Consider the following 224116-nt stretch of genomic DNA (forward strand, 5'->3'; position numbering starts at 1 on the left):
CATCCCCGCCGCGTCCGAACCCGCCTCCGGCTCCGACAGGCAGTACGAGAACATCCCCTCACCCCGCGCCAGCGCCCCCAGGTACTTCGCCTTCAGCTCCTCCGAACCCGACAGCTGCACCGGCAGCGACCCCAGCTTGTTCACCGCCGGGATCAACGACGACGACGCGCACACCCGCGCGACCTCCTCGATCACGATCACCGTCGCCAACGCGTCCGCACCCGCACCGCCGTACACCTCCGGCACGTGCACCGCGTGCAGGTCATTGCCCGCCAACGCGTCCAGCGCCTCCTGCGGGAACCGCCCCTGCTCGTCCACCTCCGCCGCGAACGGAGCGATCTTCGCCTCGGCCAGCGAACGCACCGCCTCACGAAGCATCTCGTGCTCCTCGGAGATACGGAAGAGATCGAAGTCAGCTGCCCCTGCGCTGCCCGCCATGATGCCTGCCTCGTCGTCCAGTGACCGAAGCCCGGCGAAGCCGGATCCGGCCCGATCGAACCGGTCCGATCGACGTCGAATCCGGGGTTAACTACCGTTCAGTAGCAATCCTAGGGCTCCGACCTGCGGCTGCCTAGCGTCCCGGGCGTGCGGCCGATCCCTGCACGCCCGGGCAGGACGGATAGCATCGGGGGCGTCCGTACCGGTCGGGTCCGCATCCAGGCCGGTCGAGTCCGCCTCCAGGGAGAACCCGTGACCCTCCGCATCTCCGTGATCGGCACCGGCTACCTCGGCGCCACGCATGCCGCCGCGATGGCCGAGTTCGGCTTCGAGGTGCTGGGCCTGGACATCGACCCCGACAAGATCGCCATGCTCACCGCCGGCCGCGTCCCGATGTACGAGCCGGGGCTGTCCGAGCTGCTGCTCAAGCACGTGGCCGGGCACGAGGGTTCGACCGGGCGACTGCGGTTCACCACCTCCGCCCAGGAGGCCGCCGAGTTCGGCGACGTGCACTTCGTCTGCGTCAACACCCCGCAGCGCAAGGGCGAGTTCGCCGCCGACATGTCGTACGTCGACACCGCGATCGACGAGCTCGCACCGCACCTGACCCGCCCGGCCCTGGTGGTCGGCAAGTCCACCGTCCCGGTCGGTTCGGCGGCCCGGCTGGCCGAGCGGCTGGCCGCGCTCGCGCCGGTCGGCGAGGGCGCCGAACTCGCCTGGAACCCGGAGTTCCTGCGCGAGGGCTTCGCCGTCCAGGACACCCTGCGGCCGGACCGGATCGTGGTCGGCACCCAGAGCGAGCGGGCCGAGCGGCTGCTGCGCGAGGTGTACGCGGAGCCGATCGCGGCCGGGGTGCCGTTCGTGGTCACCGACTACGCGACCGCCGAACTGGTCAAGGCCGCCGCGAACTCCTTCCTGGCCACCAAGATCTCCTTCATCAACGCGATGGCCGAGGTCTGCGAGGCGGCCGGCGCGGACGTCACCCAGCTCAGCAAGGCCCTGGCCTTCGACGAGCGGATCGGCGGCAAGTTCCTCAACTCCGGCCTCGGCTTCGGCGGCGGCTGCCTGCCCAAGGACATCCGCGCGTTCATGGCCCGGGCCGGCGAGCTCGGCGCCGACCAGGCGCTGACCTTCCTGCGCGAGGTCGACTCGATCAACATGCGGCGCCGCTCCCGGATGGTCGAGCTGGCCCGCGAGCAGTGCGGCGGCGGCTTCCTGGGCCGGCGGGTCGCCGTCCTCGGCGCCGCCTTCAAGCCCAACTCGGACGACATCCGGGACTCCCCCGCCCTCAACGTGGCCGCCCAGATCCAGCTCCAGGGCGCCCAGGTCACCGTCTACGACCCGAAGGCCGTCGACAACGCCCGCAAGATGTTCCCCTCGCTCACCTACGCCGGCTCCGCCCTGGAGGCCGCCGAGGGCGCCCACGTCGTCCTCCACCTCACCGAGTGGGCCGAATTCCGCGAGCTGGACCCGGCCGAGCTGGGCGCCGTGGTCGCCGAGCGCCGCCTCCTCGACGGCCGCAACGTCCTCGACGCCGACGCCTGGCGCGCCGCCGGCTGGACCTACCGTGCCCTCGGCCGCCCCAGCTGAACCCCTGAGCCCCCGGCGCCCGCCCCCGAACCCGGGGGCGGGCGCCTTTTTCGGGCAACCGATTCGGGCAACCGAATTGAACATGTTCACCTAAGGCGACGACGACGGTACGGCCCGGGTCAGGCTCCGGGCCTTCGACGCCTGAGCCCTGGCCGGAATCCCGCGTCCCCGAACGTCGTTGGAACCGGCATGACGAGCTACGGCGACGACGCGACGGTCCGCGAGATCCTCACCGGCACCGGGGACACCTGGGCCGTGGTCGGCCTCTCCGACAACACCGCCCGGGCCGCCTACGGCGTGGCCCGGGTGCTGCAGCGCTACGGCAAGCGCATCGTGCCGGTGCACCCGAGGGCCGAAACGGTCCTCGGCGAGCAGGGCTACGCCTCGCTCGCCGAAATCCCGTTCGCGGTCGACGTGGTGGACGTGTTCGTGAACAGCGCGCTGGCCGGGGAGGTGGCCGGCCAGGCCGTGGCGGTCGGGGCGAAGGCGGTGTGGTTCCAGCTCGGGGTGGTGGACGAGGCCGCGTACGGGCGGACCCGGGAGGCCGGGCTCGCCATGGTGATGGACAAGTGCCCGGCCCTCGAGATCCCGCTGCTGGACGGGGACGGGGCCTAGGAGTTCGCGCCGTCCAGCTGGGCGATGGTGGCGATGGACGGGCGGCGGCCGGCGCGCAGTGAGGTGGCGGCGGACTCGGCGTCGCGCAGGACGCGGACGGCGTTGTGCCAGGTGAGCTTGGCCAGGTCGGCCTCCGACCAGTGGCGGCGCAGGAGTTCGGCGACCAGGTTGGGGTAGCCGGCCACCGAGTCCAGGCCGTCCGGCAGGAAGGCGGTGCCGTCGAAGTCGCCGCCGATGCCGATGTGGTCGATGCCGGCGACCTCGCGCATGTGGTCGAGGTGGTCGGCGACGGTGGCCGGGGTGGCGATCGGGCGCGGGTGTTCGGCCTCGAAGGCGTAATGCCGCTCCATGGCCGGCGGGGTGGTGTCCAGCGGATGGAAGCCGTGGGCGCGCATGTTGTCGTCGGCGGCGAGGGTCCACTCGATGGCGGCGGGCAGGATGAACTTGGGCACGAAGGTGGCCATCGCCACGCCGCCGTTGGCGGGCAGCTGGGCGAGGACGTCGTCGGGGATGTTGCGCGGGTGGTCGCAGACCGCGCGGGCGGAGGAGTGCGAGAAGACCACCGGCGCCTCGGTGACCCGCAGGGCGTCCCGCATGGTGTCGGCGGAGACGTGCGAGAGGTCGACCAGCATGCCGAGCCGGTTCATCTCGCGGACGACCTCCTCGCCGAAGCGGGTCAGCCCGCCGGCCACCGGCTTGTCGGTCGCGGAGTCGGCCCACGGCACGTTGTCGTTGTGGGTGAGCGTCAGGTAGCGCACGCCCAGCTCGTACAGGGCGCGCAGGGTGGCGAGCGAGCAGTCGATGGAGTGGCCGCCCTCGGCGCCCATGAGGGAGGCGATCCGGCCCTCCGCGCGGGCGGCCTCGATGTCGGCGGCGGTGCGGGCCAGGCGGAGCCGGTCGGGGTAGCGCTCGACGAGGGCGTGGACGAAGTCGATCTGCTCGAGGGTGGCGCTCACCGCGTGGTCGCCGGCCAGCGAGGCGGGGACGTAGACGGACCAGAACTGCGCGCCGACCCCGCCCTCCGCGAGGCGGGCGAGGTCGGTGTGCAGGCGGTCGCTCTGGTCGGCGGCGAGGTCGAGCGCGCCGAGGTCGTACCCGGCCTGCTCGCGCATCGCCCAGGGGAGGTCGTTGTGGCCGTCCACCACGGGGGCGGTGCGCAGCAGGGCGCGGGCGCGGTCCAGCGGGGTGGGGGAGTCCGTCTCGGAAGTCATGCGAGCTGTTCTACCCCACCGCCGCGACCGTGGTTACTTGCCGAAGCCGAAGGAGGAGGAACCGGCCACCTTGGCCCGGAGCTTCTTGCCCTTCTCGGTGGCCTGGCTGTTCAGCTCGGCCTGGAAGTCGGTCATCCGCTCGGTGAGCTCGGGGTCGAAGGCGGCGAGCATCCGCACCGCGAGGAGGCCCGCGTTGCGCGCGCCGGCCACCGAGACCGTCGCCACCGGGACGCCGGCCGGCATCTGGACGATCGACAGCAGGCTGTCCATACCGTCCAGGTAGCGCAGCGGCACCGGCACGCCGATGACGGGCAGCGGGGTGACCGAGGCCAGCATGCCCGGCAGGTGGGCCGCGCCGCCGGCGCCCGCGATGATCGCCTTCAGGCCGCGCTTGTGGGCGTTCTCGCCGTACGCGACCATCTCGCGCGGCATCCGGTGGGCGGAGACGACGTCCACCTCGTAGGGGATCTCGAACTCGTCGAGGGCCTGGGCGGCGGCCTCCATGACGGGCCAGTCGGAGTCCGAGCCCATGACGATGCCGACGACGGGCTGGGCGGAGGCGCTCATTCGGTGATCGTTCCTCGCAGGTAGGCGGCCGCGTGGCGGGCGCGCTCGCGGACGTCTTCGAGGTCGTCCCCGAAGACGTTGACGTGGCCGACCTTGCGGCCGGGCTTCACGTCCTTCCCGTACATGTGGATCCGCAGCCCGGGGTCGCGGGCCATGCAGTGCAGGAAGGCGTGGTACATGTCCGGGTAGTCGCCGCCGAGGACGTTGACCATGACGGTCCACTTGGCGCGCGGCCGGGGGTCGCCGAGCGGGAGGTCGAGGACGGCCCGCAGGTGGTTCTCGAACTGCGAGGTGACGGCGCCGTCCTGGGTCCAGTGCCCGGAGTTGTGCGGGCGCATGGCCAGCTCGTTGACCAGGATCCGGCCGTCGCGGGTCTGGAACAGCTCGACGGCGAGGTGGCCGGTGATGCCGAGTTCGCCGGCGATCCGCAGGGCAAGCTGCTGGGCCTCGTCGGACAGGGCCGGGTCGAGGTCCGGCGCGGGGGCGGTGACCTCGGCGCAGACGCCGTTCTCCTGGACGCTTTCCACGACCGGGTAGGCGACGGCCTGGCCGCTGGGCGAGCGGACCACGTTGGCGGCCAGCTCGCGGACGAAGTCGACCTTCTCCTCGGCCAGCACGGGGACGCCGGCCAGGAACGGGGCCTGCGCCTCCTGCTCGCTGTCCACGACCCAGACGCCCTTGCCGTCGTAGCCGCCGCGGACGGTCTTCAGGACGACGGGGTAGCCCTCGCCCTCGGCCGCGAACGCGGTGACGTCGGCCGGGTCGGCGACGATCCGGTGGCGGGGGCAGGGCACGTCGATGGAGTCCAGCTTGGCCCGCATCACGCCCTTGTCCTGGGCGTTGACGAGCGCGTCCGGGCCGGGGCGGACGGCGATGCCGTCGGCCTCCAGGGCCCGCAGGTGCTCGGTGGGGACGTGCTCGTGGTCGAAGGTGACCACGTCGCAGCCCGCGGCGAAGCGGCGCAGGGTGTCGAGGTCGCGGTAGTCGCCGAGGACGACGTCGGAGACCACTTGCGCGGCGGAGTCCTGGGGCGTGTCGGCGAGGAGTTTGAACCTGACCCCGAGCGGGATGCCCGCCTGGTGTGCCATGCGGGCCAGCTGCCCGCCACCGATCATGCCCACCACTGGAAAATTCACATTGCCCGGGGAAGTCACGCCGCCAGGATATCCGGGCCGGTCGGGGGTGGTGGAGCCGCTGGTGGGCCCTCGGAAGCGGACGCGCGTAGATGTCAACCCGGGGGCCTCGCGGCTGAGCCGTTCGGCGGAAGCGGGTAGCCTGGACGGCCAGGTCCTGGTCTACGCGGTCAGATCATGTGCGTGCACGCAGGGCTCAAGGGGCGGCCGCGCCGCTGCGATCAGCCCTTTCGACCCGCAGGCACATGGAGGCAGTCCGGTATGGCGACGACCGCAGCTTCGAAACCCTCACTCGCGCAGAAACTGCGTGGGCTCAAGGGCGAAGTCGTGAAGTTCGGCATCGTCGGCCTGAGCGGCGTGGTGGTCAACTTCGCCGTCTTCTGGGTCTGCATCAACGGCCTGTACCTGGCCTCGGTGCGGTCGAACATCGCGGCGACGGTGATCGCGATCGCCACCAACTACCTCGGCTACCGCTACTGGCTGTACCGGGACCGCGACGCCGCCTCCCGCAAGCGGGAGATCACGCTCTTCCTGGTCTACAGCGGCATCGGCATGCTGATCGAGACCGGCGTGCTCGGCTTCTCGGTGTACGTGCTGAAGCTGGACTCGCACTACGAGCAGCTGGGCGCCAAGGTGATCGGCCTCGCGGTGGCCACCGTCTTCCGCTTCGTCTCCTACCGCACCTGGGTGTTCAAGGCCGAGCCGGAGCCGGTCGAGCTGCCGGCCCAGCAGACGGCGGGCACCGCCAGCGGCCAGGAGCTGGCCGCCCAGGCCGAGCTGATGCTGGCCGCCGAGCAGATCCGCTACGCCAAGGCCGAATAGGCCCCGCGACCGGTAGCCCTCCCCCGCGGGCCACGCGCACCACGCCCAGACCCCGCGGACCGCACAGACCCCGCAGCCCCGGCAGGCCGATCCGGCCGCCGGGGCTTGCTGTCTGCGCCGCCGGCGGAGGAGAGTGGTGACCGAGGGCGAGCGCGGTCAGCGAACGATCACGGCCGGGGGGTCAGGAGGCTCGCCATGACGTTCGTCCAGATCATCGACTGCCAGACCGACAGGCTCGACGACCTCAACCAGCTGATGGACACCTGGGTCGAGGCGACCCGGGGCAAGCGGACCGCCTCGCACGCGGTGGTCGGCACCGACCGTTCCGACACCAAGCACGTGGTGGAGATCGTGGAGTTCCCCTCCTACGAGGAGGCGATGAAGAACTCCCACCTGCCCGAGACCGACCGGATCTTCCGGGAGATGGTGGCGCTCTGCGACGCGCCGCCGACCTTCACCGACCTCGACGTGGTCCGCGACGCGCGGTTCAACAAGGCCACCGCGAGCCGGGTCCTCGAAGGGCTGTCGGCCGGCAACCTCGACATCATCGACGAGTGCATGACCGCCGACTACCGCGACCACGACTACGGCAGCGAGAGCGACGCGGTCGGCCCGGCCGCGTTCCGGGAGCGCTGCGGCAACTACCTGGGCGCCTTCGACTTCACCTTCGACACCGAGGGCCAGATCGCCGAGGGCGACGAGGTGGCCACCCGGTGGACCTGGCACGCCACCCAGAAGGCCGACTTCATGGGCGTACCGAACACCGGCAAGTCGGTGGTCGGACGCGGCACGACCACCTTCCGCTTCAGGGACGGGAAGATCTGCGAGGGCTGGTGGCAGTGGGACGTGATGGGCCTGATGCGCCAGCTCGGCGTGCTGCCCGGCGCCTGACCCTGCCCCGGCGAACCCCGACCGGCGACCCCGCTCGGTCCTCGTGCTCGGTCCTCGTGCTCGGTCCTCGTGCTCGGTCCTCAAGCTCAGTCCTCGTGGCTGCGCCCGAGGAAGATCGCGAACACCGGGGGCTTCAGCGAGAGCAGTTCGAGCCGCCCGCCGTCCGCCTCCGCGAGGTCGCGGGCGACGGCGAGGCCGATGCCGGTGGAGTTGCGGCCGCTGACCGCGCGCTCGAACACCCGGTTGCCGAGGTCCGGCGGCACTCCGGCGCCTTGGTCCTGCACCTCGACCACGACCGAGGTGCCGGAGGGCCGGACCCGCAGGGTGATCGTCCCGGCGCCGTGCATCAGGGAGTTCTCGATCAGGGTGGCCAGCACCTGGGCGACCGTCCCCGGGGTGCCGACCGCGGTGATCCCGTGCAGGCCTTCCAGGGAGAGCACCCGGCCCTTCTCGCGCAGCGTCGGGCCCCACTCCTCCACCTGCTGCTTGATGACCTCGTCCAGGTCGAAGGCGACGGCGGTGGGGCTGCGCGGGTCGCGCTGGGTGGTGAGCAGCCGCTGGACGACGTCGGTGAGCCGCTCGACCTGCTGGAGGGCGATGGTCGCCTCCTCCTTGACGGTCTCCGGGTCCTCGGCGAGGGCGGTGATCTCCTCGAGTCGCATGGAGAGCGCGGTGAGCGGGGTGCGCAGCTGGTGCGAGGCGTCGGCGGCGAGCCGTCGCTCGGCGGTGAGCATCCGGGCGATCCGCTCGGCGCTGGTGTCCAGCACCTCGGCGACCCGGTCGAGTTCGGGCACCCCGTAGCGGCGGTCGCGCGGGCGCGGGTCGCCGGAGCCGAGCCGTTCGGCGGTCTCGGCGAGGTCGGTGAGCGGGCGGGCGAGCCGCTTGGCCTGCCAGACGGCGAGCGCCACGGCGGCCTGGACGGCGAGCAGGGCGACCACGCCGAGCAGCAGCAGGTTGTTGGCGATCTCGTGGTCGACGTCCTCGCGGGACTGCTCGACGGTGACGGTCTCGCCGCTGTTGCCGCGTTCGACGGCCTTCAGCAGGTGGCTGCCCGCCGGGCGCTGGCCGGCCGAGAGCACCTGCTGGCCGGGGATCTGCACCTCGACGTAGGTGCCCTCGGTGACCTGGCTCTCGAAGGCCCGCTCGTTGGTGACGCCCTCGTTCGCGCCGATCCGGCTCTCGACCAGGGCGAGCACCCGGACGGCGGCCGCGTCCACCCGGTCCTGGGCCGAGTTGACGATGGTGCGCTTCTCGACCAGGGCGAGCGGCACGCAGAACACCACGACGACCACCAGGACGACGCCCAGCAGCGAGTTGATCATCCGGCGTTTCACGCTGCCGCTCCCCGAGGTGTTCCGCTTCACCGGCTGTGGCCCGGTCCCGATCTCCGTACGGGGGCTAATTCTTCTCGAACCGGAACCCCACTCCGCGCACGGTGGCGATGTAGCGCGGGTTGGCCGCGTCGTCGCCGAGCTTCTTGCGGAGCCACGAGATGTGCATGTCCAGGGTCTTGGTGGAGGTCCACCAGGTGGTGTCCCAGACCTGGCGCATGATCTCCTCGCGGGTGACCACCCGGCCGGCGTCCCGGACCAGCACGCGCAGCAGCTCGAACTCCTTGGCGGAGAGGGTGAGCTCCTCGTCGCCGAGCCAGGCGCGGTGGGACTCGATGTCGATCTTCACCCCGTGCGCGCCGGTGGTGAGCTGGTCGACGTTGCCGCGCCGGAGCAGGGCCCGGACGCGGGCGAGCAGTTCGGCCAGGCGGAAGGGCTTGGTGACGTAGTCGTCGGCGCCGGCGTCCAGGCCGACCACGGTGTCCACCTCGTCGGCGCGGGCGGTGAGCACCAGGACGGGGCAGCTCTTGCCGTCGGCACGCAGGCGGCGGCAGACCTCCAGGCCGTCCATCTCGGGCAGGCCGAGGTCGAGGACGACGAGGTCGACCTCCTCGGTGAGGCCGGCGGCCAGTGCGGTCGGACCGTCCTCGCGGACGAGCACCTCATAGCCCTCGCGTCGCAGGGCCCGGGCGAGCGGTTCGGAGATCGCCGGATCGTCCTCGGCAAGCAGCACACAGGTCATGGGGTGATGGTAGTCCGCCGGGGTAAGCCCGTACGCCCTGTGAGGTAGTTCACAGAGCGTGATCGTTATACGGGCATCCGACTGAGTTCAACAGAGCGTTGCGGCCCGCCGGTTCAGCGAAGAATCCCCTACTGGATCTTGAATCCGAAGGAGGATAACCGCATCTACCATGGATCGATCGGGAAGATCTGTTGATCTCTTTGCCATTGCCATACCTAATTCGTGGCTTTTGTCATCTGATAGAGCCGAATATCGCCACGTAGAGTGGTTTCGTCCACGTCCGCCGCCACCCCCCTAGGCGGACGCTGTCAGGCAAGGAACCCCTACACATGGCGTCTACGACCCTGGACGCCGACGTTACGTCGGCCTCTCCCAGCGGCAAGACCTTCCTCGGTCACCCCCGAGGCCTCGCCACTCTCTTCATGAGCGAGATGTGGGAGCGCTTCAGCTACTACGGCATGCGCGCCCTGCTGGTGCTCTACATGACCGCCTCCATCACGGACGGCGGGCTCGGTATGAAGGCGGCGGTCGCCGCCGCCGTGTACAGCGTTTACACGGCCATGGTCTACCTGCTGGCCCTCCCGGGCGGCTGGATCGCGGACCGCTTCCTCGGCGCGCGCAAGACCGTCGCGGTCGGCGGCACGATCATCATGATCGGCCACTTCCTGCTGGCCGTCCCGTTCAGCGCGTCGTTCTTCGTCGGCCTCGCCCTGATCGCGATCGGCTCGGGCCTGCTCAAGGCCAACATCTCGACGATGGTCGGCCACCTCTACGACGGCCCGAACGACCCGCGCCGCGACGGTGGCTTCACCGTCTTCTACATGGGCATCAACCTCGGCGCCTTCGCGGCCCCGCTGGTCATCGGCACCGTCGGCCAGAACGTCAGCTGGCACCTGGGCTTCGCCCTGGCCGGCGTCGGCATGGCGCTCGGCCTGGGCCAGTTCCTGCTGGGCACCCGCCACCTGAGCCCGAAGAGCAACGTCGTCACCTCGCCGATCAGCGCGGACGAGAAGCGGAAGATCTTCACCAAGGCCGGCATCTGGCTGGCCGTCGCGACCGCCTTCTACGTGATCGTCGCCGTCACCGGCCACTTCACCATCAACTGGGCGATCTGGCCGCTGTCCATCGCGGGCCTGGCGATCCCGGTCTTCGTCTTCGCCAAGGTGAAGCGCGACAAGGACCTCGACGCCGCCGAGCAGTCCAAGATGAGCGGCTACATCTGGTTCTTCGTCGCCGCCGCCGTGTTCTGGATGATCTACGACCAGTCCGGCTCGACGCTGAACATCTTCGCCGACGAGCACACCGCGTCCACGCTGCTCGGGTTCGACTTCCCGTCCAGCTGGTTCCAGTCGCTCAACCCGCTGTACATCATGGCGCTGGCCCCGGTCTTCGCCTGGATCTGGGTCGCCCTGGCCCGTCGGTCGAAGAACCCCAGCACCACCATGAAGTTCGCCTTCGGTCTGCTGATGATCGGCGCCTCCTTCATCGTCATGATGCTGGCGATGGCCTCCGCCTCCGGCGGCGCCAAGGTCACCCCGCTGTGGCTGGCCATGGTCTACCTGGTCCAGACCGTCGGTGAGCTCACCCTCTCCCCCGTCGGCCTGTCCGTCACCACCAAGCTGGCGCCCACCAAGTACGCCAGCCAGATGATGGGCGTCTGGTTCCTCGCGGTCACCGCGGGCGACTGCGTCGCCGCCATCTTCCAGCTGGTGCTGGGCGACAAGGTGGTCGGCGGCACCGCGTACTTCGCGGTGCAGGGCGCCATGGCGATCCTCGCCGGCATCGCGCTGGCGATGTACCGCAAGAAGGTCGTCAAGCTCATGGGCGACGTGCACTGACCCGACGTGCACTGATGCACTGATGCACTGACGATCGGCTCACGACTCCGGGGCCGCCGTGGATTCCTGAGATCCACGGCGGCCCCGGCCGTTTTCCCCCGTTCCCCCGACGGGACCGGGCCGGCCATGCCTACGGTGCCCGGTATGACGACCGACTCGCTCCCCCGTCAGTTGGCCCGCACCCGCCGGTTCACCCTCGGCGCCCCCACCCGGCCGCAGCCGTCCGCCGACGGCGCCACCGTGCTGTTCCTGCGCGGCCGGGACGGCACCGACCCGCTCACCTGCCTCTGGGCCCTGGACACCGACGGCGGCGGGGAACGACTGATCGCCGACCCGGCCGCCCTCGGCGCCACCACCGGCATCACGGCGTACGGCACCGACGCCGACGGACGGTACGCGGCCTTCGCACTGGACGGCGCGCTGTGGCTGGCCGACACCGCCGACGGCACCGTCCGCACCGTCCCGGCCGCCGGTGAGCCGCAGGAGGTGCGGCTGGACCCGACCGGCCGCCGGATCGCCTACGTCAGCGGCGGCGCCCTGCGGGTGGTCGGCGTCGACGGTGCGGACGACCGGGCGCTCGCCGAACCCGAGGCCGAGGACGTCTCCTACGGCCTCGCCGAGTACGTCGCCACCGGGGAGATGTACCGCACCGACGGCCACTGGTGGTCCCCCGACGGCAGCGCCCTGCTGGTCGCCCGGGTCGACGAGCGCCCGGTCACCCGTTGGTTCCTCACCGACCCGGCCGACCCGCGGCAACCGCCGCGCGCCATCCGCTACCCGCCGGCCGGCACCGCCAACGCCGGCGTCTCGCTGTGGCTGCTCGGCCTCGACGGGAGCCGCACCGAGGTCCGCTGGGACCGCACCGCCTTCGAGTACCTCACCGCCGCCGGCTGGGACGGCCACGGCCCGTACGCCGCCGTGCAGAGCCGTGACCAACGCACCGTCCGCACCCTGGCGATCGGGGCGGACGGCGCCATCCGGGTGCTCGCCGAGCGAACGGACCCGCACTGGGTCGAACTGCTCCCCGGCCTGCCGGTCCGGACAGCGGGCGGGGCATTGGTCGACACCGCCGACGACGGCGACACCCGGCACCTGACTGTCGACGGCAAGCCCGTCACCCCGGCCGGGCTGCAACTGCGGGCCGTCCTCGGGACAGAGGGCGAGCAGGTGCTGTTCACCGCCTCCGAGGAGCCCACCGAAACTCACCTCTGGACGTACGAACCGGGCCACGGCATACGACAGTTGAGCAGCGGCCCGGGCCTGCACGACGGGGTCGCGCGGGGCGGAACGCTGGTCCTCACCACCCGCTCCCCCGGCGGCCGCACCACCGTCCTGCGCGAGGGGCGTCCGGCGCTCCCGCTGGTTTCGCACGCGGAGCCGCCCGTGCTCGCCTCCCGCCCCGAACTGCTCCGCCTCGGCCCCCGCGAACTGCGCGCCGCGCTCTACCTGCCCACCGGCCACCGCCCCGCCGACGGCCCGCTGCCAGTCCTACTCGACCCGTACGCCGGGCCCGCCATGCAGAAGGTCACCACCGGCGGCGCCTGGCACGAGCAGGTGTCCCAGTGGTTCGCCGACCAGGGCTTCGCGGTGCTGGTGGTGGACGGCCGCGGCACCCCCGGACGCGGCCCACGCTGGGACAAGACGATCTGGGGCGACAAGGCCGGCCCCGCTCTGGAGGACCAGATCGACGGCCTGCACGAGACCGCCCGGCTGCGGCCCGGACTGCTCGACCTCGACCGGGTCGCCATCCGCGGCTGGTCGTACGGCGGCTTCCTCGCCGCCCTCGCGGTGATTCGGCGCCCCGACGTCTTCCACGCCGCCTCGGCCGGGGCCGCCCCCACCGACCACAGGATGTACGACACCCACTGGCAGGAACGGTTCCTCGGCCACCCCGACGAGCACCCCGAGCACTACGACGCCGGCGACCTGATCGCCGAAGCGCCGAAGCTGCGCCGCCCGCTGCTGCTGATCCAGGGCCTCGCGGACGACAACGTCTTCCCCGCCCACACCCTGCGGCTCTCCCGGGCCCTGCTCGCCGCGGGCCGCCCGCACGAGGTCCTGCCGCTCGCCGCCACCGGCCACCGGCCGAGCGACGAGGCGGTGGTGGAGCACCTGCTGAGGCACGAACTGGACTTCCTCCGGCGCTCCTTGGCCTCGGATGACACACCCGGACCCGGACAGCAGGCCTCGGAATAGCGAAAGGCTCCCGCGCCCGCCACCCCGGGGGCGCGGGAGCCTCCCACCGACCGCAGGTCAGACCTCGCGGACGCCCGCCCGCCAGACCGCGGCCGTCAGTGGCACGCCAGGCCGGTAGGCCAGGTGGACGTGCGAGGGCGCGTCGAGCAGCAGCAGGTCGGCCCGGGCGCCGGGCGCGACCACGCCGACGTCGGTGCGCCGCAGCGCGTGGGCGCCGCCCGCGGTGGCCGCCCAGACCGCCTCGTCCGGCGTCATCCCCATCTCCCGCACCGCGACCGCGATGCAGAACGCCATCGAACTCGTGAAGCTGGAGCCCGGGTTGCAGTCGGTGGACAACGCCACCACCGCCCCCGCGTCCAGCAGTCGGCGCCCGCTCGGGTACTCGGCCCGGGTGGAGAACTCCGCCCCCGGCAGCAGCGTCGCGACCGTCCCCGACCCGGCCAGCGCCGCCACGTCCTCGTCCGTCAGATGGGTGCAGTGGTCCGCCGAGGCGGCCCCCAGCTCGACGGCGAGCTGCACGCCGGGCCCGTACGAGAGCTGGTTGGCGTGCACCCGGGGGGTGAGGCCGCGCTCGATGCCGGCGGTCAGGATCGCCCGCGCCTGGTCGCCGTCGAAGGCGCCCTTCTCGCAGAACACGTCCACCCAACGGGCGTGCGGGGCGCAGGCGTCCAGCATCTCGCCGGTGACCAGGTCGACGTACCCGGCCGGGTCCTCGGCGTACTCGGGGGCGACCACGTGCGCGCCCAGGTAGGTGGTCTCCGGGGTGTGCCGCGAGGCGATCCGCAGCGCCCGGGCCTCGTCCGCCATCGTCAGCCCGTAGCCGGACTTGCACTCGATGGTGGTGGTGCCCTGGCGCAGCGCCTCCCGGACGAACCGGTCCAGGTTGGCGTCCAGTTCGGCGTCGCTCGCGGCCCGGGTGGCCGCCACGGTGGTGCGGATCCCGCCCGCCGTGTACGCCTGGCCGGACATCCGGGCGTTGAACTCGGCGGTGCGGTCGCCCGCGAACACCAGGTGGGCGTGCGAGTCGACGAAGCCGGGCAGCAGGGCCCGGCCCTCGGCGTCGAAGCGCTCGTCCGCGCCCGGGGCCTGCGCCGCCGGCCCGACCCAGGCGACGGTGGCGCCGTCCAGCACCACGGCCGCGTCGGTCAGCAGGCCGAGCGGCCCGGCGCCCTGCCCGGGGTCGTTGGTGACCAGGCTGCCGATGCCCGTGATCAAGGTGGTCCTGGTGCTCAAGACAAGGCCTTCCGAGGGGAGTTGGGGAGGTGGGCTCAGTAGTCCAGCGCGCCGATGGCGGACCGCAGCGCCCCCGGAACGTCGGCCACCAGCTGGTGCGCGCCGTCCCGGACGACGTGCCGGCCGCCGACCACCACGTGCCGCACGTCCGCCGCCGAGGCCGCGAAGACCGCGATCTCGGCGCCGAGCCGGGGCGGCGGGCCCGCGGTGCGGACGGAGTCCAGCGCGATCACCGTGAAGTCGGCGAGCGCCCCGGCCTCGATCCGCCCGGCCTCCGGCCAGCCGAGCGAGGCGTGCCCGTCCTCGGTGCCGGCCCGCAGCAGCGCGTTGGCCGTCCAGTGGCCGCGGGTGCGGGTGCGCAGCCGCTCGTCCAGCTCCAGCGCGCGGGCCTCCTCGAACGGGTCGACGACCGCGTGGCTGTCGCTGCCCAGGGTGATCGGGCAGCCCGCCGAGGCGAGCCGGCGGGCCGGGCCGATGCCGTCCGCGAGGTCCCGCTCGGTGGTGGGGCACATGCAGACGGTCGTGGAGGAGTCGGTGAGGAGCTTGACGTCCTCGTCGGTGAGGTGGGTGGCGTGCACGACCGAGGTGCGTGGGCCGAGCGCGCCGTGGTCGGCGAGCAGCCGGGTCGGGGTGACGCCGTGCGCGGCGAGGCAGGCGTCGTTCTCGGCGGTCTGCTCGGACAGGTGGACGTGCAGCGGCGCCTTGCGCATCGCCGCCCACTGCGCGACGGTGCCCAGCTGCTCGGCCGGGACGGCCCGGACCGAGTGGATGGCGGCGCCGATCCGGGCGTGCTCGCGCGGCTTGAGCGCGTCCGCCCGCTCGGCCCAGGCCTGCGCGTCGCCGTCGCCGAACCGCTGCTGCGGCTTGGTCGGCTCGGCGCCGAAGCCGGCGGACAGGTAGCAGGTGTCCAGCAGGGTGATCCGGATGCCGGCCCGGGCGGCGGCCTCGATCAGCGCCTCGCCCATCGCGTTCGGGTCGGTGTAGCGGGCGCCGCCGGGCGCGTGGTGCAGGTAGTGGAACTCGCCGACGGCCGTGATCCCGGCCAGCGCCATCTCGGCGTAGACGGCGGTGGCGAGGTCCAGGTAGCTGTCCGGGTCGAGCGCGCCGGCGAACCGGTACATGGTGTCGCGCCAGGTCCAGAAGGTGCCGGAGCCGACCTGCACGTGCCCGCGCAGCGCGCGGTGGAAGGCGTGCGAGTGGGCGTTCGCCTGGCCGGGCAGCAGCAGCCCGTCGAGGCGGACGGCGCCGGGCGGGCAGGGCCCGCTGTCCGGCGTCACCGAGGTGATCAGGCCGCCGGGGCCGGTGGCGATCAGCACGTCCCGCTCGACCACCGGCCCGTTGGGGTGCGGCAGCCAGGCGTGCTGCGCCCAGTAGCTCACCGCGGTCACCGCGGCCGTTGAGGACGGTGAGGTCGCTGAGGTCACTGACACGCCAGGTCCTCCAGTACGTCGGCGAGGGCGGTGACCCCGGCCAGGCAGTCCGCCACCTCGGCGTGTTCGGCCGGGGAGTGCGAGACGCCGCTGGGGTTGCGCACGAACAGCATGGCGGTCGGGATCGCGGACGCCAGGATCCCGGCGTCGTGTCCCGCGCCGGTGGGCAGTACCGGGGCGTCCAGCAGCTTGGCGAGCCGGTCGCGCAGCGGGCCGTCGAAGTCCACCACGGGGGTGTACGACTCGCGGGTCAGCTCGACCCGGACGCCGTCGCGCCCGCCGCGCTCGGCGGCGGCCTGCTCGATCTCGGCGACCAGCGCGGTGAGGGTGCGCTCGTCGGCCGCCCGGGAGTCCAGCCAGCCGCGCACCAGCGAGGCGATCGCGTTGGTGCCGTTGGGCTCGACCGCGACCTTGCCGAAGGTGGCCAGCGCACCCGCCTGCTTCGCCTTCTTGCGGGCGGCGAGCACCGTGTTGGCGTAGGTCAGCATCGGGTCGCGGCGGTCCTCGATCCGGGTGGTGCCGGCGTGGTTGGCCTCGCCGTGGAAGTCGAACCGCCAGCGGCCGTGCGGCCAGATCGCGCCGGCCACGCCGACCGGCTGCCCCTCGGCGAGGTAGCGGCCCTGCTCGACGTGGAGTTCGACGAAGGCGCCGATCCGGGCCAGCCGGTCGTCGTCCGCGCCGATCCCGGTCGGGTCGTAGCCGGCCTTCTCCATCGCGTCGGGCAGCCGGACGCCGGCGGCGTCGCGCAGCTCGTACGCGGCCTCGCGGGAGAGCACCCCGGCGGTCAGCCGGGAGCCGATGCAGGCCACGCCGAACCGGGCGCCCTCCTCGTCACCGAAGTTGACGACCGCCAGCGGCCGGGTGAACTCGGTTCCCCGGGCGCGGAGTTCGTCCAGCGCGGCGAAGGAGGAGACCACCCCGAGCGGGCCGTCGAAGGCGCCGCCGTCCGGGACGGAGTCCAGGTGCGAGCCGGTGACGACGGCCCCGCCGGCCTGCGGGTCGCCCAGCCAGGCCCACTGGTTGCCGTTGCGGTCCAGCTCGTACGCCAGGCCGCGGCTGCGGGCCTGCTGCTCGAACCAGGCGCGGCACTCGGCGTCGGCGGAGTTCCAGGCGAACCGGCGGTAGCCGCCGGAGGAGGCGGAGCGGCCCACGGGGAGCAGCTCCGCCCACATCTCTTCGAAACCGGAGGTCACAGCTCACCCATCGGGACGCGGACCCCGCGCTCGGCGGCGACCTCGGTGGCCCGGTCGTAGCCGGCGTCGACGTGCCGGATGACGCCCATGCCCGGGTCGTTGGTGAGCACCCGGCGGATCTTCTCCCCGGCCAGCGCGGTGCCGTCGGCGACGGTGACCTGGCCAGCGTGGATCGAGCGGCCGATGCCGACGCCGCCGCCGTGGTGGATGGAGACCCAGGAGGCGCCGGAGGCGACGTTGACCATGGCGTTGAGCAGCGGCCAGTCGGCGATCGCGTCCGAGCCGTCCAGCATCGCCTCGGTCTCCCGGTACGGGGAGGCGACCGAGCCGCAGTCCAGGTGGTCGCGGCCGATGACGATCGGCGCGGACAGCTCGCCGGAGGCGACCATGTCGTTGAAGCGCTCGCCGGCCTTGTCGCGCTCGCCGTAGCCGAGCCAGCAGATGCGCGCGGGCAGGCCCTGGAAGTGCACCTTCTCCTGGGCCAGCTTGATCCAGCGGGCCAGCGACTCGTTCTCCGGGAACAGGTCGAGGACGGCCTTGTCGGTCTTGTGGATGTCCTGCGGGTCGCCGGACAGCGCCGCCCAGCGGAACGGGCCCTTGCCCTCGCAGAACAGCGGGCGGATGTACGCGGGGACGAAGCCGGGGAAGGCGAAGGCGCGGTCGTAGCCGGCCAGCTGGGCCTCGCCGCGGATCGAGTTGCCGTAGTCGAAGACCTCGGCGCCGCGGTCCAGGAAGCCGACCATCGCCTCGACGTGCGCGGCCATCGACTCGCGCGAGCGCTGGGTGAACTCGGCGGGCTTGGCGGCGGCGTAGTCCGCCATGTCGTCGAAGGCGACGCCGACCGGCAGGTAGCTGAGCGGGTCGTGGGCGCTGGTCTGGTCGGTGACGATGTCGATCGGCGCGTCCATCGCGAGCAGCTGCGGGAAGAGCTCGGCGGCGTTGCCCAGCAGGCCGATGGAGAGCGGCTGCTTCTTGTCGCGGGCGGCGGTGGCCAGCTCCAGAGCGTGGCCGAGGTCCTTGGCCTCGACGTCCAGGTAGCGGTGCTCGATCCGGCGGGAGATCCGGGACGGGTCGCAGTCGATGCAGATCGCCACGCCGCCGTTCATGGTCACGGCCAGCGGCTGGGCGCCGCCCATCCCGCCGAGGCCGGCGGTGAGGGTGATGGTGCCCTCCAGCGTGCCGTTGAAGCGCTTGTTGGCGACGGCGGCGAAGGTCTCGTAGGTGCCCTGGAGGATGCCCTGGGTGCCGATGTAGATCCAGGAGCCGGCGGTCATCTGGCCGTACATGGTGAGCCCGAGGCTCTCCAGCCGGCGGAACTCCTCCCAGTTGGCCCAGTCGCCGACGAGGTTGGAGTTGGCGATCAGCACGCGCGGCGCCCACTCGTGGGTCTGCATCACGCCGACCGGTCGGCCGGACTGGACCAGCATGGTCTCGTCCTGCTTCAGGCCCTGCAGCGTCTTCACCATGGCGTCGAAGGAGCGCCAGTCCCGCGCGGCCTTGCCGGTGCCGCCGTACACGACCAGCTTCGACGGGTGCTCGGCCACCTCGGGGTCGAGGTTGTTCATCAGCATCCGCAGGGCGGCTTCCTGCTGCCACCCCTGCGTCGTGAGTCCCGTACCACGCGCCGCGCGCACCTCACGCGGACCGCTCGCCTGCTGCACCATAGTCCCGGCCTCCTGCGGATGGATTCATTCAAGCTCTGCTCGACTGAATATAACTAAACAGCAGGGTTTCGACCAGACCCCGGAACAATCCGATCAGCCCCGGCATCCGCCGACTTGGCGCGCTAGCCTGAACGCGGCGAACACCAGCCGCTCGGCCCAGCTCCAGGGAGCGGAGGACACGATGACGGCCATCAGCGTGCGGCCCGGCAGACTCCGGGATGTGGCGGAGGAGATCGAACAGCGCACGGGACTTCGCGTCCAGATCATCGGAGGAACGCTGCTGATGTCCCCGACTCTCCGCGGTAAGCACGCGGGGACCGTCAAGCGCTTGTCCCGCCAGCTCGACGACAAACTTCCGGCCGGTCTCGGCGCCTATGAGGTCTCGTCGATCAACATGCCCGACGACGCGGAGGACTACGCGACACCCGACTTGGTCGTCCTGCCGTCCGACTGGGAGGACGACGACGACTGGCTGGCAGACCCCCACGACGTCGAGCCGGCCGTGGAGGTCGTCTCAACCTCTGAGCGTGTCAGCCACATCGCCGCCAAGACCAGTTGGTACGCGATCGCGGGCGTGCCGGTCCTCCTCGCGGTCGATCCCCGCCAGGGCGCCTGGACCCTCCACACCCACCCTCGCGACGGCGAGTACCAGGGCGTGCTGCACGGCAAGTACGGCGAGCCCGTCCCGCTGACCTCACCGCTGCCGGCCGAACTGGACACGTCCCGGCTCCCGCTGTACGCCCCCCGCAGCTGAGTCAGGCCGCCGCGTCGCCGTCCCAGTCGATGCCGATCTCGGCGAGCCAGCGGCGGTCGGCGTCGTCGGGAGCGGGCGGGGACGGCGGGCGGGGAATGTTCTGGACGGGGCCGAGGCCGTACTTCTCGGCAGCCGCGCCGGCCCGGGCGTCGGCTTCGACGACGCCGACGTGCACGGCCGACTCGTCGCCCGGGTCGAGGACGGTCAGTTCGGGTTCGGGCAGGCGCCGCAGGGTGACGCGGCGTCCGCAGGCGGGGCAGGACCATTCGTCGGCACCAGAGGACAGGCGGGCGACGAACTTCATCTCGTGGATCACGCGCATGGGCGCACCCCCTGTAGGAGGGGATGCCCGGGTTCGTGACGGCTATTCCGGCCGCGCCCATTCCGGGCCGCGTTTGTTCCGGGAGCCGGGCTTATTCCAGGAAGAGGCCGCGCGCCGTCGCCGACTGCTCGATCGCCTCCAACCGGGCCTCGGCACCGGGGAGTTCGTCGCACATGGCCTGCAGCAGCACCCGGCCGAGCATCATCGGCGCGCACGCGGTGTCGAAGACCAGCCCGGTGCCGACGGCGGCCGGCAGCATCAGGTCGGAGAGCTTGGCGACCGGCGCGAACGCGCTGTCGGCGACGGTGAGCACCGTCAGCCCGCACTCGCGGGCCACCGTCAGCGCGTCCATCAGCTCCCGCGGGTAGCGCGGCAGCGCGAAGCAGAGCAACGCGGTGGCCCCGGCCGCGGCGGCCTGTTCCAGCCGGTCGGCGAGCATGCTGCCGCCCTCGTCCAGCAGCCGGATGTCCGGGTGCACCTTGGCGGCGAAGTACGAGAAGCCGCGCGCCTGCGCCGAGGCGGCCCGCAGGCCGAGCACCGGCAGCGGGCGGGAGGCGGCGAGCATCCGGGCGGCCCGGATGATCGGCTCCGGGTCGGCGAGGAGTTCGGCGAGGTGGCGCAGGTGCGCGATCTCGGCGAGCACGGCCTGCTGGTGCTCGTTGCGCACCGCGTCGTCCGGGGTCTCCGGCGCGGCCGGTTCTCCCCCGCCGAGCTCGCGCAGTTGCTTGCGCAGCGCCGGGTAGCCGTCGTACCCGAGCGCGACCGCGAACCGGGTGACGGACGGCTGGCTGACGCCCGCGAGTTCGGCGACCTCCACACTGGACAGGAACGGCGCCTCGGTGGCGTGCCGCACCAGCGAGTGCGCGATCCGACGCTGGGTCGGGGTCAGCCGGTGGCCCTCGAACAGCTGGAGCAGCCGGGCGGAGGGGCCGACGCTGCCGGTCTCGTCGGTGGCGGTCATCAGCGGTACCTCCGGGTGCGAGCGGTTCGGACGACGACTGTGCAGCAGCGGGCCGCGCCTGGCAAAGACGTCTCGTACGGCGGAACGCCTCGTGGGACGTCCCGGGGGTCGGACAGGAGCGGAGAGGGCCGGGGACGGTCCGCGGCTCGGGGTAACCCTGATTTGTCCCTGAGTCCGCCCGGATTCCCCCCGCGAACAGGTGGACCGGGCGGGGCCGCCGCGCCACGCTGTCCCCCATGGACACTCGCCAGGACGACCTGCGGCGCGACCTCGACGCCACCCTGCAGGCCCGCAAGGAGCTCGGCAAGGAGTACGAGGACGAGCTCGTCGACTCCTTCATGAAGCGCCTGGACGCCCGGCTGGACGCCCGGGTCGAGCGCTCGGTGGCCCAGAGGCTGGACGACTACGAGCCGCGCTCGCACCCCGACCGCCACCAGCGCCCCCGCCGCCAGGGCTGGGGCAGGCGCTCCGGCACCGGGCTCGCGGTGGCCTCGATGGCACTCGGCATCCCGCTGACGGCGATCGCCACCGACCCGTCGAGCGGCTCCGGTTTCGCCGGTCTGCTGGTCTGCTGGGCGGGCATCGTCGGGGTCAACGTCGCCGCCGCGTTCGGCGATCGCCGCCACCGCGAGGAGCGCCGTCCGCGGGGCGACTGGGACTGAGTCCCGGTCACCCCGCGCCGAGGGGCGTCGGACGGCAGGCGCGTCCGACCGCGGGTGCGTCAGGCCAGCGGGCCGGTGACCTGCTCGACCGCGCGCACCAGCTCGCCGGAGGCGACCAGCGCCGCGGCCGCTTCCAGGTCCGGCGAGAGGAAGCGGTCGCGGCCGGCGCCGCCGACCCCCGCCTCCCGGGCGACGGCCAGCGCGGCCGCGGTGGCCGGGGCGATCCGGCCGGCCGAGTCGGCCTGCTGACGGATCTCCAGCGCGCGGGCGGCGGCGGTGAGTTCGACGGCGAGGATCCGGCCGAGGTTCTCGACGGCCTGGCGCAGCTTGCGCGCGGCCGACCAGCCCATCGACACGTGGTCCTCCTGCATCGCGGAGGACGGGATCGAGTCGACCGAGGCCGGGACGGCGAGCCGCTTGTTCTCGCTGACCAGCGCCGCCTGGGTGTACTGGGCGATCATCAGGCCGGAGTCCACGCCCGGGTCGTCGGCCAGGAAGGCCGGCAGGCCGTGCGAGCGGGCCTTGTCGAGCATCCGGTCGGTGCGGCGCTCGGAGATCGAGCCGAGGTCGGCGGCGGCGATGGCGAGGAAGTCCAGCACGTACGCGACCGGGGCGCCGTGGAAGTTGCCGTTGGACTCCACCCGGCCGTCCGGCAGCACCACCGGGTTGTCCACCGAGGCGGCCAGCTCGCGGGAGGCGACCAGCCGGGCGTGGGCCAGGGTGTCGCGGCCGGCGCCGGCCACCTGGGGGGCGCAGCGGATCGAGTAAGCGTCCTGGACCCGCGGCGCGTCGTCCTGGTGGTGGCCGGTGAGGCCGGAGTCCTTGAGGACGGCCAGCATGTTGGCGGCGCTCAGCGCCTGGCCCGGGTGCGGGCGGATCGGGGCGTGCAGCTCGGGGGCGAGCACCTTTTCGGTGCCGAGCAGCGCCTCCAGGGTCATCGCGGCGGTGATGTCGGCGGTGGTGAACAGCCGCTGCAGGTCGGCGATGGCCATCACCAGCATGCCGAGCATGCCGTCGGTGCCGTTGATGAGGGCCAGGCCCTCCTTCTCCAGCAGCTCGACCGGCTCGATGCCGGCGGCGGCGAGCAGCTCGGCGGCGGGCTTCTCCACGCCGTCCGGGCCGGTGGCGGTGCCCTCGCCCATCAGGACCAGCGCGCAGTGCGACAGCGGCGCGAGGTCGCCGGAGCAGCCGAGCGAGCCGAACTCCCGGACCACCGGGGTGATGCCCGCGTTGAGCAGGGCGGCCATGGTCTGGGCGACCAGCGGGCGCACACCGGTACGGCCGGAGGCCAGCGTCTTCATCCGCAGGAACACCAGCGCGCGAACCACTTCGCGCTCGACCACCGGGCCCATGCCGGCGGCGTGCGAGCGCACCAGCGACCGCTGCAGCTGCGCGCGCAGCTCGGGGCTGATGTGCCGCACGGCGAGCGCGCCGAAGCCGGTCGACACGCCGTAGACGGGGCGCGGCTCGGCCGCGAGGGCGTCGATCCGGGCGCGGGCGGCCGCCATCTCGGCCTGCGCGTCGGGACCGATCTCGACCCGGGCGTTGCCCCGGGCGACGGCCAGAACGTCCTCGGCGCTGACGTCGGCCTTGCCGACCAGGACCAGCGGAGCGTCGGGGGCCACAGCACTGTGCATATCCATATACACCATCACATCAGGTGAATGAGAATATGACAACAGGTGTTCGTCATCCGGATTCTCCTTCGCCCGGATCCGCGCCGCACGCGGCGGCCCCCGTCCCGGCTCACCTCAGCTCCGCCTCGATCAGGTCGACCGCCCGGGCGGTGCCGCCCTCGGCCCGCCCGGCGGCGGACAGCTCCCGCAGCCGCTCGGCCACCGCCGGGTCGCCGACCAGCTCCAGCAGCGCCGCGCGCAGCGCCTCCGGGGTGGCCCGGTCGGTGTCCAGCCGACGGGCGACGCCGAGTCCCACCAGCGCGTCCGCGTTGGCGAACTGGTCGACGGCCTGCGGCACCGCGATCATGGGCACCGCGTGGAACAGCCCCTCACTGGAGCCGCCCATACCCGCGTGGGTGACGAAGGCGTCCGCCTGGGCGAGCACCGACAGCTGCGGCACCCACCGGTGCACCTCGACGGTGTCCGGCACCTCGCCGAGCTCGGCCAGGTCGGTGTGCTCGCCGACCTGCAGCACCGTGTGCCAGCCCGGCAGGTCGCCGAAGGCCTGGACGCAGGCCCGGTAGAACGCCGGATGGTGGGTGAACGCCGAGCCCAGCGAGACCAGCAGCACCTTCTCGGCACCGGCCGGCCGCCGCCACTCCCCCTGGTGGGCCCGGTCGCCGAAGCAGGGCCCGACGAAGCTGAAGCGCCGGTCGTCGACCCGGTCGGCGTTGGGCTGGAGCGCGCGCGGGACGAGCGCGACGCACCGCTCCGGGCGGCCCTTGAAGGCCTCGACGTCGCGCTCCACCGTGCCGGCTTCGGCCAGCCACTCGGCGAACCGCCGGTAGTGCTCGGGGCCGCCCGGGCCGTTGCGGGTCGCCTCGAAGACCTCGGCCAGGTCCTCCTCGATGCCGTCCCAGCCGACGAAGGTGGACGACAGCTGCACCACCGGCACACCCAGCCGCTCGCCGAGCGCCCGCCCGGCGAAGCCCGCGATGTCGTAGAGCACCAGGTCGGGGCGGTCGCCCTCGAAGGCCTCCAGCATCGCGGACCACATCGACAGCGTGTCGTCCAGGAACACGTCCTGGATCGCCACCGGGTCCTCCGGCCAGCCGTCCGGGTCGTCCGCGAGCGGCAGCTTGGTCGGGTAGGGGACGAAGGCCGCGCCGGTGGACTCGACGATCTCCCGGAAGGACGGGTCGTTGACGTAGCTGACCCGGTGGCCCCGGGCGACCAGCTCGGTGATCACGGCGAGGCTGGGGTTGACGTGCCCGTGGGCCGGGACGGAGACCATCAGGATGTGTGCGGGGCGTGCGGGGCGGGTCATGGGCACCTCCGGAACAGCGGATGAGACGAGACGGACCGTCTCGCAAGAGCTTGAGAAGACAATACGTCTCGTCTCGTCATTGCGCATAGACTTTTTCCCATGACATCCGGAACCGCCCCCGATCCGGCCCGCCGCAGCGAGCGCGCCCGCACCGCCGTCCTCGCCGCCGCCGCCGAACTCGTCGCCGACGTCGGCTACCGCAAGCTGACCATCGAGGCCATCGCCGCCCGGGCCGGCGTCGGCAAGCAGACCATCTACCGATGGTGGCCCTCGAAGGGCGCCGTCGTCTTCGACGCCTTCCTCGCCGGCAGCGAGTACGAGGGCAGCCTCGCGCTCCCCGACACCGGTGACCTCGCCGCCGACCTGCGGACCGTCCTGCGCCCCACCACCGACGAACTCGCCGACCCGGCCACCGACCGCACCTACCGCACGATGATCGCCGAGATCATCACCGACCCCGCGCTGCACGCCGACTACCGCACCCGCCTCCTGGACCCGCTGCTGGAGGTCACCCGCGACCGGCTGCGCAGCGCCCGCGAGGCCGGCCAGATCGCCCCCGACACCGATCTCGACCTGGCCGTCGAACTCGTCTACGGCCCGCTCTACTACCGCTGGCAGTACCGGCTCGGCCCGCTCACCCACGAGCACGCCGACCGCCTGGTCGACGCCGTCCTGCGGGCCCTCAACCCGCCTACGACTGCGGGCGGTTCGAACGCCTGACCCACAGGACGACCAGGAGGGTCATCAGCAGGACGGCCAGCAGGACCGTGGTGAACCACCCGAGAAAGCCGTGGAAGAAGCCGTGGAGGAAGCCGCGCTTCACCTTCGTCTTCGTCTTCGACTTCGATTTCGACTTCGACCCGGAGACCTGGGTGATCCGGTGCACCCGAGCCCCGTCGCGCACCCGCGGCACCGCCGGCGCCGTCCGCACCGCCCCCGCCGTCCCCACCACCGGCACCGCCGACGCCGGAGCGGCCACCACCACCCCGCCCCCGAGCACCAGCATCCCGGCCACCGCCGCACCCACCAACCGTCTGCCCACGACCGCCCCCGCTCCCGCTCCCGCTCGACCGGCCACCCACCCTCCCACCGCCCCACCCGGCCACGGCACCCCCGGCCCCCAACCGCGACGCACCCGCGACCCACCGGTCACCAAACCGGCACACGACAGCGGCGGACCACCGAAGACGGCCTCGGCACCCCCGCCCGGGGCCGCCGTACGCGCCGTCAACGGGCCGCCACGTCATCAGTGGCGACCGAAGCACGCTCCCGCCGAAACCGCTTCCCCGCTCAGACCACCGGCGGTGAGGCCGCGCCGGCCAGGGAGACGGCGACCAGGGCTCGCATGGCGCAGGCGGCCTGGCCGAGGGGGAGGGTGGCGTCGTCGGCGAAGAGTTCGACGAGCCAGCCGCCGGCCGGGTTCTGGCCGCCGGCGGCGACCATGCCGCGGTAGCCGGAGACGACGAGCATGGCTTCCTCGGCCGGGTCGTTGCCCACGGCACCGGCCCGGAGGGCGAAGGCGCCGCCGCGGACGGCGCGGCGGGTCATCGGGTAGTGGCGCAGGTCGAAGACGGCGTCGGGGGCCTCGATCTGGGCGCGCTGGGTCTCGGCGCGGGTGCTGCTGGGGCCGCTGGTCATCCGGTAGACGGCGTGCTGGGCGGTGCGCATGAGGTGGGAGCCGGGCGGGACGTACGAGATCCACCAGCCGACGGCGTCGAGCAGCCGGGCGGAGGTCTCGGCGACGACGGCGAGCTTGCCGAGGGTGTCGGCCGGGTGGACGGCGCGGGCGGCGGCGGCCTGGTCGAGGGCGGTGAGGACGGCGGTGAGCAGCTGGCCGGGGTCGGCGCTGTGGGCGGCGCCGCGGAACCGCCGCCGGTCGCCGGCGCCGGCCCGTCCGTTCGCGCCGCGCCGCCCGTCGGCCCGGTGGTGGGGGTCGGCGGCGTCGGCGAGCAGCACGGTGGGGTCGGGCGAGAAGCCGGGGCCGTGGCTGCGTCCGGCGACCACGGGGTGGGCGGCGCGGGCGGCCTTGGCCCGGTACTGGGCGGCGTCGGCGAGCCGGAAGAGCCGGTCGGGGGTGGTGACGGGCCCGATCGAGTCTCCGGTGGAGGCGACGCCGCAGGCCACGCCCTCGCCCTCGGACAGGGCGAGCGCGCGGGCGCACAGCTCCTCGGCGACGGCGACCACTTCGTCGGCCTTCTGCCCTTCCACGAGCAGGCAGAACTCGTCCCCGCCGAGCCGGGCGGCGAGGCTGCCGGGGAGTTTGGCGGCGGCCAGCGAGAGCTGGTGGGCGAACCGTTCCAGCAGCCGGTCGCCCATCTCGTGGCCGAGCTGGTCGTTGACCCGCTTCAGCCCGTTGACGTCGCAGACGACCAGCGAGACCACGGTGTTGTCCCGGTTGTGCGCTTCCAGCGCGCTCTCCAGCCGGGCGTCGACGGCGCGCCGGTTGGCGAGGCCGGTGAGCGGGTCGGAGAAGGCGAGCTTGCGCAGGTCGGCGAGGCGCTCGGTCTGGGCGAGTCCGGCCGAGACCTGGGCGGCGAGCAGGGTCGCGTGGTCGGCGTCGGCGTCGGTGAACTCGGGCATGCCGATCGACCGGGCGAGGTACAGCTCGCCCCAGGCCTGCCCGTGCAGCACGATCGGCGCGACCACGCAGCAGGCCCGCCCGCGCCGGCGCAGCGCCGCGGCGCGTTCCTGGCAGTACGCACCGGCGGTCGGGTGCGCGTGGCCGGTGTGCGGTTCGCTGCTTTCGGCGCTCTGCAGCCAGGCGCGCGGCAGGCGCCCGGTGGTCCAGCGTTCCTCCAGGTACGTGACGATCTCGGGGAAGTCGGCGACGGGGTAGGACTCGTCCTCGGGCAGTTCCTCCTCGCCGGGGGCGAGGTCGCCGTGGTTGACCAGGACCCGCAGCCGACCGGATTCGCGGTCCCAGACCGAGACGGCGGCCATGGTGGCGCCGAGCGCCTCGGTGGCGCGGGTGGCGGCGGCCCGGACGGCTTCCAGCGGGGTGAGCGCGCCGGCCATGTCCTGGGCCAGCTCGACCACGGACTGCAGTCTCAGGTCGGGCAGCGGGTCGCGGTGCCGCGAGCCACCGCAGTCGCAGCCGCGGTCCGTCATGATCGCCTCACTGCTCACCGGCTCGCCTCGCTCCCTGTGCTCGGTCCTGCCGGACCCCCGTCGGCCGGGCGCACCCGACCGGCCGCTTGCACCAAGACTATGGCGGTTTCGCTCGGTTATGCCCCGTTTGCCCGGATGGACCCACGCCAGACCGTACGGGTTTCAACCGTTCGGCACCCGGAGACGGCCGACGGAGCCCTTCCCGTGCCCCCGGCTACCCCGCCTACGGCCGGCTATTCCGCCACCCCGCACACGGCCGGCTACGCCGCTACTCCGCCTACAGCCGCCGGGTGAGCAGCCACGGTTCGACGAGCCCGAGCCCCCGCACCGGCCGCCGCCACATCGGCTGCAGGTGGAAGCGGGCGCCGGTGTCCGGCGCGGGCATCGGCAGCCCGGAGGCGGGCATCCCGGCGGCGGCCGACAGTGCCTCGGCCAGGCCTGGCCCTTCCGAGTCGGCCGGGGCGACGCTGCCGTTCTGCTCCAGCGCGGCGGCGAACTCGCCGTCGATCAGCACCGCGTCCTTGGGCGCGATCGAGGTGAGCCGGCTGGCCAGGTTGACGGTGGTGCCGAAGACGTCGCCCATCCGCGAGGTGACCGTGCCGAAGGCCATGCCGACCCGCAGCGGCGGGATGGCCTCGTCCCCGGCGAGTGCCTCGACCAGGCCGAGCGCGATCTCGGCGGCGGTCGCCGGGTCCTCGGAGACGTAGAGGATCTCGTCGCCGAGGGTCTTGATCACCCGGCCGCCCTGGCCGACGATCAGGTCGGAGCAGGTGTTCTCGAAGGTCTCGACGAGTTCGCCGAGCTCCTCCTCCTCCAGCCGCCGGGACAGCCGGGTGAAGCCGACCAGGTCGGCGAAGCCGACGGCGAGCCGCCCGCTGGTGATCTCGTTGTCCTCGGCGGCCTGCACCACCCGGCCGGTGACGGCGGCCAGCTGGCGCCGCCAGACGTACACCAGGAACTGCTCCAGTTCCGGCAGCAGCAGCTCGACCAGCGGGTAGGCGACGTCGGCCCGGGTCAGCCCGGGCTCGACGGACTGGGTGAGGTTCTCCAGGAAGGTGTCCATCTGCCAGCCGGCCAGCCGGGCCGTGGTCTGGCCGGTGGAGCGGGCGACCTGGATCGCCATCGACTCGCTCAGCAGCCCGGACTCGACCAGCCCGGCCAGCCGCCGCAGGGCGATCACATCGCCGTCGGTGAGTGCCCGGGACTGGCCGATGTCGGGGAAGCCCATGGCACGCCAGAACCGGGTGGCCAGCTCCATCGGGACGTCGGCGGCGCGCGCGGCCTGGTACGGCGTGTAACGGCGTGGCGCGTCCAGGATCAGGCGTTCCAGTTCGAGCGCGACCGTGGGGTCGTGGCTGCCCGCCGTCGCGCCGCTGCTGCCGTCCTCTGCCACCGGTCCGTCCCCGTGCGGTCGCCGCACTCGCCTCGTGTCCTACCTGTCCGGGCCCGCCGCCCGCCACCCGGGCGGGCAGTGGCGCGCCTCACACCGTTGCCAGGTGGAATGTTCGCACGGAATCACCGGATCCGGGGCATCCGCCCGAGTCAAGGAGAAGTGAAGACTGCCGTTCAGCGGGGTTCGGGGCGCACGTGGACGACGTCGCCCGCGCCGACCGCCCGGCGTGCTCCGTCGGGCGTACGAACCACCAGCCGCCCGTCGCCGTCGATCGCCACCGCCTCGCCGGTCAGCTCGGTGTCGCCGGGCAGGTGGACCTTCACCTGGCGGCCGAGCGTGCTGCAGCGGTCCACGTAGGCGCGCAGCAGGTCGCTGGTGTGCGGGTCGCCGGCGGCGGCCGTCCACTCGCGGTACAGCCCGGCGAGTTCGCGCAGCAGGGCCCGCAGCAGGGTGCTCCGGTCCGTGGTGGCGGCGCCGGCCAGCGCGAGCGAGGCGGCGGTGGGCACGGGCAGCTCGTCGGCCCGCAGCGAGACGTTCAGGCCGAGGCCGACGACGACCGCGCCGCCCGCCAGCTCGGTGAGGATGCCGCCGACCTTGCGCTCCGCGCCGTCGATCTCCACCTGCAGGTCGTTGGGCCACTTCAGCCCGACCTCGACCTCGGCGACCCGGCCGAGCGTGGCGGCCGCGGCCACCCCGACCAGGATCGGCAGCCAGCCGTAACGCTCGACCGGCACCTCCTCGGGACGCAGCAGGAGCGACAGGAACAGCCCGGAGCGGGCCGGGGCGGTCCACTGCCGGTCCAGCCGGCCGCGCGCGGCGCTCTGCGCCTCGGCCACCAGCACCGCGCCCTGGGCGGCGCCGGCCTTGGCCCGGGCGGCGAGGTCGCTGTTGGTGGAGCCGGTCTCGGTGACGACGTCCAGGGAGGTCCAGAGGCCGCCCGGGACGAGCAGGTCGTGGCGCAGCGCCTTCTCGTCGAGCGGCGGACGGTCCAGGTCGGTCCAGGGCGACGGTCCGGTGTGGCCGAAGCCGCGCAGTCCGCTGCGGCGGGGGGTGTCGGGGGCGTCCATGGGGGAAACCCTAGGTGGTGGGTGCCGGCATGGGACGTAGGCCGCCCCATCGTCCCGCAGAACGGCCGTCAACCAAACTGTGTCGATGGCCATAACGCCAGGACATGACGGATGGCCCTCCGCGCTCGCTACGCTACCCAGCGGTAGTTCGTAGCGCCGCCCTGCCCTCATGCGCGGGCCCCCACCACCCGGTCCGCGCGCAATCGAACAGGTCGCGGCCATGGATCAGGGAGAGCCACCGGATGACCGAGGCGTCGTACGACCCCCACACCACCGCGGGCAAGCTCGCCGACCTGCGGCGCAGGCTGGACGAGGCGGTGCACTCCGGCTCGTCCAAGGCCGTGGAGAAGCAGCACGCCAAGGGCAAGCTGACCGCCCGCGAGCGGGTCGTGGAGCTGCTCGACGAGGACTCCTTCGTGGAGTTCGACGAGTTCGCCCGGCACCGCTCGACCAACTTCGGCCAGGAGAAGAACCGCCCGTACGGTGACGGCGTGGTGACCGGCTACGGCACCGTCGACGGCCGCCAGGTCGCGGTCTTCGCCCAGGACTTCACCGTCTTCGGCGGGTCCCTCGGCGAGGTCTTCGGCGAGAAGATCGTCAAGGTGATGGACTTCGCGCTGAAGACCGGCTGCCCGGTCATCGGCATCAACGACTCGGGCGGCGCCCGGATCCAGGAGGGCGTGGTCTCGCTCGGCCTGTACGGCGAGATCTTCCGCCGCAACGTGCACGCCTCGGGCGTCATCCCGCAGATCTCGCTGATCATGGGTCCGTGCGCGGGCGGCGCGGTGTACTCCCCCGCGATCACCGACTTCGTGGTGATGGCCGACCAGACCTCGCACATGTTCATCACCGGCCCGGACGTGATCAAGACCGTCACCGGCGAGGACGTCGGCATGGAGGAACTGGGCGGCGCACGCACCCACAACACCAAGTCCGGCAACGCGCACTACCTGGCCTCGGACGAGAAGGAGGCGGTCGAGTACGTCAAGAGCCTGCTCTCGTACCTGCCCTCCAACAACCTGAGCGACCCGCCGTCCTACCCCGAGCAGGCCGACCTCACGGTCACCGAGGACGACCTCGAACTCGACACGATCGTGCCGGACTCGGCGAACCAGCCGTACGACATGCACAAGGTGATCGAGCACATCGTCGACGACGGCGAGTTCCTGGAGACCCAGCCGCTGTTCGCGGGCAACATCATCACCGGCTTCGGCCGGGTCGAGGGCCAGTCGGTCGGCATCGTCGGCAACCAGCCGATGGACCTGGCCGGCTGCCTGGACATCAACGCCAGCGAGAAGGCCGCCCGCTTCATCCGCACCTGCGACTCGTTCAACATCCCGGTGCTGACCTTCGTGGACGTGCCCGGCTTCCTGCCCGGCACCGAGCAGGAGTGGGACGGCATCATCCGCCGCGGCGCCAAGCTGATCTACGCCTACGCCGAGGCCACCGTCCCGCTGATCACCGTGATCACCCGCAAGGCCTTCGGCGGCGCGTACGACGTCATGGGCTCCAAGCACCTCGGCGCCGACCTCAACCTGGCCTGGCCGACCGCCCAGATCGCCGTGATGGGCGCGCAGGGCGCGGTCAACATCCTGCACCGCCGGGAGATCGCCGAGGCCGAGGCGTCCGGCACCGCCGGGGAGAAGCGGGCCGAGCTGATCGCCTCGTACGAGGACACCCTGCTGAACCCGTACCTGGCGGCCGAGCGCGGCTACGTGGACGCGGTCATCGCGCCGAGCGAGACCCGCCGGCACATCGTCCGGGGCCTGCGGGCGCTGCGCGGCAAGCGCGAGGTGCTGCCGCCGAAGAAGCACGGCAACATCCCCCTGTAGGCCCCATCCCTGTCGGGAGAGAACCAGCCATGTCCCCGATCCACGTGCTGCACGGGCAGCCGACCCCCGAGGAGCTGGCCACCGTTCTGGCGGTGGTCCAGGCCCGGGCCGCCGCCGCGCAGGCCGCCGCCGAGGCGGCGCGTCAGGCCGGCGTCGGCCCGGCCTCCCCCTGGAACGACCGCTCCCGCCTGCTCCGCCCCGCCGTCCACCCGGGCGTCCACGCCTGGCGGACGTCGGGCTGGGCACGCTGAACCGACCGTACGCGGCGCAGGAAGTCGGCCCGTCCGACTTCCTGCGCTGCTATTCGCCCGCTCGCCCGTGACGCTGCTCGGGGCGCCCCTTCGGCTCGGGGCGGTCGTGCGCCGTTGCCCGCCCGGATTGCCCGAAACCTGAGTACGGATACTCAGGCGCCCGGGCCCGGCCGCGGCGCACTCTGGACGGGTGCTCTGGTCAGACCCCCGCGACGAGCCCTCGCCCGAGGCCCGTCGGATGCAGGAGCGGATGCAGCGGGCCGGACGGGTGCTCGCCGCCCTGGTGCTGGTCGGCGCCGTCCTGATCATGATCGCCCGGTCGTTCACCTGAACGGCGGACACCGGCACCCCCTACGCTGGTGGGCATGACCGACCAGCGCGCCCTCGTCCTCGCCTCCGCCTCCCCCGCCCGCCTCGGGCTGCTGCGCCAGGCGGGTCTCGACCCGCGCGTGGTGGTCAGCGGCGTCGACGAGGACGCGATCAGCGCCGCCTCCCCCGCCGAGCTCGCGCTCGTCCTGGCCGAGGCCAAGGCGAAGACCGTCGCCGCCGAACTCACCGGCAGCGAGCTGGTGATCGGCTGCGACTCCGTCCTGGAGCTGGACGGGCAGGCGCTCGGCAAGCCCGCCGACGCCACCGAGGCGCTGGCCCGCTGGCAGTCGATGCGCGGCCGCGCCGGGGTGCTGCGCACCGGCCACTGCGTGATCGACACGGTGACCGGTCGGCAGTCCTCGGCCACCGCCTCCACCACCGTCCGCTTCGGCACCCCGGACGACGACGAGATCGCCGCGTACGTGGCCTCCGGCGAACCGCTGTACGTGGCCGGGGCGTTCACCCTGGACGGCCGCTCGGCCCCGTTCGTCGACGGCATCGACGGCGACCCGGGCAACGTCATCGGCCTCTCCCTGCCGCTGCTGCGCCGCCTGCTCGCCGACCTGGACGTGCGCATCACCGATCTGTGGACCAAGTGACCTGCCGCTTCCTCCCGTTGGCCCTCTAAGCTGACGGGCGTTTCGAACGGGGAGGGAACGCGGCGATGACCGACAGCGTGCTCAACGTGGTGCTGGGCCTGGTGGCCAGTGCCATCAGCGCCGGCCTCAGCTGGCTGGCCCAGGCCCTGCGGCGGCGCCGCCGGGTCGAGCGGGTGCGGGAGTTCCTGGGGCTGCCCGCCGACAGCGAGTGCCTGATCGTGGTGCCGCGCAGCATCGGCGCGGGCTCGCACGCGACCACCGTGACCCGCCGGGACGCCTACGCCCTGATGTGGTTGGCCGGGCTGGTCGAGGAGTGCGGGGCGCGGCCCGAGCTGGTCGCGCACGACTCCGCGCACCGGGGTCTGGGCGCCAAGACCGAGCTCTGCCTCGGCGGCCCGGTCAGCAACGATCGGATGGCCGCCCACCTGGCCTGGGGTCTGCCGGGCGCGATGCTCACCTCCGGCCCCGACCCGGGCAGCAACGTGCTCGTGGTGGGCGACCGGGACTTCACCGCCGACCAGGACCAGGCGCACACCCTGCTGGCCCGGATCGCCACCCCGGACGGCGGGCGCCCGGTGTTCCTGGTCTCCGGCCAGACCGGCACCGCCAACCAGGCCGGCGTGCGCTACCTGGTCGCGCACCACCGCGAACTCGCCCGCAAGCACGGCCGCAACGGCACCTTCGCGCTGGTCCTGCGGGTGGTCAATCCGAAGGCGTACGGGCCGGACATGGTGGAGCTGGTGGCCGATGTGACGGCCGAGGCGCTGCAGCGGCCCGCCGCCCGCTCCGGCGCCGCCTGAGCGGGCGGTGTGAGACCGTGGCCCACGGCCCCGCGAGACTGTGGCCGACGCCACCGTCCCGCCACGCCGCCGCTGCGTCACCCCCCGTGGCCCCTACCGCTCCGGCTCCACCGGTCGCGACCTGCGGAGTCTTCGTACCGGCCGGTATCGGGGCGCCGGATCCCATCACCGAGCGTGTGGGATAGTTCACAACCGGGGGCTACTCGCCGGTACTGCCCAGGAATCCATAAACTCAACGAGGTTCAAGAAGGGAGCCACAGTGCGCAAGGTGCTCATCGCCAACCGCGGGGAAATCGCCGTCCGCGTCGCCCGTGCCTGCTCGGACGCCGGTATCGCCAGCGTCGCCGTCTACGCCGAGCCGGACCGGGATGCGCTGCACGTCCGCGCGGCCGACGAGGCTTACGCGCTGGGTGGTGACAGCCCCGCCACCAGCTACCTGGACATCGCCAAGGTCCTCAAGGCGGCCGCCGACTCCGGCGCGGACGCCGTCCACCCCGGCTACGGCTTCTTGTCGGAGAACGCCGACTTCGCCCAGGCCGTCCTCGACGCGGGTCTGATCTGGATCGGCCCGCCGCCGCAGGCCATCCGCGACCTCGGCGACAAGGTGACCGCCCGGCACGTGGCGCAGCGCGCCGGTGCCCCGCTGGTCGCCGGTACGCCGGACCCGGTCTCGGGCGCCGACGAGGTCGTCGCCTTCGCCCGGGAGAACGGCCTGCCGGTCGCCATCAAGGCGGCCTTCGGCGGCGGCGGTCGCGGCCTCAAGGTCGCCCGCAACCTGGAGGAGATCCCGGAGCTGTACGACTCCGCGGTGCGCGAGGCGGTCGCCGCCTTCGGTCGCGGCGAGTGCTTCGTCGAGCGTTACCTGGACAACCCGCGGCACGTCGAGACCCAGTGCCTCGCCGACAAGCATGGCAACGTGGTGGTCGTCTCCACCCGTGACTGCTCGCTGCAGCGGCGCCACCAGAAGCTGGTCGAGGAGGCGCCCGCGCCGTTCCTGACGCCCGAGCAGAACGCCGAGCTGTACCGGGCGTCCAAGGCCATCCTGAAGGAGGCCGGCTACGAGGGCGCCGGGACCTGCGAGTTCCTGGTGGCGATGGACGGCACGATCTCCTTCCTGGAGGTCAACACCCGTCTGCAGGTGGAGCACCCGGTCACCGAGGAGGTCACCGGCCTCGACCTGGTCCGCGAGATGTTCCGGATCGCCGACGGCGAGGAGCTCGGCTACGACGACCCGGAGGTGCGCGGCCACTCCTTCGAGTTCCGCATCAACGGCGAGGACCCGGGCCGCGGCTTCCTGCCCGCGCCCGGCACCGTGACGCTGTTCGCCCCGCCGTCCGGCCCGGGCGTGCGCCTGGACTCCGGCGTGGAGACCGGCTCGGTCATCGGCCCGGCCTGGGACTCGCTGCTGGCCAAGCTGGTCGTCACCGGCCGCGACCGCAAGCAGGCCCTGGAGCGGGCCCGCCGCGCGCTGACCGAGTTCAAGGTGGAGGGCATGGCCACCGCCATCCCGTTCCACCAGGCGGTCGTCACCGACCCGGCGTTCGCGCCCGAGGTGCACGGCAGCGACGAGCCGTTCACGGTCTACACCCGGTGGATCGAGACCGACTTCGACAACACCATCCCGCCGTTCGCCGGTGCGGCCGGCGACGGCGAGGAGGCCGAGGGCCGGGAGACCGTCGTGGTCGAGGTCGGCGGCAAGCGGATCGAGGTCTCGCTGCCGTCCTCGCTGGGCGTCTCGACGGCCCCGGCGGCCGGTGCGACGGGCGCCGCCAAGGCCAAGCGCCGGGCGGGCGCCAAGAAGGCCGGTTCGGCCGTCAGCGGTGACACCCTGGCCTCGCCGATGCAGGGCACCATCGTCAAGGTCGCCGTGGAGGAGGGCCAGGTCGTCGCCGAGGGCGAGCTGATCGTGGTCCTGGAGGCGATGAAGATGGAGCAGCCGCTGAACGCCCACCGGGCGGGCACCATCGTCGGCCTCAAGGCCGAGGTCGGCGCGAGCGTCAGCAGCGGCGCCGCGCTCTGCGAGATCAAGGACTGACCCGCCCCGTCGGGCACCGACCGGTCCGTACGCCCTTCGGGGTGTGCGGACCGGTCGCTTTGTGCGCCGGTTGCGGCTCTCCGCGCCGCTGCGGCCGGGCTGCTCAGCGCCCGCGCGGCAGGCCCATCTCGGCCAGCCGGACCGGCATCCCGCCCGGGCCGCCGTGGGCGCCGGGGCGGCGCTGGCCGGGCAGCGGGGCGCCGCCGGGGGGCGGGCCCGGGCGGCGGGCCATCGGGCCGGGCTGGGTCTGGTGGACCGGCCCGCTGCCGGTGCCGTGCACCGGGGCGTCGCCGCTCGGGGCCGCCCCGATCGGCGCCAGGTCGATCTGCACCCCGCAGTCGGCGAGCGCGTCCAGTTCGCGGGCGGTGGCGTCGTCCGCGGCGGCCTGCTCGTCGGTGACCAGCCGGGTGATGGTCTCGGTGGCGACGGTCTGGAACATGCCGGCCGCGCCGAGCTTGGTGTGGTCGGCGAGGACGATGACCTCGGCGGCCGCCAGCACCATGGCCCGGTCCACGCTCGCGGACAGCATGTTCGCGGTCGACAGCCCGCGCTCGGCGGTCAGCCCGCTGCCGGAGATGAAGGCCTTGGTGACCCTCAGCCCCTGCAGCGACTGCTCCGCACCGCTGCCCACCAGCGCGTAGTTGGAGCCGCGCAGGGTGCCGCCGGTCATCACCACCTCGACCCGGTTGGCGTGTGCCAGTGCCTGGGCGACCAGCAGCGAGTTGGTGACCACCGTCAGACCCGGCACCCGTGCCAGCCGGCGGGCCAGCTCCTGGGTGGTGGTGCCGGCACCGACCACCACCGCGTCGCCCTCCTCCACCAGGCCGGCGGCGAGGTCCGCGATGGCGCTCTTCTCCGCCGCGGACAGGTGGGTCTTCTGCGGGTAACCGGGTTCGCGGCTGAAGCCGCCGGGGAGCACCGCGCCGCCGTGCCGGCGGTCGAGGAGCCCTTCTGCCTCCAGGGCCCGCACGTCACGGCGCACGGTCACTTCGGAGGTCTGGACGACGCGGGCCAACTCCCGGAGCGAGACCGCTCCGTTGGCGCGCACCATTTCGAGGATCAACTGGCGACGTTCTGCAGCAAACACAGAACCGACGGTAACCTGCGTGACCGTCTGCTTTCAGGCGTTTGCTGCTAGTAGCGGGAATTGCTCACGCACGAGCGGCGCGTGACCGTACAATACGCGCCGTCAACAGCCCGGGACTGCGCCCGCCGTCCGGGTGACGATCACTCATGCGCGAGGGGCGGCCGCCGATCGGCAGCCGCCCCTCAACTGTGCGCCGGACGCTCAGGATTCGCCGTCGGCCCGCTTGCGGATGTGCAGCTGCCGGGCGGCCTCGGCAGTCGAGCCGGAGACGGACGGGTAGACGGTGAAGGCGCTGGCCACCTGTTCGACCGTCAGATTGGCGTCCACCGCGAGCGAGATCGGGTGGATCAGTTCGCTGGCGCGCGGCGCGACGACCACGCCGCCGACCACGATGCCGGTGCCCGGACGGCAGAACAGCTTCACGAAGCCGTCCCGGATGCCCTGCATCTTCGCCCGCGGGTTGCCGCGCAGCGGGAGCTTGACCACGACGGCGTCCATCTTGCCGCACTCCACGTCGGCCGCGGTGTAGCCGACGGTGGCGATCTCCGGGTCGGTGAAGACGTTGGAGGCCACGGTCTTGAGGTTCAGCGGCTGCACCGCGTCACCGAGCGCGTGGTACATCGCGATCCGACCCTGCATGGCCGCCACCGAGGCGAGCATGAAGACGCCGGTGCAGTCGCCGGCCGCGTACACGCCGGGGGCGGTGGTGCGGGAGACCCGGTCGACCTGGATCTGGCCCCAGTCGTTGAGCTTGACCCCGGCCTCCTCCAGGCCCATCTCGGAGGTGTTGGGGATCGAGCCGACCGCCATCAGGCAGTGCGAGCCCTCGATCACCTTGCCGTCGGCCAGGGTCACCTCGACCCGGTCGCCGATCCGCTTGACGCTCTCGGCCCGCGAACGGCCCATCACGTTCATGCCGCGGCGACGGAAGACGTCCTCCAGCACCTCGGCGGCGTCCGGGTCCTCGCCCGGCAGCACGCGGTCGCGACTGGAGACCAGGGTGACCTTGGAGCCGAGCGCCTGGTACGCGCCGGCGAACTCCGCACCGGTCACACCGGAGCCGACCACGATCAGCTCGCGGGGCAGCTCCTCCAGGTCGTACACCTGGGTCCAGGTCAGGATCCGCTCGCCGTCCGGCTGGGCGTCCGGCAGCTCGCGCGGGTGGGCGCCGGTGGCGATCAGCACCGCGTCGGCGCGCAGCGAGTGCACGGCCCCGTCCGGCGCGTCCACCAGCACCTCGCGGGAGCCGTCGGCGGCCTGCCCGCCGGTGCCGAGCCGGCCGCGGCCGCGCAGCACGGTGACGCCGGCCCGGGTGACGGACTGGGTGATGTCGTGGGACTGAGCGATCGCCAGGCGCTTCACACGGCGGTTGACCTTGCCCAGGTCCACGCCGACGACCCTGGCGGCCTGCTCGTTGGGAGGCGTGTCGTCCGCGACGATGATGCCGAGTTCCTCGTACGAGCTGTCGAAGGTGGTCATCACCTCCGCGGTCGCGATCAGCGTCTTCGACGGAACGCAGTCCGTGAGCACCGCCGATCCGCCCAGACCGTCGCGGTCGACGACGGTCACCTCCGCGCCGAGCTGTGCGGCGACCAGGGCCGCCTCGTAGCCGCCGGGTCCGCCACCGATGATCACGATCCGAGTCACGCTCCCCATTGTCCCGCACGCCGAGAGCGCCGCCACGCCGGGGTCCGGCCTCCGTACCTCCGTCCGGTAGCCCGGTCCGCGCGCCGCCCGGGCTACGCTTCCCCCCATGCCCCTTTACGCCGCGTATGCCACCAACCTCGATGCCCGGCAGATGACCCGCCGAGCCCCGCACTCCCCCCTGCGCGGCACGGGGTGGCTGGACGGCTGGCGGCTCACCTTCGGCGGCGAGCAGCTCGGCTGGGAGGGCTCGCTGGCCACCGTCGTCGAGGACGAGAAGGACCAGGTCTTCGTCTCGCTGTACGACGTCTCGCCAGTGGACGAGGACGGCCTGGACCGCTGGGAGGGCGTCCAGCTCGGCATCTACCGCAAGATCAAGCTCCGCGCGCAGACCCTGGACGGCTCCATCCCGGTCTGGACGTACGTGCTCAACGACTACGAGGGCGGTCTGCCCGCGGCCCGCTACCTCGGCCTGGTCGCCGACGCCGCCGAGAGCGCCGGTGCCCCGCACGACTACGTCATGGACCTGCGCCGCCGTCCCTGCTGACCGGCCGTCGCCGGTGTCCGCCCGGGCCCCCGGCGCGGCTCGGCGACAACGGCACGTACGCGAAGGGGCAGCGCGGCGCGAAACGACTCCGATCCGCCGACGCGACTGTGGAAAGCGACGGACCTGTCACCCGGATGGCGCCACCGAGCTGTGTTTTCGGGTCAACCGGGTAACAATCCGGCATGCCGCAGCGGATTTTCTACGCGCGTAGCCGATTCCCGTCTATCCTCGGTCCCGTGAACGCTTCTCCTCAGTCGGTCGTCTCCGCCGACCCCTACGCCGCCGCCCAGGCCGCCGCCGAGCGCCTGCGCGAGCTGACCGGTGCCGAGCGGCACGATGTCGCCCTGGTGATGGGCTCCGGCTGGGTGCCGGCCGCCGACGCCCTGGGCGAGACCGTGGCCGAGTTCCCGGTCACCGACCTGCCCGGTTTCCCCGCCCCCGCCGTCGCCGGCCACGCCGGCAAGATCCGCTCGGTGAAGATCGGCGACAAGCGCGCGCTGATCTTCCTCGGCCGCAACCACTACTACGAGGGCCACGGCGTGGCCACCGTCGTCCACGGCGTGCGCACCGCCGCCGCGGCCGGCTGCGGCATCATCGTGCTGACCAACGGCTGTGGCGGCCTGCGCCAGGGCTGGACCCCCGGCCAGCCGGTCCTGATCAGCGACCACATCAACCTGACCGCGGACTCCCCGATCGTCGGCGCCAACTTCGTCGACCTCACCGACCTGTACTCCAAGCGCCTGCGCGCGCTCTGCCACGAGGTCGACCCGTCCCTGGACGAGGCCGTCTACGTGCAGTTCCGCGGCCCGCACTACGAGACCCCGGCCGAGGTCAACATGGCCCGGGTGATCGGCGGCGAGCTGGTCGGCATGTCCACCACCCTGGAGGCCATCGCCGCCCGCGAGGCCGGCTCCGAGGTCCTCGGCATCTCCCTGGTCACCAACCTGGCGGCCGGCATGACCGGCGAGCCCCTCAACCACGAAGAGGTGCTGGAGGCCGGCAAGGCCTCCGCCGAGCGCATGGGCGAGCTGCTGGCGAAGGTCCTTGAGCGGATCTGACGCCCACCAGGCGCACAATGCATGAGCGACGGGGCCCACGGCCGGCCGTGATCCGCTGATCACACCCGCCCGCGGGCCCCGTCCGCATGCGTACCCCCTCTTTGCGGAACCCCCCGGTCGACAACCGACGAACTTCCCGATGGAGCAGGCAGCGATGACGCAGGCACCCACCACCGACCTCCTCTCCCGGGCCCGGGCCTGGCTGTCCGAGGACCCCGACGCGCAGACCCGCGAGGAGCTCAGCGCCCTGCTGGCCCGGGCCGAGGGCCCGGACGCCGAGTCGGACAGCAAGATCGCCTGGGCGGAACTCGCCGAGCGCTTCGCCGACCGCCTCCAGTTCGGCACCGCCGGCCTGCGCGGCGAACTCGGCGCCGGCCCGATGCGGATGAACCGCGCCGTGGTGATCCGGGCCGCTGCCGGCCTGGTCTCCTACGTCCGGAAGCAGGGCCTGGGCGACCTGGTCGTCATCGGCTACGACGCCCGCCACAAGTCGTACGACTTCGCCCGCGACACCGCCGCCGTGGTGGTCGGCGCCGGCCTGCGCGCCGCACTGCTGCCCCGCCCGCTCCCCACCCCGGTGCTCGCCTTCGCCGTCCGCCACCTGGGCGCGGCCGCCGGCGTCACCGTCACCGCCAGCCACAACCCGCCTCAGGACAACGGCTACAAGGTCTACCTGGGCGACGGCTCGCAGATCGTCCCGCCGGCCGACGCCGGGATCGCCGTCGAGATCGACGCGATCGGCTCACTGGACGAGGTCCCGCGCGCCGAGGACGGCTGGGAGGTGCTCGGCGAGGACGTCGTCGAGGCCTACCTGGCCCGCGCCGTGTCCATCGTGGACCCGCACAGCCCGCGCGAACTCGACGTCGTCTACACCCCCATGCACGGTGTCGGCCGCGACACCCTCGTCGCCGCCTTCCGCCAGGCCGGCTTCCCCGCGCCCACCGTGGTCGCCGAGCAGGCCGAACCCGACCCGGACTTCCCGACCGTGGCCTTCCCCAACCCGGAGGAGCCGGGGGCGATGGACCTCGCCTTCCGCACCGCCGCCTCGGTCGGCCCGGACATCGTGATCGCCAACGACCCCGACGCCGACCGCTGCGCGGTGGCCGTCCCCACCAACGGCAACGCGGCCGGCAGCGGCAACGGCACCTCCGGCTGGCGGATGCTGCGCGGCGACGAGGTCGGCGCACTGCTCGGCTCGGCCCTGGTCGCGAAGAAGGCCGAGGGCACCTTCGCCACCACCATCGTCTCCGCCACCCTGCTCGGCCGGATCGCCGAGGCGGCGGGCCTGGGCTACGCCGAGACGCTGACCGGCTTCAAGTGGATCTCCCGCGCCGAGGGCCTGCGCTACGGCTACGAGGAGGCGCTCGGCTACTGCGTCGACCCGCAGGGTGTCCGGGACAAGGACGGCATCACCGCCGCCCTGCTGGTCGCCGAGCTCGCCGCCACCCTCAAGAAGTCCGGCCGCACCCTGTCCGACCTGCTGGACGACCTGGCGCTGGAACACGGCCTGCACGCCACCGACCAGCTCTCGGTCCGGGTCCAGGACCTCTCGCTGATCGCCGACGCCATGCGCCGCCTGCGCGAGCAGCCCCCGACCGTCCTGGCCGGCCTGACCGTCACCCGCGCCGACGACCTCGCGGCCGGCTCCGCCGACCTGCCGCCCACCGACGGCCTGCGCTACTACCTGGCCGGCGAGGCGGTCCGCTCGGCCCGCATCGTGGTCCGCCCCTCCGGCACGGAGCCCAAGCTCAAGTGCTACCTGGAGGTCGTCCTCCCGGTCGCCACCGCCGCCGACCTCGCCCGCACCCGCGACCGCGCCGCCGCCCTCCTCGCCACCATCAAGCAGGACCTCGCCGCCGCCGCGGGCATCACCGCCTGACGCATCTCGCATACGGAAGGGCCCGCCGGTGACCGGCGGGCCCTTCGTGTCCGTGGGTCGGCCTCAGACGGCGATGACCGTGATCAGGGCGAGCAGGCCGAGCAGGGCGGGGGCGATCAGCCACCAGCACCAGCGCACCACGACCGGGCCCGCGGCGTCGGGGCGGGTGGCGTTGCGCTCGGCCATCTCCTGCAGCACGTTGGTCACCTGGTCGGACCAGGCGCGGGTGGGGTCCGGGGAGCCCTGGACGACGGGGTTGGTCCGGGCGGCGAGGCCCATCCCGAGGCCGGTCCGGGAGGCGTGCTCGGCGATGCTGCGGCTCTGGGCGCGGGTGGCGCGCTTGCGCTGCCGCAGTGACACCGGCACGGCCCAGACCTGGTACTTCTTGCCGCCCGCGAGCAGCTCGACCGAGTAGCCGGCGCGCAGGGCGTCCACCGAGGCCCACGGCGCGGTGATGGTCCGCCACGGGTTGCGCACCACCAGTCGGCTGCGGGAGGCCCGCACGACCGGGCGCAGCGTGTAGGCGATCACCGGGAGGGCGAACACGGGTACGGCGGCGAGCGCGACGTACGGGGTCTTCCCGGTGCCGGTCACGGCCGCGTCGCCGATGAGCCAGGCGGCGACGGCGAGCAGGAACACGCCGGAGATCACGCCGGGGACGGAGCGGTACACGCGGTCCGCGTACTCGGGTTCCCCGGCGGGGGCGGCCGGGCCCTGGTGGGGCTTGCCGTCGGAATCGGTCATGGCGTCGATTCTGCCCCATGCCCCTCACCCGGAGGTCTCGGTCCGGCCACGAAAGGCCGCCACCCTAGCGGACGGCTACGCGCGTAGATATGCTGGTCTGGTGACTATGTCCACTGTTGCAGCCAATGCCCCCGGCGTTGCGGGCAGCGGCCTTCAGGACGTTGCGGCGTCCGAGGCCTCGCTCCGCCGCTTCCTGCACGGCCTGCCCGGCGTCGACCAGGTCGGCCTGGAGGCGCGTGCCGCCACTCTCGGTACCCGCTCGATCAAGACCACGGCGAAGGCGTACGCCATCGACCTGGCGATCTCCATGATCGACCTGACCACGCTGGAGGGCGCGGACACGGTCGGCAAGGTGCGCGCGCTGTGCGCCAAGGGCAGGACCCCCGACCCGACCGACCCGACCACCCCCCGCGTCGCCGCCATCTGTGTCTACCCGGACATGGTCGCCACCGCGAAGGCCGCCCTGCGGGGCACCGACATCCAGGTCGCCTCGGTGGCCACCGCCTTCCCGGCCGGCCGCGCCGCCCTCCCGGTCAAGCTCGCCGACACCGCCGACGCGGTGGCCGCGGGCGCCGACGAGATCGACATGGTGATCGACCGCGGCGCCTTCCTCTCCGGCCGCTACTACGACGTCTTCAACGAGATCGTCGCCGTCAAGGAGGCGTGCAAGCGCCCCGACGGCAGCTCCGCCCACCTCAAGGTGATCTTCGAGACCGGCGAGCTGCAGACCTACGACAACGTCCGCCGGGTCTCCTGGCTGGCGATGCTGGCCGGCGCCGACTTCATCAAGACCTCCACCGGCAAGGTCGCCGTCAACGCGACCCCGCCGGTCACCCTGCTGATGCTGGAGGCGGTCCGCGACTTCCGCGCGCAGACCGGCGTCCAGGTCGGCGTGAAGCCCGCCGGTGGGATCAAGACCACCAAGGACGCCATGAAGTACCTGGTGATGGTCAACGAGACCCTCGGCGACGACTGGCTGACGCCGCACTGGTTCCGCTTCGGCGCCTCCAGCCTGCTCAACGACCTGCTGATGCAGCGCCAGAAGCTCGCCACCGGCCGCTACTCCGGCCCCGACTACGTGACGGTGGACTGATCACCATGGCCAAGAAGAAGAACATCGAGGAGCCCGCGGCCAAGCCCGCCGGAGGCCTCTTCGCCTACGCCCCGGCCCCCGAGTCCCCCGCCGCCGCGGGCGACATCGCCACCTCCTACGGCCACTTCATCGGCGGCGAGTTCGTCGACTCCTCCGGCAGCGAGTCCCTGAAGACGGTCAACCCGGCCACCGAGCAGGTGCTCGCCGAGTTCGCCCAGGGCACCGACGAGGACGTGGACCGCGCGGTCGCCGCCGCCCGCAGGGCCTTCGCCGACTGGTCGGCGCTGCCGGGCAGCGAGCGCGCCAAGTACCTGTTCCGGATCGCCCGGATCATCCAGGAGCGCAGCCGCGAGCTGGCCGTGCTGGAGTCGATCGACAACGGCAAGCCGATCCGCGAGACCCGCGACGTCGACCTGCCGCTGGTCGCCGCGCACTTCTTCTACTACGCGGGCTGGGCCGACAAGCTCGACTACGCCGGCTACGGCCCGAACCCGAAGCCGCTCGGCGTGGCCGGCCAGGTCATCCCGTGGAACTTCCCGCTGCTGATGCTGGCCTGGAAGATCGCGCCCGCGCTGGCGACCGGCAACACGGTCGTCCTGAAGCCGGCCGAGACCACCCCGCTGACCGCGCTGCGCTTCGCCGAGATCTGCCGCCAGGCCGGTCTGCCGAAGGGCGTCGTCAACATCGTCACCGGCGACGGCCGCACCGGCGCCGCGCTCACCGCGCACCCGGACGTCAACAAGGTCGCCTTCACCGGCTCCACCCCGGTCGGCCGTGCGATCGCCAAGCAGCTGGCCGGCACCCGCAAGAAGCTCTCGCTGGAGCTGGGCGGCAAGGCCGCCAACATCGTCTTCGACGACGCGCCGATCGACCAGGCGGTCGAGGGCATCGTCAACGGCATCTTCTTCAACCAGGGCCACGTCTGCTGCGCGGGCTCGCGCCTGCTGGTCCAGGAGTCGATCCAGGACGAGCTGCTGGACGCCCTCAAGCGCCGGATGTCCACCCTGCGGGTCGGCGACCCGCTGGACAAGAACACCGACATCGGCGCCATCAACTCGGCCGAGCAGCTGGCCCGGATCACCGCGCTGACCGACGCCGGCGAGGCCGAGGGCGCCGAGCGCTGGTCGCCGGCCTGCGAACTCCCGGGCACCGGCTTCTGGTTCAAGCCGACCCTGTTCATGGGCGTCAGCCAGGCCCACCGGATCGCCCAGGAGGAGATCTTCGGCCCGGTCCTGTCGGTGCTGACCTTCCGCACCCCCGCCGAGGCGATCGAGAAGGCCAACAACACCCCGTACGGCCTCTCCGCCGGCATCTGGACGGAGAAGGGCTCGCGCATCCTCTGGGCGGCCAACAAGCTCAAGGCCGGCGTGGTCTGGGCCAACACCTTCAACAAGTTCGACCCGACCTCGCCGTTCGGCGGCTACAAGGAGTCGGGCTACGGCCGCGAGGGTGGCCGCCACGGTCTGGAGGCCTACCTCGATGTCTGACACGACCTTCGCGCGTCTTGACGTCCTCAAGACCTACAAGCTGTACGTCGGCGGGAAGTTCCCGCGCTCCGAGAGCGGGCGGGTGTACGAGGTGACCGACTCCACCGGCGAGTGGCTCGCCAACGCCCCGCTGGGCACCCGCAAGGACACCCGTGACGCCGTCCTGGCCGCCCGCGCCGCGGTCAAGGGCTGGGCCGGCACCACCGCGTACAACCGCGGCCAGGTGCTGTACCGGGTGGCCGAGATGCTGCAGGGCCGACGCGAGCAGTTCGCCGCCGAGGTGGCCCTCTCCGAGGGCATCGGCCCGAAGAAGGCCGCCGCGCTGGTGGACGCCGCGATCGACCGCTGGATCTGGTACGCGGGCTGGACGGACAAGGTCGCCCAGATCGCGGGCGGCGCCAACCCGGTCGCCGGTCCGTACTTCAACCTGTCGACCCCGGAGCCGACCGGCGTGGTCGGGATCGTCGCCCCGCAGGCCGGGTACGGGCACTCGCTGCTCGGCCTGGTCTCGGTGATCGCCCCGGCGATCGCCACCGGCAACACGGTCGTGGTCGCGGCCGCCGCGGACGCCCCGCTGCCCGCGCTGTCGCTGGGCGAGGTGCTGGCCACCTCGGACGTCCCGGGCGGCGTGGTCAACATCATCTCAGGCAAGACCGCGGACATCGCGCCCACCCTGGCCTCGCACCAGGACGTCAACGCGGTGGACCTCACCGGAGCCATCGCCGCCGACGGCCCCGGCGCGGCGCAGGCGCTGGAAGCGGCCGCCGCGGATACCCTGAAGCGGGTAGTCCGTCCGGAGCTGGACCCGTTCGCCCAGGACTGGACCAATGCGCCCGGTACCGACCGGCTACTCTCGTTCCTCGAGACGAAGACGGTCTGGCACCCGATGGGTATCTGACCCTCGCCCCTCGGGGTGACAACTCCACAAGCTGGCCGTCCCCAGTGCCCTACCCCCCCCGGGGCCCGGACGGTCATTGGACGGACCCGCGCCTCTCCCCCCTGGCGCGGGTCCGTCGGCGTTCCGCCGCCGTACGACACCGGCCCGCGCGGCCGGCCGTCACAGCAGAAGTCCGGACCGACCGGTTTCGGCAACGGGCCGGGATGCGTCAGACTGGTGTCCCGTGAGTGACTCCCCCCTGAACCCCGCACCGGCCGCGCATGCCCGGGTGATCCTGCTCTCCGGGCCCTCCGGGTCGGGGAAGTCCTCGCTCGCCGAGCGCAGCGGCCTGCCGGTGCTCCAGCTCGACGACTTCTACAAGGACGGGGACGACCCCACGCTGCCCCGGCTGCCGGACGGTGCCGTCGACTGGGACTCCCCGCTGGCCTGGCACCGCGACCAGGCCGTCGCCGCCATCCGCGCCCTGCACGAGCACGGCCGCACGGACGTCCCGGTGTACTCGATCCCGGACAACGGCCGGGTCGGCACCCACGCCCTGGAGCTGGACGGCGCCTGCGCGTTCATCGCGGAGGGCATCTTCGCCGCCGAGATCACCGCCGAGTGCGCCGAGGAGGGCCTGCTCGGCGACGCCCTGTGCCTGCGCAACGGCGCGCTCACCACGGCCTGGCGCCGGCTGCGCCGGGATGTCCGGGAGGGCCGCAAGTCGCTGCCGGTGCTGCTGCGCCGGGGCTTCCGGCTGATGCGGGCCGAGCGGTCCATCGTCGGGCGGCAGGTCACGCTCGGCTCGTACGCGTGCGCGGGGCCGGAGGCCGAGCGGCGGATCCGCGCCGCGGCCCGGCCGGCGGAGCTCTCCGCGGCCTGAGCCGGCCCACAGCGGCCCACAGCGGCCCTGAACCGCCGGAGCCGCCGGAACGGGTGCGGACAGCAGAAAACGACGGGCCCGGTGCGTCTCCCCCGCACCGGGCCCGTCGCCTTCCCGAACGGTCCTCGGGCTCCCCCACGGACATGCTCCCCCGAGCCGCTGTCCCCGGACCGTGACCGTTCGCTTCCCGTCCCCCGACGGGAGTCCTTCGTTACGCGACCAGCTCGCCGAACGCCCGGACGGTGTCGCCCGACTTGTTCAGGTGCTCGTCGTCGCGCAGCCGGCGCAGGGCGCGCCAGATGCTGCTCTTGACCGTGCCGACGCTGATCCCCAGCACGTCGGCGATCTCCGGGTCGGTCTTGCCCTCGTAGTACCGCAGCACCAGCATGGTCCGCTGGTTCTCCGGCAGCTTCGCCAGCGCCTGCCAGAGCACGGTGCGCAGCTCGGTGCCGCCCATCGCGTCGGTGTCGCCGGCCGTCTCCGGCAGCTCCTCGGTCGGGTACTCGTTGACCTTGCGGCGCCGCCAGGCGGAGATGTGCAGGTTGGTCATGGTGCGGCGGAGGTAACCCCCGACCGCGGCCTTGTCGGTGATCCGGCCCCAGGCCCGGTAGGTGCTGAAGAGCGCGCTCTGCAGCAGGTCCTCGGCCTCGTAGCGGTCACCGGTCAGGTGGTAGGCCGTGGCGTACAGGGAAGCGCGGCGCTCGCGCACGTACGCGGTGAACTCCGTGATGTGGTCCTCCGCGGCGGCCGAGTGCTCCCCCTGCGCGCCTCCCTGCCCGGCCTCGGTGGTGCGGGCCGCGGCGGGGTTCAGCCGCAGCAGCGTCGCACCGGCGGCCTCGCGACCGGACGGTTCCCCCGAACCGACCGTCCGCAGACCGTTCCCCCCGGTCCCCCGGTTCCCCCCGGGGGCGTCCGTGCCCTCGACGCGGACGGGGAGGATCCCCCGCAGCGTGAGGGTGTTGGCGGAGTCGACCGCACTCCCCAGTCGGCCGATTCCGTACAGCTCCCCCGTCCTGCCGCCGCCGCTCACCCGACGGGCGCCAGGGTTTCCACCGGTGCTGTGCGCGCACCCCCGTACGGTCACGGCGCCGGAGTTCTCGTCGGTCCTGACCTCGTACCGGGTCCGGTGGGTGGTCGCTGACGAACGCGCGGTGCGTACAGCCGGGTTGGTCCGGGTCTGAAGCATGGCGTTCATCGTGCGCCCCCTTGGTTCGGTACGAGCGGTTCCGGTTGCCGCCTTTCAGCCGGCCTTGCGGCCCGCTGTCCTGCGGCGACATGGAAAATCCTGCCCGCCGGTTGTGATGGCGCTGTCCGCCGACTGTCACAGGGGTGTCACAGGCGGGGGCCTTTCGTCCCGGTCCGCCTCCCTCCGTACCGGACGCCGGTGGCGGTCCTTCCGGTTCCCGAACGGGCCGTGAGTGATCCGGGGGGTGATTCGGGGCTGCGGGTGGGCCAAAATGGGGCCGTGCCTTTCCTCCTACTGATCGAGGACGACGACGCCATCCGGACCGGCCTCGAACTCGCCCTCACCCGCCAGGGCCACCGCGTGGCCACCGCCGCCTCCGGCGAGGACGGTCTGAGGCTCTTCAAGGAGCAGCGGCCCGACCTCATCGTGCTGGACGTGATGCTGCCCGGAATCGACGGCTTCGAGGTGTGCCGCCGGATCCGGCGCACCGACCAGCTGCCGATCATCCTGCTGACCGCCCGTTCGGACGACATCGACGTGGTGGTGGGCCTGGAGTCCGGCGCCGACGACTACGTGGTGAAACCGGTGCAGCCGCGCGTGCTGGATGCGCGGATCCGGGCGGTGCTGCGCCGCGGCGAACGGGAGAGCTCGGACTCCTCCGCGTACGGCAGCGTGGTGATCGACCGGGCGGCCATGACCGTCACCAAGGACGGACTGGACCTCCAGCTCACCCCGACCGAGCTGCGGCTGCTGCTGGAACTCAGCCGCCGCCCCGGGCAGGCGCTCTCCCGCCAGCAGCTGCTGCGGCTGGTCTGGGAGCACGACTACCTCGGCGACTCGCGCCTGGTGGACGCCTGTGTGCAGCGGCTGCGGGCCAAGGTCGAGGACGTGCCGTCCGCGCCGACGCTGATCCGCACCGTGCGCGGGGTGGGCTACCGGCTGGACCCTCCGGCCTGACCGGCCGGCCCGAACCGGCGCCCGTCCGACTCCTGAACTCCCGTACCCACGACAGGCTCCTGTGACTGACCATCAGACGACTGCCCGGCGCTTCCCGGCGGGCCGGTGGCGCCGGCTGCGCTCCCTACGGGTGCGACTGATCGCGGTGTTCGCGGCGGTCGCGCTGCTCGCCGCCGTCTCGGCCTCCGGCATCGCGTACTGGCTGAACCGCGACGCGGTGCTCAAGCGCGCCCAGGACACCGCGCTGAACGACTTCCGGGTCTCGCTCAGCCGCAACGTCTCCGAGCTGCCGCTGAACGCCGGCTGCCCGGAGCTGGCCGAACTGGCGTCCAACGTGGCCAGCTCCGGCCTGAGTTACGACGTCGTGGTGGTCGATCCGACGCACCCGGAGTGCCCCTCGACGTCCTCCGATCCCGCGCACTTCACGCTGGCCGACGTGCCGACCGCGCTGCAGTCCACCGTCGCCAAGCCCCGCGAGGTCACCGAGAGCAACCCGTACCCGTACCACCTGTACTGGCAGCGGCAGAACCTGGACGGCCGACCGTTCGTGATCGGCGGCACCAAGGTGGTGCCGGGCGGCCCGACGGCGTACATGTTCAAGTCGCTGGAGAACGAACGGGCCGACCTCAACACGCTGGGCTGGTCGCTGGCCATCGCCACCCTGCTCGCGCTGATCGGCTCGGCGCTGCTCGCCCAGGCCGCCTCGGCCACCGTGCTGCGGCCGGTCAAGCGGCTCGGCGACGCCGCCCGGCGCCTCGGCCAGGGGCACCTGGACACCCGGCTCGAAGTCGAGGGCTCGGACGAACTCGCCGACCTGGCAAGGACGTTCAACCGGGCCGCGGAGTCGCTGCACGAGCAGGTCGAGGAGCTGAGCGCGCGCGAGGCGCAGAGCCGGCGGTTCGTCGCCGACATGTCGCACGAACTGCGCACCCCGCTGACCGCGATGACCGCCGTCACCGACATCCTGGAGGACGAGGCCGAGTCGCTGGACCCGATGATCGAGCCGGCCGTCCGGCTCGTGGTCAGCGAGACCCGGCGGCTGTCCGACCTGGTGGAGAACCTGATGGAGGTGACCCGCTTCGACGCGGGCACCGCCAGGCTGGTCGCCGACGAGGTGGACATCGCCGACCTGATCATGTCCTGCATCGACGGACGGGCCTGGTACGACGCGGTCGAGGTGGACGCCCCGCGCGGCATCCTGGCCGTGGTCGACCCGCGCCGGCTCGACGTGGTCTTCGCCAACCTGATCGGCAACGCGCTCAAGCACGGCGGCTCACCGGTGCGGGTCAGGGTCCGGCAGGCCGCGGACTCGGTCGTGGTCGAGGTCTCCGACAGCGGCCCGGGCATCCCGGAGGACGTGCTGCCGCACGTCTTCGACCGGTTCTACAAGGCCGACCGGGGGCGGGCCCGCTCGGAGGGCAGCGGCCTGGGGCTGTCGATCGCGATGGCCAACGCGCAGATACACGGGGGGACGATCACGGCGGCGAACGGGGAGGTCGGCGCGGTGTTCACCCTGACACTGCCGCTGACACCGCCGCCTCCGCCGTCCGCGGGGGAGGCCGAGCGCGGCCCCGCCCGCGACGCCGTAGAGGACAAGGACGCCACGTGACCGCCCCCGCCCGTACCACCCTGCGCCGTACCGCCGGCGTACTGCTCCTGCTCGCACTGGCCTCCGGCTGCGGTATCCGGCCGACCGCCGTACCGGTCGACGGCGGCGCCCCGGCCAGCCGCACGGCCTGCCCGACCACCCCGCACATACCGACCGCGCTGGTCACCCCGCCCGGCCCCGCGCCGGCCGTGACCCCGGCCCGCGGTGCCTCCAAGGGCGCCGCGAGCCCGAGCCCGTCGCCCACGCCGGTGGTGCCGGGCAGCCCGCCCCCGGACAACGTGTTCAGCGCGGTGCCGACGGCCGCTCCGTGTAAGTAGCAGGGAGTGCCGGGGGCGTGTTCGGGAATGTTCACGCCCGGCGTGGAACCGCCGTGCCACCGGCTCACGTCCTTCCCCCCGTGCAGCGAGATGGCACCAGGACACGCGACGAGCGTTCCGGCGCGGGGACCGAGAGCAGGCCGGCGGCGGCCGTCCACCGATCCCTCCGGCAGACCGGGCTGGCGGGCCTCGCCTGCCACCTGGCACTGGTGCTCTGGCTGGTGCTGAGACCGCTGCCGGTGGCCTGGGTGTACGACGCCAACCTGACCCCGCTGGCCTCGCTCCGGTCCTCCACCGCCTGGCAGGTGGTCGGCGAACTCCTGCTGCTGGCCCCGCTCGGCGTCCTGCTGCCGCTGGCCGGCGGCCGCCTCCGGGCCCCCTGGCTGCCCTCCTTCCTGCGCACCACCGGCGCCTCCGCGCTGCTGGCGACCGGGCTGGAGTTCCTCTCCTCCTGGACGCCCGGGCACGTCCTCAACGTGGACCACATCCTGTTCGCCGTGATCGGCGTGGCCGCCGTCCACCTCGCGCTGGTCCCCGGCCTGCGGCACCTGCTGCGGGAACGGCGGCCGCGGGCGCCCCGGGTGCCCGTCCTGGCCGTCCCACCGGTGACCGTCCCGGCCGCCGCCGTCGGCCGGGTGGCGGCCGTCGCGCCCGCCGCCCGCCCGCGCGCCTACGCGGAGCCGACGCCGCCCGCCCGCTGAGCCGGCGCCGGCACCACCCGGCCGCCGACCTCGATCAGCCCGCCCGGGCGCGGCCCGGTCATCAGCTGCGAGCCCCGGCCCTGGGTGACGGTCAGCGCCCGGCCGAGCCGCGCGGTCAGCAGCAGGGCGGCCGCGCCGGTCGCCTCGTCCTCGTCGATCCCGTCACCCCGCCCGGGGAAGGCCCGCGCCCGGACGGTGCCGGCCGCCTCGTCCTGCCAGGCCCAGGCGTAGATCCACTCCCCCGGCGGCGGCACCTCCAGCGCCTCCACCTCGGCCGCCGAGCCGTACTGCCGCAGCGTCCGCGGCGGGGCCCACTCCGGCCGGGCCTCGATCCGGGTCAGCCCGCCCTCGCGCCGGACGCCCACCACGCCGGCGGCCGTGACCAGCCGGTCCACCCCGAGCACCCAGGCGGCGCCCACGCACGGGTGGCCGGCGAAGGGCAGGCGCAGCGTCGGCGTGTAGATGTCGATCTCCCCGCGCTCCGGGTCGTCGACGAACACCGTCTCGCTGAAGCCGAGTTCGCGAGCGATCTCCTGCCGGTCCGCCCGCTCCGGCACGGCGGCGCCGTCGCGCACGACGCCGAGCGCGTTCCCGTACCCCCCACCGGGCCCGCAAAAGACCCGCAGCACCTCATAATCAGTCATTTCCCACCTCGTCAATTGCCGTTCCGGAAGAGCGCAACGACACCGTGATGCAAAGGCGACGACGAATGTCAGCCGCCTCCAGTACTGTGCGCTCTCGTCCCCAAACGGTTCAGCCGTTGATTCTTCCCTCCCACAGGAAACCCCCCTTGAACAATCTCGACTTCGGCGCTGAGCCGCTGTTCTCCTGGTACGCCGTCCTGCTGGCGCTCAGCGGCGTCATCATGGTCGGCCTCGGGGCCGTCGCCGGCGGTCTGAAGACCGGTCTGCGCGTCCTCAACGTCCTCATCGGCCTCGGATTCCTGGGGTACGCCTACTACCTCGTGTTCGTCTTCGAGGGCGGCACGTACTACATCTTCTTCAAGGTCTTCATCCTGCCGGTCGCGATGATCGTCTACTCGGTGAAGGCGATCACCGAGCGCAGCAATGCCAAGCAGCAGGCGGCCGCGCAGGCCGCCGCCGCGTTCAACCCCAACGCGCCCCAGGCGCCGTACAACCCGAACGCCCCGCAGGCGCCGTACAACCCCAACGCGCCGTACAACCCGAACGCCCCGCAGCCGGGCGCGCCCGTGCCGCCGCAGGGCGGGGCTCCCGTCCCGCCGGCCGCGCACCAGGCCGCGCCGCCGGCCGCCGCGCCGTACCAGCCGGGTGTCCCGCCGCAGCCGGTGGCGGACAACCCGTACGCGCAGCCCGCGCCGCCGGCCCAGCCGCAGCCGCCGCAGCAGCCGGCCGGCTGACCGGGTCCGCACCCGCCGTACGAACGCCGGAAGGCCCGCCCGTCCCCGCTCCGCAGCGGATGACGGACGGGCCTTCCGGCCTGTCGGGGTCCGTGTCCGGGGTCGGCGCCCGGTGGCGCGCTACGCCTTCCTGCGGCGGCGCGCCACGACCAGCGTGCCCAGCCCGAGGGCGATCGCGACCGCACCGGTGATCGCCATCGGCTTCGTTCGGGTGCCGCCACCGGTGGAGGCCAGTCCGGCGTCCGCGGCCGGGGCCGCGACGGCGACCACCGGCGAGCCGCCCGCCGCCGGACTCGGCGCCTCGCTGGTGGCCTGCGTGATCGGGACGACCGGGACGACCGGGGCGGTGGCCGGCCGGGTCGCGGTCGGTGTCGGGGTGGCCGGGGAGCTGGGGGTCGGCGTGGCGGTGGCGCCCGCCGGGGCCTCGATGGTGATGCCGGCCTTCGGGCTGGACGCCTCGGCCCCGTTCTCGCCCGCACCGGGCAGGCTGCCCGCGAGGGCCGCCAGGGACTGGGCTCCGACCGGGGCGTCCTTGGTGAAGGACAGCCGGACGTCGATCGTGCGGCTCTCGCCCTTCGCCAGGGCGATGACATCGGCGTTCCTGTCGCCGGTCCGCAGCCCCAGGTAGAGCCAGCCCGGGTGCTCCGAGTTGCCGCCGGGGGTGCCCTCCAGCCATCTGCCGTCGGCCGTCCGGAACTCGAATATGACGGTCTCGGAGGGGAGTTCGGTCGCCCCCTGGAACACGATCGCGGGCAGCAGGCGGAGGTCCTTGCCGCTGTTGTTGGTGAAGACCAGCTTGAACGGCTTCGCCTCGCCGCCCGCCCTGAACGCGGCGGGCACCCCGTCGAGCCTGGCGTCCGCCGTGGCGGCCGGCGTGGGCGCCGGGGTGGTCGGCGTGACGGACGGGGCGATGACCAGGCCCGAGTAGCCGCTCATCGCCTGGGAGATGCGCTGCTCCGGCGGCAGGGCGGGGTCGGAGACGACGGCGGTGAAGCCCGGCGTTACCCGGCCGGCCGGGGCGTCGGCGGCGACGGTGAGCCGCAGCCGGTAGACGGCCTCGGCGCCCGCCGCCAGGTGCGGCACGGCGGGCTGGTTGAGCTCCCAGACGGCGCCGACGCTCGCGGTGTCCGCCCTGGCGTCCTGCCACTGTGTGCCGCCGGGCGCCTGGTACTCCAGCGTGAACTGGCTCTGCTTGGTGCCGGTACCGGTGTCCCCGATGACGAAGGTGGCCAGGGGCACGTCCATCTGGTGGTCGGCGGTGTTCTTGAGCGTCGCGGTGAACTCCACCGGCGCGCCGCCCGCCTTGACGGTGCCGGGCAGGCCCGAAAGGGTCGCCGTGACCGGTGAGGACTGGGCCTCGGCGCCCTGGGCGGCCGCGACGACCACCGAGGCGGCGAGGACGGTCGGGGCCTCGACGGCAGCCGCACCCGAAGCCAGCGTGACGACGGCGGTCGCGGCCAGGAATCTGCGATGCCGAGTGCGCAATTTCAACCCCACGAGAGAATTCGGACAGAGCCCAACAGAACGTGAAATCGCTTGCGTGAGAGGCCATTTCCTAGCGATGGCGCGCCGATGTTCCGCTCCCCGACCACCAGCGACTGCGGCATCATACCGAGCCGTTTCCACGCGCCCGTGACGGGAGGGTGAGGGGCTTCGGAACGGTCGGCCATCCTCAGGGTCACCCTGAGGACGACCCCGACATCCGACTACGTCTCCCCGGTGACCCGTCGGGGTGCGGAATCACCTGGCGGGCTGAGGACTTCGGGGCCGCGGCGGCGGAGTATGGACGTATGCCCGCCGGACCGACCGGACCGGGCCGCCACCGTGCGGAGCAGATCAGGAGACCATCATGAGCAAGCAAAGCGAGCGAACCATCAAGAGGTGCGCAGGGGCGAAGGCCCCTGCCGAGCGCAGCGAGGTGGGAGCATGAGCGCTCGCCTTGCCCGTCCTCGCCACAACCGTGTGATCGCCGGCGTCTGCGCCGGGATCGCCGCCCGCTTCGGGCTGACCCCGTGGACCGTCCGGCTGATCTTCCTGCTCTCCTGCCTGCTGCCCGGCCCTCAGTTCCTGCTCTACCTCGCCCTCTGGCTGCTCCTCCCCCAGGAGCCGTGAGACCGGGCGGTGTGAAGACGACGACGGGCCGCCCGTCCCCGGTGATCCCGGGGGCGGGCGGCCCGTCGTCGTGCCGGCGGCTCGGATCAGCCGCCGAGGCCCGGCAGGCCGGGCAGGGCGCCGGTCAGCCCGCCGACGGGGGTCTTGTCGAGACCCGGGACGGTCGGGACGGCGGCGCGCTGCTGGGTGACGCCGGCGAGCGGGGCCTCCGCGGCCGGGGCGGCGTGGCCGGCGGTCGGGGCGAGGGTGCCCAGCGTGCCGGTGACCTTGTCGCCACCGGGCAGCTTGGCGGCGGTGTCGGTGACCGCCCCGGTCACCGCGGGGTTCGTCACCGCGCCGGTGGGCAGCCCGAGGCCGCCGGGCGCCGGGGCGGCGTCGGCGGAGGCGGTGCCGGCGCCGACCGCCGCGATGGCGATGCCGAGCGCCGCGGTGCCGGCGGCCTTGAGAGCCTGCTTCATGGTTCGTCCCCTTGGGTCCTCGTCGGTGGCCGACGACGCGGCGCGGGTTCGGCGGCCGGGTGGCCGCCACCGCACCTGATCGGCAATGACTGGCACACCGTAGTGAGCCGGTCGCGCGAGAACCAAAGGGCGTTCACTCACTCGAGTGAGTAGTCGGATGAACGGCAAATCCTTGCCAGAACCGGTCTTTCATCCGACGGCCGGAAACGCGTTCGCCCCGCGGCTCAGTTGCCGCCGGCGCCCCCGCTGAACAGCCACTCCGACTTCAGCTCGGCGTAGCCCGGCTTGATCACGTCGCTGATCATCGCCAGTCGCTCGTCGAACGGCAGGAACGCGGACTTCATGGCGTTCACGGTGAACCACTCCAGGTCCCCCAGCGTGTAGCCGAAGGCCTCCACCACGTGCCCGAACTCCTGGCTCATGCTGGTGCCGCTCATCAGCCGGTTGTCGGTGTTCACGGTGACCCGGAACTTCAGCCGGCTGAGCAGCCCGATCGGGTGCTCGGCGTACGAAGTGGCGGCGCCGGTCTGGAGGTTGGAGGTCGGGCACATCTCCAGCGGGATGCGCTTGTCGCGCACGTACGCGGCCAGTCGGCCGAGCTCGACCGAGCCGTCCTCGCCCACCGTGATGTCGTCGACGATCCGCACGCCGTGGCCGAGCCGGTCGGCGCCGCAGCACTGCAGGGCCTCCCAGATCGACGGCAGGCCGAAGGCCTCGCCCGCGTGGATGGTGAAGTGGTTGTTCTCGCCCTTGAGGTAGTCGAAGGCGGCCTGGTGGCGGGTGGGGGGGTAGCCGGCCTCGGCGCCCGCGATGTCGAAGCCGACGACGCCCTGGTCCCGGTGGCGGTTGGCCAGCTCCGCGATCTCCTGCGAGCGGGCGGCGTGCCGCATCGCGGTGATCAGCGTGCCGATCCGGATCCGGTGCCCGGCCTCGCGGGCGTTGGCCTCGCCGAGGCGGAAGCCCTCCTGGACGGCCTCGACGACCTCGTCCAGGGTCAGGCCGGCCTCCAGGTGCTGCTCGGGGGCGTACCGGACCTCCGCGTACACGACACCGTCGGCGGCCAGGTCCTCGGCGCAGTCGGCGGCGACCTTGATCAGGCCCTCGCGGGTCTGCATCACGGCACAGGTGTGCGCGAAGGTCTCCAGGTAGCGGACCAGCGAGCCGGAGTCGGCGGCCTCACGGAACCACTCGCCGAGTTCCTTGGGGTCGGTGGTGGGGAGTCCCTGGTAGCCGACGGCGGCGGCCAGCTCGACCACGGTCTCCGGGCGCAGCCCGCCGTCCAGGTGGTCGTGCAGGAGGACCTTCGGCGCGCGGCGGATTTGGTCGGCGGTGGGGATGCGCGGGCCCGTGCCCGCGGTGGTGACGGGGATCTGCTTTTCCATTGCGGAAATATAGCCCCTACGCGCGTAGACCCACCACCGGGAACACCACCGGATGGTCCAAACTCCCCCCGGAATTCCACCGACCGGTCCATACGATCCGCCAAAAGCGCGCGCCGTTCCGCAGGGGCGCCGACCACCGTGGAACACCCCGCCGACGACCTCAGTCGTGCTGGAGCAGCCGACCGCGCCGGGACAGCACGAAGTCCCGGAACGCCTCCGCCGGCGGGGTCAGCGGCCGCCCCGCCGCCCAGGCCAGCCCGACCGCCCGCCGGGTGCGCGGCGCCGTCACCTCCAGCTCCACCACCCCGGGCCGGGGCACCAGGGCCGGCGGCAGCAGCGCCACCCCCAGCCCGGCCGCCACCAGCCCGCGCAGCGTCTCCGCCTCCTCCCCCTCGAAGGCCAACCGGGGGACGAACCCCGCCTCCGCGCAGAAGCCGTCCGTGATCGCCCGCAGCCCGTACCCCTGCTCCAGCCCGACGAACGGTTCCTCGGCCACCTCCGCCAGCCGGATCCGCCGCCGCCCGGCCAGCCGGTGGTCCGCCGGGACGACCAGGTGCAGTCGCTGCTCGTCCAGCGGGCGGGCGGCGAACGCCGGGTCGTCCGGCAGCGGCGCCACCAGGCACAGGTCCAGCTCGCCGGCCCGCAGCCGCTCCAGCATCGCCGCGCCGTAGTCCTGCACCAGCTGGAAGCGCACCCGCGGGTGCGCCGCGCGGAAGCCGCGCAGCAGCGCCGGCACCGCGTCCGGCCCCATCGTGTGCAGGAAGCCGAAGGCCACCAGCCCCACCTCCGGGTCCGCCTCCGCCCGGGCCGCCTGCGCGCCGCGCTCGACCTCGGCCAGCGCCCGCTCCACCGAGGCCAGCAGCAGCCGGCCCGCCCTGGTCAGCCGGACCGTACGGCCCTGACGGGCCAGCAGCTCCACCCCCAGCTCCTCCTCCAGCCGGGCCACCGCGCGCGACAGCGTCGGCTGCGGCACCCCGAGCAGCCCGGCCGCCTGCGTCACGTGCTCCAGCCGGGCCACCGCCGCGAACTGCGCCAGCCGGGGCGCCAGCAGGACGGCCGGCTCCTCCGGCCCCAACTCGGCCGCCCGGTACCGCTCCCCGCCGTCCACCGACTCCGAACCCGCCATCCCGCCACCACCTCGACTCATACGCCAGTGCATCGATCATCCCTGCTTCATGCATTGGACGCATCAACGACAACGGGCCTACGGTCGATGTCATGCAGCCCGCCGATACCAGGGCATCCGTCACCTCCCCGGATGCCCCCGCCGCCGCCCCCACCCGCCTCACCGCGGACGACCGCCACCGCCCCGGCCAGCGCGCCTTCCGCCGCGCCAACCTCGCCCTGTTCGCCGCCGGAGTCGCAACCTTCGTCCTGCTCTACTCCACCCAGGGCCTGCTGCCGATCCTCTCGGCCGACCTCGACCTCACCCCCGGCCAGGCCAGCTGGACGGCCTCCGCCGCCACCCTCGGACTCGCCCTCGGCCTGCTCCCGGCGAGCGCCCTCTCCGACAGGTACGGCCGCACCAGGGTGATGACGGCCTCCACCCTCGCCGCCTCCGTCCTCGCCCTCGCGCTGCCCTTCGCGCCGGACCTCACCACCCTCGTCGCCCTGCGGATCCTCCAGGGCGCCGCCCTCGCCGGGCTGCCGGCCACCGCCATGGCCTACCTCGCCGAGGAGGTCCACCCCAGCGCCCTGGCCTCCGCGATGGGCCTGTACGTGGCCGGCAACAGCATCGGCGGCATGGGCGGCCGACTGCTCTCCGGCTGGACCGCCGCCGCCCTCGGCTGGCGCTGGGGCCTCGCCGCCTCCGCCGCCCTCGCGCTGCTCGCCACGCTCGTCTTCCGGCTGCTGATCCCCGCCGCCCGGCACTTCACCCCCGCCCCGGTGGACGCCCGCGCGCTCGCCCGCACCGTCGGACGGCACCTGCGCGACCCGCTGCTGGTCCGGCTGTACGCACTCGGGATGCTGTTCATGGCCGTGTTCGGCGCGGTCTACAACACCATCGGCTACCGGCTGATCTCCGCGCCGTTCCACCTGCCGGAGTCGATCGCCGCCTCGATCTTCGTGGTCTACCTGGTCGGCACCGGCACCTCCGCCGCGGCCGGACGCCTCTCCGCCCGCCTCGGCCGCCGCGGCGCCCTCTACGTCTCCGTCGGCGTGACCGCGGCCGGCCTGCTGCTCTCCCTCGCCGAGTCCCTGGCCTGCGCCCTGCTCGGCCTGGTCCTGATCACCGCCGGCTTCTTCGCCGGCCACGCCACCGCCTCCTCGGCGGTCGGCCGCACCGCCACCGAGGGCCGCGCCCAGGCCTCCGCCCTCTACCTGATCGCCTACTACCTCGGCAACAGCCTCGGCGGCACCCTCGGCGCCGACGCCTACCACGCCACCGGCTGGCCCGGCGCCGCCACCGTCGGCCTCACCGCCATGACCCTCGCCGCCGCCGTCACCCTCTACGCGACCCACCAGGCGCACATCACGAGACGAACGGTCGCGGACGCTTGACAGCCTCCGCCGATAGACTCCGGGACATGAGCATCGATCCTGCTGAGTACACCAGGCTGCTTGAGATCGCGGATCAGCTGCCGAAGGTGCCGGGGATAGGGAAGATTGAGATCGCCGACGGTCATATCGTCATGATGATGTCGCCGGTGAAGCGCCACGAGCTCGCCGTGCTGCGCATCGCCCGACAGCTCAACGCCCAGCTGCCGTCCACTCACCCGGGTCACATCGCTTACCACGGTGCGGACTTGCAGGACGCCGGACTCGGTCAGCTGCGCAACCCGGATCTGATGGTCTTCCCCGAGGCGACCTTGGAGGGCGAGCAGCGAGCGGTTCTCCCGCACGAGGTAGTACTCGTGGTGGAGATCGTGTCCGCCTCCAATCCCGAGAACGACTACCACAACAAGGTCCGCGACTACTCGGCCATGGGTATCCCGTTCTACCTGATCGTCGATCCCCGCACCGGCACCGGCATCGTGCATTCCGAGCTGGGCTACGAGTCCCGCGAGAAGTTCGTCTTCGGCGACAAGATCGCCGTCGGCCCCTGGACCCTCGACACCACCGGGCTGCTCACGTACGCCTGACCCGGCGTACGTGAGCAGCCCTCACATCGCTCAGGCGATGCGGTCGAGCACGATGGGGTTCGGGGTGAACGCCGTGCCCGCCGGGGAGACCTCGATGCCACCGGTCAGGGCCTCGATGGCGTAGTCGTAGCGCTCGGGCGTGTCGGTGTGGAGGGTCAGCAGGGGCTGGCCGGCCACGACGGTGTCGCCGGGCTTGGCGTGCATCTCGACGCCGGCGCCGGCCTGGACCGGGTCCTCCTTGCGGGCGCGGCCGGCACCCAGGCGCCAGGCGCAGACGCCGACGGCGTAGGCGTCGAGCTCGGTGAGCACGCCGGAGGCGGGCGCGGGGATGACGTGCTGCTCGCGGGCGACCGGAAGCGGGGCGTCCACGTCGCCGCCCTGGGCGACAATCATGCGGCGCCAGTGGTCCATCGCGGAGCCGTCGCGCAGTGCGTCGGCCGGGTCCTTGCCGTGCACGCCGGCCGCGGCGAGCATTTCGCGGGCGAGCGCGAGGGTGAGCTCCACGACGTCGGCCGGGCCGCCGCCCGCCAGGACCTCGACGGACTCCCGGACCTCCAGCGCGTTGCCCGCGGTGAGGCCGAGCGGGGTGGACATGTCGGTGAGCAGGGCGACGGTGTTGACCCCGGCGGTGGTGCCCAGGCCCACCATGGTGCGGGCGAGCTCGCGGGCGTCGGCCAGGTTCTTCATGAACGCGCCGGAGCCGACCTTGACGTCGAGGACCAGCGCGCCGGTGCCTTCGGCGATCTTCTTGGACATGATCGAGGAGGCGATCAGCGGGATCGCCTCCACGGTGCCGGTGACGTCGCGCAGCGCGTACAGCTTCTTGTCGGCGGGCGCGAGGCCGTCGCCGGCCGCGCAGATGACCGCACCCGCGCCGCGGAGCACGTTCATCATCTCCTCGTTGGAGAGCAGGGCGCGCCAGCCGGGGATGGACTCCAGCTTGTCCAGGGTGCCGCCGGTGTGGCCGAGGCCGCGGCCGGAGAGCTGCGGGACGGCGGCGCCGCAGGCGGCGACCAGCGGAGCGAGCGGGAGGGTGATCTTGTCGCCGACGCCGCCGGTGGAGTGCTTGTCGCTGGTGGGCAGCGGCAGCGAGGAGAAGTCCATCCGCACGCCGGAGCGGATCATGGCGTCGGTCCAGCGGCTGATCTCGCGCGGCTGCATGCCGTTCAGCAGGATCGCCATGGCCAGGGCGGACATCTGCTCGTCGGCGACCTCGCCGCGGGTGTAGGCGTCGATGACCCAGTCGATCTGAGCGTCGCTCAGCTCTCCGCGGTCGCGCTTGGTCCTGATGACGGAGATGGCGTCCATGCGTGCTCCAAGAAGGGTTCTAAAGCGTCAAATGCGTAGAGTGCCGCGAGATGACCGGGTTACGGCCCACTCGCGACACTCTACGCGCGTAACAAACGGCGATGCTAGAGCCGCTCCGGCCCGAACGCGTCGGGCAGGACCTCGCTCATCGGCTTCACGCCCGAGGCCAGGTCGACCAGCAGCTCCGGTCCGCCGTGCTCGTACAGCAGCTGGCGGCAGCGACCGCACGGCATCAGCAGCTCGCCGGCGCCGTCCACGCAGGTGAACGCGGTCAGCCGCCCGCCGCCGGTGGCGTGCAGCGCGGACACCAGCCCGCACTCGGCGCACAGCCCGAGCCCGTACGAGGCGTTCTCGACGTTGCAGCCGGTGACCACCCGCCCGTCGTCCACCAGCGCGGCCGCGCCGACCGGGAACTTGCTGTACGGGGCGTACGCGTGGCCCATCGCCTCGCGCGCCGCCTCGCGCAGCCGCTCCCAGTCGATCGCGGAAGGCGTGGGGGCGGTCACTTGCCCTCGCCCTTGCGGTAGATCTGACCGTCCGCCTTCGGCATCCGCAGCCGCTGCGAGGCCAGCGAGAGCACGATCAGGGTGATCAGGTACGGCGTGGCGACGATCAGCGGACGCTGCACCTGGTCGGTGAGCGAGTACCAGGCGATCAGGCCGCCGGCGACGACGAAGTAGATCACCGTCGCGGTGTACTTGCGCCGGTAAAGCTGCCACAGGGCGAGCAGGATCATCGCGATGCCGACGATCAGGATCAGCACGTGCACCGACCCCGGGTCGCGCAGCTGGAGGCTGTCGGTGAAGCCGAACAGACCGGCGCCCATGGCGAGACCGCCGGGCATCCAGTTGCCGAAGATCATCGCGGCGAGGCCGATGAAGCCGCGGCCCAGGGTCTGGCCGTCCTTGTAGAAGTGCGCGGCGACCAGCGAGAGGTACGCACCGCCGAGGCCCGCGAAGGCGCCGGAGGCGATGACCGCCAGGTACTTGTACTTGTAGACGTTGACGCCCAGCGACTCGGCTGCGGTCGGGTTCTCACCGCAGGAGCGCAGCCGCAGGCCGAACACCGTGCGCCAGAGCGCGAAGTAGCTGACCACGATCAGCGCGCCGGCCAGCAGCACGACCACCGAGATGTTGGTGACCAGGCCGCCGAGCACGCCGGCGACGTCCGAGACGAAGAACCAGTGGTGGTTCTCGATGCTCCTCAGGCCCGAGGACAGCCCCGGAATGGTGATGTACGGCAGCGGATCCGCCGGCGGGGACTGGTTCGCCCCGGCACCGGCCGAGATGTAGTCCTTGTAGTAGATCCGGTTGACGTACGCGCAGATGCCGGGGATCAGCAGGTTGATGCCGACGCCGGAGACGATGTGGTCGACGCCGAAGGTGACGGTGATGATCGCGTGCAGCAGACCGCCGAGCGCGCCGCCGAGCATGCCGGCCAGCAGGCCGACCCACGGGTTGACCAGGTAACCGGCCCAGGCACCGCAGAAGGTGCCGGCGACCATCATGCCTTCGAGACCGATGTTGACCACACCGGCCCGCTCGGACCAGAGACCGCCGAGACCGGCCATGCCGATCGGCACGGCGGCGCTGAGCGCGGCGGTGACCTGACCGGAGGAGGTCAGCGAGTGGTTGCCGGTGGCCATGCCCACGGCGGAGAACAGCACCAGGGCGCCCGCGATCAGGAGCAGGACGACCGGCCAGGACAGCTTGCGCTTCTTCGCAGGCGCGCCCGGCGCCTTCGGACGAGCGGCAGTGGCCGTACTCACGCGGACACCTCCTTCTTCTCAGTGGCCGCGAGCTGGGCGGCGAGCTCGGCGCCGACCTTCTGCTGCTGGCGCTTCAGGCCGTAGCGGCGCACCAGCTCGTACGCGACGACGACGCAGATGACGATGGTGCCCTGCATGACCGCGACGATCTCGGACGGGAAGCCGCCCTGCAGCGGCAGCTGGGAACCGGTGGCGTCCAGGAAGGCGAACAGCAGGGCCGCGAAGACCATGCCGATCGGGCTGTTCCGGCCCAGCAGGGCGATCGAGATGCCGAGGAAGCCGAGGCCGGGCTGGAAGCTCTGCCCGTAGTTGAACGAGTTCTGCAGCAGCTCCGGCATGCCGATCAGACCGGCGATCGCGCCGGAGACCACCATCGAGGTGATCACCATCTTCTTGACGTTCACGCCGGACGCCGTCGCCGCGCTCTCCGAGCGGCCGGTGGCGCGCAGGTCGAAGCCGAAGCGGGTGCGGGAAAGGGTGAACTGGAAGGCCACGCCGACCAGGGCCGCGATGAAGACGAAGCCCCAGAGGACGCCGCCGGCCGTCTCGATGCCGAAGAAGTGGCTGGACTGCGAGATCGGGTCGGTCTGGATCGAGTTGCTGGTGCCGCTCACCTTCGGCGCGAAGATGCCCGGGGCCAGCAGCAGACCCACGATCGCGATCGCGATCGAGTTCAGCATGATGGTCGAGATGACCTCGCTGACGCCGCGGTAGACCTTCAGCAGACCGGCGATGCTCGCGTACAGGCCGCCGACCAGCATGGCGGTGACCAGCAGCAGAGGGATCTGGATGAAGGCCGGCAGGTCGACCTGCGCGCCGACGTACGCCGCGAACAGCGCCGCGACCTTGTACTGGCCCTCGACGCCGATGTTGAACAGGTTCATCCGGAACCCGAACGCGGCGGCCGCGGCGGCCAGGTAGTACGTGGTGGACCGGTTGAGGATGGCCACCTGACCGTCCGACTTGGTGGCGTACGTGATCATCACGTTCCACGCGTCGAACGGGTTCTTGCCCGAGGTCGCCAGCAGGACGGAGCAGATCGCGACGGAGAGCACGACCGCGAGCACCGGCGCCGCCAGTGCGAGCACGATCCGCTCAACGCTGATCCGCTGCGCCAGACTGCGCTTGGCGGCGGGGTTGGGACTGGTCATGTGGTTACTCCCCCGCCTGCGGGTCGTCGGCGGTGTCGGACGGGTCGGTGCCGTCGGCCGGGGTGTCCTCGGCCTCGGTGCCCTCGGCGGCGACGGCGTGCGCCTCGGCGAGCGCCTCCGGCTCGGACTCGATGTGGCCGCTGGCCGCACCGGTCATCGCGGTGCCCAGGTCCTCGGCGGTCACGGTGGCCGGGTCGGCGTCGGCGACCAGGCGGCCGCGGTAGATGACCCGGATGGTGTCGGAGAGGCCGATCAGCTCGTCCAGGTCGGCGGAGATCAGCAGGACGGCCAGGCCCTCCCGCTGGGCGACCCGGATGTGCTCCCAGATCTGGGCCTGCGCACCGACGTCCACACCGCGGGTGGGGTGGGCGGCGATCAGCAGCTTGGGCTGGTGGCTCATCTCGCGGCCGATGATCAGCTTCTGCTGGTTGCCGCCGGAGAGCGAGGCCGCGGTGACCTCGATGCCGGGCGTGCGGACGTCGTACTGCTCGACGATCCGGCGGGTGTCCACCCGGGCGGCGGACGGGTCGAGCAGCACGCCCTTGGAGTTGGGCTCCTCGGTGACGTGCCCGAGGATGCGGTTCTCCCAGAGCGGGGCCTCCAGCAGCAGGCCGTGCTTGTGGCGGTCCTCGGGGATGTAGCCGATGCCGGCCTCGCGACGGGACCGGGTGAGGGTGCCGGAGAGGTCCTTGCCGTCCAGGGTGACGGTGCCGCCGTCCAGCGGCAGCATGCCCATGATGGCCTCGACCAGCTCGGCCTGACCGTTGCCCTCGACACCCGCGATGCCGAGGATCTCGCCCTTGTGGATGCGCAGCGAGATGTCGTCCAGGACGACGCGCTCGATGCCCTCGGCGTCGGTCTTGGCGATCCGCAGGTCCTTGACGTCGAGCATCTCGGCCGTGGTGACGGTCGACTCGCGGCTCTCCGGGGAGGGCAGCTCGGCGCCGACCATCATCTCGGCGAGCTGGCGGGCGGTGACGGCCTTCGGGTCGGCGTCGCCGACCGTGGTGCCGCGCCGGATGACACTGATCGCGTCGGCCACCGCCAGCACCTCGTGCAGCTTGTGCGAGATGAAGATGACGGTGACGCCCTCGGACTTGAGCTCGCGCAGGTTGTCGAACAGCGCGTCGACCTCCTGCGGGACCAGCACGGCCGTGGGCTCGTCGAGGATCAGGATCTTGGCGCCGCGGTACAGCACCTTGAGGATCTCGACGCGCTGGCGGTCCGCGACGCCGAGGTCCTCCACCAGGGCGTCCGGGCGCACGCCCAGGCCGTACTGGTCGGAGATCTCCTTGATCTTCGCCTTCGCCTTGGCGCCGATGCCGTGGATCTTCTCGCCGCCGAGGACGACGTTCTCCAGCACCGTGAGGTTGTCGGCCAGCATGAAGTGCTGGTGCACCATGCCGATGCCGCGGGAGATGGCGTCGCCGGGGGTGTTGAACTCGCACTGCTCGCCGTTGATCGCGATGGTGCCCTCGTCCGGCTTCTGCATGCCGTAGAGGATCTTCATCAGCGTCGACTTGCCGGCGCCGTTCTCGCCCATCAGGGCGTGCACGGTGCCGGTGCGGACGGTGAGGTTGATGTCGTGGTTGGCCACGACACCGGGGAAGCGCTTGGTGATGCCGCGCAGTTCGACGGCCGGTGTCGCCGTCCCCGCGCTGGGGGTGCCGTCCTTGCGCAGGGGGACGGGGTCGGATGCGGTGATGGCGGTCTCCTGGTGGTCTGGAGGCGCGTCGTTGCGCTCGGAGGGCCAAGGGGGGAAACGGGGGGACGGAACGGGGCCCGGGGGTACGCGTTGAGCGCACCCTGCCGGGCCCCTCCCGTGAACTGTGTCGATCATCGCGCTGCCGGGCAGGCGGCAGGCGCTGTCGCGTCCGAGACGCGCGGCCTTACTTGGCCGGCGCGGTCGGGATGGTGGTGGCGCCGCTCTTGATGGCGTCGGCGGCGGCCTTCAGCTTGTCCTGGATGTCGTCGATCTTGCCACCGGTGGTGGCGAGGGAGACACCGTCGGCCTTCAGGTCGAAGAGCTTGATCCCGGTGAAGGCGTTGCCCTTCTTGACCGAGTCGATGTACGCGTAGACCGCGTTGTCGACGTTCTTGACCATCGAGGTCATGATGCTGTTCTTGTACTTCGCCAGGGCCGGCTGGGCGGCCTGGTCGGAGTCGACACCGATGGCCAGGGCGCCCTGCTTGTTGGCGACGGCCTCGATGGCGCCGTTGCCGGAGGAGCCGGCGGCGGAGTAGATGATGTCCGCGCCCTTGTCGAGCTGGCCCTGCGCGGCTTCCTTGCCCTTGTCGGGCGAGTTGAAGCCGGTGAAGTCCGGGGGCGTGGTCAGGTAGGTGGTCTCGATCACGATGTTCGGGTCGACGGACTTGGCACCCGCCTCGTAACCGGCCTGGAACTTCTTGATCAGCTCGGACTGCACACCACCGATGAAACCGATGTGGTGGGCCTTCGACTTGTTGGCGGCGGCGACACCGGCCAGGTACGAACCCTCCTGCTCGGCGAAGAGCAGCGAGGTGACGTTGGACGGCTGGTCCTTGTCGTTCGAGTCGATGATCGCGAACTTCACGTTCGGGTTGTCCTTGGCGATCTTGTTGACCGCCGGCTGGTAGACGAAGCCGACCGCGATGATGGTCTTGTAGCCGGCGTCGACCAGGTTCTTGAGGCGGGTCTCCTTGTCGGCCTCGGCCTCACCGGTCTTGGCCTCGGCCTCGGTGACGGAGGCACCCAGGTCGGCCTTGGCCTTGTCGAGACCGCGGGCGGCGGAGTCGTTGAACGACTGGTCGCCGCGGCCGCCGATGTCGTAGGCCATGCCGACCTTGAGCGAACCGTCGCCCGAGGCGGAAGAAGAGGTGCTGTCGGTGCTCTTTGCGCCGCAAGCGGCGAGCGAGGCCATGCCCAGGGAACCCGAGAGCACAACCGCGGCGAGCTTCATTGAACGGCGCAAGGGAGTTTCTCCTTCTGACACGCAACCGTTTGGCGTGGTCGGACGCCACCGTAACGCGCGTAGAACACGGTTGTGTTACGGGGTGCCAGAGCATTCGGGTTGTTATCAAACCGTGGTCTGACGCCCGCCCCGAGACTCTTTCCTCCTCCACGGACGGTGATCCGAGATTGGTTCGGCCCAGTTTACGGAACCGTTCCCGAACCCCGGATCCCGACGATCCGCCCACGTGTCGGCCACCCGGCCCGCGGAGGCGGCCCCAGTCGCGCGCTCAGCTGCTCCCTCAGCCGTTCCCTCGGTCGCCGTCCGCCTCCAGCGCCAGCGCCACGAACAGCTCGGCACCGATGCCGATCGCCCGCTCGTCCACGTCGAACCGGCCCTGGTGCAGGTCACGGACGGTGGTGTCACCGGGGGCTCGGACGCCCAGCCGGGCCAGCGCGCCCGGGGCGTGCTCCAGGTACCAGGAGAAGTCCTCGCCCCCCAGACTCTGCTCGGTGCCCTCGACCACCACAGAACCCTCGCGCCCGAATCGCGCGTGCATCACCTCGTCCAGCTGCGCGACCGAGACCGCCTCGTTGACCACCGGCGGCACCCCGCGGTGGTAGTCCAGCGTCCACTTGGCCCGGTAGGTCTCGGCGAGCTTGGCGATCAGCTCGTGCAGCAGGTCCGGCGCCTCGCGCCAGCCGTCCAGCTCCAGGCAGCGGACGGTGCCCTCCAGTTCGGCGTGCTGCGGGATGACGTTGGGCGCGGAGCCGGAGGCGATCCGGCCCCAGACCAGACTGACGCCCCAGCGCGGGTCCATCCGGCGGGCCAGCGCGCCGGGCAGGTCGGCGGCCATCCGGGCCACCGCGGTCACCAGGTCGGTGGTCAGGTGCGGGCGGGCGGTGTGCCCGCCGGGGCCGTCCAGGTGCAGCACCAGGCGGTCGCAGGCCGAGGTGATCGCCCCCGTGCGCAGGGCGATCCGGCCGACCTCCACCTTCGGGTCGCAGTGCACCGCGAAGATCCGGCCGACGCCGTCCATCCCGCCGGCCTTGATCACGTCCAACGCGCCCCCCGGCATGACCTCCTCGGCCGGCTGGAAGATCAGCCGGACCGGTCGGCGCAGCTCACCGGTGCGGGCGGCCTCGGCCAGCACCAGGCCGGCGCCGAGCAGCACCGAGGTGTGCACGTCGTGGCCGCAGGCGTGGGCCCGGCCGGGGACGGTCGAGCGGTACGGCACGTCGGTCTTGGCGTCGTCGATCGGCAGCGCGTCGATGTCGGCGCGGAAGGCCAGGAACTCGGCGCCCGGGGCGATGCCGGCCGGGACGATGTCGACGAGCAGGCCGGTGCCGCCGGGCAGCACCCGGGGTTCGAGGCCGGCCGCCACCAGCCGGTCGCGCAGCAGCCCGGTGGTACGGAACTCCTGTCGACCCAGTTCCGGATGCCGGTGCAGATCACGGCGGAAGGCGATCAGCTCGGGCTCCAGCGCCCTGACCCGGTCGCGCAGTTCGACAGCGGGGCGTGCGGCGGCGAGAGTGGCGCCCGGCTGAGCGGGCTCAGGACGGTTCATCTCCCCAAGCGTAGGCCTGTTGGGGGGTTTTGGCCCGACTTCCGGAAAATTAGTCCCCAGATGGGCGCATACCGGCCGGACAGGTGGGTATGACATCTCGTTTCAGCCGCCTTCCCCGGGTTGCTTGCCCTGTGCAACGATCACACCGGCCGGTGGTCACGGCCGCCACGTCCTGAACGGCGACCGGCCGTTGACGGCCGTTCAGGCGAATCCCGGAACCGCGGATCTCAGAAGCGCTCCACCGGGGCGTACGTCCCCCACACCTCGCGCAGCGCGTCGCACACCTCGCCGACGGTGGCCCGGGCGGCCAGCGCCTCCTTCATCGGGTACAGCACGTTGTCCGGCCCCTCGGCGGTGCGGCGCAGCGCGTCCAGGGCCCGGGTGACGGCGCCGGCCGAGCGGTCGGCCCGCAGCCGGGCCAGCCGGCCGGCCTGCTGCCGTTCGATCGCCGGGTCCACCCGCAGCGGCTGGTACGGCTCCTCCGTGTCCATCCGGAAGCGGTTGACGCCGACCACGGTCCGCTCGCCGGAGTCGGTCTCCTGCTGGACGCGGTAGGCGGTGCGTTCGATCTCGCCCTTCTGGAAGCCCTGCTCGATCGCGGCCACCGCACCGCCCCGGTCCTCGATCCGGGCCATCAGCGCCAGCGCGGCGGCCTCCACCTCGTCGGTGAGCGACTCGACGGCGTACGACCCGGCGAACGGGTCGACGGTGGCGGTCACGTCACTCTCGTGGGCGAGCACCTGCTGGGTGCGCAGGGCGAGTCGGGCGGCCTTCTCGGTGGGCAGCGCGATCGCCTCGTCGTAGCTGTTCGTGTGCAGCGACTGGGTGCCGCCGAGCACCGCGGCGAGCGCCTGCACGGTGACCCGGGCCAGGTTGACCTCGGGTTGCTGGGCGGTGAGCTGCACCCCGGCGGTCTGGGTGTGGAAGCGCAGCATCTGCGAGCGCGGGTCCTGCGCGCCGAACTCCTCGCGCATGACTCTGGCCCACATCCGGCGCGCGGCACGGAACTTGGCCACTTCCTCCAGAAGGGTCGTCCGGGCCACGAAGAAGAACGAGAGCCGGGGCGCGAAGTCGTCCACGGCCATCCCGGCGGCGATCGCGGTCCGGACGTAGGCGATGCCGTTGGCCAGGGTGAAGGCGATCTCCTGCGCGGGGTCGGCCCCGGCCTCGGCCATGTGGTAGCCGGAGATGGAGATGGTGTTCCAGCGCGGGATCTCGGCCCGGCAGTACCGGAACACGTCGGCGACCAGCCGCAGCGAGGGCTGTGGCGGGAAGATGTACGTGCCGCGGGCGATGTACTCCTTCAGCACGTCGTTCTGGACGGTGCCGGTGAGCGCCGACGGCGCCACGCCCTGGGCCTCGCCCACCAGTCGGTAGAGGAGCAGGAGCAGGGCGGCGGGCGCGTTGATGGTCATCGAGGTGGAGACCTCGCCGAGCGGGATGCCGTCGAACAGCACCGCCATGTCCTCGACGCTGTCCACCGCCACGCCCACCTTGCCGACCTCCCCGGCCGCGAGCGGGGCGTCCGAGTCGTAGCCCATCTGGGTGGGCAGGTCGAAGGCGACCGACAGGCCGGTGCCGCCGCCCGCGATCAGCTGCCGGTAGCGGGCGTTGGACTCGGCGGCGGTGCCGAAGCCCGCGTACTGGCGCATCGTCCAGGGCCGGCCGGTGTACATGGTCGGGTAGACGCCCCGGGTGTACGGGTACTCCCCGGGGCGGCCCAGGCGGGTCGCGGGGTCCCAGCCGGCCAGTGCCTCGGGGCCGTACAGCGGCTCGATCGGGAGGCCTGATTCGGAAAGCCGGGCTGGTTCCGGGGCGCGGCCCGACTCGGCGCGGCGCGGATCGGCTGCCATGGGTCCCTCCAGGGGATCGGCGGGCACGGGTCCTCGCAATGTAGGACGCGGGCGGTCGGCCGGGGCGCCGACGCGGTTGAGATGATCGGGTGAACGACCGATGAGCCCCAGGGAGTGGCAATGACCGAGCAGAAGGTGGCCGTGGTCACCGGTGCCAGCAGTGGAATCGGCGCGGCGACCGCCCGCCGGCTGGCGGCCGAGGGCTTCGACGTGGTGGTGACCGCCCGCCGCACCGAGCGGATCGAGGCGCTGGCCAAGGAGATCGGCGGCCGGGCGTACCCGCTGGACGTCACCGACCGGGCCGCCGTGGACGCCTTCGCGGCCGAGGTCGGCCGGGTGGACGTCCTGGTGAACAACGCCGGCGGCGCGATCGGCGCCGAGACCGTCGAGCACGGCGACCCGGCCGACTGGCGGGCCATGTACGAGGTGAACGTGCTCGGCGTGCTGCACATGACGCAGGCGCTGCTGCCGGCCCTGCGGGCCACCGGCGACGGCACGGTGCTGGTGCTCTCCTCGACCGCCGCGCTGACCGCGTACGAGGGCGGCGGCGGGTACGTCGCCGCCAAGCACGCCGCGCACACCATCGCGGCCACGCTGCGGCTTGAGCTGTGCGGAGAGCCGATCCGGGTGATCGAGATCGCGCCCGGCATGGTGAAGTCCGAGGGCTTCGCGATCACCCGCTTCCGCGGCGACGAGGAGAAGGCGGCCGCGGTGTACGCGGGCGTGGCCGAGCCGCTGACCTCGGAGGACGTCGCGGACACCGTGGCCTGGACGGTCACCCGGCCCTCGCACGTGAACATCGACCTGCTGGTGGTCCGCCCCCGGGCGCAGGCCGCCAACCACAAGGTCCACCGGGGCTGACCGGGCCGGGCGGGCGCCCGGAGGCGACCGATCGACTCGGCACGGGAGGGCCATGATCGAACGCGTCACCACCCAGTGGTACACACGTGCGATGAGAACCTTCCGGGCCGCCCGCCCACGAGTCCTGCTGACCGCCGTGGCGGCAGGCACCCTCCTCCTCACCACCGCCTGCGACGACACCGCCAAGCCGGCCCAGGACAAGGCCGCCGGCACCTCCGCGCCCGCCGCCGCCTCGGGCACGGCCACCCCGGCGCCGACCGCCAAGGCCACCGGTGAGGCCGACCCGGCCCTCAAGCCCTTCTACGGCCAGCAGATCACCTGGGCGGACTGCCCGGCCGACCCCCAGGCCGAGAAGGCCAAGATCGACACCTCCGGGATGAAGTGCGGCAAGCTGCACGTCCCGCTCGACTACGCCAACCCCGCCACCGACGCGATCGACCTCGCGCTGATCAAGTACCCGGCCGCCAAGCCGGACCAGCGGATCGGCTCGCTGATGGTCAACCCGGGCGGCCCCGGCGGCTCCGGCGTCGAGATGGTCGAGTACGGCGCCAAGGACTTCGTCGGCGCCCTGCACAACCGCTTCGACGTGATCGGCTTCGACCCCCGCGGCACCGGCGGCAGCTCGCCGGTCGTCTGCTACGACGACAAGCAGCACGACGCCGTCAACCAGCTGGACGAGCCGCTGGACCCGGCCGAGCGCAAGGCCGCGCAGATCAAGCAGTCCACCGACCACGCCGCCGCCTGCCAGGCCAAGTCCGGCAAGCTGCTGCCCTTCGTCGGCACCCGCAACACCGCCCGCGACCTGGACGTGCTGCGCGGCGTCGTCGGCGACCGGAAGCTCAACTACCTGGGCATCTCCTACGGCACCTACCTCGGCGCGCTCTACGCCGAGGAGTTCCCGCAGAACACCGGCCGACTGATCCTGGACGGCGCCGTCGACCCGGCCGAGGACAGCCTGGACCACGGCGTCGACCAGCAGGTCGGCTTCGAGAAGTCCTTCGAGCGCTTCGCCGCCGACTGCGTCGAGAACCACGCCGCCGAGTGCCCGCTCGGCAAGGACCGGAACGCGGCCGCCAAGAAGGCCGCCGACTTCCTGGACAGCCTGCACGACAGCCCGCTGACCGCCAAGGACGGCCGCAAGCTCGGCCGCGACCTGGCCTGGACCGGCACCATCCAGATGCTCTACGGCGACGAGAAGACCTCCTGGCAGTACCTGCGGGCCGGCCTGGGCATGGCGATGACGATGAAGCGCGGGGACCTGCTGCTGGCCTTCGCCGACGAGTACGACGGCCGCGACGAGAAGGGCCACTACAGCCCCATGGAGGAGGCCAACGCCGCGATCGGCTGCGCCGACACCGCCCGCCCCGCGCCCACCCCCGAACACGCCAGGGCCGCGGTGGACCGGCTGCTCGCCGAGGCGCCGCTGCTGTCCAAGGGCGTCACGGTGGACGACTACAGCGAGCCCGGCTGCGCCTACTGGCCGTTCAAGACCCAGGAGAAGCCGCACACCGTCCGGGCCGAGGGCAGCGCCCCGATCCTGGTGGTCGGCTCCACCGGGGACCCGGCCACCCCGTACGCCTCGGCCGAGTCCCTGGCCAAGGGCTTCGCCAACGCCACCCTGCTCACCCGGGTCGGCGAGGGCCACGGCGCCTTCGGCAAGGGCAACACCTGCATCGACCGGGCCATGGAGGCCTACCTGACCGAGGGCACCATGCCGGCCGCGGGCACCCGCTGCACCTGAGCCCGCACCTGAGCCCGCACCTTGGCCCGGGCGGCCCGGCAGGCCGTGCGATTAGCAGATGAACGCGGGGAGGGCGCTGACGCGAAGGTGTCAACGTCACAACTTGATAGCTCGTCCGGATGAATTCGGCGCGCGCCCTCCCCAACTGATGACGCCTCAACTACCTTTGAGACGCTGCCCCACCGGCGCCGAGCGCCTCTCCGCAGCCCCATACTTCATCTGCTTCACCACCCCTGCTTCACCGGCACCTTCCCGCCCTCACGAGGAGGACCCGCTGGCCAGCGACATCCCGTCACAGCGGCTCGACGTCAGAACAGAGCCGACCCTCCTCGGGTTGCACCGCTTCAACGAGGCCGACGCCGGCGCCGCCGAGGAGGCCCTCCTGGCCTGCTGCGGCAGCCGCCGCTGGGCCCTGCGGCTCACCGCACACCGGCCGTACCCCGACATAGAGTCCCTGCTGGCCGCCGCCAGCGAGGCCTCCTACGACCTCCGCCCGGCCGACCTCGCCGAGGCGCTGGCGGACGAGAGCTGGATGCCGCAGCCGCTGCTCGGCATGCGGGCTCCCGGCAGCCAGGCCGCGCACACCGCGCTGCGGGCGGCGCACGCCGCGTACGAGGCCCGGTTCGGCCACGTCTTCGTGGTCTGCCTGGAGAGCGTCGCCCCGGAGGAGATGCTCGACACCGTGCTCTCCTCCATCCGCATCCGACTGGCCAACGACCCGGACGAGGAGCGGCTGATCGCGGCGGACGAGCTCCGCCGGATCGCCCTGACCCGGCTGGAACACCTGGTCGCCACCCATTCGGAGGCCGGAGCGCACTGAGCCGCCCCCCGCCCGCCGCACATCCGGGGGGCGAAACCGCCCGTACGGGTGAATTGCGAATGAAGCCTGACCGCCGCGCCCCGCACCCTCATGTGCGGGGCGCGACCATGTCGCCACTCGGAGTGGCGAACTCCGCCCCGGTTCCCGCCCCACTAGGCCAGAAGTGCCTGATTGATCACACCTGGGGCCCCCGGAGGCGGCACGGGAGAAGGCGTCGATAGGATGCTCGCGGCCGGTGGACCGTACCCGGCCGGGCTGACCGACACCGAAGCCGGCCGAGCCCCCAATCCGCTTCCGGAGGGTTTTTCCGTGCCGGCTGGAACGCTGTACCGCGGCCGGGAAGGCATGTGGAGCTGGGTGGCTCATCGAGTCACCGGCGTCCTCATCTTCTTCTTCCTGTTCGCCCACGTCCTGGACACCGCCCTCGTGCGAGTGTCGCCGGAGTCCTACGACACCGTCATTCAGACGTACAAGACTCCCCTCGTGAACCTGATGGAGTACGGCCTGGTGGCCGCCATCCTGTTCCACGCCCTGAACGGCCTGCGCGTCGTCGCGGTCGACTTCTGGTCCAAGGGCCCGAAGTACCAGAAGCAGATGCTCTGGACCGTGGTCGGAGTCTGGGTGCTCCTGATGGCCGGCTCCTTCTACGGGATCCTGCAGCACACGCTGATCTCCTGGTTCGGGAAGTGAGCTGACACATGTCCACGGAAATCTCCGACGCCATCGTCGTCCCCTCCAAGCAGGCGCACACCGGCAAGGGCCTCGGCACCGGCAACCCCGCCGACGCCTTCGTCATCGAGCCGCCGCGCCAGCGGACCAAGAAGACCCCGCGCCGCACCCGCACCAACTTCGAGATGCTGGCCTGGCTCTTCATGCGCCTGTCCGGTGTCGTCCTGGTCGCCCTGATCCTCGGCCACCTGATCATCATGCTGATGCTCGACGGTGGCGTCTCCAAGATCGGCTTCGCCTTCGTGGCCGGCCGCTGGGCCTCGCCGTTCTGGCAGGGCTGGGACCTCCTGATGCTCTGGCTCGCCATGCTGCACGGCGCCAACGGCATGCGTCAGGTCATCAACGACTACGCCGAGAAGGACTCGACCCGGCTCTGGCTCAAGGGACTCATGGGTACCGCCACGGTCTTCACCGTGCTGCTGGGCACCCTGGTGATCTTCACCTTCGACCCCAACATCTGAGCCGCGAGCACCATCGACCATCGGCAGAGGCCAGAGGCGAGTTAACCCCCCATGCAGATTCACCAGTACGACACCGTCATCGTCGGCGCCGGCGGCGCCGGCATGCGCGCGGCCATCGAGTCCACGCAGCGCAGCCGCACCGCCGTCCTGACCAAGCTCTACCCGACCCGGTCCCACACCGGCGCGGCCCAGGGCGGCATGTGCGCCGCCCTCGCCAACGTCGAAGAGGACAACTGGGAGTGGCACACCTTCGACACGGTCAAGGGCGGTGACTACCTGGTCGACCAGGACGCCGCCGAGATCATGTGCAAGGAGGCCATCGACGCCGTCCTCGACCTGGAGAAGATGGGCCTGCCCTTCTCCCGCACCGAGCAGGGCCGCATCGACCAGCGCCGCTTCGGCGGTCACTCCCGCAACCACGGCGAGGCCCCGGTCCGCCGCTCGTGCTACGCGGCCGACCGCACCGGCCACATGATCCTCCAGACGCTGTTCCAGAACTGCGTCAAGCACGGCGTCGAGTTCTTCAACGAGTTCTACGTCCTCGACCTGCTGATCAACGAGGGCAGGACGGCCGGCGTCGTCGCCTACGAGCTGGCCACCGGCGAGATCCACGTCTTCCAGGCCAAGTCGGTCGTGTTCGCCTCCGGCGGCACCGGCAAGTTCTTCAAGGTCTCCTCCAACGCCCACACCCTCACCGGTGACGGCCAGGCCCTGGTGTACCGCCGCGGCCTGCCGCTGGAGGACATGGAGTTCTTCCAGTTCCACCCGACGGGCATCTGGCGCATGGGCATCCTGCTCACCGAGGGCGCCCGCGGCGAGGGCGGCATCCTGCGCAACAAGGACGGCGAGCGCTTCATGGAGCGCTACGCCCCCGTCATGAAGGACCTCGCGTCCCGTGACGTCTGCTCCCGCGCGATCTACACCGAGATCCGCGAAGGCCGCGGCTGCGGTCCGGACGGCGACCACGTCTACCTGGACCTCACCCACCTGCCGCCGGAGCAGCTCGACGCCAAGCTCCCCGACATCACCGAGTTCGCGCGCACCTACCTCGGCATCGAGCCCTACACGGACCCGATCCCGATCCAGCCCACCGCGCACTACGCCATGGGCGGCATCCCGACCAACGTCGAGGGTGAGGTCCTGCGCAACAACACCGACGTCGTCCCCGGCCTGTACGCGGCCGGCGAGGTCGCCTGCGTGTCCGTGCACGGCGCCAACCGCCTGGGCACCAACTCGCTGCTGGACATCAACGTGTTCGGCAAGCGCGCGGGCATCGCCGCCGCCGACTACGCGCAGACCGTGGACTACACCGAGCTGCCCGAGAACCCGGCCGAGAAGGTCCAGGCCCTGGTCGACGGCCTCCGCGAGTCCACCGGCACCGAGTCCGTCGCGCAGATCCGCAAGGAGCTGCAGGAGACCATGGACGCCAACGCCATGGTCTACCGCACCGGCGCCACCCTGAAGCAGGCCGTCGAGGACATCGCCGCACTGCGCGAGCGCTACAAGCACGTCGCCATCCAGGACAAGGGCTTCCGCTACAACACGGACCTGCTGGAGGCCGTCGAGCTGGGCAACCTGCTCGACCTGGCCGAGGTGCTCGCCGTCTCCGCGCTCGCCCGCGAGGAGTCCCGCGGCGGCCACTACCGCGAGGACTTCCCGACCCGTGACGACGTGAAGTTCATGCAGCACACCATGGCGTACCAGGAGGTGGCCGCCGACGGCACCACCTCCATCCGCCTCGACTACAAGCCGGTCGTCACGACCCGCTACCAGCCGATGGAGCGTAAGTACTGATGAGCACTCCGACTGTGGAGAAGCACTCGGCCGCTCTGGACGCGGTCGAGGCGGGCGGTGTCCAGCTGATCACCGTCACCTTCCGGATCCGCCGGTTCAACCCGGAGGAGCACCCGGACCCGGTGTGGGTCGACTACCAGCTCACCATGGACCCGAAGGAGCGCGTCCTGGACGCGCTCAACAAGATCAAGTGGGAGCAGGACGGCACCCTCACCTACCGCCGTTCCTGCGCGCACGGCATCTGCGGCTCCGACGCCATGCGGATCAACGGCCGCAACCGGCTCGCGTGCAAGACCCTGATCAAGGACGTCGACCCGGAGAAGCCGATCACGATCGAGGCCATCAAGGGCCTCACGGTCCTCAAGGACCTCGTCGTGGACATGGACCCGTTCTTCCAGGCGTACAAGGACGTCATGCCGTTCCTCATCACCAAGGGGAACGAGCCGACCCGCGAGCGCCTGCAGTCCGCCGAGGACCGCGAGCGCTTCGACGACACCACCAAGTGCATCCTGTGCGCCGCGTGCACGTCGTCCTGCCCCGTGTTCTGGAACGACGGCCAGTACTTCGGCCCGGCCGCCATCGTCAACGCGCACCGCTTCATCTTCGACTCGCGCGACGAGGGTGCCGAGCAGCGCCTGGAGATCCTCAACGACCGCGAAGGCGTGTGGCGTTGCCGCACCACCTTCAACTGCTCCGAGGCCTGCCCGCGCGGCATCGAGGTCACCAAGGCGATCCAGGAAGTGAAGCGGGCGCTGGTCACCCGCCGCTTCTGACCCCCGCCTGAAACCGCGAAGGCCCCCGCCCGATCCCCGGATCGGACGGGGGCCTTCGCGTTCCCCTAACGCAGCGCGCCGAGGTCCTTCGGCGCGGCCCAGCCGCCGAAGGTCACCAGGTGCCGGTCGGCCGTGACGGCCCACAGGTCCGGCTTGCCGTCCCCGTCACCGTCGCCCGAGCTGCCGAGCGTCGGGTAGGCGGCGGCAGTGAAGCCGGTGGCCACCACGTTCGCCGGCGGGGCGGCGAGGGCGGAGAAGTCGAAGGTGCCGTCGGCCTTCTTCGGGACGGGGTAGGCATGCAGCTCACCGGTGGCCCGGTCACGCGCCCAGAGCGCGAGGTCGCCGGCCGCGTCCGGGCCGGGGGCGATCAGGTCGTAGCCGTTCCAGGTGCCGGTGGTGGTGAGCTTGCGGGCCTGCTGGTAGCCGAAGGCGAAGTCGCCCCCGGCGTGCAGCCAGAGGTTGCCGTTCTCCAGGGTCAGCAGCGACGGCCCGAAGTCCTCGCCGGTCGGGCCGAACGCGACCAGCTGGTCCGCCTTCGACCAGTCGCGGGCATAGTCGGCGGGGCAGGCCACGACCGTCCCGGTGCCGTCCACGCACTCGGTCGACCGCTCGGCGCCGGACCACATCTGGCCGAACGAGCCGTAGTCGAGGTTCCGGTACAGGTAGAGGTAGCCCTGGCCGGGCTTGTGGACGAAGAAGTCGTCCGCGGACGGCGCGTGGTCGGTCCAGCCGCGGTGCGCCACCTGGTACGAGGCCCAGCTGGTGCGATCGGGCGCGATGGCCGCACGGACCGTCGAAGCCGGCGTGGTGTCGGAGGCGTTCACGCCGATGTACTGCAGGTTGCCCTGGGCGTCCGGCAGCAAGATGTCCGCGACACCGTCCCCGTCGACGTCACCGAGGGTCGTCGGCGGGTTGGGGTTCGAGGGGGCGGAGAAGGTGAAGCCCGCCCGGCCGGTGTTGCCCGCGCGGTCCGTCACCTCGACGTTGAGGGTGTTGGTGCCCCAGTTCAGGATCGTGAGGTTCACGGTGACCGTGCCGTCGGCGTCCGGACGGACGGACCCCGGCGCGTCGCAGCCGGAGGAGACCCCGAGGTAGCCCCAGCCGTACCGGACGCACGCGACCCCGGAGGCCGTCCCGCCGGGCGGGGCCGGGTCGGCCGTCCTGAGGACGAAGGTCGCCTTCTGCCCCGCGTACTTGGCGGCGGGGCCGCCCGCCGGGAAGTCGGGCGAGGAGACCGTGACCGTCGGGCTCGTGGTGTCCGGCGCGGTGTCGGCCACCGCCGCCGTCGGCGTGGCGAGCAGGCCCGCCGCCACGGTCGCCGCGGCCAGCCCCCCGAGCCTGCGCGGATATGCGTGCTTCATCAGGATTCCCCACCCTTGTCTGCGGATCTGTTCGATACGTGCACGAGCGGTGGCGATCCTGCCAGCGGGGACTGACAGCGGCAACGGGGATTTCAGTCGGTGGCCGGGGTGCGGCGGGTGGCGCGGAGGCCGCGGAGGCCGATGGTGCCGACGGCGATGCCGAGGGCGAAGGAGGTGACGGCGAGGAGGAGGTGGACCCAGAAGAAGGCGGTGGGCTGGGAGTGGTCGCCGTTGGTGAAGGCCTGGCCGCCGGAGTCCTTCCACAGGTTCTTGACGAAGGTGGTCCAGATGATGATCGACCAGACCCCGAAGGCGGTCAGGAACCAGGAGGTGCGGCGGCTGAGCTTCATGGGTGGTCCTCGACGGGGGTGTGAAGGTGGTGTGCGTCCCCAGTATGCGCGGGCCGCCGATCGGCGTACGGCGGGCCCCTCCTGCGGAGGACGGGCCCGGAGTGGCGGACGCCCGGGGTCGGGAATGGGTACGGTCTGCTGGTGCCCACACCCCCTCACACGTTCGCGCGTCTGTGCGCCGCGGTCACCGCGGCCCTCCCGGTCCTCCTCGTCGCCCCGGTGGCGGTCGCGGCCCCGCAGCAGCCGCCACCGTCGGCCGCGGTCGGCGGCGAGCGGCTGGGGAACCCCGGGGTGCAGGTCGCCCCGCTGGCGGGCGCCCCCGCGCTGCCGGGCGACCTCACCGGCCAGTCCTGGATAGTCTCCGACGCGATGTCAGGCGAGGTGCTGGCGTCCTACAATCCGCACCTCAAGCTGCCTCCGGCGAGCACCCTGAAGATCCTCTTCGCGGACACCGTGCTGCCCAAGTTCGACCGCAACGCGGTGCACAAGGTCGCCGACGAGGAGATCCAGGGGATCGGCGCCGGCAGCAGCCTGGTCGGCATCAAGGAGAACCTGGAGTACCGGGTCGAGGACCTGTGGCGCGGGGTGTTCCTGAGTTCGGGCAACGACGCGGTGCACGTCCTGTCGCACATGAACGGCGGCGTCCAGCAGACCGTCGCGGAGATGCAGGCGCGCGCCGAGGCGCTGCAGGCGAAGGACACCAGGGTGGTCTCCCCGGACGGTTACGACATGGACGGCCAGGTCTCCTCGGCGTACGACCTGTCGCTGTTCGCCCGGGCCGGCCTGCGCAACGCGGACTTCCGGAGCTACTGCGCCACCCGGGACGCGATGTTCCCGGGCGCCGTGGACAAGAACACCGGCCAGCGCGGCAGCTTCGGGATCGCCAACACCGACCGGCTGCTGGGCAAGTACCCGGGGCTGATCGGGGTGAAGAACGGCACCACCACCAACGCCGGCTCGACCTTCGTCGGGGCGGCCGAGCGTGACGGGCGCACCCTGCTGGTGACGGTGATGCACCCGGCGAGCTACCAGAAGGTGTACGACGAGACGGCCGCCCTGCTGGACTGGGGCTTCGCCGCGGCGGGCAAGGTCCAGCCGGTCGGCAAGCTGGTCGACGAGGTCCCGCCGGGTGGCGCCGAGCCGACGGGCCAGGCCGGCGGCACGGCCGGTGCGCCCGCGCCGCCGCCGCACCCCTCCCCCGCCGCCACCGGGCCCGCCACCGCGGGCGCGCCCGCGGCTGCCGGGGATGACGGGCTCGGCCTCGTCGGCTGGTCGGCCGTCGTGCTGGCCGGGGTCGGGGTCGGGTACGGCGCGCTGGTCCTGCGGCGGCGCCGCTCCGCCGGCTGACCGCCCGTCGAGCGAGCGGGCCCGGTCTCAGTCCTGGGACCGGGCCTTGCCGTTCTCGGCGTGCGCCTTGCCGTTCTCCGCGTGTGCCTCGGCCTTCTCCGGGCGCGCCGCGGCCTTCTCGGCCTGCGCCTCCGCCTCGTCGGCGGCCTCCAGCAGGGCCCGTCCGTGCGCCCTGGTCCGTTCCCGGGCGGCCGCCGGGTCGGCCATCGCGGTCCAGGCGACGCAGTACATCAGCAGCCGGCAGACGAAGTTGATCCACAGCAGCAGCGCGACCGGCGTGGCGAAGGCCCCGTACAGGCTCCGCCCGGCGACCGAGCCCAGGTAGGAGGCGAGCAGGAGCTTCAGCAGTTCGAAGCCGACCGCGCCGATCAGCGCGCCCTGCAGGAGGTCCCGGCGGCGCTGGCCGGTGATTCCGGGGAACGGCGCCAGCAGGTAGGCGAACAGGAGGGTGTCGCACCCTATGGCGATCAGGACGCCGACGCCGGTCAGCAGGTAACCGCTGCCCAGGCCGATCGCGCCGGCGATCCGCCCGGCCAGGGTCGTCCCGGCGGCGGAGGCGGCGAGGGAGAACAGCGACACCAGGCCGAGGCCGCCCAGCACCACGACGTCCCAGGCCTTGCGCAGCACCGGGTTGCTTTCCTCGTCGGGGAGCTGCCACAGGTCCCGGATCGAGGTGCGCATGGTGTCCACCCAGCCGAGGCCGGAGACCAGCAGCAGCGCCCCGCCGACCACCCCGACCGCGCCCGCGCTGGCCACCAGGGACGGCAGGTTGAGCGCGTCCGAGAGGCCCGGCAGCTGGTCGGAGATGCGGGTCTGCAGGTCGTGCACCCGGCTGTCGCTGAGCGTCGCGACGGCGACCGCCAGGCCCACGGTGAGCAGCGGGAAGAGGGCCAGGAAGCCGAAGAAGGTCACGGCGCCGGCCAGCCGGTTGCCGCGGGCGGCGGAGAAGTACTCGTACACCCGGTACGGGCGGCTGCGCAGCACCCGGGCGACGAGCGGGCCGATGGCCGGAAGGCGAGTCAGGAAGTCCACCCGACCGGTTATACCGGCCCGTCCCCCGAATGGCCCTCAGGCGCGGGCCCGAATCAGGCTGACCTGCCTACCGCTTGACGAGGCGGCGGGCCTTCGCCACGGCGCGGACGGCCTGGTAGGCGCCGTAGCGGCCGTGGCTGAGGAGCTCGGTGCGTACGCCGTCCACGCCGGCCGGCGGGCGGTAGCCGGCGGGGCGCAGCCGGGTGCAGTGCGCGGCGGCGCGGCGGAAGTACTCGCGGCGGTCGCCGGGCGGGACCCGGCCGGGCTTGGAGACCACGGTGTTGAGGTGGTGCAGCATCCGGCCGTAGACGACCGGGCGCCAGTGGTCCAGGTCGGGGCGGCGGTCGAGGAAGGCGAAGACCAGGTCGTACTGGGCGAAGACGTCGAAGTGCTTGCGGCTCGCGGTGGCCAGGATGTTGCCGCCCTCCTGGCGCTGGCGGTAGTGCACGCCGATCCGGTCGAGGAGGGTGATCCGGCTCGCGGCGAGCAGCGCCGGGTACGTCCAGGGGGTGTCCTCGTAGTAGCCGGCGGGGAAGACCAGCTGCTGCTCGGTGATGAAGTCGCGGCGGTAGGCCTTGTTCCAGACGACCTGGAGGAGGTCGAGCAGGTCGGGGCGGGCGGCGAGGTCGAAGACGTCCGGGGAGGCGGCGCCGAAGACGTGGGCGGAGGCGGCCCGGGTGGTCCGGCCGTCGACGTAGGTGCGGGCGTAGTCGTAGACGAGGACGTCCGGGTCGCCGGTGGCGGCGAGCCGCTCGTCGATGGCCTTGAGCAGGCCGGGGGTGAGGGTGTCGTCGCTGTCGAGGAAGATCACGTAGTCCCCGCCGGCGACGTCCAGGCCGGCGTTGCGGGCCCGGCCGAGGCCGACGTTCTCCGGCAGGTGCAGCACCCGGACCCGGGGGTCGGCGGCGGCGGCCTCGTCCAGCATCGTGCCGCAGGCGTCCGGGGAGCGGTCGTCCACCGCGATCAGTTCGAGGTCCGGGCCGTCCTGGCCGAGCACCGAGTCGAGGCACTCGGCGAGGTAGTCCTGGACCTTGTACACGGGGACGACAACGCTGAAGCGGGGCACGGGCCCAGCGTAGTGGCCCCCGGGGAGGGCCCTGGCCCAGAGGTAGGATCGGGTCGCACGTACGCACCGATCAAAGTGCGGTCAGGCCCCCACCGGGCTGCCACGCTCCTTCCCCAGAAAGGCCTGCGTAGCCGATGGCTCCCCGCCTCTCCATCGTCGTTCCGATCTACAACGTCGAGCGTTATCTCGTCGAGTGCCTCGACTCGATCGCCGCCCAGACCTTCACGGACTTCGAGTGCGTCATGGTCGACGACGGTTCGAAGGACGACAGCGCGGCCCTCGCCGAGGCGTACGCGGCCAAGGACTCGCGCTTCCGGCTGGTCCGCCAGGTGAACAAGGGCCTCGGCGCGGCCCGCAACACCGGCATCCGGCACATCGACCCGGACTCCGAGTTCCTGTGCTTCGTGGACAGTGACGACTCGATGCCGCCGAGCGCGTACGAGCTGATGATCAACACGCTGGAGGAGACCGGCTCGGACTTCTGCACCGGCAACGTGCTGCGCTTCCGCGCCGTGGGCTACTACCAGTCCGGCGGCCACGTGAAGCCGTTCAAGGAGACCAAGCTCAAAACCCACATCACCGAGGTCCCGGCGCTGGTCACCGACCGCACCGCGTGGAACAAGGTGTACCGGCGCTCCTTCTTCGACGCCGCGGGCATCCTGTACCCCGAGGGCATCCTGTACGAGGACGCCCCGGTCAGCGTCCCGCACCACTACCTGGCCAAGAGCGTGGACGTGCTCTCCGAGCCGATCTACCACTGGCGCGAGCGCGAGGTCGGCGAGATGTCGATCACGCAGATGCGCACCAACCCGAAGGGCCTGATCGACCGCGTGGCCTCGGTCGAGCTGGTCCGCGAGTGGCTGAAGAAGCAGACCGAGCCGCGCTTCGCCCAGTACCTGCGCTCCTACGACGAGAACACCCTCGTCGAGGAGATCCCGATGTTCTTCTGGTCCGTCGTGGACGGCGACAAGGAGTACCGGGACGCCTACGTGCAGAACGTCAGCCGGCTGCTCCGGGCGATCGGCCCCGAGCAGGTCCGCAAGCTGCGCGCGCCGCTGCGGCTGAAGTTCCACCTGACCCTGGCGGGCCGGGTGGACGAGCTGGTCGAGCAGATCAAGTACGAGGGCGAGAGCGGCGGCGGTGTCCAGGCCCGCGGTCTGCTGCGCCCGTACGCCGACTACCCGTTCCTGCGCGGCGGGCGCAAGAGCGTGCCGTCCGGCGTGCTCAAGCTGGACAACTCGCTGGTCATGCGCAGCCGGCTGTACGAGAGCGCCTGGGTGGGCGGGAAGCTGCAGCTGACCGGGCACGCGTACCCGGAGCAGCTGGGCGCGGCCAACAAGCACGACATGGTCCGCACCCTGGTGCTGCGCGAGACCAAGGGCCGCCGGGTGATCGCGGTGCCGATGAAGACCACGTACAGCCCCGAGGCCACCGCGAGCTGCAACCACGACCTGTACAGCTGCGACTGGTCCGGCTTCTCCGTCTCCCTCGACCCGAAGAAGCTCAAGCACCGCGGCCAGTGGAAGGACGGGCACTGGCGCTTCCTGGTGGCCGGCGCGGGCAAGGGCGGGGTGTACAAGGGCCGGATCTCGGCCGGCTGGAGCGACACCGCGCAGTACATCCCCTCGCACTGGGTCGAGCCGGACGTGCGGATCATGCCGTGGGTCCGGGACAGCTTCGTCTACCTGCGGGTCGAGACGGTGAAGGCCCGGGTGACCGGCCTGGCCGCGCACGCCGGCCGGGTGGAGGTCTCGGGCGCGGCCCGCTCCGGCCCGAGCTTCGCCGGGGCCCGGCTGCAGCTCACCCACGTCGAGTCGGACCGCACCCTGGACGTCCCGCTGGAGCTGGACGCGCCGGTCGGCTCCCTGCAGCCCTTCACCGCGTCCTTCCAGGTCGCCGAGCTGACCGCCGTCCGCGAGGCCTGGGCCGAGCTGGACCCGGTGGCCGCCGAGCGCGCCCGCGACCGCTGGGACACCGCGCTGCTGCTGGCTGACGGCAGCGTCGTCCGGCTGGTCTGGGACGAGCGCAACGCGCCCGAGCAGCTGCACCTGCCGCTGAACCCGCAGGCCCCGGCCGGTCTGCGCCGGGCGCTGTACTCCAAGCCCTCCCCTAGCGGCTACCTGCAGTTCTCCGACCAGCTGCTGCAGCCGCTGGTGGACGAGGTGTCCTCGCGCGGCGCCGACGGCTTCCTGCTCAGCGGCTCGTTCCCGCTGCCCGGCGCGCACCTCTGGGAGCTGGTGGTCCGGCACAACTGGCGCGAGGAGGAGCACGTCTACCCGGTGGAGATCTCGGAGGGCCGGTTCCGCACCGCGCTGCCCGCCGTGCCGACGGCCTCGTTCGCCGGCCGGGTGCCGTTCGCCAAGGGCACCTGGGACGTCTACTTCCGCCAGGTCGGCGCGCCGGTCGAGAAGCTGACCGACGCCTCCGCGCAGGTCACCCCGGTCTGCTTCGCCGCCCTGCCGCTGGAGGTGGAGTCCCGCGGCAAGCGCATCGTGCTGGAGCGCCGCCACCACGACGGCCTGTCGCTGGAGGCGCACGCGGCGCTGCTGCCCGAGGAGCGGTCCGGCTACCGCCAGCGCCAGCTGCGCAGCGTCGACTACCCGGCCGCCCGCCGGCTGCCGGTGCGCGACACGGTGCTGTACAACGCCGGCAACGGCAGCATGTACGCCGACTCGCCGCGGGCGGTCCACGAGGAGCTGGTCCGCCGCGGTCTGGCGCTGGAGCACCTGTGGGGCAGCGACGACATGCAGGTCGAGCTGCCGCAGAGCGCGTCGGCGGTCCGGCTGTGGAGCCCGGAGTGGTTCGAGGCGCTGGCCACCGCCAAGTACATCGTCACCAGCACCCACCTGCCCGACTTCTTCGTCCGCCGCCCCGGCCAGGTCGTTCTGCAGACCTGGCAGGGCAGCCCGCTGAAGCAGGTCGGCTTCGACTTCGAGAAGGTCTGGTTCACCGACTCCAACTACCTCAAGTCCCTGGCCCGGGAGGTTCCGAACTGGAGCCTGCTGGTGGCCGGCAGCAGCTGGGCGGCCCCGGTGCTGCGGCGCGCCTTCGACTTCAAGGGCGAGATCCTGGAGAGCGGTGCGCCCCGGAACGACCTGCTGTTCGCGGCCGACCGGGACAAGACCGCCGAGCAGGTCCGGGAGCGGCTCGGCCTGCCCGAGGGCAAGAAGGTCGTGCTCTACGCGCCGACCTGGCGCGAGGACCGGCGCCGGCCGCAGGGCGGCTACCAGATCGACCTGCGGATCGACCTGGAGGCGGCGAAGGCCGCGCTCGGCGACGACCAGGTGCTGCTGGTGCGCCGGCACAACGTGATGTGCGGGCAGATCCCGGGTGCCGGCAACGGCTACATCTGGGACGTCGGCAGCTACCCCGACATGGCGGAGCTGCTGCTGATCGCCGACGTGCTGGTGACGGACTACTCGTCGAGCGTGTTCGACTTCGCGTCGACCGGCAAGCCGATGTTCTTCTTCACCCACGACCTGGAGCACTACCGGGACAACCTGCGCGGATTCAGCCTGGACTTCGAGGCGGAGGCGCCCGGCCCGCTGCTGGCCACCTCCGAGGAGCTGGTCTCCGCGCTCGGCCGGGTGGACGAGGTCGCGGCCGAGTTCGCGGACAAGGCCGCCGCGTTCCGTGAGGCGTACTGCGACCTGGACGACGGCAAGGCCGCCGCCCGGGTGGTCGACGCGATGCTCCGCAAGGAGTAGTCACCGCGAACGGTCCGAGAGGCGCCCGACACCACCGGTGTCGGGCGCCTCCGCATTTCCCGGAGCCCATATTCGACATTTTCTCGAACCCCTGAGTCATTTCCGCACCCATGTTCCAGGAAATGAATTCTCCGGGCAATTCGAAAAAGCGTGCAGTTGACCTTGGTGCCATTTCCGGATGGGATATGAATTTCCATTCCGAAGGGCCCCATTGCCATGCCTGTGCTCACACGGCTCGTCCTGCCGCACGCCGCTCCCCGTGTGACCACCGCCCGCCCCGCGGACGACGAGGACGTGGTGTTCGGGCTGCTGCGCGCCCGCTGGCACGGCCGCGGCCTGGAGCTCACCGGATTCGCCCGCCCCCAGGGACTGGACACCGGCCGCCCCGGCTCCGCCTGGACCTGGCTGACCCTGCGCCACGAGGACCAGGCCGAGCCCCCGCTGCACCTGCGCTCCACGCCCCGCAGGCTGCCCGAGATCACCGACGACAGCGCCCAGCCCGAGTACAACCACGACTGGTCCGGCTTCACCGTGCTGCTGGTGCCCGGCCGGCTGCGCCGCGAGGGCCGGTGGCTGCTCGGCGACTGGCAGATCGACACCACCCTCTTCACCCGCCCCCGCGCCGCCCGGGTGCGCCGCCAGTACGGCGCCCTCGCCCCGCACTGGTGCGGCTCCGGCGAATACCCGCCGGCCCGCTGGGTGGACCGCGACGTCCGCCTCCAGCCGTACTTCGAGGACGGCCGGCTACGGCTGCGGCTGGAGCGCCCGGCCGTACGGATCACCCGGGCCGCCCGCACCGCCGTCGACCTCGACCTGGGCGGCATCGCCGACTCCTGCCCCTCCGGCACCGTGCTGCGGCTGCGCCACCGGCAGAGCGACGCGGTGATCGAGCAGCCGCTCACCCGCGGCGGGAACACCTTCACCACCCGCCTGCCGTACCGGCCGTTCACCGCCGCAGGGCGCGGCAGCGGCGAACCGGAGCACTGGGACGCCGAACTGCTGCGGCCCGACGGCGGCACCGAGCAGCTCTGCCTCGACGAACGCGGCGGCCCGGTGGCCGGCCAGCACCCGCTGCCCGACGCCCCCGGCCGCGTGCTCTACCTCAAGCACCTCGCCGACGGGCGCCTCCAGGTCTGCGTCCAGCCCGCGGTCGGCCTGGTCGACCGGATCGCGGTACGGGCCGACGGCTTCGAACTGTGCGGCCACTGCCCGGACCCGGCCGCGGACCGGCTGGAACTGGTGCTGCGGCACTCCGGCACCGCGAGCGAGGTCCGCACCCCGGTCGAGACCGGCCCGGACGGCCGCTTCCTGGCCCGGGTGCCCGCCACCCGCACCGGCTCGGACGGCGCCGCGCTGCCGCTGCGCAAGGGCATCTGGGAGGCCGCGCTGGAGCCCGCCGACGGCTCCGGGCCGGGCCGCCCGCTGCTCGCCGCCCCCGCCGCGCTGCCCGCCGTCCCCGCCGCCACCACGGCCGGCGGCAAGCGGATCCTGCTGCAGCGCCGCTGGCACGACACCCTCCTGGTGGACTCCACCCCGGTGCTCGGCGCCGCCGAGCGCAGCGCCTGGACGCAGCACCGCCAGCGCGCCGAGCACTACCCGGCCGCCCGGCGCGAACCGCTGCGCGAGGCCGTGCTGTACGACGTGTTCGGCGGCCGCGGCTACGCCGACTCCCCGCGCGCGGTGCACGCCGAACTCGTGCGCCGCAGCACGCCGTTGGAGCACCTGTGGGTGGTCGACGACGCACAGGCCGAGGTGCCGGCCGGGATCACGCCGGTGCGGATCTGGAGCCCGGAGTGGTACCGGGCGCTGGCCACCTGCCGCTACCTGGTCGGCAACACGCACTTCCCGGACTTCCTGGAGCGCCGCCCCGGCCAGGTCGTCGTGCAGACCTGGCACGGCTCGCTGCTGAAGCGGATCGCCCACGACGTCGAGAACCCCTGGCTGGCCGACCACGGCTACCTGGAGGCACTCGACCGGGAGACCCCGCAGTGGAGCCTGCTGCTCTCCCCCAGCCCGTTCGCCACCCCGATCCTGCGGCGTGCCTTCCGCTACCGGGGCGAGGTGCTGGAGTCCGGCTACCCGCGCAACGACATGCTCGCCCGCCCGGACGGGCGGATCGCCGCGGCCGTCCGCCGCCGGCTCGGCGTCCCCGACGGCAAGCGGATCGTGCTGTACGCGCCGACCTGGCGCGAGGACCAGCGGCGCGGCGACGGCGACGGCTTCCGGCTCGACCTGCGGCTGGACCTCGACCACGCCCGGCGGCTGCTCGGCAAGGACCACGTGCTGCTGGTCCGCCCGCACACGCACGTGCGCGAACCCCTCCCGGGCGCGGGCGACGGCTTCCGGTACGACTGCGGGGACTACCCCGACCCGCAGGAACTGCTGCTGGTCGCGGACGTCCTGGTGACCGACTACTCGTCGATCATGTTCGACTTCGCGATCACCGGCCGCCCGATGTACTTCTTCACCTACGACCTGGAGCACTACCGCGACACCCTGCGCGGCTTCTACTTCGACTTCGAGTCGAACGCCCCGGGCCCGCTGGTGGCGACCTCCGCCGAACTGCTCGGCGCGCTGCGCGAACTCGCCGACAGCGGCGCCGGGTTACCGCCCGGCTGCGTCGAGCGCTACCGGCGCTTCCAGGCCGAGCACTGCGCGCTGGACGACGGCGGCGCGGCCCGCCGGGTGGTCGACCGGATGCTCGCACCGCGGCCGGCCGGGGGATAGCCCGGCGCCGGTCGTGGACCCCGACCCAGGAGGTCGGTCGTGGACCCCGGCCCAGGAGGTCGGTCGTGGACCCCGACCCAGGAGGTCGGTCGTGGACCCCGACTCAGGAGAAGGAGTAGCTCCGCCAGGGCCGCCAGACCTCGTCCGCGTCGAACCGGGAGAGGCCGAAGCCCGGCACCGGGAACGACGCCCGGAAGCCGCGCGCCTGCTCGTACGCCCGGTCCAGCACCTCGTCCGGCAGGCCGTGGGCGACCGTCACGTGCGGGTGGTACGGGAAGGCCAGCTCGCGGGCCAGTGGGCCGGAGCGGATGTCCGCCTCCAGCAGCCGGCACTCCTGCGCGCCCTCTTCGACCCGGACGTACACCACCGGGGAGACCGGGCGGAAGGTCCCGCCGCCGCGCAGCAGCATCCGGAACGGCCGGTGCGCGGCCGCCACCGCCGCCAGGTGCTCCTCGATCTTCGGCAGCAGTTCGGCCGGCACCTCGGTCGGCGGCAGCAGGGTGACGTGCGTCGGTATCGACCGGGCCAGCGGATCGCCGTGCCCGGCCCGGGCGTCCTGGATCGCCACGCCGTACGGATCCGGGACGCTCACGGACACGCCGATGGTGACGACCTCCCCGCCCTGGGCCGAAGAGCGCGCCGGATCCGGGCGCTCGGCGGCGAAGGGCGGGTCACGGTCGTCACCACCGGGCAGGCGTGTGACGGGAGTCACCGCTTGGCGGCCGGGAGGAAGCCGATCCGGTCGTACACCGTCTCCAGCGTCACCGACGCCACCTCGCGGGCCTTCTCGGCACCGATCGCCAGCACCCGGTCCAGCTCGGCCGGGTCGTCCAGGAAGGTGCGGGTGCGCTCCTGGAAGGGGGTGACCCACTCGGTGAACAGCTCGGCCAGCTCGGTCTTCAGGGCGCCGTACATCTTGCCCTCGAAGTGCGCGACCAGCTGGTCGACCGACTGGCCGCTGAGCGCGGAGTGGATGCGCAGCAGGTTGGAGACGCCCGGCTTCTCCTCCTCGTCGTAGGACACGACGGTGCCGGTGTCGGTGACGGCGCTCTTGATCTTCTTGGCGCTGGCCTTCGGGTCGTCCAGCAGGCCCACCAGGCCCTTGGGCGAGGAGGCTGACTTGCTCATCTTGACGGCCGGGTCCTGGAGGTCCTGGATCTTCGCCGTCTCCTTGAGGATGTACGGCTTCGGCACGGTGAAGGTCGGGCTGTAGCGGGTGTTGAAGCGCTCGGCGATGTCGCGGGTGATCTCGACGTGCTGGCGCTGGTCCTCGCCGACCGGGACGGCGTCCGCCTGGTAGAGCAGGATGTCCGCGATCTGGAGGATCGGGTAGGTGAACAGGCCGACCGTGGTGCTCTCGGAGCCGTACCGGGAGGACTTGTCCTTGAACTGGGTCATCCGCGAGGCCTCGCCGAAGCCGGTGAGGCAGTTCATCACCCAGGCGAGCTGCGCGTGTTCGGGCACGTGCGACTGGACGAAGAGCGTGCAGTGGTCCGGGTCCAGGCCCGCGCCGAGCAGCTGGGCGGCGGAGACCCGGGTGTTCTCGCGCAGCGTCGCCGGGTCCTGCGGCACCGTGATCGCGTGCAGGTCGACGACCATGTAGAAGGCGTCGTTGTCCTTCTGCAGGTCGACCCACTGGCGCACCGCGCCGAGGTAGTTGCCGAGGTGGAACGAGCCGGAGGTGGGCTGGATGCCGGAGAGTACCCGGGGACGGCCCTTGACCGGACCGGTGACCGCTGCGTTGACCATGCGGGCCATTGTTCCAGTTCCACCGGTCGCTCAGGAAACGTCCGCCCCTGGAGGTTCCACCAGTGTGACGGCACTCACCCTCACCCGGGCGATCCGCCGGCCCTCGACCTTGGCCACCGTCAGCAGCACCCCGCCGCCGCCCTCCAGCGGGATGCGCACGTGGTCGCCGTCCCGGGGCAGCCGGCCGAGCGAGGCGACCAGGCAGCCGGCCACCGTCTCGTACGGGCCCTCGGGCAGGGTGACGCCGGTCTCCTCGGCGAAGTCGCCGAGGTTGAGCAGGCCGTCCAGCTCCATGCCGCCGCCGGCCAGCCGACGGGTGGGGGCGGACTCCGGCCGGTCGTACTCGTCCCGGATCTCGCCGATGACCTCCTCGACCAGGTCCTCCAGGGTGACGATCCCCGCGGTGCCGCCGTACTCGTCCACCACGATGGCCAGGTGGTGGCCCTCGCGGCGCATCTCCCCCATCGCCTCCAGCACCCGCTTGGTGCCGGGCAGCAGCTTGACCGGGCGGGCCAGGTCGCGGACCTTGGCTGCCTGTTCGCCGCGGGCGCCGTACAGATCGCGGACGTGCACGAAGCCGACCACCGCGTCGGCGCTGCCCTCGACCACCGGGTAGCGCGAGTGCGGCGAGGTGTCGGCCTGGTGCCGTACGGCGGCCAGCGGGCGCTCGGCATCCAGGAAGGTCACCTCGGTGCGCGGGACCATCACCTCGCGCAGCTGGCGCTCCCCGGCGGAGAACACGTCGGCGATCAACGCCCGCTCGTCGCTGCCGAGTTCGGTGTTGGCGGCGACCAGGCCGCGCAGTTCCTCGGAGCTCATCGAGCCGCGCCCGGCCGCCGGGTCGCCGCCGAGCAGGCGGACCATCAGATTGGTGGAGTGGCCGAGCAGCCAGATCACCGGGCGCAGCACGACCGACATCACGTCCACCACCGGGGCGGCGATGACCGCGATGGACTCGGCGCGCTGCAGGCCGATCCGCTTGGGGGTCAGCTCGCCGAGCACCAGTGACGCGTAGCTGATCACCAGGGTGAGGCTGACCAGGGCGATCGCGTCGGCCACGCCCTCGGTCAGGCCCGCCCGGACGAACAGCGGGGCGACCTTGCCCGCCAGGGTGTCCGCGCCGAAGGCGGCGGACAGGAAGCCCATGCAGGTCACCCCGACCTGGACGGCGGCCAGGAAGCGGTTGGGGTCGGCGGCCAGGTGCGCGGCCCGGGCCGAGCGCCGGGTGCCAAGCGCCTCCAGCGTCCGGATCTGGCCCTCGCGCAGCGAGATCAGCGAGATCTCGGCGACGTTGAACAGCCCGCCCAGCAGGATGAAGACGAGGACGAGCGCGGCGTCCCCGAGGGTTTCGTTCACAGCGGGCCAGTGTAGGGCGGCCGGTGCGCGGAGGCGGGCCTCCGAGGCCGGACACGGCGGCGGCCCGCCGCCCCGGGGAGGGGTGACGGGCCGCCGGAGTGCTCAGCGGGCTCAGATGAGGCCCAGCTCCTGCACCGCGTCGCGCTCCTCGGTCAGCTCCTTGACCGAGGCGTCGATGCGGCCGCGCGAGAAGTCGGAGATCTCCAGGCCCTGGACGATCTCGAACTTGCCGTCCTTGGTGGTGACCGGGAAGGAGGAGATCAGGCCGGCCGGGACGCCGTAGGAGCCGTCGGAGACGACGCCCATGGAGGTCCAGTCGCCCTCGGCGGTGCCGTTGACCCAGGTGTACACGTGGTCGATCGCGGCGTTGGCGGCCGAGGCGGCCGAGGAGGCGCCGCGGGCCTCGATGATGGCGGCGCCGCGCTTGGCGACGGTCGGGATGAAGTCGTTCTCCAGCCAGGCCTGGTCGCTGCCGACGGCCTCGAAGGCCGGCTTGCCGGCGACCTCGGCCTGGAAGATGTCCGGGTACTGGGTCGCGGAGTGGTTGCCCCAGATGGTGACGCGCTTGATGTCGGAGACCAGGGCGCCGGTCTTGGCGGACAGCTGGCCGACGGCGCGGTTGTGGTCCAGGCGGGTCATCGCGGTGAAGCGCTCGGCCGGGACGTCCGGGGCGTTGCGCTGGGCGATCAGGGCGTTGGTGTTGGCCGGGTTGCCGACGACCAGGACCTTGATGTCGTCCGCGGCGTGGGCGTTGATCGCCTTGCCCTGCGGGCCGAAGATGCCGCCGTTGGCCTGCAGCAGGTCGCCGCGCTCCATGCCGGCGGTGCGCGGACGGGCGCCGACCAGCAGCGCGACGTTGGCGCCGTCGAAGGCCACCTCAGGCTTGTCGGTGATCTCGATGTCGCGCAGCAGCGGGAAGGCGCAGTCGACGAGCTCCATGGCGGTGCCCTCGGCGGCCTTGAGGCCCTGCGGGATCTCGAGGAGGCGCAGGTTCACCGGCACGTCGGCACCGAGCAGGTGGCCCGAGGCGATGCGGAAGAGCAGCGCGTAGCCGATCTGGCCGGCCGCTCCGGTGATGGTGACGTTGACGGGGGTGCGAGTCATTTCTACCTTCTCCAGCAAATCGCCAGGTGCCCCAGGCACACCGGCGCACTGGAGCCGAGGATGGTCTCTCGACATCGAGAGACCGGCGTCAGGTTATCGCAAGGGAAGCGTACGCCGCGTGCGCGGGCGTGGCTGATGCGTCACAGAAGCACCGCGGCCCCCGCCCGGCTCCCGAAGGACGGGGAGCCGGGCGGGGGCCGTTCGATCGGCGCGCGGGCCGGTCAGTGCCTGGGCCGGCCCATCAGCTTGCCGATGTTGTCGAGCAGCGGGATCTGCAGCCACGGGTTCGGCTGCGCGACCAGGGTCAGCAGCACGATCGAGGCGCCCAGGAAGGTCAGCACGATCACGTCGGTGAAGCGGCTGCGCACCGCCAGCATCCCGACCTCGGGCAGCACCAGGCGCAGCACCGCGCCGAGCAGCACGCCGCCGCCGAGGATCAGCAGCCCGTACTTGAAGCCGTCCTTGAAGTCGGCGAACCAGGTGACCGCGAGGCCCGCGCCGACCACCAGCAGGACCAGCGTTATCGGCCACTGCCGGACCGGCAGGGCGTGGTCGCCCCCGAGGGCGGCGGACGAGCCCTCGGGCGGCAGGATGCCGGTGGTCTTGACCGGCCTGCGCCGGGACCGCGCCGGTCGCGGTTCAGTCATGCTCGCCGTCCCTCGGGTGTCAGATGCCGGCGCGGCGCTCGGCCGCCTCGACGATGTTGTTGAGCAGCATCGCGCGGGTCATCGGGCCCACGCCGCCGGGGTTCGGGGAGATCCAGCCGGCCACCTCGGCCACACCCGGGTGGACGTCGCCGACGATCTTGCCCTCGCTGCGGCTGACGCCCACGTCCAGCACCGCCGCGCCCGGCTTGACGTCCTCCGGCTTGACCAGGTGCGGCACGCCGGCGGCGGCCACGATGATGTCGGCCTTGCGCAGGTGGGCGCTCAGGTCCCGGGTGCCGGTGTGGCACAGGGTCACCGTGGCGTTCTCGGAACGGCGGGTCAGCAGCAGGCCGATCGAGCGGCCGACGGTGATGCCGCGGCCGACCACGACCACCTCGGCGCCGTTGATCTCGACGTCGTGGCGGCGCAGCAGCTCGACGATGCCCAGCGGAGTGCAGGGCAGCGGGCCGTCGATGCCCAGGGCGAGCCGGCCGAGCGAGGTCGGGTGCAGGCCGTCGGCGTCCTTGTCCGGGTCCATCAGCTCCAGGACCGGGTTCTGGTCCAGGCCCTTGGGCAGCGGCAGCTGGACGATGTAGCCGGTGCAGGTCGGGTCGGCGTTCAGCTCGCGGACGACGTTCTCGACGTCCTCCTGGCTGGCGGTGGCGGGCAGCTCGCGCTGGATCGAGGCGATGCCGACCTCGGCACAGTCCTTGTGCTTCCCGTTCACGTACCAGCGGCTGCCCGGGTCGTCGCCGACCAGGACGGTGCCGAGGCCGGGCGTGACGCCCTTCGCCTTGAGGGCCGCCACGCGGGCGGCGAGTTCGGACTTGATCGCGGCGGCGGTGGCCTTGCCATCGAGAATCTGGGCAGTCATGACCCCATTCTCCCGGATCGCGGCAGGTCGCCGTACCACGGCCGGCCACGTCCCGCGGTCGGACCCGCGGTCGGGTGCACGGCGCGTCCTCGAGCGGGTCCGCGGGTGGGTCTCGCGGTGGGTCTCGCGGCGGGTCCGGTCCGGGTGACCGGACGGGCACGAAGGTCCGCCGCACGTTGCGGTTGCGCCACATTCTTGACCCGGCCCGTGGAACCGGCTGGACAGGGCGCTGCCGTCCGGATCACGATAAGCGGGCATTCCCGCCGCGCCCCGGCCCGGTGACGGGCCGACGGGTCCCGCGGCGGGGCGTACCCGGGGGAAAGAGCAAGTGAGCCGACCACAGCAGACCGAGCAGCCCGGCCGTCGCGGCGCCGTCCCGCCCGCGCTGTGCCCGTCGAGGGCTCCACTGATCCGGCGCTCACCGCGCTGCTGAGCCGACGGCGCCCGTCACCGCCGCCGGGCTGTCACCCTGCTCCGCTACTGTCCCACCTGGTCGGCGACCCGACTCACCGACCGGCACCGGGCGTCCGCCGTCCCGTCCCCGTCCCCGCAACTGCCCGGAGGCATCCATGAGTTATCCGCCCGACCCGAACAACCCGTACGGCCAGCCGCCGGCCGCCCCGGGCTACGGCTACCCGCAGCAGGCGCCCCCGGCGCCGCCCGCCGCGTACGGCTACCCGCAGCAGGCCCCGGCCTACGGCTACGCACCGGCCGCGCCGGCGTCGATGCCGGGCCTGGTGATGACCGCGCGGGTGCTGCTGTTCATCGTGGGCGGTGTGCAGGCGATCCTGACGATCATCTACCTGGTCATCGGAGCTGCCGCCAAGGACGCCACCAACACCATCAAGCACACGACGACCAGCGACAACCCGTTCACCGCGATGGGCGACGCCGCCGCCAGCGTCATCATCGTCGTCGCGGTCCTGTTCGGGCTCTTCGCCGCGCTCTCCATCACGCTCGGCGCCAAGTTCGGCAAGGGCGGCAACACCGTCCGGATCACCACCATCGTGTACGGCTCGCTCGGGGGCCTGGTCGGCCTGCTGATCCTGCTGGGCGCCATCTCCGCCGGCACCGCCGTGGGCCTGGTGATGGCCTTCCTGTGGCTGGCGATCAGCATCATCTGGATCACCGCCATGTGCGTCCGGGACGGCGTCAACTGGTTCAACCGGCCGAGGTACTGACCGGTCCGACCGGTATGACAGAGCGGCCCGGCCCCTCCTCGGAGGGGTCGGGCCGCTCTGTCATAGCGTCACGCCGGCTCGGTGGCCGGCGACCGGCTCGGTCCGGCTCGGTCCGGAATCAGTGGAAGAAGTGCCGCGCGCCGGTGAAGTACATGGTCACGCCGGCCTCGGCGGCCGCCGCGATGACCTCCTCGTCACGGATCGAACCGCCGGGCTGGACGATGGCCTTGACGCCGGCCGCGATCAGGATCGCCGGGCCGTCCGCGAACGGGAAGAAGGCGTCCGAGGCCGCGAACGCGCCCTTGGCCCGCTCGCCGGCCCGCTCGACCGCGAGCTTGCAGGAGTCGACCCGGTTGACCTGGCCCATGCCGACGCCGACCGAGGCGCCGTCCTTGGCCAGCAGGATCGCGTTGGACTTGACGGCCCGGCAGGCTCGCCAGGCGAAGGCCAGTTCGGCCAGCTCGGCGGCGGAGAGCGCCTCGCCGGTGGCGAGCGTCCAGTTCGCCGGGTCGTCGCCCTCGGCGTGCACCCGGTCGGCGTCCTGCAGCAGCACGCCACCGGAGATCGGGCGGACCTCCTGGCGGTTGGCCGGGGCCCCGGGGGCGACCAGCACCCGCAGGTTCTTCTTGCGGGTCAGCACCTCCACGGCGCCGTCCTCGTAGCCGGGGGCCACGACGACCTCGGTGAAGATCGGGGCGATCTGCTCGGCCAGCTCGACGGTGACCGGGCGGTTGACCGCGATCACGCCGCCGTACGCGGAGACCGGGTCGCACTCGTGCGCCTTGCGGTGCGCCTCGGCGACGTCGGCGCCGGTCGCGATGCCGCACGGGTTGGCGTGCTTGATGATCGCCACGGCCGGCTCGGCGTGGTCGTAGGCGGCGCGGCGGGCGGCGTCGGTGTCGACGTAGTTGTTGTACGACATCTCCTTGCCGTGCAGCTGCTGCGCGCCGGCCAGGCCGCCGGTGCCGTCGCTGTACAGCGCGGCGCCCTGGTGCGGGTTCTCGCCGTAGCGCAGCACGTTCTGCCGCTCCCAGGTCGAGCCCAGGAACTCGGGGAAACGCTCGTCGCTGGGCGCGTAGCCGGCCTCGAACCAGGAGGCGACGGCCACGTCGTAGGCGGCGGTGTGGGCGAACGCGGCACCGGCCAGGCGCTTGCGGGTGGCCAGGTCGAAGCCGCCCCCCTGGGCGGCCTTCAGCACGTCGCCGTAGCGGGCCGGGTCGACCACGACGGCCACCGACGGGTGGTTCTTCGCGGCGGCGCGGACCATGCTCGGACCGCCGATGTCGATCTGCTCGACGCACTCGTCCGGGGTGGCGCCCGAGGCGACGGTGGCCTTGAACGGGTAGAGGTTCACCACGACCAGGTCGAAGGGCTCGACGCCCAGCTCGGCCAGCTGCGCGCGGTGCGACTCCAGCCGCAGGTCGGCCAGCACGCCGGCGTGCACGCGGGGGTGCAGCGTCTTCACGCGCCCGTCCAGGCACTCCGGGAAACCGGTCAGCTCGGAGACCTCGGTCACCGGGACACCGGCGGCGGCGATCCGGCCGGCGGTGGAACCGGTGGAGACGATGGCGACCCCGGCGGCGTGCAGGCCCTGGGCCAGCTCCTCCAGACCGGTCTTGTCGTACACGCTGATCAGCGCGCGACGGATCGGACGGATGTTCTCCGAAACGGGGGGCGTGGTGGAGCTGGCACTCATGCCGGAATCCATACCTTTCGGTCCTCGATGCGGTGGCCCTCGCGGGCCAGCCGGCCCACGACGTCGACGAGCAGCTTGCGCTCGACTGTCTTGATGCGCTCGTGCAGCGCGTCGCCGCCATCGGCGTGGTCGGCGTCGACGACCTCGACGACGCCCTGCGCGATGATCGGCCCGGTGTCCACACCGGCGTCGACCAGGTGGACGGTGCAGCCGGTGACCTTCACGCCGTACGCGAGCGCGTCGGTGACGCCGTGGGCGCCGGGGAAGGACGGCAGCAGTGCGGGGTGGGTGTTGACGATCCGCCCGGCGAAGGCCGTGACGAACTCGGGGCCGAGGATCTTCATGAAGCCGGCCGTGACCACCACGTCAGGCTCGTACTCGGCGACGGAGGCGGTCAGCGCCCGGTCCCAGGCGGCGCGGTCGGAGAAGTCCTTCACCCGGTGGACGAAGGTCGGCAGGCCCGCCTTCGCGGCACGCTCCAGGCCGACGATCCCGTCCCGGTCCGCGCCGACGGCCAGGATCTCGGCGCCGTACGCCGGGTCCGCGACCGCGTCGATCAGCGCCTGCAGATTGGTTCCGGAGCCGGAGACCAGCACCACCAGACGGGCCGGTCCGGGCGTACGGGGAGGGAAGTGCTGGGCGGGGGCGGCGGCCACTGCGCGATTCTCCGTAGGTCGGGCGCCGTGCGCTGGTACGTCCACCGGTGGTGGGGCCACTACGAACGGCAGGTCGAGCGAGGGGGAACACCAGGAAAACCCGCCGCGACGCGGGCCCCGGGAACCGATGTGAGCTGCTGACCGTCACCACGATAACGGCTGGTCGGACGGCCTCCGAACCCTCCCGGCGGCGCTACGCGCGTAGTTGAGACGGGGATCTCCCCGGGCCTGTCGAAGACACGGCCGGGGGTCCGCCGCACCGGGGTCCCGCCCCGTCCGGACGGCCCCGACCGGGCTCGGGGCCCGGGCCGCCGGTGGGCCGACGAACGGCTGCGGGATCATTGGAGGGCGCGGGAGACCGCGCCGACCGCGAGACCGCGACGACCGCGGGACCCTCAGGCCGGACTCGGAGCGAGCTCCGGCCGAGTTCGACCGGGTTCCGACAGAGTTCCGACAGAGCTCCGGCCGAGCTCCGACCGACAAGGATTGGCTGAACCCATGAGCAGCGGCGACGACACCGACGAGCGCAACCCCTTCGCGCCGCCGCCCACGGATGCCCCGGACCAGCCGTGGCAGCCGCGCAGCCCCTGGACCGGCGAGGGCTCGGACGGCGCCGGCGGCCAGGGTGGCGAGCGCCCGCAGCTCCCGCCGCCGTGGGGCTCCGGCCAGGGCGACGGCCGGCCCGGCCAGCGGCCCCCGGCCCCGCAGCCGCCCCGGCTCGACCCCGCCAACCCGGCCCACCGCCGGGCCCGCAACGCCGCGCTGGCCGGGCCGTTCGCGCTGGTCTGCCTGTTCGCGGGCTTCCACTGGATCGCCCTGCTGGTCGGGGTGCTCGGCATCGTCTGGGGCATCAGCGCCCTGCGGAGCCCGAAGGGTGCCGCGGGCGCGGCCGCCGGCCCTGCGGGGGCCGTCGGTCCTTCGGGGGCGTTCGGGCCTTCGGGGGCGTTCGGGCCTTCGGGGGCGGTCGGCCCGGTCCGCGGGGGCACGGCGCCGAACCCGCTCACCCCGGCCGCGCTCGCCGGGATCCTGACCGGCGCGATGACCGTCGTCGTCGCCACGTCGGTGATCGGCCTCGGCTACCACTACCGCGACTACGTCACCTGCGTCCAGGACTCGCTGACCGCCGTCGGCGCCGAGAACTGCGACCGGTACGCGCCGCAGTGGTACGTGGACTTCACCGGGAACACCGAGTAGCCCGGCAGTCCGGCCGTCCGTCAGTCCGTCAGTCGACCGGTCCGGCTTCAGTCGACCGGGTCCGCGGCCTCGCGGGCAGGCCCGGACAGGCGCAGCACGAGGGCGTGCGTACGGGCACGCAGCCGCAGCGCACCCCGGCGCGCCTGCCACACGAGCCGGGCGTACGCGCCCTGCCCCTCCGCCGGGGCGAGCGCGCGGTGCCGTACGAGCAGGGCGCCCGGGACGGTCACCAGCGCGAGCCAGCCCGCCGCCGCCAGGCCCGTCGACCACGGCACCGGCCCCAGCCAGACCATCCGCTCGCCCGCCAGCGCCCCGCCGGACAGCCAGCCCAGCAGGGCGGCCACCGCCCCCACCACCAGGGCCGCCGCCAGCGCAGCCGTCACCGTCGCGGCGGGCGGCCAGGGCTCGGCGCGGTCCTCAGCCCCCTCGACCCCTTCGATTCCCTCGATCCCGTCGATCCCGTCGGCCGGACTCCGCCGACCCGCCGCCGCGCGGCCCAACAACACCGTCGGCACCACCCCGGCCAGCAGCGGCAGCACCAGCGCCGCCCACCGCCAGCCGCCCGGGCCGTCGGCCGGCAGCAGCGCGAACAGCGGGAACTCCGGCACCGACCCCAGCGCCGTACCGCCCGGCGACACCGCCGTCCCGGTGCCCACCACGAACCCCGGGCCGAGCGCGTACGCCGCGCCCCACAGCACCGCGTTCGGCAGCAGCACCAGCGCGAGCAGCAGCAGGCCCGACAGCGCGGCGGGCCCGCGTCCGAGCAGCGCCATCCCGCGCCCGCCGCCGACCACCGCGTCCAGCAGCGCCGACACCGCCACCAGCACCCCGCCCGCCGCGACCAGCCCGGCCCCGGCCGCCAGCGCCGCGGCCCGTACCACCGCCGCGCCGCCGGTCGGACGGCACGACGGCGGGAGACGGTCCAGCAGGGAGCGGGCCATCGGGGAGCCGACGATCGTGGAGCGGGCGATCGGGGAGCGGGCCATCGGGGAGCCGACCATCGTGGAGCGGGCGATCGGGGAGCGGGCCATCGGGGAGCCGACGGCGTCGGCCGAGCGGACTCCGGCGGCCGTGGCCAGGGCCGCCACCACTGCCACCACCAGGACGTCCAGCAGCACCTGGCTGCGGAACAGCCCGGCGCCCGCGCAGTGCAGGGCCACCGCCACCGCCACCGCGCAGTACCCCGCCCATAGCGCCACCGGGCCGCCCCAGCGCGAGCGCAGCGGCCCGCGCCGCGCCGCCACCCCGGCACCCGCCCGGTGGAGCCGGACCACGGCCAGGACGCCGAGCAGCAGCGGAGTGACGGTCAGCGGGGCGCCCGCATCCCCGCGCAGCACCGGCGCACCGTGCCCGAGCAGCCACAGCACCCCCGCCAACCGGGTGGCAGCGGCCGCGCCGTCGTCCGCGTACGGCGTCACCACCCACAGCCCGAGCACCGGCACTCCGACCCCCGCCAAGCCGACCAGCGCCGCCCGTACCCCCGCCAACAGGTCGGCCAGCGCGGGGCGTCCGCCCAATTCTCCCGGCGCCTCGAGGATCGGACGGCCCATCAGCTGCGTCATGCGCCTCATGGTGCCAAGGCGACTCGCCATGCTCCGTGAAGCGGCAAACCGCCGCCGTGTCCCAGATTATTGGCTTATGCGCATTTTCAGACCCTGCCCCCCAACCGCCGGCGCCCCGGCCCGGAGCGTCTGATGACCACGCCGCCCACCGCCGACTCCCCCACCCCGAAGCGCCACCGCGAGCCCGCCGGCGCCGACCACGACGCGGCCCGCCTGCTGCGGAAGCTGACCCCCCGTGAGGCCCAGACCCTCGCCCACCTCGCCGCCGGGCACGACCTCCCCCACACCGCCGCCGCCCTCGGCATCACCCCCACCACCGCCCGCAGCTACCTCCTGCGCGCCATGCGGAAACTCGGCGCCCCCACCGAAGCCGAGGCGATCACCCGCGCCGCGGGCACCCTGCCGTACGTCCCGCCCCTGCGCCCGGCGAACTTCGCCGGCCTCACCCCGTCCTCCCTCGGCCCCGCCGCGGTCAACGGCCGGACGGCGATCGACGGCGGACGGACCCGAACGGCCGAGCAGGCGGCGCAGCCGGCACCTCAAGCAGTGGTGGCAGCGCCGCCGGGCGCCACGCCACCCCCCGCCTCCGGCGCCCGACGCGGCCGGACGGCGCGGCGCGCCCGCCAAGAGCGCGGAGACACGGCGCACCCGCCCGCGCGCGGGCGTCCGTCCTCCCTCCCCGACCAGGCGCCCCGGCCGGACCTCATCGACACCTCACCGGAGACCGGCGCGGAGCCGCACACCTCCGCCGGCACCGGCACGGCGCCGTCGGCGGCCGCGCACGGGCGCCCGGCCGCCGACGGCGGGCAGGCGACTCCGGCCGCCTCGGCCGCAGACGAAGAACGGCGGCAGTCCTCCGGCACCGGACGGAACGAGGAGGCGGCACAGCACGACAACCTGGCGCAGAACCCCCAGGGTTCCACGGCTCCGGAGCATCAGCGGCCCCCGCTCGCCAGCCGTACGGCACCCTCCGGCGACGGACCGCAGGCCCCCCAGGACTCCTCGACCGCGAAGCACCAGCAGCCCCCGGCCGTCGGCGGCCGGCCCGCCCCGGCGCCCGCCGGTACGGAAGGGCACGGCGAGATGACGCACACGGCTCCGGCCGCACCGGCCGCGGGCGGGCGCGGCCGGCCCGCGGAGAGGCGCGACCCTTCGTCCCCCGCACCGGCTTCGCCCTACGCCGCCGACCGCCCGGCGCCGAGCTTCGAGGAGCTGTACGAGACCGCGCACACCCGCCTGGTGCAGCAGGTGTTCCTGCTGACCGCCTGCCGCCACCGCGCGGTGCACTGTGTGCGGCTGGCGTTCGGGCAGGCGCGGCGGGGGTGGCAGGCGGTGGCCCGGTCGGGGGATCCGGAGGCGTGGGTGCGGGTGCGGGCGTGTGAGCTGGCGCTGTCGCCGTGGCACCGGGGCGGGCCGCGACGGGCGCACGCGTGGGGCCTGCCACACCGGCGGATCCAGGTGCGTCCGGCGGACGAGTCGCAGGCGGTGCTGCCGGACCACGACCGGCTGACCGACCGCGACCGGGCGCTGCTGAAGGCGCTCAAGCGGCTGTCGCGGCCGCAGCGCCGGGCGCTGGTGCTGCACGACGGGCTGGGGCTGCCGGCGGCGGCGATCGCGGTGGAGGTGGAGTCGACGCGGGCGGCCGCCGAGGGGCGGGTGTGGACGGCCAGGGCGGCGCTGGCGCAGTGGGTGCCGGACCTGGTGGGGCCGGATCCGGCGGCGCCGGGGTTCGCGGACGGGCTGAGCCGACTGCTGCACCGGGCGGCGGTGCGCGGCTGCCCGGCGCCGCACCGGGCGCCGGTGCCGGTGCTGCGGGCCCGGTACCGGCTGGGGACGGCGAGCCGGACGGGCGCGGCGGCCCTGCTGACGGCGGCGGTGGGCGGGGCGGCGCTGGCGACCCTGGCGGGGGTGCGGCCGGCCGTGCTGTTCCGGCCGCCCGAGCCGCCGGCACCCTCGCTGTGCCTGCCCGCCGCCGAGGCGGAGGAGCCGGGCGTGCCGCTGCTGCCGGGCGGGGCGCCGAACGGCATCAGCAGCCTGTGGTGCAGCCCGGCGCCGGGACTGGAGGCAGTACTGCTGGAGCCTCACAGCCAGGCGGTCGCCCGCTGGCAGCTGCCGGCGGCGGCGCGGGGCGCGGAGGCCCCGCCGCCGCAGGGTCCGGTGGTCTGCCCGCTGTGGTCGCCGCGGCCCTGCACGACGGGACCGAGAGCGCACTGAAGGAGGCCGGCAGCCCGGAGGCCGGCAGCCGGAGGCGCGCCGAAAGCAGCCCGCCGAAGCAGCCCGCTGAAAGCGGCGAGCGCCCCCGCCCGGGAAGGGCGGGGGCGCTCGTTGCGCGCGGGGGCGGGATCAGGCCTGGGCGGCGATGATCTCGCGGGCCAGGCGGGCGGTCTCGGACGGCGTCTTGCCGACCTTGACACCGGCGGCCTCGAGGGCCTCCTTCTTCGCCTGGGCGGTGCCCGAGGAACCGGAGACGATGGCGCCGGCGTGGCCCATGGTCTTGCCCTCGGGGGCGGTGAAGCCCGCGACGTAGCCGACGACCGGCTTGGTCACGTTCGCCTTGATGAAGTCCGCGGCACGCTCCTCGGCGTCGCCACCGATCTCACCGATCATGACGATGATCTCGGTCTCCGGGTCCTCCTGGAAGGCCTTGAGAGCGTCGATGTGGGTGGTGCCGATGACCGGGTCACCGCCGATGCCCACGGCCGAGGTGAAGCCGATGTCGCGCAGCTCGTACATGAGCTGGTAGGTCAGGGTGCCGGACTTCGAGACCAGACCGATCTTGCCGGAGGTGGTGATGTCGGCCGGGATGATGCCGGCGTTCGACTGTCCGGGGCTGATCAGGCCGGGGCAGTTCGGGCCGATGATGCGGGTCTTGTTGCCCTTGGCACCGGCGTGCGCCCAGAAGGCGGCGGTGTCGTGCACCGGAACGCCCTCGGTGATGACGACGGCCAGGCCGATCTCGGCGTCGACGGCCTCGACGACGGCGTCCTTGGTGAACTTCGGCGGCACGAAGATGACGGTGACGTCGGCACCGGTCTTCTCCATGGCCTCGGCGACGGTGCCGAAGACGGGCACCTCGGTGCCGTCGACGTCGACCGTGGTGCCGGCCTTGCGCGGGTTGACACCGCCGACGATCTGGGTGCCGGAGGCGAGCATGCGGCGAGTGTGCTTCATGCCCTCGGAGCCGGTCATGCCCTGGACGATGACCTTGCTGTCCTTGGTAAGGAAGATAGCCATGGTGTGAAGTCCCCTTCCTTACTTGTTGGCCAGCTCGGCGGCGCGGTCAGCGGCGCCGTCCATGGTGTCCACGCGCTGGACCAGCGGGTGGTTCGCGTCGTCGAGGATCTTGCGACCCAGCTCCGCGTTGTTGCCGTCCAGACGGACGACCAGCGGCTTGGTGACGTTCTCGCCCTTGCTCGCGAGGAGCTCCAGGGCCTGCACGATGCCGTTGGCGACCGCGTCGCACGCGGTGATGCCGCCGAAGACGTTGACGAAGACCGACTTGACGTCGGGGTCGCCCAGGATGATCTCCAGGCCGTTCGCCATGACCTCGGCGGACGCGCCGCCACCGATGTCGAGGAAGTTGGCGGGCTTGACGCCGCCGTGCTTCTCACCGGCGTAGGCGACCACGTCGAGGGTGCTCATGACGAGGCCCGCGCCGTTGCCGATGATGCCGACCTGGCCCTCGAGCTTGACGTAGTTCAGGCCCTTGGCCTTGGCGGCGGCCTCCAGCGGGTTGGCCGCGGCCTTGTCCTCCAGGGCCTCGTGCTCGGGCTGGCGGAACTCGGCGTTCTCGTCCAGGGAGACCTTGCCGTCAAGCGCGATGATCTTGCCGTCGCCGGACTTGATCAGCGGGTTGACCTCGACGAGGAGCGCGTCCTCGGCGATGAAGACCTTCCACAGCTTCTGCAGGACGTCGGCGACCTGGTCGGCGATCTCGGCCGGGAACTTCGCCGCGGCGACGATCTCGGCGGCCTTCTCCGGGGTGCAGCCCTCGTTGGCGTCGACCGGGATCTTGGCGAGCGCCTCGGGGTTCTGCTCGGCGACGACCTCGATCTCCACGCCGCCCTCGACGCTGGCCATGGCCAGGAAGGTGCGGTTGGTGCGGTCCAGCAGGAACGAGACGTAGTACTCGTCCTTGATGTCCGCGGTCTGGGCCAGCATCACCTTGTGAACGGTGTGGCCCTTGATGTCCATACCGAGGATCGCCTCGGCCTTGGCGACGGCATCGGCCGGGTCCGCGGCGAGCTTGACGCCACCGGCCTTGCCGCGGCCGCCGACCTTCACCTGAGCCTTGACGACGGCGCGTCCGCCGAAGCGCTCGGCGATGGCACGAGCGGCTTCGGGGGTCTCGATGACATCACCGTCAAGCACGGGCACGCCGTGCTTGGCGAAGAGGTCCCTCGCCTGGTACTCGAACAGGTCCACGTGTGTTCGTCCTTGTTCGTGGTCGCGGATTGTGTCTCTACGAGCGTGCCACGGCAGGATCTTCGCTGCGGGTCGTCGGGGCGGTGCGGGTACGCAGAGGTACGGCCTTGCGGCCCACACAGCCACGGGCGCACACGTCAATCAACACGCGCGTCACGTCCGTCTGGCAGGTTATCCCCGTGGGACGGGACTGTTCCGCCCGGGGCCTGCCCGGCATGGGTGAGAACCGTCACAGACAGCCTAGAGCGTCCCGGTAAACCCCCTTCCACCGATCGGGTGGATTCGCACGTCCGGGTGAATCCGTCACACCCCCTGGTCGGGCACCGGGATCGGGCGCTTCTCGATCGCCGCCGCCATGATCTCGGGGAACACGTCCGGGGTGCAGGCGAAGGCCGGCGCGCCGAGGGCGGCCAGGGCGGCGGCGTGTGCGTGGTCGTAGGCGGGCGCACCCTCGTCGGAGAGCGCGAGCAGGGCGATGAACTGGACGCCGGCCGCCTTCATCGCGGCGACCCGCTTGAGCATGCCGTCCCGGATACCGCCCTCGTACAGGTCGCTGATCAGCACGACGACGGTCTCGGAGGGGCGGGTGATCTTCGACTGGCAGTAGGCGAGCGCGCGGTTGATGTCGGTGCCGCCGCCGAGCCGGGTGGCGAACAGGACGTCCACCGGGTCGGTGAGCTGCTCGGTGAGGTCGACCACCGAGGTGTCGAAGACGACCAGCCGGGTGTCCAGGGTGCGCATCGAGGCGAGCACCGCGCCGAAGACCGCCGAGTGCACGACCGAGGGCGCCATCGAGCCGGACTGGTCGATGCAGAGGATGACGTCCTTCTTCACCGCGCGCTGGGCGCGGGCGTAGCCGACCAGCCGCTCCGGGACGACGGTGCCGTACTCGGGCAGGTAGTTCTTCAGGTTGGCCCGGATCGTCCGGTCCCAGTCGATGTCGCGGTGCCGGGGGCGGTTGACCTTGGCGCTGCGGTCGAGGGCCCCGCCGAGGGTGGCCCGGGTGCGGTCGGCCAGTCGGCGCTCCAGGTCGGCGACCACCTTGCCGACCACGGCCCGGGCGGTCTCCCGGGTGGTCTCGGGCAGCGCGTGCTTGAGCGAGAGCAGGGTGCCGACCAGGTGGACGTCCGGTTCGACGGCCTCCAGCATCTCCGGCTCCAGCAGCAGCCGGTCCAGGCCGAGCCGAGTGATCGCGTCCTGCTGCATCAGCTGGACGACGGTGGACGGGAAGTACTCCCGGATGTCGCCCAGCCAGCGGGCCACCTGCGGGGCCGAACCGCCCAGCCCCGCGCTGCGCCGCCCGCCGCCGCGGCCGGCCCGGCCGCCCTGCTCGGGCGCGCCGCGGTAGAGCGCGCCGAGGGCGCCGTCCATCGCGGCGTCCCGGCCGCGCAGGGTGCAGCCGGTGCCGTCGGCCTCGCCGCCGAGCACCAGCCGCCAGCGGCGCAGCCGTTCGTCGGTCGTGGGCGCTGCCATCTCGTCCTCCTGCTTCAGCGGGTACCGCGGTGATCGGGTGCGGCCGGTCGTCGGGTGCGGCGGGTCGTCGGGTGCGGCGGGTGTGTCCGCTGCTGCGAGGGTCAGGTGTTGCGGCCGGCGGCCTGCCGGGGGATCCGCGGGCGGATGCCTAGCAGCAGGGCCACGACGGGGACGGCGGCGTCGGCGCGGGCGCGGTCCAGTTCGCCCACCGGGGCCCGGTCCGCCGGGGGGCCGCCGAGCGGACCGGCCGCGACCCGGCCGCCGATGGTCGTCCGCACGCCCGCCTCCAGCCCGGCGAAGGTACGGCGCAGCAGCGGCAGGACGTCGGTGAAGACCTCGCCGCTCACCCCGGTCAGCCAGGCGTCCAGCAGGGCGAGCAGCCGGGGGTCGTGCAGCAGCAGGGCGCCGCCGCCGGTGAGGAAGCCCTCGACCCAACCGGCCGCGTCCGCGGGGGCGTTGGCGACGGACAGGACCAGCCGCAGTTGGCGGCCGGCCTCCTCGGAGTCGAGTCGGCCGTCGTCCAGCAGCAGCCGGACGGCCCGGCCGCGGAGCAGGCCCGGGGCGCCGGTCGCCGGGCCGCCGGACGGCTCGCGGGCGGCCAGTGAGCGCAGGGCGGCGGCCCAGCGGTCGGCCAGGCCGGCCAGGCCGTACGGGTCCGGTGCCCGGTCGGGGCCGGCGGGGGCGGCGGGGTTACCCGGGTGGGCAGCGTCACCCCGGCCGTCGGGACCGTCCCGGTCCGGTGCGGCGTCGGCGGCCGGCGGCCCGGCGGAGGTCAGCAGGCCGATCGCGCCGTGCACCTCGTCGAGGCGGCCGCGCATCGCCGCCGCGCTCTCGGCGTCCAGCCCGACGCAGCCGGGCGGCAGTCCGACGCAGATCCGCTCGGCCAGGCCGGCCGCCGCCCCGGCGAGCGCGCCGTCGTCGGTGCCCCGCACGTCGCCGTAGCGCAGCGCGCGGACCAGCGCGGGCAGCGCGCCCGCCAAGTGCGCGACGTCGGTGTCCAGGGCCGCGCAGTCGGCGAGCACCCGCATCACTGCGGGCAGCGCGCCGGACAGCCCGGCCAGCAGGCAGGTCTCCACCAGGCCGGTCAGTTCGGCGAGTTCGACGGCGGCGCGGGCGGTGCCGACCGCCTTTCCGGTGGCCGCTTCCTCGACCGTGGTGCCCCACTGGGCGGCCTCGGCGATCCGGACCGCGAACTCCGGCTGCCAGCACAGCCGCCAACTCTCCCGGAACGTCCCGGTCGAGTTGACCGAGGAGCGGGCCGGCACGCCCCAGTCCACGCCCACCAGCCGCAGCCGGTGCAGCAGCCGGGAGCGGGCCGCGTCGATCTCCTTGCGCAGGTCGAGGTCGATGTCCTTCGGCGTGGCCTCGGGCTTGAGTCGCAGCGAGCGCTGCAGCCGGGCGAGGTCGCGCTGCAGCGGAACCGCGGGTGCGGCGTCCGGGACCTCGCCGAGCTCGTCGCCGATCACCAGGCGGTCCCGGACCAGCTCCAGGGCGACGTCCGAGCCCTCGCAGAGCACCGCGCGGACGGCGTCCAGGGTCTCGGTCAGCCCGGCGAGCGGGCGACCGCGCAGGACGGCCAGGGTCTCGGCGAGCCGGACCGCCTCGATGACGTGGGCGGAGGAGACCGGGTGGTCCTCGGCGCGCAGGAGGTCGGCGGCCCGGGTGAGCCAGCGCGGCACCGGGTCGCCGTCGGTGGTGAACAGGTGGTGGTACCAGCCGGGCGAGTGCACGCCCGCGCCGTACCCGGTGGCCGGGGAGAGCCGGCGGTGCGTCCAGGGCACCCAGGTGATGTCCGTCCGCACCTTCTTCGGCAGCTCGGCGAGCAGCGCCCGGTCGTGCGCGACGGTGGGCATCGTCTCCAGCGCGGGGACGTGGAAGGCTCCGCAGACCACGGCGATCCGCCGGTGCCCGGCGCGGCGGGCGGCGCGGATCTGCTGGCGCATGTACGCCTCGCGCAGCAGGTCCCGGCGGGACTCGCCGAGACCCTCGGCGCGCAGCGCGCCCATCGCCTCGGCGACGGCGGCGAACGGGGCCAGCGCGTCGGTGCCGGGCGCGCGGTGCTCGACGACGTCCTCCCACCAGCGCTCCGGGTCGTCGTGCCCGGCCGCCTCGGCGAGCAGTGCCAGCGGGTCGACGGGCAGCTCGCCGGCGTCGTCGGCACCCGTGGCGTCGGATCCACCGGTGCCGTCGGAACCGGCGGTGGCCTCGGGCGCGCGCGCGAAGCCGTACCCGGCGGGCAGGTCGATGAAGCGGACCGGCAGGTCGTGCTCCACGGCGTGCCGGATCGCCACCCACTCCGGGGAGAACGCGGCGTACGGCCAGAAGGCGGCCTTCGCCGGGTCGTCCACCGCGTGGGCGAGCAGCGCGACCGGCGGCACCAGGTCCTTCTCGGCGGCCAGGTGGACGATGCCGTCGGCCTCCGGCGGGCCCTCGACGAGCACCGCGTCCGGCTGCCACTGCGCCAGCGCGGCGGCCACCGAACGGGCCGAGCCGGGGCCGTGGTGGCGGATGCCGAGGAGAGCGACCTCCGCGGTCATGCCGTCACCTCGCGGGCGGCCCGGTAGAAGTCCTTCCAGCCGTCGCGCTCGCGCACCACCCCTTCGACGTACTCGCGCCAGACCGCCTGGTCCGCCACCGGGTCTCGGACGACGGCGCCGAGGATGCCGGCCGTCACGTCCCCGGCGCGCAGCACGCCGTCGCCGAAGTGGGTGGCCAGGGCCAGGCCGTTGGTCACCACCGAGATCGCCTCGGCGGTGGAGAGGGTGCCGCTCGGGGTCTTGACCTTCGTCCGGCCGTCCACCGTGATCCCGGCCCGCAACTCCCGGAAGACGGTCACCACGCGCCTGATCTCCTCGGCGCCGCCGGGCAGTTCGGGCAGCTCCAGGGAGCGGCCGAGCTGGCCGACCCGGCGGGTGACGATGTCGACCTCCTCCTCCAGCGAGCCCGGCAGCGGCAGCACCACGGTGTTGAACCGGCGGCGCAACGCGCTGGAGAGCTCGTTGACGCCGCGGTCGCGGTCGTTGGCGGTGGCGATCACGTTGAAGCCGCGCACCGCCTGCGTCTCGCTGCCCAACTCCGGCACCGGGAGCGTCTTCTCGGACAGGATGGTGATCAGGCTGTCCTGGACGTCGGCCGGGATGCGGGTCAGCTCCTCGACCCGGGCGATCTTGCCGTCGGCCATCGCCCGCATCAGCGGCGAGGGCACCAGGGCGTCCGGGCTGGGGCCGCGGGTGAGCAGCTGGGCGTAGTTCCAGCCGTACCGGACGGCCTCCTCGGGGGTGCCCGCGGTGCCCTGCACCAGCATCGTGGAGTCGCCGCTGATCGCGGCCGCCAGGTGCTCGGACACCCAGGTCTTCGCGGTGCCGGGCACGCCGAGCAGCAGCAGCGCCCGGTCCGTCGCCAGCGTCGTCACGGCGACCTCGACCACGCGGCGCGGGCCGATGTACTTGGGGGTGATCCGGGTGCCGTCGGGCAGTTCGCCGCCGAGCAGGTACGTCGCCACGGCCCATGGCGACAGCTTCCAGCGCTCCGGGCGCGGACGGTCGTCCTGCGCGGCCAGGGCGGCCAGTTCGCCGGCGAAGGCGTCCTCGGCGTGCTGCCGCAGAACGTCGGTCATGGGGGCTCCTTGAGGTCGGCCACCGGGGCACACGGGTGCCCCGGGGCAGGATGATCGGGGGGAGCCAGGTCGGCGTCCCGGCCTGTGGGAACCACCCTGCACCGTCCCACTGACAACGCCCGCCGACCCCGGGAAGGGCGCCGGACGGTCAGTCAGCCACTGTCAGTGCCGCCGCCTACGGTCGGTCGCATGGAGGAACGCTGGAGCACCGAACACGTCCTGTCCCTGGCACCTGACGCCGCATCGCAGAAGGCGGCGGGCAAGCTCTCCTCGCCCGCGTCGTGGTCCGGCACGGGCGCCGACGGCACCGCGGTCTGGGGCGAGTGCAAGGGCAGCGGCCGCACGCCGTACCGCACCGTGATCGAACTCGTCACGCCCGCCTACAACTGCACCTGCCCCAGCCGGAAGTTCCCGTGCAAGCACGCGCTCGGACTCCTCCTGCTGTGGAGCGGCTCCCCGGAGGCCGTCCCGGCCGCCGAGCCCGCCGACTGGGCGGCCGACTGGCTCCGGGCCCGCCAGGAGCGCGCCGAGAAACGCGCGGCGGCGCCGGTCGACCCGGAGGCCGCCCGCCGCCGGGCCGAGAAGCGCGGCGCCCGGGTCGCGGCCGGCGCGGCCGAGCTGCGGCTGCGCCTGGCCGACCGGATCCGACACGGCCTGGCCGACCAGTCCGCCGCCGGCCCCTGGGAGGAGGTCGCCGCCCGCATGGTCGACGCGCAGGCCCCCGGCCTGGCCGCCCGGGTCCGCGAACTCGACGCCCTGCCGCAGGAGCGGCGGCTGGAGGAGTACGCGATGCTCCACCTGCTCGCCACCGCCGCCACCCGGCTCGACGAGCTGCCCGCCGAGCTGGCCGCGAGCGTCCGCGCCCGGGTCGGCTACACCCTGGACGCCGCCGAGGTGCTGGCCGGCCCCACCGTCCGCGACCGCTGGCTGGTGCTCGGCAGCCGGGACACGTCCGACGAGCGGCTCACCACCCGCCGGGTCTGGCTGCGCGGCGCCAAGACCGGCCGCCCGGCCCTGCTGCTGGCCTTCGGCCGCCCCGGCCAGGCCCCCGACCTCGCCCTGCCCACCGGCCACCTGCTGGAGGCCGAACTCGCCTACCACCCCGGCGCCCGCCCGCTGCGCGCCGTCCTCGGCACCCGCTACGGCGCCCCCGAGGCGGGCCCGGCCGACCCGCCCGCCGGGCTGACCGTCGCCGAGGCGGTGGCCGGGTACGGCACCGCCGTCGCCGACGACCCGTGGCTGGACACCTGGCCGACCGTCCTCACCGACGTCGTCCCGGTCCGCACCCCGGACGGCTGGTACCTGACGGACGGCCACCACACCGTGCCCGTCCGCGCCTCGGCCGTCCCGGAGGCGGCGCTGTGGCGCCTGGCCGCGGTCTCCACCGGCCGCCCGCTGACGGTCTTCGGCGAGTACGGCCACCAGGGCTTCGCCCCGGTCACGGCCTGGCCCGCCGGGCACCGACCGGTCGGCCTCACCAATTCCTAGGAGCACCGAGAATGACGATCACCCAGGACCCGTGGGAGACCCTGCACACCAGCGCACTGCTCGGCACCGACCGCCGCCCGCTCCCGGCCACCGCCCTGCCGCTCGCCGACGCCGTGGACCGGACCGACCCGGCCACCGCCCTGCTGGAGCTGGCCGCCCTCGCCACCGTCCGCCGCCGGGCGGGCGCGCTGCCCGTACCGGCCGCCGAGCCGCCCGGCCCGCCCGCGCCCGAGGACACCCGGCCGGAGCTGCCCGAGCCGGCCGCCCGCCGGCTGGCGGTCCTGCTGGCCGGCCGCACCGGCGGCAGCGGCGGCACCGCCGGCGGCACCCTGGCCAACCTGGCCGAGCTGCTGCCGCAGTGGCTCGCCACCGCCCGCGCCCGGGGCCTGCGGCCGCCCGCCGCGCTGATACCCGGCCTGCTCGACGCCGCCCGCGCTCGCGGCGAACTGCGTTCCGACGCCGTCGCACTGGCCGGCCCGCTGGGCCGCTGGCTGGCCGAGCGGAACCCCGACTGGCGGTTCGTGCTGCGCACCACCACCCAGGAGCCGGCCCGGCAGCAGGACGACCCCGCCGACCACCAGCTGTGGCACGAGGGCCTGTTCGCCGAGCGCGTCACCCACCTCACGCTGCTGCGCCGCCGGGACCCGGCCGCCGGCCTGGAGCTGCTGCGGAGCACCTGGTCCACCGAGCGGGCCGAGGACCGCCTGCTCTTCCTGGACTCCCTCCAGGACGGCCTCTCCCCCGACGACGAGCCGTTCCTGGAGGCCGCCCTCGGCGACCGCAGCAAGAACGTCCGCGCGACCGCCGCCGAACTGCTCTCCACCCTGCCCGGCTCCGCCCTGGCGCGTCGGATGGGCGAGCGCGCGCGGACCGCCGTACGCCTCGCCGGGAGCGGCACGCACCTGCTGGTCACCCCGCCCGCCGAGTGCGACGCGCAGATGCAGCGCGACGGCATCGCGCCCAAGTCCCCCACCGGGCGCGGCGAACGGGCCTGGTGGTTCGGCGAGCTGGTGGCCGCGGCCCCGCTCTCGGTCTGGCCGGAGAGCACCGGCCTGACGCCCGAACAGCTGCTCGCCCTGCGGGTCGGCGACAGCATCGACGAGACCAGCAGCAGTTGGGCCGACGACCTGCGGGAGGCCTGGGCGCGCGCCGCCGTCCGCCAGCACGACGCCGGCTGGGCCCGGGCACTGCTCGGCCCGGCCCCGGTGCCGCCCACCCGCGGCGCCGGCCGGGCCCGTGCCCCGCGTGCCACCGGCGCCCCGGCCAAGCTGCTGGCCGTCCTGCCGCCCGAGGAGCGGGCCGCCTGGACGGCCGCGTTCATCGAGGTGCACGGGCTGGGCGAGGCCTTCCAGCTGCTCGGCGCCTGCGCCACCCCGTGGACGCCGCCGCTGTCCACCGCCGTGGTGAGCGCCCTGGCCCGGGCCGCCGCCTCCGGCGCGTACCCGTGGAGCCACAGCGGGGTGCTCGGGATGACGGAGCGCGCGCTCGCGCCCGAGACGGCCGGCGCGGTGGAGGAGCTGGCCGCCGGGGCCGCCCCGGACTCCGCCTGGGCCGAGACCTTCGCCCGGCTGGCCGGCACCCTGCGCTTCCGGGCCGCGATGCTCGCGGAGCTGGCGGGCTGACGCCGGGCGGGCAGTCCGAACGGGCCTCCGGCCGGGCAGTCCGGACGAGCGGTCCGGCGGGCCGGGTGACGAAGCGGCCCCGGGAACGGCAGGGCGGGCCGGCCCCGAGGGACCGGCCCGCCCGTCCTGCCGACGATCAGCTCACCCGAGGATCAGCTCGCCCGCAGGTTGGCCTCGACCCAGGCGACCACGTCCCGGGTGGGCGTGCCCGGGGTGAAGATGTCCGCGACGCCCATCGCCTTGAGCTCGGCGATGTCCTCGTCCGGGATGATCCCCCCGCAGAAGACCTTGATGTCCGCCGCGTCGCGCTCCTTCAGCAACTCCAGCACCCGCGCGCACAGCGTCATGTGGGCACCGGAGAGGATCGACAGCCCGATGCCGTCCGCGTCCTCCTGGATCGCGGTGTCGACGACCTGCTCGGGCGTCTGGTGCAGCCCGGTGTAGATGACCTCCATACCGGCGTCGCGCAGGGCACGCGCAATGACCTTGGCGCCACGGTCGTGACCGTCGAGCCCCGGCTTGGCGACCACCACACGGATCGGCCCCGACACACTCATCACTGCCTCCTGGACATCGTTGTCCACCACCCCACCGGGCTTCGTGGGCCACGGGCGCGGTTAACGGTCAATAACCAACCTGAGGGGAGGTTAGCGCCACCCGGCCCGCTTGACCGCGCCCCCTCCCAAGAGGAGGGCAAAGTCACAGCTCCAAGCCTTGCTACCAGCGGGTATACCCATCCTTCCGCCGACCTCCCCACAGACCCCCCGAGCGCCCCCTTGACAACCGGAGGTTTTTCCGGAGCGTCGGCCTTCCGGCTACAGTCACGGCTGTTCGACCTCGACCGACGACGTCCGTGACCGAGGCCCACCGAGGAGGCAGCCCCCGATGGCTCCCGAAGCAGCCGCCCGTCCGACCCGTGCGCAGCTGCGCCTCGCCGCCCGCGAGCAGTCCCGCGCCGAGCGCCGCGGTGCCGCCAAGGCGGCCACCCGGACGGCGCTGCTGCGGGTCGCGCTCCCGTCGATGGCCGCGCTCGGGGTCGCCGGCGCGGCGGCCGTCACGGTGGTGCAGGAGCAGGACGGGCGGGTGCCGTCGCAGGCCTCGGCGGCCGACGCCCCGGACAACACCGCCGCCCGGACCGCGGCGCGGCAGGCCCTCGCGACCGGCGACCAGGCCCAGGCCTCGCGCGGCGACGCCCGCCGACCGCTGGCCGGCACCCAGCCCACCGACGCCCGGCCGAGCGACCCCCCGACCGCGCAGCCCGCCGCCGAGCCGGCCCCGGAACCGGTCAAACCCAAGGTGGTCATGCCGGTCGCGCAGCACGGCCTCGGCGAGCTGTTCGGCGAGGCGGGCACCCACTGGGCCAACCGCCACACCGGCATCGACTTCCCGGTCGACGGCGGCAGCCAGGTCATGGCCGTCGCCGACGGCACGATCCGCACCCAGTGGAACCCGTTCTACGGCTACATGTCGGTCCTCAAGATGTCCGACGGCACCGAGGCCTGGTACTGCCACCTGCGCGGCTACAAGATCCGCAAGGGGCCGGTGAAGCAGGGCGACGTCATCGCCTTCGTCGGCAGCAGCGGCAACAGCACCGGGCCGCACCTGCACTTCGAGATCCGGCCGGCCGGCAGCGGGCCGATCGACCCGCTGCCGTGGTTCCTGGCCAACGGCCTGGACCCCCGCTAGCGCTACAGCTTCTCGACGGGCGCGTAGCGCAGCAGCAGCTGCTTGCGCCCCTGCGTGCCGAAGTCGACGGTGGCCTGCGCCCGGTCGCCCACGCCCGTCACGGCCACCACCGTGCCCAGCCCGAAGCTGTCGTGGGTGACCCGGTCGCCGACGGCCAGCGAGACGCCGTCGCGCTCCACCACCTTGCCGCCGCGCCGCGCGGACTGCCCCCAGCCCGCCTTCGGCGAGGCCGAGGCCGAGAACGACGACGAGGACGAGGACCCCGAGGACGAACGCGAACTGCCGCCCCCGGACGAGGACTTGCCCCAGGACGAGCCCGAGGAGTAGCCGCGCTGGGCCGGCGCCTGCACCGCCCCGGTGCGCTTCCACTCCACCAGCGTCTCCGGGATCTCCTCCAGGAACCGCGAGGCCGGGTTGTACGCCGGCTGCCCCCAGGCGCTGCGCAGCACCGAGCGGGTCAGGTACAGCCGCTCGCGCGCCCGGGTCAGCCCGACGTACGCGAGTCGGCGCTCCTCCTCCAGCTCCTTGACCTGGTTGAGCGCCCGCATGTGCGGGAAGATCCCGTCCTCCATGCCGGTCAGGAAGACCACCGGGAACTCCAGGCCCTTGGCGGTGTGCAGGGTCATCATCGTGATGACGCCGCGCCCCTCCTCGTCCTCGTCCGGGATCTGGTCGGAGTCGGCGACCAGCGCGACCCGCTCCAGGAAGTCGGCCAGCGAGCCGACCGGCGGCGCGCCGTCCTCCTCGGCGTCCGGCCGCTCGCCCGGGTCCTGCTCGTACTCGAGGGCGACGGAGGCGAGTTCCTGCAGGTTCTCCACCCGGGTCTCGTCCTGCGGGTCGGTGGAGGACTGGAGCTCGGCCAGGTAGCCGGTCTCCTCCAGGACGGCCTCCAGCACCGCCGCCGGACCCGCGCCCGACTCGACGACCTGGCGCAGCCCGGCCATCAGGGTGTTGAACTTCTTGACGGCGTTGGCCGAGCGCGCGGCCATCCCGTACGCCTCGTCCACCCGCGCCAGCGCCTGGGCGAAGGAGATCCGCTCCCGCGCGGCCAGCGCGTCGATCATCGCCTCGGCCCGGTCGCCGATGCCGCGCTTGGGCACGTTGAGGATCCGGCGCAGCGGCACGGTGTCCTCCGGGTTGGAGAGCACCCGCAGGTAGGCCAGGACGTCCCGGACCTCCTTGCGCTCGTAGAAGCGCACCCCGCCGACCACCTTGTACGGCAGGCCGACCCGGATGAACACCTCCTCGAAGACCCGGGACTGGGCGTTGGTCCGGTAGAAGATCGCGACGTCGCCGGGCTTGGCCTCGCCCTTGTCGGTGAGCCGGTCGATCTCGTCGGCGATGAACTGGGCCTCGCCGTGCTCGTCGTCCGCGACGTAGCCGATGACCTTCTCGCCGTGGTCGCCGGCCGTCCAGAGCTTCTTCTCACGGCGGTTGGCGTTGCGTTCGATGACGGCGTTGGCGGCGCTCAGGATGGTCTGCGTGGAGCGGTAGTTCTGCTCCAGCAGGATCGTGGTCGCGTTCGGGTAGTCCTCCTCGAACTGGAGGATGTTGCGGATGGTCGCGCCGCGGAAGGCGTAGATCGACTGGTCCGCGTCACCGACGACGCACAGCTCGGCCGGCGGCACCTCGGCGAGGTGCGCGGCGGCCGGGTTCACGAAGTCCCCGTCCGCGGTGCGCTTCGGCGCGGCCGTGACGGATCCGCCGCTCAGCTCCCGGACCAGCATGTACTGGGCGTGGTTGGTGTCCTGGTACTCGTCGACCAGGATGTGCCGGAACCGGCGCCGGTAGTGCTCGGCGACGTCGGGGAAGGCCTGCAGCAGGTTCACCGTCGTCATGATGATGTCGTCGAAGTCCAGCGCGTTGGCCTCGCGCAGCCGCCGCTGGTACAGCGCGTACGCCTCGGCGAGCTTCTTCTCCATCGGGTTGGCGGCCTGGTCGGCGAAGGTCTCCTCGTCGATCAGCTCGTTCTTGAGGTTGCTGACCTTCGCCGTGAAGGACTTCGGCGGGAACTGCTTCGGGTCCAGGTCGAGGTCGCGGCAGACCAGCGACATCAGCCGCTGCGAGTCGGCCGAGTCGTAGATCGAGAAGCTGGAGGTGAACCCCAGCTGCTTGGACTCGCGGCGCAGGATCCGCACACAGGCGCTGTGGAAGGTGGACACCCACATCGCCCGGGCGCGCGGGCCGACCAGTGCCTCGACGCGCTCGCGCATCTCGCCGGCGGCCTTGTTGGTGAAGGTGATCGCCAGGATCTCCCCCGGCTGCACCCCGCGGGCGCCCAGCAGGTAGGCGATCCGGTGGGTCAGCACCCGGGTCTTGCCCGAACCGGCGCCGGCCACGATCAGCAGCGGCGACCCCGCGTGCAGCACGGCCTCGCGCTGCGGGTCGTTCATCCCCTCCAGCAGCTGCGCCGGGTCGATCACCGTACGGGCGGCGCCGTTGCGGTACCAGGCGTCCCGCTCCGCGTCGGCGGAGTGGTCGGTCCGGAACAGCCCGTCCGGGATCGCCTCCTCGTACGCGTCGTACGGAACGTCGTCCTCGTACGGCGGGGGCTCCTCGTCGATGGGCGCGTCGGGCTGCTTCGACCCGGCGGCAAGTGCCTCGAAACCGGGGAGCGGAAGGTCGTCAAAGAGGCTACTCATGGCACTCCGAGTCTATGGCCACCCACCGACAAGCCCGCCCGGCCCGGAGGAACCGGACCGGGCGGGCTCGACGCCGGGGGTGATCAGACCAGGCGGCGGGCGGTGGCCCAGCGGGTCAGCTCGTGGCGGTTGCTCAGCTGGAGCTTGCGCAGGACGGCGGAGACGTGGCTCTCGACGGTCTTCACCGAGATGAAGAGCTGCTTGGCGATCTCCTTGTAGGCGTAGCCGCGGGCGATCAGGCGCAGGACCTCGCGCTCGCGCTGGGTGAGGCGGTCCAGGTCCTCGTCGACCGGCGGGGTGTCGGTGGCGGCGAAGGCGTCCAGGACGAAGCCGGCCAGTCGGGGCGAGAACACGGCGTCGCCGTCGGCGATCCGGAAGATCGCGTTCACCAGGTCGGTGCCGGTGATGGTCTTGGTGACGTAGCCGCGCGCGCCGCCGCGGATGACGCCGATGACGTCCTCGGCGGCGTCCGACACCGACAGCGCCAGGAACTTCACCCCGCCCTGCTCGCCCATCACGCCGACCGAGCGGCGCAGCACCTCGACGCCGCCGCCGCCGGGCAGGTGGACGTCGAGCAGGACCACGTCGGGCCTGGTCTCGGCGACCACGCGGACCGCCGAGTCCACGTCGTCGGCCTCGCCGACCACGTCGATGCCGGTCACGTCGGTGCGGCCGATCTCGGCCCGGACCCCCGTCCGGAACATCCGGTGGTCGTCCACCAGGACGACCCGCGCGGTACGCCCGGAGCCTTCGGCCGCGGGGACCCCCATCGGCGCTGCCTCAGTCATTCGTTCTCTCCATCTCCAGCTCGACCTCGGTACCGCCGCCCGCCGCCGGCCGCACCCGAGCGGTGCCGCCGTTGCGCTTCATCCGGCCGATGATCGACTCCCGTACGCCCATCCGGTCCTCGGGCACCGTGTCGGGGTCGAAGCCGGGGCCGTGGTCGCGGACGAACACCGACACCGTCCTCCCCTCCACCTCGGCGTAGACCTGGACCGGTCCCCCGCCACCGTACTTGGCCGCGTTGACGGTCGCCTCCCTCGCGGCCTGCATCTGTGCCGCGATCCTCTCGTCCATCGGGCAGTCACCGACGATGACCAGCTCGACCGGGACGCCGTGCCGGTCCTCGACCTCGGCGACGGCGGCGCGCAGGCTCTCCGCCATGGTGTCCGGGGTGGCCTCGGCGGCGGCCTCCGGGCGGTACAGCCACAGCCGCAGCTCGCGCTCCTGCGAGCGGGCCAGCCGCAGCACCTCCTTGGGGTCCTCGGCCCGGCGCTGGATCAGGGTCAGGGTGTGCAGCACGGAGTCGTGGATGTGCGCGGCGATCTCGGCCCGCTCCTGGGCGCGGATGCGAGCGGTGCGCTCGGCGCCGAGGTCCTGCCACAGCCGCAGGCCGTACGGGCCGAGCAGCACCAGCACCCCGGCGAGCACCGCGAGCGAGGCCTCGATGACCGAGCCGAGCGCGGAACCGCTGCCCTGCATGGCGAGCAGCGCGATGGTGCCGGCCACCGTGAGCAGCACGCCCGCGCCGACCCGGGTGTAGGCGCCGCGCCGCTTCTCGCCCTCCTCGATGCCGAACCAGCGCTGCCAGCGCGAGTCGTCGGCCTGCCGCCAGACCAGCGCGACGCCGACGCCGATCGCCAGCAGCGGCCAGGTGTACGGCTTGGCGGTCTGCCAGCCGAGCACGTTGAGCAGGGCGATCAGGCCGATCACGACCATGACCAGGGCGGCGAGCTGGGCGAGGCCGCCCTGTCCGCTCTTGCCGGTCGGCGCCGCGGCTTCGCCCTCCGCGAGCGGCGCCACCGGCTCGCCCTGCAGGGTGTGCTGGAGCAGTTGACGCAGCCGCCCGAGCCAGCCGCCGGCGGGGCCCTTGCTCAGCAGGCCGCTCTGCAGCCCGGGCGCGGCCGGCACGAACACGCCGTTGAGGTACACCCATTGGGCGCCGCCGCGCTGCGAGGGCTCGCCGATGCCGATCGGCACCACGAACCAGAACGCGGCGTACAGCAGCGCGCCGATCCCCTGCGCGAAGAACAGCAGGACGAAGGCGAGCCGCACCCAGCGCACCGGCAGCCCGAGGTGCACCGCCAGACCGTGCGCGACGCCGCCGAGCATGCGGCCCTGCGGGCTGCGGTAGAGCCGGCGGTACGGCGGCTTCCCGCCGTCGGACGCGTTGGACTCGGCGCCGGCCGACGGCACGGCGTCGGAGGCGATGGTTCGGGGGTCGGTACCGGGGGCTGCCACGCCACCGATGGTTCCACGCGCGGCCCCGCGGGCGCATCAGGGTGTGTCCCTAGCCCGTATCAGGGACAAGTCAGGGTACGGGCAGGGGCGCTCCCGGTTGGGCCGGACCCGTACCTGCCGGAAGGATGGTGTCCATGACCGAGGACCCCCGCATCGAGGAGGCCGGGCCCGCCGCCCCGCCGGAGCCGGAACGCCCGCCGCTGACCAGGGCCGAGCACCGCCGTGTGGTCGCAGGCGTCTGCGGCGGCCTCGGCCGGCACCTGGACATCGACCCGGTGGTCTTCCGGGTGGTCACCGTGGTGCTCTGCCTCTCCGGCGGGCTCGGGCTGTTCCTGTACGGCCTGGCCTGGCTGATCGTCCCGACCGACGACCCGTCCAAGGGCCGCGGCGGGCGCACCGAGCTCCAGCGGGTGCTCACCGGACGGGTGGACGGCCAGTCGGTCGGCGCGGTGCTGCTGACCGTGATCGGCACCGGGGTGTTCTTCTCCTCGATGGGCGACGGCGACCAGATGTTCCCGCTGCTCCTGCTCGCAGGCCTGGTCTTCCTGGCGGTGCGCTACGACCCGGACCGCCGCCGCGGCCGGGGGCGTGGCCGCCGGCACGGGGGTCCGTACGACCGCCACTTGCCCGGGTCCGAGTCCGAGGGCCACCTCTGGCCGCAGTCGGCGCCGGACGAGGCTGCCCGCGCCCGGCACGCCGCCGACCGGGCCGCCGGAACGGTCCCCGCCGACAGTCCCGCCCCGGGCGCGAGCGGGTACCTGTGGGACCCGCGCCACCCCGAGCGCAACCCGTACGGCGCCACCTCCGCGACCGCGACCCCGCCGTTCGGCACCCCGGTGCCGCCGGTCGGCGGCCCGGCCCAGCCCTGGTGGCAGCGCGCCGACCTGCCCGAGGGCGACCCGCTGCGCAAGGAGCACCCGAAGCGCCGCTCCGAGCCCGCCGTCGTACGGCACCCCCGGGAGCGCTCGGCGCTCGGCTTCTTCGGCTTCCTGCTGGCGATCGGCGCGGCCGCCGCGGTCTGGTCCGCCTCGTCGAACCACCACAACCCCACCGTGCTGAGCGCGACGGCGCTGGCCGCCGCGCTGCTGGTGGTCGGCCTGACCCTGCTGGTCGGCGCGAAGTTCGGCCGGGCCCGCAAGCTGGCGGCGACCGGCCTGCTGCTCACCCTGGCGCTGGCCTTCGTCGGCCACTCGCCGGACTCGATGAGGAACGCCGTCGGCGATCGCGACTGGACGGTCACCGCGGCGTCCGACCTTCACGACCGGTACAACCTGGGGGCGGGCAACCTCCGGCTGGACCTGTCCGGGCTCGCCCCGGCCGGCGGCACCCTCGCCACCAAGGTCGACCTCGGCGCCGGCGACATGACCGTCACCGTGCCGGCCGACGTGACGGTGAACGTGACCGCCCGGGTCGGCCTCGGCGACGTCACCGTCCCCGGCGACCGCAGCAACAGCACCGGACGGCACAGCTATCTGATCGACCCGGCCGACGGCCAGGCCTCCAAGGGCACGCTCAACCTCGAACTCGGCATCGGGCTCGGCAACATCAAGGTGGTCCAGCAGTGAGGAAGCACCGGCTCGACCTGTTCTCGCTGATCGCGGGCGCACTGTTCACCGTGCTCGCCGTGCTCTACCTGGTCGCCGCGCTCAACGACCAGTCGGTGAACGGGCGGATCGTCATCCCGGTCACCTTCATCGTGCTCGGCGTCGGCGGCCTGGCCGGCGCGGTCGCGGCGGTGGCCCGGCGCGGCCGCCCCGGCCGCGAGGAGTAATCCGCCCCGAGTCGCCGCCCCCGGACTCCCGCTCCCGAGCGAGCCCCCGGCCCTGGGCCTCAGCTCTGCTGCGGGCCCAGGGTCAGCTTGTCCCCGTCCTTGGTGACGGTGTACTTCGGCAGCGGCTTGACCGCCGGCCCGTTCACCACCGCGCCGGTCGCGGCGTCGAACCGGGAGCCGTGGCAGGGGCAGTAGAGCCGGCCGTTCTTCGGGGCGTCCACGGCGCAGCCGGAGTGGGTGCACACCGAGGAGAGGCCGCAGTACTGGCCCGCCGTGGGCTGCACGATGTAGACGGCGTCCCCGGTGGCCGGGTCCTTGACCTGGGCCGAGCCGCCGACCGGCACGCTCGCGGCGGACACCGTGGGGGCGGGCCCCGGGGCGGCGGAGACCGGGGCCGCCGACTGCTTGGGCGCGGCGCCCTTGTCCCGGCCGAAGGTGCGGGTCAGCGAGCCGGTGAGCAGCCCGGCCCCGCCGATCGCGACGGCCGCGATCCCGCCGTCCACCAGTGCCCGGCGCCTGGCGTGGTCCTCGCCCAGCCCCCGCGCGCGGTCCCGGCCGGCCCGGCGGGCGAGGTAGCCGTCCACCGACAGGTACGGGGTGCCGGCCAGCACCAGCGGGGTCCAGGCCATCAGGTAGGCGAGGTCGTTGCCGAGGTAGTACGGCGAGACGCTCCAGCTGACGGTCAGCCAGAGGCTGAGGTTGAGGAGCGCGCCGCCGAGCGCGGCGGCCCGGCCCCAGAGGCCGAACAGGGTGCCGAGGCCGACCGCCAGCTCGCCGAAGGCGATGGCGAGCGCGAACAGGGTCGGGTGGTCGAGGGCGGGGCCGAGCAGGAACGAGATCGGGCTGCCGCCGGCCTTGGCCGCCTGGGTCTGGGAGACGAAGGAGGCCGGGTCTCCCGCCCCGGCCAGGTAGTGCGCGTCGGAGAGCTTGTCGAGGGCGGCGTACCCGAAGGTGACGCCGAGGAAGAGCCGCAGCGGGAGCAGTGCGTACCTGGACCCGAGGGCCCGCCGCTGCGCCGCCCGGTCGGCCCGGTCGGCCGCTCCCCCGCCGGCCGGCACCGAGTTGCTGGCCTCCGACATCCCGCACACCTTCCCTCTCGGCCTGTCACTCCCTGACAGGTCCGGTCCGCATTCTGCCCGCTCCTGACCGCTTTCGGTGGGAGGTCCCACCCGGGGAACGGCGCCCGCACCGCGAACGGCCGCGCCGCCGTTCCCTTCCATACGGGAACGACGGCGCGACCGTTCAGGCTCCGGTCGTCGGTCTAACGGCCGGCGGGAGTGGTCACTCCCACTCGATGGTGCCCGGCGGCTTGCTGGTGACGTCGACGACGACGCGGTTCACGTCGCGGACCTCGTTGGTGATCCGGGTGGAGATCCGGGCCAGCACGTCGTACGGCAGGCGCGACCAGTCCGCGGTCATGGCGTCCTCGGACGAGACCGGACGCAGCACGATCGGGTGGCCGTAGGTGCGGCCGTCGCCCTGCACGCCCACGCTGCGCACGTCGGCGAGCAGCACGACCGGGCACTGCCAGATCTCGCGGTCCAGACCGGCCGCGGTCAGCTCCTCGCGGGCGATCGCATCGGCGTCGCGGAGCAGGTCCAGGCGCTCCTCGGTGACCTCGCCGACGATCCGGATGCCCAGGCCCGGGCCCGGGAACGGCTGACGCTGGACGATCTCCTCCGGCAGGCCCAGCTCCTGGCCGACCATCCGGACCTCGTCCTTGAACAGCTTGCGCAGCGGCTCGACCAGCTGGAACTGCAGGTCCTCGGGCAGGCCGCCGACGTTGTGGTGGGACTTGATGTTGGCGGTGCCGGTGCCGCCGCCGGACTCCACGACGTCCGGGTACAGGGTGCCCTGGACCAGGAAGTCGACCGACTCGCCCTGCTCGCCGGCCTCGGCGATGATCTCGGCCTGGGCCTGCTCGAAGACCCGGATGAACTCCCGGCCGATGATCTTGCGCTTCTCCTCGGGGTCGGTGACCCCCTTCAGCGCGCTCAGGAAGCGCTCGGCGGCGTCGACGACCTTCAGCTGCACGCCGGTGGCGGCCACGAAGTCCTTCTCGACCTGCTCGGTCTCGCCCTTGCGCATCAGGCCGTGGTCGACGTAGACGCAGGTCAGCCGGTCGCCGATGGCCTTGTTGACCAGGGCGGCCGCGACCGCGGAGTCCACGCCGCCGGACAGGCCGCAGATCGCGCGCTTGGTGCCGACCTGCTCGCGGATCAGGGCGATCTGCTCCTCGACCACGCTGCCGGTGGTCCAGGTCGGAGCGATGCCGGCGCCGCGGTAGAGGAAGTGCTCCAGGATCTGCTGACCGTGGTCGGAGTGCAGCACCTCGGGGTGGTACTGGACGCCGTACAGGCGGGCCGCGTCGTTCTCGAAGGCCGCGACCGGGACCACGTCGGTGGAGGCGGAGACGATGAAGCCCTCCGGCGCGGCCGAGCAGGCGTCGCCGTGCGACATCCACACCGAGTGCTGCGCGGGGACACCCTCGAACAGGGTCGAGCCGGAGCGGGAGACGGTCAGCGGGGTGCGGCCGTACTCGCGGGCACCGGTGTTGTCGACGGTGCCGCCGAGGGTCACGGCCATCAGCTGGAAGCCGTAGCACATGCCGAAGACCGGGACACCGGCCTCGAAGATCGCGCGGTCGATCTGCGGCGCGCCCTCTTCGTAGACCGACGACGGGCCGCCGGAGAGGATGATCGCCTTGGGGTTCTTGGCGAGCATCTCGGCGACCGGCATGCTGCTCGGCACGATCTCGCTGTAGACCCGCGCCTCACGCACCCGACGGGCGATGAGCTGGGCGTACTGGGCACCGAAGTCGACCACCAGGACGGTGTCGTTGTCCGGCGCGGACTGGACGGGAATTGCAGAGGACACAGACGGCCTTCCGGCAGCGGTATCGAGGTGTCACGCGGAGCCGCCTCCCCCTGCGGGGCTGCGGTGGCGACGGGCGTGGGGTGTCTGGCTCCGATTCTACCGGGCTGTCCGGTTTCACTCGTCTGCCCATCCAAAGGACCGTGACCGGACGGGGCCGCGATTCGTTGCTTCAGACGACCGCACGGCCGCGCCGCGTCCGCCAGACGCGCCGACCGACCCCCGCGGGGGCATCGCCGTACGGCTGCAGGACCACGCGTGGAGCTTCACCCCAGTCCACCGGCGCATGTGGCGCCGCCGCCCGGCTCCGCCGGGAGCGCGGCTCCGTGGGACCGTGCGCGGGTGCCGCGGTCGGCGAGCAGGGGACAGCGAACCCGGCCGCGACTGGGCCGAGAGGTGGGACGGCCGGAGTCCGGGGACGCCCGGGACCGGCCGTCGCACCCCCGGCCCGATCCGGGGCACACCCGGCGCACGCCCCCGGCCGTCCCGCGCCGCTACGCGCGTCCCCGTGCGCCGCATCCTCCCAACCACTACGCACCGTGATCATCGGCGGTCGCCCTGGCAGCAAATGGACAGGGTCGAACTGTGCCGAATCGGTTGCAGAGCGAGCCCCTCGTCCAGCACGATGCTCGTTGTAAGCGGTTCTCCCGGCGACCTGACGGCTCACCGAGAGGGCCCGCCGACGACGTTCCGCAGCCGCCGCACAGCCAGGCGACAGCGGTTTTCACTTCACGCTCCGTGAGCGAGGGACCGGCGCAGACCTGCGCGCCACCTGCCGCTCCACGAGCGCGCGCGCCCCAGACCGCCGGCCACCCGCGCCGGAGCCGCGAGGGCGCGACCCCAGGCCAACCGACACGACGGCGCTCCTCCCCCGGCGCCGTCACCCCAGCACCGGCGCGGCCCTGACGCCGAGTGCTGAACGACAAAGGGCCCCGCTCCCCCGCGGGGCCCTTTGCCCGTTCCGGACGCCTCCGCCCCCGGTCCGGCCGCCCTGTGCCGTCCGGACCCTTCGGACCTCAGGGGTGCTCGCGCCAGACGCTCGGGTCCACCGACTCCTCGCCCCGGGCCTGCGGCGCGTCGGCGGGGACCGGAGTCCCGGCCGCGGGGGTGGGCGGCGCCTCGTGCGAGCCCAGCACCTCGCTCACCCCGGCCCCGGGGGCGGTCGGCCCGTCCTGCGGCACGGCGGCCTGCGCGGGGACACCGGGCGGCGGACCGCTCTGCACGGGAGCTCCCTGCGCCGGACCACCCTGCGCGGGGACGCCGTGCGGCGGCGTCGGCCCGTACGGCACCTCCGGCGGCACGGGCGCGGGCGCGTACGGATGCGGATGCGGATGCGGAGCAGCGCCCTGCGGCGCGCCCCCGCCGCGGACCGCCGCCAGCAGCGGCGGCACCAGCAGCGCGCCGGCCACCGCCCAGGCCGCGTTGGCCGCCAGGACGGTGAGGAAGGTCAGCCCGACCGAGTTCTCCTGGGACACCGCCGTGTCGGTGGCCCGGCTCCAGCCCGCCACGGACGAGGTCCGGGTCATCATCGCCCCGGCCACCGCCATCAGCGCGGTGAGCGCCGTGGCGTGCACCGCCGCCAGGCGCAGCCGGTCGGCCGCGTCCAGCTGTCGCCGGTACGCCGTCCAGCCGAGCAGGCCCGCCGCGGCGAGCGCCAGCAGGCCGGCCCAGCGCCAGTCGGCGGTCACCTGGTCGCGCAGGTCGAAGAAGGAGAGGTCCAGGTCCTCGCTGCGGTCGCCCCAGGACGTCTTGCCGCCGGTCATGCCGCTGTGCGCCTGGAAGGTCGCGCCCGAGCCGAAGCCGAGCAGGGTGAGGCCGAGGTTGGGCAGGAAGGCCAGCGACAGCCCGGTCTGCCCGCCGCTCGTGCTGTTCGCCGCGACCAGGACGAAGGCCGCCGTCGCGGACAGGGCCACCGACAGCGCCATCGCCTGGCCGGCGGTCAGCGCGGCCACCGCCCAGCCCCGCACCGACCGGCTACGCCAGGCGGCCCAGCGCAGCGCGTCGGTGCCGTAGACGGTGAAGGCCAGCAGTCCGGCCAGCACCACGGTCCAGCCGACCGCCTCCGGCCAGCCGGCGCCCGCGGTGATCACCGGCCGGGCCAGGTCCTGGCCGCTGGTACCGGTGTAGTCCGGGATGTCGTAGGTGTCCTGCGGCTGCCAGGTCGTACCGCCGACCGCCCAGAGCACCGTCGTCACCCCGGCGAGGACCAGGGCGGTGCGCAGCGCCTCACCGGCGGCCTGGACCCGGGTCAGCTGGCCCTCCACCGCCTTGCGCCGCCGCAGCCCGGCCCGCAGGCCGAACCAGAGCGCCAGGCACCACAGGGCGGTGACGGTCATCGGCGCCACCCGGAAGACGATGTCCATCCGTTCGGCGTGGCCCCGGCTCAGCGGGCTCTGGTACCCGAGCTTGAACGGCGCGCCGAGCGCGTTCAGCGCCATCGACAGTGTCGCGCCGAAGCGGTCGCCGAAGTCGGGCGACCGGAACCGGTACTCGTACTGGTAGTCGCCCGGGATGGCCGCGATCAGCGCGGCCATCAGCAGCACGACGGTCGGCGCGACGGCCGCCCTGAACGCCGGGCGCCAGTCGGGCCCGGTCAGCAGACGGCGGACAGGAGGCGGCTGGGTGTACGGCGTCCCGGCGCCCCACGTGCCCACCGCGGGCGGGGCAGGCGGGGCAGGCAGAGGCGGGGCCCCCGCAGGCGGGGCCGGCAGGGGCGGGGCCGCGGCGGGCGGGGGCGGGGGCGGAGGCGCGAGCGGCCGCCCGCACGAGCCGCACGCCGACGCCCCCTCCACCGAAGTCGCGCCGCACGATGCGCAGTTGGCCATGGACCGGTTCCCCCCGCTCGACGAGTCCCTGGGTTGCCCCAAGGAGCCCGTTTATCCCATCGGACCCGAACGGATGTCAACCGGGAACAGGGGCAGGCGGATTGGGGGGTCGGACCGGCTTCAGCCGCGCTTCTCGGGAACCTCCGGGACGGGCAGCAGCGGCAGTCGCAGCGCGCCGAACGCGCTCTCCGGCACGGCCGGCCGCACCGGCGCCACCGGGGTGACCCGCCGGTACGCCTGGTCCTGCGCCGGGCGCCGGTCCGTCTCGCCCTTGTTCGGCCACATCGACAGGGCGCGCTCGGCCTGCGCGGTGATGGTGAGCGAGGGGTTGACGCCGAGGTTGGCGGAGACGGCCGCGCCGTCCACCACGCTGATCCCCGGGTATCCGTACAGCCGGTGGTACGGGTCGACCACGCCGGTCTCGGGGGCGTCGCCGATCGGGCAGCCGCCGAGGAAGTGCGCGGTCATCGGGATGTCGAAGATCTCGCCGACGGTGCTGCCCGCGAAGCCGTTGATCTCGTCGGCCAGCGCCTGGGCGCCCTTTTCAGCGGCGGGGATCCAGGTCGGGTTGGGCTCGCCGTGGCCCTGGCCGGAGGTGAGCCGGGGCTTGCCGAGCGGGCCCTTCTTCAGCGAGACGGTGATCGAGTTGTCCAGCGACTGCATCACCAGGCCGATGATCGTCTTCTCGGACCAGCCGCGCTGGTTCATCGAGCGGGCGAAGGTCACCGGGTGGCGCACCGAGTTGCCCAGGTAGCGCAGCCAGCGCGGGACCGCTCCGCCACCCTTGACCTGGGCGATCGACAGCGCGCCCATCGCGTTGGAGCCCTTGCCGTAGCGGACCGGCTCGATGTGGGTGTTGGCGTCCGGGTGGATCGAGGAGGTGATCGCGACGCCCTTGGTGAAGTCCGCCTTGGTGCCGTAGCGCCGGTCGGTGGTCTGCGCGCCCACCAGGGCCTCGGAGTTGGTGCGGGTCAGCTCGCCGAGCCGGGCGGAGATCCGGGGCAGGTGCCCGGCGTCGCGCATCCGGTGCAGCAGCGACTGGGTGCCGTAGGTGCCGGCCGCGACGACCACCCGGGCGGCGGTGATGGTCCGCGCGCCCGCCTTCACCCGGTCCGTCTTCGAGCGCGAGTCGGTGCGGCGCACGTCCACGGCGAAACCGTGGTTCCCGTCGGCACCGGGGAGCTCGCGGATCCGGGCCACCGTGGTGAGCGGGTGGATCTCCGCGCCGCCCCGCTCCGCCAGGTAGAGGTAGTTCTCGGTGAGCATGTTCTTGGCGCCGTGCCGGCAGCCGGTCATGCACTCGCCGCACTCCACGCAGGCCTTGCGGGCCGGGCCGGCGCCACCGAAGTACGGGTCGGCGACCTCGTCGCCGGGCGCCGCCTTGGCCGTGCCGTCGGTGTCCTTGCCGTCGCCGAAGAACACCCCGACCGGTGCCATGTGGAAGGTGTCGCCGACGCCCATCCGCTCGGCGGCCGCCTTGAGGTGGACGTCGGAGGGGGTGACGGTCGGGTTGAGCCGGACCCCGAGCATCCGCTGCGCCTGGTCGTAGAACGGCGCCAACTCCTCCTGCCAGTCGGTGATGTGGCGCCACTGGCGGTCCTCGAAGAAGGCCTTCGGCGGCACGTACAGGGTGTTGGCGTAGTTCAGCGAGCCGCCGCCGACCCCGGCGCCGGCCAGGATCAGCACGTTGGCGAGCAGGTGGATCCGCTGGATGCCGTACAGCCCGAGCTGCGGAGCCCACAGGTAGTTCGGCAGGTCCCAGGAGTTCCTGGGCAGTTCGTCCCGGTCGAAGCGCCGTCCGGCCTCCAGGACGGCGACCCGGTAGCCCTTCTCGGTCAGCCGCAGCGCCGCGACCGATCCGCCGAAGCCGGATCCGACCACGACCACGTCGTAGTCGAACTCCGTCGCACCGCCGGACTCCACCATCTGCCACCGCTCCTTCGCCGGGATGAACATGCCTGTGGGAACCACGAGTCGGGCCCCGCACGACCGCGGGGCCCGGCTGTCGCGGGGGCCTACCTGAAGCGCAGCGCCTTGAGCGCGCGCAGCCCGCCGGTCATCACGGCGGCGAACTGCTTGTCGTCCAGGCCGAACGAGGGCGCGATCGGCATCAACCGCTGGGTCGCGATGGTCTGCGCCTCGGTGAAGCGCAGGATGCCCTCGGCGCCGTGCCGGCGGCCCAGCCCGGAGTCGCCCATGCCGCCCATCGGGGAGGCGACCGAGCCGTACGCGGCCGCGTAGGCCTCGTTGACGTTGACCGTCCCGGTGCGCAGCCGGGCCGCGACCGTCCGGCCGCGCCGCCGGTCCCTGGTCCAGACGCTGGAGTTCAGGCCGTACGGCGTGGAGTTGGCGGCGGCCACCGCCTCGTCCTCGGTGTCGAAGCGGTAGACGGAGACGACCGGGCCGAAGGTCTCCTCGGCACAGACCGCCAGGTCCGGGGTGACGCCGTCGAGGATGGTCGGCTCGAAGAAGAACGGGCCGAGGTCCGGCCGGGCGCGGCCGCCGGCCACCACGGTGACGCCCGCCTTGACCGCCTCCTCCACGTGCCGGGTGGTGGTCTCCAGCTGGCGGACGGAGACCAGCGAGCCCATGTCCGCGCCGTACGCGAGGCCGCCGCCGAGGCGCAGCGCCCGGGTGCGGGCGGCGAAGCGCTCCAGGAACTCGTCGGCCACCGAGCGGTGCACCAGCAGCCGCTCGATCGAGATGCACAGCTGCCCGGCGGAGGAGAAGCAGGCCCGTACGGCGCCCGCGGCGGCGGCGTCGAGGTCGGCGTCGGAGAGCACCAGCATGGCGTTCTTGCCGCCGAGTTCGAGCGAGGCGCCGACCAGCCGGGCGGCGGCGCGCTGGGCCACGTCGCGGCCGGTGCGGGTGGAGCCGGTGAAGGAGACGTAGTCGGCGTGCTCCACCACGGCGGGGCCGATCACCGGCCCGTCGCCGATCACGACCTGCCACAGGTCGCCCGGCAGCCCGGCCTCGACCAGCAGCTCGCGGGCCCACAGCGCGGTCAGCGCGGTCTGCGTGTCGGGCTTGTTGACCACGGCGTTGCCGGCCACGAAGGCGGGCAGGGCGTCGCCGATGGACAGCTCCAGCGGGTAGTTCCAGGGCGAGATGTGGCCGATCACGCCCTTGGGGCGGCGGGCCTCGACCGCGTGGGTGAGCACCGGCAGCGCGCCACCGTGCCGCTTGTCCTTGAGGTACGTGTGCGCGGCGCGCCCGTAGTGCCGGGCGGCCATGGCGACGGCCAGCACCTCCTCGAAGGCGTGCAGTCGGGCCTTGCCGGTCTCCGCCTGGATCAGGTCCAGCACCTCGTCCTGCCGCTTGAGCAGCAGGTCGTGGAAGCGCAGCAGGACGGCGGCGCGGCGACGCACCGGCAGCGCGGCCCAGGCCGACTGGGCGCGGCGGGCCAGCTGGAAGGCGACCTCGACGTCGGCCGGGGTGGACTGAGGCAGGCCGGCCAGCCGCTCGCCGGTCAGCGGGGCGACGGTGTCCACCAGGTCGGGCTCGCCGGCGGCGGTGACGCCGGCGGCCAGCCGGTCGACCAGGGAGCGCGGGACGGCCGCTGCGACGGTCCGGCCGCCGCCGGGGGCCGCCGGGTTGCCGGCGCCGGGGTGTTCGGTGGCCACTGCATCTGCTGTGAGGTCCGACATACGGCGCAGCCTAGGCCTTCGGGGGCCGGTCCGGTACCCGTCGGTAACAAGAATCTGCCGCAGTCGGGCGAAAGCGGACGCTCCGGCCGTCGAAGCGTTCCGGCCGTCGAAGCGTTCCGACGTGGGCGCCGTGGGCGCCGTCGGCTCAGCGGGTCGGCGCGAAGTAGTGGAGCACCGCGTTGAAGCGCTGCTCGGCCTCGTTCCACTCGTTGCCCCGCTCCGGGCTGGACGAGTAGATCGCGTAGCTGGTGCCGTCGTCGTCGATGAACTCGGCCTCGATCGCCCGCCGCCGGCCGCCGCCCTGGGCGGCGTAGCTGAACTCCCAGACGGCCGCCTCGTGGCCGTTGACCGCGACGCTGGTCATCTTGTGCTGCTTGTAGTCCTTCAGGGACTTGGAGACGGAGCTCTCCATCTGCCGCATGTGCTCCAGCGGCTTGACCGACTGCCCGACGGTGACGGCGAACTGCAGGTAGTGCGTCTTGTTGTCGGGGCTGTAGTAGATCTGGTTGTCGGACGCGGCGGTGCGCTGCCAGGCCGGGGTGCCCGAGGGCAGCGGGAAGCGGAAGCCGGCCGGGTCGTCGACCCAGTGGTAGCCGTCGGGCGCCGCGCTCGGGGGGCTGGCGTCGCTGCTGGGCCCCGGTCCGGTCGACTCGACCGGACCGGTCGGCGTCGGGTCGTCGGAGCCGTCGCCCACCACGTGCTGGGTGGCGAGGAAGGTCCCCGCGGCCGCCAGCAGGCCGACGGCCACCGCGATGGCGACGATCTTCGCGGTGCTGCGGCGCTTGGCCGGGCCGCGCGCGGGCGTGACGGAGTGCGGTACCGGCGCGACGGGCGCGGTGTGCGCCTGCCCGGCGGCCACCCCGCCCCCGGAGGTGTCCTGGACGGCGGGGGCCACGACGCCGGAGGCCGCGACGGCAGCGACTGGGGCGGCTGCGGCGGGGTCACCGGCGGACGCCCGCGGCTCGGTCGGCCCCTCGGAGCCCTCGGTGCTCCCGTCCGGGGCCTCCGCGGCCTCCGCCCGGTGCTCTCTGCGGTCCACCACCGGTACCGACTGGGTGGGCAGCCGCACCGGCGCGACGGCCTTGAAGCCCATCGTGTGCCCGGCCTGCACCTCGGCCAGCATCCGGGCCACCTCGTCCGCGGTCGGCCGGTCAGCCGGGTCCTTGGCCATCAGCGCGGCCAGTACCGGCCCCAGCGGCCCGGCGCGGCGCGACTCCGGCAGCGGCTCGTCGACCACCGCGGCCAGCGTGCTGATCGGCGAGTCCCGGCGGAACGGCGACTGGCCCTCGACCGCCGCGTACAGCGTGGCCCCGAGGCCCCACAGGTCGGAGGCCGGGCCGGGCCGCTCGCCCTGGGCGCGCTCCGGCGCCAGGTAGTCCGGCGAGCCGACCAGGTCGCCCGGCCGGGTCAGCTCGGTCGAGCCCTCGTACTTCGCGATGCCGAAGTCCAGCAGCACCACCCGCCCGGTGCCGCGCTCCAGCAGCACGTTGGCCGGCTTCACGTCCCGGTGCAGCACGCCCAGCTGATGGCCGCGGTGCAGGGCGGCGAGCACCTGGCTGCCGACCTCGGCGGCGGCGCGCGGCTGCAGGGTGCCGTCCTGGCTGATCACGTCGGCCAGCGAGCGGCCGTCGACCAGCTCCATCACGATCCACGGCCGGCCGTCCTGCTCCAGCACGTCGTGCACGGTGATCACACCGGGGTGCTTGATCCGCGCGGCCGCGCTGGCCTCGCGCTTCATCCGGGTGTGCAGGATCTGCAGGTCCTCCTCGGGCAGGTGGTTGACGGTCAGCTCCTTGACCGCGACCTCCCGGTCGAGCATCCGGTCCCAGGCCCGCCAGACGGTGCCCATGCCGCCCCGGCCGAGCCGCTCGCCGAGCTCGTACCGCCCGGCCAGCAACCGCTCCGCCTCGGCCGCCTCCGGCCGGTCCTGCACGCCCATCCGCGACCGCTCCCCCACACATTCCGCCTGCCGTCACCGCGACGGATGGCCTGGTGCAGACCACTGTTCGAACAAATCCCACGCACACATTAGGCGTACGGTGCCGCCCTCGGTAATCACGCCCACCTCCCGGACCAGCGGTGCCGGATCCGCCCGGGCCGTCAGCCTGCGAACAGCACCACGGCGACCATTCCCAGCGCCAGCAGGACAAAGACGCCCCCCACCAGCAGCGGACCCAGGAGGGAGGGGGGTATCCGCGGCGGTTTCACCCCGCCACCGGGCCCGTTACCGGCGCCGTCGCCCGCCCCGGCCTTCCCGGAACCCCCGGCGTTTCCACCCCGTCGGCCGACCCGGGCGCCCCGGCGCGGCCGCACCGGCACCAGCGGCGCCTCCGGCTTCAGCGTCACCGCCCGCGCCACCCGCTCCTCGTCCACCGGCTCCGGCGCGCCCGCCAGCAGCTCCACCAACTCGCGCCACACCGCCTCCGCGGTCGGCCGCAGCACCGGGTCGGGCTGCAGCAGCCGCTCGACCAGCGGCCCCAGCGGCCCGCAGACCGCCGAGTGCTCGCGCCGCCCGTCCCGTACGGCCGTCACCAGCTCCGGCACGCCGCCCTCCGGGTACGGCGAGCGGCCGGTGACCAGCCGGTGCACCAGCACCCCTAGCGCCCAGCAGTCGCCCGCCGGGCCGCCGTCCAGCGGCCAGCGCTCCGCCACCGGGCCGACCAGGGTGGCCCGTACGTCGTACCGGCGCCGTCCGCCCGGCCCGCCGAGCTCCTCGGCCAGCGCCTCCTCCGCCACCCCGGCGAGCAGTCCGCCGAGCATCGCCGCACCGTCCTCGCAGAGCAGCACCGACTCGGCGGTCAGGTTGCCGTGCGTGAGCCCGGCCCCGTGCAGCGCCCGCAGCGCGCCGGCCAGGTCCGCCGCCAACTCGGCCGCCCGGTACGGCGGGACCGGCCCGCCGACCAGCAGTTCGGCCGCCGTCAGCCCGGCCGGCCGCTCCTCCGCCGTCCACAACAGCTCGCCCTCGACGAAGGCCCCGACCCCGCGCAGCAGCCGCGGGTGCGCGGCCGGCGCGGCCGAGCCGACCGCCGCCACCCGCCGCACCAGCCGGTCCGCCTGGGCGGGTGCCACGTCCTCCGGGTCCTGACCGGCGGTCAGCAGCGCGGGCAGCTCCAGGGCACGCAGCAACACCGATTCGCCGGTCCGCTCGTCCACCGCCTGGGCGCGGAAAGGTTCGGGACGGTCCGTCAGCCGGTACCGTCCCGCCAGCAACTGCCCGGGGCCGCCTCGCATGCCAGTTCCTCTCGCTCACCGAGCAGCCTACTGAGCGGCTCCTTTACGCTCGGTCCCATGGACTGGACCGATCTGATCGACACCGCCTTCAAGGTGACGGGAAACAACAACCAGGCGAACCGGGCGGAGGCCGTCCGCACGGTCGAGGGGACGGTCATCGACGGCGAGAAGCCGGTCGCCTCCACCGCCGGGCGCCACCCCGACCACTTCCGCAAGGGGATGCTCGTGCTGACCACCCATCGGCTGCTCTTCCTGAAAGACGGGAAGCCGCCGGTACCGGTTCCGCTCACCGCCGTCACCGACGCCACCGTGACCCGCACCAAGCTCAACGGCGAGGTGCTGACGGTCGTCGCGCTGACCGGCTCGCACCGCTTCGAGGACGTGGTCAAGGCCGACGTCTTCGCCGAGCAGGTACGGGAGTCCGCCCGGCTCGCCCGCACCGCCCCGCCGGCCGCGCCCGCCGCCGCCGCCGCACCGACGGACCCTGCCGCGCTCGGCGAGGGCGAGCAACTCGTCGGCCGGCTGGAGCGGTTGGCCGCCCTGCACGCCTCCGGGGCGCTCACCGAGGACGAGTTCACCCGGGCCAAGCAGCGCCTGATCGGCTGAACCCGTCCCCGCTGAACCCGTCCCCCGTGGGCCCAGCGCTGGCTACGGCGCGGGCTGGAAACTGCCGAAGACGACATCCCGGACCGGGGCCTGCGCGGACCACTCCGCGTCCGGGACGATCCAGTAGATCGAGTAGCCGTACTTGGCCGGAGTCCCGGTCACGAAGCCGCGGTTGAGCGAGTGCGTCTTGGGCGTGCCGCTGGTCCACTCCCAGTCCGCGGCGTTGGTCCACTGCCGGTAGGAGATCGCGGACAGGTTCAGCCGCTGGTAGTTGCTGACCTGGCCGCGCAGGCCGGGCTCGGACTCCTGCCAGTCGGCGACGGCGCTGGCGCCCGGCGAGGTCGTCCACTCGATCCGCAGCTGGCTGCCGTCGGCCGCGTTCTTGAAGATCCTCCGGTTGGCGTCCGAGCTGCTCGGCTGCAGCCAGTCCGGCAGCACGACCGAGAAGCCGCTCGGGTCCTTGTACTCGTGGTACCCGGCCGGCACCGCGCCGCCCGGTGCGGGCTGCGCCGGGGTCTGGGCGGGCACCGGGGGCTGCACGGGAGCCGCGGGCGTGGTGGCGCCAGGCGTGGTGGCGGGCTGCGCGGGCACGGGAGCGGCGGGCGTGGTGGCGTCCGTGCCCGGCGTCCCGGGGGCGGTGCCGGCGGGCGCCGGCTCCGGCGCGGGCGGTGTGGCGCTCGGCGTGGCGTCCGTGGTCGCCGCCCCCGGCGTGGTGGCGCCCGCGCTGTGGGTGGCCGCGCCCTTCGTGTCGCCGGTGCCGCCACCGAGGGCCTGGACCACCGCGACCACTCCCGCGATCAGCAGCAGCACCACGACCACGGTGGCGATGGCCAGCCGTCGCCGGCCGGTGCGCGGGTTCGCCCCGGCGGCCTGCGTCGCGCCCAAGGTCCACTCGCTGGTCACCGGCCGGATCGGCTCGGGCACCGGCTCCGCCGCCGCCGTGACGGGCTCCGCCACGGCGGCGGCGGGCGGCTCCTCGTCCCGGGCCCGGCTGCCCACCCGGACCGTCCCCAGCAGCCCGCCCACGGTCCGCTTCCGGCCGTCCTCGGGCCTCTTCGGCTCCGGCTCCGACTGCGGCTTCGCCTCCGCCGGCGGCTTCGACTCGGACTCGGCCTTCGACTCCGCCGCGGCGGCCGGCTTCCCCATCGGCACCGCGTGCTCGGTGGTCGACTCGGCCCTCACGGTCGCGTCCGCGACCACCCGCTTGAGCATCGACCGGGTCTGCGAGGCGTCCAGCCGATCGGCCGGGTCCTTCTCCAGCAGCCCCTCGATCACCGGCCGCAGCGCCCCGGCGTTCACCGGCGTGACCAGGTCCTCGGTCATCACCGCGGTCAGCGTGGCCAGTGCCGAGCCGCGGTCGTACGGCGGCCGCCCCTCGACCATCGCGTACAACGTGCCGCCCAGCGACCACAGGTCGGCCGGCGGCCCGGGCTTCTGCCCGCGGGCCCGCTCCGGGGATATGTACGAGGGCGCGCCGACCAGCATGCCGGTGGAGGTGACCGAGGCGTCGCCCTCCACGCTGGCGATGCCGAAGTCGGTCAGCACGACCCGGCCGTCCTCGCCGATCAGCACGTTGGAGGGCTTCACGTCCCGGTGCAGGATGCCCAGCGCGTGCGCGGCGATCAGCACGCCCAGCACGTCGAGCGCGATCTCGGCGGCCCGGCCGGGCGCGAGCGGCCCGTCCTCGCGGATGACGTCGGCCAGCGAGCGGGACTCGACCAGCTCCATGACGATCCACGGCCGGTCGTCCTCGTCGACCACGTCGAAGACGGTGACCGCGGAGGTGTGCCGGATCCGGGCGGTCGCCTTGGCCTCGCGCAGCGTCCGGACGATCAGCCGGTGCTTCTCCTCCTCCTCGACGCTGGCGTTCATCCGCAGTTCCTTGACCGCGACGGTCCGGCCGAGCATCTCGTCCTCGGCGCGCCAGACAGTGCCCATGCCGCCGCGTCCGAGCACGCCGTTCAGGCGGTAGCGGCCGGCCAGGAGGCGGCCGGTGGAACCCTTCGCCTGGGTCATTCGGAACGTTCCCCCATGTGCTGCTGGCGGTCGTGGTGACGGCGCGTCGGACCGGCCGGGCCCGAACGCCCAAGCCTCCATCATCCCCTGTCCCGGGGGCCCAGGACCACCCGCCCCCCGCTCCAAGCTGGGACGAACCGGAACGGGTGCGGCGCTCCGTGCCCGATCTGTGATCGAAAACTCGCCAAGATCCGTTCGATTCACTGCTACCGTTCGGCAGCTCATCGTCTTTTCCGGGGGGATTCGACGCCCATGACCGCACCCGCACCGGGCACTGACGGCCCCTCGGCCCGGCCGCGCACCGCCCAGCACTACTCGGTCGCACCCCCTCCGACCTCCCCCGACGGCTACGTGGCGCCCGGCATGCCCGGCGCCCCGGTGACCGGTTACGACCCGGTCACCCCCGCGCCCCGGACCACCCCCCGCCGCCGCACCGCCCTGGCCGTCGCCCTCGCCGTCCTCGCCATGCTGCTCGGCGGCCTGGCCTACGGCTGCGCCCCGCTGCGGGCCGCGGACAGCCTCGGCTGGCTGGCCATCGCCCCGGCCGGCCTGGTCGCCCTCCCGCTCGGCCTGCTCGGTGGCCGGAACCGGCTGCTCCCGCCGCTCGGCGCCCTCCTCGCGGCCGGCGCGCTCCTCCTCGGCCAGCTGACCGAACACCTCCGCCGGGTGCACGCCGACGGCCCCGGCCCGCGAGGGCTCCTGTACGACACCCTGACGACCTGGCGTGCCGACCTCCGCCCGCTCGACGCCGCCTTCTACGCCATCGCCCTCGTCGGCGGCTTCCTCCTCACCCGCCGCACCGCCGACCGCGGCTGACCCCCACGGACGACAGCCGCCCCCCGGCCCCCGGACAGCCCGAAGGCCCCCGCCCGACTCCTGGAACCCAGGGAGTCGGCGGGGGCCTTCGTCGGGACGCGACTCAGCGGTCGAGCGCCGGGGTGACCGTCACCTCGACCCGCTGGAACTCCTTGAGCTCCGTGTAGCCGGTGGTGGCCATCGCGCGGCGCAGCGCACCGAACAGGTTCATGGTGCCGTCCGGGGTGTGCGACGGACCGGTGAGGATCTCCTCGGTGGTGCCGACCGTGCCGAGGTCCACCCGCTTGCCGCGCGGCAGCTCCTCGTGGACGGCCTCCATGCCCCAGTGGAAGCCCTTGCCCGGGGCGTCGGTGGCGCGGGCCAGCGCGGCACCGATCATCACGGCGTCGGCGCCGCAGGCGACGGCCTTCGGGATGTCGCCGCTGTAGCCGACGCCGCCGTCCGCGATCACGTGCACGTAGCGGCCGCCGGACTCGTCCATGTAGTCGCGGCGGGCGGCGGCCACGTCGGCGACGGCGGTGGCCATCGGCACCTGGATGCCGAGCACGTTGCGGGTGGTGTGGGCGGCACCACCACCGAAGCCGACCAGCACGCCGGCCGCGCCGGTCCGCATCAGGTGCAGGGCCGCGGTGTACGTGGCGCAGCCGCCGACGATCACCGGGACGTCCAGCTCGTAGATGAACTGCTTGAGGTTGAGCGGCTCGGCGCCGCTGGAGACGTGCTCGGCCGAGACGGTGGTGCCGCGGATGACGAAGACGTCGACGCCGGCGTCCACCACGGCCTTGGAGAACTCGGCGGTGCGCTGCGGCGAGAGCGCGGCGGCGGTGACCACGCCGGAGTCGCGGACCTCCTGGATCCGCTGCTTGATCAGCTCGGCGCGGATGGGCGCGGCGTAGACCTCCTGCAGCCGGCGGGTCGCGGTGGACGCGTCGGTGATCGAGGCGATCTCGTCCAGCAGCGGCTGCGGGTCCTCGTAGCGGGTCCAGAGGCCCTCGAGGTTCAGCACGCCCAGGCCGCCGAGGCGGCCGATGGCGATGGCCTGCTGCGGCGAGACCACACTGTCCATGGGGGCTGCCAGGAACGGCAGCTCGAAGCGGTAGGCGTCGATCTGCCAGGCGATCGAGACCTCCTTCGGGTCCCGGGTACGGCGGCTGGGGACGACGGCGATGTCGTCGAAGGCGTACGCCCGGCGGCCGCGCTTGCCTCGCCCGATCTCGATCTCAGTCACTTCGAGCCCTTCTGCTGTGTTGCTCATGCCCGCCGGGTCACCCCGGCCGCACCCAGTATCCCGTACTACCGGCGGCCCCGCCCCGACGGCCCGTTCCCCGGACGGGCGAGGGCCCGCCGCTGCGGTGCAGCGGCGGGCCCTCGGTGGTTCGTGCCGTACGGACCGGTCAGCGGGTCGAGTAGTTCGGCGCCTCGACGGTCATCTGGATGTCGTGCGGGTGGCTCTCCTTGAGGCCCGCCGAGGTGATCCGGACGAAGCGGCCCTTGCTCTCCATCTCGGCGATGGTGCCGGCGCCGACGTAGCCCATGGTCTGGCGCAGACCGCCGACCAGCTGGTGCAGGACGGCCGACAGCGGGCCGCGGTACTGCACCTGGCCTTCGATGCCCTCGGGGACGAGCTTGTCGTCCGAGGCCACCTCGGCCTGGAAGTAGCGGTCCTTGGAGTAGGAGCGGCCCTGGCCGCGGGACTGCATGGCGCCCAGCGAGCCCATGCCGCGGTAGGACTTGAACTGCTTGCCGTTGATGAACAGCAGCTCGCCCGGGGACTCCTCGCAGCCGGCCAGCAGCGAGCCGAGCATGACGGTGTCGGCACCGGCGGCCAGCGCCTTGCCGATGTCGCCGGAGTACTGCAGGCCACCGTCGCCGATGACCGGCACGCCGGCCGCCCGGCAGGCCAGCGCGGCCTCGTAGATGGCGGTGATCTGCGGGACGCCGATGCCGGCGACCACGCGGGTGGTGCAGATGGAGCCGGGGCCGACGCCGACCTTGACGCCGTCCACGCCGGCGTCGATCAGCGCCTGGGCGCCGTCGCGGGTGGCGACGTTGCCGCCGACCACGTCGACCCCGACGGCCGACTTGATCTTCGCGATCCAGGCCAGCGCGTTGTGGCTGTGGCCGTGCGAGGTGTCCACCACGAGGAAGTCCACGCCGGCCTCGACCAGGGCCTGGGCCCGGTCGAACGCCTCGGCGCTGGCGCCGACGGCCGCGCCGACCAGCAGCCGACCCTCGGCGTCCTTGGCGGCGTTCGGGTACTGCTCGGCCTTGACGAAGTCCTTGACGGTGATCAGGCCCTTGATCCGGCCCTCGTCGTCGACCAGCGGCAGCTTCTCGATCTTGTGGCGGCGCAGCAGTGCCATCGCGTCGACGCCGGAGATGCCGACCTTGCCGGTGATCAGCGGCATCGGGGTCATGATCTCGCGGACCTGGCGGCTGCGGTCGGACTCGAAGGCCATGTCGCGGTTGGTGACGATGCCGAGCAGCTTGCCCGCCTCGTCGGCGATCGGCACGCCGGAGATGCGGAACTTGGCGCACAGCGCGTCGGCCTCGGCCAGCGTGGTGTCCGGGCCGACCGTGATCGGGTCGGTGACCATGCCGGACTCGGAGCGCTTCACCAGGTCGACCTGGTTGGCCTGGTCCTCGACCGACAGGTTGCGGTGCAGCACGCCGACGCCGCCCTGGCGCGCCATCGCGATGGCCATCCGCGCCTCGGTGACCTTGTCCATCGCCGCGGAGAGCAGCGGGATGTTGACGCGGACGTTCCGGGAGACCCGCGAGGACGTGTCCACCTGGTTCGGCAGCACCTCGGAGGCCCCGGGCAGCAGCAGGACGTCATCGAACGTGAGCCCGAGCATGGCGAACTTCTCGGGTACGCCTGCGGCGTTGTAAGACATTTGGGGGGTACCTTCCGTGGCCGGCCTTATCCGCTCACGCCCTGAGGGTGGGGGCGCATTCATCGCTCACTCGCGCAGACCGCCGAAGCCGGGTGCAATGGGAGGATCCTCCAAGGGGACCCCGCGCGCACCCGTGAAACTTTGGCAACCCGCCCAGGCGCCGATACCCCATGGTACTGGCACCGCGAATGTGTCCTCGTGTGCCCTTGACAACAACCCCGCCCCGTTGCTTGCCCCAACCCCAGCCGACAGCCCCAGCCGACAGCTACCCCCAGTGGCCAGCCGGCGAGAACGGCCGAGGTCAGGAGGACTCCTCCGCGAGCGCCCGCAGCCGGCTGAGCGCCCGGTGCTGGGCCACCCGGACGGCCCCCGGCGACATGCCGAGCACCTCGCCGGTCTCCTCCGCCGACAGCCCGGCGGCCACCCGCAGCAGCACCAGCTCGCGCTGACGGGCCGGAAGGTTGGACAGCAGCTCCTTCGCCCAGGCCGCGTCGCTGCTCAGCAGCGCCTGCTCCTCCGGGCCGAGCGCCTCGTCCGGCACCTCCGGCAGGTCGTCCTGCGGGACGACGGTCGAACCGGGCCCGCGCATCGCGGCCCGCTGCAGATCGGCGATCTTGTGGGCGGCGATGCCGTACACGAAGGCCTCGAACGGCCGCCCCTGGTCCTTGTACCGGGGCAGCGCGCAGAGCACGGCGACGCAGACCTCCTGCGCGACGTCGTCCACGTGGTGCCGGGCCCCGCCGGGCAGCCGGACCAGCCTGGCGCGGCAGTACCGCAGCGCCAGCGGGTGGACATAGGCGAGCAGGGCGTCGATCGCCGGCCCCTCGCCGCGCACGGCGGCCGCGACCAGCTCGCCCACCAGCGGCGAGCTGCCCGTACCGAGCACCGGCGGGCGGCGTAGTCCGACGTCGGCACCGGAACCGCCCGGGCCGTCGGAATCGGCGTACGACGGATCGTGACCCGGGCCGGAGGGCTCGGCCTCCACCGGGTCCGCCTGGCCGGACGCACCGGCGACGTCGTCGCGCATCGGTCCATGGTGCCTGGTCGAGCGGGAAAACGCGGCACCGCGTCCGGAGTTGTGCACCGGAACGTTATGCGCTGCGGCACCGTAGGGCGTGCCGCGCACCACCGGCCCCTCCTGCACCGTGCCGCCTCCCGCCCCGCCGTCGGTGGTTCCGTCCGTCGCGCCGTCCGCCGAGTGTCCTGCGGCTGCGTGGTTCGCCACAGTGCCTGTCCGCTGGTCCCCGAGGTGCTCCACTCCTCCATGGTGCAACCTCGGGACCGTAACGTCACACGCCCGTGCGGCATCCGCCCCGGGGATCACCGGTGGCGCGCCGCACCCGGCGGCGCCGCCGGTGGTCAGCGGACCAGGCCCCAGCGGAAACCCAGCGCCACCGCGTGCGCGCGGTCGGAGGCCCCGAGCTTCTTGAACAGCCGTCGGGCGTGCGTCTTGACGGTGTCCTCGGACAGGAACAGCTCGCGCCCGATCTCGGCGTTGCTGCGGCCGTGGCTCATGCCCTCCAGCACCTGGATCTCACGCGCCGTCAAGGTCGGCGCGGCACCCATGTCGGGGCTGCGCAGCCGGCGCGGGGCGAGCCGCCAGGTCGGGTCGGCGAGGGCCTGGGTGACGGTGGCCCGCAGCTCGGCGCGCGAGGCGTCCTTGTGCAGGTACCCGCGGGCGCCCGCGGCCACCGCGAGCGCGACACCGTCGAGGTCCTCGGCGACGGTGAGCATGATGATCCGCGCGCCCGGGTCGGCGGACAGCAGTCGCCGGACCGTCTCGACCCCGCCGAGGCCGGGCATCCGGACGTCCATCAGAACGAGATCGGAGCGGTCGGCCACCCAGCGGCGGAGGACCTCCTCCCCGTTCGTCGCGGTGGTGACCCGGTCCACACCGGGTACGGTCGCGACCGCGCGGCGAAGCGCCTCGCGGGCGAGCGGGGAATCGTCGCAAACGAGAACGGAAGTCATGACTGTCGTCCTCCGCAGCTGATCCGCGTCACGTTGAGCCTCCTGGCTGGTACGAACCTCTCCGACACGGCCGATCGGCGGCAGACTCCGTGCTGATCGCCCCAACTTGCCCGCGATCGTTCCCGATGTCCGACGCCCGCTAACCGCCTCCGCACTTCCAACGACCGTCACTCGAATGAGTTACGGCCTTCAGGGCCATCTCCACCACTGTACGTGGCCGACTCGTTACCGATCAGCCGCATCGCGGTGCACACGCCGCACTTTTCCGCAGCTCGCGCGCGGTGGGCGTGCGACCCGCACACCGATTCGGTGCGTCGCGCGCCCGTTGGCCACCCAATTGCCACGCCCGCGCCCGCCGAAGGCCCTTGCCCACTTTGCCCGTTTTTATAGCTTTCGTATGGTCATTGACTGTTGTGCCAGTGTGTGGGTGACTTGTCCATGGAGTCGCCTTAAGTCATATTTCCAGGTGTCCACACCAGTGCATCGAAGCCCCGCCGTACCGCTCGGCAGCAGCCCGCCGAGTTCCCGGCCTGCGGCCGACGGCCTCTGAAGGGAATGAGCCATGGCAGATTTCTCCCGCCTCCCCGGTCCCAATGCGGACCTCTGGGACTGGCAGCTCTCCGCAGCCTGCCGTGGCGTGGACAGCTCGCTCTTCTTCCACCCGGAGGGCGAGCGCGGGGCCGCGCGCAGTTCGCGCGAGGCCAGCGCCAAGGAGGTCTGCATGCGCTGCCCGGTGATCGCCGAATGCGCGGCGCACGCGCTGGCGGTCCGCGAACCGTACGGCGTCTGGGGCGGGATGACCGAGGACGAGCGCGAGGAGATGCTGGGACGCTCGCGGCACCGGCTGGTGGAGGTCCCACTGGCCCCGCCGGCGGTCGCGCAGCGCTAGACCCGCCTCCACGACGCGCCGTGAAGAAACGTTTCTTCGCGGCGCCTCAGCCCGCTCACAGTCGGTACGGGACCTACGGGAGTTCCGTCACCCACCGTCAGCGGGCGCCCGCCGCCTCGGCCAGCCGCTCCAGCATCAAGGCCACAGCCGGCACCTCGGCCAGGTCCGGCAGGGTCAGCGCGACCACCCGGCGAACCGCCGGCGCCCCCGAAGCCGTCCGCACCGGCACCGTCGACACGCCGTCAGGGCGCACCGACTGCAGGGCCAGCCGGGGCAGCACCGCCACCCCCAGCCCGGCCGCCACCAGGCCGACCACCGCCGGGTAGTCGTCCGTCGCGAAGTCGATCCGGGGCTCGAATCCGGCCCCCGCGCAGAGCTCCACCAGGTGCCCCCGGCACTGCGGGCAGCCGGCGATCCACTGCTCCCCCGCCAGCTCGGCCAGCTCCACCGGCCCGCCCCGCCCGGCCAGCGGGTGGGCGGCGGGCAGCAGGCCCACCAGCGGGTCGTCCAGCAGCGGGGTGACCACCAGATCGGACCAGTCGGTCCCGGCCGACAGCTGCTGGGCCTCCAGGTTGGCCTCGGCCCGCGCCTCGCGGGGGGTGCTGTGCGCGGACACCGGCAGCGCGGCCGCGCCGTCGGACTGCGGGTAGCGGAAGGCCAGCGCGATCTCGCACTCGCCGCCGCGCAGCATCGCCAGCGACTCCGGCGGCTCCGCCTCGACCAGCGACACGCGCACCCCCGGATGGCCGTCCCGCAGCCGGGCTACGGCGGGCGGCACCAGGGTGGAACTCGCGGTCGGGAAGGAGACCAGTCGCACCCGGCCGGCCCGCAGTCCGGCGATCGCGGCCACCTCCTCCTCGGCGGCGGAGAGCCCCGCCAGGATCCCGGTGGCATGCTTGAGCAGGACCCGCCCGGCCTCGCTGAGCTGCATCCCGCGGCCCGAGCGGACCACCAGCGGGGTGTCCACGGACTTCTCCAGGGCCTTCATCTGCTGACTGATGGCAGGCTGCGTACACCCCAGCTCACGGGCGGCGGCGGAGAAGGAGCCGGTGCGGGCGACGGCACGCAGGACGCGCAGATGGCGGGCCTCGATCATGCCTTAGTTATAAGGCAATCTTTGCGTTCTGCAAAATTCTACTGATGATTGAAGCCTCACGCCGCGCCGCCCCGAGCGGCGTCACGGGCGAGCGGGCGAGTAACCGCCCCGAGCCGAAGGGGCGCGCCGGTGCCGAAAGGGAGAAGCGAGGGAGCGAGGCACGAGCGAGGGAGCGCCGACCGTCGGCACCGGGTCAGAGCGCCCCGGAGGCGAGCGGGCGAGTAACAGCCGCAGGCCCGGCCCGACACCCCTCGCGGGGTGCGGACCGGGCCTCCGGTCAGTGGTTCGGACCTCAGTGCGAGTGGCCGTGACCGTGGGAGTGGCCGTGACCGTTGTCGGCCTCCTCCTCCTTCTTCTCCACCACGAGGGTCTCGGTGGTGAGCAGCAGGGAGGCGATCGAGGCGGCGTTCTCCAGGGCGGAGCGGGTGACCTTGACCGGGTCGATGACGCCGGCCTTCAGCAGGTCGCCGTACTCGCCGGTGGCCGCGTTGTAGCCGTGGCCGGTCTCCAGCTCGGCGACCTTGTGGGTGATGACGTAGCCCTCGAGGCCGGCGTTCTGGGCGATCCAGCGCAGCGGCTCGTGCAGCGCCTTGCGGACGACCGCGACACCGGTCGCCTCGTCACCCGACAGGCCCAGGCCACCGTCCAGCACCTTGGCGGCGTGGACCAGGGAGGCGCCACCGCCGGCGACGATGCCCTCCTCGACCGCGGCACGGGTCGCCGAGATGGCGTCCTCCAGGCGGTGCTTGCGCTCCTTCAGCTCCACCTCGGTGGCGGCGCCGACCTTGATGACGCAGACGCCGCCGGCCAGCTTGGCCAGGCGCTCCTGCAGCTTCTCGCGGTCCCAGTCGGAGTCGGTGGCGGCGATCTCACCCTTGATCTGGGCGACGCGGCCGGCCACGGCCTCGGTGTCACCGGCACCGTCGACGACGGTGGTCTCGTCCTTGGTGATGGTCACGCGGCGGGCGGTGCCCAGCACGTCCAGGCCGACCTGGTCGAGCTTGAGGCCGACCTCCTCGGAGATGACCGTGCCGCCGGTCAGGGTGGCCAGGTCGCCGAGGATCGCCTTGCGGCGGTCGCCGAAGCCCGGGGCCTTGACGGCGACGGCGTTGAAGGTGCCACGGATCTTGTTCACGACCAGGGTCGACAGCGCCTCGCCGTCGACGTCCTCGGCGATGATCAGCAGCGGCTTGGTGGCACCGCCCTGCAGGATCTTCTCCAGCAGCGGCAGCAGCTCCTGGATGGAGGAGATCTTGCCCTGGTTGATCAGGATGTACGGGTCCTCCAGGACCGCCTCCTGCCGCTCCGCGTCGGTGACGAAGTACGGCGACAGGTAGCCCTTGTCGAACTGCATGCCCTCGGTGAAGTCCAGCTCCACGCCGAAGGTGTTCGACTCCTCGACGGTGATGACACCGTCCTTGCCGACCTTGTCGATCGCCTCGGCGATCAGCTCGCCGACCTGGGTGTCCTGCGCGGAGAGGGACGCGACGGCGGCGACGTCGTCCTTGCCCTCGATCTCGCGGGCGATGGAGAGCAGGTGCTCGGAGACGGCGGCGACGGCCTTGTCGATGCCCTTCTTCAGGGCGGCGGGGCCGGCACCGGCGGCGACGTTGCGCAGACCCTCGTTGACCAGGGCCTGGGCCAGCACGGTGGCGGTGGTGGTGCCGTCACCCGCGACGTCGTTGGTCTTGGTGGCGACCTCCTTGACGAGCTGCGCGCCAAGGTTCTCGTACGGGTCGTCCAGCTCGACCTCGCGGGCGATGGTGACACCGTCGTTGGTGATGGTCGGGGCGCCGAACTTCTTGTCGATGACGACGTTGCGGCCCTTGGGGCCGATGGTCACCTTGACGGTGTCGGCCAGCTTGTTGACACCGCGCTCCAGCGAGCGGCGGGCGTCCTCGTCGAACTGCAGGATCTTCGCCATGTTCCCTATTCCCTCGGGGCTGCGGCCGGCCCGGCCGCCGAACTACGTGAACCAACAACCACGCCCCGGGCCACTGTCACGAAGGACACGGATCCGGGGCGGGTCGGGGACGACTTACTTCTCGATGATGGCGAGAACGTCGCGAGCGGAGAGCACCAGGTACTCCTCGCCCTGGTACTTCACCTCGGTGCCGCCGTACTTCGAGTACAGGACGATGTCACCCACGGCGACGTCGAGCGGCAGACGCTGGCCGTCCTCGAAGCGGCCCGGGCCGACGGCCAGGACGACGCCCTCCTGGGGCTTCTCCTTGGCGGTGTCCGGGATAACCAGGCCGGAGGCCGTGGTGGTCTCGGCGTCGAGCGGCTGGACCACAATGCGGTCCTCGAGCGGCTTGATGGCAACCTTGCTGCTGGTGGTCACGTCCGAGCTCCCCTTCGGAGATTACGGGGTTTTCTAACGGGTAGGGCGAGCCTGCGGGTCTGCCGTCGCGGGGGTCAGACACACGTTCTCGCATTAGCACTCCCCCGGTGGGGAGTGCCAAGGACGACCATAGGCCTGTGTTAGCACTCAGTCAACCAGAGTGCCAACGACGCGCCCGTGAGGTCCGGGAATGACGGATGAGTACTCGTACTCATGTGCGCCCGGCCGACCGCTCGACGCACTCGTGCCATGACCGATACCCCGGTACGCGTAGGACCGTCCCGCACCGACGACATCCTGCTCTCCGCGGTTCTCCTGCCGGTGCTCGCGGTGATCCCGCTCGTCGCGTTCTGGCTGACCCTCCGGCTCGGCTTCGCCGCCACGGACGCGGCGGACGTGATCGTCCCCGTCGGGCTGCTCATCGGCGTGGCCGCCGGCCTCGGAGTGCCCCTGTCCGTCGCCTTCCGTACCCGGCGTGCCGGGTACGCGGTCCTGCCGGCCGCCGCCGCCGTGGCGCCCTTCCTTGTGCCGGGCTGGGCGATGGCGGACTACCCCGGCCTGTGACCCGCGAGAATGGCCCCGTGGACACCGAGAACCTCCAGCCGCTGCTGACGCCCGAGGGCCAGGCCCTGCTCGCCGAGTTGCGCGAGTTCACCCCCGAGGAGGAGCTGGCGCTGGCCACCCGGCTGCGGCGCGAGCACCCGGCGGAGCTGGTGTCGGCGGCCTTCGGGCAGGCGCGGCTGCGGCAGCGGGCGCGGGCGAAGTTCGGGGCGGACGCCGACCTGATGTACTTCACGCCCAACGGGGTCGAGCAGTCCACCCGGCGCAGCGTCGCCGAGTGGCGGGCGCGGCGGTTCGCCGAGCTGGGCGTGCGGCGGCTGGCGGACCTGTGCTGCGGCATCGGCGGGGACGTGCTGGCGCTGGCCCGGGCGGGCATCGAGGTGCTGGCCGTCGACAAGGACCCGGCGGCCTGTGCCGCCACCGCCGCGAACGCCGCCGCGCTGGGCCTGGCCGAGCTGGTCGAGGTGCGCTGCGCGGACGTCGCCGACGTGGACGTGGCCGGCTACGACGCGGTGTTCACCGACCCCGCCCGGCGGACCTCGCGCGGCCGGGTGTTCGACCCGGAGGCGTACGCCCCGCCGCTCTCCTGGGCGATCGCGGCCGGCCGGCGGGCCCCGATCGGGGCGCTGAAGGTCGCGCCGGGCATCCCGCACGAGGCCGTCCCGGCGGACGCCGAGGCCGAGTGGGTGTCCGACCACGGCGACGTCAAGGAGGCGGTGCTCTGGTTCGGCACCAAGGCCGCCCACCCGCACCGCGCCACCCTGCTGCCGCAGGGCGCCGTCCTGACCGGCGGCGACCTGCCCGACCCGCCGGCCGGCCCGGTGGGGCGCTACCTGTACGAGCCGGACGGCGCGGTGATCCGGGCGCACCTGGTGGCCGAGGTCGCCGAGCAGGTCGGCGGCCGGCTGATCGACCCGAAGATCGCCTACCTGACCTCGGACGAGCTGGTCGCCACCCCGTACGCGCACGCCTTCGAGCTCACCGACGTGCTGCCCTTCCACATCAAGAAGCTGAAGGCGCTGCTGCGCGAGCGCGGGGTCGGCACGGTGGTGATCAAGAAGCGCGGGATGGCGATCACCCCGGAGGAGCTGCACCGCCAGCTCAAGCCCTCCGGCCCGAACACCGTCACGGTGATCCTCAGCCGGACCGACCACGGCCCGCTGATGATGCTGGGGCAGCCGGTCCGCGCGTCGTAGCGGCCTACGGGGCCCTACGGGGCCTACGCGGACTACGAGGCGGGGGCCTGGATGTAGTCCTCCAGCCGGGCCACCGCGAAGCCCTGCTCCTGGATCCGGGCCAGCAGGTCGCCGAACATCTGGGTCATCGTGGCGCCCTTGAGCTCCTTGGGGCCGCGGAAGTGCGCCAGGATGATGTCGCCGGGCTTCAGCTTCTTGTCCCCGGCCTGGTACTGCATGTCGTGGATCTGCATCGATTCGCGCCACAGCACGATCGCGCGCGGGCCGCACTCCTGCACCGAGGTGTTGAGCGTCGGGGTGTTGGCGCCGTCGCCGAACGGCGGGCGGAACAGCAGCGGGGCGGTGCCGTACTGCTGGGTGAGCGCGGCCTGGTCGTCGCAGATCTCGGACTTCTGCTTGTCCGGCGACAGCTTGCTCATCACCGGGTGGGTGACGGTGTGGTTCTGGATGTGGTTGCCCAGCGCCTGGAGCGGCTTGAAGTAGCCGTAGTCGTTCTTGACGATGTCCTTGGTCAGGAACATCGAGATCGGCACCTTGAGGTCGGTCAGCATCTCGACGAACTTCGGGTCCTTCTCGGCGCCGTCGTCGATGGTGATGAAGACCACCTTGTCGGTCGTCTTCACGTCGCTGAACACCGGCACCGGGCCGGTCCGTTCGAGCTTGACGGGCTTGTCGGCGGGCGCCGCCGGGGCGGGCGCGAGCGGGGTGAGGTTCCACTTCGCCCAGGCCGCCGCGCCGGCGACCGCCCCGGTGGTGGCGCCCGGGGAGGCGCCCCCGCCGGCCGGGGCGGCTCCGGTCGGCCGGGGCGCGGCCGGCGGCGCCGTGGTGGCGGCCGGGGCGCCGCCGCCTCCGTTGTCACCGCACGCGGTGGCGAAGGCCAGCAGGGCCAGCGCTCCCGCCGCGTAGGTCCTGGTCCTGGTCCTGCTCCGCCCGTTCCTGCTCACCGCACCGCGCTCCCGGCTTCCGTCCAGCTTTCTCTCAGCTATGCACGGTAGCGGCGGGCCCGTGGTTCCCCGCACAGGACTATTCGACGTGCTCGCTGGTGAAGGACCAGCGGTGCACCGGGCGGCCGAGCAGCACGGCCGGCGGGTCGGCGACCGGCGCCGGCTCGCCGCTCCACCAGGTGATCAGCAGCACCCTCTCGCCCGGGGCGGAGAACAGTTCGAGGCGCTCCAGACCGGCCGTACCGCGCAGCGCGGGCAGCGCCGATTCCCGTACCCAGGCGGCGAGTTCGGCCGCGCGGCCGTCGGCCGCCCGGGCCTCCCACATCGCGGCGACGGTCATCAGGCGCCGCCGCCGAGGGCGTCGTAGGCCCGGCCGTGGACGTCCTCGTGCCCGAGGCCGGCAGCCGGGACGTGGACCTCGGTCACCGGCAGCGAGGAGTCGGCCGACAGGTCGAAGGCGGACGGCGCGCGGTCACGCCACACCATCTCGGCGCCGAGCGCCGCGACCATCGCGCCGTTGTCGGTGCACAGGCCCGGCCGGGGCACCCGCAGCCGGATGCCGGCCCGGTCGCAGCGCTGCTGGGCCATCTCGCGCAGCCGCGAGTTGGCCGCCACACCGCCGCCGATCATCAGGTGGTCGACGCCGTTGTCCTTGCACGCCTTGACGGCCTTGCGGGTGAGCACGTCGGTGACGGCTTCCTGGAAGGACGCCGCCACGTCGGCGATCGGCACCTCCTCGCCGGCCCGGCGCTTGGCCTCCACCCAGCGGGCGACGGCGGTCTTCAGGCCGGAGAAGGAGAAGTCGTACGCGGGGTCGTTCCGGCCGGACAGGCCGCGCGGGAAGGCGATCGCCTTGGGGTCGCCCTCGCGGGCCGTCCGGTCGACCACCGGGCCGCCGGGGAAGCCCAGGCCGAGCACCCGGGCGACCTTGTCGAAGGCCTCGCCGGCCGCGTCGTCGATGGTCGCGCCGAGCGGGCGGACGTCGCTGGTGATGTCCTCGCTGAGCAGCAGCGAGGAGTGCCCGCCGGAGACCAGCAGGGCCATCGTCGGCGAGGGCAGCCGGCCGTGCTCCAGCTGGTCGACGCAGATGTGCGAGGCGAGGTGGTTGACCCCGTACAGCGGCTTGTCCAGCGCCCAGGCGTACGCCTTCGCAGCGCTGACGCCGACCAGCAGCGCGCCGGCCAGGCCGGGGCCGGCGGTGACCGCGATGCCGTCCAGGTCGCTCGCCTTGACCCCGGCGGTGTCCAGGGCGCGCTGGATGGTCGGGACCATCGCCTCCAGGTGGGCGCGGCTGGCGATCTCCGGGACGACGCCGCCGAAGCGGGCGTGGTCGTTGACGCTGGAGGCGACCGCGTCGGCCAGCAGCGTGGTGCCGCGCACGATGCCGACGCCGGTCTCGTCGCAGGAGGTCTCGATGCCGAGGACGAGCGGTTCGTCAGCCATGGGGGGTGTCCTCAATGTCCTTCGGGTCGGTGCTGTCGGTGCGGTCAGTGCGGTCAGGGCTCGGGTGGTCGAGGCGCATCACCAGCGCGTCGACGTTGGCGGGCTGGTAGTAGCCGCGCCGGATGCCCACCGGTTCGAAGCCGTGGCGCTCGTACAGCCGCTGGGCGCGCGGGTTGTCCACCCGCACCTCCAGCAGCAGCTCGGCGCAGCCGCGCCGGGCGGACTCCCGGATCAGGTCGGTGAGCAGCGCCGTGCCGAGGCCGCCGCCCTGGTGGCGGTCGTCGACGGCGATGGTCTGGACGTCTCCCTCGCCGGCGATCGCCATCAGCCCGGCGTAGCCGACGATCGCGCCGTCGGCGGCGGTGGCGACGGTGTAGTGGCGGGTGCCGCCGGCGTGGGCCTCGGCCAGCTCGGACCAGAACATCCCGGTGGACCAGGCGTCCTCGGGGAAGAGCCGCAGCTCCAGTTCCATCACCGGCGCGATGTCCCACCAGCGCATCGGGCGCAGGGTGGTGCCGTGGTTCACGCCGGGAGCACCGCCTTGTAGCCCGCCGGCACCTGGGCGTCCGGACGGCGCAGGTACAGCGGGACGTTCGGCAGCAGCTCGCGCCCGGCGGCCAGCTCGGCGGCGGCGAAGCCGGCCAGGGCTCCGGCCGACACGTGCTCGGGGCCGTGCGCGCCCGGGAAGGCGTCGGGGTACAGCAGCGCGCCGGCGCCGACGGAGCGGTGCTGCGGGGGCAGCTCGGCCGGGCGGTCCACGCCGGGGCCCTCGGTGCGGCGGCCCTCGGCGTCGTACGAGGCCCAGTAGACCTCCTTGCGGCGCGCGTCAGTGGCCACCGTGAACGGCTCCCCGCTCAGGCCCTCGACCTCGGTCCGGGCCTGGAAGGCGATCGCGTCCAGGGTGCAGACGCCGTGCACCGGCAGCCCGAGGGCGTGGCCGAGCGCGGCGGCGGTCACCAGGCCGACCCGCAGGCCGGTGTACGGGCCCGGGCCGACGCCGACCGCGATGCCGGTCAGCCGGTGCTTGTCCACCCCGGCCGACCTCAACACCCGGTCGATCGCGGGCAGCAGCAGTTCGCCGTGGCGTCGGGCGTCGACCTGGTGGGCCTCGGCCAGGACGGCGGTGCCGTCGTGGACGGCGGCGGTGACGGCGGGGGTAGCGGTGTCGAACGCGAGCAGCAGCACGGGTCAAGGTTAGACCGACGTTGGGCCGACCGGCCGATCGGCAAGGTGTACCGACCGGGAACACACATCCGAGGCGCTGCGACCCCGACGGACGGACCTGGCACGATAAGGCGGTACGTAAAAAGACGGCAGCGGGAGCGGCACGTGGCGAAGATGGGTCCTGGAGTGGTGGTCACGGGGCTGACCCTGGGGGCCCTGGCGGTGGTGAGCCTGCTGGCCTTCCAGGCCAACGGCGCCCAGGACCGGGCGGGCGCTCCCAAGCCCTCGGCCGCCACCACCACGGCGGCCGGCACGGCCACCGCCGCGGCGCCGAGCGCCTCGGCCACCCCGACCGTCCCGCCGCTGCCGGCCACCTCGGGCACCGGCACGCGGGTGGTCTACTCAGTGAGCAGCCACTACGTCTGGCTGGTCGACCCGAAGAAGATCCCGCAGGTCGCGGCCGCCTTCCAGGTCGTTCCGGGCACGGTCGAGCCGGCTCCTGGCAGCTACGCGGTGTACAGCCGCACGGCGACGACCACCGGGACGGACGGCCGGCAGATCGAGCACGTGGTGCGCTTCGCGCAGCAGGCCGGCGTGGTGTTCGGCTTCAGCGCGGCGGTGGACGGCGCGACCCCGACCGCCGACCCGAAGGCCAAGACCGGCGGTATCCGCAGCGGCCGCGCCGAGGGGCAGCTGCTCTGGGACTTCGCGCCGAAGGACACCAAGGTGGTCGTGGTCGCCTGAGGGCGCCGCACGCGCAGGCCGACCTCACGCGCAGGCGGATCTCACGCGGCCCGGGGCGTCTTCGCCTCGGGCTCCTCGGCCTGTCTCGGCTCCGGCTCGGGCGGGGTGGACACCGCCTCGGCGGCCGCGCAGGCGGCCAGCAGTGCCCGCATCGGCTCCCCCGGAGCGCAGCGGGCGGACTCTCCGGCCCCGGCGGCGCGGACGGCGCGTTCCGGGGCGGGGGTGGTGCTCGACATGGCGCCTCCCTAGTTAGGCAGACCTAACCGCAGCACCCATCCCACCACGCGCGGTACTCCGCCCGCAACATCTTGCCGACAGCCTGTCGGCAAGATGTCGCGACCCGCCGCCGCTCCGGTCCGGCGGGCTACTCCTGTCCGGCCAGCTTCGCGAGCTCCACGTCCGCCCAGCGCGGGCCGATGCCGGTCAGCAGGACCCGGCGCGGGTCCTGGTCGTCCCCGTCGGCGGTGTCGCCCAGGGCGCGTTCGATCCGGACCTCCAGCCGGTCCTCGGACAGTCGCTCGACCTTGCCCTCGCCCCACTCGACCACGACCACCGACTCCGGCAGCGAGACGTCCAGGTCGAGGTCCTCCATCTCGTCCAGGTCCCCGCCCAGCCGGTACGCGTCCACGTGCACCAGGGCCGGGCCGCCCACCAGCGAGGGGTGCACCCGGGCGATCACGAAGGTCGGCGAGGTCACCGCCCCGCGGACCTGCAGCCCCTCCCCCAGGCCCCGGGTCAGCGTGGTCTTCCCCGCTCCCAGCTCGCCGGAGAGCAGCACCAGGTCCCCCGGCCGCAGCAGCGCGGCCAGCTCCCGGCCGAGCCGGCCCATCCGCTCCGGGGTGGGGACGGTGAGAGTGGCGTGCGAGCCCATGCGCGTGTCTTGCCCTTCGGTCCGTACCGGCGCACCGACCACCGGCCGCCACCGCTACCGTGCCACATCGCCGCCCCCGGGTGCGGCGGGCGGGTGCCGGGACGGGGCGTCAGGCGGGGTCGACGGCCGGTTCGGTGGCCGTCCCGGCAGCGGTCCCGGCAGCGGGCTCGGCAGCGCTCTCGGCGGCCGGTCCGCGGGCCAGGTCGAGGACGGCCCCGGGCAGCGGCGCGGCCCCGGCGAAGTCGGTGGCCCGGCGCAGCAGCAGTGCCAGCTCGCGGTCGACCAGCTCCGGGCGCTCCAGCATCACCAGGTGCCCTGCACCGTCGGCCAGGACCAGTTCGGCGCCCGGCAGCCGCTCGGCCATCGCCTCGCTGTGCGCCGAGGGCGTCAGCAGGTCCTTCGTCCCGGCCAGCACCAGGGCCGGCAGGCCGCGCAGGGCGGCCAGCGCCTCGTACTTCTCGTGCGCGCCGAACACCGGGTAGAACTCGGCGACCACGTCGATCGCGGTGGCGTCCAGCAGCTGCTCGGCGAAGCGCACCACGCCGGGGTCGACGTCCCGGCTCCCGAAGGAGAACCTCCTGTAGAAGACGGCGGTCACCTCCGAGCCCAGCCGCCTGGTGGCCTCCACCAGGTCGACCTGGCGGCCCAGCAGCTTCACCATCCCGGGCGCGACCTTCTTGAACAGCTTCGCGCCGGCCTTGGGCAGGCCGAGGTTCACCTGGTTCCAGTCGCCCGCGAGCGTGCCGATCAGGGCGACCCCGGCGACCCGCTCCCGGAACAGCTCGGGGTGCTGGTCGGCCAGCGCCATCACGGTCATGCCGCCCATCGAGTGGCCCACCAGCACCAGCGGCCCGGTCGGCGCGACGGCGTCGATCACCGCCTTGAGGTCGCCGCCCAGCTGGTCGATGCCGGCCGGCTCGCCCGCCAGGTACGAGCGGGAGCGCTCGGAGCGGCCGTGGCTGCGCTGGTCCCAGAAGACCAGCCGCATGCCCTCGCGCAGCGCGGCCCGCTGGAAGTGCCAGCTGTCCTGGTTGAGGCAGTAGCCGTGGCAGAACACCACGGTCAGCGGCTCGGACGAGTGGATGTCACCGTCCGGCAGGTCCCAGCCGGCGCCGTCCAGTTCCACGTACAGCTCGGTGCCGTCCGGCGCGGCCACCGTCCTCGGGCGCCCGCGCAGCGAGCCGTACGGGGCGCTCGCGTCCAGCTCGACCCGGGCCCGACGGCGCATCGCCCGCCCGACGGTCAGCCGCTCGATCGCCACCCCGGCGGCCGCGCCGGCCGCCAGCACGCCGACCGAGATCCCGATCACGCCCGCCCGGCTCACCCCGGAGGCCGCGCCGGCCGCCTTGGCGACCGCCGCGACCGCTCCGTCCCCGGTCGGTGTCTCGGTCATGCCGACGGGTCCTCGGCGTGGCTGCCGCCCAGGTAGCGGCGGGGTACCCGGGCGCCGATCCGGGTGACGATCTCGTACGCGATGGTCCCGCAGGCGCGGGCCCAGTCCTCGGCGGTGGGCTCGCCGCGCTCGCCGTTGCCGAACAGCAGCGCCTCGTCGCCGACCCGGGGGGTGTCCCCGCCCAGGTCCACGACGAACTGGTCCATCGCCACCCGGCCGGCCACCGTGCGCCACTTGCCGCCGATCTGCACCGGGCCGGTGCCGCTGGCGTGCCGGGGGACGCCGTCGCCGTAGCCGAGCGGGACCAGGCCCAGGGTGGTCGGGCCGGGCGTCGTGTAGTGGTGGCCGTAGCTGACCCCGTGCCCGCCGGGGACCTCCTTGACCAGCGCCAGCCGCGCACCCAGCGCCATCACCGGGCGCAGCCCGAAGTCGGCCGGCGAGCCCACCTCGGGCACCGGCGACAGTCCGTACGCGGCCAGGCCGGTGCGGACCAGGTCGAAGTGCGACTCGGGCAGCAGCAGGGTGGCCGGCGAGTTCGCCAGGTGCCGCACCTCGGGGCGCAGCCCGGCCGCCTCGGCCGCGGCCAGGGCGGTGCGGTAGGAGTCCAGCTGGGCCTGGATCGACGGGTGGCCGGGCTCGTCGGCGGCCGCGAAGTGCGACCAGACGCCGACCACGGTCAGCAGCCCCTCGGCCTCGGCGCGCCGGGCGGCGGCCACCAGCCGCGGCCAGTCGTGCGGCTGGCAGCCGTTGCGGCCGAGGCCGGTGTCGGCCTTCAGGTGCACGCGGGCCGGGATGCCGGTCTCGCGGACGGCCGGGAGCAGTTCGTCCAGCGCCCACTGGCCGCTGACCGAGATGTCCAGGTCCGCGCGGAGCGCCTCGCGCCACGGCCCGCCGGGTGTCCACAGCCAGCACAGGATCCGGGCGTCTTGCGGACGGATGCCCGCGGCCCGCAGGGCCAGCGCCTCCTCGGGCGTCGCGCAGCCGAGCCAGCCGACCCCGTTGGCGACCGCTTCGCGGGCGCACTCGACCGCACCGTGGCCATAGGCGTCCGCCTTGACCGCGAGCATCACCGCCGCGCTGCCGACGCGCTCGCGCAGCGCGGCGAGGTTGCCGCGCAGGGCGGCGAGATCGATGGTCGCCTCGGCCCGTACGCCGTCGGTGAGGGTGGCGGTGCCGATCGTGTTCGCAGTTGTCATCAGGGTCAGTCTCCCAGACGTCCCGGAGTCCTCGCCGAACGGCCCATCGGCGCGGCGGCCGACGACCGGGCCTCACCCACCGCACGGACCTGCGGTGAACCGCTCGTCACCGCCTGCTCGGACGCCGGCAGCGGAGCGTTCGGTTCCGCTCCGCCGACTCGCCCAGGCGATCCGCCGCACCGCCGGCTCTCCCCGGCCGCCCGCCGCACCGCTAGCGTTCCCGGACCGCCCGCCAGACCGCGGGCAGTGCCTCGGCCACCGCCAGGGCCGTCACGGGCGCGCCCGGCGCCCCCGCCGCCTCGCGGCCCGCCAGGCCGTGCAGGTAGGCGGCCACCGAGGCGGCGTCCAGCGGCGACAGGCCCGCCGCGAGGAGCGAGCCCGCCAGCCCGGCCAGCACGTCGCCGCTGCCCGCGGTGGCCAACCAGGAGGTGCCGGTGGGGTTCACCCGGACGGCGCCGCCCGGGTCGGCGACCACCGTGGTGGAGCCCTTCAGCAGGACGGTCGCGCGGTAGACGGCCGCCAGCCGGCGGGCGGTGGCCAGCCGGGCGGCGGCCAGGTCGTCGGCGGCCGGCGGCGGGGTGCCGTCGGCGCCCGCGAGCAGCCGGGCGGCCTCGCCGGTGTGCGGGGTGAGCAGGGTGGGCGCGGTGCGGCCGGCCAGCGCGGCCGGGCCGAGCCGGCCCAGCTCGGTCAGCCCGTCCGCGTCCACCAACACCGGGACGTCGCTCGCCAGTGCCTCGGTCAGCGCCTGCCGCGCCCCCTCTCCGCCGCCCGGCCCGACCACCCAGGCCTGCACCCGCCCGGCCCCGGCCGGTCCGCCCTCGGTGACCAGCGTCTCCGGGAAGCGCCGCACCACCTCCTCGGCCGCCGCGCCCACGTACCGGACGGCGCCCGCGCCGCCCCGCAGCGCCCCGGCGACGGCCAGCAGCGCCGCCCCCGGGTAGGTCGCCGAGCCGGCCGCCACCCCGACCACCCCGCGCCGGTACTTGTCGCTCTCCGCGCCCGGCAGCGGCAGCAGCGCCGCCACGTCCGCGTGCTGCAGGGCCGTCACGTCCGGTTCCGGCGGCTCCAGCCCGATGCCGACCAGTTGCACGGCGCCCGCGTACGAGGCACCCGGGTCGACCAGCAGCCCGGGCTTGTACGTGCCGAAGCAGACCGTGACGTCCGCGCGCAGCGCCGCGCCCGGCACCTCACCGGTGTCGGCGTCCACCCCGCTGGGCAGGTCCACCGCGACCACCACCCCGCGCCGCCCGGCCTCCGTGTACGGCCGGGCCTCGGGGCGCAGCCCGCCCCGGCCGCCGATGCCGACGATCCCGTCCAGCACCAGGTCCGCGCGCGAGAAGTCGGCCAGGCCGACGTCCCGCTCCGCCGTCACCCGTCCGCCGGACGCCCGCAGGGCGGCCAGCCCGCCCGGGTGCGCCCGCTCCGGCGCGAGCAGCACCGCCGTCACCCGCGCCCCGCGCCGGGCCAGCGCGGCTCCGGCGTACAGGGCGTCACCCCCGTTGTCCCCGCTGCCCGCCAGCACCACCACCCGGCTGCCGTACACCCGTCCCCGACGCCGCGTCAGCAGCCGCGCGCACGTCGCCGCCAGCCCGACGGCCGCCCGCTGCATCAGCGTGCCCTCCGGCAGCCGCGCCATCAGCACGGCCTCGGCGGCCCGGACGGCTTCCACACGGTGGGCATGACGCATGACGGCGCTCCTCCAGCGGTCGGCTACCGCCGACGCTATCCCGCAGGAAGCACGACGGCGCCCCTGCGGTAGGACACAGCCACCGTAGGGGCGCCGTCACCGGCGGGCACGGGCCTACTCGACGGTGACCGACTTCGCCAGGTTGCGCGGCTGGTCGACCTCGTGGCCCTTGGCCGTGGCCAGCTCGCAGGCGAAGACCTGGAGCGGGACGGTGGAGACCAGCGGCTGGAGCAGGGTCGGGGTGACCGGGATGCGGATCAGGTGGTCCGCGTACGGCACGACGGCCTCGTCGCCCTCCTCGGCGATCACGATCGTGCGGGCGCCACGGGCCCGGATCTCCTGGATGTTGGAGACGATCTTGTCGTGGAGGATCGACCGCCCGCGCGGCGAGGGCACGACCACCACGACCGGCAGCCCCTCCTCGATCAGCGCGATCGGGCCGTGCTTGAGCTCGCCCGCCGCGAAGCCCTCGGCGTGCATGTACGCCAGCTCCTTGAGCTTGAGCGCGCCCTCCAGGGCCACCGGGAAGCCGACGTGGCGGCCGAGGAACAGCACCGAGCGGGCGTCGGCCAGGGAGCGGGCCAGCTCGCGCACCGGCTCCATGGTCTCCAGCACCTGCTCGAGCTGCTTCGGCGCGTCGCCGAGCTCCTTGATGACGGCGAAGATCTCGTCGCCCCACTTGGTGCCGCGCACCTGGCCCAGGTAGAGGGCGACCAGGTAGCAGGCGACCAGCTGGGTCAGGAACGCCTTGGTGGAGGCGACCGCGACCTCCGGACCGGCGTGCGTGTACAGCACGGCGTCCGACTCGCGCGGGATGGTGGAGCCGTTGGTGTTGCAGATCGCCAGCACCTTGGCGCCCTGCTCACGGGCGTGCCGCAGGGCCATCAGGGTGTCCATGGTCTCGCCGGACTGCGAGATGGCGATGACCAGCGTGCCCGGGCCCATGATCGGGTCGCGGTAGCGGAACTCGGAGGCGACCTCGACCTCGCAGGGGATGCGGGTCCAGTGCTCGATCGCGTACTTGGCGATCATGCCGGCGTGGAAGGCGGTGCCGCAGGCAACGATGACGACCTTGTCGACCGACCGCAGGTCGGCGTCAGAGATCCGCAGCTCGTCGAGGGTGAGCCGGCCGTCGGTGCCGATCCGGCCGAGCAGGGTGTCGGCGACGGCCTTCGGCTGCTCGGCGATCTCCTTGAGCATGAAGTAGTCGTAGCCGCCCTTCTCGGCGGCGGAGGCGTCCCAGTCGACGTGGTACTCACGCACGTCGGCGGGGGTGCCGTCGAAGTTGGTGACGGTCACGCCGCTGCGGCGCAGCTCGACGACCTGGTCCTGGCCCAGCTCGATCGCCTCGCGGGTGTGCGCGATGAAGGCGGCGACGTCCGAGGCGAGGAAGTTCTCGCCCTCGCCGCGGCCGACGACCAGCGGCGAGTTGCGGCGGGCACCCACGACGACGTCCGGCGCGTCGGCGTGCACGGCGACCAGGGTGAAGGCGCCCTCCAGCCGGCGGCAGACCACCCGCATGGCCTCGGCGAGGTCGCCCTGGTACGACTCGCCCAGCAGGTGGGCGACGACCTCGGTGTCGGTCTCGGACCGGAGGGTGTGGCCGCGCTCGGCGATCTCGGCCCGCAGCTGGGCGAAGTTCTCGATGATGCCGTTGTGCACCACGGCGACCCGCAGGTCGTCGTCCAGGTGCGGGTGGGCGTTGGCGTCCGTCGGGCCGCCGTGGGTGGCCCAGCGGGTGTGGCCGATGCCGGTGGTGCTGCCGGGCAGAGGGGCCTCGGCGAGCGACTTCTCGAGGTTGGCGAGCTTTCCGGCCCGCTTGTCGGTGGACAGGCTCCACTGCCCGTCGGAGTCCTGTACCTGCACCGCGACACCGGCCGAGTCGTAACCCCGGTACTCCAGGCGCTGCAGGCCTGCGATTACTACGTCGAGGGCGGACTGCGCGCCCACGTATCCAACAATTCCGCACATGCGTGCCAGCATAAGGGCGGTTCTGTGGCCGTATTCCCGCCTTGCGAGAACGCTGCGTGACCGACACCACAACCACCGTGAACGCCGCTACGGCTCACAATGGAGCATGTGCTGACCGAACTCTGTACGCGGGGCGACACCACGCCCGGCCCGTCGCCGTCCCCCTACGTCGACCTCAGCAGGGCCGAGTGGAGCGCGCTGCGCGAGCGAACGCCGCTGCCTCTGACCGCCGAGGAGGTGGAACGGCTGCGCGGTCTGGGCACCGCTCTCGACCTCGACGAGGTGCGCGACATCTACCTGCCGCTGTCACGGCTGCTGAACCTGTACATCCATGCCACGCACGAACTGCGCGGCACCCTGGGCACCTTCCTGGACACCCCGGACACCGAACGCACCCGGACCCCGTTCATCATCGGCGTGGCCGGCTCCGTCGCCGTCGGCAAGTCGACCACCGCGCGCCTCCTCCAGGCGCTGCTGGCCCGCTGGCCCGAGCACCCCCGGGTCGAACTGGTCACCACCGACGGCTTCCTGCTGCCCAACGCCGAGCTGCGCCGCCGCGGCCTGATGGCCCGCAAGGGCTTCCCCGAGTCGTACGACCGCCGGGCGCTGATGCGCTTCGTGGCGGACGTGAAGGCGGGCAAGGAGCGCGTCAGCGCGCCGGTCTACTCGCACCTGGTGTACGACATCGTGCCGGACGAGCGGCTGACCGTGGAGCGCCCGGACATCCTGATCGTCGAGGGCCTGAACGTGCTCCAGCCGGCCCTGCCCGGCAGCGACGGGCGCACCCGCCTCGCGGTGGCCGACTACTTCGACTTCTCGATCTACGTCGACGCCCGGACCGACGACATCGAGCACTGGTACCTGGACCGCTTCCGCAAGCTGCGGCAGACCGCCTTCCAGGACCCGAACTCCTACTTCCTCCGCTTCACCGAGGTGCCGGAGGAGGAGGCGATGGAGTACGGCCGACAGGTCTGGCGCACCATCAACAAGCCCAACCTGCTGGAGAACGTGCTGCCGACCCGCGGCCGGGCCACCCTGATCCTGCAGAAGGGGGCGGACCACAAGGTCCGCCGGGCGCTGCTGCGCAAACTCTGACGACCCGACAGAGAGCCCCCGCCGGAACCCGGCGGGGGCCCTCTGGGCGTTCGGGGTGTACGGGCTCAGCCCAGGTGGGTGCGGACCGCCTCGGCCAGCCGCTGCCCGACCGCCTCGGCCTGCACCGGGTCGGCGGCCTCGACCATCACCCGGACCAGCGGCTCGGTGCCCGACTGCCGCAGCAGCACCCGGCCGGTGGAGCCCAGCTCGGCCTCGGCCGCGGCGACCGCGGCGGCCAGCTCGGTGCTGGTCTTCACCCGGGACTTGTCGACGCCCTTGACGTTGATCAGGACCTGCGGCAGCCGGGTCATCACGGCGGCCAGGTCGGCCAGCGGCTGCTTGGTGGCGGCCAGTCGGGCGCCCAGCATCAGGCCGGTCAGGGTGCCGTCACCGGTGGTGGCGTGGTCCAGCAGGATGACGTGGCCGGACTGCTCGCCGCCCAGCGCGAAGCCGTGCTCCTTCATGGCCTCCAGCACGTAGCGGTCGCCGACGGCGGTCTCCACCAGCTCGATGCCCTCGCGCTCCATTGCCAGCTTGAAGCCGAGGTTGGACATCACGGTGGCCACCGCGGTGTTGCCGCGCAGGGTGCCGGCCTCCTTCATGGCGACCGCGAGGATGGCGATGATCTGGTCGCCGTCCACCTCGTCGCCCTCGGCGTCGGCGGCCAGGCAGCGGTCGGCGTCGCCGTCCAGGGCGATGCCGAAGTCGGCCTTGTGCTCCTTCATCGCGACGCGCAGCCGGTCCAGGTGGGTGGAGCCGACGCCGTCGTTGATGTTGAGGCCGGTGGGCTCGGCCCCCAGGGTGTGGACGACCTCGGCGCCGGCCCGGGCGAAGGCCTCGGGGGCGACGTAGGCGGCCGCGCCGTGGGCGCCGTCGATGACGACCTTGACGCCGTCCAGGCGGTTGGGCAGCACGCCGATCAGGTGGGCGACGTACTTGTCGAAGCCCTCGGTGTACTCGCGGACCCGGCCGACGGCGGCGCCGGTCGGACGGTTCCAGTCCTCCTCGCCGAGCGTGTGCTTGCGGTAGTGGGACTCGATCGCGTCCTCGATGCGGTCGTCCAGCTTGTGGCCGCCGCGGGCGAGGAACTTGATGCCGTTGTCCGGCATGGCGTTGTGACTGGCGGACAGCATCACGCCGAAGTCGGCGCCGAGCGCGCCGGTGAGGTAGGCCACGGCCGGGGTGGGCAGGACGCCGACCCGCAGGACGTCGACTCCGGCACTCGCCAGACCGGCGATGACGGCGGCCTCCAGGAACTCTCCCGAGGCACGCGGGTCACGGCCGACCACCGCGACCGGCCGGTGGCCGTCGAAGGCACCGGCCTCGCCGAGCACGTGCGCCGCCGCGACCGACAGCCCGAGCGCGAGCTCCGCCGTCAGGCCCTGGTTGGCCACCCCGCGTACGCCGTCCGTACCGAAGAGTCGTCCCACTGTCCCGTCCTCCATCACCACTGCTCGGAACCCAACCGATGATCCCGGCCGCCGCACAGTAGCCGGGGAACGCGTCGCCCCGGAGTACACGTGGTACTCCGGGGCGACGGTTGCGCAACACCAGGGGGGCGGCGCCGCCAGGGCGGACGCCCCCCTGGGACGCGATTAGCGCTTGCTGTACTGCGGCGCCTTGCGGGCCTTCTTGAGACCGGCCTTCTTGCGCTCGACGGCGCGGGCGTCACGGGTCAGGAAGCCGGCCTTCTTCAGCGCGCCGCGGTTGTTGTCCACGTCGGCCTCGTTCAGGGCACGGGCCACGCCGAGGCGCAGCGCGTAGGCCTGGCCGGACACGCCGCCGCCGCTGATGCGGGCGACGACGTCGTAACGGCCGTCCAGCTCGAGGAGCTTGAAGGGCTCGTTCACGGTCTGCTGGTGCACCTTGTTGGGGAAGTAGTCCTCAAGGGTGCGACCGTTGATCTTCCACTGGCCGGTGCCGGGGACGATGCGCACGCGGGCGATCGCCTCCTTGCGACGGCCGAGGCCGGCGCCCGGGATGGCCTCGCCGAAGCGGCCGGCCAGGGACTCGGAGGTGTAGCTCTCCTCGGAGGTGTACTCGCCCTCGACGGCCTCGGCGGCCTCGTCGAAGTCGACCTCAAGGGTTTCAGTGGTCTCGGCCACGGTGTTCCTCAGCTCTTTTCAGTGATGGGGGGCTTGGTGGCCGAATTACTGCGAGACCTGGGTGATCTCGAACGGCACCGGCTGCTGGGCAGCGTGGGGGTGCTGGTCGCCCGAGTAGACCTTCAGCTTCGAGAGCATCTGGCGGCCCAGGCTGTTCTTGGGGATCATGCCCTTGATGGCCTTCTCGACGGCCTTCTCCGGGTTGTTCGCCAGCAGGTCGTCGTAGCGCACCGAGCGCAGACCGCCCGGGAAGCCCGAGTGGCGGTAGGCCAGCTTCTGGGTCTTCTTGTTACCGGACAGGTGCACCTTGTCGGCGTTGATGATGATGACGAAGTCACCAGTGTCAACGTGCGGCGCGTAGATCGCCTTGTGCTTGCCCCGGAGGAGGTTGGCGGCCTGGGAAGCCAGGCGGCCGAGCACGACGTCGGTCGCGTCGATGACGTGCCACTGACGCTGGACGTCGCCGGGCTTGGGGCTGTACGTACGCACGGTCGTAGCCTTCGCTTTTCAGTGAGTGAGTCCTGACAGGAGCACCCGGACGGAAGAGCAGCCTGGTCAACCTTGGACGCAATTCAAGGGGGACCGCTGGTCGTCGACCTGATGTCTCCGGCGTACCGACCTCTCACGTGAGATAGAGCGAGCCAATACGCACATCAAGCGTCCAGGTTACCGGCACGACGGGAAGGGGTCAAAAATCGACGTGGACCCCCCTCGCCGTCACTCAGCGTTCGCGCTCCACCCGGGTCACGTCCCAGACCGGTTCCGGCGACTCGTACACCCGGCCGTCGGCCCCGAACACCAGGAAGCGGTCGAAGGTCTTGGCGAACCAGCGGTCGTGGGTGACGCACAGCACGGTGCCGTCGAAGGCCTCCAGCCCGGCCTGCAGCGCCTCGGCGCTCTCCAGGTCCAGGTTGTCGGTCGGCTCGTCGAGCAACAGGGCTGTCACACCGGAGAGTTCGAGCTTGAGGATCATCAGCCGGGCCTGCTGCCCGCCGGACAGCGACTCGAACTTCTGCTCCTCCTGGCGGTCCAGCTCGTACCGCCGCAGCGCGCCCATCGCGGCGCCGCGGCTGAGCGCGTGCTCCTCCTCGACGATGGAGCGGACGGTACGGCCGAACAGCTCCGGGTGGGCGTGGGTCTGCCGGAAGTGGCCGGGCACGACCCGGGCGCCGAGCTTCCAGCCGCCGGTGTGCGCGACCGTCTCGTCGCCGGCCAGCAGCCGCAGGAGGTGCGACTTGCCGGCGCCGTTGGCGCCCAGCACCCCGATCCGCTCGCCGTAGAAGACCTCCAGGTCGAAGGGCTGCATCAGGTCGGTGAGTTCCAACTGCTCCAGGGTGAACGCGCGCACGCCGGTGCGGCCGCCCTTGAGCCGCATGGTGATGCTCTGCTCGCGCGGGGGCTCCTCCGGCCGGCCGGCCTCCTCGAACTTCTTCAGCCGGGTCTGCGCGGCCGCGTAGCGGGTGGCGAGGGCGTGGCTGACCGATGCGGCCTGGCGCAGGGTCACCACCAGCTTCTTGAGCTTGGCGTGCTCCTCGTCCCAGCGCCGCCCCAGCTCCTCGAAGCGCGCGAACCGGTCCTTGCGGGCCTCGTGGAAGGAGTCGAAGCCGCCACCGTGCACCCAGACGCTGCTGCCGGCGGCACCGGACTCCACGCTGATGATCTTCTCCGCCGTGCGGGAGAGCAGCTCGCGGTCGTGTGAGATGTACAACACGGTCTTCGAGGTCGCCTTGATGGCCTCCTCCAGCCAGCGCTTGCCCGGCACGTCCAGGTAGTTGTCCGGCTCGTCCAGCAGCAGCACCTCCTCGGGGCCGCGCAGCAGCGTCTCCAGGACGAGCCGCTTCTGCTCACCGCCGGAGAGCGTGTTCAGGCCGCGCCACTGGGCCTTGTCGAAGGGCACGCCGAGGGCCGCCATGGTGCAGACGTCCCAGTCGGTCTCGTAGTCGTAGCCGCCGACGTCGGCCCAGTCGGAGAGCGCCTGGGCGTAGGCCATCTGCGTCTTCTCGTCGTCCTGGGCGATCATCGCCAGCTCGGCCGCGTCCACCGCGCGGGCGGCCACCGCGATCCGCTCGGGGGCGACCGACACCAGCAGGTCGCGGACCGAGGCGTCGGCCGGCAGCGCGCCCGGGGTGGACCGCTGGTCCTCGCGGCCGGTGGTGCCGACGAACTGGCGCATCACGCCGAGCCCGCCGCTGATCGTCACCGAGCCGCCGTGCGGCTGGAGGTCCCCCGCGATCATCCGCAGCAGGGTGGTCTTGCCGGCGCCGTTCGCGCCGACCAGGGCGACCGCGGCGCCCTCGCCGACCCGGAAGGACGCGTCGTCGAACAGCACCCGTCCGTCCGGCAGGTAGTACTCAAGGTGCGAAATTTCGACGTGTCCCATGGGAGCGATTGTCCCAAGCGGACGCCCATGGCCAAAACGGATTACCCGACGGGCTGCCCCGGCAGGGTGCGCATCCGCCGGGCCTGGCGATTGCGCTCGGCCAGCTGGTCGTCCGCCGGGTAGCCGACCTCCTCCAGCGTCAGCCCGTACGGCCGGATCACGTTGACCGCGGAGTTGCGCACCCCGCCCGCCAGCACCTCGCCGGGGAACTCCACCGGCCGGTGCCCGTCGCCGACCAGCAGCATCGCGCCGACCAGCGCCCGGACCATGTTGTGGCAGAAGGCGTCGGCCCGGACGGTGGCGACCGCGAGCGAGCCTTCCTGGGCGGCGTAGGCGTCCACCGGGACCCGGTCCCAGTGCAGCTCCAGCAGGGTGCGGATGGTGGTGGCGCCCTCGCGCTTCTTGCAGTACGCGGCGAAGTCGTGCTCGCCGAGCAGCAGCTTCGCCGCGGCGTTCATCCGGTCCACGTCCAGCGGGCGGTCGTGCCAGAGCACGTGGCCGCGCAGCAGCGGGTCCACCCCGCCCGGGTGGTCGGCGACGCGGTACGCGTACCGCCGCCAGATCGCCGAGAAGCGGGCGTCGAACCCGGCCGGCGCCTCGCCGACCCGGTAGATCCGGACGTCCCCGGGGAGCCGGCCGGCCAGCCGGCGCAGCAGCTTGTCCCGGTGCGCCTCCCACAGCTCGGCCGGCAGGTCGACGTGCGCGACCTGGCCGCGGGCGTGCACCCCGGCGTCGGTACGGCCGGCCACGGTCAGCGGGAACAGCTCCGGACTGCGGGTGACGATCTGCAGCGCGCTCTCGATCTCCTCCTGGACCGTCCGCCGGCCGCCCTTCTGCCGGGCCCAGCCGGAGAACTCGGCGCCCTGGTAGGCGAGGTCGAGGCGGACCCGGACGTACCCGTCCGCCGGTCCGTCCTTCACCGGCGGCTGCTCGGCGCAATCGTTGACCACAATCCACTCCAGACAGAAGGAACGGGCCCGCTCCCCCACGAATGGGAGAACGGGCCCGCACTACACCTACAGGTGTCAGGCCTGCTCGGCGGCCTCGGCCTCGGCGGCCTTGGTCTCGACGGCAGCGGCCTCGTCGGCCTCCTTGACGGCGCGCTTGGTGGCGCCCTCGGCCTCGCCGACGGCGGTCTGCGCGACGGTCAGCGCCTCGACCAGCTCGATCACGGCCATCGGGGCGTTGTCGCCACGACGGGGACCGATCTTGGTGATACGGGTGTAACCACCCGGGCGGTTCTCGTAGCGCGGCGCGATCTCGGTGAAGAGGGTGTGCAGCACGGCGATGTCGGTGATCGTCTTGCGAACCAGACGACGGTTGTGGATGTCGCCCTTCTTCGCCTTGGTGATCAGCTTCTCCGCCAGCGGGCGCATCCGACGGGCCTTGGCCTCGGTCGTGGTGATGCGGCCGTACTGGAACAGCTCCCGGCACAGACCGGCGAGCAGCAGCGGCTCGTGGTGCGGGCCGCCGCCGAGGCGGGCACCCTTGGTGGGACGCGGCATGGAATTACTCCTCGAATCTCCGACTGCGGCCGTACCAGGTACCGCAGCGGGCGTACGGGCACGGTGCCCGCACGACTTTCACGACAGCGGAGGCGGTTCCGGAGAACCGCCCCCGCGGTCAAGTCTCTCAGTACTGCTCGGTCTCCGCGTAACCCGCGTCGTCCAGGTCGTCGGCGCCGAAGGCGTCGGCGGCGGCGGTCGGGTCGAACCCGGGCGGGCTGTCCTTGAGGGCCAGGCCCATGCCGGCCAGCTTCGCCTTGACCTCGTCGATCGACTTCGCACCGAAGTTGCGGATGTCGAGCAGGTCGGCCTCGGAGCGGGCGACGAGCTCACCCACGGTGTGGATGCCCTCGCGCTTGAGGCAGTTGTACGACCGAACGGTGAGCTCCAGCTCCTCGATCGGCAGCGCCAGGTCGGCGGCCAGGGCGGCGTCCGTCGGGGACGGGCCCATGTCGATGCCCTCGGCGTCGATGTTCAGCTCGCGGGCGAGGCCGAACAGCTCCACCAGGGTCTTGCCGGCCGAGGCCATGGCGTCGCGCGGACGCATGGCGGGCTTGGTCTCGACGTCGACGATCAGCTTGTCGAAGTCGGTCCGCTGCTCGACACGGGTGGCCTCGACCTTGTAGGTGACCTTCAGCACGGGGCTGTAGATCGAGTCGACCGGGATGCGGCCGATCTCCTGGCCGGAGGCCTTGTTCTGGACGGCGGAGACGTAGCCGCGACCGCGCTCGACGGTCAGCTCCATCTCCAGCTTGCCCTTGCCGTTGAGCGTGGCGAGGACCAGCTCGGGGTTGTGCACCTCGACACCCGCCGGCGGGGCGATGTCGGCGGCGGTGACGACACCCGGGCCCTGCTTGCGCAGGTACATCACGACCGGCTCGTCGTGCTCCGAGGAGACGACCAGCTGCTTGATGTTGAGGATGAGGTCGGTCACGTCCTCCTTGACGCCCGGCACGGTGGTGAACTCGTGCAGGACGCCGTCGATGCGGATGCTGGTGACAGCGGCACCCGGGATCGACGACAGGAGCGTGCGGCGAAGCGAGTTGCCGAGGGTGTAGCCGAAGCCCGGCTCCAGCGGCTCGATCACGAACCGCGAGCGGAACTCGTCGACGACCTCTTCGGTCAGCGAGGGGCGCTGAGCGATAAGCATGGGGGCGTTCCTCCAGTTGTCTTCGGCACCCACTATTTGATGCCGACAGGACCAAGCGTACGGGCTCCCGAAAGCAGTGACTATTCACTACGTGGGAGCCCGTACGAGGTTTAAAACAGAACCCAGCGTGCCCGAAGGCGCTGCGTCAGACGCGGCGGCGCTTCGGCGGACGGCAGCCGTTGTGCGGGGTGGGGGTGACGTCCTGGATCGAGCCGACCTCCAGGCCGGTGGCCTGGAGCGAACGGATCGCGGTCTCGCGGCCGGAGCCCGGACCCTTCACGAAGACGTCAACCTTGCGCATGCCGTGCTCCTGCGCGCGACGGGCAGCGGCCTCGGCGGCCATCTGCGCGGCGAACGGGGTGGACTTGCGCGAGCCCTTGAAGCCGACGTGGCCGGCGGAGGCCCAGGAGATCACGTTGCCCGCGGGGTCGGTGATCGAAACGATGGTGTTGTTGAACGTGCTCTTGATGTGCGCGTGGCCGTGAGCGACGTTCTTCTTTTCCTTGCGGCGGATCTTCTTCGCGCCGGCAGCCTGACGACCCTTGGGGGGCATAAGTCTGTTCTCCTACTGAGGTGGTCGGTCCGCTGACCCGCGGGCCGGAGGGATGTCCGGTGACGGGACGGACTACTTCTTGCCCGGCTTCTTCTTGCCGGCGATCGCGCGACGCGGGCCCTTGCGGGTACGCGCGTTGGTGTGGGTGCGCTGGCCGCGGACCGGCAGGCCACGGCGGTGACGCAGACCCTCGTAGCAGCCGATCTCGACCTTGCGGCGGATGTCGGCGGCCACCTCACGGCGGAGGTCACCCTCGACCGTGTAGTTGGCGTCGATGTACTGGCCGAGCTTGATCAGGTCGTCCTCGGAGATGTCGCGAACGCGGACATCCGGGCTGACACCGGTCTCGGCGAGGGTCTGCTGGGCGCGGGTACGGCCGATGCCGTACACGTACGTAAGGGCGATCTCGATCCGCTTCTCACGGGGGAGATCAACGCCGGCGAGGCGTGCCATTCAAGGCTCCTGTGGTTCTTCAGAGGTCTTGCGTGCTACCTACTCCGACACCTCACGGTGAGGGAGCCCCGGCCTCTTACCGGGGGCGGCAGTCCGTCCGCGAAGGGACGGATCGGGTAGCCCGCTTATGACGTTTTCGCGTCGCGCGAAGTACTACGAGAAATGCTGGAGAGCGATCAGCCCTGGCGCTGCTTGTGGCGCAGGTTGTCGCAGATCACCATGACCCGGCCGTGACGGCGGATCACCTTGCACTTGTCGCAGATCTTCTTGACGCTCGGCTTGACCTTCATGCTTCAGGTTCTCCGGGTCTAGATCTGACGTTCTTACTTGTAGCGGTAGACGATCCGGCCGCGCGTGAGGTCGTAGGGGCTGAGCTCCACGACGACCCGGTCGTCCGGCAGGATGCGGATGTAGTGCATGCGCATCTTGCCACTGATGTGCGCGAGGACCTTGTGACCGTTCTGCAGCTCGACCTTGAACATCGCGTTCGGAAGAGACTCGATCACGGTGCCCTCGATCTCAATGGCGCCTTGCTTCTTAGCCATGAACTGCGAGATCCACCTTCCGGGACCGGCTACCGTATGCGGAACGCTCGTGCGAACCTGGGTTCACCCCGTCCCCGAGGGGAAGAGGGCGCGCTGAAGCACGCTACGAGTGAGCCGACGGTCCATCCTACGCCAGCGTTTCCGGTGGACCAAAACGGGGGCCCCGGAAAGCGGCACCCGTCACACCGGCGGCGTCAGACCCCGGCGGAGAGCGTCAGCGGCTGGACGTGCGCGGTGCAGGCCGAGCAGCGGCGGGCGGCCTCGGGGATCTCGGTGAGGCACTCGGGGCACGGGCGCTTGGGGGCCTTCGGCTTCTTCGGCAGGTAGCGCGCGGTCGCCTTGGTGATCGGCAGCACCACGCAGAAGTAGAGCACCGCGGCGGTCATGACGAAGGCGATCAGGACGTTGAGGAACTGGCCGTACGGGAAGGTGACCCCGGCCACCGTCGCCTTGTACGAGCTGAAGTCGCCGGCCGCACCGACCACCACGCCCACCAGCGGGGTGAGGAAGGCGGACACGAAGCCGGTCACCACCCCGGTGAACGCGGCACCGATGACCACACCGACCGCCATGTCGATGACGTTGCCGCGCATCATGAAGTCGCGGAATCCCTTGAGCACGTGCTCACTCCTGCATCGCTCGTAAACCGGTCGGGCGGCAGCTGACCACTGCCAGTCGATAAAAATAGGACAAAAGCCCTGGAGGTCCAAACCTCCAGGGCTCTGATCCCTTGTCAGCAGCGGCGCTCGGGCGCCGCGACGACTACGCGAGCGGGTCCGGAGCTGCGGTGATGCCCAGCTTGGCCAGTTCGGCCCGGCCTCCGTCGAAGGCGGTCAGGACCAGCGGGCCCTGCTCGGTCACGGCCACCGAGTGCTCCCAGTGCGAGGCCCAGGTGCCGTCGTTGGTGACGACCGTCCACTCGTCGTCCAGGACGGTCGTGTGCGGGGTGCCCAGCGAGACCATCGGCTCGATCGCCAGCACGGTGCCGGGGACCAGCTTGGGGCCCTTGCCGCGGCCGCGCTCGACGTAGTTCAGCACGTGGGGCTCCATGTGCATCGCGGTGCCGATGCCGTGGCCGCCGTAGCCCTCGGTGATACCCCACTTGCCCTTCGGCGGCAGCGGCTGGCGGCGGATGAAGCCCTCGATCGCCTTGGAGACGTCGACCAGGCGGTTGTTCTTCTTCATCTGGGCGATGCCGGCCCACATCGAGCCCTCTGTGACCCGGCTCAGCATCTCGACCTCGGGGCGGACCTCGCCGACCGCCACGCTGATCGCCGCGTCGCCGTGCCAGCCGTCCAGGATGGCGCCGCAGTCGATCGAGATGAGGTCGCCCTCCTGCAGCACCCGCTCGCCCGGGATGCCGTGCACGACCTCGTTGTTCACCGAGGCGCAGATCACGCCGGGGAACCAGAGACCGCCGTGGTTGGCGCGGAAGTTCGAGGTGGCGCCGTGGTCGGTGATGACCTTGTCCGCGATGTCGTTGAGCTCCTGGGTGGTCACCCCCGGAGCGACCGCCTCGCGGCAGGCCTTGAGGGCCTCGGCGACGACCAGCCCGGCCGCTCGCATCTTCGCGATCTGCTCGGGGGTCTTGATCTCCACCATCTGGTCACGCCTTCCAAGTCCGGATTACCACTGCCCTACCACCGTACGACGCCGAAACGGCCGGGCCACCCGCTGGGCGGGCGACCCGGCCGTACCGTCGTACGTTCGCCGAGAGACTCAGCTGTCCTGCTTCAGCGCCTCGATCGCGCGGGCGGTGACCTCGTCCACCTTGCCGAGGGCCGGGATGGTCACCAGGAGACCCTGCTCCTTGTAGTAACCGATGATCGGCTCGGTCTCGGTGTGGTAGACCTCCAGGCGCGTACGCACCTTGTCCTCGGTGTCGTCCGAGCGCTGGTACAGCTCGCCGCCGCACTCGTCGCAGACGCCCTCGGCCTTCGGCGGGTTGTAGTCCACGTGAAAGACGTGGCCACCGTCGTTGCGGCACAGGCGACGGCCCGCGATCCGCTTGACGACCTCGTCCTCCGGGACCTCCAGGTCCAGCACGCCGTCCAGCTTGATGCCCTGCTCGGCGAGGAACTCGTCGAGCGCCTCGGCCTGGCCGAGGTTGCGGGGGAAGCCGTCCAGCAGGAAGCCGTTCACGGCGTCCTCCTGGAGCATGCGGTCCTTGGCCATCCCGATGGTGACCTCGTCCGGTACCAGACGGCCCGCGTCCATGTAGCTCTTGGCCTCGAGCCCCAGCGGGGTGCCCTGACCGATGTTGGCGCGGAACAGGTCTCCGGTGGAGATGTGGGGAATGGACAGGGTCTTGGCGAGCAGGTGCGCCTGAGTACCCTTCCCGGCCCCGGGAGGACCAACGAGGACGATACGCATCAGCGGAGGAACCCTTCGTAATTGCGCTGCTGGAGCTGGCTCTCGATCTGCTTCACAGTTTCGAGTCCGACGCCGACGACGATGAGCACACTGGTGCCGCCGAACGGGAAAGCGGTCTGCTGTCCGAAGGCGACCAGGGCGATCATCGGGATCAACGCGATCAGGCCCAGGTAGAGCGAACCCGGCCACGTGATTCGGGTCAGCACGTAGTTCAGGTACTCGGCCGTCGGCCGGCCGGCCCGGATGCCCGGGATGAACCCACCATACTTCTTCATATTGTCGGCAACTTCTTCGGGGTTGAAGGAGATCGCGACGTAGAAGAAGGCGAAGAAGACGATCAGCAGGAAGTAGGTCGCCATGTAGATCGGGTGGTCACCCTTGACGAAGTTCGTCCGGATCCACGTGGCCCAGCCCGCCTGGCTGTTGGTCAGCTGGACCACCAGGGCGGGAATGTAGAGCAGCGACGAGGCGAAGATGACCGGGATGACACCGGCCTGGTTCACCTTGAGCGGGATGTAGGTCGAGGTGCCGCCGAACGCCCGGCGGCCGATCATCCGCTTCGCGTACTGGACCGGGATCCGGCGCTGGGCCTGCTCGACGAAGATGACCAGCATCACGACGATGATGCCGACCGCGACCACGGAGAGGAACTCGACCCAGCCGCCGCCGATGGTGCCGCCGGTCTTGATCGCCCACATCGAGGTCGGGAACTGCGCCGCGATCGAGGTGAAGATCAGCAGCGACATGCCGTTGCCGATGCCGCGGTCGGTGATCAGCTCACCCAGCCACATGATGACCGTGGTGCCGGCCGTCATCGTGAGGACCATGACCGCGATCCGGAACACTCCGGTGTCCGGGACGATCTGGTTGGCCACCGGGCAGCCCGAGAACAGCGCGCCACTGGAGGCCGTCGCGACGATGCCGGTGCCCTGGAGCACGGCGAGCGCGATGGTCAGGTAGCGGGTGTACTGGGTGATCTTCGCCTGGCCGGCCTGGCCCTCCTTCTTCAGCATCTCCAGTCGCGGGATCACGACGGTGAGGAGCTGGAGGATGATGCTCGCCGTGATGTACGGCATGATGCCGAGCGCGAAGATCGTCAATTGGAGGAGCGCGCCACCGCTGAACAGGTTGACGAGCCCGAAGAGGCCGTTGTTCTTTGTCGCCTTCACACACTCGTTCACGGCCGTGAAGCTCACGCCGGGGATCGGAATGTGCGAGCCCAGCCGGAACAGCACCATGATGCCCAGCGTGAACAGCAGCTTCTTGCGCAGGTCGGGCGTCTGGAACGCCCGCGCGAACGCACTGAGCACGGTGCCTCCTGCGCCTCCCGCACGTCGTCGGCGGGAGGGTCGGTCCTGAATGGGGAGTTTGCGGTTCGGGCTCCCGTACAGACGGCACAGGCGAGCCTACGCGCAGCCTACAAGGGAACTCCACGGACTCTAACAGTGCGCGGCCACTCGGAAGAAGCGCGTACGGCCCCTCCCCCACTCACGGGGTACGGGATGCCCGGGTTTGCCACACAAAAGAACGAGCACCCGGCCGTCCGGAACCGAACGGTCCCGCACGGCCCGGGAACGGCACGAGCCCCGCACCTCCCGAAGGAGGTGCGGGGCTCGAAGCCGGAGTGTCAGCGGGCTCAGATGAGCTCGTTGACCGTACCGCCGGCGGCCTTGATCTTCTCGGCGGCGGTGCCGGAGACGGCGTCCACCGAGACCTGCAGGGCAACCGAGATCTCGCCGGTGCCGAGCACCTTGACGAGCGAGTTCTTGCGAACCGCGCCCTTCTCGACGAGACCCTCGACGGTGACCTCTCCACCCTGCGGGTAGAGCTCGGCCAGCTTGTCGAGGTTGACCACCTGGAAGGTGATCTTGAAGGGGTTCTTGAAGCCCTTCAGCTTCGGCAGGCGCATGTGGAGGGGCATCTGGCCACCCTCGAAGCGCTGCGGAACCTGGTAGCGGGCCTTGGTGCCCTTGGTACCACGACCAGCGGTCTTACCCTTGGAGCCCTCACCACGACCGACACGGATCTTGTCGGTCTTGGCACCAGGGGCGGGACGCAGGTTGTGGATCTTGATCGGGTTCTCGCCCATGATCAGTCCACCTCCTCAACCGTCACCAGGTGACGGACCGTGTGGGCCATCCCGCGGATCTCGGGACGGTCCTCCTTCACCACGACGTCGTGCATGCGCTTGAGACCAAGCGAACGCAGGGTGTCACGGTGGTTCTGCTTGCTGCCGATGTACGACTTGGTCTGCGTGATCTTCAGGCGAGCCATCAGGCGCTCACCCCAGCAGCACGCGCCCGCAGCAGAGCAGCGGGGGCCACGTCCTCCAGCGGCAGGCCACGACGAGCGGCGATCTCCTCGGGGCGCACGAGGCCCTTCAGAGCAGCCACGGTGGCGTGCACGATGTTGATCGCGTTGTCCGAGCCGAGCGACTTCGACAGGATGTCGTGGATGCCGGCGCACTCCAGGACGGCGCGCACCGGACCACCGGCGATAACACCGGTACCGGGGGCGGCGGGCTTCAGGAGCACGACGCCGGCGGCCTTCTCACCCTGGATGGGGTGCGGGATGGTGCCCTGGATACGGGGGACCTTGAAGAAGTTCTTCTTGGCCTCCTCAACACCCTTGGCGATGGCGGCCGGAACCTCCTTCGCCTTCCCGTAACCAACACCCACGGTGCCATCGCCATCGCCCACCACGACCAGCGCGGTGAAGGAGAAACGACGACCACCCTTGACAACCTTGGCGACACGGTTGATCGCGACGACGCGCTCGACGTAAGCGGTCTTCTCGACGGCGGGGGCGTTGCCCCGGTCGTCACGCTTACGGTCACGCCGCTCGCCACCGGTGCCGCCGCCGGCGCCGCTACCGCGGCGCTGGGGTCCAGCCATTGGAATTACCTCTCTCGATTACGTCCGCCGACAGAGTCGACGAGCGGCTTAGAAGTCGAGCCCGGCCTCGCGGGCCGCGTCCGCCAGGGCGGCGATGCGGCCGGCGTACCGGTTGCCCGCGCGGTCGAAGACGACCGACTCGATGCCGGCGGCCTTGGCGCGCTCGGCGACCAGGCTCCCGACCTTCTTGGCCAGCTCGGTCTTGTCGCCCTCGGCGCCCTTGATGGACACGTCGAGGGTGGACGCCGACGCCAGGGTGTGACCCTTGGCGTCGTCGATGACCTGGGCGACCATGTGACGGTTCGAGCGCGTCACGACGAGACGCGGACGCACCTCGGTGCCGACGACGCGCTTGCGAACGCGGATCGCGCGGCGCTTGCGAGCGGCGCTCTTGTAGGCGTTGCCCTTGCCGATCTTGACAGAGACACTCATCGCTTACTTACCACTCTTTCCGACCTTGCGGCGGATGACCTCGCCCGCGTACTTGACACCCTTGGCCTTGTACGGGTCGGGCTTGCGCAGCTTGCGGATCTTCGCGGCGACCTCGCCGACCTTCTGCTTGTCGATGCCGTCCACGTGGAACTTGGTGGCCGACTCGACGACGAAGGAGATGCCCTCGGGCGCCTCGACGAGGATCGGGTGGCTGTAGCCCAGCTGGAACTCCATGTCGGAGCCCTTCGCCAGAACTCGGTAGCCGACACCGCTGATCTCCAGCGACTTGCGGTAGCCCGCGGTCACGCCGGTGATCATGTTCGCCACCAGCGTGCGGGAAAGGCCGTGCAGGGCCTTCGACAGACGCTCGTCGTTGGGGCGGGTGACGAGCAGCGTGCCGTCCTCGCCCTTACCGATCTCGATCGGCGCGGCGACGACGTGGGTGAGGGAGCCCTTCGGGCCCTTCACCGAGACCGCCTGGCCATCGATGGTGACGTCCACGCCAGCGGGGACCTGGATGGGCAGCCGTCCAATGCGCGACATTGCTGTACCTCCGTTTCCCGAATTACCAGACGTAGGCGAGGACTTCTCCGCCTACGCCCTTCTTGGCGGCCTGCTTGTCGGTCAGGAGGCCGGAGGACGTGGAGATGATCGCCACGCCCAGGCCGCCGAGAACCTTCGGCAGGTTGGTGGACTTTGCGTAAACGCGCAGACCCGGCTTGCTGATGCGCTTGATGCCGGCGATGGAGCGCTCACGGTTGGGGCCGAACTTGAGCTCGATGGTCAGCTTCTTGCCGACCTCGCCCTCGACGGGCTCCTCAACCTTGTAGGAGGAGATGTACCCCTCCTGCTGCAGGATCTCGGCGACGTGCGCCTTGATCTTGCTGGCCGGCATCGCCACGGTGTCGTGGTACGCCGAGTTCGCGTTACGCAGACGCGTGAGCATGTCTGCGATGGGGTCGGTCATGGTCATGATGGCCTCAGGCCTCTCTCGCCGCGGTTTCTCCGCGCCAGGTCCCCCTCCCGCACTCTTCCGAGTGCGGTAGGGGCACAAGCGCAGGGGACCTGCGACGTCGTAAGACTGGGTGCGAGCCCTCCGTAAAGGGCCACGAACATCCATGGGGAAGCCGTGGCAGGGGGCCCGACCCCACTACCTTACGGGAATCCGTACGGCAGGCCCAAAACGGGCCGGTGTGGGATCGGGCACCTCTGCTTCGCTGGGTGCCTAAAGCGCCTGGATTACCAGGAGCTCTTGGTCACGCCCGGCAGCTCGCCGCGGTGCGCCATCTCACGGAGGCAGACACGGCACAGGCCGAACTTGCGGTACACCGAGTGCGGACGGCCGCAGCGCTGGCACCGGGTGTAGGCCCGGACGCCGAACTTCGGCTTGCGCTCGGACTTCGCGATGAGGGACTTCTTCGCCATTGGCTCACGCCTCCTTGAACGGGAAGCCCAGAGCACGCAGGAGCGCCCGGCCCTCGTCGTCGGTCTGAGCGGTGGTCACGACGGTGATGTCCATACCGCGCTGACGGTCGACCTTGTCCTGGTCGATCTCGTGGAACATAACCTGCTCGGTCAGACCGAAGGTGTAGTTGCCACGGCCGTCGAACTGCTTCGGGGAGAGGCCGCGGAAGTCGCGGATTCGCGGCAGGGCCAGCGAAACCAGACGGTCCAGGAACTCCCACATGCGGTCACCACGGAGGGTGACGTGCGTGCCGATCGGCTGGCCCTCGCGCAGCTTGAACTGCGCGATGGACTTGCGAGCCTTGGTCACGGCCGGCTTCTGACCGGTGATCGCGGTCAGGTCGCGGATCGCGCCCTCGATCAGCTTGCTGTCACGGGCGGCCTCGCCGACACCCATGTTGACGACGACCTTGACCAGGCCGGGCGTCAGCATGACGTTCTCGTACGAGAACTGCTCCTGCAGCTGACCCTTGATCTCGGAGTTGTAACGCTCCTTGAGACGGGGGGTCACCTTCTCAACAGTCGTCTCAGACATCAGATGTCCTCACCGGTTCGCTTGGCAACGCGGATCTTGTTGCCCTCGTCATCGAAGCGGTAGCCAACGCGGGTGACGACCTTCTTGCCGTCCTTCTCCACGACCAGCTGGACGTTGGAGACGTGCACCGGGGCCTCGACGGTGACGATGCCACCCTGAGTGCCCGGGCCCGGCTTGGTGTGCTTCTTGACCCGGTTCACACCCTCGACCAGGACCTTGTTCTCGGCGGGCATGGCCTGGATGACCTTGCCCTGCTTGCCGCGGTCCTTGCCGGTGATGACCTGAACCAGGTCACCCTTCTTGATCTTCATGCTGTTCGCCATGAGTTAGAGCACCTCCGGCGCAAGCGAGATGATCTTCATGAACTTCTTGTCACGCAGCTCGCGGCCCACCGGGCCGAAGATGCGGGTACCACGGGGGTCACCATCGGTGTTCTTCAGAACGACCGCGGCGTTCTCGTCGAAACGGATGTACGAGCCATCCGGACGACGACGCGACTTCACGGTACGGACGACGACGCACTTGACGACGTCACCCTTCTTCACCGAACCGCCGGGGATCGCGTCCTTGACGGTCGCGACGATGACGTCCCCGATGCCGGCGTAGCGGCGACCGGAACCACCGAGAACGCGGATGCAAAGGATTTCCTTCGCGCCCGTGTTGTCGGCGACACGCAGTCGCGACTCCTGCTGGATCACAGCTTTCTCCTGATCGTCAACGAGAGCTGACGGGCCGGCCGCTGCTCACACCAGCGCCCACGAGGGGCCTGGTGCACATACGGCCGTACCGCATCAACTTCGTTACTTGGCCTTCTCGAGGATCTCGACGACGCGCCAGCGCTTCGTCGCGGACAGCGGGCGGGTCTCCGCCAGGAGGACCCGGTCGCCGATGCCGCAGGCGTTCGCCTCGTCGTGCGCCTTCAGCTTGTTCGTACGGCGGATGACCTTGCCGTACAGAGCGTGCTTGACGCGGTCCTCGACGGCGACGACGACGGTCTTGTCCATCTTGTCGCTGACGACGAGACCCTCACGGGTCTTGCGGAAACCGCGCGTCTCGTTGGTGTTCTCAGTCATCAGGCGCTCTCCACCGTCTCGATGCCCAGCTCGCGCTCGCGCATCAGGGTGTAGATCCGCGCGATGTCCTTACGGACGAGCTTGAGCCGTCCGTGGTTGTCGAGCTGCCCGGTCGCCGCCTGGAAGCGGAGGTTGAACAGCTCCTCCTTGGCCTCACGGAGCTTGGCAACGAGACCCTCGTTGTCCAGCTCGCGGAGGTCAGCAGCCTTGGTGCCGGCCGACATCAGCTCTCACCTGCCTCGCGCCGGATGATCCGGCACTTCATCGGGAGCTTGTGAGCAGCGCGGGTCAGCGCCTCACGAGCCACCTTCTCGTTGGGGTACGACAGCTCGAACATGACCCGACCCGGGTGCACGTTCGCGATCCACCACTCGGGCGAACCCTTACCGGAACCCATGCGGGTCTCGGCCGGCTTCTTGGTGAGCGGACGGTCCGGGTAGATGTTGATCCAGACCTTGCCGCCACGCTTGATGTGACGGGTGACGGCGATACGAGCGGACTCGATCTGCCGGTTCGTCACGTAGGCCGGGGTGACGGCCTGGATGCCGTACTCGCCGAAGGCGAGCTCGGTGCCACCCTTGGCAGCGCCACGGCGCTTCGGGTGGTGCTGCTTGCGGTGCTTGACCCGACGGGGGATCAGCATTGGGGTCAGGCCTCCGTTCCGGTGTTCTCGGCAGCCGGAGCCTCGGCGACCGGGGCCGCGGGGGCCTCGGAAGCGGCGGGGCGACGGCCACGGCCACCGCGCTCGCCACCACGGCGCTCGCCACCGCGGGCGGGACGACCACCCTCGGGACGGGCCGGGCGGTTGCCCGAGCGGGCAGCGGCGTTCTCAGCGCGGACCTCGGCGATGTTCTTGACGTCGCCCTTGTAGATCCAGACCTTCACACCGATGCGGCCGAAGGTCGTCTTGGCCTCGAAGAAGCCGTAGTCGACGTTCGCGCGCAGGGTGTGCAGCGGCACACGGCCCTCGCGGTAGAACTCCGAACGGCTCATCTCGGCGCCGCCGAGACGACCGGAGCACTGGACCTTGATGCCCTTGGCGCCGGACTTCATGGTGCCCTGCATCGACTTGCGCATGGCACGGCGGAACGACACGCGGGAGGACAGCTGCTCCGCGACGCCCTGAGCCACGAGCTGGGCGTCCAGCTCGGGGTTCTTGACCTCGAGGATGTTCAGCTGGACCTGCTTGCCGGTCAGCTTCTCGAGGTCGCCGCGGATGCGGTCGGCCTCGGTGCCACGGCGACCGATGACGATGCCGGGGCGAGCGGTGTGGATGTCGACGCGGACGCGGTCGCGGGTGCGCTCGATCTCGACCTTGGAGATGCCGGCGCGCTCCATGCCCTTCGTCATCATGCGACGAATGGCAACGTCTTCCTTGACGTAGTCCTTGTACAGCTTGTCGGCGTACCAGCGGGACTTGAAGTCCGTGCTGATGCCGAGGCGGAACCCGTGCGGGTTAACCTTCTGGCCCATTACCGGGTCCCTTCCTTGCTGCTGACGACCACGGTGATGTGGCTGGTCCGCTTGCGGATCCGGTAGGCACGGCCCTGGGCGCGCGGACGGAACCGCTTCAGGGTCGGACCCTCGTCAACGTACGCCTCGCTGATGACGAGGTCGTCCACGTTGTTGTGGTTGTAGTTGTGCACGGCGTTGGCAATGGCGCTGTCGAGCACCTTGCCGACCGGCACGGTGGCGGCCTGCGGAGCGAAACGCAGGACCGCCTGGGCCTCCGTGGCGTTCAGGCCACGGATGAGGTCCACCACGCGGCGGGCCTTCATGGGCGTGACGCGGATGTACCGCGCCTGGGCCCTGGCTTCCATGGTTGTCCCCTTGCTGGTGTAAGTCATTGAGTCGGTAATCTCGCTGGCGACTAGCGACGCTTCGACTTGCGGTCGTCCTTGACGTGACCGCGGAACGTGCGCGTCGGCGCGAACTCGCCGAGCTTGTGGCCGACCATCGACTCGGTGACGAACACCGGGACGTGCTTACGGCCATCGTGCACCGCGATCGTGTGGCCGAGCATGGCCGGGAAGATCACGGAGCGACGGGACCAGGTCTTGATGACGTTCTGGGTACCCGCCTCATTCTGCGCGTCCACCTTCTTGAGAAGGTGGCCGTCGATGAAGGGGCCCTTCTTGAGACTGCGCGGCATCTGACCTGCTCCTAGCGCTTCTTGTTGGTCTTGCGGCGGCGCACGATGAGAGCGTCCGACGCCTTCTTCGGGCGACGGGTACGACCCTCCTTCTGGCCCCACGGCGAGACCGGGTGGCGGCCACCAGAGGTCTTACCCTCACCACCACCGTGCGGGTGGTCGATCGGGTTCATGGCGACACCACGCACGGTCGGGCGGACGCCCTTCCAGCGCATACGGCCGGCCTTGCCCCAGTTGATGTTCGACTGCTCGGCGTTGCCGACCTCGCCGACGGTCGCGCGGCAGCGCGCGTCGACCAGGCGGATCTCACCGGAGGGCATGCGCAGGTGCGCCATCTTGCCCTCACGCGCCAGCAGCTGGATGCCGGACCCGGCGGAGCGGGCCAGCTTGGCACCGCCACCGGGACGCAGCTCCACCGCGTGGATGGTGGTACCGACCGGGATGTTGCGCAGCGGCAGGTTGTTGCCCGGCTTGATGTCGGCGCCAGCGCCGTTCTCGATCCGGTCACCCTGCGCGATGCCGCGCGGCGCGATGATGTAGCGCTTCTCGCCGTCCAGGTAGTGCAGGAGCGCGATGCGCGCGGTGCGGTTCGGGTCGTACTCGATGTGAGCGACCTTGGCCGGCACGCCGTCCTTGTCGTGACGACGGAAGTCGATCACGCGGTAGGCGCGCTTGTGGCCGCCACCCTGGTGGCGAGCGGTGATCCGACCGGCGTTGTTACGGCCGCCCTTGCTGTGCAGGGGGCGAACCAGCGACTTCTCCGGCGTGGACCGCGTGATCTCTACGAAGTCGGCCACGCTGGAGCCACGACGGCCCGGCGTAGTCGGCTTGTACTTGCGGATGCCCATTTGGCTCTCTCGTCCTCGTCCTTATCGACGATCACGATCTCCGTTAGGAGACCGGACCACCGAAGATGTCGATGCGGTTGCCCTCGGCCAGCGTCACGATGGCGCGCTTGGTGTCCTTGCGCTTGCCAAAGCCCGTCTTGGAGCGCTTGCGCTTGCCCTGACGGTTGATCGTGTTGACAGCCTCGACCTTGACCGAGAAGACCGCCTCGACGGCCTGCTTGATCTGGGTCTTGTTGGCGCCCGGCGACACGATGAACGTGTACTTGTTCTCGTCGAGAAGGCTGTAGCTCTTCTCGGAGATGACCGGCTTCACCAGGACGTCACGGGGGTCCGTGAACGTCTTGCTCGTGATCTCTGCAGCCATCAGGCGGCGCTCCCTTCGAGCTCGCCCTCAGCAGCCACGGCCTTGGCGGACGCGGCCGGACCGGCCACGAAACGCTCGAAGGCGGCCTGGGTGAAGACCACATCGTCGGAGACGAGCACGTCGTAGGTGTTCAGCTGACCGGCGTCCAGGATGTGCACGTGCGGCAGGTTGCGGGCGCTCTTCAGACCCAGCTCGTCGGCACGCTCGACGACGAGGAGGATGTTCTTGCGCTCGGTGATCTTGCCGAACAGACCCTTGGCGGCCTTGGTCGACGGCGCCTCGGTCGCGGTCACGTCGGTGACGACGTGAATGCGGTTGTGGCGGGCCCGGTCGGTGAGCGCACCGCGCAGGGCGGCGGCGATCATCTTCTTCGGGGTCCGCTGCGAGTAGTCACGCGGCACGGGACCGTGCACGACGCCACCGCCGGCGAACTGCGGCGCACGGGTCGAGCCCTGACGGGCGCGGCCGGTGCCCTTCTGGCGGTACGGCTTCTTGCCGCCACCGCGGACCTCGCCACGAGTCTTGGTCTTGTGGGTGCCCTGACGGGCCGCAGCGAGCTGCGCCACGACGACCTGGTGCATCAGCGGAACGCTGACCTTCGCGTCGAAGATCTCGGCCGGCAGCTCGAGGCTGCCGGTCTTGTCGCCCGAGGGCGACAGGATGTCAATGGTGCTCATATCCTCACAGCCCCTTCGCCGCGGTGCGGACGAGGACGAGGCCGCCGTTCGGGCCCGGGATTGCGCCCTTGATCAGGAGCAGCCCCTTCTCCGCGTCAACGGCATGGATGGTCAGGTTCTGGGTGGTCACACGCTCGTGGCCCATCCGGCCGGCCATCCTCACGCCCTTGAACACGCGACCCGGGGTGGCGCAGCCACCGATCGAGCCGGGCGAGCGGTGCTTGCGCTGCACACCGTGACCGGCGCCGAGGCCCCGGAAGTTGTGGCGCTTCATGACACCGGCGAAGCCCTTGCCCTTGGAGGTGCCGGTCACGTCGACCTTGACACCCGCCTCGAACAGCTCCGCGGTGATCTCCTGGCCGAGGGTGTACTCGGAGGCGTCCGTGGTACGGAGCTCGACCAGGTGGCGGCGGGGGGTGACACCGGCCTTGGCGAAGTGGCCCGCGAGGGGCTTGTTCACCTTGCGGGGGTCGATCTCGCCGAAGCCGATCTGGACGGCGTCGTAGCCGGCCGGGCTGTCGGCGGTGTGGACCTGGGTCACGACATTGGGCCCAGCCTTGACGACGGTCACCGGGACAACCCGGTTGTTCTCGTCCCAGACCTGGGTCATGCCGAGCTTCTCGCCCAGGATGCCCTTAATCTGCTTAGCCATCTTCGGTGCGCCTCTCAGAGCTTGATCTCGATGTCGACGCCAGCCGGCAGGTCGAGACGCATCAGCGAGTCAACCGTCTTCGGCGTGGGGTCGAGGATGTCGATCAGACGCTTGTGAGTGCGCATCTCGAAGTGCTCGCGCGAGTCCTTGTACTTGTGCGGCGAGCGGATGACGCAGTACACGTTCTTCTCAGTGGGCAGCGGCACCGGGCCTGCGACCTGCGCACCAGTACGGATCACCGTCTCGACGATCTTCTTCGCCGAGGAGTCGATGACCTCGTGGTCGTAGGCCTTGAGCCGGATGCGGATCTTCTGTCCCGCCATGGCTACTCAGTAGTCCTTCTGTCTAATTGCTTCTCGACTTCCCTCCGACCCCCGCGCTCGGGCGTGTCGCACTCGCGCTTGTAAAAAACCGGCGAAATAACTCGTCGGTTTAGAACTTCTGGGGTGGGGGGTGCCGGATTGAGGCCCCGCACACGCTTCCCGGAAGATTCCCGTACTTTCGCCCCGCAGCTGCCGTGGCGTAGAACTCACGCTTGACGGCCATCACGGGAACGACGAGTAGGTGGGACTCGCTTCCAGTCCTCCCGGCGGGAGGCGCGCAGCATCGGCACTCAACCGAGCAACTTGGACATACTGCCACATGGAGCAGCCCGGATGCCAATCGGGGCCGGTGAGGTGATCCTCACCGGCCCCGACGGTCACCCGATGGTGGGTCGTGTCAGTTCTTGGGCGGACGTCCGCAGGTGACGTCCACGTCCGTCGCCGTGGTGTTGGCGCACCAGAGCCTCGGCTGGTCCGGAACGAAGGTGTACTCGCTCAGGTCCATGTTGATCGGGTTGCAGGCCTGCTTGCCCTTGTAGGGCGAGTACTTGGGGCACTGCCCGTCGTCGAGCTGCTGCAGGTGGGCGCGGAGCGCGTCCAGGCCCATGTCCTCGACGCCCGGGTTGGTGGACGGCATGAAGCGGTTGGCCGACCAGGAGCCGCCCATGGTCGCGAACAGGGCGAGCGCGCACACGAGGCCGGCGGCCAGCTGCGACATCACCCGCGGCGAGATCCGCGCGGCCCGGGCCGGGGCCACCTCGCGCAGCGTGCCGCGGATCCAGCCGAAGCCGCGCTCGTACGTCAGCATCACGCCCATGACGGCCAGGATGATCAGGCAGTAGAAGATGATCCAGGTCGTCCGCGGGTACAGCTGGACGGCCTGGTTGTGCTCCATGTGCGAGGCGAACCAGAAGCGCATCAGCCAGGCGCCGGCGAGGACGAAGCCCGCGGTGCGGACCACCATGCTGCGCAGGCCCACGCCGACGCCGATGCCCACGCCGACCAGCAGGAGCACACCGAAGCCGGTCTGCCCGGCGATGTCGCCCTCACCCGGCCAGTTGTGGTAGCTCAGGGTGCCGGAGCGGTCCGAGGCCCAGCCCATGACGTAGGCCGGGTCGATGTAGGTGTTGATGTAGGCGTACCGGTCCATCGTGGAGGCGCCGAGGCGGACCAGCTGGTACAGCAGCGGGGCGCCGATCACACCGGCGGTGACCAGCATGGTGGCGAGGAAGACCAGCGCGCGCTTGAGGGCGGTCCGGCCGCGGCGCCACGGGAAGAGCATCAGGACGAGGATGAACGAGCCCGGCGCCGCCCACAGGTACCAGCCCGAGTACCAGAGGAACATCACGCCGAACGCGGCGCCGAAGCCGAGGCCGCGCAGCACCGCCGAGCGGGTCGAGAGCTCGCCGGACCGGCGGATCTCCCGGAAGCAGGCCGCCAGCAGCGGCAGCAGCACCAGCATGGAGCCGTGGCTGTACGGACGGATCGGGTCGAGGAACACGATCGACGCCGGCACCGCGATCGCCATCGCCCAGAACGGGCGCAGCAGCATCCGCCAGGAGAGGTAGGCCATCGGCCCGACCAGCGCGCTGAGGATCAGCTGCAGGTCCTTGAGCGCGTGGCCCACGCCGGGGATGCCGTGGTGGAAGAGCTTGGCCCAGAGGGCGAGCAGGGCGGGGAACAGCGGCGGGTACACCCCGGGCAGGCCGTGGCCGCGCATCATGTCGTTGGCCATGCCCATGAGGTTGCCGGGGTCGCCCTCCTGGCCGCCGAGGCCCCAGGGGGTGCCGTGCAGGGCGACCACGACGCCGCCGGCCACGACGCCGGTGCCCAGGCCCGCCACCGCGGCGCACGCCAGCCGCTGCGCGACCTGGTAGTAGCGCAGCGTCCCGCGGTAGGCGAGCAGCAGCAGCACCGCGAGGACGGGGATGCCGAGGAGCGCCGCGTACTGCTGGATCTTGGCGAGGCCGCTGACCTGGCCGATCCGGGTGGTCGGGTTGACGCTGATGTGCGTGCACAGCAGCATGAAGCCGAGCGCGACGCCGACGCTGACCAGGCCTTCCGCCAGCGGGAGGACCCAGCGCTTCTCGGTCCACCGCGAGAAGCGGTCGCCCGGCCGGCCGGTCGGTGACCCGTCGGAGGACGCCGTGGTCGACGCGTCGGGCGCGCCGGCACGGCCGCCGACAACGTCCGGGGCCAAATCCGTCATGTCTCTTCGCTTCCGTGAAGCGGCGCAGTGCCGCGGGTCGGACCGTCTCGCCGGATGGGGGGCGAGCTCAGCGGGCGGCGGCCGGGCGCCCGGTCGGCGCAGGTCGGCCGAAACTCGTGGAGGTGCTGCGGGCGTCCGGCGGATGCATCGTTGCCGGCGGCGGCGATGCCGGGCCCGGGCCGCGACTTATGGTAATCGCACCCCCAAGAGCGTGTCATGGCGTGCCTCCGGGCCCTCACGGGGCCTCTTCCGACCCAGTGGGGGCGGAACCCGGGCGGATAGGGTGAGCTCCGCGCAGTTCCCGCCCTCCACGACTACCGGCCCGGAGCCTCCTGCCCATGTCTCGCACCGCACGCAAGAGGTCGGTTCTGACGGCCTGCCCGCCCTTGACGGAGGCCCTCGGACGGAAGAACGGGTTCGGCCTCCTGCGGCTCGTCCTGGCCCTCGCCGTGATCTTCGCCCACGCGATGCCGCTCGGGATGGGCAAGCCCGACCTCGGGCTGCTGCAGAGCCGCGGTCAGACCAACGTCGGTGCGATCGCGGTGAGCGGCTTCTTCGTGCTGTCCGGTCTGCTGATCACGCGCAGCGGCATGCGGCTGAGCCCGGCGCGCTTCCTGTGGAACCGCGCCATCCGCATCCTGCCCGGCCTCTGGGCCTGTCTGCTGCTGACGGCCTTCGTGGTCGCCCCGGTCGTGGCCTACCACCAGGGCCGGATGGCGGGCTTCTGGTCGCACCCGGAGGGCCCGCTGGCCTACCTGGAGGCCAACTGGTCGATCGGGGTGTACCAGTGGGGCATCTCCGGACTGCTCGACCACGTCCCGCACCCCACCGCCTTCAACGGCTCGGTCTGGTCGCTGGCGTACGAGGTCCTCTGCTACCTGCTGGTGGTCTCGCTGGCCGCGGTCGGGGTGCTGCGGCGCGCACGCTGGGCCGTCACCCTGATGATCCTGGGGCTCTACGCGTACATGGTCCACCTGGCGTCGGGCTTCCACCTGCTGCGCGCCCCCGAGTACGCGCCGACCGGCCTCACCGGCTGGCAGCTGCCTTTCCTGGGCTCGATCAGCCTGGACATGTTCATACCGCTGACCTTCATGTTCGGCCTCGGCGCGCTGGCGGAGCTGTACAAGAACCGCCTGCCGATCAACGACCCGGCCGGTGTGCTGGCCGCCGTCGTGTTCCTCGGCAGCGCCCACTACGGCGGCTTCACCGTGTTCGGCCTGCCCGCCTTCGCCTACCTGCTGGTCTGGCTCGCCTGCCGGATGCCCGGCCCGCTGACCAAGGTCGGCACCAAGGTGGACCTCTCGTACGGGGTGTACATCTACGCGTTCCCGATCCAGCAGTGCCTGGCGCTCTGGGGCGTCAACAAGCACGGCTACTGGACCTACACGGCGGCCTCGGTGGCGCTCTCGGTCACGGCGGCGGTCTGCTCCTGGTACGCCGTGGAGAAGCCCGCGCTGAAGCTGAAGGACCTGGGCCTGCGCAAGCCGCCGCGGCAGGAGGAGCCGCCGGCCGCACCGCCGGTACGGCCCCTGTCGCAGGTCTCGACCTGACCCTCCCCGCCCCCGAACGGATCCGGGCCCGGTACGCGCACTGCGTACCGGGCCCGGTTCGTACGGTCCTCGGGGGACCGCCCGGAGCTAGCCGGAGACCTTCTCGTCGAAGCGCTCCTGGTTGAGCCGCGCGCCCTCGGTGATGGCGACCGTGCGGGCCATGTCGGTGAGCTTCCTCTCCAGGGAGCGGAAGCGCAGGTAGGTGTTGAGCGCCAGGAAGGCCAGCGCCAGGACCATCAGGTACAGCACCAGGTCGGTGCCGCGGCCGACGCCGAGCCGGTTCGCCACCCAGGTGACGTCGCTCGGACGCAGCACCGCGTAGATGTTCGCGAGTACGAACAGCACGAAGGCGATGCGCTTCCAGGCCCTGGTGTTGGTCCGGTCCCAGCGCCGGATGAAGATGAGCGCCGCGGTACCGGCGCCCAGCACCAGCACCAGTTGGATCCAGAAGTACTTCATCGCCGGCCACGCTCCCGGAGCGAGATGTCGAAGAGGATGTTGACGCCGTTGATCAGGGACTGGCCCTTGGCGCGTGAGTAGTCGGTGTAGAGGATGTCCACGGGGACCTCCACGACGCGCAGCGAGGACTTCGCCAGCAGGCCGACGATCTCCGAGGCGTGGGCCATCCCGTTCATGGTGATGCGCAGCTGGGAGGCCGCCTGGCGGTTGATCACCCGCAGCCCGTTGTGCGAGTCGGTGAGCTTCAGCTTGCGGGCGGTCGGGCTGACCGCGGCCGCCGTGCGGAGCACCACGCGCTTGATCATCGGGACCTGCTCGGACTGCTCGATGAACCGGGAGCCCAGGACCACGTCGGCGGTCCCGCCGCGCAGCACGGCGACCATCTTCTCGACGTCGGCCGTCTGGTGCTGGCCGTCGGCGTCGAAGGTGGCGAAGTACTGGGCGCCGGGCTGCTGCAGCGCGTAGGAGAGCCCGGTCTGCAGGGCGGCGCCCTGGCCCAGGTTCACCGGGTGCCGCACCAGGTGGGCCCCGGTGGTCAGGATGTGCTCGGCCGAGCCGTCGGTGCTCCCGTCGTCGACCACGACGATGTTCGGGAACGTCTTGCGGGCGTTCTCCACCACATCGGCGATCACCTGGCCTTCGTTGTAGGCGGGGATCACCAGCCAGACGTCGTCGTATTGGGACATGGTCGCTTCCTGGGCACTGGGAGGGGGTTGCTGGAGGGATCTCACGGATCAGGCCCGGCGGCCGGCCACATGGCTCAGCATCGCCCCGACGCCTCGCAGGCCCGCCTTGCGGCCGGCCGCGGGGATCATGCTGAGCGCGTGCAGCCGGGACGAGATGAAGCGGCGGGAGATGGTGGCCGCCCGGTGCCAGCCATGGGCGTCCAGCCGGTCGGCGGTCTCGCGGAAGAAGCGCCGGGCTTCCTCGAAGCGCTTGCCCGTGAAGGCGGTGACCGAGGACTCGCTGACCGCGTGCCGCCGATAGCTGAAGCACACCTCGGGCACGACCGCCAGCGGGACGTCCGCGAGGAGCAGGTCGACGATGATAGCGAGGTCCTGGATGACGCCCAGGTCCGCCCGGAAGCTGGTCGCCTGGATGTCCTTGGTGCGCCAGCACACGGACGGGAAGTACAGCCAGTCGCCGCGCATCAGGCTCATCGCGAGCGGCTCGCCGGACATCAGCAGCGGCCCCGGGTCCTTCGGCGCGTACAGCCGGCGCTTGACGGTGTCGGCGAGGCTGCCGACCGGGTTGCCGTCGGCGCCGATGACGAGCACGCCGGGCTGGACCATGCCCGCGTCCGGGAAGCGCTCCAGCGCGTCCCGGACCACCTTCAGGTAGTTGGGGTGCAGCAGGTCGTCGCAGCCCATGAGCACGAGGTAGTCGTACTCGGCGAGCTGGACGCAGCGGTTGAAGTTGCCGCTGACGCCCAGGTTGGTCTCGTTGCGCAGGTACCGCACCCGCGGGTCCGCGAGGGACTCGAACCAGCCGGGGACGTCCGGCTCCTTGCCGTCGTCGACGACCGTGAGGCGCCAGTCGTCACCGTCCTGGGCCAGCACGCTGCGAACGGCGTCCTGCATCAGCCGGACGTCGCCGTAGTACGGCATCAGGATCTCGAAACGGGACATCGGGTACCTAGACCTTGCCAATGAGCTCGGGCCGGCGGGCGGCGGCGCGGGTGGCGGGCTCGATGGCCTTCACGTTCGCCGGCATCCGGCGGATGAGGGCGAGCAGCAGCACCAGGCCGGCCCGGGCCAGGTAGATCGTCGCCTTGATCGGGGAGGCCGAGGGCGTGCCGGTGGTCCGCTCGCGCATCGCGACCGGGACCTGGCGGATGACGAAGCCGCAGCGGGCGGCGCCGACCATGCTCTCGATGGTGTCGCCCAGGTACTCGACCGGGTACCAGTGCGAGAAGAACTCGATCATCGGCTTGTTGCAGGCCTTGAAGCCCGAGGTGGTGTCGGTGAGCCGGGTCTTGGCGACCCGCGACAGCACCACCGAGAGCAGCTTCATCGCCCAGGAGCGCGGGCCGCGCACCCGGTACGAGCCCTCGCCGGCGAAGCGGGCGCCGATGACCAGGTCCGCCTCGCTGCGGAGCTTCTCGAGCAGCGCGGGCACGTAGGCCGGGTCGTGCTGGCCGTCCGCGTCGCACTGGATCGCCACGTCGTAGTCGTGCAGGTGCGCGTAGCGGTAGCCGAAGCGCATCGCGCCGCCGACACCGAGGTTGTACGGCAGCTGCGCGACCTTGGAGCCGTAGGCGGCGGCGACGGCGGCGGTGCTGTCCGTCGAGCCGTCGTCGACGACCAGGGTGTCGACGCCGGGGAGCTTCTGCTGGATCTCGCGGAGGATCTTCGGCAGGCCCTCGGCCTCGTTCCAGGCGGGAAGGATGATCAGTACCCGCTTGCCGTCGATCATGCCTTCACCTCGGGGTCGTTCACGTCGCTGCCCGAGCGGGCAATCGGGAAGTCGTGGTGCTCGGCGAGGTGGGCGCGCATCATCGCGACATCCTCGGCCAACGTGCGGGTCTCGGCCTCCAGCCGGCTGGTCTCCCAGCTGAGGTGCACGCAGACCAGCAGGACCAGCACGAAGCCGGCGAACAGCACGAGGCTGACCCCGGAGGCCACCCCGAGGCGCCGCGCGGTCGAGTCCAGCAGCCGTGGGAAGAAGCCCAGCGGGGCGATCACCACGCCGATGGCCAGCCAGAGGGCCGCGTACTTCTCCCGGAGCTGCTGGCGGCGCAGCAGCTCCAGAATCCACACGAGCACCAGCACGCCGGTGATCGAAGTCAGCACACTCAGCTGCACGATGGATCTCGCCTTTCACGCGTCGGTGAGGCATAGGGGTGAATGGAGCACATGCTAGGGACGCCGGTACCGCGGGGCGTCGCCGGGGGGAGCGGTGACGACATCGTGATCAGCTCGCGGAGACCGTGTCGGCGGAGACGGCGGCCTGCGAAGACCCCGTACCGGCGCCGCGCACGCTACCGTCGCCGCGCAGCGCCAGCAACATGACCGCCAGCACCACCAGCGGACCGACGGTGTACGCGGCCTCCACCCGGCTCGCCGGAGCGCCCGGCAGGCAGGTCACCAGCAGCAGCGTCACGGTGCCGAGCACCCATCCGAGCAGCTGCCGGCGGTGGTGGCCGCGGGCGATGACCGCCTGGCCGACGACCGTGGCGAGCAGGTAGGCGAGCGTGCCCACCGAGAGCCAGAGGAAGTCCACCGGGCCCAGAGCATGCCGGTCCGCGTTGAACGCGACGTGAATCACCCATGGCCCCAGGACCACGGCGGGCACCCCGCCGAGGACGCCGAGGGCGGCCACCATGCCACAGGTCTTGGTGAGGAGCTTACGGAAACCGGCCCGGTCGCCGGTCGCCACGGCCGTCGACAGCCCCGACATCAGGGAGGCCTGCAGCGCGCCGAAGACGAACAGCGGCACCCGGCTGAGCACCATCGCGCCGGTGAACGCGCCGACCAGCACGGCCTGCGAGGGCGCCAGCACCTGGATGCTGAGCACGGCGGCGTTGGCGACGAACTGCGCCAGCAGGAACGAGACGGTCAGCATGCCCAGGCCGCTGCACAGCTCCCGCCAGCCGATGGCCGGCCCGGGCAGCGCGATCCGCAGCGTCCTCGGCAGGCTCACCAGCATGGCCAGCACCGGGGAGACGGCCAGGATCAGGCTGTACGCGAGCGCCGAGTGCACGCCCGCCAGCAGCAGGCCGATCGAGAAGACGATCCGCAGGACGCCGTCCAGCCCGAGCTGGAGGCCGTACGCACCGAAGTGCCCGAGGCCGGCCAGCACCCCGCGGGTCAGGTAGCACGCGGCCGGTCCGACGAAGGCCGCGGCCAGCGCCACGACCAGGCTCCGGTCGCCGTGGAAGAACACGTCCGCGAGCTGCCGGGAGAACACCCCCAGCCCGATGAGCACCGCCAGCAGCAGCCCGCCGGTCAGCACGGCCGCCTTGCGCAGCACCGGGGCCGCGCCCTCGCCCCGGGCGGCCCGGGCGGCGATCACCCGGGTCAGCTCCTGCTCGACCGGGAAGAACAGCCCGAGCGCGAAGGACATCGCCATCGTCCACAGGACGGAGACCTCGGCGAGCGAGTCGCGGTCGAGCGCGTGCCCGGCCACCGCGAGGTGCGCGTACGAGGCCACCCCGAGGGTGACCGTCCCGACGCCGACCGCCAGCAGTCCCGGTGGCAGCGCGCGCGTCAGCCGGCCGAGCACGCCGCTCACCGCTCCGCCGCGATGCGCAGCGCCCGGAAGGCCGGACGCTCCAGGGCCTCGGCCAGCATCGCCCGCCACTCGGGCAGCGGTGCCAGTCCGGCGGCGGCCCAGCGGTCGTGGCCGAGCACGCTGAAGGCGGGGCGGACGGCCGGGCGGACGAACGCCTCCGAGGTGGTGGGGCGGATCCGCTCCGGGTCGAGCCCGCTCAGCGCGTAGGTCTCGCGGGCCAGTCCGAACCAGGTGGTCCGGCCGCTCGCGGTGCCGTGGTAGACCCCGGCGGGGGCCTGCCCGGCGAGCGCGGCCCGGCCGAGCTCGACCAGGCGGCCGGCGAGCGCGTACGACCAGGTCGGCTGGCCGTGCTGGTCGTCGACCACGTCCAGGGTGTCCCGCTGGGCGGCCAGCTTGAGCATGGTGGCCACGAAGTTCGGGCCGTGCTCGCCGTACAGCCACGCGGTGCGCACGACGTAGCCGTGCTCGGGGAGCAGTTCGGCGACGGCCCGCTCCCCCACCAGCTTGCTGCGGCCGTACGCGTTGACCGGCGTGGTCGGGGCGTCCTCCGGGCAGGGCTCGGTGGCGTCGCCCGGCAGGACGTAGTCGGTGGAGACGTGCAGCAGCCGGGCGCCGGTCTTGGCGCAGGCCGCGGCCAGGTGGCGCACGCCGGTGCCGTTGACGGCGGTGGCGGCTTCCTCCTCGGTCTCCGCACCGTCGACGTTCGTCCACGCGGCGCAGTTGACCACGATGTCGTGGCCGTCGACGGCGGCCTGCACGGCCGCGGCGTCGGTGATGTCGAGGTCCGCCCGGCGCAGCGCGGTGATCTCGGCGGTCGGGTCGGCGGCCAGCACCGACAGCAGGTCCTGCCCGAGCATCCCGGCCGCGCCGGTGACCAGCCAGCGCACCCGGCCGGTGGCGTTCACGGTCACTTCGCCAGGGCCGCCTTCTGCTTCAGGGGCTCCCACCAGGCGCGGTTCTCGCGGTACCAGGCGATGGTCGCGGCGAGGCCGTCCTCGAAGCGGACCTGCGGCTCGTAGCCGAGCTCCTCGCGGATCTTGCTGATGTCGATCGAGTAGCGCAGGTCGTGACCCTTTCGGTCCTCGACGTACTCGACGCTGTCCCAGCCGGCGCCCGCGGCCTCCAGCAGCAGGCCGGTCAGCTCCTTGTTGGTGGCCTCGGTGCCGCCGCCGATGTTGTAGACCTCACCCGCGCGACCGCCGCGCATGACCAGCTCGATGCCCCGGCAGTGGTCCGAGACGTGCAGCCAGTCGCGGACGTTGCCACCGTTCCCGTACAGCGGCACCTTCTTGCCGTCGATCAGGTTGGTGGTGAACAGCGGGATGACCTTCTCCGGGAACTGGTAGTGCCCGTAGTTGTTGGAGCAGCGGGTCACCACGACGTCCATGCCGTGGGTGCGGTGGTAGGCCAGCGCCAGCAGGTCGGAGGAGGCCTTGGAGGCCGAGTACGGGGAGTTCGGCACCAGCGGCCAGGTCTCGGTCCAGGAGCCCTCGCTGATCGAGCCGTACACCTCGTCGGTGGAGATGTGCACGAAGCGGCCGACGCCGTGCTTGCGGGCGGCGTCCAGCAGGACCTGGGTGCCCACGACGTTGGTCAGCACGAACGGGCCCGCGCCGGCGATCGACCGGTCCACGTGCGACTCGGCGGCGAAGTGCACCACCACGTCGTGGCCCGGCATGACCTGGTCGACGGCGTCCGCGTCGCAGATGTCGCCCTGGACGAAGGTGTAGCCCTGGTGGTCGGCCACCGGAGCCAGGTTCTCCAGGACGCCCGAGTAGGTGAGCTTGTCAAAGACGGTGATCCGGGCGCTCTCATCCGCTCCGAGAAGCTGACGGACGAACTCCGAACCGATGAATCCGGCGCCGCCGGTCACGAGGATGCGCATAATGCGCGTAGTCTACCGTCGCCGATCGGCCCCCTCGAACGGCCCAGGACAGGGCCCGCCCGCCTCTCACTTAAGCTGCTCGCATGCGTGGAATCCTCCTGGCCGGCGGGACCGGCTCGCGCCTGTGGCCACTGACCCGAGCGGTCTCGAAGCAGCTGCTCCCGGTCTTCGACAAGCCGATGATCTACTACCCGCTGTCCACCCTGGTGATGGCGGGCATCAGCGAGATCCTGATCATCACCACACCGGCCGACCGCGAGCAGTTCGAACGCCTGCTGGGCGACGGCTCGCAGCTCGGCCTCAAGCTGGAGTACGCCGTCCAGGAGAAGCCCGAGGGCATCGCCCAGGCCTTCGTCCTCGGCGCGGACTTCATCGGCGACGACTCGGTCGCCCTCATCCTCGGCGACAACATCTTCCACGGCAGCGGCCTCGGGACCCGGCTGGCCGAGCACACCGACTCCCCCGGCGGCCGGGTCTTCGCCTACCCGGTGGCCGACCCGACCGCGTACGGCGTGGTCGAGTTCGACGAGCAGGGCCAGGCGATCTCCATCGAGGAGAAGCCCGAGAAGCCCAAGTCCCGGTACGCCGTCCCCGGCCTCTACTTCTACGACAACCAGGTCGTGGAGATCGCCCGCGGCCTGAAGCCCAGCGCGCGCGGCGAGCTGGAGATCACCGCGGTCAACGACGCCTACCTGCGCAAGGGTGAGCTGAACGTCACGATCCTGGATCGCGGCACCGCCTGGCTGGACACCGGCACCTTCGTCTCGATGGTGCAGGCCTCGGAGTTCGTCCGGGTCATCGAGGAGCGCCAGGGCTTCAAGATCGGCTGCATCGAGGAGGCCGTCTGGCGGGCCGGCCTGATCGGCTCCGAGCAGCTGCGCGAGCTCGCCGAGCCGCTGCTGAAGAGCGGTTACGGACAGTACCTGCTGGCCCTGCTGGACGAGGAGAACGCCCGGTGAAGTTCCGTGAACTGAGCATCGAGGGCCTGGTCGAGATCACCCCTCAGCTGCACGGCGACCCGCGCGGCATGTTCACCGAGTGGTACCGCTTCGACCGGCTGGCCGAGGTCGTCGGCCACCCGCTGCGGCTGGCCCAGGCCAACATGTCGGTCTCCTCGCGCGGTGTGGTGCGCGGCATCCACTTCGCCGACGTGCCGCCCGGCCAGGCCAAGTACGTGACCTGCGTGCGCGGCGCCGTCCTCGACGTCATCGTGGACCTGCGGGTCGGCTCGCCGACCTTCGGCCGCTGGGAGGGCGTGCGGCTCGACGACGTGGAGCGCCGCGCGGTCTACATCCCGGAGGGCCTCGGCCACGGCTTCTGCGCGCTGTCCGACGACGCCACGCTGTCGTACCTCTGCTCCGAGACGTACAACCCGACCGGCGAGCACTCGGTCCACCCGCTCGACCCCGACCTGGGCATCGAGTGGCCGGCCGAGCAGCCGCTGCTGTCGGCCCGGGACGAGGCCGCGCCGTCGCTGGCGGAGGCGATCTCCTCCGGCCTGCTGCCGACGTACGAGACCTGCAAGGCGTTCACCGAGAGCCTGCGCACCCAGGAGAACTGAGGTCCCCACAGGACCGAGGTCCCGCGAGGACGCACGAAGGCCCGGCCGGAGGAATCCGGCCGGGCCTTCGCGCTTGCGGTCACTTGTCCCGGAACACCCAGTACTTGTAGCCGAAGTAGTTCACCACCGAGAGCAGCACCAGCGCGACGGCGCGGGCCAGCAGGTAGAACAGGCCCAGCTTCACGAGGCCGCCGACCAGCAGCACGGTGCCGACCCAGTTGCCGCCAGCCATCACCAGGTAGCGGGCGGTCTGCTTGCCGACCGGCGAGGAGCTGTCGAAGGCCCAGATCCGGTTCAGCAGGAAGTTCGTGGTGAAGCCGGCCAGCACCGCGACGAAGGTGGACGGCGCCAGCGGCAGGTCGAGCACCCCGTGCAGGAGGTACAGCAGGCCCATGTCGACCGTGGTGCTGGTGACGCCGGCGGCCAGGAACCGCACCGCGCTATGGCCCAGGAGTCCGGCGATCCGGCCCTTCACGGTGGAGCCGGACACTTCGGAGGGCGATTCCAGTTGAGTCACGGGGGAATCGTAAGTGCAACGCCCGGCGGCCACACAGCCGCCCGGGCCAGGCGAATTCGGCCACCCGTTATCTTGGTCGCGTGTCCTCATACTCCCCCGCCGTGACCTCTCCTCCCTCGCCCGCCGCGAGCAGATCCGGCGACAGCTCCAGCCGTCCGGGCCGCCTGCTGTTCCGGCGGACCTGGTGGACCGCGTTCATCGGGTTCTTCCTGGTCTGCGCGGGCTGGGCCCTCGCCTCGCCGTACGACGCGAGCCCGGACGAGCGGGAGCACATCATCCGCGCGGTCGGGGTGGCCCGGGGCGAGTTCGCGCCCAAGCCCGAGGCGGCCGGCGGCGGCATCGGCGCCTTCCAGCACGTGCCGGCCTCGATCGTCCGGGACAACTGCTGGTGGTTCGACCCCACCAAGTCGGCGGCCTGCGCCAAGGCGCCCGGCGGTGCGGACCAGCAGATCGAGCGGGTGGCCACCAGGGCCGGCCGGTACAACCCCGTCTACTACGCGCTCGTCGGCTGGCCGATGGCCCTCTGGCCGAACTGGCTGGGCCTCACCCTGGCCCGGCTGATCAGCGCGGGCCTGGTCTCGGCGCTGCTCGCCTGCGCCGCGCACAGCCTCGTCGCCTGGACCAGGCACCGGATCGCGGCGGCCGGGCTGCTGGTCGCGGTCACCCCGATCACCGCGCACCTGGCGGGCTCGATCAACCCCAACGGCATCGAGATCGCGGCCGGCGTGGCCCTGGTCGCGGCCCTCATCCCGACCATGCTGGACCCGGACCAGCCGCTGCGCCGCGCGGCCATGGTGCAGATCGGGATCGCCGGCTCGGTGCTCATGACGGTCCGCGCGCTCGGTCCGCTCTGGTGTGCGGCGGTCCTCGGGATCATGCTGATCCCGGCCAAGCGGGAACGGCTGAAGCAGCTGCTGCGCTTCCGGCCGGCCTGGTGGGCGGCCGGCACGCTGTTCGCCACCGGCGCCGCGGGGGCGCTGTGGACCGTGGTCATGAAGGCCTCGGAGCTGATGCCCGTCCAGGTGCCGCCCGGCATCACGGTGCCCAAGGCGATCCGGCACGAGGTGGTCGTGCGCTGGCCCGACTACTTCACCGAAGTGATCGGCGTCCCGTCCTGGCTCGACACGCACCTACCCGGCACCGCCTACTACCTCTGGTACCTGGCCATCGGCTGCCTGGTGCTGCCCGCGCTCGCCTTCGGCGCGTGGAGCGACCGCTGGCGGGTGCTCGCGTTCTTCCTGGCCCCGTTCGCGGTGATCACGCTCTCGGACGCGATCTCGGCGCACAAGGTCGGCTTCGTCGGCCAGGGCCGGTACCTGCTGCCCGTCGCCGTCGGGGTCCCGCTGCTCGCGGCCTTCGTCCTCGGACGGCGCGGCGTCCTCGAAGGAGCCCGGTCGGCCTCGCTGGTCCGCACGGTCGCGCTGGTGGTGCTGCCGCTGCAGCTGGCCTTCCTGGGGTACACCATGATCCGCTGGCAGGCCGGCATCGGCACCGCCGTGGACTACACGCCGCTCAACCCGCTGGCCGGCACCTGGCACCCGCCGGCGGGCTCGGCCACGGCGCTGCTGACCGCCGCGGCCGGCTGCGTGGTGCTCGGGATCTGGGCGTGGACCAGCACCGGCCGCCGGGCCGGGGCCGCCCCGGAGGAGCGGCCGGCCGCGGTCAGCGCTTCCTGAAGACCCACAGTTTGAGGAGGACGAACCGGGCCACGGTGGCGAGACCGTTCGCCACCACGAGCCCGGTCACCTCCACCACGCGGGACGCGTGCGGCACCGCCACGCCGAGCAGCGCCAGGGCACCGCTGCTGAGGCCGAGCCCGATCAGGAACGCGACCGCGCCCTGGAGCTGGTGGCGCACCGCGCCGTCCGAGCCGGTGATGCCGAAGGTGAAGCGGCGGTTGGCCGCGGTGTTGGCCACCGCGCTGACGGCCAGCGCGACCAGGTTGGCCACCTGCGACGAGGTGACCGGGCGCAGGGCGACGAACAGCGCCAGGTAGAAGAGGGTGCTCAGCACCCCGATGACCAGGAAGGACGGCAGCTGCCGCCGGACCGATCGCGGTCCGGCGGTTTTTGCGTCGGGCTCGTCCCGGTGCTCGTGCCCGCCGTGTCCGCCGTGTTCGTCGTGTCCGTCGTGTCCGTCGCGGTTCGCGGAGAGGATCTCGTTCACTCGCCCGTACCGTACCGCTCCGGCTCCTCGGCCGAGTCGTAGCCGACGAAGTAGGCGGGCCGTGCCTGGACCGCCGAGTAGATCCGGCCGACGTACTCGCCGAGCAGTCCGACGCAGACCAGCTGGACGGCACCGATGAACAGCATCCCTATGAAGAGCGAGGACCAGCCGGGCACGGTGGAGCCGACCGCGTACGCGACCGTGGTGTAGAGCGCCAGCGCGATGCAGACCAGGAAGCTGAACAGCCCGAGCCAGGTGGCCAGCCGCAGCGGGGACGCCGAGAAGTTGGTGACGCTGTCCAGCGCCAGCCGGACCATCTTGGACAGCGGGTAGTGGGTGCTGCCCGCGACCCGCTCCTCGCGTACGTAGACCACCTCGCCGCTGGGGAAGCCCAGCCACGGCACCAGCAGCCGGTAGACCGGCTGGTGCTCGGGCATCGCCTTCAGCGCGTTCACCGCGGCCCGGCTGAGCAGCCGGTAGTCGCCGGCCTGGGTGGGCATCCGCTTGCCGACCAGCTTGCGCATCAGCCAGTAGTAGGCCCCGGCGGTGTGCCGCTTGAAGAAGGTGTCGGTGCCGCGGTCGCCGCGGACGCCGTAGACGATGTCGAGGCCCTGCTCGCGGGCGAGCTCCAGCATCTCGGGGATCTTCTCCGGCGGGTCCTGCAGGTCGGCGTCGATGGAGACGACGTAGTCGCCGAAGGCGCGGTGGATGCCGGCGGTGAGGGCGGCCTGGTGCCCGGAGTTGCGGGCGAAGCGGACGATGCGGAACTCCGGCCAGTCCTGGCGGATCTTCTGCATCAGCACCGGTGTCGCGTCGGTGCTGCCGTCGTCGACCCCGACCACCTCGTAGGCCACGTCGAGCCCGTCGAGGATCGGCCGCAGCCGCTCGACGGTCAGCGGGAGCGCCTCCTGCTCGTTGTAGATCGGCATCACGACCGACAACAGCGGTGCCGTAGACATGCGTTGGTCCCACTTTCCGCGACGGCGGGGCTGGTTTGTGGCCCGACCATAACAGTCTGCGATGAGCGGCCGGTGAAAGGAGGCGCGCTCCGGTGAGGTGCCCGTGAAACGTCGAAGGGCCCCGCGCACCGTGCGGTGCGCGGGGCCCTTCGGCAGACTCAGCCTGTACGAGGCAGGCAGGTCAGAGCATCAATTACTTGATGATCTTGGTGACCTGGCCGGCGCCGACGGTGCGGCCACCCTCACGGATGGCGAACTTCAGGCCCTCCTCCATGGCGATCGGCTGGATCAGCGCGACCGTCATGGCGGTGTTGTCGCCCGGCATGACCATCTCGGTGCCCTCGGGGAGGGTCACGACGCCGGTCACGTCCGTGGTACGGAAGTAGAACTGCGGGCGGTAGTTGTTGAAGAAGGGGGTGTGACGGCCACCCTCGTCCTTCGACAGGATGTAGGACTGGGCCTCGAAGTCGGTGTGCGGCGTGACCGAACCCGGCTTGATGATGACCTGGCCGCGCTCGACGTCCTCGCGCTTGATGCCACGGAGCAGCAGACCGACGTTCTCACCGGCCTGGCCCTCGTCGAGCAGCTTGCGGAACATCTCGATGCCGGTGACCGTGGTGGTGGTCTTGGTCTCCTTGATGCCGATGATGTCGACAGTCTCGTTGACCTTGAGGATGCCACGCTCGATACGACCGGTGACGACGGTGCCACGACCGGTGATCGTGAAGACGTCCTCGATCGGCATCAGGAACGGCTGGTCCACGGCGCGGGCCGGGGTCGGGATGCTCTCGTCGACGGCGTGCATCAGGCCGAGGAGCTTCTCGCCCCACTCCTTGTCGCCCTCCAGCGCCTTCAGCGCGGAGACGCGGACGACCGGCAGGTCGTCGCCCGGGAACTCGTACTCGGAGAGGAGCTCACGGACCTCGAGCTCGACGAGCTCCAGGATCTCCTCGTCGTCCACCATGTCGGCCTTGTTCAGGGCGACGACGATGTAGGGGACGCCGACCTGGCGGGCCAGGAGGACGTGCTCCTTGGTCTGCGGCATCGGGCCGTCGGTGGCGGCGACGACGAGGATCGCACCGTCCATCTGGGCCGCACCGGTGATCATGTTCTTGATGTAGTCCGCGTGACCCGGGCAGTCGACGTGGGCGTAGTGACGCGCCTCGGTCTGGTACTCGACGTGCGCGATCGAGATGGTGATACCGCGCTGCCGCTCCTCCGGCGCCTTGTCGATCTGGTCGAACGGCGTGAAGGGGTTGATCTCCGGGTACGCGTCGTGCAGCACCTTGGTGATGGCCGCGGTAAGGGTCGTCTTACCGTGGTCAATGTGACCGATGGTGCCGATGTTGACGTGGGGCTTCGTCCGCTCGAACTTCGCCTTCGCCACTGCAGTCCTCCTGAGGACAGTTCTGTACGCCGTGCTGACGTCAGTTGGTCTTGGTCGGGATTGGGCCCGGGTGCCGTAGGCACCGCGCGCCGTCCCGCGGGGTGGGGGCCGGAGGCCCCGGGAGAATCCGTCCGGATCCTCCCGGGTCGCCTCCTAATAGCCTAAGGGGTCGGAATCATCCCGAATATCGGGATGTCACTCACCCTTGGACTTGGCGATGATCTCCTCAGCCACGGCCTTGGGGACCTCGGCGTACGAGTCGAACTGCATCGAGTAGCTCGCGCGACCAGAGGTCTTGCTGCGCAGGTCACCGACGTAGCCGAACATCTCGGAGAGGGGCACCAGCGCCGAGACGACGCGGGCACCGTGACGCTCGTCCATGGACCGGATCTGGCCACGGCGAGAGTTGATGTCACCGATCACGTCGCCCATGTAGTCCTCGGGCGTGGTGACCTCGACGGCCATCATCGGCTCGAGGATGACCGGCTTGGCCTTCCTCGCGCCTTCCTTGAAGGCCATCGAACCGGCGATCTTGAACGCCAGCTCGGAGGAGTCGACGTCGTGCGACTGACCGTCGAGCAGCTTCACGCGGACACCCTGCAGCGGGTAGCCGGCGAGAACACCGAACTCCATGGCCTCCTGGCAACCGGCGTCGACCGACGGGATGTACTCCCGCGGGACGCGGCCACCGGTGACCATGTTGACGAACTCGTAGCCCTCGGCCTTCTCGAGCGGCTCGATCGCGATCTGCACCTTGGCGAACTGACCGGAACCACCGGTCTGCTTCTTGTGGGTGTAGTCGATGCGCTCGACGGCCGCACGGATCGTCTCGCGGTACGCGACCTGCGGCTTGCCGACGTTGGCCTCGACCTTGAACTCACGCTTCATACGGTCGACCAGCACCTCGAGGTGCAGCTCGCCCATACCCGCGATGATGGTCTGGCCGGTCTCCTCGTCCGTGTTGACCTGGAAGGACGGGTCCTCCTCGGCGAGACGCTGGATGGCAACACCCAGCTTCTCCTGGTCACCCTTGGACTTGGGCTCGATGGCGACGCGGATAACCGGGGCCGGGAAGTCCATGGACTCCAGGATGACCGGGTTCTTCTCGTCGGCCAGCGTCTCACCGGTGGTGGTCTGCTTCAGGCCCATGACGGCGACGATGTCGCCGGCGCCCACCGACTCGATCTCCTCACGCTTGTTGGCGTGCATGCGGTAGATCTTGCCGATGCGCTCCTTCTTGCCCTTCACGGCGTTCAGCACCGAGGTGCCGGACTCCAGGCGGCCGGAGTAGATCCGGACGAAGGTGAGCTTGCCCAGGTGCGGGTCGGACATGATCTTGAACGCCAGCGCGGCCAGCGGCTCGTCGTCCGAAGCCTTGCGGGAGATCTTGGTCTCCGGGTCGTTCGGCTTCGTGCCCTCGATGGACTCGATGTCCAGCGGCGACGGCAGGTACTTGACGACGGCGTCGAGCAGGGGCTGAACACCCTTGTTCTTGAACGCGGTGCCACAGAAGATCGGCGTGAAGGCCGACTCGAGGGTGCCCTTGCGGATCGCCTCGTAGAGGAGCTCCTCGGGGACGTCCTCGCCCTCCATGGCGAGCATCATCACGTCATCGCTGACGTTCGACACCTCGTCCAGGAGCATCTCGCGGTACTCGTTCGCCTGGTCCACCAGGTCGGCCGGGATGTCGACGACGTCGTACATCTCGCCCTTGGCGGCCTCGGCGGACCAGACCAGCGCCTTCATGCGGACCAGGTCGACAACGCCCTGGAAGTCCGACTCGGCACCGATCGGGAGCTGCATGACCAGCGGGGTCGCGCCGAGGCGGTCCACGATGGTCTTGACGCAGAAGAAGAAGTTCGCGCCCGTGCGGTCCAGCTTGTTGATGAAGCAGATGCGCGGAACGCCGTAGCGGTCAGCCTGCCGCCACACGGTCTCGGACTGGGGCTCGACACCGGCAACACCGTCGAACACCGTCACGGCACCGTCGAGGACGCGCAGCGAACGCTCCACCTCGACGGTGAAGTCGACGTGACCCGGGGTGTCGATGATGTTGATGGTGTGATCGGCATCGTCGACGGTCCAGTGACAGGTCGTCGCGGCCGACGTGATCGTGATGCCGCGCTCCTGCTCCTGCTCCATCCAGTCCATGGTGGCAGCGCCATCGTGGACCTCACCGATCTTGTACGACACACCGGTGTAGAACAGGATCCGCTCGGTGGTGGTGGTCTTGCCCGCGTCGATGTGCGCCATGATCCCGATGTTGCGGACCTTGGCGAGGTCAAGGGAGGTTGCAGCCATGGTGGCTCGTTCTCTCTCTGTCTAGTGACGGGGTAGGGACTACCAGCGGTAGTGCGCGAAGGCCTTGTTGGACTCGGCCATCTTGTGGGTGTCCTCGCGACGCTTCACGGAAGCGCCCAGACCGTTGCTGGCGTCGAGGATCTCGTTCATCAGACGCTCGGTCATGGTCTTCTCGCGACGGGCGCGGGAGTAACCGACCATCCAGCGCAGCGCCAGGGTGCTGGCGCGGCCCGGGCGGACCTCGACCGGAACCTGGTAGGTCGCGCCACCGACACGGCGGGACTTGACCTCGAGGGCCGGCTTCACGTTCTCTAGCGCGCGCTTCAGCGCGACGACCGGGTCGGCGCCGGTCTTCTCACGAACGCCCTCGAGGGCGCCGTAGACGATCCGCTCGGCGGTGGAGCGCTTGCCGTGCAGCAGGATCTTGTTGACCAGCTGGGTGACGACCGGGGAGCCGTAAACCGGGTCGATGATGACCGGGCGCTTCGGGGCGGGGCCCTTACGAGGCATTCTTACTTCTCCTTCTTGGCGCCGTAGCGGCTGCGAGCCTGCTTGCGGTTCTTGACACCCTGGGTGTCAAGCGAACCGCGGATGATCTTGTAGCGGACACCAGGAAGGTCCTTCACACGACCACCGCGCACCAGCACGATGGAGTGCTCCTGCAGGTTGTGGCCCTCGCCCGGAATGTAAGCGGTGACCTCGATCCCGCTGGTGAGGCGCACACGGGCGACCTTACGAAGCGCCGAGTTCGGCTTCTTCGGGGTGGTCGTGTACACACGCGTGCAGACCCCACGGCGCTGCGGGGAACCCTTCAGCGCGGGAGTCTTGTTCTTCTCGACCTTGTCCTGCCGGCCCTTTCGGACCAGCTGCTGGATCGTAGGCACCGTTTCTCCGTTTTCTGTGTGCCAAGGCTTGGTGGAACTAACCTGCGGTGTCTCCCTCGCACACAACCCCGTGGACGACCCACGCGGTCGGGTGTGTTGGGCTTTTCCGACACGGAATCCCATGGCTGATGTACAGCGACGGCGCTCTACGCGCGGGGCGCTGTAAGACGCTCCGGCTCGGCGCGGCGACCGGTGTGCATGCACGCACAAGGACCCGGGGACACCCCAGGCACAAGGTCAGAGCGTACCTAGCGCATGGGGCTCGGTCAAAACAAATGCAACGCCGCAGGTCGCCGCCTTCGGCCGAGCGTCACGCGGGTGTCCCGCACGTGACCGCCCGGTGTCGGGCCACCTCCACCCGCTCTACCACAGTCGTCCGCTATGTGCCACCCACGCGCCGACGGAGCGCAGCGACGGAGACCCACCCGCCACCGGAGCGCAGCGACGGAGAGCCACGTGACGGAGCGCAGCGCCACCACGCCGCAGCACCGGTCGGCCGACCCTAGGCGATGCCGGCGAGGACCAGCAGGGCCCAGAACGCGGTGCCCATGTAGCCGAGGACCAGGCCGAGGACGGCCGCCCAGTCACCGTCCATGTTGCGGTCGCGGATCTGGGACCGGGCGATGTGGCCGGTGATCACCGCGGGCAGCACCGGCAGCGCCAGAAAGCCGGTCAGGCCGCACACCAGGGACACCACCGCCAGCACGTTGGTGGGGCGGGCCTGCGGGGGCGGGGGCGGGGCGGGCAGGAATGTGGCCGGAACCGGTGTGGCGACCGTGGCCGGCGTCACCATCGGGCCGGCCGGCAGGTCGGCCACCAGCGCGGCCAGCTGGCCGTAGGTCTGCGCCGCGACCACGGCCTCGTGGCGCTGCTCGTACTCCTCGACGGAGAGCCGGCCCTCGGCGAACGCGGCCTTCAGCACGTCGACCGTCCGGTCGCGGTCCGCGTGGCCCGCCCGCATCGCGGCCTGCGGGGACGGGGCCTGCTGCCAGCCGACGACCGGCCGGTGGCCGTAGCCCTGCCCGTGGCCGTAGCCCTGCCCGTAGCCCTGCTGGCGGCCCTGGCCGTGCTTGTGGCCGGGACCGGGTTCGCCCCACGGTTGAACGGACATCCGCCACCTCCCGGTACCGCGGCACCCCCGCGCACCCTCACTGGTCCTCATAGTGCAGGACGAACAGGGGAACTGAGTAGTTGCCGATTCGGCCCAGTAGACGTCGGGAATGGGATTCAGGGCGGCGCGGCTCACCCGTTCGGCGGACACGCTCAGGGAATCCTCAACTCGGGCGACAGCCCGTTCGGGCAGTGCCAGGCTGAACCCCGGGAGTCCGGCCACCACGAACTCCGGCCACCACGAGCAGAGAAGGCCGCCATGCAGGCGTCATCACCGCCCTCCTCCGACCACCCCGAACCGGGCACCCCGTCCGCCGTCAGCATCCGAGGGCTGTGGAAGCACTTCGGCACCCAGGCCGCCGTGGCCGGGCTGAGCCTGGAACTGCCGGCGGGCTCGTTCATCGGCCTGGTCGGCCCGAACGGCGCCGGCAAGACCACCACGCTGTCGATGGTCACCGGACTGCTGCGGCCCGACCAGGGCACCGTCCTGGTGCACGGCACCGACGTGTGGGCGGACCCGGTCACGGTCAAGGCGCGGATCGGCATCCTGCCCGAGGGCCTGCGGATGTTCGAGCGGCTCAGCGGACGCGAACTGCTGCAGTACACCGGGCGGCTGCGCGGCCTGCCCGGCGCCGAGGTGGACCGCCGCGCCGAGGACCTGCTGACCGTCCTGGACCTCGGCCGGGACGCCGACAAGCTGGTCGCCGACTACTCCACCGGCATGCGCAAGAAGATCGGCCTGGCCGCCGCGCTGCTGCACAACCCCGACGTGCTGTTCCTGGACGAGCCCTTCGAGGGCGTCGACCCGGTCTCCGCCCAGACCATCCGCGGCGTGCTCAAGCGGTACGCGGCGGCCGGTTCCACGGTCGTCTTCTCCAGCCACGTGATGGAGCTGGTCGAGCAGCTCTGCGACTGGGTCGCGGTGGTCAACGCGGGCCGGGTGATCGCCCAGGGCCCGCTGGACTCGGTGCGGGGCGGGCGCAGCCTGCACGAGGCCTTCCTCGACCTGATCGGCGTCCGCGAGGACGACGGGCAGGCGCTCGGCTGGCTCGGGGGCACCCAGTGAGCACCGCCGCCGTCCGCACCCCCGTCCCCGTCCCCGACGGGCGGACGGTGGTCCGCGCCCTGGTCGCGCTCAAGCTGCGGCTGCTGCGCAACGGGCTGCGGCGCAGCCCCGGCCGAACCGCCGTCTTCGTGATCGGCGGCGTCGTGGGCCTGGCCTTCGCGGGTGGCATCGCCGTCGCCCTGGCCGCGCTGAACGGGCGCTTCGCGGGCTCCGGGGACGCCGGCGTGATGCTGCTCGGCGTGCTGACCCTGGGCTGGGCCGCGCTGCCGCTCTTCCTGTTCTCCAGCGACGAGAGCGCCGACCCGACCCGGCTCACCATGCTGCCGCTGCGGCCCGGCCCGCTGCTGCGCGGCTCGCTGCTGGCCGCGCTGATCGGGCCCGGGCCGCTGATCAACCTGGTGCTGGTGACCGGCGCGGTACTGGCCGGCGCCGGCGGCGGGGCCTCGGCCGCGGTCGCCGTGGTCGGCGTGCCGCTCGCGGTGCTCTGCCTGGTCACGCTCTCCCGGGCGGTCGCGGCCGGCAACGCCCGGATGCTCTCCAGCCGTCGCGGCAAGGACTTCGCGATCTTCGGCGGGCTGGCCTTCGCGCTGCTGATCCAGGCCGCCAACGTCGGTTCGCAGAGCGTCTTCGGCCGCCCCGGCGACGACCTCGACCTCGGTCCGCTGAAGCCGATCGCCTCCGTGCTGCGCTGGATCCCGCCGATCAGCGCCGCCGACGCACCGCGCACCGCCGCCGAGGGCCGGTACGGGCTCGCGCTCCTGCAGCTCGCCGCGGCCGGCGTGCTGCTGGCGCTGCTGCTGCGTTGGTGGCGCGGCAGCCTGCAGGAACTCATGGTCACCGCCGACTCCTCCACCCTGGAGGTGGCCCGCGGGGTGCAGCGCTCGCGCGGCTGGGGCTTCCTGCCCCAGGGGCGGGCCGGCGCGGTGATGCAGCGCCACCTGCGGTACGCCTGGCGCGAACCGCGGGCCAAGGCCGCGCTGTTCACCAGCATCGGCATGACGGTGGTGATCTGCGTGCTGTCGATGGTCCAGGGCTGGGCGAGCGTGTACCTGCTCGCGATGACCGGGATGTTCCTCGGACTGCAGATGCTCAACCTGTTCGGCATGGACGGCTCGGCGTTCTGGATGGTCGCCGCCACCCTGCGCACCCCGGCCGACGCCCGCGACGAGCTGCGCGGCCGGGCGTACGCGGTGCTGTCCTACGCGATCCCGGTGACGGGGGTGCTCGGGCTGGCACTGGCGGGCGTCACCGACACGTGGGCGGACCTGCCGGCCGCGCTCGGCCTGGCCTTCGCACTGCTCGGCTGCGGGGTGGCGCTCGGCGCGATGTTCAGCGTGCTGGTGCCGTACGCCATGCCCGCCGACAACAACCCGATGCGCAATGCCGCCCCCGGCCAGAGCGGGCTGGTCATGCTCAACTCGTTCGGCTCGATGTTCGGCGTCGCACTGCTCGCCCTGCCGGTCGGCGGCTACCTCGGCTGGGCGCTGACCTCGGACGGGCCGAGCTGGCCGGTCCTGCTGATCGGCCCGCTGTACGGCGCCCTGGTCGCCGTCCTCGGCGTACGGATAGCGGCCACCCGGCTGCTGGAGCGCATCCCGGAGATCCTGGCCAAGGCCGTCCAGCGCTGAGCCGAACCGTTTCCTCCGGCGCCCGGTCCCGTCCTGGGGCCGGGCGCCGCTGCCTGCTCCCCCGCCCCTCCCCGCCGCCCCTCCCCGCCGTCCTCCGCAGTCGTCCGTCCCGGTCGTCGGTGCGGGCTCCGGCATCATGGGCAGGAGGAACAGGGCCGTCGAGGAGAGCAGGGACACACCGTGGGCAAGGGCGCGCAGCAGGGCGGAGACGCCGGGCCGCTACTGGAGCAGGCGGTGCGGGCGGTGCTGACGGCCCCCGAGGAGCGGCTGGACCTCGCGCTGGACACCGGGGCGTCGCTGCTGGCCGCCTCGGCCGGGCAGTGGCCGGCGGTCAGCCGGGCCCTGCTGGGGTACGCGGACACCGCCGTCGGCCGCTGCTGGTCCGCCGGGTGGCGCCCGGCCGACCTGGCGCGGGTGGTGCGGCGCGGGCTGAAGCCCGTCCACCTGGCCCTCGCGGTGGACCTGATCGCCGCCGAGGACCGCCGCCACCCCGCGGCGGCGCTCGACCGGCGCTGGCAGGAGCAGCTGCGCGAGCTGGAGGTCGAGGCCTGGTGGTCCGGCGACGAGCAGTACCTGGGGGCGTTCGCCCAGCGGCACCGGCTGGACCGCTTCGCGCTCGCCACCGCCGTCCTGGAGCTGCTGCGCACCTGGGGCCGGCTGCCGCCGATCGCCCCGGTGGGACCGGCTCCCGGGCAGACGGTGCGGCCGCAGCACGTCGGGTCGCGGCAGTCGGGGCCGCGGCACTCGGGGTCGGAGCGTCCCGGTTCCTTGGCCGGCGAGCCGCGGATGCTGGCCCGGATCCGGGCGCTGCTGGCCAAGGCCGAGTCCACCGAGTACCCGGAGGAGGCCGAGGCGCTGACCGCCAAGGCCCAGCAGCTGATGGCCCAGCACAGCATCGACGAGGCGCTGCTGGCGGCCGCCGGTGCGGACCGGGACGCCCCGGCGGCGCTGCGGATCGGGGTGGACAACCCGTACGAGGGCCCCAAGACGATGCTGCTGGACGCGGTCGCGGTGGCCAACCGGTGCCGGGTGGTGTGGGCGAAGGAGTTCGGCTTCTGCACCGTGGTCGGCTTCGACGGCGACCTGGACGGCGTCGAGCTGCTCTACACCTCGCTGCTGGTGCAGGCCACCCACGCGCTCAACAAGGCGGGCTCCCGCCGGGACTCGCGCAGCAAGGCGTTCCGGCACTCCTTCCTGGTCGCGTACGCGGCGCGGATCCGCGAGCGGCTGACCGCCGCCACCGAGCGGACCACCAGCGCCGCCGCGGCCGGCCGGCACCTGCGCGAGGACGGCACCGAGGAGCAGCTGCTGCCGGACGAGCGGCTGCTGCCCGCGCTCGCCGCCCGCTCGGAGGCGGTGGACGAGGAGATCGGCCGACTGTTCCCGAAGCTGGTCTCGCAGCGGGTCCGGGTCAGCGACGGCAAGGGCTGGGCGGCCGGACGGGCCGCCGCCGACCGGGCCGCGCTGCACGGGCGCGCCGGGGAGATCCGTCGGTAGCACCGCACCGAGACCTGGTAGAACGTATTCCGCCACGAACGAAGGGGGATTCGACGTGACGGAGCCGGCTGCCGAGTCGGGGTATCGGGACCGGGTGCGCGGAGCGCTGCTCGGCGGGGCCATCGGCGATGCGTTGGGCTGGCCGGTGGAGTTCCAGCAGCTCCACCAGATCCAGGGCCACTACGGGCCGGCGGGCGTGACCTCCCTGCCGGGCGGTCCCGGGCCGGTCGAGGTCACCGACGACACCCAGATGACGCTGTTCACCGCCGAGGGCCTGATCCGCGGTTTCGTCCGCGGCTGGACGGGCGGCGGAGGCTCGGTGCCGGAGGCCGTCCACGGCGCCTACCGGCGCTGGCTGCTGACGCAGTACCAGCCCGCGCCGGACACCGTGCCGCAGCCCCGCCCGTACGACGGCTGGCTGCTGCGGCAGCCCTTCCTGTACGCGCGGCGGGCGCCGGGCAACGCCTGTCTGAGCGGGGTGTCCGAGCACCCGGTGTTCGAGGCACCGTCCGTGATCGGGCGGCCGGGGCCGATCAACCCGGGTTCCAAGGGCTGCGGCACGGTGATGCGCTCGGCGCCGTTCGGGCTGGCCCGGCTGGGCGTCGAGCAGTCCTTCGGGCTGGCCGTGCAGTGCGCCCAGCTCACCCACGGGCACCCGACCGGCTACCTCGCGGCGGGCGCCTTCGCGGCGCTGATCGAGCGGCTCGCGAACGGGACGGAGCCGTGGGCGGCGGTCGGCGAGACCGTGGAGCAGATCCGCGAGCTGCCGGGCTCCAAGGAGACCGTCCAGGCGCTGGCCCGGGCGGTGCGGGTCGCCCAGGAGTCCGAGCCCGCGGCGGAGGCGGTGGAGCGGGTCGGGCTCGGCTGGATCGCCGAGGAGTGCCTGGCCATCGCGGTGTACTCGCTGCTGGCGGCCACCCTCGACCCCGACCCGGTGCGCACCGCGCTGCTGCTGTCGGTGAACCACTCCGGGGACAGCGACTCGACCGGCGCGGTCTGCGGCAACCTGGTCGGGGCCGCGTACGGCGCCTCGGCACTGCCCGCCGAGTGGGCCGGGGCGGTGGAGGGGCGGGCCGAGCTGCGGCAGGTCGCGGACGACCTGCTGGTGCTGTTCGGCAGCCGCGACCCGCTCCACCCGGGGCTCGGCGGGCGCTACCCGGCCTGGTAGGGGCGCCTCCCTGGCGGGTTCCCTCCCCGGTACGGGTCCCTCAGCGTGCCTGCGGATCGGTGACCTGGCCGAGGAACAGCGGCCGCCCGCCCTGGGTGTCCCGGATCAGGAACAGGAACGGCCGGTCGATGTGCAGTTGGACGGGCTGGTCCGGGGCCGGCGCGGCCGCTCCGGCGATCCCGACGCCGCTGCCGGCCGCCGCGACCGTGCCGTCCTCGTCGACCTCGACGGTGGCCTTCTGCACCACCGTGCTGACGGCGAGCGGATCCTTGGCGATGCCGCTGAGGTCGGCCCCGTCGAAGAGCGACTTCACGCCGAGCGAGCGCAGCGCGGAGGTGAGCTCGTTGGACGTGTCGAAGTGGAAGCGCGGAAGCTGCAGGTCGACGTGCCGCTCGGCGAGGGCACCGAGGATCCGGTCGAGCTGGGGCTGGTCCAGGCCCTTGGTGAAGGCCGCGAAGCCGCCCTGCGCGGGGACGATCAGGTCCATCGCCAACCCGCCGCCCGCGTACGGGAGTTCGACGGCCTGCCAGGGCTCGCCGACGATCCCGCCGGAGCCGTCGGCGTACTTGAACCCGCCGGTCTGACTCATCGAGGGGACGGCCGGGGCGGAACCGTCGAGCTTGTGGAACGGGCGGTCGGCGGTCTGCGAGGGCTTGAACGCGGAGGCCCACTTGGCCTTGAGGTAGAGCGCGTCGGTGAGCACCAGCCGGGTGTCCGCGGTGATCGCGTTCGGGGCGAAGAGGTCCTTGATCCGGCCCTCTGTGGCCTTCTCCACGGCCGCGTTGACGGCCTTGCGGGAGCCCTCCGGATCCTTGGCGAAGTCGGCGGGGTGCACGCCGGCGTCGAACGCGGCAGCGAGGGTGGCCAGGTAGTCCGGTGAGACGGCGAGGCCCCGCTGGGCCCAGAGGTCGTCGCTCTGGCGCAGGGTGAGCCCGTTGCCGGAGGGTGCCTGGCGGTTCAGCGCACCGGTGGCGAGGGCGTACTGCTGCGGGGTGAGCTCGGTGTGCAGGGCCTTGGCGAGTTCGTCGGCGGTGGTGCCCCGGGTGCCGGGCAGCAGCATGGCGAGCACGGTGGCCAGGCCGGACGGGGAGACCACGAGGTTGCGGCCGGCGTCGTCGGGCCGCGTGGTGAGGGTGTGCAGGAGATCGAGGCCGAAGGCGTCGGTGGCGGTCGCGGTCGCGGTCAGCTGGGCCGGGTCGACCGGGGGCCGGCTGGCGGGCGCCGAGGCCCTGAGCTCCGCGGGCGCGGCCGCCCCGCTGCTGCCACAGCCGGCGAGCAGCGGTGCGGCGAGCGCGGCGGCGAGGAGCAGCGCCGCCGGGCGGCGCGGTGGACGACGGGTTCCGGTGCTGCGGTTCGTCATGGCCCTTCGACGCGCCGCCCCGCCGACCGGTTCCGCTCGCCCCGCCGAGCGGCCCTGCGCGAACGCCGCCGCCCGGCCCTGGATGGACCCCGCCGAGCGGCCCTGCGCGAACGCCGCCGCCCGGCCCTGGATGGACCCCGCCGAGCAGCCCTGGGTGGACCCGCCGCCCGGCCCTGGGTGGACCCCGCCGAGCAGCCCTGGGTGGACCCGCCGCCCGGCCCTGGGTGGACCCCGCCGAGCGGCCCTGGGTGGACCCCGCCGCCCGGCTCCGCTCAGTCCCAGAGCGCGCCGAGCTCCAGCAGTTCGTCCCGGTGCTCGATCCGCTCCACCCACTCGGCCGGCCAGGCCGTCTCGCCGTGGTGGGCGCCCGCGAAGGCGCCGGTCAGGCAGGCGAGGGAGTCGGAGTCGCCGCTGGAGTAGGCGGCCCGGCGGACGGCGGCCACGGGGTCGTCCGGCAGCAGCAGGAAGCAGAGCAGGCCGGTGCCGAAGGCCTCCTCGGCGACCCAGCCCTCGCCGGTGGCCAGGCAGGGGTCGGCCTCCGGGTCGGGGGCGGCGAGCGCGGCCTCCAGCTGGTCGAGGACGGCGAGGCAGTCGTCCCAGCCGCGGGCGATGACGGCCTGCGGCGAGGCGCCGTACCAGAGCGCGGCAAGGTCGCCGAGCCAGAACTCGTCGTACCGCTCCCGGCTCGCCAGCGCGTACGCCCGCAGCGCCGCGGGCAGGCCGGCCGGCGGCACGCCCTCGGCGAGCTTGCGGACGGCGTACGCGGTGAGGTCACTGGCGGCGAGCGCGGTGGGGTGGCCGTGGGTGAGCGCGGACTGCAGCTGGGCGGCGCCGGAGAGCTGCCGGGCGTCCAGCTCGCGGATCAGCCCGATCGGGGCGACCCGCATGTTGGCGCCGCAGCCCTTGGAGCCGACGTCGCTCGCCTGCTGCCAGCGGTACTCGGCGTGGCTGAGCCGCTCGCAGGAGCGCAGGCAGGTCATGCCCGGGGCGCGGTTGTTCTCCGGGGAGCGCCACCAGTCGACGAACTCCTCGCGAACCGGCCGTTCCAGCCGTAGGGGCGTGAGGGGCCCGCGCGCCAGGGCGGTGCGCAGGCCGCGGCCGAGGGCGAGCGTCATCTGGGTGTCGTCGGTGACCAAGGCCTTGTCGGGCAGCGGGAGTTGCCGCCAGTCCGGATGGTCGGCGGCGATCGCCTCGACGGTCTTGAACTCCGTCACCCGGCCGATCGCGTCGCCGATCGCCAGCCCCAGCAGCGCCCCCGTCGCCTTGCCCACGGCCGCTCCCCCCTCTTCTCCGTCTGTCTGTCCGTCTGCCCGGCTGTCCGTCAGACCTCGACCAGTAGTTCCCTGAGCCCCCGGATCACGTACCCCGGGTTCCACTCGGGCTCGCGGACCAGCCGCAGGCCCGGGGCCCGGCGCAGCAGGGTGCCGTAGGACTCGGTGAGCTCCAGTCTGGCAAGCGGGGCGCCGAGACAGAAGTGGATTCCGGCACCGAAGGTGATGTGCGGGTTGTCGGCGCGGCCGAGGTCGAGCCGGTCGGGGTCGGCGAAGCGCTCGGGGTCGCGGTTGGCGGAGCCGAAGAGCAGGGCGACCTCGGAGCCGCGCGGGATGGTGACGCCGCGGACCTCGATGTCCTCCAGGACCCAGCGCTCGAACATCTGCAGCGGGGTGTCCCAGCGCATCAGTTCCTCGATCGCGGTGGGCAGCAGCTCGTCCACCGCGCCGCGTAGCCGGGCGAGCTCCTCGGGGTGGCGGAAGAGCGCCCACCAGCCGTTGCCGGTGGTGTTGACGGTCGCCTCGTGGCCGGCGTTGAGCAGCAGCACGCAGGTGGAGATCATCTCCTGCTCGCTCAGCGCGTCGGAGCCCTCCTGGGCCTGGATGAGCGCGCTGATCAGGTCCTCGCCCGGGTTCACCCGGCGTTCGCGGATCAGGGCGCGCAGGTAGTCGGAGAACTCGATGCTCGCGGTGACGGCCCAGCGGGCGGCCTCCTCGGTCGGGTTGAGCTCGAACATCCCGGTGATGTCGGCGGACCACGGCCGCAGCAGGTGCCGGTCGCCCGCCGGGACGCCGAGCATCTCGGCGATCACGGCGACCGGCAGCGGCTCGGCGACGGTGGCGATCAGGTCGCCGCCGCCGGCCGCGAGCAGGTCGTCGACGAGCTCGCCGGCCAGGCGCCGGACGGTCGGGCGCAGGCCCTCGACCATGCGCGGGGTGAAGGCCTTGGAGACGAGCCGGCGGATCCGGGTGTGGTCCGGCGCCTCCAGGTCGAGCAGCCCGTGGTCGTTCAGGGTGTGGAAGGGCTCGTGCGCCGGGTCGGGCCCGGGGCGGCCGAACTCCGCGTGGCTGAAGCGGTGGGTGTAGGTGCGGCCGAGCCGTCGGTCGCGCAGCAGCGCGCTGACGTCCTCGTGGCGCGCGACGAGCCACTGGTTCGTCGGCTCGAAGTACGTCACCGGCGCGTGGTCGCGCAGTTCGGCGTACGCGTCGTACGGGTGGGCCACGAACGCCGCCGACCAGGGGTCGAACTTCGCCGTCGTCGTCATCGGTCGATCACTCCAGGCCGTGAGGGGAAGCCGGAAGGATCATCGTACGCACGCGGTACGTCCGATTTAAGACCCTTCCGGCTTCAGACCCTTCCGCCTTGAGACCCTTCCGCCTTCAGGCCCTTCGGGCTGCCCGCCACCCCTCACGCCCGCTCACTCACCAGCCGCCGCACCAGCTCGGGCAGCGCCTCCGAGATCGGCTCCCGGATCACCTCGTCCGCCGCCTCGTCGTACGGCGTGGGCTCGCCGTTCACGATGATCAGCTTCGCCCCGGCCTCCACCGCGCTGTACGGCAGCGCCGCCACCGGGAACACCTGCAGGCTGGTGCCGACCGCGATGAAGACGTCGCAGCCGCGGGCGATCGACTCGGCCTGGCCGAGCACCTCCGGGTCCAGGTTCTCGCCGAACATCACCGTGCGCGGCTTGAGGATCCCCCCGCACTCCCGGCAGGCCGGGTCCGGCTCGCCTGCCTCGACCCGCGCCAGCGCGTCGGCCATCGGCGCGACCACCCGGCAGCGCAGGCACTGCGTCTCCCGTGCGGTGCCGTGCAGTTCGAGCACCTTGCGGGCGGGCAGCCCGGCCGCCTGGTGCAGCCCGTCCACGTTCTGGGTGAGCACCCGCAGCGGCAGCCCGGAGCGCTCCAGGTCGACCAGCGCCCGGTGCCCGGCGTTCGGCTCGGCGGCCAGCGCGCCCGTCTCCAGCCGCAGCAGCCAGGACCGCCGCCGGACCTCCGGGTCGTCCCGGTACGGCCCGATGGTGACCAGCTCCTGCGCCGCCGGGTCCTTCTGCCACAGGCCCTGCGGGCCGCGGTAGTCGGGGATGCCGGAGTCGGTCGAGATGCCCGCGCCGGTGAGCACGGCGATCAGGGGGCGCTTCGCGTTCATGGACCGGACGGTACGGCCACCGGCCCGGGCACGGCCACCGAAATTCCGGGTGCTCCGCGCCGTGAGCCGACGGGCGGCGCGCGGAGGTCAGACCAGCACCGGCCGCGGCGCGACGGCCGGACGGACGAGCGGGGCCAGCGCCACCAGGTAGCAGGCGGCGGCGAGCGGGATGAAGGCCAGGTCGGCCCCCGAAGCGAGCGTGCCGAGCAGCACCAGCACCGGGCTCCACCAGCGCAGCGCCCGGGAGCGGCCGGCCGCGGCGGCGGTCAGCAGCGCCAGCAGGCCGACGTAGAAGAGCAGCGGGCCGACCTGGTAGACGGCCGGCAGCACACCCGGGACGTCCTGCACCCGGCCGAAGAGCCGCGACTGCTCGCCCTTGTCCGCCGCCGCGAGGCCGACGACCAGGTCGATCCCGATCTGCACCAGCGAGCAGAGCAGCCCCGCGAAGGCCGTCCCCAGCGCTGTCCCGGCCGCGATCCGCCCGGCCGTGCCGCGTGGGGCGAGCTGTCGGCGCAGGGCGAGGAAGACCGGGGCGAACAGCAGCAGCCCGGCCAGCATCGCGGTGTGACCGGCCGTCCAGCCGAGGCCCGGCTCGCGGGAGCCCGGGACCAGGCGGATGCCGCCGTAGAGCGCCATCAGGGCGGGGGCGCCGACGACGGCGTACGGGGTGAGGCGGGTGAGACGGGTGGCGTGAGTGGCGTTCATCTGACGATCTCTCCAGCGGTGTGGTCCGTTTCCGACACCCCAGAGCCTCCCGGCCCAGGCCCTCGTCCCGGATCGCCCGCACCGGCGAACTCCCCGCCTCCCCCGCACGAGGGAGGCACCCCGGCCGAGCCCGCCGTGGCGGAGCCCGTCAGGACTCCCCCACCACCACCGCCCCCGCCTCGTAGGCGAACACCACCGCGTGCACCCGGTCCCGCAGCCCGAGCTTGCTCAGCACATTGCTGACATGCGTCTTCACCGTGTGCTCGCTGACCACCAGCTCGGCCGCGATCTCGGCGTTGGACAGCCCGCGCGCGATCAGCCGCAGCGTCTCCTGCTCGCGCAGGGTCAGCTGCTCCAGCAGCTTGGAGGGCGGCCGCACCGCCCGTTCCGGCGCCCCCGGCCGGCGGGCGGCGAACTCGCCGATCAGCCGCCTGGTCACCGAGGGCGCGAGCAGCGCTTCCCCCGAGGCGACCATCCGCACCCCGTGCGCCAGGTCGTCCCGCCGGACGTCCTTGAGCAGGAAGCCGCTGGCGCCCGCGTACAGCGCGTCGAAGACGTAGTCGTCGATGTCGAAGGTGGTCAGCATGATCACCTTGGTGGACGGGAACTCGGCGCACACCCGGCGGGCCGCCTCCAGCCCGTCCATCACCGGCATCCGGACGTCCAGCAGCAGCACGTCGGGGCCGTGCTCACGCACCGCCTCGACGGCCTCGGCGCCGTCGGCCGCCTCGGCCACCACCTCGATGTCCGGCTGCGCGTCCAGGATCATCCCGAACCCGGCCCGCACCAGCTCCTGGTCGTCCGCGACGACCACCCGAATCGGCGTCATCCGCCCACCCCCTCCACCGTTCCGCCCGCCCCCAGCGGCAGCCGGGCGCTCACCAGGAAACCCCTGCCCTCCGGCCCCGGACCGGCCTCGGCCCGCCCGCCGCAGGCCGCCGCCCGCTCCCGGATGCCGACCAGCCCGCGCCCGCCGGACCAGCCGACCACCGTACGGCCGGCCGTCGGCGGCACCCCGCGGCCGTTGTCGGAGACCACGACCTCCAGCACGTCCCCGGCCTGCCGCACCCGGATCGCGGCCCGGTCGGCCCCGGCGTGCTTGACCGTGTTGGTCAGCGCCTCCTGCACGATCCGGTAGGCCGCGGCCTGCACGTCGGCGGGCGCCGTGCGCAGCCCGTCGGCCAGTTCGAGCTCCACCGCCAGCCCGGCCTGGCGCACCCGCTCGGCCACGTCGGCGAGTTCGGCCAGCCGGGGCTGCGGCGCCAGCTCCGGGCCGACCCCTTCCTCCTTCAACACCCCGAGCACGCGACGCAGTTGGACCATCGCGTCGCGCCCCGCGTCGGCGATGGTGTCGAACGCGCGGATCGCCCGGTCCGGGTTGCTGCGCACCACCACCGGCCCGGCCTCGGCCTGGATCACCATCAGCGAGACCGCGTGCGCCAGGATGTCGTGCATTTCCCGGGCGATCCTGGCCCGCTCCTGCGCCACCGCCCGGCCGGCCTCGCTGGCCGCCCGCTCACCGGCCTCCCGGGCACGTTCCGCCTGCACCCGGGCCAGCTCCCGCTGGGCGCGCACCAGCGAGCCGAACACAAACGAGCCGACGGAGGTGATCAGGCTGAACAGCGCGCCGTTGGGCGAGTGGGTGCCGATCACGTTGCCGACCACCGTCGCCGCCAGCACCGTCCAGCGCGCCCGGTCCGAGCACCGCTCGGCGACCGTGTAGAGGCCGATCACCCCGGCCAGCGGGACCTGCGGGTTCGCCGAGTGCGCCAGCAGCGACAGCGCGACGAAGGCCACACTGCTCGCCGCCAGCGCGGTCAGCGGCGCCCGGCGCCGCCAGGGCAGCGGCAGCGCGGTGGACACGGCCACCAGGTAGACCCACCACGGCCAGGCCGTGTCGTCGTTGTAGACCGCCCAGATCGAGATCCCGGCCGACACCACCGCCAGCAGCGAGTCCTGCACGTACGGACTCAGCCCGGCCGGCCGGTTCAGCCGGCCCGAAGCACGCTCCACCCCGGCACCTCCCCCGTAACCGGGGACACCGCCCCCGCGGAGAAGATCATGCCCTACCGGCAGTACCTCCGGAACGGCCCGGTCAGGCACCGCTGACCGTCACACCGCCGGTCTCCGCCCGCGCGGTGATGGTGCGCGCCGCTCCCGGCTGCGAGGGGATGCTCACGTCCACCCCGCCGACCGACGCCTTCGCGTCCACCGCGTACGCCTCCCCGCCCGGCACCTGCACCCGCACCCCGCCGTTCAAGGTCTTCGCCTCCACCTTCGACGGCGCGGCGGCGAAGTCGGCCCGCACCCCGCCGTTCACCGCGGTCAGCTTCACCTGCGGGGAGGTCAGCCCGCTGGCCTCGACCCCGCCGTTCTTCACGTCGGCCTCCGCCTCGCCGGCCAGCCCGTTCAGCTTGATGCCGCCGTTGGTCTCCTTCACCCGCACCTTGGTCCCGGCCGGCACGTGCACGGTGTACCCGATGCCGCAGTGGTCGCAGTCGTACGTCAGCCGGAGCACGCCGTCCTTCACCTCGTGCGTGCTCTTCGGCGCGTCCCCCCTGTAGTTCTGGTTCTCGACCACGTGCACGGTGTCACCGGCGCCGGTCACCACCACGCCGCCGTTCTCCCCCTCGACCACCAGCTCCCTGACCGGCTCGGCCACCCCGTACTCGACCGTCCGGTGCTCCTGGTCGTCCCCGATCGGCAGGCAGCCCGACATCCCGACCAGCACCCCCGCCGTGATCGCCACCGCGCCCAGTACCCGCTTCATCCCCGGCCCCCTTCGAAAGCCCCGTCACCCGACACCGAGAAGCCTTCCGCACCCGACCGTTCCCACGCCTCCCTCCCCGGAGCGGTTCCCCCGTCTCCCCCGCACGGGCGAGGAGCTCCTCCGGGAATGCCGAAGGGCCCGGAGGCAAATGCCTCCGGGCCCTTCGAACGAGTAGCGGGGACAGGATTTGAACCTGCGACCTCTGGGTTATGAGCCCAGCGAGCTACCGAGCTGCTCCACCCCGCGTCGGTAAACACGACCTTACGCGACTTCGACCAAAAGACCTAATCGCTTTCCCTCCGGGGCCCTGGCCGACCCCCGCCGGCCTCGGCCAGGGCCCCGGAAACCCCGCAGGGGCCCGGGGAAACGCCGCAGAGGCCCGGAAACGCCGCAGGGCGGCCACCCCGTGAGGGGTGACCGCCCTGCGATCAGTGACGCGCGACTCAGCCGGTGTACGGGCCGTAGTCGTAGTCGTCCAGCGGAACCGCCTGGCCGGAGCCGGCGCCGAAGGGCGACAGGTCGTAGTCGTCGTAGCCGACGGCCGAGTACATCGCGGCCTTGGCCTCCTCGGTCGGCTCGACCCGGATGTTGCGGTAGCGGGGCAGACCCGTACCGGCCGGGATGAGCTTACCGAGGATGACGTTCTCCTTGAGGCCCAGCAGCGGGTCCGACTTGGCGTGGATCGCCGCGTCGGTGAGGACCCGGGTCGTCTCCTGGAAGGAGGCGGCCGACAGCCAGGACTCGGTGGCCAGCGAGGCCTTGGTGATACCCATCAGCTGCGGACGGCCGGAGGCGGGGTGACCGCCCTCGGCGACCACGCGACGGTTCTCGGTCTCGAAGCGGCCGCGCTCGACGAGCTCGCCCGGGAGCAGCTCGGCGTCGCCCGACTCGATGATCGTCACGCGGCGGAGCATCTGCCGGATGATGATCTCGATGTGCTTGTCGTGGATCGACACACCCTGCGAGTTGTAGACCTTCTGGACCTCGGCGACCAGGTGGATCTGGACGGCCCGCTGGCCCATGATGCGCAGCACGTCGTGCGGGTTGGTGGCACCCATGGTCAGCTTCTGGCCGACCTCGACCGCCTCGCCCTCGCTGACGAGCAGCTTCACACGCTTGGAGACCGGGTAGGCGATCTCCTCGCTGCCGTCGTCCGGCGTGATGACCAGCTTGCGGGTCTTCTCGGTGTCCTCGATGCGGACCCGGCCCTGCGCCTCCGAGATCGGGGCCACACCCTTGGGGGTACGGGCCTCGAAGAGCTCGACGACACGCGGCAGACCCTGGGTGATGTCGTCACCGGCCACACCACCGGTGTGGAAGGTACGCATCGTCAGCTGGGTACCGGGCTCACCGATGGACTGGGCGGCGATGATGCCGACCGCCTCACCGATGTCGACCAGCTTGCCGGTGGCCAGCGAGCGCCCGTAGCACATGGCGCAGGTGCCGACGGCCGACTCACAGGTCAGGATCGAGCGGGTCTTGACCTCGCCGATGCCGTGGCGGATCAGCTCGTCGATCAGCACGTCACCGAGGTCGGTGTTGGCGGTGGCAAGGAGCTTGCCGTCCACCGTGATGTCCTCGGCGAGCATGCGGGCGTAGACGCTGGTCTCGACGTCGTCGGCCTTGCGCAGCACGCCGTCGGCGCCCACGGAACCGATCGACAGCTTGAGGCCGCGCTCGGTGCCGCAGTCCTCCTCGCGAATGATGACGTCCTGGGAGACGTCGACCAGACGACGGGTGAGGTAGCCGGAGTCGGCGGTACGCAGAGCGGTGTCGGCCAGACCCTTACGGGCACCGTGGGTCGAGATGAAGTACTCGAGAACGGTGAGGCCCTCACGGAACGACGCCTTGATGGGACGGGGGATCGTCTCGTTCTTGGCGTTGGACACCAGACCACGCATACCGGCGATCTGGCGCATCTGCATCATGTTTCCACGAGCACCCGAGTCGACCATCATGAAGATGGGGTTGGTCTTCGGGAAGTTCGCGTTCATGGCCTCGGCAACCTCGTTGGTCGCCTGGGTCCAGATGCCGATGAGCTCCTGCTTGCGCTCGTCGTTGGTGATCAGGCCGCGCTCGTACTGACGCTGGACCTTCTCGGCCTTGGCCTCGTAGCCCTCGAGGATCTGGGGCTTGCTCGGCGGGACGACGACGTCGGAGATCGAGACGGTGACACCCGAGCGGGTGGCCCAGTGGAAGCCGGCCGCCTTCAGGTTGTCCAGGGTCGCCGCGACGACGACCTTGGGGTAGCGCTCCGCCAGGTCGTTGACGATCGCGGAGAGCTGCTTCTTGCCCACCTCGTAGTCGACGAACGGGTAGTCCTCGGGCAGCAGCTCGTTGAAGAGCGCGCGGCCCAGGGTGGTCTGCAGGCGAAAGGACTCGCCCTCGAACCAGCCCGGCTGACCGTCCTCGTCGATCGGCGGGGTCCAGCCACGGGGCGGGACGGTGCCCATCGGCAGACGGACGTCGATGACGGCCTGGACGTCCAGCTCCTTGGCGTCGAACGCCATGACGGCCTCGGCGGTGGAGGAGAAGGAACGGCCACCGCCCTTCACCTCCTCGCGGTCCGAGGTGAGGAAGAACAGACCGAGCACCATGTCCTGGGTCGGCATGGTGACGGGGCGACCGTCGGCCGGCTTCAGGATGTTGTTCGAGGACAGCATCAGGATGCGGGCCTCGGCCTGCGCCTCCGCGGAGAGCGGCAGGTGGACGGCCATCTGGTCACCGTCGAAGTCCGCGTTGAACGCGGTGCAGACGAGCGGGTGGATCTGGATGGCCTTGCCCTCGACCAGCTGCGGCTCGAAGGCCTGGATGCCGAGGCGGTGCAGGGTGGGCGCACGGTTCAGCAGGACCGGGTGCTCGGCGATGACCTCTTCGAGGACGTCCCACACGACCGGACGGGCGCGCTCGACCATGCGCTTGGCCGACTTGATGTTCTGCGCGTGGTTCAGGTCGACCAGGCGCTTCATCACGAACGGCTTGAAGAGCTCCAGCGCCATGGCCTTCGGCAGACCGCACTGGTGCAGCTTGAGCTGCGGGCCGACGACGATGACCGAACGGGCCGAGTAGTCGACTCGCTTGCCGAGCAGGTTCTGACGGAAACGACCCTGCTTGCCCTTCAGCATGTCGCTGAGGGACTTCAGCGGGCGGTTGCCCGGGCCGGTGACCGGACGGCCACGACGGCCGTTGTCGAACAGCGCGTCGACGGCCTCCTGGAGCATGCGCTTCTCGTTGTTCACGATGATCTCGGGGGCACCGAGGTCGAGAAGCCGCTTCAGGCGGTTGTTGCGGTTGATGACGCGGCGGTACAGGTCGTTCAGGTCGGAGGTCGCGAAGCGGCCACCGTCCAGCTGCACCATCGGACGCAGGTCCGGCGGGATGACCGGGACGCAGTCCAGCACCATGCCGTTGGGCTTGTTGGTGGTCTGCAGGAACGCGGAAACGACCTTGAGGCGCTTCAGCGCACGGGTCTTCTTCTGGCCCTTGCCGGTGCGGATGATCTCGCGCAGGCGCTCGGACTCCTCCGCCAGGTCGAAGGTCTCGAGGCGGTCCTTGAGGGCCGCCGCGCCCATCGAGCCGGAGAAGTAGGTGCCGAAGCGGTCGCGCAGCTCGCGGTAGAGCAGCTCGTCGCCCTCGAGGTCCTGGACCTTGAGGTTCTTGAAGCGGGCCCACACCTCGTCGAGGCGGTCGAGCTCGCGCTGCGCGCGGTCGCGCAGCTGCTTCATCTCGCGCTCGGCGCTCTCGCGCACCTTGCGGCGCACGTCGGCCTTGGCGCCCTCGGCCTCCAGCTCGGCCAGGTCGGTCTCGGCCTTCTTGGCGCGGGCCTCGAGGTCGGAGTCGCGGCGGTTCTCGATCTGCTGACGCTCGACCGAGACGTGCGCCTCCAGGGACGGCAGGTCGCGCTGGCGGCGCTCGTCGTCGACCCAGGTGATCATGTAGGCGGCGAAGTAGATGACCTTCTCGAGGTCCTTCGGCGCCAGGTCCAGCAGGTAGCCCAGGCGGGACGGGACACCCTTGAAGTACCAGATGTGGGTGACCGGGGCGGCCAGCTCGATGTGGCCCATCCGCTCGCGACGCACCTTGGCGCGGGTCACCTCGACGCCGCAGCGCTCGCAGATGATGCCCTTGAAGCGGACGCGCTTGTACTTACCGCAGTAGCACTCCCAGTCCCGGGTGGGGCCGAAGATCTTCTCGCAGAAGAGCCCGTCCTTTTCCGGCTTCAGGGTGCGGTAGTTGATGGTCTCCGGCTTCTTGACCTCGCCGTGCGACCACTGGCGGATGTCGTCGGCGGTGGCCAGGCCGATGCGGAGCTCGTCGAAGAAGTTGACGTCAAGCACTGGTCGTCAAGCCCTCTTTCGTAAGTCGAGAGTCGTTCATGTGGTCTGAGGGGGGCCTGGGGGCGGGCCGGCTGCGCGGGCAGCCGGCCCAACCTCCGTCAGACCTCTTCGACGCTGCTCGGCTCGCGCCGGGACAGGTCAATGCCGAGCTCTTCGGCGGCGCGGAACACGTCCTCGTCGGAGTCCCG

Annotated in this window: 208 protein-coding genes, 1 tRNA gene and 1 pseudogene (1 of these 210 cut by a window edge); 62 read left to right on the forward strand and 148 right to left on the reverse strand. The window is 72.2% G+C overall.

Annotated features, from left to right (window positions below):
* A partial coding sequence (locus tag ACZ51D_RS13570; protein ID WP_465616352.1) for an acyl-CoA dehydrogenase family protein occupies window positions 1-438 on the reverse strand: 438 nt, incomplete at its 3' end.
* A 252-nt stretch (window positions 439-690) separates the two neighbouring features.
* On the opposite strand from ACZ51D_RS13570, the gene ACZ51D_RS13575 reads away from it, so the two are divergent.
* Window positions 691-2028: a UDP-glucose dehydrogenase family protein gene (locus ACZ51D_RS13575; RefSeq protein WP_360495401.1), complete on the forward strand. Its 1338-nt coding sequence runs from the start codon at window positions 691-693 to the stop codon at window positions 2026-2028.
* Between the two features lie 189 nt (window positions 2029-2217).
* Complete coding sequence (locus ACZ51D_RS13580; protein ID WP_465616350.1) at window positions 2218-2643, forward strand: CoA-binding protein; 426 nt, start codon at window positions 2218-2220, stop codon at window positions 2641-2643.
* On the opposite strand, the gene ACZ51D_RS13585 is transcribed toward ACZ51D_RS13580, so the two are convergent.
* The 3 genes from ACZ51D_RS13585 to ACZ51D_RS13595 are packed head-to-tail and all read right to left on the reverse strand — an operon-like array spanning window position 2640 to window position 5557.
* Entirely contained in the window at window positions 2640-3854 is a 1215-nt protein-coding gene (locus tag ACZ51D_RS13585) for a dipeptidase (RefSeq protein ID WP_465662371.1), read from the reverse strand. The genes ACZ51D_RS13580 and ACZ51D_RS13585 overlap by 4 nt on opposite strands.
* 33 nt (window positions 3855-3887) lie before the next feature.
* On the reverse strand, window positions 3888-4421 hold the full coding sequence (gene purE / locus ACZ51D_RS13590) for a 5-(carboxyamino)imidazole ribonucleotide mutase (protein ID WP_360495389.1): 534 nt from the start codon (window positions 4419-4421) through the stop codon (window positions 3888-3890).
* On the reverse strand, window positions 4418-5557 hold the full coding sequence (locus tag ACZ51D_RS13595; protein WP_465616379.1) for a 5-(carboxyamino)imidazole ribonucleotide synthase: 1140 nt from the start codon (window positions 5555-5557) through the stop codon (window positions 4418-4420). Before ACZ51D_RS13595 ends, purE begins: the two co-directional genes overlap by 4 nt.
* Before the next feature lie 258 nt (window positions 5558-5815).
* Between ACZ51D_RS13595 and ACZ51D_RS13600 the strand changes: the two genes are divergently transcribed.
* Window positions 5816-6376: a GtrA family protein gene (locus tag ACZ51D_RS13600; protein WP_465662373.1), complete on the forward strand. Its 561-nt coding sequence runs from the start codon at window positions 5816-5818 to the stop codon at window positions 6374-6376.
* Window positions 6377-6571: 195 nt separating this feature from the next.
* Window positions 6572-7267 carry an ester cyclase gene (locus ACZ51D_RS13605; protein WP_465662375.1) on the forward strand — a complete coding sequence of 232 codons (696 nt, stop codon included), beginning with the start codon at window positions 6572-6574 and terminating at the stop codon, window positions 7265-7267.
* Between the two features lie 86 nt (window positions 7268-7353).
* On the opposite strand, the gene ACZ51D_RS13610 is transcribed toward ACZ51D_RS13605, so the two are convergent.
* Both ACZ51D_RS13610 and ACZ51D_RS13615 read right to left on the reverse strand, forming a co-directional pair.
* On the reverse strand, window positions 7354-8601 hold the full coding sequence (locus tag ACZ51D_RS13610) for an ATP-binding protein (RefSeq protein ID WP_360495381.1): 1248 nt from the start codon (window positions 8599-8601) through the stop codon (window positions 7354-7356).
* A gap of 64 nt (window positions 8602-8665) precedes the next feature.
* Window positions 8666-9340 (reverse strand): response regulator transcription factor, encoded by a 675-nt coding sequence (locus ACZ51D_RS13615; protein ID WP_030058577.1) that lies wholly within the window; start codon window positions 9338-9340, stop codon window positions 8666-8668.
* Between the two features lie 329 nt (window positions 9341-9669).
* Here ACZ51D_RS13615 and ACZ51D_RS13620 point away from each other — a divergent pair, with 329 nt between their 5' ends.
* Complete coding sequence (locus tag ACZ51D_RS13620) at window positions 9670-11178, forward strand: peptide MFS transporter (protein ID WP_465662377.1); 1509 nt, start codon at window positions 9670-9672, stop codon at window positions 11176-11178.
* 144 nt (window positions 11179-11322) lie between these two features.
* Complete coding sequence (locus ACZ51D_RS13625; protein ID WP_465662379.1) at window positions 11323-13374, forward strand: prolyl oligopeptidase family serine peptidase; 2052 nt, start codon at window positions 11323-11325, stop codon at window positions 13372-13374.
* Between the two features lie 57 nt (window positions 13375-13431).
* Here the strand turns inward: ACZ51D_RS13625 and hutI are convergent, their stop codons facing one another.
* From hutI to hutU, 4 genes are read right to left on the reverse strand one after another with little or no spacing between them, the layout of a single operon-like run.
* Window positions 13432-14607, reverse strand: a complete 1176-nt coding sequence (gene hutI / locus ACZ51D_RS13630) for an imidazolonepropionase (RefSeq protein ID WP_465662381.1) — start codon at window positions 14605-14607, stop codon at window positions 13432-13434.
* A gap of 35 nt (window positions 14608-14642) precedes the next feature.
* Window positions 14643-15995, reverse strand: a complete 1353-nt coding sequence (locus ACZ51D_RS13635) for a formimidoylglutamate deiminase (RefSeq protein ID WP_465662519.1) — start codon at window positions 15993-15995, stop codon at window positions 14643-14645.
* Between the two features lie 32 nt (window positions 15996-16027).
* On the reverse strand, window positions 16028-17209 hold the full coding sequence (locus ACZ51D_RS13640; protein ID WP_465616375.1) for an allantoate amidohydrolase: 1182 nt from the start codon (window positions 17207-17209) through the stop codon (window positions 16028-16030).
* Window positions 17210-17226: 17 nt separating this feature from the next.
* A complete protein-coding gene (gene hutU, locus ACZ51D_RS13645) occupies window positions 17227-18894 on the reverse strand; it encodes a urocanate hydratase (RefSeq protein ID WP_360495355.1) in 1668 nt (555 codons plus the stop codon).
* Between the two features lie 181 nt (window positions 18895-19075).
* Between hutU and ACZ51D_RS13650 the strand changes: the two genes are divergently transcribed.
* Window positions 19076-19648: a Uma2 family endonuclease gene (locus ACZ51D_RS13650; RefSeq protein WP_465662383.1), complete on the forward strand. Its 573-nt coding sequence runs from the start codon at window positions 19076-19078 to the stop codon at window positions 19646-19648.
* Between the two features lies 1 nt (window position 19649).
* On the opposite strand, the gene ACZ51D_RS13655 is transcribed toward ACZ51D_RS13650, so the two are convergent.
* A complete protein-coding gene (locus ACZ51D_RS13655) occupies window positions 19650-19970 on the reverse strand; it encodes a hypothetical protein (RefSeq protein WP_465616333.1) in 321 nt (106 codons plus the stop codon).
* Between the two features lie 91 nt (window positions 19971-20061).
* Window positions 20062-20931, reverse strand: a complete 870-nt coding sequence (locus tag ACZ51D_RS13660; protein ID WP_360495349.1) for a MurR/RpiR family transcriptional regulator — start codon at window positions 20929-20931, stop codon at window positions 20062-20064.
* A gap of 236 nt (window positions 20932-21167) precedes the next feature.
* Between ACZ51D_RS13660 and ACZ51D_RS13665 the strand changes: the two genes are divergently transcribed.
* Window positions 21168-21593, forward strand: a complete 426-nt coding sequence (locus ACZ51D_RS13665; RefSeq protein ID WP_360495346.1) for a hypothetical protein — start codon at window positions 21168-21170, stop codon at window positions 21591-21593.
* 59 nt (window positions 21594-21652) lie between these two features.
* Here the strand turns inward: ACZ51D_RS13665 and hutH are convergent, their stop codons facing one another.
* Entirely contained in the window at window positions 21653-23230 is a 1578-nt protein-coding gene (hutH, locus tag ACZ51D_RS13670; protein ID WP_465616331.1) for a histidine ammonia-lyase, read from the reverse strand.
* 109 nt (window positions 23231-23339) lie between these two features.
* The gene (locus ACZ51D_RS13675) at window positions 23340-24536 is read right to left on the reverse strand and encodes a macrolide family glycosyltransferase (protein ID WP_465616329.1); all 1197 of its coding nucleotides are present in this window, start codon (window positions 24534-24536) and stop codon (window positions 23340-23342) included.
* Window positions 24537-24635: 99 nt separating this feature from the next.
* Here ACZ51D_RS13675 and ACZ51D_RS13680 point away from each other — a divergent pair, with 99 nt between their 5' ends.
* The gene (locus ACZ51D_RS13680) at window positions 24636-25256 is read left to right on the forward strand and encodes a TetR/AcrR family transcriptional regulator (RefSeq protein WP_360495337.1); all 621 of its coding nucleotides are present in this window, start codon (window positions 24636-24638) and stop codon (window positions 25254-25256) included.
* Here the strand turns inward: ACZ51D_RS13680 and ACZ51D_RS13685 are convergent.
* From ACZ51D_RS13685 to ACZ51D_RS13700, 4 genes are all read right to left on the reverse strand, one after another.
* The gene (locus ACZ51D_RS13685; protein ID WP_465616327.1) at window positions 25228-25578 is read right to left on the reverse strand and encodes a hypothetical protein; all 351 of its coding nucleotides are present in this window, start codon (window positions 25576-25578) and stop codon (window positions 25228-25230) included. The two genes, ACZ51D_RS13680 and ACZ51D_RS13685, sit on opposite strands and share 29 nt — an antisense overlap.
* A 248-nt stretch (window positions 25579-25826) precedes the next feature.
* Complete coding sequence (locus ACZ51D_RS13690; protein ID WP_396288719.1) at window positions 25827-27662, reverse strand: GGDEF domain-containing protein; 1836 nt, start codon at window positions 27660-27662, stop codon at window positions 25827-25829.
* Window positions 27663-27921: 259 nt separating this feature from the next.
* Window positions 27922-29037, reverse strand: coding sequence for an adenylate/guanylate cyclase domain-containing protein (locus ACZ51D_RS13695; RefSeq protein WP_360495331.1), 1116 nt, complete (start codon window positions 29035-29037; stop codon window positions 27922-27924).
* Between the two features lie 173 nt (window positions 29038-29210).
* Window positions 29211-30104 carry a biotin--[acetyl-CoA-carboxylase] ligase gene (locus tag ACZ51D_RS13700; protein WP_465616324.1) on the reverse strand — a complete coding sequence of 298 codons (894 nt, stop codon included), beginning with the start codon at window positions 30102-30104 and terminating at the stop codon, window positions 29211-29213.
* A gap of 242 nt (window positions 30105-30346) precedes the next feature.
* Here ACZ51D_RS13700 and ACZ51D_RS13705 point away from each other — a divergent pair, with 242 nt between their 5' ends.
* The 6 genes from ACZ51D_RS13705 (at window position 30347) to ACZ51D_RS13730 (ending at window position 35990) form a co-directional block, all read left to right on the forward strand.
* Window positions 30347-31936, forward strand: a complete 1590-nt coding sequence (locus ACZ51D_RS13705; RefSeq protein WP_465616322.1) for an acyl-CoA carboxylase subunit beta — start codon at window positions 30347-30349, stop codon at window positions 31934-31936.
* A gap of 29 nt (window positions 31937-31965) precedes the next feature.
* Window positions 31966-32187, forward strand: coding sequence for an acyl-CoA carboxylase subunit epsilon (locus ACZ51D_RS13710; RefSeq protein ID WP_360495324.1), 222 nt, complete (start codon window positions 31966-31968; stop codon window positions 32185-32187).
* A 190-nt stretch (window positions 32188-32377) separates the two neighbouring features.
* Window positions 32378-32518: a morphogenic membrane protein MmpB gene (gene mmpB, locus ACZ51D_RS13715; RefSeq protein ID WP_360495322.1), complete on the forward strand. Its 141-nt coding sequence runs from the start codon at window positions 32378-32380 to the stop codon at window positions 32516-32518.
* Between the two features lie 34 nt (window positions 32519-32552).
* Complete coding sequence (locus ACZ51D_RS13720) at window positions 32553-33155, forward strand: Maf family protein (protein WP_465616320.1); 603 nt, start codon at window positions 32553-32555, stop codon at window positions 33153-33155.
* Window positions 33156-33220: 65 nt separating this feature from the next.
* Window positions 33221-33955, forward strand: a complete 735-nt coding sequence (locus tag ACZ51D_RS13725) for a hypothetical protein (protein WP_465616318.1) — start codon at window positions 33221-33223, stop codon at window positions 33953-33955.
* A 259-nt stretch (window positions 33956-34214) separates the two neighbouring features.
* A complete protein-coding gene (locus ACZ51D_RS13730) occupies window positions 34215-35990 on the forward strand; it encodes an acetyl/propionyl/methylcrotonyl-CoA carboxylase subunit alpha (RefSeq protein WP_360495313.1) in 1776 nt (591 codons plus the stop codon).
* 103 nt (window positions 35991-36093) lie between these two features.
* Here ACZ51D_RS13730 and ACZ51D_RS13735 read toward each other — a convergent pair whose 3' ends face one another.
* Window positions 36094-37041: a DeoR/GlpR family DNA-binding transcription regulator gene (locus ACZ51D_RS13735; RefSeq protein ID WP_396288788.1), complete on the reverse strand. Its 948-nt coding sequence runs from the start codon at window positions 37039-37041 to the stop codon at window positions 36094-36096.
* A gap of 237 nt (window positions 37042-37278) precedes the next feature.
* A complete protein-coding gene (locus tag ACZ51D_RS13740; RefSeq protein ID WP_360495307.1) occupies window positions 37279-38733 on the reverse strand; it encodes an NAD(P)H-quinone dehydrogenase in 1455 nt (484 codons plus the stop codon).
* Between the two features lie 97 nt (window positions 38734-38830).
* On the opposite strand from ACZ51D_RS13740, the gene ACZ51D_RS13745 reads away from it, so the two are divergent.
* From ACZ51D_RS13745 to ACZ51D_RS13755, 3 genes are all read left to right on the forward strand, one after another.
* On the forward strand, window positions 38831-39268 hold the full coding sequence (locus tag ACZ51D_RS13745; protein WP_360495304.1) for a gamma-glutamylcyclotransferase family protein: 438 nt from the start codon (window positions 38831-38833) through the stop codon (window positions 39266-39268).
* 236 nt (window positions 39269-39504) lie between these two features.
* Window positions 39505-40326 (forward strand): purine-nucleoside phosphorylase, encoded by an 822-nt coding sequence (locus ACZ51D_RS13750; protein ID WP_189916164.1) that lies wholly within the window; start codon window positions 39505-39507, stop codon window positions 40324-40326.
* Between the two features lie 154 nt (window positions 40327-40480).
* Window positions 40481-42205 (forward strand): phospho-sugar mutase, encoded by a 1725-nt coding sequence (locus ACZ51D_RS13755; protein ID WP_465616315.1) that lies wholly within the window; start codon window positions 40481-40483, stop codon window positions 42203-42205.
* A gap of 63 nt (window positions 42206-42268) precedes the next feature.
* On the opposite strand, the gene ACZ51D_RS13760 is transcribed toward ACZ51D_RS13755, so the two are convergent.
* Window positions 42269-42949, reverse strand: coding sequence for a PH domain-containing protein (locus ACZ51D_RS13760; protein ID WP_465662385.1), 681 nt, complete (start codon window positions 42947-42949; stop codon window positions 42269-42271).
* 106 nt (window positions 42950-43055) lie between these two features.
* Between ACZ51D_RS13760 and deoC the strand changes: the two genes are divergently transcribed.
* The 4 genes from deoC to ACZ51D_RS13780 all read left to right on the forward strand — a co-directional run bounded on the left by deoC (window position 43056) and on the right by ACZ51D_RS13780 (window position 47289).
* Complete coding sequence (deoC, locus tag ACZ51D_RS13765; protein WP_465616311.1) at window positions 43056-44042, forward strand: deoxyribose-phosphate aldolase; 987 nt, start codon at window positions 43056-43058, stop codon at window positions 44040-44042.
* A gap of 5 nt (window positions 44043-44047) precedes the next feature.
* The gene (locus ACZ51D_RS13770; RefSeq protein WP_465616309.1) at window positions 44048-45529 is read left to right on the forward strand and encodes an aldehyde dehydrogenase family protein; all 1482 of its coding nucleotides are present in this window, start codon (window positions 44048-44050) and stop codon (window positions 45527-45529) included.
* Window positions 45522-46427, forward strand: a complete 906-nt coding sequence (locus ACZ51D_RS13775) for an aldehyde dehydrogenase family protein (RefSeq protein ID WP_360495289.1) — start codon at window positions 45522-45524, stop codon at window positions 46425-46427. Before ACZ51D_RS13770 ends, ACZ51D_RS13775 begins: the two co-directional genes overlap by 8 nt.
* 223 nt (window positions 46428-46650) lie before the next feature.
* On the forward strand, window positions 46651-47289 hold the full coding sequence (locus ACZ51D_RS13780) for an ATP-binding protein (RefSeq protein WP_465616307.1): 639 nt from the start codon (window positions 46651-46653) through the stop codon (window positions 47287-47289).
* A 211-nt stretch (window positions 47290-47500) separates the two neighbouring features.
* On the opposite strand, the gene ACZ51D_RS13785 is transcribed toward ACZ51D_RS13780, so the two are convergent.
* Window positions 47501-48163 (reverse strand): SigE family RNA polymerase sigma factor, encoded by a 663-nt coding sequence (locus ACZ51D_RS13785; RefSeq protein WP_360265355.1) that lies wholly within the window; start codon window positions 48161-48163, stop codon window positions 47501-47503.
* Window positions 48164-48754: 591 nt separating this feature from the next.
* On the opposite strand from ACZ51D_RS13785, the gene ACZ51D_RS13790 reads away from it, so the two are divergent.
* From ACZ51D_RS13790 to ACZ51D_RS13800, 3 genes are all read left to right on the forward strand, one after another.
* Window positions 48755-49432, forward strand: a complete 678-nt coding sequence (locus ACZ51D_RS13790; RefSeq protein ID WP_360495283.1) for a response regulator transcription factor — start codon at window positions 48755-48757, stop codon at window positions 49430-49432.
* 61 nt (window positions 49433-49493) lie between these two features.
* Entirely contained in the window at window positions 49494-51041 is a 1548-nt protein-coding gene (locus tag ACZ51D_RS13795) for an ATP-binding protein (RefSeq protein ID WP_465616305.1), read from the forward strand.
* Window positions 51042-51438: 397 nt separating this feature from the next.
* On the forward strand, window positions 51439-52059 hold the full coding sequence (locus ACZ51D_RS13800) for a VanZ family protein (protein ID WP_465616303.1): 621 nt from the start codon (window positions 51439-51441) through the stop codon (window positions 52057-52059).
* Here the strand turns inward: ACZ51D_RS13800 and ACZ51D_RS13805 are convergent.
* Window positions 52029-52703, reverse strand: coding sequence for a PhzF family phenazine biosynthesis protein (locus tag ACZ51D_RS13805; RefSeq protein ID WP_465662387.1), 675 nt, complete (start codon window positions 52701-52703; stop codon window positions 52029-52031). The genes ACZ51D_RS13800 and ACZ51D_RS13805 overlap by 31 nt on opposite strands.
* A 146-nt stretch (window positions 52704-52849) precedes the next feature.
* On the opposite strand from ACZ51D_RS13805, the gene ACZ51D_RS13810 reads away from it, so the two are divergent.
* Window positions 52850-53437, forward strand: a complete 588-nt coding sequence (locus ACZ51D_RS13810) for a hypothetical protein (RefSeq protein ID WP_465662389.1) — start codon at window positions 52850-52852, stop codon at window positions 53435-53437.
* 120 nt (window positions 53438-53557) lie between these two features.
* On the opposite strand, the gene ACZ51D_RS13815 is transcribed toward ACZ51D_RS13810, so the two are convergent.
* Window positions 53558-54922, reverse strand: a complete 1365-nt coding sequence (locus tag ACZ51D_RS13815) for a hypothetical protein (protein ID WP_465662391.1) — start codon at window positions 54920-54922, stop codon at window positions 53558-53560.
* Between the two features lie 441 nt (window positions 54923-55363).
* On the opposite strand from ACZ51D_RS13815, the gene ACZ51D_RS13820 reads away from it, so the two are divergent.
* Window positions 55364-55549: a PspC domain-containing protein gene (locus tag ACZ51D_RS13820; protein ID WP_360495264.1), complete on the forward strand. Its 186-nt coding sequence runs from the start codon at window positions 55364-55366 to the stop codon at window positions 55547-55549.
* An 86-nt stretch (window positions 55550-55635) separates the two neighbouring features.
* Here the strand turns inward: ACZ51D_RS13820 and ACZ51D_RS13825 are convergent, their stop codons facing one another.
* From ACZ51D_RS13825 to ACZ51D_RS13835, 3 genes are all read right to left on the reverse strand, one after another.
* Window positions 55636-56007 carry an ATP-binding protein gene (locus ACZ51D_RS13825; protein WP_360495261.1) on the reverse strand — a complete coding sequence of 124 codons (372 nt, stop codon included), beginning with the start codon at window positions 56005-56007 and terminating at the stop codon, window positions 55636-55638.
* A gap of 224 nt (window positions 56008-56231) precedes the next feature.
* Entirely contained in the window at window positions 56232-57389 is a 1158-nt protein-coding gene (locus tag ACZ51D_RS13830) for an adenosine deaminase (RefSeq protein WP_360495258.1), read from the reverse strand.
* 160 nt (window positions 57390-57549) lie between these two features.
* On the reverse strand, window positions 57550-58515 hold the full coding sequence (locus tag ACZ51D_RS13835) for a LysR family transcriptional regulator (RefSeq protein ID WP_465616294.1): 966 nt from the start codon (window positions 58513-58515) through the stop codon (window positions 57550-57552).
* 92 nt (window positions 58516-58607) lie between these two features.
* On the opposite strand from ACZ51D_RS13835, the gene ACZ51D_RS13840 reads away from it, so the two are divergent.
* Window positions 58608-59891 (forward strand): MFS transporter, encoded by a 1284-nt coding sequence (locus ACZ51D_RS13840; protein WP_465662393.1) that lies wholly within the window; start codon window positions 58608-58610, stop codon window positions 59889-59891.
* 26 nt (window positions 59892-59917) lie between these two features.
* Window positions 59918-60472, forward strand: coding sequence for a Uma2 family endonuclease (locus ACZ51D_RS13845; protein ID WP_465662395.1), 555 nt, complete (start codon window positions 59918-59920; stop codon window positions 60470-60472).
* A gap of 30 nt (window positions 60473-60502) precedes the next feature.
* Here the strand turns inward: ACZ51D_RS13845 and ACZ51D_RS13850 are convergent, their stop codons facing one another.
* The 8 genes from ACZ51D_RS13850 to ACZ51D_RS13885 form a co-directional block, all read right to left on the reverse strand.
* The gene (locus ACZ51D_RS13850) at window positions 60503-61780 is read right to left on the reverse strand and encodes a thymidine phosphorylase (protein WP_465662397.1); all 1278 of its coding nucleotides are present in this window, start codon (window positions 61778-61780) and stop codon (window positions 60503-60505) included.
* A gap of 104 nt (window positions 61781-61884) precedes the next feature.
* On the reverse strand, window positions 61885-62286 hold the full coding sequence (locus tag ACZ51D_RS13855; protein ID WP_360495245.1) for a cytidine deaminase: 402 nt from the start codon (window positions 62284-62286) through the stop codon (window positions 61885-61887).
* Complete coding sequence (locus tag ACZ51D_RS13860) at window positions 62283-63548, reverse strand: ABC transporter permease (RefSeq protein ID WP_465616286.1); 1266 nt, start codon at window positions 63546-63548, stop codon at window positions 62283-62285. The genes ACZ51D_RS13855 and ACZ51D_RS13860 overlap by 4 nt, the downstream gene beginning before the upstream one ends.
* Entirely contained in the window at window positions 63545-64699 is a 1155-nt protein-coding gene (locus ACZ51D_RS13865) for an ABC transporter permease (protein ID WP_465616284.1), read from the reverse strand. The genes ACZ51D_RS13860 and ACZ51D_RS13865 overlap by 4 nt, the downstream gene beginning before the upstream one ends.
* 4 nt (window positions 64700-64703) lie before the next feature.
* A complete protein-coding gene (locus ACZ51D_RS13870) occupies window positions 64704-66296 on the reverse strand; it encodes an ABC transporter ATP-binding protein (protein WP_465662399.1) in 1593 nt (530 codons plus the stop codon).
* A gap of 292 nt (window positions 66297-66588) precedes the next feature.
* Window positions 66589-67650: a BMP family lipoprotein gene (locus tag ACZ51D_RS13875; RefSeq protein WP_465616280.1), complete on the reverse strand. Its 1062-nt coding sequence runs from the start codon at window positions 67648-67650 to the stop codon at window positions 66589-66591.
* A gap of 280 nt (window positions 67651-67930) precedes the next feature.
* Window positions 67931-69196 carry an amidohydrolase gene (locus ACZ51D_RS13880; RefSeq protein ID WP_465616278.1) on the reverse strand — a complete coding sequence of 422 codons (1266 nt, stop codon included), beginning with the start codon at window positions 69194-69196 and terminating at the stop codon, window positions 67931-67933.
* A gap of 227 nt (window positions 69197-69423) precedes the next feature.
* Window positions 69424-71049 carry an acyl-CoA mutase large subunit family protein gene (locus ACZ51D_RS13885; RefSeq protein ID WP_360495231.1) on the reverse strand — a complete coding sequence of 542 codons (1626 nt, stop codon included), beginning with the start codon at window positions 71047-71049 and terminating at the stop codon, window positions 69424-69426.
* A 120-nt stretch (window positions 71050-71169) separates the two neighbouring features.
* On the opposite strand from ACZ51D_RS13885, the gene ACZ51D_RS13890 reads away from it, so the two are divergent.
* The 7 genes from ACZ51D_RS13890 to ACZ51D_RS13920 all read left to right on the forward strand — a co-directional run bounded on the left by ACZ51D_RS13890 (window position 71170) and on the right by ACZ51D_RS13920 (window position 78228).
* Window positions 71170-71910, forward strand: a complete 741-nt coding sequence (locus tag ACZ51D_RS13890) for an SDR family oxidoreductase (protein WP_360495229.1) — start codon at window positions 71170-71172, stop codon at window positions 71908-71910.
* 91 nt (window positions 71911-72001) lie between these two features.
* Window positions 72002-73651: an alpha/beta hydrolase gene (locus ACZ51D_RS13895; protein WP_465616276.1), complete on the forward strand. Its 1650-nt coding sequence runs from the start codon at window positions 72002-72004 to the stop codon at window positions 73649-73651.
* A gap of 334 nt (window positions 73652-73985) precedes the next feature.
* A complete protein-coding gene (locus ACZ51D_RS13900; RefSeq protein WP_465616274.1) occupies window positions 73986-74471 on the forward strand; it encodes a 2-oxo-4-hydroxy-4-carboxy-5-ureidoimidazoline decarboxylase in 486 nt (161 codons plus the stop codon).
* Window positions 74472-74780: 309 nt separating this feature from the next.
* Window positions 74781-75161, forward strand: a complete 381-nt coding sequence (sdhC, locus tag ACZ51D_RS13905) for a succinate dehydrogenase, cytochrome b556 subunit (protein WP_189916136.1) — start codon at window positions 74781-74783, stop codon at window positions 75159-75161.
* Between the two features lie 8 nt (window positions 75162-75169).
* Entirely contained in the window at window positions 75170-75661 is a 492-nt protein-coding gene (gene sdhD / locus ACZ51D_RS13910) for a succinate dehydrogenase, hydrophobic membrane anchor protein (protein ID WP_360495220.1), read from the forward strand.
* 51 nt (window positions 75662-75712) lie between these two features.
* Window positions 75713-77455 carry a succinate dehydrogenase flavoprotein subunit gene (gene sdhA / locus ACZ51D_RS13915; protein ID WP_360495217.1) on the forward strand — a complete coding sequence of 581 codons (1743 nt, stop codon included), beginning with the start codon at window positions 75713-75715 and terminating at the stop codon, window positions 77453-77455.
* Entirely contained in the window at window positions 77455-78228 is a 774-nt protein-coding gene (locus tag ACZ51D_RS13920) for a succinate dehydrogenase iron-sulfur subunit (protein ID WP_360495214.1), read from the forward strand. The genes sdhA and ACZ51D_RS13920 overlap by 1 nt, the downstream gene beginning before the upstream one ends.
* 65 nt (window positions 78229-78293) lie before the next feature.
* Here the strand turns inward: ACZ51D_RS13920 and ACZ51D_RS13925 are convergent, their stop codons facing one another.
* Both ACZ51D_RS13925 and ACZ51D_RS13930 read right to left on the reverse strand, forming a co-directional pair.
* Window positions 78294-79589, reverse strand: coding sequence for a hypothetical protein (locus ACZ51D_RS13925; RefSeq protein WP_465662401.1), 1296 nt, complete (start codon window positions 79587-79589; stop codon window positions 78294-78296).
* 92 nt (window positions 79590-79681) lie between these two features.
* Window positions 79682-79939 (reverse strand): SCO4848 family membrane protein, encoded by a 258-nt coding sequence (locus tag ACZ51D_RS13930; protein WP_030059128.1) that lies wholly within the window; start codon window positions 79937-79939, stop codon window positions 79682-79684.
* Window positions 79940-80080: 141 nt separating this feature from the next.
* On the opposite strand from ACZ51D_RS13930, the gene ACZ51D_RS13935 reads away from it, so the two are divergent.
* The gene (locus tag ACZ51D_RS13935) at window positions 80081-81286 is read left to right on the forward strand and encodes a D-alanyl-D-alanine carboxypeptidase family protein (protein ID WP_465616270.1); all 1206 of its coding nucleotides are present in this window, start codon (window positions 80081-80083) and stop codon (window positions 81284-81286) included.
* A 27-nt stretch (window positions 81287-81313) separates the two neighbouring features.
* Here the strand turns inward: ACZ51D_RS13935 and ACZ51D_RS13940 are convergent, their stop codons facing one another.
* Both ACZ51D_RS13940 and ACZ51D_RS13945 read right to left on the reverse strand, forming a co-directional pair.
* Window positions 81314-82318, reverse strand: a complete 1005-nt coding sequence (locus ACZ51D_RS13940) for a YihY/virulence factor BrkB family protein (RefSeq protein WP_465616268.1) — start codon at window positions 82316-82318, stop codon at window positions 81314-81316.
* Between the two features lie 67 nt (window positions 82319-82385).
* Window positions 82386-83384, reverse strand: a complete 999-nt coding sequence (locus ACZ51D_RS13945) for a glycosyltransferase family 2 protein (RefSeq protein WP_465616266.1) — start codon at window positions 83382-83384, stop codon at window positions 82386-82388.
* A gap of 134 nt (window positions 83385-83518) precedes the next feature.
* Between ACZ51D_RS13945 and ACZ51D_RS13950 the strand changes: the two genes are divergently transcribed.
* Both ACZ51D_RS13950 and ACZ51D_RS13955 read left to right on the forward strand, forming a co-directional pair.
* Window positions 83519-87091: a bifunctional glycosyltransferase/CDP-glycerol:glycerophosphate glycerophosphotransferase gene (locus tag ACZ51D_RS13950; protein ID WP_465616264.1), complete on the forward strand. Its 3573-nt coding sequence runs from the start codon at window positions 83519-83521 to the stop codon at window positions 87089-87091.
* A 216-nt stretch (window positions 87092-87307) separates the two neighbouring features.
* Window positions 87308-89818: a CDP-glycerol glycerophosphotransferase family protein gene (locus ACZ51D_RS13955; RefSeq protein WP_465616262.1), complete on the forward strand. Its 2511-nt coding sequence runs from the start codon at window positions 87308-87310 to the stop codon at window positions 89816-89818.
* Window positions 89819-89921: 103 nt separating this feature from the next.
* On the opposite strand, the gene ACZ51D_RS13960 is transcribed toward ACZ51D_RS13955, so the two are convergent.
* The 6 genes from ACZ51D_RS13960 to ACZ51D_RS13985 form a co-directional block, all read right to left on the reverse strand.
* Window positions 89922-90410, reverse strand: a complete 489-nt coding sequence (locus tag ACZ51D_RS13960) for a 2'-5' RNA ligase family protein (protein WP_465616260.1) — start codon at window positions 90408-90410, stop codon at window positions 89922-89924.
* Between the two features lie 116 nt (window positions 90411-90526).
* Window positions 90527-91567 carry a tryptophan--tRNA ligase gene (trpS, locus tag ACZ51D_RS13965; protein WP_360495196.1) on the reverse strand — a complete coding sequence of 347 codons (1041 nt, stop codon included), beginning with the start codon at window positions 91565-91567 and terminating at the stop codon, window positions 90527-90529.
* A gap of 30 nt (window positions 91568-91597) precedes the next feature.
* Entirely contained in the window at window positions 91598-92923 is a 1326-nt protein-coding gene (locus ACZ51D_RS13970) for a hemolysin family protein (protein WP_360495193.1), read from the reverse strand.
* A gap of 111 nt (window positions 92924-93034) precedes the next feature.
* A complete protein-coding gene (locus tag ACZ51D_RS13975; protein WP_360495190.1) occupies window positions 93035-94027 on the reverse strand; it encodes a malate dehydrogenase in 993 nt (330 codons plus the stop codon).
* A 221-nt stretch (window positions 94028-94248) separates the two neighbouring features.
* Entirely contained in the window at window positions 94249-94674 is a 426-nt protein-coding gene (locus ACZ51D_RS13980) for a DUF3017 domain-containing protein (protein WP_360495187.1), read from the reverse strand.
* A 19-nt stretch (window positions 94675-94693) separates the two neighbouring features.
* The gene (locus ACZ51D_RS13985; protein WP_360254771.1) at window positions 94694-95548 is read right to left on the reverse strand and encodes a bifunctional methylenetetrahydrofolate dehydrogenase/methenyltetrahydrofolate cyclohydrolase; all 855 of its coding nucleotides are present in this window, start codon (window positions 95546-95548) and stop codon (window positions 94694-94696) included.
* A gap of 569 nt (window positions 95549-96117) precedes the next feature.
* Here ACZ51D_RS13985 and ACZ51D_RS13990 point away from each other — a divergent pair.
* Entirely contained in the window at window positions 96118-96729 is a 612-nt protein-coding gene (locus ACZ51D_RS13990) for a hypothetical protein (protein ID WP_360495181.1), read from the forward strand.
* Window positions 96730-96847: 118 nt separating this feature from the next.
* Here ACZ51D_RS13990 and purH read toward each other — a convergent pair whose 3' ends face one another.
* The gene (gene purH, locus ACZ51D_RS13995) at window positions 96848-98425 is read right to left on the reverse strand and encodes a bifunctional phosphoribosylaminoimidazolecarboxamide formyltransferase/IMP cyclohydrolase (protein ID WP_360495178.1); all 1578 of its coding nucleotides are present in this window, start codon (window positions 98423-98425) and stop codon (window positions 96848-96850) included.
* Window positions 98422-99081: a phosphoribosylglycinamide formyltransferase gene (gene purN / locus ACZ51D_RS14000; RefSeq protein ID WP_360495175.1), complete on the reverse strand. Its 660-nt coding sequence runs from the start codon at window positions 99079-99081 to the stop codon at window positions 98422-98424. Before purN ends, purH begins: the two co-directional genes overlap by 4 nt.
* 498 nt (window positions 99082-99579) lie before the next feature.
* Between purN and ACZ51D_RS14005 the strand changes: the two genes are divergently transcribed.
* Complete coding sequence (locus tag ACZ51D_RS14005) at window positions 99580-100275, forward strand: hypothetical protein (protein ID WP_465662403.1); 696 nt, start codon at window positions 99580-99582, stop codon at window positions 100273-100275.
* A gap of 47 nt (window positions 100276-100322) precedes the next feature.
* Here the strand turns inward: ACZ51D_RS14005 and ACZ51D_RS14010 are convergent, their stop codons facing one another.
* Window positions 100323-101837, reverse strand: coding sequence for a cell division protein PerM (locus tag ACZ51D_RS14010; protein WP_465662405.1), 1515 nt, complete (start codon window positions 101835-101837; stop codon window positions 100323-100325).
* A gap of 132 nt (window positions 101838-101969) precedes the next feature.
* Here ACZ51D_RS14010 and ACZ51D_RS14015 point away from each other — a divergent pair, with 132 nt between their 5' ends.
* Window positions 101970-104051 (forward strand): LuxR C-terminal-related transcriptional regulator, encoded by a 2082-nt coding sequence (locus tag ACZ51D_RS14015; RefSeq protein ID WP_465662407.1) that lies wholly within the window; start codon window positions 101970-101972, stop codon window positions 104049-104051.
* Window positions 104052-104180: 129 nt separating this feature from the next.
* On the opposite strand, the gene sucD is transcribed toward ACZ51D_RS14015, so the two are convergent.
* The 5 genes from sucD to ACZ51D_RS14040 form a co-directional block, all read right to left on the reverse strand.
* Window positions 104181-105071, reverse strand: a complete 891-nt coding sequence (sucD, locus tag ACZ51D_RS14020) for a succinate--CoA ligase subunit alpha (RefSeq protein ID WP_360495163.1) — start codon at window positions 105069-105071, stop codon at window positions 104181-104183.
* 18 nt (window positions 105072-105089) lie between these two features.
* Entirely contained in the window at window positions 105090-106262 is a 1173-nt protein-coding gene (gene sucC, locus ACZ51D_RS14025; protein ID WP_360495160.1) for an ADP-forming succinate--CoA ligase subunit beta, read from the reverse strand.
* Window positions 106263-106565: 303 nt separating this feature from the next.
* Window positions 106566-107735, reverse strand: coding sequence for a VWA domain-containing protein (locus ACZ51D_RS14030; RefSeq protein WP_360495157.1), 1170 nt, complete (start codon window positions 107733-107735; stop codon window positions 106566-106568).
* 101 nt (window positions 107736-107836) lie between these two features.
* Window positions 107837-110272 carry a DUF5682 family protein gene (locus ACZ51D_RS14035; RefSeq protein WP_465662409.1) on the reverse strand — a complete coding sequence of 812 codons (2436 nt, stop codon included), beginning with the start codon at window positions 110270-110272 and terminating at the stop codon, window positions 107837-107839.
* Complete coding sequence (locus tag ACZ51D_RS14040; protein ID WP_465616244.1) at window positions 110269-111351, reverse strand: ATP-binding protein; 1083 nt, start codon at window positions 111349-111351, stop codon at window positions 110269-110271. The genes ACZ51D_RS14035 and ACZ51D_RS14040 overlap by 4 nt, the downstream gene beginning before the upstream one ends.
* A 189-nt stretch (window positions 111352-111540) precedes the next feature.
* Between ACZ51D_RS14040 and ACZ51D_RS14045 the strand changes: the two genes are divergently transcribed.
* The gene (locus ACZ51D_RS14045) at window positions 111541-112839 is read left to right on the forward strand and encodes an SWIM zinc finger family protein (protein ID WP_465662411.1); all 1299 of its coding nucleotides are present in this window, start codon (window positions 111541-111543) and stop codon (window positions 112837-112839) included.
* An 11-nt stretch (window positions 112840-112850) separates the two neighbouring features.
* Window positions 112851-114461, forward strand: a complete 1611-nt coding sequence (locus tag ACZ51D_RS14050; protein ID WP_465662413.1) for a DUF5691 domain-containing protein — start codon at window positions 112851-112853, stop codon at window positions 114459-114461.
* 152 nt (window positions 114462-114613) lie between these two features.
* Here ACZ51D_RS14050 and ACZ51D_RS14055 read toward each other — a convergent pair whose 3' ends face one another.
* Window positions 114614-115018: a cobalamin B12-binding domain-containing protein gene (locus ACZ51D_RS14055; protein ID WP_189916109.1), complete on the reverse strand. Its 405-nt coding sequence runs from the start codon at window positions 115016-115018 to the stop codon at window positions 114614-114616.
* Window positions 115019-115346: 328 nt separating this feature from the next.
* On the opposite strand from ACZ51D_RS14055, the gene ACZ51D_RS14060 reads away from it, so the two are divergent.
* The gene (locus ACZ51D_RS14060; RefSeq protein ID WP_465616238.1) at window positions 115347-116147 is read left to right on the forward strand and encodes a M23 family metallopeptidase; all 801 of its coding nucleotides are present in this window, start codon (window positions 115347-115349) and stop codon (window positions 116145-116147) included.
* Window positions 116148-116149: 2 nt separating this feature from the next.
* On the opposite strand, the gene pcrA is transcribed toward ACZ51D_RS14060, so the two are convergent.
* The 3 genes from pcrA to ACZ51D_RS14075 all read right to left on the reverse strand — a co-directional run bounded on the left by pcrA (window position 116150) and on the right by ACZ51D_RS14075 (window position 120901).
* Window positions 116150-118789 carry a DNA helicase PcrA gene (pcrA, locus tag ACZ51D_RS14065; protein WP_465616236.1) on the reverse strand — a complete coding sequence of 880 codons (2640 nt, stop codon included), beginning with the start codon at window positions 118787-118789 and terminating at the stop codon, window positions 116150-116152.
* An 83-nt stretch (window positions 118790-118872) separates the two neighbouring features.
* Window positions 118873-119577: a LuxR C-terminal-related transcriptional regulator gene (locus tag ACZ51D_RS14070; RefSeq protein ID WP_465616234.1), complete on the reverse strand. Its 705-nt coding sequence runs from the start codon at window positions 119575-119577 to the stop codon at window positions 118873-118875.
* Window positions 119570-120901, reverse strand: coding sequence for an ATP-binding protein (locus ACZ51D_RS14075; RefSeq protein ID WP_465662521.1), 1332 nt, complete (start codon window positions 120899-120901; stop codon window positions 119570-119572). The genes ACZ51D_RS14070 and ACZ51D_RS14075 overlap by 8 nt, the downstream gene beginning before the upstream one ends.
* A gap of 263 nt (window positions 120902-121164) precedes the next feature.
* Here ACZ51D_RS14075 and ACZ51D_RS14080 point away from each other — a divergent pair, with 263 nt between their 5' ends.
* A complete protein-coding gene (locus ACZ51D_RS14080) occupies window positions 121165-122595 on the forward strand; it encodes a PspC domain-containing protein (RefSeq protein ID WP_465616232.1) in 1431 nt (476 codons plus the stop codon).
* Window positions 122592-122801 (forward strand): hypothetical protein, encoded by a 210-nt coding sequence (locus ACZ51D_RS14085; protein ID WP_360495131.1) that lies wholly within the window; start codon window positions 122592-122594, stop codon window positions 122799-122801. Before ACZ51D_RS14080 ends, ACZ51D_RS14085 begins: the two co-directional genes overlap by 4 nt.
* A 59-nt stretch (window positions 122802-122860) precedes the next feature.
* Here ACZ51D_RS14085 and ACZ51D_RS14090 read toward each other — a convergent pair whose 3' ends face one another.
* From ACZ51D_RS14090 to ACZ51D_RS14125, 8 genes and pseudogenes are all read right to left on the reverse strand, one after another.
* Window positions 122861-123304 carry a ubiquinol-cytochrome c reductase iron-sulfur subunit gene (locus ACZ51D_RS14090; RefSeq protein WP_396288793.1) on the reverse strand — a complete coding sequence of 148 codons (444 nt, stop codon included), beginning with the start codon at window positions 123302-123304 and terminating at the stop codon, window positions 122861-122863.
* A 48-nt stretch (window positions 123305-123352) separates the two neighbouring features.
* Window positions 123353-123880, reverse strand: a pseudogene (locus ACZ51D_RS14095) (DoxX family protein); the annotation flags it as partial.
* Window positions 123881-124082: 202 nt separating this feature from the next.
* Window positions 124083-125678 carry a glutamine-hydrolyzing GMP synthase gene (gene guaA / locus ACZ51D_RS14100; RefSeq protein ID WP_360495125.1) on the reverse strand — a complete coding sequence of 532 codons (1596 nt, stop codon included), beginning with the start codon at window positions 125676-125678 and terminating at the stop codon, window positions 124083-124085.
* A 1013-nt stretch (window positions 125679-126691) separates the two neighbouring features.
* The gene (locus tag ACZ51D_RS14105) at window positions 126692-128329 is read right to left on the reverse strand and encodes a proline-rich domain-containing protein (protein ID WP_465662415.1); all 1638 of its coding nucleotides are present in this window, start codon (window positions 128327-128329) and stop codon (window positions 126692-126694) included.
* Window positions 128330-128620: 291 nt separating this feature from the next.
* On the reverse strand, window positions 128621-130456 hold the full coding sequence (locus ACZ51D_RS14110; protein ID WP_465662416.1) for a GMC oxidoreductase: 1836 nt from the start codon (window positions 130454-130456) through the stop codon (window positions 128621-128623).
* Between the two features lie 59 nt (window positions 130457-130515).
* The gene (locus ACZ51D_RS14115; RefSeq protein ID WP_465616223.1) at window positions 130516-132147 is read right to left on the reverse strand and encodes a succinic semialdehyde dehydrogenase; all 1632 of its coding nucleotides are present in this window, start codon (window positions 132145-132147) and stop codon (window positions 130516-130518) included.
* Window positions 132148-132292: 145 nt separating this feature from the next.
* Window positions 132293-134086, reverse strand: a complete 1794-nt coding sequence (locus ACZ51D_RS14120) for a serine/threonine-protein kinase (RefSeq protein WP_465616221.1) — start codon at window positions 134084-134086, stop codon at window positions 132293-132295.
* A gap of 161 nt (window positions 134087-134247) precedes the next feature.
* Window positions 134248-135378 (reverse strand): protein kinase family protein, encoded by a 1131-nt coding sequence (locus tag ACZ51D_RS14125; RefSeq protein ID WP_465662418.1) that lies wholly within the window; start codon window positions 135376-135378, stop codon window positions 134248-134250.
* Window positions 135379-135435: 57 nt separating this feature from the next.
* On the opposite strand from ACZ51D_RS14125, the gene ACZ51D_RS14130 reads away from it, so the two are divergent.
* Window positions 135436-135984 (forward strand): SHOCT domain-containing protein, encoded by a 549-nt coding sequence (locus tag ACZ51D_RS14130; RefSeq protein WP_465662419.1) that lies wholly within the window; start codon window positions 135436-135438, stop codon window positions 135982-135984.
* A gap of 42 nt (window positions 135985-136026) precedes the next feature.
* Here ACZ51D_RS14130 and ACZ51D_RS14135 read toward each other — a convergent pair whose 3' ends face one another.
* On the reverse strand, window positions 136027-138000 hold the full coding sequence (locus ACZ51D_RS14135; RefSeq protein WP_465662421.1) for a serine/threonine-protein kinase: 1974 nt from the start codon (window positions 137998-138000) through the stop codon (window positions 136027-136029).
* Between the two features lie 252 nt (window positions 138001-138252).
* On the opposite strand from ACZ51D_RS14135, the gene ACZ51D_RS14140 reads away from it, so the two are divergent.
* The gene (locus ACZ51D_RS14140; protein WP_465616213.1) at window positions 138253-138816 is read left to right on the forward strand and encodes a hypothetical protein; all 564 of its coding nucleotides are present in this window, start codon (window positions 138253-138255) and stop codon (window positions 138814-138816) included.
* Between the two features lie 103 nt (window positions 138817-138919).
* On the opposite strand, the gene ACZ51D_RS14145 is transcribed toward ACZ51D_RS14140, so the two are convergent.
* The 4 genes from ACZ51D_RS14145 to ACZ51D_RS14160 form a co-directional block, all read right to left on the reverse strand.
* The gene (locus ACZ51D_RS14145) at window positions 138920-140044 is read right to left on the reverse strand and encodes a GuaB3 family IMP dehydrogenase-related protein (RefSeq protein ID WP_360495099.1); all 1125 of its coding nucleotides are present in this window, start codon (window positions 140042-140044) and stop codon (window positions 138920-138922) included.
* A gap of 166 nt (window positions 140045-140210) precedes the next feature.
* Window positions 140211-141713 (reverse strand): IMP dehydrogenase, encoded by a 1503-nt coding sequence (guaB, locus tag ACZ51D_RS14150; protein ID WP_360495096.1) that lies wholly within the window; start codon window positions 141711-141713, stop codon window positions 140211-140213.
* A 301-nt stretch (window positions 141714-142014) separates the two neighbouring features.
* Entirely contained in the window at window positions 142015-142740 is a 726-nt protein-coding gene (locus ACZ51D_RS14155) for a sigma-70 family RNA polymerase sigma factor (protein ID WP_465616211.1), read from the reverse strand.
* A 332-nt stretch (window positions 142741-143072) separates the two neighbouring features.
* Window positions 143073-143684 (reverse strand): response regulator transcription factor, encoded by a 612-nt coding sequence (locus ACZ51D_RS14160; protein WP_014136228.1) that lies wholly within the window; start codon window positions 143682-143684, stop codon window positions 143073-143075.
* A gap of 562 nt (window positions 143685-144246) precedes the next feature.
* On the opposite strand from ACZ51D_RS14160, the gene ACZ51D_RS14165 reads away from it, so the two are divergent.
* A complete protein-coding gene (locus ACZ51D_RS14165; RefSeq protein WP_049654358.1) occupies window positions 144247-144573 on the forward strand; it encodes a WhiB family transcriptional regulator in 327 nt (108 codons plus the stop codon).
* A 97-nt stretch (window positions 144574-144670) separates the two neighbouring features.
* Here ACZ51D_RS14165 and ACZ51D_RS14170 read toward each other — a convergent pair whose 3' ends face one another.
* From ACZ51D_RS14170 to groES, 3 genes are all read right to left on the reverse strand, one after another.
* The gene (locus ACZ51D_RS14170; protein WP_465662423.1) at window positions 144671-145669 is read right to left on the reverse strand and encodes a LysR family transcriptional regulator; all 999 of its coding nucleotides are present in this window, start codon (window positions 145667-145669) and stop codon (window positions 144671-144673) included.
* 292 nt (window positions 145670-145961) lie between these two features.
* A complete protein-coding gene (groL, locus tag ACZ51D_RS14175) occupies window positions 145962-147593 on the reverse strand; it encodes a chaperonin GroEL (RefSeq protein WP_360495088.1) in 1632 nt (543 codons plus the stop codon).
* A gap of 114 nt (window positions 147594-147707) precedes the next feature.
* On the reverse strand, window positions 147708-148013 hold the full coding sequence (gene groES / locus ACZ51D_RS14180) for a co-chaperone GroES (protein ID WP_014136232.1): 306 nt from the start codon (window positions 148011-148013) through the stop codon (window positions 147708-147710).
* 249 nt (window positions 148014-148262) lie between these two features.
* On the opposite strand from groES, the gene ACZ51D_RS14185 reads away from it, so the two are divergent.
* Together ACZ51D_RS14185 and ACZ51D_RS14190 are read left to right on the forward strand one after the other, a co-directional pair.
* On the forward strand, window positions 148263-148577 hold the full coding sequence (locus ACZ51D_RS14185; RefSeq protein ID WP_465662425.1) for a hypothetical protein: 315 nt from the start codon (window positions 148263-148265) through the stop codon (window positions 148575-148577).
* A gap of 17 nt (window positions 148578-148594) precedes the next feature.
* A complete protein-coding gene (locus ACZ51D_RS14190; protein WP_465662427.1) occupies window positions 148595-149770 on the forward strand; it encodes a THUMP-like domain-containing protein in 1176 nt (391 codons plus the stop codon).
* Between the two features lie 32 nt (window positions 149771-149802).
* On the opposite strand, the gene ACZ51D_RS14195 is transcribed toward ACZ51D_RS14190, so the two are convergent.
* The 5 genes from ACZ51D_RS14195 to tsaB all read right to left on the reverse strand — a co-directional run bounded on the left by ACZ51D_RS14195 (window position 149803) and on the right by tsaB (window position 153342).
* Window positions 149803-150714 (reverse strand): polysaccharide deacetylase family protein, encoded by a 912-nt coding sequence (locus ACZ51D_RS14195; RefSeq protein WP_465662429.1) that lies wholly within the window; start codon window positions 150712-150714, stop codon window positions 149803-149805.
* Window positions 150715-150793: 79 nt separating this feature from the next.
* Window positions 150794-151054, reverse strand: coding sequence for a hypothetical protein (locus ACZ51D_RS14200; protein WP_465616203.1), 261 nt, complete (start codon window positions 151052-151054; stop codon window positions 150794-150796).
* Window positions 151054-152157, reverse strand: coding sequence for a tRNA (adenosine(37)-N6)-threonylcarbamoyltransferase complex transferase subunit TsaD (gene tsaD, locus ACZ51D_RS14205; RefSeq protein WP_465616201.1), 1104 nt, complete (start codon window positions 152155-152157; stop codon window positions 151054-151056). Before tsaD ends, ACZ51D_RS14200 begins: the two co-directional genes overlap by 1 nt.
* Window positions 152150-152656 (reverse strand): ribosomal protein S18-alanine N-acetyltransferase, encoded by a 507-nt coding sequence (gene rimI / locus ACZ51D_RS14210; RefSeq protein WP_465616371.1) that lies wholly within the window; start codon window positions 152654-152656, stop codon window positions 152150-152152. Before rimI ends, tsaD begins: the two co-directional genes overlap by 8 nt.
* Before the next feature lie 23 nt (window positions 152657-152679).
* On the reverse strand, window positions 152680-153342 hold the full coding sequence (gene tsaB, locus ACZ51D_RS14215; protein ID WP_465616199.1) for a tRNA (adenosine(37)-N6)-threonylcarbamoyltransferase complex dimerization subunit type 1 TsaB: 663 nt from the start codon (window positions 153340-153342) through the stop codon (window positions 152680-152682).
* 153 nt (window positions 153343-153495) lie between these two features.
* Here tsaB and ACZ51D_RS14220 point away from each other — a divergent pair, with 153 nt between their 5' ends.
* The gene (locus ACZ51D_RS14220) at window positions 153496-154065 is read left to right on the forward strand and encodes a hypothetical protein (protein WP_360495408.1); all 570 of its coding nucleotides are present in this window, start codon (window positions 153496-153498) and stop codon (window positions 154063-154065) included.
* Between the two features lie 41 nt (window positions 154066-154106).
* Here the strand turns inward: ACZ51D_RS14220 and ACZ51D_RS14225 are convergent, their stop codons facing one another.
* The 6 genes from ACZ51D_RS14225 to glmS all read right to left on the reverse strand — a co-directional run bounded on the left by ACZ51D_RS14225 (window position 154107) and on the right by glmS (window position 161183).
* Window positions 154107-154301 carry a hypothetical protein gene (locus ACZ51D_RS14225; RefSeq protein WP_465616197.1) on the reverse strand — a complete coding sequence of 65 codons (195 nt, stop codon included), beginning with the start codon at window positions 154299-154301 and terminating at the stop codon, window positions 154107-154109.
* A 128-nt stretch (window positions 154302-154429) separates the two neighbouring features.
* Entirely contained in the window at window positions 154430-154936 is a 507-nt protein-coding gene (gene tsaE / locus ACZ51D_RS14230) for a tRNA (adenosine(37)-N6)-threonylcarbamoyltransferase complex ATPase subunit type 1 TsaE (RefSeq protein ID WP_465616195.1), read from the reverse strand.
* A 109-nt stretch (window positions 154937-155045) separates the two neighbouring features.
* Window positions 155046-156329, reverse strand: a complete 1284-nt coding sequence (locus ACZ51D_RS14235; protein WP_465616193.1) for an alpha/beta fold hydrolase — start codon at window positions 156327-156329, stop codon at window positions 155046-155048.
* On the reverse strand, window positions 156326-157525 hold the full coding sequence (alr, locus tag ACZ51D_RS14240; RefSeq protein WP_465662430.1) for an alanine racemase: 1200 nt from the start codon (window positions 157523-157525) through the stop codon (window positions 156326-156328). The genes ACZ51D_RS14235 and alr overlap by 4 nt, the downstream gene beginning before the upstream one ends.
* A 211-nt stretch (window positions 157526-157736) precedes the next feature.
* On the reverse strand, window positions 157737-159212 hold the full coding sequence (locus ACZ51D_RS14245; RefSeq protein WP_465616189.1) for an NAD(P)H-hydrate dehydratase: 1476 nt from the start codon (window positions 159210-159212) through the stop codon (window positions 157737-157739).
* Window positions 159213-159326: 114 nt separating this feature from the next.
* Entirely contained in the window at window positions 159327-161183 is a 1857-nt protein-coding gene (gene glmS, locus ACZ51D_RS14250) for a glutamine--fructose-6-phosphate transaminase (isomerizing) (protein WP_360495056.1), read from the reverse strand.
* Window positions 161184-161282: 99 nt separating this feature from the next.
* On the opposite strand from glmS, the gene coaA reads away from it, so the two are divergent.
* Complete coding sequence (gene coaA, locus ACZ51D_RS14255) at window positions 161283-162278, forward strand: type I pantothenate kinase (RefSeq protein ID WP_360495053.1); 996 nt, start codon at window positions 161283-161285, stop codon at window positions 162276-162278.
* A gap of 65 nt (window positions 162279-162343) precedes the next feature.
* Here coaA and glmM read toward each other — a convergent pair whose 3' ends face one another.
* The 37 genes from glmM to ACZ51D_RS14440 all read right to left on the reverse strand — a co-directional run bounded on the left by glmM (window position 162344) and on the right by ACZ51D_RS14440 (window position 186965).
* Window positions 162344-163708: a phosphoglucosamine mutase gene (gene glmM, locus ACZ51D_RS14260; RefSeq protein ID WP_465662432.1), complete on the reverse strand. Its 1365-nt coding sequence runs from the start codon at window positions 163706-163708 to the stop codon at window positions 162344-162346.
* Window positions 163709-163873: 165 nt separating this feature from the next.
* Window positions 163874-164395: a 30S ribosomal protein S9 gene (gene rpsI / locus ACZ51D_RS14265; protein ID WP_396288796.1), complete on the reverse strand. Its 522-nt coding sequence runs from the start codon at window positions 164393-164395 to the stop codon at window positions 163874-163876.
* 33 nt (window positions 164396-164428) lie between these two features.
* Window positions 164429-164872 (reverse strand): 50S ribosomal protein L13, encoded by a 444-nt coding sequence (rplM, locus tag ACZ51D_RS14270; protein WP_465616185.1) that lies wholly within the window; start codon window positions 164870-164872, stop codon window positions 164429-164431.
* A 232-nt stretch (window positions 164873-165104) separates the two neighbouring features.
* Complete coding sequence (locus ACZ51D_RS14275; protein ID WP_465616183.1) at window positions 165105-166763, reverse strand: ABC-F family ATP-binding cassette domain-containing protein; 1659 nt, start codon at window positions 166761-166763, stop codon at window positions 165105-165107.
* Between the two features lie 41 nt (window positions 166764-166804).
* Window positions 166805-167713 carry a tRNA pseudouridine(38-40) synthase TruA gene (gene truA / locus ACZ51D_RS14280; protein WP_465616181.1) on the reverse strand — a complete coding sequence of 303 codons (909 nt, stop codon included), beginning with the start codon at window positions 167711-167713 and terminating at the stop codon, window positions 166805-166807.
* A gap of 75 nt (window positions 167714-167788) precedes the next feature.
* Window positions 167789-168268: a 50S ribosomal protein L17 gene (gene rplQ / locus ACZ51D_RS14285; RefSeq protein WP_360495038.1), complete on the reverse strand. Its 480-nt coding sequence runs from the start codon at window positions 168266-168268 to the stop codon at window positions 167789-167791.
* A 127-nt stretch (window positions 168269-168395) separates the two neighbouring features.
* Window positions 168396-169418, reverse strand: a complete 1023-nt coding sequence (locus tag ACZ51D_RS14290) for a DNA-directed RNA polymerase subunit alpha (protein ID WP_030055844.1) — start codon at window positions 169416-169418, stop codon at window positions 168396-168398.
* A 145-nt stretch (window positions 169419-169563) separates the two neighbouring features.
* The gene (gene rpsK, locus ACZ51D_RS14295; RefSeq protein ID WP_030232513.1) at window positions 169564-169971 is read right to left on the reverse strand and encodes a 30S ribosomal protein S11; all 408 of its coding nucleotides are present in this window, start codon (window positions 169969-169971) and stop codon (window positions 169564-169566) included.
* 72 nt (window positions 169972-170043) lie between these two features.
* Complete coding sequence (gene rpsM / locus ACZ51D_RS14300) at window positions 170044-170424, reverse strand: 30S ribosomal protein S13 (protein WP_360495035.1); 381 nt, start codon at window positions 170422-170424, stop codon at window positions 170044-170046.
* A gap of 176 nt (window positions 170425-170600) precedes the next feature.
* Window positions 170601-170714: a 50S ribosomal protein L36 gene (gene rpmJ / locus ACZ51D_RS14305; RefSeq protein WP_003956441.1), complete on the reverse strand. Its 114-nt coding sequence runs from the start codon at window positions 170712-170714 to the stop codon at window positions 170601-170603.
* 33 nt (window positions 170715-170747) lie between these two features.
* Window positions 170748-170969, reverse strand: coding sequence for a translation initiation factor IF-1 (gene infA / locus ACZ51D_RS14310; protein ID WP_003956442.1), 222 nt, complete (start codon window positions 170967-170969; stop codon window positions 170748-170750).
* Between the two features lie 194 nt (window positions 170970-171163).
* Complete coding sequence (gene mscL / locus ACZ51D_RS14315) at window positions 171164-171589, reverse strand: large conductance mechanosensitive channel protein MscL (RefSeq protein ID WP_465662434.1); 426 nt, start codon at window positions 171587-171589, stop codon at window positions 171164-171166.
* Between the two features lie 142 nt (window positions 171590-171731).
* The gene (gene map / locus ACZ51D_RS14320; RefSeq protein WP_465662435.1) at window positions 171732-172571 is read right to left on the reverse strand and encodes a type I methionyl aminopeptidase; all 840 of its coding nucleotides are present in this window, start codon (window positions 172569-172571) and stop codon (window positions 171732-171734) included.
* Window positions 172572-172688: 117 nt separating this feature from the next.
* Window positions 172689-173342 carry an adenylate kinase gene (locus ACZ51D_RS14325; RefSeq protein ID WP_360495026.1) on the reverse strand — a complete coding sequence of 218 codons (654 nt, stop codon included), beginning with the start codon at window positions 173340-173342 and terminating at the stop codon, window positions 172689-172691.
* Window positions 173342-174652 (reverse strand): preprotein translocase subunit SecY, encoded by a 1311-nt coding sequence (gene secY, locus ACZ51D_RS14330; RefSeq protein WP_360495023.1) that lies wholly within the window; start codon window positions 174650-174652, stop codon window positions 173342-173344. The genes ACZ51D_RS14325 and secY overlap by 1 nt, the downstream gene beginning before the upstream one ends.
* Before the next feature lie 326 nt (window positions 174653-174978).
* Window positions 174979-175431, reverse strand: coding sequence for a 50S ribosomal protein L15 (gene rplO, locus ACZ51D_RS14335; protein WP_360495020.1), 453 nt, complete (start codon window positions 175429-175431; stop codon window positions 174979-174981).
* A 2-nt stretch (window positions 175432-175433) separates the two neighbouring features.
* On the reverse strand, window positions 175434-175616 hold the full coding sequence (rpmD, locus tag ACZ51D_RS14340; protein WP_030055835.1) for a 50S ribosomal protein L30: 183 nt from the start codon (window positions 175614-175616) through the stop codon (window positions 175434-175436).
* Window positions 175616-176236: a 30S ribosomal protein S5 gene (rpsE, locus tag ACZ51D_RS14345; protein ID WP_030393306.1), complete on the reverse strand. Its 621-nt coding sequence runs from the start codon at window positions 176234-176236 to the stop codon at window positions 175616-175618. The genes rpmD and rpsE overlap by 1 nt, the downstream gene beginning before the upstream one ends.
* 48 nt (window positions 176237-176284) lie before the next feature.
* Window positions 176285-176668 carry a 50S ribosomal protein L18 gene (gene rplR / locus ACZ51D_RS14350; RefSeq protein ID WP_030280785.1) on the reverse strand — a complete coding sequence of 128 codons (384 nt, stop codon included), beginning with the start codon at window positions 176666-176668 and terminating at the stop codon, window positions 176285-176287.
* Between the two features lie 3 nt (window positions 176669-176671).
* Window positions 176672-177211 (reverse strand): 50S ribosomal protein L6, encoded by a 540-nt coding sequence (gene rplF, locus ACZ51D_RS14355; protein ID WP_030055832.1) that lies wholly within the window; start codon window positions 177209-177211, stop codon window positions 176672-176674.
* A gap of 22 nt (window positions 177212-177233) precedes the next feature.
* Window positions 177234-177641, reverse strand: a complete 408-nt coding sequence (gene rpsH / locus ACZ51D_RS14360; RefSeq protein ID WP_033824224.1) for a 30S ribosomal protein S8 — start codon at window positions 177639-177641, stop codon at window positions 177234-177236.
* Between the two features lie 266 nt (window positions 177642-177907).
* Entirely contained in the window at window positions 177908-178093 is a 186-nt protein-coding gene (locus tag ACZ51D_RS14365) for a type Z 30S ribosomal protein S14 (protein ID WP_030055830.1), read from the reverse strand.
* Between the two features lie 4 nt (window positions 178094-178097).
* Window positions 178098-178667, reverse strand: coding sequence for a 50S ribosomal protein L5 (rplE, locus tag ACZ51D_RS14370; RefSeq protein ID WP_030393302.1), 570 nt, complete (start codon window positions 178665-178667; stop codon window positions 178098-178100).
* Complete coding sequence (gene rplX, locus ACZ51D_RS14375) at window positions 178667-178978, reverse strand: 50S ribosomal protein L24 (RefSeq protein WP_030055828.1); 312 nt, start codon at window positions 178976-178978, stop codon at window positions 178667-178669. Before rplX ends, rplE begins: the two co-directional genes overlap by 1 nt.
* A gap of 15 nt (window positions 178979-178993) precedes the next feature.
* Complete coding sequence (rplN, locus tag ACZ51D_RS14380) at window positions 178994-179365, reverse strand: 50S ribosomal protein L14 (RefSeq protein ID WP_030393301.1); 372 nt, start codon at window positions 179363-179365, stop codon at window positions 178994-178996.
* A gap of 102 nt (window positions 179366-179467) precedes the next feature.
* Window positions 179468-179740: a 30S ribosomal protein S17 gene (gene rpsQ / locus ACZ51D_RS14385; RefSeq protein ID WP_030055826.1), complete on the reverse strand. Its 273-nt coding sequence runs from the start codon at window positions 179738-179740 to the stop codon at window positions 179468-179470.
* On the reverse strand, window positions 179740-179964 hold the full coding sequence (gene rpmC / locus ACZ51D_RS14390; RefSeq protein ID WP_049649042.1) for a 50S ribosomal protein L29: 225 nt from the start codon (window positions 179962-179964) through the stop codon (window positions 179740-179742). The genes rpsQ and rpmC overlap by 1 nt, the downstream gene beginning before the upstream one ends.
* Window positions 179964-180383, reverse strand: a complete 420-nt coding sequence (gene rplP / locus ACZ51D_RS14395) for a 50S ribosomal protein L16 (protein ID WP_030055824.1) — start codon at window positions 180381-180383, stop codon at window positions 179964-179966. The genes rpmC and rplP overlap by 1 nt, the downstream gene beginning before the upstream one ends.
* Window positions 180384-180388: 5 nt before the next feature.
* A complete protein-coding gene (gene rpsC, locus ACZ51D_RS14400) occupies window positions 180389-181213 on the reverse strand; it encodes a 30S ribosomal protein S3 (RefSeq protein WP_030393298.1) in 825 nt (274 codons plus the stop codon).
* Window positions 181213-181560 (reverse strand): 50S ribosomal protein L22, encoded by a 348-nt coding sequence (rplV, locus tag ACZ51D_RS14405; protein ID WP_033824229.1) that lies wholly within the window; start codon window positions 181558-181560, stop codon window positions 181213-181215. The genes rpsC and rplV overlap by 1 nt, the downstream gene beginning before the upstream one ends.
* 50 nt (window positions 181561-181610) lie before the next feature.
* Window positions 181611-181892, reverse strand: coding sequence for a 30S ribosomal protein S19 (rpsS, locus tag ACZ51D_RS14410; RefSeq protein WP_030055821.1), 282 nt, complete (start codon window positions 181890-181892; stop codon window positions 181611-181613).
* Between the two features lie 11 nt (window positions 181893-181903).
* Entirely contained in the window at window positions 181904-182740 is an 837-nt protein-coding gene (gene rplB / locus ACZ51D_RS14415) for a 50S ribosomal protein L2 (RefSeq protein ID WP_188306762.1), read from the reverse strand.
* Window positions 182741-182783: 43 nt separating this feature from the next.
* Window positions 182784-183104, reverse strand: a complete 321-nt coding sequence (gene rplW, locus ACZ51D_RS14420) for a 50S ribosomal protein L23 (protein WP_030055819.1) — start codon at window positions 183102-183104, stop codon at window positions 182784-182786.
* Complete coding sequence (rplD, locus tag ACZ51D_RS14425; RefSeq protein WP_360495016.1) at window positions 183104-183781, reverse strand: 50S ribosomal protein L4; 678 nt, start codon at window positions 183779-183781, stop codon at window positions 183104-183106. Before rplD ends, rplW begins: the two co-directional genes overlap by 1 nt.
* A gap of 4 nt (window positions 183782-183785) precedes the next feature.
* Window positions 183786-184433, reverse strand: a complete 648-nt coding sequence (rplC, locus tag ACZ51D_RS14430; protein WP_360495013.1) for a 50S ribosomal protein L3 — start codon at window positions 184431-184433, stop codon at window positions 183786-183788.
* Window positions 184434-184447: 14 nt separating this feature from the next.
* The gene (rpsJ, locus tag ACZ51D_RS14435) at window positions 184448-184756 is read right to left on the reverse strand and encodes a 30S ribosomal protein S10 (protein WP_012785157.1); all 309 of its coding nucleotides are present in this window, start codon (window positions 184754-184756) and stop codon (window positions 184448-184450) included.
* A gap of 397 nt (window positions 184757-185153) precedes the next feature.
* Entirely contained in the window at window positions 185154-186965 is a 1812-nt protein-coding gene (locus tag ACZ51D_RS14440) for a hypothetical protein (protein ID WP_465616173.1), read from the reverse strand.
* Window positions 186966-187303: 338 nt separating this feature from the next.
* Between ACZ51D_RS14440 and ACZ51D_RS14445 the strand changes: the two genes are divergently transcribed.
* Window positions 187304-188515 (forward strand): acyltransferase family protein, encoded by a 1212-nt coding sequence (locus tag ACZ51D_RS14445; RefSeq protein ID WP_465662437.1) that lies wholly within the window; start codon window positions 187304-187306, stop codon window positions 188513-188515.
* 87 nt (window positions 188516-188602) lie between these two features.
* Here ACZ51D_RS14445 and ACZ51D_RS14450 read toward each other — a convergent pair whose 3' ends face one another.
* The 8 genes from ACZ51D_RS14450 to rfbB form a co-directional block, all read right to left on the reverse strand.
* Window positions 188603-188974 carry a DUF2304 domain-containing protein gene (locus tag ACZ51D_RS14450; protein ID WP_360495004.1) on the reverse strand — a complete coding sequence of 124 codons (372 nt, stop codon included), beginning with the start codon at window positions 188972-188974 and terminating at the stop codon, window positions 188603-188605.
* A complete protein-coding gene (locus ACZ51D_RS14455; protein ID WP_465616169.1) occupies window positions 188971-189660 on the reverse strand; it encodes a glycosyltransferase family 2 protein in 690 nt (229 codons plus the stop codon). The genes ACZ51D_RS14450 and ACZ51D_RS14455 overlap by 4 nt, the downstream gene beginning before the upstream one ends.
* 48 nt (window positions 189661-189708) lie before the next feature.
* A complete protein-coding gene (locus ACZ51D_RS14460) occupies window positions 189709-190602 on the reverse strand; it encodes a glycosyltransferase family 2 protein (protein ID WP_360494998.1) in 894 nt (297 codons plus the stop codon).
* 7 nt (window positions 190603-190609) lie between these two features.
* Window positions 190610-191389: a glycosyltransferase family 2 protein gene (locus ACZ51D_RS14465; protein WP_360494995.1), complete on the reverse strand. Its 780-nt coding sequence runs from the start codon at window positions 191387-191389 to the stop codon at window positions 190610-190612.
* A complete protein-coding gene (locus ACZ51D_RS14470) occupies window positions 191386-191778 on the reverse strand; it encodes a DUF2304 domain-containing protein (protein ID WP_360254645.1) in 393 nt (130 codons plus the stop codon). Before ACZ51D_RS14470 ends, ACZ51D_RS14465 begins: the two co-directional genes overlap by 4 nt.
* 109 nt (window positions 191779-191887) lie before the next feature.
* On the reverse strand, window positions 191888-193207 hold the full coding sequence (locus tag ACZ51D_RS14475; RefSeq protein ID WP_465616166.1) for a lipopolysaccharide biosynthesis protein: 1320 nt from the start codon (window positions 193205-193207) through the stop codon (window positions 191888-191890).
* Window positions 193204-194118: a dTDP-4-dehydrorhamnose reductase gene (gene rfbD, locus ACZ51D_RS14480; RefSeq protein ID WP_465616165.1), complete on the reverse strand. Its 915-nt coding sequence runs from the start codon at window positions 194116-194118 to the stop codon at window positions 193204-193206. Before rfbD ends, ACZ51D_RS14475 begins: the two co-directional genes overlap by 4 nt.
* Complete coding sequence (gene rfbB, locus ACZ51D_RS14485; protein ID WP_360494983.1) at window positions 194115-195092, reverse strand: dTDP-glucose 4,6-dehydratase; 978 nt, start codon at window positions 195090-195092, stop codon at window positions 194115-194117. Before rfbB ends, rfbD begins: the two co-directional genes overlap by 4 nt.
* 83 nt (window positions 195093-195175) lie before the next feature.
* On the opposite strand from rfbB, the gene rfbA reads away from it, so the two are divergent.
* A complete protein-coding gene (gene rfbA / locus ACZ51D_RS14490) occupies window positions 195176-196051 on the forward strand; it encodes a glucose-1-phosphate thymidylyltransferase RfbA (RefSeq protein WP_360494980.1) in 876 nt (291 codons plus the stop codon).
* Entirely contained in the window at window positions 196048-196653 is a 606-nt protein-coding gene (rfbC, locus tag ACZ51D_RS14495; protein ID WP_465616162.1) for a dTDP-4-dehydrorhamnose 3,5-epimerase, read from the forward strand. Before rfbA ends, rfbC begins: the two co-directional genes overlap by 4 nt.
* A 79-nt stretch (window positions 196654-196732) precedes the next feature.
* Here the strand turns inward: rfbC and ACZ51D_RS14500 are convergent, their stop codons facing one another.
* The gene (locus ACZ51D_RS14500; RefSeq protein ID WP_360494974.1) at window positions 196733-197170 is read right to left on the reverse strand and encodes a GtrA family protein; all 438 of its coding nucleotides are present in this window, start codon (window positions 197168-197170) and stop codon (window positions 196733-196735) included.
* Between the two features lie 101 nt (window positions 197171-197271).
* Between ACZ51D_RS14500 and ACZ51D_RS14505 the strand changes: the two genes are divergently transcribed.
* On the forward strand, window positions 197272-198846 hold the full coding sequence (locus ACZ51D_RS14505) for a DUF2142 domain-containing protein (protein WP_360494971.1): 1575 nt from the start codon (window positions 197272-197274) through the stop codon (window positions 198844-198846).
* Here ACZ51D_RS14505 and ACZ51D_RS14510 read toward each other — a convergent pair.
* The 7 genes from ACZ51D_RS14510 to ACZ51D_RS14540 form a co-directional block, all read right to left on the reverse strand.
* Window positions 198833-199336 carry a GtrA family protein gene (locus ACZ51D_RS14510; protein WP_465662439.1) on the reverse strand — a complete coding sequence of 168 codons (504 nt, stop codon included), beginning with the start codon at window positions 199334-199336 and terminating at the stop codon, window positions 198833-198835. The two genes, ACZ51D_RS14505 and ACZ51D_RS14510, sit on opposite strands and share 14 nt — an antisense overlap.
* A complete protein-coding gene (locus ACZ51D_RS14515) occupies window positions 199333-200295 on the reverse strand; it encodes a glycosyltransferase family 2 protein (protein WP_360494965.1) in 963 nt (320 codons plus the stop codon). The genes ACZ51D_RS14510 and ACZ51D_RS14515 overlap by 4 nt, the downstream gene beginning before the upstream one ends.
* 193 nt (window positions 200296-200488) lie before the next feature.
* A complete protein-coding gene (gene tuf, locus ACZ51D_RS14520) occupies window positions 200489-201682 on the reverse strand; it encodes an elongation factor Tu (protein ID WP_031063092.1) in 1194 nt (397 codons plus the stop codon).
* 195 nt (window positions 201683-201877) lie between these two features.
* Window positions 201878-203983 (reverse strand): elongation factor G, encoded by a 2106-nt coding sequence (gene fusA, locus ACZ51D_RS14525; protein WP_360494962.1) that lies wholly within the window; start codon window positions 203981-203983, stop codon window positions 201878-201880.
* Between the two features lie 39 nt (window positions 203984-204022).
* Entirely contained in the window at window positions 204023-204493 is a 471-nt protein-coding gene (gene rpsG / locus ACZ51D_RS14530; RefSeq protein ID WP_188306747.1) for a 30S ribosomal protein S7, read from the reverse strand.
* 2 nt (window positions 204494-204495) lie between these two features.
* Window positions 204496-204867 carry a 30S ribosomal protein S12 gene (rpsL, locus tag ACZ51D_RS14535; protein WP_014144289.1) on the reverse strand — a complete coding sequence of 124 codons (372 nt, stop codon included), beginning with the start codon at window positions 204865-204867 and terminating at the stop codon, window positions 204496-204498.
* 502 nt (window positions 204868-205369) lie between these two features.
* Window positions 205370-205978 (reverse strand): DUF1707 and DUF4190 domain-containing protein, encoded by a 609-nt coding sequence (locus ACZ51D_RS14540; protein ID WP_465662441.1) that lies wholly within the window; start codon window positions 205976-205978, stop codon window positions 205370-205372.
* Between the two features lie 258 nt (window positions 205979-206236).
* Between ACZ51D_RS14540 and ACZ51D_RS14545 the strand changes: the two genes are divergently transcribed.
* The 4 genes from ACZ51D_RS14545 (at window position 206237) to ACZ51D_RS14560 (ending at window position 211336) form a co-directional block, all read left to right on the forward strand.
* On the forward strand, window positions 206237-207043 hold the full coding sequence (locus tag ACZ51D_RS14545) for an ABC transporter ATP-binding protein (RefSeq protein WP_465616153.1): 807 nt from the start codon (window positions 206237-206239) through the stop codon (window positions 207041-207043).
* A complete protein-coding gene (locus tag ACZ51D_RS14550) occupies window positions 207040-208671 on the forward strand; it encodes a transporter (RefSeq protein WP_465662443.1) in 1632 nt (543 codons plus the stop codon). The genes ACZ51D_RS14545 and ACZ51D_RS14550 overlap by 4 nt, the downstream gene beginning before the upstream one ends.
* 180 nt (window positions 208672-208851) lie before the next feature.
* Window positions 208852-210168: a DUF2786 domain-containing protein gene (locus ACZ51D_RS14555; RefSeq protein ID WP_465616149.1), complete on the forward strand. Its 1317-nt coding sequence runs from the start codon at window positions 208852-208854 to the stop codon at window positions 210166-210168.
* Window positions 210169-210223: 55 nt separating this feature from the next.
* Window positions 210224-211336, forward strand: coding sequence for an ADP-ribosylglycohydrolase family protein (locus ACZ51D_RS14560; protein WP_465616147.1), 1113 nt, complete (start codon window positions 210224-210226; stop codon window positions 211334-211336).
* Between the two features lie 40 nt (window positions 211337-211376).
* On the opposite strand, the gene ACZ51D_RS14565 is transcribed toward ACZ51D_RS14560, so the two are convergent.
* From ACZ51D_RS14565 to rpoB, 11 genes are all read right to left on the reverse strand, one after another.
* Window positions 211377-212696, reverse strand: coding sequence for a serpin family protein (locus tag ACZ51D_RS14565; RefSeq protein WP_465662444.1), 1320 nt, complete (start codon window positions 212694-212696; stop codon window positions 211377-211379).
* 272 nt (window positions 212697-212968) lie between these two features.
* On the reverse strand, window positions 212969-213967 hold the full coding sequence (locus ACZ51D_RS14570; protein WP_465616144.1) for an ADP-ribosylglycohydrolase family protein: 999 nt from the start codon (window positions 213965-213967) through the stop codon (window positions 212969-212971).
* A gap of 50 nt (window positions 213968-214017) precedes the next feature.
* A complete protein-coding gene (locus ACZ51D_RS14575; protein ID WP_465662446.1) occupies window positions 214018-215232 on the reverse strand; it encodes a cytochrome P450 in 1215 nt (404 codons plus the stop codon).
* Between the two features lie 143 nt (window positions 215233-215375).
* A complete protein-coding gene (locus ACZ51D_RS14580; RefSeq protein WP_360494936.1) occupies window positions 215376-216116 on the reverse strand; it encodes an SIR2 family NAD-dependent protein deacylase in 741 nt (246 codons plus the stop codon).
* A gap of 87 nt (window positions 216117-216203) precedes the next feature.
* A complete protein-coding gene (locus ACZ51D_RS14585) occupies window positions 216204-216821 on the reverse strand; it encodes a hypothetical protein (protein ID WP_465662447.1) in 618 nt (205 codons plus the stop codon).
* Window positions 216822-216969: 148 nt separating this feature from the next.
* Window positions 216970-217650 carry a response regulator transcription factor gene (locus tag ACZ51D_RS14590; RefSeq protein ID WP_360494930.1) on the reverse strand — a complete coding sequence of 227 codons (681 nt, stop codon included), beginning with the start codon at window positions 217648-217650 and terminating at the stop codon, window positions 216970-216972.
* Window positions 217647-218834 (reverse strand): sensor histidine kinase, encoded by a 1188-nt coding sequence (locus ACZ51D_RS14595; protein WP_465616138.1) that lies wholly within the window; start codon window positions 218832-218834, stop codon window positions 217647-217649. Before ACZ51D_RS14595 ends, ACZ51D_RS14590 begins: the two co-directional genes overlap by 4 nt.
* Window positions 218835-218916: 82 nt before the next feature.
* Window positions 218917-219591, reverse strand: coding sequence for a DUF4097 family beta strand repeat-containing protein (locus tag ACZ51D_RS14600; RefSeq protein ID WP_465616136.1), 675 nt, complete (start codon window positions 219589-219591; stop codon window positions 218917-218919).
* Window positions 219592-219763: 172 nt separating this feature from the next.
* Window positions 219764-219837 (reverse strand) — tRNA-Met (locus ACZ51D_RS14605).
* A 197-nt stretch (window positions 219838-220034) separates the two neighbouring features.
* Window positions 220035-223928, reverse strand: a complete 3894-nt coding sequence (locus ACZ51D_RS14610; protein WP_360494921.1) for a DNA-directed RNA polymerase subunit beta' — start codon at window positions 223926-223928, stop codon at window positions 220035-220037.
* A gap of 98 nt (window positions 223929-224026) precedes the next feature.
* Window positions 224027-224116 carry the 3' end of a DNA-directed RNA polymerase subunit beta gene (rpoB, locus tag ACZ51D_RS14615; RefSeq protein WP_360494918.1) on the reverse strand. The gene runs 3387 nt beyond the window's last position, so 90 of the gene's 3477 nt are visible here — the last part of the coding sequence; its start codon lies off the right edge, out of view; its stop codon occupies window positions 224027-224029.

The organism is Kitasatospora sp. NPDC033851 (genome assembly GCF_055576085.1).

What these genes read in the sequence shown, in the direction of transcription:
- ACZ51D_RS13580 (WP_465616350.1), top strand. Translation starts at nt 2,218, where the DNA reads ATGACGAGCTACGGCGACGACGCGACGGTCCGCGAGATCCTCACCGGC.
- ACZ51D_RS13585 (WP_465662371.1), bottom strand. Translation starts at nt 3,854, where the DNA reads ATGACTTCCGAGACGGACTCCCCCACCCCGCTGGACCGCGCCCGCGCC.
- purE (WP_360495389.1), bottom strand. Translation starts at nt 4,421, where the DNA reads ATGAGCGCCTCCGCCCAGCCCGTCGTCGGCATCGTCATGGGCTCGGAC.
- ACZ51D_RS13600 (WP_465662373.1), top strand. Translation starts at nt 5,816, where the DNA reads ATGGCGACGACCGCAGCTTCGAAACCCTCACTCGCGCAGAAACTGCGT.
- ACZ51D_RS13605 (WP_465662375.1), top strand. Translation starts at nt 6,572, where the DNA reads ATGACGTTCGTCCAGATCATCGACTGCCAGACCGACAGGCTCGACGAC.
- ACZ51D_RS13615 (WP_030058577.1), bottom strand. Translation starts at nt 9,340, where the DNA reads ATGACCTGTGTGCTGCTTGCCGAGGACGATCCGGCGATCTCCGAACCG.
- ACZ51D_RS13620 (WP_465662377.1), top strand. Translation starts at nt 9,670, where the DNA reads ATGGCGTCTACGACCCTGGACGCCGACGTTACGTCGGCCTCTCCCAGC.
- ACZ51D_RS13625 (WP_465662379.1), top strand. Translation starts at nt 11,323, where the DNA reads ATGACGACCGACTCGCTCCCCCGTCAGTTGGCCCGCACCCGCCGGTTC.
- ACZ51D_RS13640 (WP_465616375.1), bottom strand. Translation starts at nt 17,209, where the DNA reads ATGTGGGCGGAGCTGCTCCCCGTGGGCCGCTCCGCCTCCTCCGGCGGC.
- hutU (WP_360495355.1), bottom strand. Translation starts at nt 18,894, where the DNA reads ATGGTGCAGCAGGCGAGCGGTCCGCGTGAGGTGCGCGCGGCGCGTGGT.
- ACZ51D_RS13650 (WP_465662383.1), top strand. Translation starts at nt 19,076, where the DNA reads ATGACGGCCATCAGCGTGCGGCCCGGCAGACTCCGGGATGTGGCGGAG.
- ACZ51D_RS13655 (WP_465616333.1), bottom strand. Translation starts at nt 19,970, where the DNA reads ATGCGCGTGATCCACGAGATGAAGTTCGTCGCCCGCCTGTCCTCTGGT.
- ACZ51D_RS13660 (WP_360495349.1), bottom strand. Translation starts at nt 20,931, where the DNA reads ATGACCGCCACCGACGAGACCGGCAGCGTCGGCCCCTCCGCCCGGCTG.
- ACZ51D_RS13665 (WP_360495346.1), top strand. Translation starts at nt 21,168, where the DNA reads ATGGACACTCGCCAGGACGACCTGCGGCGCGACCTCGACGCCACCCTG.
- hutH (WP_465616331.1), bottom strand. Translation starts at nt 23,230, where the DNA reads ATGCACAGTGCTGTGGCCCCCGACGCTCCGCTGGTCCTGGTCGGCAAG.
- ACZ51D_RS13675 (WP_465616329.1), bottom strand. Translation starts at nt 24,536, where the DNA reads ATGACCCGCCCCGCACGCCCCGCACACATCCTGATGGTCTCCGTCCCG.
- ACZ51D_RS13680 (WP_360495337.1), top strand. Translation starts at nt 24,636, where the DNA reads ATGACATCCGGAACCGCCCCCGATCCGGCCCGCCGCAGCGAGCGCGCC.
- ACZ51D_RS13700 (WP_465616324.1), bottom strand. Translation starts at nt 30,104, where the DNA reads ATGGACGCCCCCGACACCCCCCGCCGCAGCGGACTGCGCGGCTTCGGC.
- ACZ51D_RS13705 (WP_465616322.1), top strand. Translation starts at nt 30,347, where the DNA reads ATGACCGAGGCGTCGTACGACCCCCACACCACCGCGGGCAAGCTCGCC.
- ACZ51D_RS13710 (WP_360495324.1), top strand. Translation starts at nt 31,966, where the DNA reads ATGTCCCCGATCCACGTGCTGCACGGGCAGCCGACCCCCGAGGAGCTG.
- ACZ51D_RS13720 (WP_465616320.1), top strand. Translation starts at nt 32,553, where the DNA reads ATGACCGACCAGCGCGCCCTCGTCCTCGCCTCCGCCTCCCCCGCCCGC.
- ACZ51D_RS13725 (WP_465616318.1), top strand. Translation starts at nt 33,221, where the DNA reads ATGACCGACAGCGTGCTCAACGTGGTGCTGGGCCTGGTGGCCAGTGCC.
- ACZ51D_RS13735 (WP_396288788.1), bottom strand. Translation starts at nt 37,041, where the DNA reads ATGGTGCGCGCCAACGGAGCGGTCTCGCTCCGGGAGTTGGCCCGCGTC.
- ACZ51D_RS13740 (WP_360495307.1), bottom strand. Translation starts at nt 38,733, where the DNA reads ATGGGGAGCGTGACTCGGATCGTGATCATCGGTGGCGGACCCGGCGGC.
- ACZ51D_RS13745 (WP_360495304.1), top strand. Translation starts at nt 38,831, where the DNA reads ATGCCCCTTTACGCCGCGTATGCCACCAACCTCGATGCCCGGCAGATG.
- ACZ51D_RS13755 (WP_465616315.1), top strand. Translation starts at nt 40,481, where the DNA reads ATGACGCAGGCACCCACCACCGACCTCCTCTCCCGGGCCCGGGCCTGG.
- ACZ51D_RS13760 (WP_465662385.1), bottom strand. Translation starts at nt 42,949, where the DNA reads ATGACCGATTCCGACGGCAAGCCCCACCAGGGCCCGGCCGCCCCCGCC.
- deoC (WP_465616311.1), top strand. Translation starts at nt 43,056, where the DNA reads ATGTCCACTGTTGCAGCCAATGCCCCCGGCGTTGCGGGCAGCGGCCTT.
- ACZ51D_RS13770 (WP_465616309.1), top strand. Translation starts at nt 44,048, where the DNA reads ATGGCCAAGAAGAAGAACATCGAGGAGCCCGCGGCCAAGCCCGCCGGA.
- ACZ51D_RS13775 (WP_360495289.1), top strand. Translation starts at nt 45,522, where the DNA reads ATGTCTGACACGACCTTCGCGCGTCTTGACGTCCTCAAGACCTACAAG.
- ACZ51D_RS13805 (WP_465662387.1), bottom strand. Translation starts at nt 52,703, where the DNA reads ATGACTGATTATGAGGTGCTGCGGGTCTTTTGCGGGCCCGGTGGGGGG.
- ACZ51D_RS13820 (WP_360495264.1), top strand. Translation starts at nt 55,364, where the DNA reads ATGAGCGCTCGCCTTGCCCGTCCTCGCCACAACCGTGTGATCGCCGGC.
- ACZ51D_RS13825 (WP_360495261.1), bottom strand. Translation starts at nt 56,007, where the DNA reads ATGAAGCAGGCTCTCAAGGCCGCCGGCACCGCGGCGCTCGGCATCGCC.
- ACZ51D_RS13830 (WP_360495258.1), bottom strand. Translation starts at nt 57,389, where the DNA reads ATGGAAAAGCAGATCCCCGTCACCACCGCGGGCACGGGCCCGCGCATC.
- ACZ51D_RS13835 (WP_465616294.1), bottom strand. Translation starts at nt 58,515, where the DNA reads ATGGCGGGTTCGGAGTCGGTGGACGGCGGGGAGCGGTACCGGGCGGCC.
- ACZ51D_RS13840 (WP_465662393.1), top strand. Translation starts at nt 58,608, where the DNA reads ATGCAGCCCGCCGATACCAGGGCATCCGTCACCTCCCCGGATGCCCCC.
- ACZ51D_RS13845 (WP_465662395.1), top strand. Translation starts at nt 59,918, where the DNA reads ATGAGCATCGATCCTGCTGAGTACACCAGGCTGCTTGAGATCGCGGAT.
- ACZ51D_RS13850 (WP_465662397.1), bottom strand. Translation starts at nt 61,780, where the DNA reads ATGGACGCCATCTCCGTCATCAGGACCAAGCGCGACCGCGGAGAGCTG.
- ACZ51D_RS13865 (WP_465616284.1), bottom strand. Translation starts at nt 64,699, where the DNA reads ATGACCAGTCCCAACCCCGCCGCCAAGCGCAGTCTGGCGCAGCGGATC.
- ACZ51D_RS13880 (WP_465616278.1), bottom strand. Translation starts at nt 69,196, where the DNA reads ATGAACCGTCCTGAGCCCGCTCAGCCGGGCGCCACTCTCGCCGCCGCA.
- ACZ51D_RS13885 (WP_360495231.1), bottom strand. Translation starts at nt 71,049, where the DNA reads ATGGCAGCCGATCCGCGCCGCGCCGAGTCGGGCCGCGCCCCGGAACCA.
- ACZ51D_RS13890 (WP_360495229.1), top strand. Translation starts at nt 71,170, where the DNA reads ATGACCGAGCAGAAGGTGGCCGTGGTCACCGGTGCCAGCAGTGGAATC.
- ACZ51D_RS13895 (WP_465616276.1), top strand. Translation starts at nt 72,002, where the DNA reads ATGAGAACCTTCCGGGCCGCCCGCCCACGAGTCCTGCTGACCGCCGTG.
- sdhD (WP_360495220.1), top strand. Translation starts at nt 75,170, where the DNA reads ATGTCCACGGAAATCTCCGACGCCATCGTCGTCCCCTCCAAGCAGGCG.
- sdhA (WP_360495217.1), top strand. Translation starts at nt 75,713, where the DNA reads ATGCAGATTCACCAGTACGACACCGTCATCGTCGGCGCCGGCGGCGCC.
- ACZ51D_RS13920 (WP_360495214.1), top strand. Translation starts at nt 77,455, where the DNA reads ATGAGCACTCCGACTGTGGAGAAGCACTCGGCCGCTCTGGACGCGGTC.
- ACZ51D_RS13925 (WP_465662401.1), bottom strand. Translation starts at nt 79,589, where the DNA reads ATGAAGCACGCATATCCGCGCAGGCTCGGGGGGCTGGCCGCGGCGACC.
- ACZ51D_RS13930 (WP_030059128.1), bottom strand. Translation starts at nt 79,939, where the DNA reads ATGAAGCTCAGCCGCCGCACCTCCTGGTTCCTGACCGCCTTCGGGGTC.
- ACZ51D_RS13950 (WP_465616264.1), top strand. Translation starts at nt 83,519, where the DNA reads ATGGCTCCCCGCCTCTCCATCGTCGTTCCGATCTACAACGTCGAGCGT.
- ACZ51D_RS13955 (WP_465616262.1), top strand. Translation starts at nt 87,308, where the DNA reads ATGCCTGTGCTCACACGGCTCGTCCTGCCGCACGCCGCTCCCCGTGTG.
- trpS (WP_360495196.1), bottom strand. Translation starts at nt 91,567, where the DNA reads ATGGTCAACGCAGCGGTCACCGGTCCGGTCAAGGGCCGTCCCCGGGTA.
- ACZ51D_RS13975 (WP_360495190.1), bottom strand. Translation starts at nt 94,027, where the DNA reads ATGACTCGCACCCCCGTCAACGTCACCATCACCGGAGCGGCCGGCCAG.
- ACZ51D_RS13980 (WP_360495187.1), bottom strand. Translation starts at nt 94,674, where the DNA reads ATGACTGAACCGCGACCGGCGCGGTCCCGGCGCAGGCCGGTCAAGACC.
- ACZ51D_RS13985 (WP_360254771.1), bottom strand. Translation starts at nt 95,548, where the DNA reads ATGACTGCCCAGATTCTCGATGGCAAGGCCACCGCCGCCGCGATCAAG.
- ACZ51D_RS13990 (WP_360495181.1), top strand. Translation starts at nt 96,118, where the DNA reads ATGAGTTATCCGCCCGACCCGAACAACCCGTACGGCCAGCCGCCGGCC.
- purH (WP_360495178.1), bottom strand. Translation starts at nt 98,425, where the DNA reads ATGAGTGCCAGCTCCACCACGCCCCCCGTTTCGGAGAACATCCGTCCG.
- ACZ51D_RS14005 (WP_465662403.1), top strand. Translation starts at nt 99,580, where the DNA reads ATGAGCAGCGGCGACGACACCGACGAGCGCAACCCCTTCGCGCCGCCG.
- ACZ51D_RS14010 (WP_465662405.1), bottom strand. Translation starts at nt 101,837, where the DNA reads ATGACGCAGCTGATGGGCCGTCCGATCCTCGAGGCGCCGGGAGAATTG.
- ACZ51D_RS14015 (WP_465662407.1), top strand. Translation starts at nt 101,970, where the DNA reads ATGACCACGCCGCCCACCGCCGACTCCCCCACCCCGAAGCGCCACCGC.
- sucD (WP_360495163.1), bottom strand. Translation starts at nt 105,071, where the DNA reads ATGGCTATCTTCCTTACCAAGGACAGCAAGGTCATCGTCCAGGGCATG.
- ACZ51D_RS14030 (WP_360495157.1), bottom strand. Translation starts at nt 107,735, where the DNA reads ATGGCAGCGCCCACGACCGACGAACGGCTGCGCCGCTGGCGGCTGGTG.
- ACZ51D_RS14035 (WP_465662409.1), bottom strand. Translation starts at nt 110,272, where the DNA reads ATGACCGCGGAGGTCGCTCTCCTCGGCATCCGCCACCACGGCCCCGGC.
- ACZ51D_RS14040 (WP_465616244.1), bottom strand. Translation starts at nt 111,351, where the DNA reads ATGACCGACGTTCTGCGGCAGCACGCCGAGGACGCCTTCGCCGGCGAA.
- ACZ51D_RS14045 (WP_465662411.1), top strand. Translation starts at nt 111,541, where the DNA reads ATGGAGGAACGCTGGAGCACCGAACACGTCCTGTCCCTGGCACCTGAC.
- ACZ51D_RS14050 (WP_465662413.1), top strand. Translation starts at nt 112,851, where the DNA reads ATGACGATCACCCAGGACCCGTGGGAGACCCTGCACACCAGCGCACTG.
- ACZ51D_RS14055 (WP_189916109.1), bottom strand. Translation starts at nt 115,018, where the DNA reads ATGAGTGTGTCGGGGCCGATCCGTGTGGTGGTCGCCAAGCCGGGGCTC.
- ACZ51D_RS14060 (WP_465616238.1), top strand. Translation starts at nt 115,347, where the DNA reads ATGGCTCCCGAAGCAGCCGCCCGTCCGACCCGTGCGCAGCTGCGCCTC.
- pcrA (WP_465616236.1), bottom strand. Translation starts at nt 118,789, where the DNA reads ATGAGTAGCCTCTTTGACGACCTTCCGCTCCCCGGTTTCGAGGCACTT.
- ACZ51D_RS14070 (WP_465616234.1), bottom strand. Translation starts at nt 119,577, where the DNA reads ATGACTGAGGCAGCGCCGATGGGGGTCCCCGCGGCCGAAGGCTCCGGG.
- ACZ51D_RS14075 (WP_465662521.1), bottom strand. Translation starts at nt 120,901, where the DNA reads ATGCTCGGCGGCGTCGCGCACGGTCTGGCGGTGCACCTCGGGCTGCCG.
- ACZ51D_RS14080 (WP_465616232.1), top strand. Translation starts at nt 121,165, where the DNA reads ATGACCGAGGACCCCCGCATCGAGGAGGCCGGGCCCGCCGCCCCGCCG.
- ACZ51D_RS14110 (WP_465662416.1), bottom strand. Translation starts at nt 130,456, where the DNA reads ATGTTCATCCCGGCGAAGGAGCGGTGGCAGATGGTGGAGTCCGGCGGT.
- ACZ51D_RS14115 (WP_465616223.1), bottom strand. Translation starts at nt 132,147, where the DNA reads ATGTCGGACCTCACAGCAGATGCAGTGGCCACCGAACACCCCGGCGCC.
- ACZ51D_RS14120 (WP_465616221.1), bottom strand. Translation starts at nt 134,086, where the DNA reads ATGGGCGTGCAGGACCGGCCGGAGGCGGCCGAGGCGGAGCGGTTGCTG.
- ACZ51D_RS14125 (WP_465662418.1), bottom strand. Translation starts at nt 135,378, where the DNA reads ATGCGAGGCGGCCCCGGGCAGTTGCTGGCGGGACGGTACCGGCTGACG.
- ACZ51D_RS14130 (WP_465662419.1), top strand. Translation starts at nt 135,436, where the DNA reads ATGGACTGGACCGATCTGATCGACACCGCCTTCAAGGTGACGGGAAAC.
- ACZ51D_RS14135 (WP_465662421.1), bottom strand. Translation starts at nt 138,000, where the DNA reads ATGACCCAGGCGAAGGGTTCCACCGGCCGCCTCCTGGCCGGCCGCTAC.
- ACZ51D_RS14140 (WP_465616213.1), top strand. Translation starts at nt 138,253, where the DNA reads ATGACCGCACCCGCACCGGGCACTGACGGCCCCTCGGCCCGGCCGCGC.
- guaB (WP_360495096.1), bottom strand. Translation starts at nt 141,713, where the DNA reads ATGTCTTACAACGCCGCAGGCGTACCCGAGAAGTTCGCCATGCTCGGG.
- ACZ51D_RS14155 (WP_465616211.1), bottom strand. Translation starts at nt 142,740, where the DNA reads ATGCGCGACGACGTCGCCGGTGCGTCCGGCCAGGCGGACCCGGTGGAG.
- ACZ51D_RS14160 (WP_014136228.1), bottom strand. Translation starts at nt 143,684, where the DNA reads ATGACTTCCGTTCTCGTTTGCGACGATTCCCCGCTCGCCCGCGAGGCG.
- ACZ51D_RS14165 (WP_049654358.1), top strand. Translation starts at nt 144,247, where the DNA reads ATGGCAGATTTCTCCCGCCTCCCCGGTCCCAATGCGGACCTCTGGGAC.
- ACZ51D_RS14170 (WP_465662423.1), bottom strand. Translation starts at nt 145,669, where the DNA reads ATGATCGAGGCCCGCCATCTGCGCGTCCTGCGTGCCGTCGCCCGCACC.
- groL (WP_360495088.1), bottom strand. Translation starts at nt 147,593, where the DNA reads ATGGCGAAGATCCTGCAGTTCGACGAGGACGCCCGCCGCTCGCTGGAG.
- ACZ51D_RS14185 (WP_465662425.1), top strand. Translation starts at nt 148,263, where the DNA reads ATGACCGATACCCCGGTACGCGTAGGACCGTCCCGCACCGACGACATC.
- ACZ51D_RS14200 (WP_465616203.1), bottom strand. Translation starts at nt 151,054, where the DNA reads ATGACCGTCGCCGCGATGTGGGAGGCCCGGGCGGCCGACGGCCGCGCG.
- tsaD (WP_465616201.1), bottom strand. Translation starts at nt 152,157, where the DNA reads ATGGCTGACGAACCGCTCGTCCTCGGCATCGAGACCTCCTGCGACGAG.
- rimI (WP_465616371.1), bottom strand. Translation starts at nt 152,656, where the DNA reads ATGCGCTGGTGGGACATCGCGCCGGTGATGGAACTGGAGCTGCGGCTC.
- ACZ51D_RS14220 (WP_360495408.1), top strand. Translation starts at nt 153,496, where the DNA reads ATGGGTCCTGGAGTGGTGGTCACGGGGCTGACCCTGGGGGCCCTGGCG.
- ACZ51D_RS14225 (WP_465616197.1), bottom strand. Translation starts at nt 154,301, where the DNA reads ATGTCGAGCACCACCCCCGCCCCGGAACGCGCCGTCCGCGCCGCCGGG.
- tsaE (WP_465616195.1), bottom strand. Translation starts at nt 154,936, where the DNA reads ATGGGCTCGCACGCCACTCTCACCGTCCCCACCCCGGAGCGGATGGGC.
- ACZ51D_RS14235 (WP_465616193.1), bottom strand. Translation starts at nt 156,329, where the DNA reads ATGACCGAGACACCGACCGGGGACGGAGCGGTCGCGGCGGTCGCCAAG.
- alr (WP_465662430.1), bottom strand. Translation starts at nt 157,525, where the DNA reads ATGACAACTGCGAACACGATCGGCACCGCCACCCTCACCGACGGCGTA.
- ACZ51D_RS14245 (WP_465616189.1), bottom strand. Translation starts at nt 159,212, where the DNA reads ATGCGTCATGCCCACCGTGTGGAAGCCGTCCGGGCCGCCGAGGCCGTG.
- glmS (WP_360495056.1), bottom strand. Translation starts at nt 161,183, where the DNA reads ATGTGCGGAATTGTTGGATACGTGGGCGCGCAGTCCGCCCTCGACGTA.
- coaA (WP_360495053.1), top strand. Translation starts at nt 161,283, where the DNA reads ATGGAGCATGTGCTGACCGAACTCTGTACGCGGGGCGACACCACGCCC.
- ACZ51D_RS14275 (WP_465616183.1), bottom strand. Translation starts at nt 166,763, where the DNA reads ATGGGACACGTCGAAATTTCGCACCTTGAGTACTACCTGCCGGACGGA.
- rplQ (WP_360495038.1), bottom strand. Translation starts at nt 168,268, where the DNA reads ATGCCGCGTCCCACCAAGGGTGCCCGCCTCGGCGGCGGCCCGCACCAC.
- ACZ51D_RS14290 (WP_030055844.1), bottom strand. Translation starts at nt 169,418, where the DNA reads ATGCTTATCGCTCAGCGCCCCTCGCTGACCGAAGAGGTCGTCGACGAG.
- rpsK (WP_030232513.1), bottom strand. Translation starts at nt 169,971, where the DNA reads ATGCCCCCCAAGGGTCGTCAGGCTGCCGGCGCGAAGAAGATCCGCCGC.
- rpsM (WP_360495035.1), bottom strand. Translation starts at nt 170,424, where the DNA reads ATGGCACGCCTCGCCGGCGTTGATCTCCCCCGTGAGAAGCGGATCGAG.
- rpmJ (WP_003956441.1), bottom strand. Translation starts at nt 170,714, where the DNA reads ATGAAGGTCAAGCCGAGCGTCAAGAAGATCTGCGACAAGTGCAAGGTG.
- infA (WP_003956442.1), bottom strand. Translation starts at nt 170,969, where the DNA reads ATGGCTAAGAAGCAAGGCGCCATTGAGATCGAGGGCACCGTGATCGAG.
- map (WP_465662435.1), bottom strand. Translation starts at nt 172,571, where the DNA reads ATGGTGGAGATCAAGACCCCCGAGCAGATCGCGAAGATGCGAGCGGCC.
- ACZ51D_RS14325 (WP_360495026.1), bottom strand. Translation starts at nt 173,342, where the DNA reads ATGCGTATCGTCCTCGTTGGTCCTCCCGGGGCCGGGAAGGGTACTCAG.
- rplO (WP_360495020.1), bottom strand. Translation starts at nt 175,431, where the DNA reads ATGGGCGAGAACCCGATCAAGATCCACAACCTGCGTCCCGCCCCTGGT.
- rpmD (WP_030055835.1), bottom strand. Translation starts at nt 175,616, where the DNA reads ATGGCTCGCCTGAAGATCACGCAGACCAAGTCGTACATCGGCAGCAAG.
- rpsE (WP_030393306.1), bottom strand. Translation starts at nt 176,236, where the DNA reads ATGGCTGGACCCCAGCGCCGCGGTAGCGGCGCCGGCGGCGGCACCGGT.
- rplR (WP_030280785.1), bottom strand. Translation starts at nt 176,668, where the DNA reads ATGAGTGTCTCTGTCAAGATCGGCAAGGGCAACGCCTACAAGAGCGCC.
- rplF (WP_030055832.1), bottom strand. Translation starts at nt 177,211, where the DNA reads ATGTCGCGCATTGGACGGCTGCCCATCCAGGTCCCCGCTGGCGTGGAC.
- rpsH (WP_033824224.1), bottom strand. Translation starts at nt 177,641, where the DNA reads ATGACCATGACCGACCCCATCGCAGACATGCTCACGCGTCTGCGTAAC.
- ACZ51D_RS14365 (WP_030055830.1), bottom strand. Translation starts at nt 178,093, where the DNA reads ATGGCGAAGAAGTCCCTCATCGCGAAGTCCGAGCGCAAGCCGAAGTTC.
- rplE (WP_030393302.1), bottom strand. Translation starts at nt 178,667, where the DNA reads ATGTCTGAGACGACTGTTGAGAAGGTGACCCCCCGTCTCAAGGAGCGT.
- rplX (WP_030055828.1), bottom strand. Translation starts at nt 178,978, where the DNA reads ATGAAGATCAAGAAGGGTGACCTGGTTCAGGTCATCACCGGCAAGGAC.
- rpsQ (WP_030055826.1), bottom strand. Translation starts at nt 179,740, where the DNA reads ATGACTGAGAACACCAACGAGACGCGCGGTTTCCGCAAGACCCGTGAG.
- rpmC (WP_049649042.1), bottom strand. Translation starts at nt 179,964, where the DNA reads ATGTCGGCCGGCACCAAGGCTGCTGACCTCCGCGAGCTGGACAACGAG.
- rplP (WP_030055824.1), bottom strand. Translation starts at nt 180,383, where the DNA reads ATGCTGATCCCCCGTCGGGTCAAGCACCGCAAGCAGCACCACCCGAAG.
- rpsC (WP_030393298.1), bottom strand. Translation starts at nt 181,213, where the DNA reads ATGGGCCAGAAGGTTAACCCGCACGGGTTCCGCCTCGGCATCAGCACG.
- rplV (WP_033824229.1), bottom strand. Translation starts at nt 181,560, where the DNA reads ATGGAAGCCAGGGCCCAGGCGCGGTACATCCGCGTCACGCCCATGAAG.
- rpsS (WP_030055821.1), bottom strand. Translation starts at nt 181,892, where the DNA reads ATGCCGCGCAGTCTCAAGAAGGGCCCCTTCATCGACGGCCACCTTCTC.
- rplB (WP_188306762.1), bottom strand. Translation starts at nt 182,740, where the DNA reads ATGGGCATCCGCAAGTACAAGCCGACTACGCCGGGCCGTCGTGGCTCC.
- rplW (WP_030055819.1), bottom strand. Translation starts at nt 183,104, where the DNA reads ATGGCTGCAGAGATCACGAGCAAGACGTTCACGGACCCCCGTGACGTC.
- rplD (WP_360495016.1), bottom strand. Translation starts at nt 183,781, where the DNA reads ATGAGCACCATTGACATCCTGTCGCCCTCGGGCGACAAGACCGGCAGC.
- rplC (WP_360495013.1), bottom strand. Translation starts at nt 184,433, where the DNA reads ATGGCTAAGCAGATTAAGGGCATCCTGGGCGAGAAGCTCGGCATGACC.
- rpsJ (WP_012785157.1), bottom strand. Translation starts at nt 184,756, where the DNA reads ATGGCGGGACAGAAGATCCGCATCCGGCTCAAGGCCTACGACCACGAG.
- ACZ51D_RS14440 (WP_465616173.1), bottom strand. Translation starts at nt 186,965, where the DNA reads ATGACGGATTTGGCCCCGGACGTTGTCGGCGGCCGTGCCGGCGCGCCC.
- ACZ51D_RS14445 (WP_465662437.1), top strand. Translation starts at nt 187,304, where the DNA reads ATGTCTCGCACCGCACGCAAGAGGTCGGTTCTGACGGCCTGCCCGCCC.
- ACZ51D_RS14450 (WP_360495004.1), bottom strand. Translation starts at nt 188,974, where the DNA reads ATGAAGTACTTCTGGATCCAACTGGTGCTGGTGCTGGGCGCCGGTACC.
- ACZ51D_RS14455 (WP_465616169.1), bottom strand. Translation starts at nt 189,660, where the DNA reads ATGTCCCAATACGACGACGTCTGGCTGGTGATCCCCGCCTACAACGAA.
- ACZ51D_RS14460 (WP_360494998.1), bottom strand. Translation starts at nt 190,602, where the DNA reads ATGTCCCGTTTCGAGATCCTGATGCCGTACTACGGCGACGTCCGGCTG.
- ACZ51D_RS14465 (WP_360494995.1), bottom strand. Translation starts at nt 191,389, where the DNA reads ATGATCGACGGCAAGCGGGTACTGATCATCCTTCCCGCCTGGAACGAG.
- rfbB (WP_360494983.1), bottom strand. Translation starts at nt 195,092, where the DNA reads ATGCGCATCCTCGTGACCGGCGGCGCCGGATTCATCGGTTCGGAGTTC.
- rfbA (WP_360494980.1), top strand. Translation starts at nt 195,176, where the DNA reads ATGCGTGGAATCCTCCTGGCCGGCGGGACCGGCTCGCGCCTGTGGCCA.
- ACZ51D_RS14515 (WP_360494965.1), bottom strand. Translation starts at nt 200,295, where the DNA reads ATGTCTACGGCACCGCTGTTGTCGGTCGTGATGCCGATCTACAACGAG.
- fusA (WP_360494962.1), bottom strand. Translation starts at nt 203,983, where the DNA reads ATGGCTGCAACCTCCCTTGACCTCGCCAAGGTCCGCAACATCGGGATC.
- rpsG (WP_188306747.1), bottom strand. Translation starts at nt 204,493, where the DNA reads ATGCCTCGTAAGGGCCCCGCCCCGAAGCGCCCGGTCATCATCGACCCG.
- ACZ51D_RS14540 (WP_465662441.1), bottom strand. Translation starts at nt 205,978, where the DNA reads ATGTCCGTTCAACCGTGGGGCGAACCCGGTCCCGGCCACAAGCACGGC.
- ACZ51D_RS14545 (WP_465616153.1), top strand. Translation starts at nt 206,237, where the DNA reads ATGCAGGCGTCATCACCGCCCTCCTCCGACCACCCCGAACCGGGCACC.
- ACZ51D_RS14565 (WP_465662444.1), bottom strand. Translation starts at nt 212,696, where the DNA reads ATGACGAACCGCAGCACCGGAACCCGTCGTCCACCGCGCCGCCCGGCG.
- ACZ51D_RS14575 (WP_465662446.1), bottom strand. Translation starts at nt 215,232, where the DNA reads ATGACGACGACGGCGAAGTTCGACCCCTGGTCGGCGGCGTTCGTGGCC.
- ACZ51D_RS14580 (WP_360494936.1), bottom strand. Translation starts at nt 216,116, where the DNA reads ATGAACGCGAAGCGCCCCCTGATCGCCGTGCTCACCGGCGCGGGCATC.
- ACZ51D_RS14585 (WP_465662447.1), bottom strand. Translation starts at nt 216,821, where the DNA reads ATGAACGCCACTCACGCCACCCGTCTCACCCGCCTCACCCCGTACGCC.
- ACZ51D_RS14590 (WP_360494930.1), bottom strand. Translation starts at nt 217,650, where the DNA reads ATGACGCCGATTCGGGTGGTCGTCGCGGACGACCAGGAGCTGGTGCGG.
- ACZ51D_RS14600 (WP_465616136.1), bottom strand. Translation starts at nt 219,591, where the DNA reads ATGAAGCGGGTACTGGGCGCGGTGGCGATCACGGCGGGGGTGCTGGTC.